This is a genomic window from Coprobacter fastidiosus (assembly GCF_030296935.1).
In the GTDB taxonomy this organism is placed as follows: Bacteria; Bacteroidota; Bacteroidia; order Bacteroidales; family Coprobacteraceae; genus Coprobacter; species Coprobacter fastidiosus.
Genome location: NZ_AP028032.1, coordinates 2,364,529 through 2,595,214, shown reverse-complemented (window position 1 = coordinate 2,595,214; position 230,686 = coordinate 2,364,529). Strand labels below are relative to the sequence as shown.

174 protein-coding genes, 7 tRNA genes, 6 rRNA genes and 1 pseudogene (2 of these 188 running past the window's edge) are annotated in these 230,686 nt (G+C 40.0%); 64 read left to right on the top strand and 124 right to left on the bottom strand.

Features of this window, described 5'->3' with window-relative positions:
* The 3 genes in view from QUE35_RS10300 to QUE35_RS10290 are tightly spaced (at most 42 nt apart) and all read left to right on the top strand, a layout consistent with a single transcriptional unit that may run on beyond the window.
* Nucleotides 1-1,060, top strand: the 3' portion of a protein-coding gene (locus QUE35_RS10300) for a SusD/RagB family nutrient-binding outer membrane lipoprotein (protein ID WP_022600284.1). Its footprint begins 365 nt before the window's first position; the window shows 1,060 of its 1,425 coding nt (coding positions 366-1,425); its start codon lies beyond the left edge, outside the window; its stop codon occupies nucleotides 1,058-1,060.
* A 19-nt stretch (nucleotides 1,061-1,079) separates the two neighbouring features.
* The gene (locus tag QUE35_RS10295) at nucleotides 1,080-1,610 is read left to right on the top strand and encodes a hypothetical protein (RefSeq protein ID WP_022600280.1); all 531 of its coding nucleotides are present in this window, start codon (nucleotides 1,080-1,082) and stop codon (nucleotides 1,608-1,610) included.
* A gap of 42 nt (nucleotides 1,611-1,652) precedes the next feature.
* Nucleotides 1,653-3,065: a calcineurin-like phosphoesterase C-terminal domain-containing protein gene (locus QUE35_RS10290; RefSeq protein ID WP_022600277.1), complete on the top strand. Its 1,413-nt coding sequence runs from the start codon at nucleotides 1,653-1,655 to the stop codon at nucleotides 3,063-3,065.
* A gap of 68 nt (nucleotides 3,066-3,133) precedes the next feature.
* Here QUE35_RS10290 and QUE35_RS10285 read toward each other — a convergent pair whose 3' ends face one another.
* From QUE35_RS10285 to QUE35_RS10160, 26 genes are all read right to left on the bottom strand, one after another.
* The gene (locus tag QUE35_RS10285) at nucleotides 3,134-5,095 is read right to left on the bottom strand and encodes a leucine-rich repeat domain-containing protein (protein WP_022600275.1); all 1,962 of its coding nucleotides are present in this window, start codon (nucleotides 5,093-5,095) and stop codon (nucleotides 3,134-3,136) included.
* Between the two features lie 325 nt (nucleotides 5,096-5,420).
* On the bottom strand, nucleotides 5,421-6,434 hold the full coding sequence (locus QUE35_RS10280; RefSeq protein ID WP_031258221.1) for a FecR family protein: 1,014 nt from the start codon (nucleotides 6,432-6,434) through the stop codon (nucleotides 5,421-5,423).
* A gap of 105 nt (nucleotides 6,435-6,539) precedes the next feature.
* The gene (locus QUE35_RS10275; RefSeq protein WP_022389900.1) at nucleotides 6,540-7,091 is read right to left on the bottom strand and encodes an RNA polymerase sigma-70 factor; all 552 of its coding nucleotides are present in this window, start codon (nucleotides 7,089-7,091) and stop codon (nucleotides 6,540-6,542) included.
* 358 nt (nucleotides 7,092-7,449) lie between these two features.
* The gene (locus QUE35_RS10270; RefSeq protein WP_022600269.1) at nucleotides 7,450-9,660 is read right to left on the bottom strand and encodes a GH92 family glycosyl hydrolase; all 2,211 of its coding nucleotides are present in this window, start codon (nucleotides 9,658-9,660) and stop codon (nucleotides 7,450-7,452) included.
* A gap of 78 nt (nucleotides 9,661-9,738) precedes the next feature.
* Nucleotides 9,739-10,710, bottom strand: a complete 972-nt coding sequence (locus QUE35_RS10265) for a glycoside hydrolase family 130 protein (protein ID WP_009319210.1) — start codon at nucleotides 10,708-10,710, stop codon at nucleotides 9,739-9,741.
* Between the two features lie 41 nt (nucleotides 10,711-10,751).
* Nucleotides 10,752-12,044: an MFS transporter gene (locus tag QUE35_RS10260; RefSeq protein ID WP_022600267.1), complete on the bottom strand. Its 1,293-nt coding sequence runs from the start codon at nucleotides 12,042-12,044 to the stop codon at nucleotides 10,752-10,754.
* Between the two features lie 53 nt (nucleotides 12,045-12,097).
* On the bottom strand, nucleotides 12,098-14,368 hold the full coding sequence (locus tag QUE35_RS10255) for a GH92 family glycosyl hydrolase (protein WP_022600265.1): 2,271 nt from the start codon (nucleotides 14,366-14,368) through the stop codon (nucleotides 12,098-12,100).
* Between the two features lie 18 nt (nucleotides 14,369-14,386).
* A complete protein-coding gene (locus QUE35_RS10250; RefSeq protein WP_022600263.1) occupies nucleotides 14,387-16,678 on the bottom strand; it encodes a GH92 family glycosyl hydrolase in 2,292 nt (763 codons plus the stop codon).
* 271 nt (nucleotides 16,679-16,949) lie between these two features.
* Complete coding sequence (nhaD, locus tag QUE35_RS10245; RefSeq protein ID WP_022389896.1) at nucleotides 16,950-18,374, bottom strand: sodium:proton antiporter NhaD; 1,425 nt, start codon at nucleotides 18,372-18,374, stop codon at nucleotides 16,950-16,952.
* 159 nt (nucleotides 18,375-18,533) lie between these two features.
* The gene (der, locus tag QUE35_RS10240; protein ID WP_009319216.1) at nucleotides 18,534-19,847 is read right to left on the bottom strand and encodes a ribosome biogenesis GTPase Der; all 1,314 of its coding nucleotides are present in this window, start codon (nucleotides 19,845-19,847) and stop codon (nucleotides 18,534-18,536) included.
* Nucleotides 19,848-19,906: 59 nt separating this feature from the next.
* Complete coding sequence (gene era, locus QUE35_RS10235; protein WP_009319217.1) at nucleotides 19,907-20,791, bottom strand: GTPase Era; 885 nt, start codon at nucleotides 20,789-20,791, stop codon at nucleotides 19,907-19,909.
* Nucleotides 20,792-21,107: 316 nt separating this feature from the next.
* Nucleotides 21,108-22,106, bottom strand: coding sequence for a beta-ketoacyl-ACP synthase III (locus QUE35_RS10230; RefSeq protein ID WP_009319218.1), 999 nt, complete (start codon nucleotides 22,104-22,106; stop codon nucleotides 21,108-21,110).
* 88 nt (nucleotides 22,107-22,194) lie between these two features.
* Complete coding sequence (gene rpmF / locus QUE35_RS10225; protein WP_009319219.1) at nucleotides 22,195-22,380, bottom strand: 50S ribosomal protein L32; 186 nt, start codon at nucleotides 22,378-22,380, stop codon at nucleotides 22,195-22,197.
* 13 nt (nucleotides 22,381-22,393) lie between these two features.
* Nucleotides 22,394-22,972: a YceD family protein gene (locus QUE35_RS10220; protein WP_009319220.1), complete on the bottom strand. Its 579-nt coding sequence runs from the start codon at nucleotides 22,970-22,972 to the stop codon at nucleotides 22,394-22,396.
* Between the two features lie 141 nt (nucleotides 22,973-23,113).
* A complete protein-coding gene (locus tag QUE35_RS10215; RefSeq protein ID WP_009319221.1) occupies nucleotides 23,114-24,265 on the bottom strand; it encodes a sensor histidine kinase in 1,152 nt (383 codons plus the stop codon).
* A 130-nt stretch (nucleotides 24,266-24,395) separates the two neighbouring features.
* A complete protein-coding gene (gene tsf, locus QUE35_RS10210; protein ID WP_009319222.1) occupies nucleotides 24,396-25,220 on the bottom strand; it encodes a translation elongation factor Ts in 825 nt (274 codons plus the stop codon).
* 104 nt (nucleotides 25,221-25,324) lie between these two features.
* Nucleotides 25,325-26,164 (bottom strand): 30S ribosomal protein S2, encoded by an 840-nt coding sequence (rpsB, locus tag QUE35_RS10205; protein ID WP_022389892.1) that lies wholly within the window; start codon nucleotides 26,162-26,164, stop codon nucleotides 25,325-25,327.
* Nucleotides 26,165-26,303: 139 nt separating this feature from the next.
* Nucleotides 26,304-26,690 carry a 30S ribosomal protein S9 gene (gene rpsI / locus QUE35_RS10200; protein WP_009319224.1) on the bottom strand — a complete coding sequence of 129 codons (387 nt, stop codon included), beginning with the start codon at nucleotides 26,688-26,690 and terminating at the stop codon, nucleotides 26,304-26,306.
* A 5-nt stretch (nucleotides 26,691-26,695) separates the two neighbouring features.
* Nucleotides 26,696-27,151, bottom strand: coding sequence for a 50S ribosomal protein L13 (rplM, locus tag QUE35_RS10195; protein WP_009319225.1), 456 nt, complete (start codon nucleotides 27,149-27,151; stop codon nucleotides 26,696-26,698).
* Between the two features lie 576 nt (nucleotides 27,152-27,727).
* A 5S ribosomal RNA gene (gene rrf, locus QUE35_RS10190) occupies nucleotides 27,728-27,838 on the bottom strand.
* Nucleotides 27,839-27,926: 88 nt separating this feature from the next.
* Nucleotides 27,927-30,802 (bottom strand): 23S ribosomal RNA (locus QUE35_RS10185).
* A gap of 123 nt (nucleotides 30,803-30,925) precedes the next feature.
* Nucleotides 30,926-30,999, bottom strand: a tRNA-Ala gene (locus QUE35_RS10180).
* Between the two features lie 16 nt (nucleotides 31,000-31,015).
* A tRNA-Ile gene (locus tag QUE35_RS10175) sits at nucleotides 31,016-31,089 on the bottom strand.
* A gap of 116 nt (nucleotides 31,090-31,205) precedes the next feature.
* Nucleotides 31,206-32,734: ribosomal RNA gene (locus QUE35_RS10170) — 16S ribosomal RNA — on the bottom strand.
* Together the 16S, 23S and 5S rRNA genes with 2 tRNA genes alongside form the textbook arrangement of a ribosomal RNA operon.
* A gap of 468 nt (nucleotides 32,735-33,202) precedes the next feature.
* Nucleotides 33,203-33,667: an alanyl-tRNA editing protein gene (locus QUE35_RS10165; RefSeq protein WP_031258594.1), complete on the bottom strand. Its 465-nt coding sequence runs from the start codon at nucleotides 33,665-33,667 to the stop codon at nucleotides 33,203-33,205.
* Nucleotides 33,668-33,894: 227 nt separating this feature from the next.
* On the bottom strand, nucleotides 33,895-34,353 hold the full coding sequence (locus tag QUE35_RS10160; RefSeq protein WP_009319636.1) for a hypothetical protein: 459 nt from the start codon (nucleotides 34,351-34,353) through the stop codon (nucleotides 33,895-33,897).
* A 230-nt stretch (nucleotides 34,354-34,583) separates the two neighbouring features.
* On the opposite strand from QUE35_RS10160, the gene QUE35_RS10155 reads away from it, so the two are divergent.
* The 4 genes from QUE35_RS10155 (at nucleotide 34,584) to gap (ending at nucleotide 39,352) form a co-directional block, all read left to right on the top strand.
* Entirely contained in the window at nucleotides 34,584-34,958 is a 375-nt protein-coding gene (locus tag QUE35_RS10155; protein ID WP_009319635.1) for a hypothetical protein, read from the top strand.
* Between the two features lie 140 nt (nucleotides 34,959-35,098).
* Nucleotides 35,099-36,751, top strand: a complete 1,653-nt coding sequence (locus QUE35_RS10150; protein WP_022601184.1) for a hypothetical protein — start codon at nucleotides 35,099-35,101, stop codon at nucleotides 36,749-36,751.
* A gap of 125 nt (nucleotides 36,752-36,876) precedes the next feature.
* Nucleotides 36,877-37,695, top strand: coding sequence for a 3-methyl-2-oxobutanoate hydroxymethyltransferase (gene panB, locus QUE35_RS10145; protein WP_009319633.1), 819 nt, complete (start codon nucleotides 36,877-36,879; stop codon nucleotides 37,693-37,695).
* Between the two features lie 652 nt (nucleotides 37,696-38,347).
* Nucleotides 38,348-39,352 (top strand): type I glyceraldehyde-3-phosphate dehydrogenase, encoded by a 1,005-nt coding sequence (gap, locus tag QUE35_RS10140; RefSeq protein WP_009319632.1) that lies wholly within the window; start codon nucleotides 38,348-38,350, stop codon nucleotides 39,350-39,352.
* A gap of 60 nt (nucleotides 39,353-39,412) precedes the next feature.
* On the opposite strand, the gene QUE35_RS10135 is transcribed toward gap, so the two are convergent.
* The gene (locus QUE35_RS10135; protein WP_022601183.1) at nucleotides 39,413-39,739 is read right to left on the bottom strand and encodes a hypothetical protein; all 327 of its coding nucleotides are present in this window, start codon (nucleotides 39,737-39,739) and stop codon (nucleotides 39,413-39,415) included.
* A gap of 233 nt (nucleotides 39,740-39,972) precedes the next feature.
* On the opposite strand from QUE35_RS10135, the gene QUE35_RS10130 reads away from it, so the two are divergent.
* The 3 genes from QUE35_RS10130 (at nucleotide 39,973) to QUE35_RS10120 (ending at nucleotide 42,997) form a co-directional block, all read left to right on the top strand.
* Entirely contained in the window at nucleotides 39,973-40,653 is a 681-nt protein-coding gene (locus tag QUE35_RS10130) for a LexA family transcriptional regulator (protein WP_009319630.1), read from the top strand.
* Between the two features lie 454 nt (nucleotides 40,654-41,107).
* Nucleotides 41,108-41,866, top strand: coding sequence for a tRNA (guanosine(46)-N7)-methyltransferase TrmB (trmB, locus tag QUE35_RS10125; RefSeq protein WP_022601181.1), 759 nt, complete (start codon nucleotides 41,108-41,110; stop codon nucleotides 41,864-41,866).
* Between the two features lie 12 nt (nucleotides 41,867-41,878).
* On the top strand, nucleotides 41,879-42,997 hold the full coding sequence (locus tag QUE35_RS10120) for an Mrp/NBP35 family ATP-binding protein (RefSeq protein WP_022601180.1): 1,119 nt from the start codon (nucleotides 41,879-41,881) through the stop codon (nucleotides 42,995-42,997).
* Between the two features lie 102 nt (nucleotides 42,998-43,099).
* On the opposite strand, the gene QUE35_RS10115 is transcribed toward QUE35_RS10120, so the two are convergent.
* The 17 genes from QUE35_RS10115 to QUE35_RS10030 all read right to left on the bottom strand — a co-directional run bounded on the left by QUE35_RS10115 (nucleotide 43,100) and on the right by QUE35_RS10030 (nucleotide 71,135).
* Nucleotides 43,100-43,693: an acyl carrier protein phosphodiesterase gene (locus QUE35_RS10115; RefSeq protein WP_009319625.1), complete on the bottom strand. Its 594-nt coding sequence runs from the start codon at nucleotides 43,691-43,693 to the stop codon at nucleotides 43,100-43,102.
* Nucleotides 43,693-44,883 (bottom strand): formate-dependent phosphoribosylglycinamide formyltransferase, encoded by a 1,191-nt coding sequence (gene purT, locus QUE35_RS10110; RefSeq protein WP_022601179.1) that lies wholly within the window; start codon nucleotides 44,881-44,883, stop codon nucleotides 43,693-43,695. Before purT ends, QUE35_RS10115 begins: the two co-directional genes overlap by 1 nt.
* A gap of 272 nt (nucleotides 44,884-45,155) precedes the next feature.
* Nucleotides 45,156-46,754, bottom strand: a complete 1,599-nt coding sequence (locus QUE35_RS10105; RefSeq protein WP_009319623.1) for a DUF5123 domain-containing protein — start codon at nucleotides 46,752-46,754, stop codon at nucleotides 45,156-45,158.
* Nucleotides 46,755-46,777: 23 nt separating this feature from the next.
* Entirely contained in the window at nucleotides 46,778-48,625 is a 1,848-nt protein-coding gene (locus QUE35_RS10100; protein WP_022390359.1) for a RagB/SusD family nutrient uptake outer membrane protein, read from the bottom strand.
* Between the two features lie 34 nt (nucleotides 48,626-48,659).
* Complete coding sequence (locus QUE35_RS10095; RefSeq protein WP_009319621.1) at nucleotides 48,660-51,902, bottom strand: SusC/RagA family TonB-linked outer membrane protein; 3,243 nt, start codon at nucleotides 51,900-51,902, stop codon at nucleotides 48,660-48,662.
* 390 nt (nucleotides 51,903-52,292) lie between these two features.
* Nucleotides 52,293-53,927, bottom strand: coding sequence for a glycoside hydrolase family 43 protein (locus tag QUE35_RS10090; protein ID WP_022601178.1), 1,635 nt, complete (start codon nucleotides 53,925-53,927; stop codon nucleotides 52,293-52,295).
* A 71-nt stretch (nucleotides 53,928-53,998) separates the two neighbouring features.
* Entirely contained in the window at nucleotides 53,999-54,976 is a 978-nt protein-coding gene (locus tag QUE35_RS10085) for a pectinesterase family protein (RefSeq protein WP_022601177.1), read from the bottom strand.
* 335 nt (nucleotides 54,977-55,311) lie between these two features.
* Complete coding sequence (locus tag QUE35_RS10080; RefSeq protein WP_009319618.1) at nucleotides 55,312-55,518, bottom strand: winged helix-turn-helix domain-containing protein; 207 nt, start codon at nucleotides 55,516-55,518, stop codon at nucleotides 55,312-55,314.
* A 362-nt stretch (nucleotides 55,519-55,880) separates the two neighbouring features.
* On the bottom strand, nucleotides 55,881-57,098 hold the full coding sequence (locus QUE35_RS10075) for a glycoside hydrolase family 88/105 protein (protein ID WP_022601176.1): 1,218 nt from the start codon (nucleotides 57,096-57,098) through the stop codon (nucleotides 55,881-55,883).
* A 48-nt stretch (nucleotides 57,099-57,146) separates the two neighbouring features.
* Entirely contained in the window at nucleotides 57,147-59,009 is a 1,863-nt protein-coding gene (locus QUE35_RS10070; RefSeq protein ID WP_122329748.1) for a GDSL-type esterase/lipase family protein, read from the bottom strand.
* Between the two features lie 33 nt (nucleotides 59,010-59,042).
* Nucleotides 59,043-61,691 carry a DUF4957 domain-containing protein gene (locus QUE35_RS13755; RefSeq protein ID WP_009319615.1) on the bottom strand — a complete coding sequence of 883 codons (2,649 nt, stop codon included), beginning with the start codon at nucleotides 61,689-61,691 and terminating at the stop codon, nucleotides 59,043-59,045.
* Nucleotides 61,692-61,894: 203 nt separating this feature from the next.
* Nucleotides 61,895-65,314, bottom strand: coding sequence for a pectinesterase family protein (locus QUE35_RS10055; protein ID WP_022601169.1), 3,420 nt, complete (start codon nucleotides 65,312-65,314; stop codon nucleotides 61,895-61,897).
* Nucleotides 65,315-65,335: 21 nt separating this feature from the next.
* Nucleotides 65,336-67,000, bottom strand: coding sequence for a pectinesterase family protein (locus QUE35_RS10050; protein ID WP_031258583.1), 1,665 nt, complete (start codon nucleotides 66,998-67,000; stop codon nucleotides 65,336-65,338).
* A gap of 93 nt (nucleotides 67,001-67,093) precedes the next feature.
* A complete protein-coding gene (locus tag QUE35_RS10045; protein ID WP_022601167.1) occupies nucleotides 67,094-68,695 on the bottom strand; it encodes a LysM peptidoglycan-binding domain-containing protein in 1,602 nt (533 codons plus the stop codon).
* 15 nt (nucleotides 68,696-68,710) lie between these two features.
* Entirely contained in the window at nucleotides 68,711-69,355 is a 645-nt protein-coding gene (locus QUE35_RS10040) for a DUF5683 domain-containing protein (protein WP_022390362.1), read from the bottom strand.
* Nucleotides 69,356-69,431: 76 nt separating this feature from the next.
* Entirely contained in the window at nucleotides 69,432-70,319 is an 888-nt protein-coding gene (locus QUE35_RS10035; protein WP_009319610.1) for a ParB/RepB/Spo0J family partition protein, read from the bottom strand.
* Nucleotides 70,320-70,370: 51 nt separating this feature from the next.
* A complete protein-coding gene (locus QUE35_RS10030; RefSeq protein WP_022390364.1) occupies nucleotides 70,371-71,135 on the bottom strand; it encodes a ParA family protein in 765 nt (254 codons plus the stop codon).
* A gap of 292 nt (nucleotides 71,136-71,427) precedes the next feature.
* Between QUE35_RS10030 and surE the strand changes: the two genes are divergently transcribed.
* From surE to QUE35_RS09960, 14 genes are all read left to right on the top strand, one after another.
* On the top strand, nucleotides 71,428-72,213 hold the full coding sequence (gene surE / locus QUE35_RS10025; protein ID WP_022601165.1) for a 5'/3'-nucleotidase SurE: 786 nt from the start codon (nucleotides 71,428-71,430) through the stop codon (nucleotides 72,211-72,213).
* Between the two features lie 9 nt (nucleotides 72,214-72,222).
* Nucleotides 72,223-73,005 (top strand): M48 family metallopeptidase, encoded by a 783-nt coding sequence (locus QUE35_RS10020; RefSeq protein ID WP_022390366.1) that lies wholly within the window; start codon nucleotides 72,223-72,225, stop codon nucleotides 73,003-73,005.
* A 39-nt stretch (nucleotides 73,006-73,044) separates the two neighbouring features.
* Nucleotides 73,045-73,464 carry a GNAT family N-acetyltransferase gene (locus QUE35_RS10015; protein ID WP_022601164.1) on the top strand — a complete coding sequence of 140 codons (420 nt, stop codon included), beginning with the start codon at nucleotides 73,045-73,047 and terminating at the stop codon, nucleotides 73,462-73,464.
* A gap of 510 nt (nucleotides 73,465-73,974) precedes the next feature.
* On the top strand, nucleotides 73,975-74,460 hold the full coding sequence (gene argR, locus QUE35_RS10010) for an arginine repressor (RefSeq protein WP_009319605.1): 486 nt from the start codon (nucleotides 73,975-73,977) through the stop codon (nucleotides 74,458-74,460).
* An 81-nt stretch (nucleotides 74,461-74,541) separates the two neighbouring features.
* A complete protein-coding gene (locus QUE35_RS10005) occupies nucleotides 74,542-75,102 on the top strand; it encodes a GNAT family N-acetyltransferase (RefSeq protein WP_009319604.1) in 561 nt (186 codons plus the stop codon).
* A gap of 26 nt (nucleotides 75,103-75,128) precedes the next feature.
* The gene (locus QUE35_RS10000) at nucleotides 75,129-76,331 is read left to right on the top strand and encodes an argininosuccinate synthase (RefSeq protein ID WP_022601163.1); all 1,203 of its coding nucleotides are present in this window, start codon (nucleotides 75,129-75,131) and stop codon (nucleotides 76,329-76,331) included.
* Nucleotides 76,332-76,394: 63 nt separating this feature from the next.
* A complete protein-coding gene (gene argC, locus QUE35_RS09995; protein WP_022601162.1) occupies nucleotides 76,395-77,363 on the top strand; it encodes an N-acetyl-gamma-glutamyl-phosphate reductase in 969 nt (322 codons plus the stop codon).
* An 18-nt stretch (nucleotides 77,364-77,381) separates the two neighbouring features.
* Nucleotides 77,382-78,506, top strand: coding sequence for an aspartate aminotransferase family protein (locus QUE35_RS09990; protein WP_022390370.1), 1,125 nt, complete (start codon nucleotides 77,382-77,384; stop codon nucleotides 78,504-78,506).
* A 202-nt stretch (nucleotides 78,507-78,708) separates the two neighbouring features.
* Nucleotides 78,709-81,735 (top strand): T9SS type A sorting domain-containing protein, encoded by a 3,027-nt coding sequence (locus QUE35_RS09985; protein WP_022601160.1) that lies wholly within the window; start codon nucleotides 78,709-78,711, stop codon nucleotides 81,733-81,735.
* 450 nt (nucleotides 81,736-82,185) lie between these two features.
* Nucleotides 82,186-84,078 carry a T9SS type A sorting domain-containing protein gene (locus QUE35_RS09980; RefSeq protein ID WP_022601159.1) on the top strand — a complete coding sequence of 631 codons (1,893 nt, stop codon included), beginning with the start codon at nucleotides 82,186-82,188 and terminating at the stop codon, nucleotides 84,076-84,078.
* A 110-nt stretch (nucleotides 84,079-84,188) separates the two neighbouring features.
* Nucleotides 84,189-87,509 carry a SusC/RagA family TonB-linked outer membrane protein gene (locus QUE35_RS09975; protein ID WP_022601158.1) on the top strand — a complete coding sequence of 1,107 codons (3,321 nt, stop codon included), beginning with the start codon at nucleotides 84,189-84,191 and terminating at the stop codon, nucleotides 87,507-87,509.
* Nucleotides 87,510-87,527: 18 nt separating this feature from the next.
* Complete coding sequence (locus QUE35_RS09970; RefSeq protein ID WP_022601157.1) at nucleotides 87,528-89,555, top strand: SusD/RagB family nutrient-binding outer membrane lipoprotein; 2,028 nt, start codon at nucleotides 87,528-87,530, stop codon at nucleotides 89,553-89,555.
* 30 nt (nucleotides 89,556-89,585) lie between these two features.
* Entirely contained in the window at nucleotides 89,586-90,920 is a 1,335-nt protein-coding gene (locus tag QUE35_RS09965; protein ID WP_022601156.1) for a glycoside hydrolase family 99-like domain-containing protein, read from the top strand.
* Between the two features lie 157 nt (nucleotides 90,921-91,077).
* Nucleotides 91,078-93,945, top strand: coding sequence for a DUF5010 domain-containing protein (locus tag QUE35_RS09960; protein WP_081705669.1), 2,868 nt, complete (start codon nucleotides 91,078-91,080; stop codon nucleotides 93,943-93,945).
* A 357-nt stretch (nucleotides 93,946-94,302) separates the two neighbouring features.
* Here QUE35_RS09960 and QUE35_RS09955 read toward each other — a convergent pair whose 3' ends face one another.
* The 6 genes from QUE35_RS09955 to QUE35_RS09930 all read right to left on the bottom strand — a co-directional run bounded on the left by QUE35_RS09955 (nucleotide 94,303) and on the right by QUE35_RS09930 (nucleotide 100,088).
* Nucleotides 94,303-94,503, bottom strand: coding sequence for a DUF6132 family protein (locus QUE35_RS09955; RefSeq protein ID WP_031258577.1), 201 nt, complete (start codon nucleotides 94,501-94,503; stop codon nucleotides 94,303-94,305).
* A gap of 578 nt (nucleotides 94,504-95,081) precedes the next feature.
* Nucleotides 95,082-95,192: ribosomal RNA gene (gene rrf / locus QUE35_RS09950) — 5S ribosomal RNA — on the bottom strand.
* Nucleotides 95,193-95,280: 88 nt separating this feature from the next.
* Nucleotides 95,281-98,156 (bottom strand): 23S ribosomal RNA (locus QUE35_RS09945).
* Between the two features lie 123 nt (nucleotides 98,157-98,279).
* A tRNA-Ala gene (locus QUE35_RS09940) sits at nucleotides 98,280-98,353 on the bottom strand.
* Nucleotides 98,354-98,369: 16 nt separating this feature from the next.
* Nucleotides 98,370-98,443: transfer RNA gene (locus QUE35_RS09935), tRNA-Ile, on the bottom strand.
* A 116-nt stretch (nucleotides 98,444-98,559) separates the two neighbouring features.
* Nucleotides 98,560-100,088 (bottom strand): 16S ribosomal RNA (locus QUE35_RS09930).
* Nucleotides 100,089-100,523: 435 nt separating this feature from the next.
* Here QUE35_RS09930 and QUE35_RS09925 point away from each other — a divergent pair.
* Nucleotides 100,524-101,417: an N-acetylmuramoyl-L-alanine amidase-like domain-containing protein gene (locus QUE35_RS09925; RefSeq protein ID WP_286260747.1), complete on the top strand. Its 894-nt coding sequence runs from the start codon at nucleotides 100,524-100,526 to the stop codon at nucleotides 101,415-101,417.
* A gap of 37 nt (nucleotides 101,418-101,454) precedes the next feature.
* Here the strand turns inward: QUE35_RS09925 and eno are convergent, their stop codons facing one another.
* From eno to rpsL, 34 genes are all read right to left on the bottom strand, one after another.
* Entirely contained in the window at nucleotides 101,455-102,738 is a 1,284-nt protein-coding gene (eno, locus tag QUE35_RS09920) for a phosphopyruvate hydratase (RefSeq protein ID WP_022390842.1), read from the bottom strand.
* Between the two features lie 551 nt (nucleotides 102,739-103,289).
* Nucleotides 103,290-103,796: a 50S ribosomal protein L17 gene (gene rplQ / locus QUE35_RS09915; protein ID WP_031258678.1), complete on the bottom strand. Its 507-nt coding sequence runs from the start codon at nucleotides 103,794-103,796 to the stop codon at nucleotides 103,290-103,292.
* Nucleotides 103,797-103,800: 4 nt separating this feature from the next.
* A complete protein-coding gene (locus tag QUE35_RS09910; protein WP_009318526.1) occupies nucleotides 103,801-104,793 on the bottom strand; it encodes a DNA-directed RNA polymerase subunit alpha in 993 nt (330 codons plus the stop codon).
* Between the two features lie 11 nt (nucleotides 104,794-104,804).
* The gene (gene rpsD / locus QUE35_RS09905; protein ID WP_009318525.1) at nucleotides 104,805-105,410 is read right to left on the bottom strand and encodes a 30S ribosomal protein S4; all 606 of its coding nucleotides are present in this window, start codon (nucleotides 105,408-105,410) and stop codon (nucleotides 104,805-104,807) included.
* Between the two features lie 119 nt (nucleotides 105,411-105,529).
* On the bottom strand, nucleotides 105,530-105,919 hold the full coding sequence (gene rpsK, locus QUE35_RS09900) for a 30S ribosomal protein S11 (RefSeq protein ID WP_009318524.1): 390 nt from the start codon (nucleotides 105,917-105,919) through the stop codon (nucleotides 105,530-105,532).
* Between the two features lie 9 nt (nucleotides 105,920-105,928).
* The gene (gene rpsM / locus QUE35_RS09895; protein WP_022601535.1) at nucleotides 105,929-106,309 is read right to left on the bottom strand and encodes a 30S ribosomal protein S13; all 381 of its coding nucleotides are present in this window, start codon (nucleotides 106,307-106,309) and stop codon (nucleotides 105,929-105,931) included.
* A 33-nt stretch (nucleotides 106,310-106,342) separates the two neighbouring features.
* Nucleotides 106,343-106,459, bottom strand: a complete 117-nt coding sequence (gene ykgO / locus QUE35_RS09890) for a type B 50S ribosomal protein L36 (RefSeq protein ID WP_009318522.1) — start codon at nucleotides 106,457-106,459, stop codon at nucleotides 106,343-106,345.
* Nucleotides 106,460-106,470: 11 nt separating this feature from the next.
* Nucleotides 106,471-106,689, bottom strand: coding sequence for a translation initiation factor IF-1 (gene infA / locus QUE35_RS09885; RefSeq protein WP_009318521.1), 219 nt, complete (start codon nucleotides 106,687-106,689; stop codon nucleotides 106,471-106,473).
* A 9-nt stretch (nucleotides 106,690-106,698) separates the two neighbouring features.
* Nucleotides 106,699-107,481: a type I methionyl aminopeptidase gene (gene map / locus QUE35_RS09880; protein ID WP_022601536.1), complete on the bottom strand. Its 783-nt coding sequence runs from the start codon at nucleotides 107,479-107,481 to the stop codon at nucleotides 106,699-106,701.
* A gap of 22 nt (nucleotides 107,482-107,503) precedes the next feature.
* Complete coding sequence (gene secY, locus QUE35_RS09875) at nucleotides 107,504-108,835, bottom strand: preprotein translocase subunit SecY (protein ID WP_009318519.1); 1,332 nt, start codon at nucleotides 108,833-108,835, stop codon at nucleotides 107,504-107,506.
* Between the two features lie 4 nt (nucleotides 108,836-108,839).
* On the bottom strand, nucleotides 108,840-109,286 hold the full coding sequence (gene rplO / locus QUE35_RS09870) for a 50S ribosomal protein L15 (protein ID WP_022601537.1): 447 nt from the start codon (nucleotides 109,284-109,286) through the stop codon (nucleotides 108,840-108,842).
* Nucleotides 109,287-109,313: 27 nt separating this feature from the next.
* Nucleotides 109,314-109,487: a 50S ribosomal protein L30 gene (rpmD, locus tag QUE35_RS09865; RefSeq protein WP_009318517.1), complete on the bottom strand. Its 174-nt coding sequence runs from the start codon at nucleotides 109,485-109,487 to the stop codon at nucleotides 109,314-109,316.
* A gap of 15 nt (nucleotides 109,488-109,502) precedes the next feature.
* Nucleotides 109,503-110,021 (bottom strand): 30S ribosomal protein S5, encoded by a 519-nt coding sequence (rpsE, locus tag QUE35_RS09860; RefSeq protein ID WP_031258680.1) that lies wholly within the window; start codon nucleotides 110,019-110,021, stop codon nucleotides 109,503-109,505.
* 5 nt (nucleotides 110,022-110,026) lie between these two features.
* Nucleotides 110,027-110,368 (bottom strand): 50S ribosomal protein L18, encoded by a 342-nt coding sequence (rplR, locus tag QUE35_RS09855; protein WP_009318515.1) that lies wholly within the window; start codon nucleotides 110,366-110,368, stop codon nucleotides 110,027-110,029.
* A 21-nt stretch (nucleotides 110,369-110,389) separates the two neighbouring features.
* The gene (gene rplF, locus QUE35_RS09850) at nucleotides 110,390-110,944 is read right to left on the bottom strand and encodes a 50S ribosomal protein L6 (RefSeq protein ID WP_009318514.1); all 555 of its coding nucleotides are present in this window, start codon (nucleotides 110,942-110,944) and stop codon (nucleotides 110,390-110,392) included.
* Between the two features lie 14 nt (nucleotides 110,945-110,958).
* Nucleotides 110,959-111,354, bottom strand: a complete 396-nt coding sequence (gene rpsH / locus QUE35_RS09845; RefSeq protein WP_009318513.1) for a 30S ribosomal protein S8 — start codon at nucleotides 111,352-111,354, stop codon at nucleotides 110,959-110,961.
* Between the two features lie 58 nt (nucleotides 111,355-111,412).
* Complete coding sequence (rpsN, locus tag QUE35_RS09840; RefSeq protein WP_009318512.1) at nucleotides 111,413-111,682, bottom strand: 30S ribosomal protein S14; 270 nt, start codon at nucleotides 111,680-111,682, stop codon at nucleotides 111,413-111,415.
* A 3-nt stretch (nucleotides 111,683-111,685) separates the two neighbouring features.
* Nucleotides 111,686-112,243 (bottom strand): 50S ribosomal protein L5, encoded by a 558-nt coding sequence (gene rplE, locus QUE35_RS09835; RefSeq protein ID WP_009318511.1) that lies wholly within the window; start codon nucleotides 112,241-112,243, stop codon nucleotides 111,686-111,688.
* Nucleotides 112,243-112,563, bottom strand: coding sequence for a 50S ribosomal protein L24 (rplX, locus tag QUE35_RS09830; protein ID WP_009318510.1), 321 nt, complete (start codon nucleotides 112,561-112,563; stop codon nucleotides 112,243-112,245). The genes rplE and rplX overlap by 1 nt, the downstream gene beginning before the upstream one ends.
* A gap of 20 nt (nucleotides 112,564-112,583) precedes the next feature.
* On the bottom strand, nucleotides 112,584-112,949 hold the full coding sequence (gene rplN, locus QUE35_RS09825; protein ID WP_009318509.1) for a 50S ribosomal protein L14: 366 nt from the start codon (nucleotides 112,947-112,949) through the stop codon (nucleotides 112,584-112,586).
* 2 nt (nucleotides 112,950-112,951) lie between these two features.
* Nucleotides 112,952-113,209: a 30S ribosomal protein S17 gene (gene rpsQ / locus QUE35_RS09820; RefSeq protein WP_009318508.1), complete on the bottom strand. Its 258-nt coding sequence runs from the start codon at nucleotides 113,207-113,209 to the stop codon at nucleotides 112,952-112,954.
* Nucleotides 113,210-113,222: 13 nt separating this feature from the next.
* A complete protein-coding gene (rpmC, locus tag QUE35_RS09815) occupies nucleotides 113,223-113,420 on the bottom strand; it encodes a 50S ribosomal protein L29 (protein ID WP_009318507.1) in 198 nt (65 codons plus the stop codon).
* 7 nt (nucleotides 113,421-113,427) lie between these two features.
* Nucleotides 113,428-113,859 (bottom strand): 50S ribosomal protein L16, encoded by a 432-nt coding sequence (gene rplP / locus QUE35_RS09810; RefSeq protein ID WP_009318506.1) that lies wholly within the window; start codon nucleotides 113,857-113,859, stop codon nucleotides 113,428-113,430.
* A 20-nt stretch (nucleotides 113,860-113,879) separates the two neighbouring features.
* Nucleotides 113,880-114,611 (bottom strand): 30S ribosomal protein S3, encoded by a 732-nt coding sequence (gene rpsC, locus QUE35_RS09805; RefSeq protein ID WP_009318505.1) that lies wholly within the window; start codon nucleotides 114,609-114,611, stop codon nucleotides 113,880-113,882.
* 5 nt (nucleotides 114,612-114,616) lie between these two features.
* A complete protein-coding gene (gene rplV, locus QUE35_RS09800; protein ID WP_009318504.1) occupies nucleotides 114,617-115,027 on the bottom strand; it encodes a 50S ribosomal protein L22 in 411 nt (136 codons plus the stop codon).
* Nucleotides 115,028-115,074: 47 nt separating this feature from the next.
* Nucleotides 115,075-115,344, bottom strand: coding sequence for a 30S ribosomal protein S19 (gene rpsS, locus QUE35_RS09795; RefSeq protein WP_009318503.1), 270 nt, complete (start codon nucleotides 115,342-115,344; stop codon nucleotides 115,075-115,077).
* A gap of 19 nt (nucleotides 115,345-115,363) precedes the next feature.
* A complete protein-coding gene (rplB, locus tag QUE35_RS09790; protein WP_009318502.1) occupies nucleotides 115,364-116,188 on the bottom strand; it encodes a 50S ribosomal protein L2 in 825 nt (274 codons plus the stop codon).
* Nucleotides 116,189-116,195: 7 nt separating this feature from the next.
* Nucleotides 116,196-116,486 (bottom strand): 50S ribosomal protein L23, encoded by a 291-nt coding sequence (rplW, locus tag QUE35_RS09785; protein ID WP_009318501.1) that lies wholly within the window; start codon nucleotides 116,484-116,486, stop codon nucleotides 116,196-116,198.
* Nucleotides 116,487-116,504: 18 nt separating this feature from the next.
* Entirely contained in the window at nucleotides 116,505-117,125 is a 621-nt protein-coding gene (rplD, locus tag QUE35_RS09780) for a 50S ribosomal protein L4 (protein WP_009318500.1), read from the bottom strand.
* Nucleotides 117,125-117,742 carry a 50S ribosomal protein L3 gene (rplC, locus tag QUE35_RS09775; protein WP_009318499.1) on the bottom strand — a complete coding sequence of 206 codons (618 nt, stop codon included), beginning with the start codon at nucleotides 117,740-117,742 and terminating at the stop codon, nucleotides 117,125-117,127. The genes rplD and rplC overlap by 1 nt, the downstream gene beginning before the upstream one ends.
* Nucleotides 117,743-117,760: 18 nt before the next feature.
* Nucleotides 117,761-118,066 carry a 30S ribosomal protein S10 gene (gene rpsJ / locus QUE35_RS09770; RefSeq protein WP_021929244.1) on the bottom strand — a complete coding sequence of 102 codons (306 nt, stop codon included), beginning with the start codon at nucleotides 118,064-118,066 and terminating at the stop codon, nucleotides 117,761-117,763.
* A gap of 85 nt (nucleotides 118,067-118,151) precedes the next feature.
* Nucleotides 118,152-120,275, bottom strand: coding sequence for an elongation factor G (fusA, locus tag QUE35_RS09765; protein WP_009318497.1), 2,124 nt, complete (start codon nucleotides 120,273-120,275; stop codon nucleotides 118,152-118,154).
* A gap of 25 nt (nucleotides 120,276-120,300) precedes the next feature.
* Entirely contained in the window at nucleotides 120,301-120,777 is a 477-nt protein-coding gene (rpsG, locus tag QUE35_RS09760) for a 30S ribosomal protein S7 (RefSeq protein ID WP_009318496.1), read from the bottom strand.
* A gap of 154 nt (nucleotides 120,778-120,931) precedes the next feature.
* Nucleotides 120,932-121,333 carry a 30S ribosomal protein S12 gene (gene rpsL / locus QUE35_RS09755; RefSeq protein ID WP_009318495.1) on the bottom strand — a complete coding sequence of 134 codons (402 nt, stop codon included), beginning with the start codon at nucleotides 121,331-121,333 and terminating at the stop codon, nucleotides 120,932-120,934.
* A 475-nt stretch (nucleotides 121,334-121,808) separates the two neighbouring features.
* On the opposite strand from rpsL, the gene QUE35_RS09750 reads away from it, so the two are divergent.
* The gene (locus QUE35_RS09750; RefSeq protein WP_022601542.1) at nucleotides 121,809-122,879 is read left to right on the top strand and encodes an HpaII family restriction endonuclease; all 1,071 of its coding nucleotides are present in this window, start codon (nucleotides 121,809-121,811) and stop codon (nucleotides 122,877-122,879) included.
* Nucleotides 122,880-122,886: 7 nt separating this feature from the next.
* A complete protein-coding gene (gene rnhB, locus QUE35_RS09745; RefSeq protein WP_009318493.1) occupies nucleotides 122,887-123,483 on the top strand; it encodes a ribonuclease HII in 597 nt (198 codons plus the stop codon).
* Nucleotides 123,484-123,519: 36 nt separating this feature from the next.
* Here the strand turns inward: rnhB and QUE35_RS09740 are convergent, their stop codons facing one another.
* The 6 genes from QUE35_RS09740 to QUE35_RS09715 all read right to left on the bottom strand — a co-directional run bounded on the left by QUE35_RS09740 (nucleotide 123,520) and on the right by QUE35_RS09715 (nucleotide 131,068).
* Complete coding sequence (locus QUE35_RS09740; RefSeq protein ID WP_022601544.1) at nucleotides 123,520-124,569, bottom strand: acyltransferase family protein; 1,050 nt, start codon at nucleotides 124,567-124,569, stop codon at nucleotides 123,520-123,522.
* An 85-nt stretch (nucleotides 124,570-124,654) separates the two neighbouring features.
* On the bottom strand, nucleotides 124,655-126,217 hold the full coding sequence (locus QUE35_RS09735) for a peptide MFS transporter (RefSeq protein ID WP_022601546.1): 1,563 nt from the start codon (nucleotides 126,215-126,217) through the stop codon (nucleotides 124,655-124,657).
* A gap of 36 nt (nucleotides 126,218-126,253) precedes the next feature.
* Nucleotides 126,254-126,682, bottom strand: a complete 429-nt coding sequence (locus QUE35_RS09730) for a SufE family protein (RefSeq protein WP_009318490.1) — start codon at nucleotides 126,680-126,682, stop codon at nucleotides 126,254-126,256.
* Nucleotides 126,683-126,697: 15 nt separating this feature from the next.
* On the bottom strand, nucleotides 126,698-127,711 hold the full coding sequence (locus QUE35_RS09725; RefSeq protein ID WP_081705699.1) for a M28 family peptidase: 1,014 nt from the start codon (nucleotides 127,709-127,711) through the stop codon (nucleotides 126,698-126,700).
* A 119-nt stretch (nucleotides 127,712-127,830) separates the two neighbouring features.
* A complete protein-coding gene (locus QUE35_RS09720; RefSeq protein WP_022601550.1) occupies nucleotides 127,831-129,597 on the bottom strand; it encodes a gamma-glutamyl-gamma-aminobutyrate hydrolase family protein in 1,767 nt (588 codons plus the stop codon).
* 463 nt (nucleotides 129,598-130,060) lie between these two features.
* The gene (locus QUE35_RS09715; protein WP_022390847.1) at nucleotides 130,061-131,068 is read right to left on the bottom strand and encodes an aspartate-semialdehyde dehydrogenase; all 1,008 of its coding nucleotides are present in this window, start codon (nucleotides 131,066-131,068) and stop codon (nucleotides 130,061-130,063) included.
* Between the two features lie 293 nt (nucleotides 131,069-131,361).
* Between QUE35_RS09715 and QUE35_RS09710 the strand changes: the two genes are divergently transcribed.
* The 5 genes from QUE35_RS09710 (at nucleotide 131,362) to gltA (ending at nucleotide 140,479) form a co-directional block, all read left to right on the top strand.
* The gene (locus tag QUE35_RS09710) at nucleotides 131,362-133,518 is read left to right on the top strand and encodes a cation:proton antiporter (RefSeq protein WP_022600222.1); all 2,157 of its coding nucleotides are present in this window, start codon (nucleotides 131,362-131,364) and stop codon (nucleotides 133,516-133,518) included.
* Nucleotides 133,519-133,525: 7 nt separating this feature from the next.
* Complete coding sequence (locus tag QUE35_RS09705; RefSeq protein WP_022600220.1) at nucleotides 133,526-136,921, top strand: T9SS type A sorting domain-containing protein; 3,396 nt, start codon at nucleotides 133,526-133,528, stop codon at nucleotides 136,919-136,921.
* Nucleotides 136,918-137,793: an outer membrane beta-barrel protein gene (locus QUE35_RS09700; RefSeq protein ID WP_022600218.1), complete on the top strand. Its 876-nt coding sequence runs from the start codon at nucleotides 136,918-136,920 to the stop codon at nucleotides 137,791-137,793. Before QUE35_RS09705 ends, QUE35_RS09700 begins: the two co-directional genes overlap by 4 nt.
* Before the next feature lie 408 nt (nucleotides 137,794-138,201).
* Nucleotides 138,202-138,993: a sulfide/dihydroorotate dehydrogenase-like FAD/NAD-binding protein gene (locus tag QUE35_RS09695; protein ID WP_022600216.1), complete on the top strand. Its 792-nt coding sequence runs from the start codon at nucleotides 138,202-138,204 to the stop codon at nucleotides 138,991-138,993.
* Between the two features lie 10 nt (nucleotides 138,994-139,003).
* Nucleotides 139,004-140,479, top strand: a complete 1,476-nt coding sequence (gene gltA / locus QUE35_RS09690) for an NADPH-dependent glutamate synthase (protein WP_022390852.1) — start codon at nucleotides 139,004-139,006, stop codon at nucleotides 140,477-140,479.
* Nucleotides 140,480-140,534: 55 nt separating this feature from the next.
* Here gltA and QUE35_RS09685 read toward each other — a convergent pair whose 3' ends face one another.
* Complete coding sequence (locus QUE35_RS09685; RefSeq protein WP_022600213.1) at nucleotides 140,535-140,750, bottom strand: hypothetical protein; 216 nt, start codon at nucleotides 140,748-140,750, stop codon at nucleotides 140,535-140,537.
* A gap of 267 nt (nucleotides 140,751-141,017) precedes the next feature.
* On the opposite strand from QUE35_RS09685, the gene QUE35_RS09680 reads away from it, so the two are divergent.
* From QUE35_RS09680 to QUE35_RS09640, 9 genes are all read left to right on the top strand, one after another.
* The gene (locus QUE35_RS09680; protein WP_009318480.1) at nucleotides 141,018-141,737 is read left to right on the top strand and encodes a tRNA threonylcarbamoyladenosine dehydratase; all 720 of its coding nucleotides are present in this window, start codon (nucleotides 141,018-141,020) and stop codon (nucleotides 141,735-141,737) included.
* Entirely contained in the window at nucleotides 141,734-142,414 is a 681-nt protein-coding gene (locus tag QUE35_RS09675; RefSeq protein ID WP_022600211.1) for an ABC transporter ATP-binding protein, read from the top strand. Before QUE35_RS09680 ends, QUE35_RS09675 begins: the two co-directional genes overlap by 4 nt.
* Nucleotides 142,411-143,076, top strand: coding sequence for a NigD1/NigD2 family lipoprotein (locus QUE35_RS09670; protein ID WP_022600208.1), 666 nt, complete (start codon nucleotides 142,411-142,413; stop codon nucleotides 143,074-143,076). The genes QUE35_RS09675 and QUE35_RS09670 overlap by 4 nt, the downstream gene beginning before the upstream one ends.
* Entirely contained in the window at nucleotides 143,070-143,375 is a 306-nt protein-coding gene (locus QUE35_RS09665) for a DUF3467 domain-containing protein (protein WP_031258205.1), read from the top strand. The genes QUE35_RS09670 and QUE35_RS09665 overlap by 7 nt, the downstream gene beginning before the upstream one ends.
* A gap of 84 nt (nucleotides 143,376-143,459) precedes the next feature.
* Nucleotides 143,460-143,933 (top strand): pyridoxamine 5'-phosphate oxidase family protein, encoded by a 474-nt coding sequence (locus QUE35_RS09660; protein WP_022600206.1) that lies wholly within the window; start codon nucleotides 143,460-143,462, stop codon nucleotides 143,931-143,933.
* An 80-nt stretch (nucleotides 143,934-144,013) separates the two neighbouring features.
* Entirely contained in the window at nucleotides 144,014-145,492 is a 1,479-nt protein-coding gene (cysS, locus tag QUE35_RS09655) for a cysteine--tRNA ligase (RefSeq protein WP_022600204.1), read from the top strand.
* An 83-nt stretch (nucleotides 145,493-145,575) separates the two neighbouring features.
* Nucleotides 145,576-145,956, top strand: a complete 381-nt coding sequence (locus QUE35_RS09650; RefSeq protein WP_009318474.1) for a PaaI family thioesterase — start codon at nucleotides 145,576-145,578, stop codon at nucleotides 145,954-145,956.
* A gap of 149 nt (nucleotides 145,957-146,105) precedes the next feature.
* Nucleotides 146,106-149,780, top strand: a complete 3,675-nt coding sequence (locus QUE35_RS09645; protein WP_022600201.1) for a purple acid phosphatase family protein — start codon at nucleotides 146,106-146,108, stop codon at nucleotides 149,778-149,780.
* A 296-nt stretch (nucleotides 149,781-150,076) separates the two neighbouring features.
* Nucleotides 150,077-151,504 (top strand): sialate O-acetylesterase, encoded by a 1,428-nt coding sequence (locus QUE35_RS09640; RefSeq protein ID WP_022600199.1) that lies wholly within the window; start codon nucleotides 150,077-150,079, stop codon nucleotides 151,502-151,504.
* A 62-nt stretch (nucleotides 151,505-151,566) separates the two neighbouring features.
* Here the strand turns inward: QUE35_RS09640 and QUE35_RS09635 are convergent, their stop codons facing one another.
* From QUE35_RS09635 to QUE35_RS09605, 7 genes are all read right to left on the bottom strand, one after another.
* The gene (locus QUE35_RS09635) at nucleotides 151,567-154,695 is read right to left on the bottom strand and encodes a LamG-like jellyroll fold domain-containing protein (protein WP_022600197.1); all 3,129 of its coding nucleotides are present in this window, start codon (nucleotides 154,693-154,695) and stop codon (nucleotides 151,567-151,569) included.
* Nucleotides 154,696-154,798: 103 nt separating this feature from the next.
* A complete protein-coding gene (locus QUE35_RS09630; RefSeq protein ID WP_009318468.1) occupies nucleotides 154,799-155,890 on the bottom strand; it encodes a LamG domain-containing protein in 1,092 nt (363 codons plus the stop codon).
* 46 nt (nucleotides 155,891-155,936) lie between these two features.
* A complete protein-coding gene (locus tag QUE35_RS09625) occupies nucleotides 155,937-157,358 on the bottom strand; it encodes a RagB/SusD family nutrient uptake outer membrane protein (protein ID WP_031258202.1) in 1,422 nt (473 codons plus the stop codon).
* Between the two features lie 12 nt (nucleotides 157,359-157,370).
* Entirely contained in the window at nucleotides 157,371-160,448 is a 3,078-nt protein-coding gene (locus QUE35_RS09620) for a SusC/RagA family TonB-linked outer membrane protein (protein ID WP_031258201.1), read from the bottom strand.
* Nucleotides 160,449-160,478: 30 nt separating this feature from the next.
* A complete protein-coding gene (locus QUE35_RS09615; RefSeq protein WP_229088580.1) occupies nucleotides 160,479-162,089 on the bottom strand; it encodes a hypothetical protein in 1,611 nt (536 codons plus the stop codon).
* Between the two features lie 106 nt (nucleotides 162,090-162,195).
* Nucleotides 162,196-163,458 carry an MFS transporter gene (locus QUE35_RS09610; protein WP_286260705.1) on the bottom strand — a complete coding sequence of 421 codons (1,263 nt, stop codon included), beginning with the start codon at nucleotides 163,456-163,458 and terminating at the stop codon, nucleotides 162,196-162,198.
* A 10-nt stretch (nucleotides 163,459-163,468) separates the two neighbouring features.
* Nucleotides 163,469-164,512: a glycoside hydrolase family 130 protein gene (locus QUE35_RS09605; protein WP_022600191.1), complete on the bottom strand. Its 1,044-nt coding sequence runs from the start codon at nucleotides 164,510-164,512 to the stop codon at nucleotides 163,469-163,471.
* Between the two features lie 481 nt (nucleotides 164,513-164,993).
* On the opposite strand from QUE35_RS09605, the gene QUE35_RS09600 reads away from it, so the two are divergent.
* The gene (locus tag QUE35_RS09600) at nucleotides 164,994-169,007 is read left to right on the top strand and encodes a hybrid sensor histidine kinase/response regulator transcription factor (RefSeq protein ID WP_022600189.1); all 4,014 of its coding nucleotides are present in this window, start codon (nucleotides 164,994-164,996) and stop codon (nucleotides 169,005-169,007) included.
* An 85-nt stretch (nucleotides 169,008-169,092) separates the two neighbouring features.
* Here the strand turns inward: QUE35_RS09600 and argS are convergent, their stop codons facing one another.
* Together argS and QUE35_RS09590 are read right to left on the bottom strand one after the other, a co-directional pair.
* Complete coding sequence (gene argS / locus QUE35_RS09595; protein ID WP_009318460.1) at nucleotides 169,093-170,886, bottom strand: arginine--tRNA ligase; 1,794 nt, start codon at nucleotides 170,884-170,886, stop codon at nucleotides 169,093-169,095.
* A 243-nt stretch (nucleotides 170,887-171,129) separates the two neighbouring features.
* On the bottom strand, nucleotides 171,130-171,402 hold the full coding sequence (locus tag QUE35_RS09590; protein WP_009318459.1) for an HU family DNA-binding protein: 273 nt from the start codon (nucleotides 171,400-171,402) through the stop codon (nucleotides 171,130-171,132).
* A gap of 209 nt (nucleotides 171,403-171,611) precedes the next feature.
* Here QUE35_RS09590 and QUE35_RS09585 point away from each other — a divergent pair, with 209 nt between their 5' ends.
* From QUE35_RS09585 to QUE35_RS09575, 3 genes are read left to right on the top strand one after another with little or no spacing between them, the layout of a single operon-like run.
* Nucleotides 171,612-172,313, top strand: a complete 702-nt coding sequence (locus QUE35_RS09585; protein ID WP_009318458.1) for a rhomboid family intramembrane serine protease — start codon at nucleotides 171,612-171,614, stop codon at nucleotides 172,311-172,313.
* Complete coding sequence (locus QUE35_RS09580) at nucleotides 172,297-173,169, top strand: rhomboid family protein (RefSeq protein ID WP_022600186.1); 873 nt, start codon at nucleotides 172,297-172,299, stop codon at nucleotides 173,167-173,169. The genes QUE35_RS09585 and QUE35_RS09580 overlap by 17 nt, the downstream gene beginning before the upstream one ends.
* A complete protein-coding gene (locus QUE35_RS09575) occupies nucleotides 173,153-174,295 on the top strand; it encodes an endonuclease/exonuclease/phosphatase family protein (RefSeq protein ID WP_022600184.1) in 1,143 nt (380 codons plus the stop codon). The genes QUE35_RS09580 and QUE35_RS09575 overlap by 17 nt, the downstream gene beginning before the upstream one ends.
* 151 nt (nucleotides 174,296-174,446) lie before the next feature.
* Here the strand turns inward: QUE35_RS09575 and QUE35_RS09570 are convergent, their stop codons facing one another.
* From QUE35_RS09570 to QUE35_RS09520, 11 genes are all read right to left on the bottom strand, one after another.
* Nucleotides 174,447-176,042, bottom strand: a complete 1,596-nt coding sequence (locus QUE35_RS09570) for a S41 family peptidase (protein ID WP_022600182.1) — start codon at nucleotides 176,040-176,042, stop codon at nucleotides 174,447-174,449.
* Between the two features lie 30 nt (nucleotides 176,043-176,072).
* Entirely contained in the window at nucleotides 176,073-176,549 is a 477-nt protein-coding gene (coaD, locus tag QUE35_RS09565) for a pantetheine-phosphate adenylyltransferase (protein WP_009318454.1), read from the bottom strand.
* Nucleotides 176,533-178,392: a DNA topoisomerase IV subunit B gene (locus QUE35_RS09560; protein WP_022600180.1), complete on the bottom strand. Its 1,860-nt coding sequence runs from the start codon at nucleotides 178,390-178,392 to the stop codon at nucleotides 176,533-176,535. Before QUE35_RS09560 ends, coaD begins: the two co-directional genes overlap by 17 nt.
* Before the next feature lie 117 nt (nucleotides 178,393-178,509).
* A complete protein-coding gene (locus tag QUE35_RS09555; RefSeq protein ID WP_022600178.1) occupies nucleotides 178,510-179,352 on the bottom strand; it encodes a histidinol-phosphatase in 843 nt (280 codons plus the stop codon).
* 33 nt (nucleotides 179,353-179,385) lie between these two features.
* Complete coding sequence (gene rnr / locus QUE35_RS09550) at nucleotides 179,386-181,539, bottom strand: ribonuclease R (protein ID WP_022600176.1); 2,154 nt, start codon at nucleotides 181,537-181,539, stop codon at nucleotides 179,386-179,388.
* A gap of 188 nt (nucleotides 181,540-181,727) precedes the next feature.
* Nucleotides 181,728-184,178 (bottom strand): TonB-dependent receptor, encoded by a 2,451-nt coding sequence (locus QUE35_RS09545; RefSeq protein ID WP_022600174.1) that lies wholly within the window; start codon nucleotides 184,176-184,178, stop codon nucleotides 181,728-181,730.
* 358 nt (nucleotides 184,179-184,536) lie between these two features.
* Complete coding sequence (gene gyrB / locus QUE35_RS09540; protein ID WP_009318449.1) at nucleotides 184,537-186,492, bottom strand: DNA topoisomerase (ATP-hydrolyzing) subunit B; 1,956 nt, start codon at nucleotides 186,490-186,492, stop codon at nucleotides 184,537-184,539.
* Nucleotides 186,493-186,745: 253 nt separating this feature from the next.
* Nucleotides 186,746-186,817: transfer RNA gene (locus QUE35_RS09535), tRNA-Glu, on the bottom strand.
* Between the two features lie 48 nt (nucleotides 186,818-186,865).
* Nucleotides 186,866-187,117, bottom strand: coding sequence for a 30S ribosomal protein S20 (rpsT, locus tag QUE35_RS09530; RefSeq protein WP_009318448.1), 252 nt, complete (start codon nucleotides 187,115-187,117; stop codon nucleotides 186,866-186,868).
* 37 nt (nucleotides 187,118-187,154) lie between these two features.
* A tRNA-Glu gene (locus tag QUE35_RS09525) sits at nucleotides 187,155-187,226 on the bottom strand.
* Nucleotides 187,227-187,377: 151 nt separating this feature from the next.
* Nucleotides 187,378-187,812, bottom strand: a complete 435-nt coding sequence (locus tag QUE35_RS09520; RefSeq protein WP_022390220.1) for a DUF2721 domain-containing protein — start codon at nucleotides 187,810-187,812, stop codon at nucleotides 187,378-187,380.
* An 81-nt stretch (nucleotides 187,813-187,893) separates the two neighbouring features.
* Between QUE35_RS09520 and recO the strand changes: the two genes are divergently transcribed.
* Both recO and QUE35_RS09510 read left to right on the top strand, forming a co-directional pair.
* Nucleotides 187,894-188,619 (top strand): DNA repair protein RecO, encoded by a 726-nt coding sequence (gene recO / locus QUE35_RS09515; protein WP_022600170.1) that lies wholly within the window; start codon nucleotides 187,894-187,896, stop codon nucleotides 188,617-188,619.
* A 55-nt stretch (nucleotides 188,620-188,674) separates the two neighbouring features.
* Nucleotides 188,675-188,746 (top strand) — tRNA-Arg (locus tag QUE35_RS09510).
* Nucleotides 188,747-188,872: 126 nt separating this feature from the next.
* On the opposite strand, the gene secDF is transcribed toward QUE35_RS09510, so the two are convergent.
* The gene (gene secDF / locus QUE35_RS09505; RefSeq protein ID WP_022600168.1) at nucleotides 188,873-191,866 is read right to left on the bottom strand and encodes a protein translocase subunit SecDF; all 2,994 of its coding nucleotides are present in this window, start codon (nucleotides 191,864-191,866) and stop codon (nucleotides 188,873-188,875) included.
* A 201-nt stretch (nucleotides 191,867-192,067) separates the two neighbouring features.
* Here secDF and QUE35_RS09500 point away from each other — a divergent pair, with 201 nt between their 5' ends.
* Complete coding sequence (locus QUE35_RS09500; protein WP_022600166.1) at nucleotides 192,068-194,017, top strand: Ig-like domain-containing protein; 1,950 nt, start codon at nucleotides 192,068-192,070, stop codon at nucleotides 194,015-194,017.
* Nucleotides 193,923-194,780 (top strand): DUF3108 domain-containing protein, encoded by an 858-nt coding sequence (locus tag QUE35_RS09495; RefSeq protein ID WP_081705587.1) that lies wholly within the window; start codon nucleotides 193,923-193,925, stop codon nucleotides 194,778-194,780. The genes QUE35_RS09500 and QUE35_RS09495 overlap by 95 nt, the downstream gene beginning before the upstream one ends.
* A gap of 910 nt (nucleotides 194,781-195,690) precedes the next feature.
* Here the strand turns inward: QUE35_RS09495 and QUE35_RS09490 are convergent.
* From QUE35_RS09490 to QUE35_RS09480, 3 genes are read right to left on the bottom strand one after another with little or no spacing between them, the layout of a single operon-like run.
* Complete coding sequence (locus tag QUE35_RS09490; RefSeq protein ID WP_009318442.1) at nucleotides 195,691-196,446, bottom strand: succinate dehydrogenase/fumarate reductase iron-sulfur subunit; 756 nt, start codon at nucleotides 196,444-196,446, stop codon at nucleotides 195,691-195,693.
* A gap of 22 nt (nucleotides 196,447-196,468) precedes the next feature.
* A complete protein-coding gene (locus QUE35_RS09485; protein WP_022600161.1) occupies nucleotides 196,469-198,412 on the bottom strand; it encodes a fumarate reductase/succinate dehydrogenase flavoprotein subunit in 1,944 nt (647 codons plus the stop codon).
* A gap of 56 nt (nucleotides 198,413-198,468) precedes the next feature.
* Nucleotides 198,469-199,131 (bottom strand): succinate dehydrogenase cytochrome b subunit, encoded by a 663-nt coding sequence (locus tag QUE35_RS09480; RefSeq protein ID WP_031258198.1) that lies wholly within the window; start codon nucleotides 199,129-199,131, stop codon nucleotides 198,469-198,471.
* A 1,785-nt stretch (nucleotides 199,132-200,916) separates the two neighbouring features.
* On the opposite strand from QUE35_RS09480, the pseudogene QUE35_RS09475 reads away from it, so the two are divergent.
* The 3 genes and pseudogenes from QUE35_RS09475 (at nucleotide 200,917) to QUE35_RS09465 (ending at nucleotide 204,016) form a co-directional block, all read left to right on the top strand.
* A pseudogene (locus tag QUE35_RS09475) lies at nucleotides 200,917-201,179 on the top strand (HU family DNA-binding protein).
* Nucleotides 201,180-201,306: 127 nt separating this feature from the next.
* A complete protein-coding gene (locus QUE35_RS09470) occupies nucleotides 201,307-203,118 on the top strand; it encodes a fimbrillin family protein (protein ID WP_169721114.1) in 1,812 nt (603 codons plus the stop codon).
* Between the two features lie 40 nt (nucleotides 203,119-203,158).
* A complete protein-coding gene (locus tag QUE35_RS09465; protein ID WP_022600155.1) occupies nucleotides 203,159-204,016 on the top strand; it encodes a fimbrillin family protein in 858 nt (285 codons plus the stop codon).
* Between the two features lie 2,086 nt (nucleotides 204,017-206,102).
* Here QUE35_RS09465 and pckA read toward each other — a convergent pair.
* Nucleotides 206,103-207,710 carry a phosphoenolpyruvate carboxykinase (ATP) gene (gene pckA, locus QUE35_RS09460; RefSeq protein ID WP_009318439.1) on the bottom strand — a complete coding sequence of 536 codons (1,608 nt, stop codon included), beginning with the start codon at nucleotides 207,708-207,710 and terminating at the stop codon, nucleotides 206,103-206,105.
* A 407-nt stretch (nucleotides 207,711-208,117) separates the two neighbouring features.
* Between pckA and upp the strand changes: the two genes are divergently transcribed.
* The 3 genes from upp (at nucleotide 208,118) to QUE35_RS09445 (ending at nucleotide 211,909) form a co-directional block, all read left to right on the top strand.
* Nucleotides 208,118-208,771 carry a uracil phosphoribosyltransferase gene (gene upp / locus QUE35_RS09455; protein ID WP_022600149.1) on the top strand — a complete coding sequence of 218 codons (654 nt, stop codon included), beginning with the start codon at nucleotides 208,118-208,120 and terminating at the stop codon, nucleotides 208,769-208,771.
* 43 nt (nucleotides 208,772-208,814) lie between these two features.
* The gene (locus QUE35_RS09450) at nucleotides 208,815-209,942 is read left to right on the top strand and encodes a hypothetical protein (protein ID WP_022600148.1); all 1,128 of its coding nucleotides are present in this window, start codon (nucleotides 208,815-208,817) and stop codon (nucleotides 209,940-209,942) included.
* Nucleotides 209,943-210,211: 269 nt separating this feature from the next.
* A complete protein-coding gene (locus QUE35_RS09445; RefSeq protein ID WP_022600147.1) occupies nucleotides 210,212-211,909 on the top strand; it encodes a SulP family inorganic anion transporter in 1,698 nt (565 codons plus the stop codon).
* Nucleotides 211,910-211,995: 86 nt separating this feature from the next.
* Here QUE35_RS09445 and rfbF read toward each other — a convergent pair whose 3' ends face one another.
* From rfbF to QUE35_RS09425, 4 genes are all read right to left on the bottom strand, one after another.
* A complete protein-coding gene (gene rfbF / locus QUE35_RS09440) occupies nucleotides 211,996-212,769 on the bottom strand; it encodes a glucose-1-phosphate cytidylyltransferase (RefSeq protein WP_022600146.1) in 774 nt (257 codons plus the stop codon).
* A gap of 23 nt (nucleotides 212,770-212,792) precedes the next feature.
* On the bottom strand, nucleotides 212,793-213,767 hold the full coding sequence (locus tag QUE35_RS09435) for a glycosyltransferase (RefSeq protein WP_022600145.1): 975 nt from the start codon (nucleotides 213,765-213,767) through the stop codon (nucleotides 212,793-212,795).
* 85 nt (nucleotides 213,768-213,852) lie between these two features.
* Entirely contained in the window at nucleotides 213,853-214,569 is a 717-nt protein-coding gene (locus tag QUE35_RS09430) for a DNA alkylation repair protein (RefSeq protein WP_022600144.1), read from the bottom strand.
* A gap of 7 nt (nucleotides 214,570-214,576) precedes the next feature.
* Complete coding sequence (locus QUE35_RS09425) at nucleotides 214,577-215,542, bottom strand: NAD(P)-dependent oxidoreductase (protein ID WP_022390210.1); 966 nt, start codon at nucleotides 215,540-215,542, stop codon at nucleotides 214,577-214,579.
* A 620-nt stretch (nucleotides 215,543-216,162) separates the two neighbouring features.
* Here QUE35_RS09425 and QUE35_RS09420 point away from each other — a divergent pair.
* The 8 genes from QUE35_RS09420 to deoC all read left to right on the top strand — a co-directional run bounded on the left by QUE35_RS09420 (nucleotide 216,163) and on the right by deoC (nucleotide 224,174).
* Nucleotides 216,163-217,395, top strand: coding sequence for a spore maturation protein (locus QUE35_RS09420; protein WP_009318431.1), 1,233 nt, complete (start codon nucleotides 216,163-216,165; stop codon nucleotides 217,393-217,395).
* 109 nt (nucleotides 217,396-217,504) lie between these two features.
* Nucleotides 217,505-217,930 carry an rRNA maturation RNase YbeY gene (gene ybeY / locus QUE35_RS09415; RefSeq protein WP_022600143.1) on the top strand — a complete coding sequence of 142 codons (426 nt, stop codon included), beginning with the start codon at nucleotides 217,505-217,507 and terminating at the stop codon, nucleotides 217,928-217,930.
* A gap of 25 nt (nucleotides 217,931-217,955) precedes the next feature.
* Complete coding sequence (gene mnmG, locus QUE35_RS09410; protein ID WP_022600141.1) at nucleotides 217,956-219,830, top strand: tRNA uridine-5-carboxymethylaminomethyl(34) synthesis enzyme MnmG; 1,875 nt, start codon at nucleotides 217,956-217,958, stop codon at nucleotides 219,828-219,830.
* A gap of 84 nt (nucleotides 219,831-219,914) precedes the next feature.
* The gene (locus QUE35_RS09405) at nucleotides 219,915-220,439 is read left to right on the top strand and encodes an adenine phosphoribosyltransferase (RefSeq protein WP_009318424.1); all 525 of its coding nucleotides are present in this window, start codon (nucleotides 219,915-219,917) and stop codon (nucleotides 220,437-220,439) included.
* Complete coding sequence (gene uvrC, locus QUE35_RS09400) at nucleotides 220,440-222,257, top strand: excinuclease ABC subunit UvrC (protein WP_022600140.1); 1,818 nt, start codon at nucleotides 220,440-220,442, stop codon at nucleotides 222,255-222,257. It begins immediately after the preceding gene.
* A gap of 251 nt (nucleotides 222,258-222,508) precedes the next feature.
* The gene (gene dtd / locus QUE35_RS09395) at nucleotides 222,509-222,961 is read left to right on the top strand and encodes a D-aminoacyl-tRNA deacylase (protein ID WP_022600138.1); all 453 of its coding nucleotides are present in this window, start codon (nucleotides 222,509-222,511) and stop codon (nucleotides 222,959-222,961) included.
* A 2-nt stretch (nucleotides 222,962-222,963) separates the two neighbouring features.
* The gene (locus tag QUE35_RS09390) at nucleotides 222,964-223,290 is read left to right on the top strand and encodes a nucleotide pyrophosphohydrolase (protein WP_022600137.1); all 327 of its coding nucleotides are present in this window, start codon (nucleotides 222,964-222,966) and stop codon (nucleotides 223,288-223,290) included.
* 2 nt (nucleotides 223,291-223,292) lie between these two features.
* On the top strand, nucleotides 223,293-224,174 hold the full coding sequence (deoC, locus tag QUE35_RS09385) for a deoxyribose-phosphate aldolase (RefSeq protein WP_009318418.1): 882 nt from the start codon (nucleotides 223,293-223,295) through the stop codon (nucleotides 224,172-224,174).
* 74 nt (nucleotides 224,175-224,248) lie between these two features.
* Here deoC and QUE35_RS09380 read toward each other — a convergent pair whose 3' ends face one another.
* Complete coding sequence (locus QUE35_RS09380; protein ID WP_009318417.1) at nucleotides 224,249-225,223, bottom strand: polyprenyl synthetase family protein; 975 nt, start codon at nucleotides 225,221-225,223, stop codon at nucleotides 224,249-224,251.
* A 127-nt stretch (nucleotides 225,224-225,350) separates the two neighbouring features.
* Here QUE35_RS09380 and polA point away from each other — a divergent pair, with 127 nt between their 5' ends.
* Nucleotides 225,351-228,131, top strand: a complete 2,781-nt coding sequence (gene polA, locus QUE35_RS09375; RefSeq protein WP_022600135.1) for a DNA polymerase I — start codon at nucleotides 225,351-225,353, stop codon at nucleotides 228,129-228,131.
* Nucleotides 228,132-228,280: 149 nt separating this feature from the next.
* Here polA and QUE35_RS09370 read toward each other — a convergent pair whose 3' ends face one another.
* The 3 genes in view from QUE35_RS09370 to QUE35_RS09360 are tightly spaced (at most 16 nt apart) and all read right to left on the bottom strand, a layout consistent with a single transcriptional unit that may run on beyond the window.
* Complete coding sequence (locus QUE35_RS09370; RefSeq protein WP_022600133.1) at nucleotides 228,281-230,011, bottom strand: ABC transporter ATP-binding protein; 1,731 nt, start codon at nucleotides 230,009-230,011, stop codon at nucleotides 228,281-228,283.
* Between the two features lie 15 nt (nucleotides 230,012-230,026).
* The gene (locus QUE35_RS09365) at nucleotides 230,027-230,647 is read right to left on the bottom strand and encodes a class I SAM-dependent methyltransferase (protein ID WP_022600130.1); all 621 of its coding nucleotides are present in this window, start codon (nucleotides 230,645-230,647) and stop codon (nucleotides 230,027-230,029) included.
* Nucleotides 230,648-230,663: 16 nt separating this feature from the next.
* On the bottom strand, nucleotides 230,664-230,686 hold the final stretch of the coding sequence (locus tag QUE35_RS09360) for an ABC transporter ATP-binding protein (protein WP_009318413.1). The gene runs 1,786 nt beyond the window's last position; only the last 23 of its 1,809 coding nucleotides appear in the window; the start codon falls outside the window, past its right edge; it ends in the stop codon at nucleotides 230,664-230,666.

Genomic DNA, 230,686 nt, shown 5'->3' with positions numbered 1-230,686 from the left:
GAAAGTGTTGCAATGCTATATGTTCGATATTCTGGTTTCGACTTTTGGCGATGTCCCGTATATCGAAGCCTGCCGTGGCGATGAACAGATTTATTATCCCGCTTTCGATAAACAAACGGATATATATAAACAGATTTTACAAGAATTGGAAGAAGCCAATTCATTATTCGACACATCCGACAATCTAAGATACAATACATCGGGAGATTTACTCTATATGACGACTGACGGGACAGGTATCTTGAAATGGAAAAAATTCGGAAATTCATTGCGGTTGCGGATTTTATTAAAACTGCTGAATGCTCCGGAATTCGATGCAGAAACCGAGATACAAAAAATAACAAACGATCCGAATTCCTACCCTGTTTTCGAATCGAACGATGATGCGGCATGGGTCAATATATCCGGAATATATCCTCAAGAAGGGCCTTTGGACAGACCTAATAATATAGCCAGTTATCGGGCATGTTCCGAATTTGTTATTAATACGTTAAAGACTTGGAACGATCCGAGACTTCCGGTATTCGCGACAAAACAAGGAGATGATTATATCGGATGGCCAGCAGGTTTTGCTGTACAGCCAAGCGGGAAAGCCTCAGCTCCTCCCAAAACGTTAGCGACCGCCCCTATGAAACTAATCTTGATGTCGTATGCAGAATTATCCTTTATCAAAGCTGAATTAGCCCAAAAAGGGATTATCAGTGAAGATCCCCGGATGGCTTATGAAAATGGAGTAAAAGCATCTATCGAGCAATGGGGAGGAGTAATGCAAGAAGATTATTTCGATAACCCGGAAACTGCGTATAATGGAACATTAGAAAGAATTATGACTCAAAAATACTTTGCCCTCTATTTCTGTGACTATCAACAGTGGTTTGAATACAATCGTACCGGGCTTCCCCATATTCCCAAAGGTGACGGAATTCCCGAAAATCAAGAAATAGCGCACCGTCTCAAATATCCGGCAATTTTACAACGGACCAATTTAAAAAATTATCAGAAAGCCAAAGAAAATATGGGTGGTGATAATTTTACGATAAAACTTATTTGGCAACAATAGAAACTTTATCCAATAGATTATGAAAACAATAATTATAATTTGTCTCTGGGGGCTAACCCTTCCTTGCTTTTGTCTCGATAAAACAGCAAATGAGATCATTTCAAAAAAAAATGTAGAAAATATAGATTCTGAGAAAAAAGAAACTTCCAAAAAGAAATACACTTTTCTGATATATGAGAGTGAAAATAAAAGCACATTCAATATTCCCCATTATCTGGGAGAACCTTGTGCTTCTAAATGGAGTGCTTTCCAGACAAACTATACTCGTGTATATGACCAAAACATCGGTTTTTCCAATACGACCGTAGAATTTGCCAAACCGGCAGTTTATCACGCTGTAACGAAAATAAACAAGTATGTAATAAAATCAGTAAAAAAGGGGAAAATGACAAAAGAAAAAGCCTCAAAACTATTATGTTATATACTGGATTGTGCCAACACGATCATATACGAGCCCGACACAAAAGCATTAGAAGAAGAACTGTCCTCTACAAAGGAAACGTCTCTCTTAATAAACATCTTTAAACAAATAGAACTTGTTAAAGCATAATAAAATATTGGTTATTTCATCGCAAAACAAATCAATCAGAAAATGAAAAAATTAAAATTAGTATTGCTTTGGCTCGGGATATTCGGTTTTTGGACTGTGAACCAAGCCTCCCAAGCCCAAACACCTATAAACGGGAAAGTCGTAGATACACAAAACCGTCCTATACCCGGTGTAGTAGTCAATAATGGCATAAATTTTACAGTTACCGACCAAAACGGAACGTATTCATTGCCTACCGATATAGAAAAATGCCACCATATCAGCATTTCAGTTCCGGCCGACTATTATATTCCGGTTAACGAACTGAACCTTATAGAATTTTATAAACCGATAAAAAAAGAAAAAAGTTCAGACTCGTATAATTTTACATTAAAGAAAAGAGAACGGATCGAAAAAAAGTTTACCTATCTCGTTTTTTCAGACCCTCAGCCTAAGAACGATTTTCACTTTGTCCGTTTCTTTACAGAAACTGTCCCCGATGTAAAAAAATTCTTAAATACCAAACAAGGAGATGTTTATGGGTTTGTTGAAGGAGACATCGTCAGTGATGCTCTACACCTATACCCATTATACACCAGTGCTGTCGCTTCATGGAATATCCCTATGATGCATGTTATAGGCAACCATGACTTCGATCAAAAATTTGCGGCATTCAGCCATACAGGAAACAAGAAGAAATATGCAGAGCATGAATACGAATCTTTTTTCGGACCGACAGACTATTCTCTGAATATAGGAGATATTCATATCATTTGCATGAAAGATATCGATTACTTGGGAAATAAAAAATACAATACTCGTTTCTTAAAAGAACAACTGGAATGGCTAAAAAAAGATTTGAGCTATGTAAAACCCGGAAGTACAGTATTTTTAAATGTGCATGTTCCTCTATTTAATATGCTCAAAGACAGTCAATCCAATGCAAAAAGCGTTTTATCTATACTCCAAAAGTTCAACGTACATATTTTCTCGGGACACACCCACTTTCATAAAAATGAGATCTTGGCAAATAATATTTATGAACACAATGTAGGAGCGGTATGCGGATTCCATTGGCAAGGGAATAGCAGTCGCTGCGGTACTCCGAACGGATATATGATCGTCGATGTAGATGGAGATAATATTCGCTGGCACTTTAAGCCGACAGGTCACGATTTGAGTTATCAATTCAAAATATATAAACCCGGAGAATTTTCCTCTCAAACGGAATATATCGTCGCAAACGTTTGGGATTGGGATAATACCTATAAAATAAATTGGTATGAAGACGGTATTTTGAAAGGATCAATGGAACAATTCTCGGATATCGATCAGGATTTCATCGATTCCGGCAGAGTAAAAGTTTATAGAACGGACCATCTATTCCGGGCAAAACCTTCCTCTACAGCAAAAGAAATTAAAATCGAAGTCATCAATCGATTCGGAGAAACATACACCAAAACAATAGAATTATAATAAATATAGAAAGAATCCGACCGGTATATAATATCGGCCGGATTCCGTTATTTACATTAACCAAATGCTTATTTTATCACGACTTTAGTAGTTACATCTCCGGCCTTTACAATATACAGACCTTGCTCCAATTCAATATACGATTTATTATCAGATAATCCTTCATATAGAAGATTTCCAGAAATTGAGTAAACATTTACCGGAATCGATACTGATGATTCTATAACAACTCCATTCTGAACAGCATATACTTTTATACTATCATTATTTATTTCATTTTCTTGGATACTCAAAGTAGCATCTTCTTGAATATCAAACCCTTTCCATTCATCAGCTTCTTTATAAGCATCTCTTGTACCCTCTGGAACCATAAGCTTACACGTTTCTGTATCTACTCTATAAAAAGCCTGATAATCGGCCTTAGGCGGTACAGAAGCATGAACCCGTATTTCTTTTAATCCAATACAATCCTGAAAAGCACTCCCGCGTACCCAAGTAACTCCCTTAGGTAATGTTATCGTAGTAAGGCTGGTACAACCACTAAACACTGAAGTCTGTATTGTCGTTACACTTTCAGGAATATTTATATCTCTTAAAGAACGACAATTTTCAAAAGCATGGGCTCCAATCGCATCTATAACCATAGAACCATCTGTAACAGTAACCAACGAAGACGGTAGTTCGACAGATTCTATTGCTGTCGCTTCAAAAGAAGAAACTCCTATAGTAGTAACCCCTTCCGGAATAATAATTTTCCCGGATAAATTATAGCATTCAGAAAATACAGCATTTCCAACAACTTTCAAACTTTGAGGAAACTCTATCGTTTTCAGCTTACACCCCTTGAAAAAATAAACCGAAAACTCATCATTTTTAGTGCGGAACTCACTGTACATATAAAAATACGGTTCACCACCCTCTACAATATTAGCTTGCGACAAATCCAAAATTTCCAAACTACCGGCACACTCTTTGTCATCATAAGTCCGACCTGCCATTTCACGAATGAAGCGAATATCCGTCCCGTTCAAATCTCCGATCACCGTCAAGTCTTTTATCACATTTTTTTCGTCCACAGAAATAAAAGTCGATAATGTTCCGGCTTCTGCAACTTCCACAATCTTAGGCTCTATTTCCTCAGCTTCTTCTATTTTATTGGTAAAATCCCCCCACTCCTTTGCAGAATTATAAGAAGCAAGAGATCCGGCCGGAATAAATAATTTACAAGTATTCTTATCTACATTTTGAAAAGGTTGCCAACTCCATCCAATATCAGGAGGCAAAGATGCGGCAACATGTATCTCTGCCAATTTTATGCATCCGGCAAAGACCAAAGAACCTACGGCCGTTACAGTTTCCGGTATCGTTACCGAAACAAGAGCATCACAACCGCTAAGGATTTCATCCGCAAGAGATGTCACTTTAGGAAAAGTAAATGTCTTAAGAGCCTTACATCCCTTAAACGACAAGCTACCCAGCTCCGTAATATTCTGAGGGAAAACAACTGATTCTAATTGAGAACACCCCTCAAAAGCACTCGATTTTATATTTGTTACTTTTTCCGATATCGAAGCTGAAACCAAGTTGGCACACCCTTTAAAAGCTCCTGTACCGATCACGGTAATATCATCCGGCATCACAATAGAAGAAAGACCGCAATCAATAAACATATTTTCTCCGATCTCATTATCCGATGTCTTGTATTCAAAGTATTGTTTATAGTAATAGTCGCCCCCTGAAACGATTGTCGCCCCCGACAAGTCCAACACCGACAATGTTCCTTCTGTTTCATTTCCCTCAACATCTCTACCCGCCATCTCACGGATAAAGCGAATGTCCGTCCCATTCAGATTTCCGGTAATAGTAAGGTCGGTGATCTGATTTTTCTGACTATCCTCTATAAGAGAGGATAGACTTCCTGCACTCTGCACTTCAACAAATACAGGCTCTGATGCCAGTCCTAAAGTAAAATTTAAAGCTAACAAGCAAATACTTATCAGCTTCATTCCCAAAGAAATTTGTGTTCTCATAAGTGTTTAATTTTTAATGCTTCTGCTCCCAATCGAAGCAAACCAAATTATAATTATAATAAAGAATATATAGGAACTCTTAGATTTAAGATAACTTAAATAAACCAAAAAAAATCAGAGCATATAAATTAACTTAAAAATAACTATATTCTTATATAAAAGCTAAAACAAATAAATACCGTTATTTTCTCCCCAACACCAATCAAGAGATAAACCAATTGCAACGGTATTATAATTATGACATCTGGCTAAGAATCTATTTTAAAATGAATCAAAATAATATTATGTATTAGTTTAATAAATGATTATCTGTAGATAAAAATATTCAACGATGACTCTCTCCAACCGGATAAATAAATATCCGCCTTTTCCCATCAAAAGAATATGAAACAGGATTTGTTTTCGAAATCAAACGCAGTATTTCTTCCAGAGGTTCTTCACGTACGGTAAACGTATAGGCATAATGGTCACTAACCTGCGGATCGACCTCTATCTCAACATTATACCATCTCGACAAATATTTACAAACCTGAGCAAGAGATTCCCTTTCGAATCTCACGGTTTCGGCCGCCCAAGATGCCGCATAAGCGACATCGTCTTTCTCGACACTCAAAGACGAAAGCCTTTTATTGTAAATACCCGTCTGATCAGGTTTCAAGAACGTTTTCTGGTTTTCATCGGTATATAACGCAACCGAACCTTCCAATAAACTGACCAATATGTTTTCTTTACCGGAAAAACATTCTATATTAAATCGTGTTCCATAAACCTGAACATTTAATTGATCGGCATTCACAATAAAAGGTTTATCGGCATTTTTCGTTACAGAGAAAAATGCCTCTCCATTTAGCGAAACCCGACGATCTTTCTCCCCGAAATCATTATTATAGGACAACGTAGTATTGTTATGTAACCATACCTCCGTCCCATCCGGAAGAATAACTTTTGATTTTCCACTTATAGTCGAATATGTCTGTGCTAAACAAGGTTTATCGACAATTTTGACTTTCCATAAAAAAAGTGTTGTCGAAAATGACAAAACAAGCAGGATCGATGCTGCAACGGCAAATATACGCCAATGAGAACGGAAAGAAAAACGTTTAGAACTTTCAGTATTTTGCTGCATCCGTTCCTTCATTTTTGTCCAATAATATTGCGTATCAGGATTATAATCCGAAACTTCTGCCACAATTTCTTGCCACATTTTTTGCAACGAACTGAATATCTCTCGGTTCTTACCCTCCTTTAACCAAATTGCAAATAGTTTTTCTTCTTCATCCGAAGTTTTCCTCTTCAGATGCTTAATAATTAAATACCAAGGAATTATATCTACTTTCATTCTTAAATTCTTATACCATTTACGCATTTAATATTCTCTGTATAAATGTCGTCTTATTAGAATGACACATCAGATAACTCAAACCCTTATCGAAACTTTAATTTTTTACCATATATAAGAATATGTTTCACCAAGGTATTTCCTTATCATCTTCAAAGCCTTGGTTATCTGTGCCTCGACTGTTTTTACCGAAATTTGCATTTCTTTGGCAATTTCCTGATTAGACAAATGTTCCTCTCGACTTTTCCGAAAAACTTCTCCACATTTCTCCGGCAAACTTAAAACCGCCTCCTCAATGATACGATTCAGTTCATTAACCTCAACACTCGTATCCTCTAAATAAGCATCATACCCACTTTCTTCTATGGAACAAGTATTTTTACGATCCCGAATATTATTCAGACATTTATTTCGTGCAGCTTGAAACAAATAAGCTTTAAATGTCAATTTGATCTCTAAAGTAGCTCGGTTTTCCCAAACATAAGTAAATATATCCAGAGCCATTTCTTCTACTTCTTGCTGATTCTTTACATATAGATACATAAAACGACACAATGGCGAGAAATAACGGTCAAATATATATTTGAAAGCTTTCTCATCATCCGCTTTTAATAGATTCAGCAATAAAATATCATTCAATTCATTCTCGGATACCATATTTTTGAATATTTCCACACTATAAGCATAATATATGCCTATTCCCGATCAAACTATGGAGATTTTATTATCGCGATTCAAGGATACTACAGCCCAAATAATCGTACGTCTATTTGTACAAAAGTAATTTATTTTTTCTTTCAATTATTTTTCTTCTTAAAAAAATACACATCAATCACTTAATTAATTATATCTCAATTTATCTTCTCGGTATAAATACAATCCAAATAGACGTACGATTATTCAGACTAAAACAAATATCGAAATAACAGAAAAATCCTGTTCTTGCCAGTAATCTCAACCAAACAAGAACAGGGAATTAATCAACATTTACCAATTGTAGAAATAAAAACAGTTTTTACTTTTTCAAAACAAATTTAATCGGCCCATTTTGCGTTAACTCGTCATGGGTAATGAAATAGCCTTTGATTTTTTTATCGTTCTGATCTACCCGATCTATAAAAATAGCATCAGAAGAAGGTCTTTCCGTTTCTATAATAATCTCTTTCTGTTTATAATATTTAGGATCGAGATGAATTGTTATCCGATCGAATAACGGAGAGGTAAGAGTATAACGAGGCAAGCCGGGACAATCGGGATAAAAACCCATCATACTGAAAACCGCCCAAGCAGACATTGTACCGGTATCGTCATTTCCCGGAATACCATCCGGTTGATTTTTAAAATACTTTTTCAGCAAACGGTTCACTTCTTTTTGTGTCCGCCATTCTTCTCCTTTAAATTGGCTGAACAAATACGGATAAGCAATGTCTGGTTCATTAGCCGGATCATACAATCCTTCATCAAAAACACTCTGAAGTTTATCGATAAAAGGCTTTTTGCCCCCCATAAGCTTTGTCAATCCGGGTATATCATGCGGAACATAAAATGTATAATTCCAAGCGCTACCTTCATGAAAACCGGGATTAGGTTCGAAGTTCTCTCCTTGACGCGGATTAAACGGAGAATAAAAACTTCCATCCGGAAGAATAGGGCGCAATGTACCGAATTCCTTACAATAATAATTTTTATACCCTAAAGAACGGTCATGGAACAACCGGGCATCATCTTTCTTTCCGAGAGACTCGGCAAGCTGAGAAAGGGCAAAATCAGCAATATAATACTCCAAAGCATGAGACACAGAATTATCATACTGTTCTCTTAACGGAACATACCCTTTCCCCAAATAGTCGTCATTATCCGGACGCATCAGATTATCTTTTCCCGGAGTAGTAGCAGACTTTATCATCGCCTCATAAGCCGTATCTATATCGAAATCCCTCAATCCCCGCAACCATGTATCTGTTATCACAGGAATAGAAGGATCACCTTCCATCGTCAGTGTCTCCCGTCCATAAAGCTCCCATTTCGGTAACCAGCCATGTTCTTTATACATGTCTATCATCGTATTGACCATTGCCATCTGTTTCTCCGGATATACAAGAGAAAGAAACTGATGGACATTCCGATAAGTATCCCATAACGAAAACACCGTATAACGATCGCCCTTTGCCGTTTTTATCTGGTCGCTCTCCATTACCGGATATTGCCCGTTGACATCTTGCAGAATATTAGGATGGATCAAAATATGGTATAATGCCGTATAAAAAACGACTTTATCATCATGAGTGCCGCCCTCTACCTCTATTTTCGAAAGTTCTTCGTTCCATTGCTTTCGGGCATCGGCTTTTACCTTCTCAAAGTTAAAACCCGACTGTTCTTTGTCCAAATTCTCCCGAGCATTAGCAATGCTTACGAATGATACTCCTATCTGAACCTCTATTTGTTCTCCGGATTGTGTATCAAATGTAAAAAATGCACCGACATCATCTCCCGACATCTCTTTTCCATAACGTGTGTATAATTTGTACTTTCCGTTATCCTTATCCCATTCGGCTTCTACTCCGGCCATCGGACGTTGTTTTTTCCAATAACCGATCTGTGCCGGACTTTTACTGACCCGCATAACAAAGTAAATAGGGAATACCGCTTGAGGATTATAACAAAACGTTCCCAATAACTTAGAACCTTCTATTTCCCGATCATTTACACGCCGGAGAGTCGCTCCGCTTTCATTGGTAAGTCCTTCTCCCAGATTCATTAAAATATGACTTTTCCCTGCCGGAAAAGTAAAACGGGCAATAGAGGTACGAGGAGTTGCCGAAACTTCTGTCTTAATGTTATATTTTGTCAAGATATTAGTATAATAACCCGGAGACGCAGCCTCATCACGATAAGCACTGCCATACTCTTTATAATCGACATTCAACTCTCCGCAGGTAGGCATCAACAAAAGACTTCCTAATTCGGGACACCCTACGCCACTAAGGTTCACATGCGAAAATCCCGTAAAAAATTTGTTGTAATATTCATAAGGTGTTGACCACCAACGGGCATCTTTATCATACTTATTCGTTTCCGATCCCATCACATTAAACGGAACGACCGACATCAACCCGTTCGGACAAACTGCTCCGGGATTGGTCGTCCCAAAATTCGTTGTTCCGATAAACGGATTAACGAAATCAATAGGCTCCTGAGCCCGTAACCACGACGCGCTCAGGAGCATCAACACTACACATACTACACAAAAACATTTTTTCATAGGGAAGGTATATCGTGATGTCTTATACATACTCTCTATTATTTAAAGATATGAATGCTTTTTTGTAAACTCGACAATTTCCGAAATGTAACCGAAAGCCATAGCGACAACCGTATCTGCAGCACCATAATATACGGCAACCCGTTCTCCGTCCTGCAAAGCTGCACATGGGAACACGACATTAGGAACGTCGCCCTGCAATTCATAAGAAACAGCCGGAGCAAGAAGATAATCCCGTGTACGATACAATACTTTTTCAGGGTTTTCCTTGTCAAGAATAACCGCTCCCATAGAATAGCGAAAACCGTTGCATGTCGTGATTACGCCGTGATAAAACATCAACCATCCCTCGTCAGTAAGGAAAGGAACTGATCCTGCACCGATTTTCGTACATTGCCATGCACTCTCGGGGAATGGAGTAACTTTCATGACGCAACGATGTTCTCCCCAATATTTCATATCCGGACTATAACTCATATATATATCCCCGAACGGTGTGTGTCCGTTATCGCTCGGACGGCTCAACATGGCATATTTACCATTAATCTTTTGAGGAAACAATACTCCATTACGGTTAAATGGCAAAAAGGCATTCTCACATTGAAAAAATTCTTTAAAGTCGAACGTATATGCAATTCCGATCGTAGGTCCGTGATAACCGTTACACCACGTAATCCAATAACGGTCTTCGATCCATGTAACGCGCGGATCATACTTATATTCCGATTCGATCATATTCGTATTTCCGGCTTTAAACCGAATAGGTTCATGATTAATATCCCAGTGAATGCCATCTTTGCTGAAACCGGCAAAAATATTCATTTGCACCGCTTTATTGTCGCAGCGGAATACTCCGGCAAAACCGTCCCCAAAGGGAACGACGGCACTATTGAAAATACTATTCGAGGAAGGAATCTGATAACGTCCTATAACCGGATTTTTAGAGTAACGCCACATAACATCGGTACAACCTTCGGGACGATCTTCCCACGGCATATTAAAAATTTTTTCCATCTCTATCTGAAATTTTTATTGTTAATTTATTTTTCCCAAATTCATGCATTTATTCGGTCTGTCGTCTCCTTCTTATCATTATTATAAGTAAACGGGACAAACCAAGTCACCAGAAAAGCCGGGATTGTAGCGACAAGTACCCAAATAAAAAAATTCCGGTATCCTAACCAATCACTTAAATATCCGCTCATCATTCCCGGAATCATTACACCGAGATTCATAATTCCGGAAGCAAAAGCATAATGTGCCATTTGATGTTTTCCGGGAGCAACCTGCTGCATCATAAATAAGGTCAGACCGACAAAACCGAAACCGTACCCAAAATATTCAAACACGATCGCAGAACCGATAACCCACACATTAGAAGGCTGATATATTGCCAACAACAGATACACGACAAACGGGATATTAAATACGCAACAAAGAGAAAACAATGTCTTTCTCAAGCCGAAAGCAGAAATATAATATCCCGCCAAAATAGATCCCAACACGAAAGCAGCAGCTCCGAAAGTTCCATAGATAATACCTATTTCCTGAACAGGAAGCCCCAATCCTCCCTGATCGATTCCGGCTTTAAGAAAAAGAGGAACAATTTTCATAACATAACCTTCGGCAAAACGATATAAAATAATGAAACAAATATACCAGACTATATACTTCTTCTGAAAAAAGGTACGGATCACTTCCCACAACATATGCATAGCATCTTTTACCGTTCGAACATCGCCTGACGCCGCACCCCCGGAAGGTAACATTCGGACATGATATAAAGACAAGACAACCATTATAGCCGCACAAATGCCCATAATCACCATCCAGGCATGTACTATGCCGATACTGTCCTTTAATGAACCGGCCAAATACACAAGACCTCCATTTGTCAAGATTTTCGCCAGATTATAAAATGCCCCTTGCCAACCTATATACTTAGCCTGCATCGTAGCATTCAGCTCGGTAAGATATACTCCGTCTCCGGCAATGTCATGCGTTGCACCGCTAAAAGCAATCACACCCATAAATGCTATTGCATAACAGAAAAAATCAGGTAGCGGCAATGACAGTGCGACCAAACCGAAAGCCACCCCCGTCACCATTTGGGTAGCAACGACAAAATATTTTTTTGTTTTAAACATCTCCAGAAAAGGACTCCACAAAGGTTTCAATGTCCAAGGGAGCATAATCAAAGACGTCCAGAAAGCAATTTGGGCATTAGACACACCCATATCCGAAAACATAAGTACAGACACCATCGACAAAGCGACAAATGGAAGTCCCATTGCAAAATAGACTGTCGGCACCCAACAGATCGGATTGATAGATTTGTTATCAGACATTATATTTCAAGTTTTAAAATTCGGAATTATGACAATGCCGAATCAATAATTTATTACGGTTTATATACCGAATAAGAATAAGGAAAATCTTCCGGTCGAACCCCTCGCTTCATATTCGGTTTAGCATTCATCTTCAAGGACAATTCTCCACCTGAAGAGATTTCGTCATGCGTTAAATAGTTCCGAGTAAACTTTTTACCGTTCAATTTTGCAGAATCGATATATAAATTCTTATCGTTATTATTACGAGCATCGATCACAAACGCTTTGTTATTCGGCAAATTCAACGTTACCTTTTGAAAAAGAGGAGCTCCTAAAACATATTCGGGTTGCCCCGGACATACCGGATAAAAGCCCATCGCACTGCAAACATACCATGCTGAAGTCTGGCCGTTATCTTCATCTCCGCAATAACCTTTCGGGCCTGAATTATATAATCGGTTCAATACTTCCCGTACATGGTATTGAGCTTTCCACGGCTGACCGATATAATTATATAAGTAAATGGCATGCTGTACCGGCTGGTTACCATGAGCATACTGCCCCATATCCAATGCAACCATTTCGGCTATCTCGTGAATTACAAAACCATACGTTCCCACATTATAATCTGCAGGAGCATTAAACATCGAATCCAGCTTCGCTCCCATCTGTTCATGACCGCCCATCAATTGAGCAAGCCCCTGAATATCATGCATAACACTCCACGTATAATGCCATGACGAACCTTCGGTAAAAGGACCTCCCCACTCTATAGCTCGAAAAGGCTCGATCCATTCCCCGTCTTTATTTTTCGCACGCATAAAACCGCATGAAGGATCAAACAAATTCTTATAATTCTGAGACTTTTTCTCATACGCTTCGGCTATCGATACATTTCCTATAGACGCGGCAAAACGGCTCAAACACCAGTCGCTATAGGCATATTCCAATGTCTTGGCAGTAGCTTCGACATAATCGGGATACGGTACATACCCGAGCTTGTCATACTCTTCAAATCCATTTCGTCCGACAGAAGCCTCCCGACCTTGTGCCTGAGTCTGGTGCACCATAGCCTCTAAAGCCTTTTTTGCATCGAAACTGCGTATTCCCTTCATCCACGCATCCGTGATAAGCGATAGAGAATTATTTCCGATCATACAGCCCCGATGTCCCGGACTCGCCCATTCCGGCAAAAATCCGCTTTCTTCATAACTGTTGACTAAAGCCTGCATAATACGCTCCGAAACTTCCGGATAGACTAACGTAAACAAAGGATGCACAGCACGGAATGTATCCCAGAAACCATTATCCGTGTACATATATCCGGCATGAATTTTTCCATCATAGGGACTATAATATACCGGTTTTCCAGACTTATCGAATTCATAAAATTCCCGGGGAAATAAAAGAACCCTATACAAGCAAGAATAAAAAGTTTTCATCTGTTCCTCATTACCCCCTTCGGCTACGATACGCCCCATCATACTGTTCCACAGTTTTGCAGATTCGATCTTTAAATCAGCGACCGTTTTATTTTTCACCTCCCTGTCAAAATTCAGCCACGCTTGTTCTTCTCCTATAAACGAAGAAGCCACTCGGACAGTCAGCTTTTCACCTTCAGGGACATCGAACTGAAGATAAGCACAAACCCGGTCATGCTCACCGACAAGCTTTCCCGGAAATAAGTCATCATTAATTTGTATCCCCTGATCCTTTATAGGATGGCTGAACTCCAACACGAAATAATTGGCAAAATTAGAAGGAACACCTCCACAATTATTTTTAGTATAACCCGTTACCCTACGATTTTGCTTGTCGATAGCCAAACGGCAACCTCCATGATAAGCATCTACAATAAAATATTGCTCTTTTCCCGGAGTAAACGCTATATCCAAAACAGCTCCGGTACGGGAAGCTGACAGTTCGGTCACAGTTCCGTTATCAAATTGGACTTTATAATAATCGGGACGGGCGATCTCGTTTTTATGAGAGAAGCGGGCTCCCCTATCTTTATAAGAAACTTTTAAGTCTCCTGAAATAGGCATTACCGAAAATGTTCCGTAATCATTTATCCATGGGCTGGGCTGGTGTGTCTGACGGAATCCTCTGATCTCCTCATCGGTATAAGCATATATCCAACCACTACGATTTTCTCCGGTTTGCGGAGTCCAAAAATTTACCCCCCAAGGCACTGCTACTGCCGGATAGGTATTTCCATGTGAGAATTCAAAAGTCGACTCGGTTCCCATCAACGGATTGACATAATCTACAAACTCCCGTGCTTGTAAAGAAACCGTTGTTAATAATATTAATAATCCGGCTATTCCTATTTTTCTCTTCATAGTATAATATTATCGCTTTTATCTATTACTGTTTATGCCCCATTTTGAAGGAGTACTCCCCATATCAAACTCTAAAATACCGCCTGCAACAATATCCTCATGAGTAAAGAACGGCTCTGTCAAAGGATTTCCGTTCAATCTTGCAGCCTGAATATATTTATTCTCGGAAGAATTATTATTAGTCCGTATCGTAAACGTTTTCCCATCCGAAAGATTTATCGTCGTCTCATCGAATAAAGGACGGCCTATCGAATAGACCGGTTTACCCGGACAAACTTGATAAAATCCCATACTATTCAAGATATACCACGCCGACATCTGTCCGCAATCTTCATTTCCGGAAATTCCGGCAGGAGCATTAAAATATTGACTATGCAACACACTATCTACCAATGCCTGAGTTTTCCACGGCTGGTCGATATAATTATACATGTGCAGAATATGATGACTCGGTTCATTTCCATGTGCATACTGACCTATCAGACCCGATATATCGGAAGAAACTGATTCTCCCTCTAATTTAGAACTAACGGTAAACAAAGAATCCAGCTTCTCGGAGAAAGCTTCTTTTCCTCCCATCAAAGCGACCAACCCCTCTATATCATGAGGGACAAACCATGTCCACTGCCATGCCGTACCTTCGCAATAATCATCATTCCGATGATTTGAAGAACGAGGATTAAACGGTGTACGCCATTTGCCTTTGGAGTCTACACCTCTCATAAATCGTGTGCTCTTATCGAAATACTTTTCATAAGCTTTACCTAAAAGACCATACCGAACATGGTTCAACGTATCATTCATCTCATTAGCAAATTGCGAAATACACCAATCGTTATAAGCATATTCCAAAGCCTTTGCCACCGATTCGTTTTCAAAATCACACGGGATATACCCTAAAGTATTCTTATAATATTTAGATTTAGGCATCAGATGCGGCAAAACAAGAGGCGGGCAATGAATCCCGGCCGTATCATATTGTGCAGTCCTTATACATGCCTGATAGGCTGTTTCGACATCGAAGTCGCGCTGACCTTTCATATAAGCATCTACAATTACAGGAACAGCATGGTATCCGATCATTGTTCCGGTATAATTAGAAGCTAAATCCCACATCGGAAAAATTCCGCCCTCTTCATGCTTACGAATTAACGAACGGATAAACTGGTTGTTCAACCCCGGATCTATTATCGTCATTAAAGGATGCAGTGCCCGAAAAGTATCCCATAAAGAAAATACGGTATAAACCGGACGATCGGCAGAGGTCTGGTGTATTCGTAAGTCCATACCCAAATAACGACCATCAACATCGGCAAACAGATTCGGAGCGACAGCCGTATGATATAACGCCGTATAGAATATCTTTTTTTGATCCTCGTCTTTGGTCGAAATATCTATTTTAGAAAGATATCTTTGCCAATCCGAAGAAGCCTCTTTCCTGACCATATCAAAATCCCAATCCGGCAACTCCACTTCGACATTTCTCCTAGCACCTGCCATGTCGACACCCGAAATACCGACCTTAACAAGCACCTTCTCTCCTTCAGATGTCGCAAAGTGCAACAATACCTTTGATTGAGGTATTTTATTATCAGTACCCGGTATCATTACCGAATCCGTCACCAGTTCATACGTAAAAGGCTTTGAAAATTCAGCATAAAAATTGATATACTGGTCAAAAGCCCAATAAACCGTTTTTTTACGTCCCCTTATTTCAGTATCGCTGATTACCTCGATCTGCATTTCTTCATTTTTCTGACGCTGCAAACTATAATCAAAATCCAATATAAATCCGGCCTTCTCACTTTCGGGGAAAGTATATCGATGAATTGCAGCACGTTTAGTAGCCGTAAGTTCGGCTTTCACTCCATAACGGTCGAGAAATACAGAATAATATCCCGGAACTGCCGTCTCATTCTCGTGAGAGAAACCCGAAGCATAAGCCTTGCGCTGACTGTCCAACGGCTCTTGTTCATATTGTTGTTCACCCACCGTCGGCATCAAAAGAACATCTCCATAATCGCCACATCCGGTACCACTCAAATGAGTGTGGGAAAAACCATTGATCGTACTGTCGGAATAATGATAACCTGAACAGGCATCCCATTGATAAATACGAGTATCGGGACTGGGTTGGATCATCCCGTGCGGAACAATAGCTCCCGGAAACGTATGCCCGTGATCTCCGGTTCCTATAAAAGGATTGACATATTGAGTATAACCCGAAATATCCTTATTCTGAATAGAGCAAGAAGTTATTCCTAATAAAAAAACGACAACCGGTATGACCGAATAAAAATAGTGTTTCATAAATATGGTATTATCTCTATCTTTTTATTATAAGACGCATCAAAATATCTTATCCCCTACTCGGGAACTGAAATTTCCTACAAAAACATCTATATTATTAAAACGCTTAAATGTCCGAAAACACTAATTCGAATTACAATTTATATATAGACAAATTAACACGAGAAAAACAGACACCCTGATGATAAGCATTTTTCAGAAAATTTTATCCCATAAAAAAAGTTCCCGGAAATTCTTCCGGGAACTAATCAAAACATTTGCTGTGACAATATCATAAACCGCCTTTAAACAAAATAACCTCAGCCATATATGTAAATGCCCCTGCCAAATAACCGCATAATGCCAAAAGAGAAATATGCCTCAAATACCACACAAAATTAATGCGTTCCAGCCCCATCACGACAACTCCAGCAGCCGAACCAATGATCAGCATACTGCCTCCTACTCCGACACAATAAGAAAGAAACTCCCAAAAAATACCGTCTTGCACAAAATATCCCATATATGCGGGATCAGATACAGAAGAGAGAATTGTCGGATCTACGATCGGGTACATTCCGATAGAAGCAGCAACTAACGGAACATTATCTACAATAGAAGACAATGCACCCAGCAATATATTAATCACATAAACATTATGGACATTTATATCAAGCCATTGAGCCGTACTTGTCAATATTCCGGTCGCTTGCAATACGGCAACAGCCATCAAAATACCCAGAAAAAAGAGAATTGTCGGTATATCTATTCGTTTCAGGACTTTCGGGACACGACATTGATGTGCTTCGTCTATCATTTTACGATTATACATTATCTCGGTAAAAATCCACAAAACACTTAAAGAAAACAAAATTCCGATAAAAGGAGGTAATGAAGTCACGGCTTTAAACAACGGAACAAAAATCAGCCCGAGAATACCTAATATCAATATTAACCGTTTCTCTCCGAAAGAGACAAAATCGCTATGAGTTTTGACCGTTGTATCGACCGGAGCTAATGTTCCTCCTAACATGCGAGAAGCAAATATTAAAGGTACGATCAAAGAAACCATACTGGGCAGCAAAACAAACTTGACCAATGCCGATGTCGTCACATTTCCTTTGACCCATAACATAATAGTCGTAATATCACCTATCGGAGACCACGCTCCGCCACTATTCGCCGCAATAACGATCATACTGGCATAAAGCCAGCGCTCCCGCTGATCACTGACCAACTTTCTCAACAACATAACCATAACAATCGCCGTAGTCAGATTATCAAGAACGGCTGACATAAAAAATGTTATGAATCCGAGAATCCATAGTAGTTTTCGCTTCTTACGGGTCGTAATACGGTTAGTAATGATAGAAAAACCGCCGTGAACATCGATCAGTTCGACAATTGTCATAGCCCCGATCAAGAAAAATAAAATCTCGGATATGTCCCCTAAATGCTCGATAACCTTAACATTGACAATAAAATTAAGACATTGCTGCGCTAAAGGCAAAGATTGAAGAGTCGTAGAAGAAGCCAGATAATGACTTAACTCTTCGGCATCCGCCACCGGAACTATAGACTCTGCTCCGAAAGCATACAAAACCCATAATAACATCCCTAATAAAAGAGCAACAGCAGCTTTATCTATTCGTAACGGATGTTCGAGAGCTATCGCCAAATAGCCGATAATAAAAATAGTAACAATCGCTAATAACATGGTATTTATATATATTAAGTAAAACAAATATGAACTTCAATTATTTAAGGTCTGACAAATGTAGAAAATTTTATTCCACCATCTGACAGAATAAGAAAAAAACACTACAAAAACGAGAGAAAAGCTTTCACTATCCTCTCGTTACCATTCTATTTATATCTATTTTTCCCGCATAAATATATTTATCGGTGTTCCTCTAAAATTCCATTTACTACGAATCTTATTTTCGAGAAATCTTTTATAAGGCTCTTTAACCCACTGCGGCAAATTACAGAAAAAAATAAAAGTAGGGACAACCGTATCTTTCAACTGTGTCACATATTTTATTTTTACATATTTCCCCTTATGCGCAGGAGGCGGATAATTCTCTATAACAGACAACATTTCTTCATTGAGTTTTGCTGTTGGAATCCGCATCATACGATTCTGATAAACTTCAGCCGCAGATTCCAAAACTTTAAATATTCTCTGCTTGGTAAGAGCCGAAGCATACACGATCGGGAAATCAACAAAAGGAGCAAAACGCTCACGAATAGCCGACTCAAACTCTTTTATCGCCTTATTGGATTTGTCTTCTACCAAATCCCACTTATTTACACAAACGACCAACCCCTTTTTATTTTTCTGAATAAGGGAAAAAATATTCAAATCCTGACTTTCTATCCCCCGTGTCGCATCAATCATCAAAATGCAAACATCGGCACTTTCTATAGCCCGAATAGAACGTATGACAGAATAATATTCTATATCTTCGGTCACTTTCCCTTTTTTCCGGATTCCGGCCGTATCTACCAGATAAAAATCAAACCCGAATTTATTATAACGAGTAAAAACCGAGTCTCGTGTAGTACCGGCTATATCCGTTACAATATAACGATCTTCTCCGATAAAAGCATTTATGATAGAAGACTTTCCGGCATTAGGGCGTCCCACAACGGCAAAACGCGGAATATCGTCCTCCACCGTTTCTTCCTCCTTTTTCGGGAAACGAGCAACAATATCATCAAGCAAATCACCAGTCCCAGAGCCGTTGATAGCCGACAATGTATACGGGTCTCCCAATCCGAAAGAATAAAATTCTGCAGCAGCATATTGCCATTCATTGCTATCTACTTTATTGGCAACCAGAATTACCGGTTTTTTCGTCTTCCGTAAAATAGACGCAACATGATCATCCAAATCCGTTCCTCCGTGCATGGCATCTACGACAAACAGAATAACATCGGCTTCCTCTATTGCAATAGCTACCTGCTTATTGATCTCTTCCTCAAAAATATCATCCGAATTTACAACCCAACCGCCGGTATCTATAATAGAAAATTCTTGCCCACACCATTCGACCTTACCGTACTGTCGGTCTCGTGTCGTTCCGGCAACTTCATTTACAATTGCTTTTCTCGACTTTGTCAGACGATTGAACAGAGTCGATTTCCCCACATTAGGACGTCCGACTATAGCCACTATATTTCCCATAATTCCTCCATTTTTTATTAGATTAACCGACTTCCCGTCGGGATGGTCCGAGATTCGTATCAATCGAGTTGATACCCGAAACTCTTCAATTTATTTTCTTTATTACGCCAGTCTTTCTCCACCTTTACGTACAATTCGAGATATACTTTCTTTTCAAAAAAAGCCTCAATATCTTTTCTTGCCAAAGTTCCGACCTTTTTCAATGCACTGCCTCCCTTTCCTATAACGATACCTTTTTGAGAATCTCTCTCGACATAAATTATCGCCATAATATGAATATGTCCTTCATCTTCCTTAAATTGCTCTACGGCAACCTCCACAGCATAAGGGATCTCTTTATCATAAATCTGCAATATTTTTTCTCGGATTATCTCCGTAACAAAAAAACGGGCAGGTTTGTCCGTCAAAGAATCTTTCTCAAAAAACGGAGGAGAAGGAGGCAAAAGTTCCTGAATCCGTTTCAGTAAATAATCAAGATTAAATTTATATTGGGCAGAAACCGGTATTATCTCAGCATTCGGCAACAAAGAGTGCCATTCTTCTACCAAACGCTCCAGATCTTTCTGATCTTTTAACAAATCGACCTTATTGATCAACAGCAAGACTGGCACAGACTGAGAAGCCACACGATCCAGAAAACCCTGATTCTTTGTCGGCATCTCCACTACATCTGTCACATACAGCAATATATCCGCATCTACCAAAGCCGATTGGGAAAAATTCAACATAGACTCCTGCAACTTGTAGTTCGGAGACAACACTCCAGGAGTGTCCGAATAAACAATTTGCATATCATCGGTATTCACAATACCCATAATACGATGGCGAGTTGTCTGGGCCTTAGAAGTAATGATAGAAATTCGCTCCCCTACCAAAGAATTCATCAATGTAGACTTCCCGACATTAGGATTTCCCACTATATTCACAAAACCGGCCTTATGCATAATTCTGATTTCTAAAGTTTCTTGAACAAATATAATAAAAACGATCAACAGAATCTCATCTATCCCTCGTTTTTCATCCTTAACAACCCTGGAATAAGAATGTTGGGTTAAATTGACTCAACATTCCTTAGAATCTGTTTAACATCTTACTTAAGGTAAAATAAAACGATTCTCAACAGGTTTTAAGAAGCCGTCTAAACAGGCCTCTAATAAACATTGCCTTAGGAGGGAAATGCCGAACATAAAAATACGCTAAGCTGCGCACAACAGAATGAGCGTTACTCGGCGTATCTTATTAATTGTAAAAATGAATATATTATTTCGTATCGTAAGCCCATTTCAGGTAAACTGCTCCCCAAGTAAATCCGGCTCCGAATGCTGTCAATACAAGGTTATCTCCTTTTTTAAGCTTACTTTCCCATTCAGAGAGACACAAAGGTATAGAAGCTGCACTTGTATTTCCATATTTCTCAATATTCATCATCACCTTTTCTCGGGCAATCCCCATCCGATCTGCAATAGCTTCGATAATCCGAGCATTTGCCTGATGCGGAACAAACCAGTCTATCGTATTAAGATCTAAATCGTTTTTGCGCATAATACTCTGAGAGACCTCTAACATATCCGATACCGCATGCTTATATACTGCACGTCCTTCTTGATACACATAATGTTCTTGATTATCGATCGACTCATGCGTAGCAGGATAAGCAGAACCGCCCGCTTTCATAATCAAATGCGGCAAACCGATTCCATCGGTATGCAATTCCGCATCAATAACACCTAAAGCTTCATCTGAAGGTTCGAGCATTACCGCCGCTGCAGCATCTCCGAACAAAGGACAAGTAGAGCGATCTGTATAATTCGTCATAGAAGACATCTTCTCTGCCGATAAAACGATCACCTTTTTATACAACCCGCTTTTAATATATGCCGCCCCAGCCTGTAATGCTACCAAAAAACCGGCACACGCAGCCTGTATATCATACGAAAAACAATGCTTTAAACCAGACTTTTCCGCAATAATCGATGCCGTAGAAGGGAAACGATAATCCGGATTAGAAGTGGCGCATATTACTAATTCTACGTCGTCGGGATGAACCGACGTCTTTTTCAATAATTCATTTACAGCCCGATATCCCAATTCTGAAGAACCGAGTCCCTCGCCTTTCAAGATACGACGCTCCTTAATCCCTACCCGGGTGGTAATCCACTCGTCATTGGTGTCTACCATAGAAGATAGCTCTTCATTTGTAAGGATATAGTCCGGAACATAAGAGGCTACACCTGTAATTATTGCATTTTTTATATCCATAGTCAGTAAATAGGCAAATTAAAAAAATGCCCTAAACCTTCCTATTTAGGGCCAGATCTTATAAGCTCGCCGATTGCCGTCTGGCAATTTAAACAGCAGCTTCTTTTTCGATAGCTAATTTACCGCGATAGTAACCGCATTCACCGCATACTGTATGATAAATATGCCATGCACCGCAGTTAGGACATACTGCCAATGTAGGAGCTACAGCCTTATCGTGAGTTCTTCTTTTAGCTGTTCTTGTCTTCGATTGTTTTCTTTTAGGATGTGCCATTTTCTTATTACTTTTAATTATTATCTATTAATTTCTTCAACTCGTCCCATCTCGGGTCTGTTTCTTCATTTGTCATATCGTCCGCATCAGATTCGTCATCAAAAATCCCGTTATCATCTTCATCTCCATCATCGGCAGAGCGAGCAGAATGTTTTTTCAATTTCATACTCATAGTCTTATTACACTTCCCTGCCGGATGCACATGCTTCAACGGAATAGTCAATGCTATAAACTCATACAAAAACCATGCAATATTGATTTCACCTTCGGCTTCGGGAACGATAACCACGTCATCATTCTCCTCACTATATTCACTTCCGAACTTCACATACAAATGTTCATTCGTAGCAACCTCAAAATCCATATTGTCAAGACATCGATCACAAGGAATTAAAATAATCCCGTTAATCGCAAATTTTAATTCGAATGTTCCCCCTGTCCTTTTTACCGACAGAGCCACATCTACTGATCCTCTCTGCACTTCCGGACCATCGATATTCTTAAAGAATTGATCATCCAAGTGGTACTCATAATTTTGAGTTCCTTCAGGCAGACTTTTTAACGGTATCTTATATAAATTGAACTTTCCCAATGATTACAGACGTTAAAACCCTGCAAAGGTATAAAAAATAATCTTTACCCGTCAAATTTTCGCCTGTTTTTATTGCATCTTTGCAAAAATCAACACAATAAACATATTTTAATCAGGAAAAATTTATATACCCGAGCACCGTCAAGAACGCTTCAGCTCTATCCTGAAAGTAGTTCCCTTTCCCGGCTCGGACTCCTTAACATATATACGCCCTTCATGATACTCTTCGATTATACGTTTTACCAAAGTCAATCCCAATCCCCAACCCCTCTTTTTAGTCGTATATCCGGGATTGAATACCGTTTTGAATCGTTTGCGAGGAATACCTTTTCCCGTATCTCTTACATCGATATAGCATTTATCTTTATCTGCTTGTAACGAAACATCAATACTTCCTTCTCCATCCATCGCATCAATTGCATTCTTACACAAATTTTCAATAACCCACTCCAATAGAGGCAGACAGTACATTCCTCCGATAGGCTCTTCCGGCAGATGCGTCATTAACTGTACTTTATTTGAAATCCGTCGGCGCATATAATCTGTAGCATTCACCAGTACCTCATTTATATACATAAACTTCATCTCCGGTTTCGATCCTATTTTCGAAAATCGCTCGGCAATAACAGACAAACGCTTTACGTCTTTACCCATATCATTTAACAAATCCTTATCTACACCGTTCAGCTCCAACAGATCAAGCCATGCCAATAAAGACGAAATAGGAGTACCTAATTGATGAGCGGTTTCCTTCGACAGTCCCACCCATACTTTATTTTGTTCCGCTTTCTTACTACTCATTAACGCTAAATAAGCAATTAATATAAAAAGCAGCATAACTGCCAATTGAATATAAGGGAAATAAGAAAGGCGCTTAAGTAAAATAGAATCATCATAATATAAATATTGACGTGTATGCTCATCGATATAAATTTCTATTTTATTAGATCCCGATTTAAACTCTTCGAGCTTTTTTCTCAAATAAATATCCGGAGATTTTTCAGGAATCTTCAAGTTTAATATCTGACGAATACTATCTTGTTCGTCGGCAACAATCACGGGGATAGAGGTATTGCTTTGAATAATCTTCAAAATCAAACCCATATCCATATCGGTATCATTACTCGCCACCTCTCGTGTCGCTTCTGCCCAGATCTCCATCTTATTACGCTCCTCCACAGAAAGATCTGCAACCAACTGATTCGATATATACAAAAAAATACCCACCAGTAACATAGAAACCAAAAGGAACACTATTTTTACTTTCTGACGGGCATCATAAATATTCTGCATCGTAATTTCAATTAAATATACATTGTTAAAACGCTATAAACCGAAAAATATTGTTGCAAACCAAATATACGAAAAAAGCGTGTTCCCAGAACAGAAACACGCTTCTCTATATCGATTAACACCTCAAAAATTATTCAGCATTCAATGTGATACGTTTAAATGCCGTAACAGTCAAATCCTTATTATGAGATTTAAGATACTGCTGAATAGATTCTTTCGGCTCTTTTACAAAAGCTTGTTCGAGCAATGTCGATTCTTGGAAGAATTTATTAATACGTCCTTGAGCAATCTTATCGAGCATTTCTTCTTTCTTGCCTTCTTGACGAGCTTTATCCTTTGCGATTTCCAATTCCTTTGCAACAACATCAGCAGGAACTTCATCACGGCTCACCGAAATAGGATTCATTGCCGCAACTTGCATAGCCACATCACGAGCTACTTGATATTCAACTTCAGGAAGATTGAACCCTACGATAGTAGCCAATTTATTTCCCGGGTGAATATAAAATATTGTAGAAGGAGCTTGTACAAACTCATAGAAACCGAGTTCCATTTTTTCTCCGGTAACACCACTACGGTCAACGATCAAGTCTGCAATAGAACGCCCATCTATAGTCAAAGCTTTCAGAGCTTCAAGATCTGCAGGTTTATTCTCCAATGCAGCATCCAAAATCGATTGAGTCAAAGCAACGAAATCTTTATTTTGAGCAACGAAGTCTGTCTCACATTTCAGAGCGACGATCGCAGCGAAATCTCCTTTTGTTGCAGCCAATACACAACCTTCCGAAGCTTCACGATCTTCACGTTTAGCGGCAATAGCCTGACCTCTTTTACGGATAATTTCCATTGCTCCGTCAAAATCTCCGTTAGCTTCATTTAATGCATTTTTGCAATCCATCATACCTGCTCCTGTCATTTTACGAAGCTTGGTAATATCTGCCATTGTAACTGCCATATATTTTTCTCCTTTTAATTGATTATTAAATTTAATACACAAAGAGTAAGTCTCGATACAAAACGAAACTCACTCTCTGTTATAGACTGAATGTTAAATATTTATTATTCTTCAACGTCTTTCATGAACTTTTCGGCAACGTTAGCATTCAATGCTTCGTCATCCTCCTTTTTAGTTCTTTCTTTTTTCACAGCGCGAGTTTTTCTCTCTTTTTTAGGAGCTTCGCCTTCTGCAGCTTCAACATCTACTTTTTCAGCTTTTCTTTCTTCAAGACCTTCAGCAATAGCACCACATACTGCACCGAGAATAACCTCGATAGATTTTGTAGCATCATCGTTTGCCGGAATAACAAAATCGACATTCGAAGGGTCAGAATTCGTATCTACCATAGCAAATACCGGAATACCCAAACGATTCGCTTCACGCACAGCAATATGCTCTTTCATTACATCGACAACAAAAAGAGCCGAAGGAAGACGGGTCAAATCAGCAATACTGCCCAACGTCTTTTCAAGTTTAGCACGCTGACGAGTCACTTGCAATTTTTCACGTTTCGACAAATTGTCGAAAGTCCCGTCTTTAGTCATTTTATCGATAGTAGTCATTTTCTTAACAGCCTTACGAATCGTAGGGAAGTTAGTCAACATACCACCAGGCCAACGTTCAATAACGTAAGGCATATTTACAGCAGCAGCTTTATCAGCGACTACTTGTTTAGCTTGTTTTTTAGTCGCTACAAAAAGCACCTTTTTACCTGATTTCGCAATCTGTTTCAGTGCAGCAGCAGCTTCATCGACTTTAGCAACTGTTTTATAAAGGTCAATGATATGGATACCATTGCGCTCCATAAAAATATAAGGAGCCATTGCCGGGTTCCATTTTCTTTTCAAGTGTCCGAAGTGAACACCGGCTTCTAATAATTGGTCAAAATTTGTAATAGACATTTTTTCTTTTTTTTAGTTCGTTTACATTCTACTAATTCAATTGCAGGGTAATCTTCCATTGAGTAAACCTCTGAGACAGAGTCCCGGCAATTTGGATACTAAACGCTGAATACTTGCCGCGAGAAAATAAGCAAAAATATTAACGTTTGCTGAACTGGAATCTCTTTCTCGCTTTCGGTTGTCCCGGTTTCTTACGTTCAACAGAACGAGGATCACGAGTCATAAATCCTTCGGCTTTCAATGCCGGTTTATCTTCAGGATTAATTTTTACCAATGCACGGGCAATTGCCAAACGCAACGCTTCTGCTTGTCCCTTGAAACCTCCGCCGTCCAAATTTACTTTAATATCATATTTTTCAGCTACACCCAGTTTGTTCAACGGTTGTTTTACAACATACTGAAGAATACTTGAAGGGAAATATACGGCAAGATCTCTTTTATTGATAGTGATAACACCTGTTCCTTCGCTTACGAATACACGTGCAACTGCAGCTTTTCGTCTTCCTATTGCATTAACTACTTCCATACTGCTTATTTAAGAGAATTTATATCAATTGTTTTAGGTTGTTGTGCTGCGTGCGGATGTTCCGATCCTGCATATACATATAGGTTTCTCAACAATTGAGCTCCCAATTTATTCTTAGGCAACATACCTTTTACTACTCTATTAAATAATTTCGCTTCGCCTTTCTTAATCAATTCAGCAGGCGAAGTTTTTTTCTGACCACCAGGATAGCCTGTAAAATTCAAATACACACGATCTGTCCATTTATTTCCGGTCAAAATAACTTTATCCGCATTGATAATAATTACATTGTCACCACAATCTACGTGCGGAGTATAGCTCGGTTTATATTTGCCTCTCAATAATTTGGCAACCTTAGCCGACAAACGTCCCAACACCTGATCGGTTGCATCTACTACAACCCATTCTTTTTGTACAGTTGCTTTGTTTGCAGAAATGGTCTTATAACTTAAAGTATCCACTGCTTAAAATTTTTATTTGTTAATTACTTAAAATGCACATAGCTAACCCCTCTTCGGACACTGAAGCGGAAGCTATCTACTAAAATTTTCTCAAACTTTGATAATAATCGGCTCGCAAAGGTACGGTTTTTATCTGAAAAACAAAACTTTTCACAGAAAAAAGAAAGGATATTATTCAACCCTAAAAAAATAAAGAAGTCCAAATATCAACATTCAGACTTCTTCTCTTTATAGTAAACTCTATCAATTAAAAAAAACTGCACCAGAAATAAGCATACTAAAAAACTTAAATGCAACTTATAAATAAGCTTTGAACAAATTTAATAAGATACTAAGAAAGCCCTATAGAGCATCTAAAATTACATATTAATAGATGAATATATAAAAAAGAATGCTGCAATATATACTCTTAAAAAAACATAATAACATGAACTTTCCCAAAAATCATCTTTTTCAAGAAGACAAGAATATCTACTCCTTGATCTCCGGACAAGGGAGAGGATGATACAAAGGGGAGAAAGAGGGGGGGATAAAAAAGGGGAGACGATTTTTTCTCGTCTCCCCCTTCCTATCTAAAATCGGCGGCTACCTACTCTCCCACTTTTACGCAGTACCATCGGCGTGGTCAGGCTTAACTTCTCTGTTCGGTATGGGTAGAGGTGGATCCCTGACGCTATAACCACCTGAATTTCCTTTGACATGTCGATTCGTCCGTAAATCTTTTCACTAAACTGCATCCCGTATAACGCCATCGTACATAATATACCGCTCTCGCAGCGGAAAGTCTCGGGTGATTAGTATTGCTCGACTTTGACGTTACCGCCTTTACATCTGCAACCTATCTACGTCGTCGTCTGCAACGACCCTTCAGGGAAATCTCATCTTGAAGTTGGCTTCGTACTTAGATGCTTTCAGCACTTATCCTTTCCAGACTTAGATACTCAGCTATGCCCCTGGCGGAACAACTGATAAACCAGCGGTCTGTCCAACACGGTCCTCTCGTACTAGTGTCAGGTCTCCTCAAATTTCCTGCGCCCACAACAGATAGGGACCGAACTGTCTCACGACGTTCTGAACCCAGCTCGCGTGCCACTTTAATGGGCGAACAGCCCAACCCTTGGGACCTTCTCCAGCCCCAGGATGTGACGAGCCGACATCGAGGTGCCAAACCGCTCCGTCGATATGAGCTCTTGGGAGCGATCAGCCTGTTATCCCCGGAGTACCTTTTATCCTTTGAGCGATGGCCCTTCCATGCGGAACCACCGGATCACTATGCTCTAGTTTCCTACCTGATCGACTTGTCGGTCTCTCAGTCAAGCACCCTTATGCCATTACACTCTCCGGCCGGTTACCAATCGGCCTGAGGGTACCTTTAGAAGCCTCCGTTACGCTTTTGGAGGCGACCACCCCAGTCAAACTACCCACCAAACAGTGTCCCCATATCCTACGGGTTAGAACTCAAATAACCAAAGGTCCGTATTTCAAGGGTGACTCCATGAATACTGGCGTATCCACTTCTTTGTCTCCGGACTATCCTACACATCAGTTACCCAAATTCAATGTTAAGTTGCAGTAAAGGTTCACGGGGTCTTTCCGTCCCGTTGCGGGTAATCGGCATCTTCACCGATACTACAATTTCACCGAGTTCACGGTTGAGACAGTGTCCAGATCATTACACCATTCGTGCAGGTCGGAACTTACCCGACAAGGAATTTCGCTACCTTAGGACCGTTATAGTTACGGCCGCCGTTTACTGGGGCTTCAATTCAACGCTTCTCTTGCGATGACATCTCCTCTTAACCTTCCAGCACCGGGCAGGTGTCAGGCTGTATACTTCATCTTTCAATTTCGCACAGCCCTGTGTTTTTGTTAAACAGTTGCCTGGACCTATTCTCTGCGCCCTCCCACCAGGGAGGGACCCTTTGTCCCGAAGTTACAGGGTCAATTTGCCTAGTTCCTTAACCGTGAGTCGCTCGAGCGCCTTAGTATTTTCTACTCAACCACGTGTGTCCGTTTCGGGTACGGGTATGATACGCATATGTTTAGGGGATTTTCTCGGGAGCCTGATTACCTCTACTATCTGGTTGCCCGGGGGCGCCCAGTACTATCCGGTTCGACTGCCACGGCGGATTTGCCTACCATGTCATTATCTACTCCGTTCAACCTGCTATTCCGTCAGCAGGCGAGAGTGTCACTTCTCCGTCTCCTCGTCACTCCGTATCATAGTAACGGAATATTAACCGTTTCTGCCATCGGCTGCGCCGTTCGGCTGCGCCTTAGGGCCCGACTTACCCTGATCCGATTAGCGTTGATCAGGAACCCTTGGTCTTTCGGCGAGAGGGGTTCTCGCCCTCTTTATCGTTACTTATACCTACATTTGCTTTTCCATTACCTCCAGCATTCCTCAAGGAAAACCTTCTGCGGCTCATGGAATGCTCCCCTACCAATTGTTGCCAATTCCACAGCTTCGGTAAACGGCTTATGCCCGATTATTATCCACGCAGAACTCCTCGACTAGTGAGCTGTTACGCACTCTTTAAATGAATGGCTGCTTCCAAGCCAACATCCTAGCTGTCTTTGCAATTCTACTTCGTTAATTCAACTTAGCCGTTATTTCGGGACCTTAGCCGGTGGTCTGGGTTATTTCCCTCTCGGACATGGACCTTAGCACCCATGCCCTCACTCCTCTGATTCATATTTAAGCATTCGGAGTTTATCAAGACTTGATAGGCGGTGAAGCCCTCGCATCTTATCAGTCGCTCTACCTCTTAAATATATTCAGAAGGCTGCACCTAAATGCATTTCGGGGAGTACGAGCTATCTCCAAGTTTGATTAGCCTTTCACCCCTACCCACAAGTCATCCGAAAACTTTTCAACGTTTACCGGTGCGGTCCTCCAGTTAGTGTTACCTAACCTTCAACCTGCTCATGGGTAGATCACTTGGTTTCGCGTCTACTCCTGCCAACTTATACCGCCCTATTAAGACTCGCTTTCGCTTCGGCTCCTCGACTGAATCGATTAACCTGGCTGGCAAAAGTAACTCGTAGGTTCATTATGCAAAAGGCACGCCGTCACCCCACGTAGGGGCTCCGACCGCTTGTAGGCGTATGGTTTCAGGGTCTTTTTCACTCCTCTGTTCGAGGTTCTTTTCACCTTTCCTTCACAGTACTGGTTCGCTATCGGTCTCTCGGGAGTATTTAGCCTTACGGGATGGTCCCCGCTGATTCATACAGGATTTCTCGTGTCCCGCACTACTCAGGATACTGCTGTCGCTGTCGCTGGTTTCGCCTACCGGGTTATCACCGTCTTTGACCGGCCTTTCCAGACCGTTCGGCTACCTGCTTCTTTGTCTTATGCAGTCCTTCTACCCCGACTCTGCCGAAACAGAGTCGGTTTGGGCTCTTCCGCTTTCGCTCGCCACTACTGACGGAATCATTGTTATTTTCTTTTCCTGTGGGTAATGAGATGTTTCAGTTCCCCACGTTTGCTTCCCGTTATTCGGGATGACAGGTTATCCTGCCGGGTTGCCCCATTCGGAAATCTGCGGGTCACAGGATATTTGCTCCTCGCCGCAGCTTTTCGCAGCTTATCACGTCCTTCTTCGCCTCCGAGAGCCTAGGCATCCGCCATACGCCCTTCTTTACTTTCTTCGCCGTGCTCGTGAAATCTTTTCTGACGATCTCACGTGCGGTATCGTATATACCGGCGTTATACTCGTTCGTTTTTTTTATTCGATTTACTTTCGTTTCAACATGTCAATGATCTCTTCTTCGTGGAGAATAACGGATTCGAACCGTTGACCCCCTGCTTGCAAAGCAGGTGCTCTAGCCAGCTGAGCTAATCCCCCCTAACCTTCTGTCAGGTAGTCCCAGGCAGATTTGAACTGCCGACCTCTACATTATCAGTGTAGCGCTCTAACCTACTGAGCTATAGGACTGGCAAATCGCCTGCCGGAACGGTGGCTGTCTCTTATTTATTGTATCTCTTTCAATAGACCTTCGTAGTACGAGAACATAATCTCCTCTTTTAGCCCTTTTTTGCAGGTCGCTCCAGAAAGGAGGTGTTCCAGCCGCACCTTCCGGTACGGCTACCTTGTTACGACTTAGCCCCAGTCACCAGTATTACCCTAGGACGCTCCTTGCGGTTGCATACTTCAGGTACTCCCGGCTCCCATGGCTTGACGGGCGGTGTGTACAAGGCCCGGGAACGTATTCACCGCGCCATGGCTGATGCGCGATTACTAGCGAATCCAGCTTCACGGAGTCGAGTTGCAGACTCCGATCCGAACTGAGACAGGTTTTTGGGATTGGCTACGTATTGCTACGTCGCGACTCTTTGTACCTGCCATTGTAACACGTGTGTCGCCCCGGACGTAAGGGCCGTGCTGATTTGACGTCATCCCCACCTTCCTCACAGCTTGCGCTGGCAGTCCCGGTAGAGTCCTCAGCTTGACCTGTTAGTAACTACCGGTAAGGGTTGCGCTCGTTATGGCACTTAAGCCGACACCTCACGGCACGAGCTGACGACAACCATGCAGCACCTCGACAGCGACCATTGCTGGCTAATCCTTTTCGGGATTATTCCCCTGTCGTTTGAGCCCGGGTAAGGTTCCTCGCGTATCATCGAATTAAACCACATGTTCCTCCGCTTGTGCGGGCCCCCGTCAATTCCTTTGAGTTTCACCGTTGCCGGCGTACTCCCCAGGTGGAATACTTAACGCTTTCGCTGTACCGCTTACATTATATCGCAAACAGTTAGTATTCATCGTTTACGGCGTGGACTACCAGGGTATCTAATCCTGTTCGATACCCACGCTTTCGTGCTTCAGCGTCAGTTATAGCCCAGTATGCTGCCTTCGCAATCGGGGTTCTGCGTGATATCTATGCATTTCACCGCTACACCACGCATTCCGCATACCTCTTTTATACTCTAGAAAAACAGTTTCATCGGCAATTCTCCAGTTGAGCTGAAGCATTTCACCGCTGACTTATTCTTCCGCCTACGCACCCTTTAAACCCAATAAATCCGGATAACGCTCGCATCTTCCGTATTACCGCGGCTGCTGGCACGGAATTAGCCGATGCTTATTCTCCCGGTACATGCACAGCGCTACACGTAGCGCCCGTTATTCCCAGGTAAAAGGAGTTTACAACCCGTAGGGCCGTCTTCCTCCACGCGACTTGGCTGGTTCAGGCTTCCGCCCATTGACCAATATTCCTCACTGCTGCCTCCCGTAGGAGTCTGGTCCGTGTCTCAGTACCAGTGTGGGGGACCTTCCTCTCAGAACCCCTATCCATCGTTGCCTTGGTGGGCCGTGACCCCGCCAACTAGCTAATGGAACGCATGTTCATCTGTAACCGAGTCTCTTTAACATAAAATTCATGCGAATAATATGTGCTATGAGGTATTAGTCCGGATTTCTCCGGGTTATCCCTCTGTTACAGGTAGATTACATACGCGTTACTCACCCGTGCGCCGGTCGCCATCGGTATCAGCAAGCTGATACCATGTTGCCCCTCGACTTGCATGTGTTAGGCCTGTCGCTAGCGTTCATCCTGAGCCAGGATCAAACTCTTCGTTGTATGATTTCTTTTTACTTCTTTTTCACAACCTGCTGGCTCGTGACGGAGACTTTTACTCGTCTCGTACTACTTTTTTTGTCTATTGTAATTTCTTCAAGGATCGCTTGCTTTTCTCATTCAGAAACGGACTGCAAATCTAAGGGTTTCATTCTTATTCTCCAAAAAAAATCCCTCTTTTTTCTATTACTGCCCCTCTCTCCCGAAAAGCGTGTGCAAAAGTAAGAACTTTAACTCTTACCTCCAAATTTTTTTTGGCCTTTTTTATATACCTACAATAAATATTTCTATAACTGCCTGCAAATAACTCTATTATATACAAAACTTTTTTTCGAATAAAAAGCTACGTGATAGGGATGTTGAGCTTTCTTTATGCTCACTCGGGCTCAGCGTTACCTCTTTTCCGCAAAATCTCATATACCCAACGGTTACATAAAAAAAATTCCTCCGATTACTTTTCTATAGACAGTTTTATTGCACCAATTTAAAACGAATACGCAAACGCCCGTCTGCATAATCATGACTGACAATCACAAACTGTCCTATTTCTGAAGTATTTTTTACATGCAAACCAACACAAAGACAATCATCATAATCTCCAATACGCACAATACGTACCGTTTCACTGACATGATCCGGCAAACGCTTCATATCAAATTTATCGCAAGCGTCTTCTTTAGAAATATAATCAAAAGTCACAGGTAAATTTTGCTTTATAATATCATTTACACATTGCTCTACTTTCTGTATCTGTTCTTTTGTAGGTGCTTCGGCTAAAAGATAATCACACTTTGATTTTTTCTTTTCAATATGTGCACTAACAGCTCTTCCGCATCCAAACAAATTCATCATAGTCCTATTCAAAATATGTTCCACCGTATGCATTGGCGGATATTCTTGTTTATTATGCTCATTCAATTGTAATTGTTGTTCCATAATAGCACTATTTGCCATATAATCTATAGATAAAGATAGCATATCGAATTTTATTTACAATCGGAGAAATCTTTATCTGTAAATAGCTATTCTTTTTTCAAATTTCCATTCCAAAAATAAAATCATCTACACAAATCCATCGTCACAATATAACCGGCGACTATTCCTACAACATAGCCTTTAGAGAGACAAATATAACGACAAAATTCGAGAAAACATCTGCACGGTCACACATCTCCTTTTAAACAAGGAATAATTTTTTGAACAAAATTTATATTTTTACGATCAACACAAATACAAAATGAGCAAAGTTCAATATCATAAGAAATCAACATCACAGGTATATGATAGTTTAATTGAATAGCAAACTCATTAGCGAGCAAACGATCTTTCCATTTCATAAAAATCGCCGCACACCCCGTAAACAAATCAACCTTTGCAAACTTACTCAACGCATTACACAAATCTTCTTTTTGACATAATTTATTTATAATCAACGTATAGCAAACTCCAGAACTAATAGTTCGCACAACAGCAACATTAAATTGTTCCAAGACCTGAAATACACGAGTAGAAAACTGATACAATGGCAAACTATAATCAGACTTAACTTTGAGGATAAAAACATCCGGCTCTACCGCCATTAATTTTGTGCTAACGCGACAATCTTCTTTTTCAAGTACCATATTTAAATTATTCCTTTATGAATATTTTCCATTTTAGCAAAATCTCTTTTCCATTTTGAAAAGGTCATTTTCAAAACAAGAAAAAACAAATCCTTCACATCAATCCAATAAACAATTAATAATTAAGATATTAATCGAATAATTACAAAATATGTCAAGATTCTGCACACTGTTTGTTCTTTAATTTTATAAATAAAAGTACATATACCATACCAAAAAAAAACAGAATTATGAATCGCAAAGAATTAATGCTTCAAAGTCAATCTGTTACTCAGATAGCGACAGATTTAATCAAAAACACAAATACCCCTTCTTTTACGGTAATATTCATGCAACAATTTACAAATAGCATCATAACTACAGGAGGACTTATCGATGCAATTTGTATGGATTATGCCAGCGTAAACACCCCTAAAAGACTCAATACAGCGATAGAAGAACTACACAAAGCTATCCATATTATACAAATGTTATCTCAGGCTTCTGCCATAAATGTAACTTTAGCCAAAGCTTTTTTCGAACAAAGTAGCGAATTACTAAAACTAATCTTAACCGGAATATACGAATTTCAAAATAAAAAGAGTCCCGTCCAACAAGAACTATAAAATTTATATATACAGCTTAAAACTCAAAAAAAGAGCAAGATATTTGCAACTTATGATACAAGAATAGTATATTTGCAATTACCAAAAAGTACAAAAATTAAGGAATCTTGATTTAATGCGTATTATAATAATTGAAGATTATGAAACAGCTCATCACTTTTCGACCATACAGTAAAATTTTTTCTTGTCTATTTATATCGACATGCTTACTAACATCATTTACGGTTCATGCTCAAAAAGCGAACAAAATATTCGAGTTGCTTCAAGAAAAAAAAATCTCCAAAGCAGTAGAAAAACGAAATAAAGTATATACGACAGACAGTAAAAGCGACCTGATTTTAGTAGATATTTGCGACTGCGTTTTGTTCAATACACCTGAATATAAAGGTTATGATCCATATCGAGCTTATGCTTTACTCAACACCACAATTACACATCAACAAGATAAAGATGTCAAAAAATTTTTGACCAAACACAAAACATCTTTTGCTATAATTAAAAAACAGATCGAAGAAAATATTCTCAACGATGCAAAGAAAAACAATACAGAAGCTGCCTTTGCACGGGCAATCGAAGCCTGCAACGAATGTTTTTATCTTCAAGAAGCCAAACAGCTACAAGAGGATATCGCATATAATAACGCAATAGAAAAAGCAGATATAGATAGCTATAAATATTTTCTAACTCATTATCCCGAATCTGAGAGAGTTCCCGAGATTACCCGTCTCGCCGATAAAATAATATTCTCAAAATTAGACAATACAATAGAGGCTTACAGTGCGTTTATACAACAATACCCACAATCGGAACTTGTCCCCGAAGCACAAAACCGGATTTACCAACTTGCATACAAATATGCAACAGAGCAAAACACTAAAGAAGCATACGTAAATCTTTTACAAAGATATCCGACTCATCCCCAAAAAGATGAAATCACCAAGATTATTGAAGATATCGACTATAACCATTTCATAAACGGAATGAGCTTATATGCTTACAACAAATTTATAGCAGATCACCCGAATTCTCCATATATAGAAAAGTTGAATGAAAAAATGGCCTTGATAAACAAGTCCCAATTTCATACAGAAGCTGAAGGATTGAAAGGCTATGTAAAAACGACTTTCGAAAAAGTAGAAACAAAAAACACAAACGGAAAAACCGCTACAAGCAATATAAGAAATACATACAACGAATTGGGGCAACTAACACTTCACGAACAAACTTCCGGGTCGAGCACACAAGGAAAACAGTACTATTACCACCCTGACAACACATTAAGCTCTGTTGTAACGGCAAAAGGAAATGAAAAATATATTTATAAAGGCTCATTATTACAAAAAATCACTTTCGTCAATACTAAAAAGCGGGAAACGACACAAAGTACTTTCAAATATGATGCAAATAACCGATTAATAGAGCGTACAGATTTCGTAACAGGAGTTAAAGGTGGCATAAAAACACAATATACCTATAACGCAAACGACAGCCTTGTTTCAACTAAAATTTTTAAAGCTAATCTGCCCAAGAATACTACAACGGCAACTTTTAGCAACAACAAAAAACAAAATGAAACAAATATCAATGGAAGGCTCAAAACAGTACATACCTACACATATAATGATAAGGGAGATTTATCCAAAGACAGTATAAATACAAATGGAAAATCAAGCGAAATAACGTATGAATATACCTACGACACACAAGGCAACTGGACAACCCGAACTCAATATAATGACGGGAAAGTAAAAGAGATGATACAACGTGATATAGAATATTATTCTTATAAATAAAAGTAATAAATTTTAGAAATATCCGGTATTCAAATTTTGAATACCGGATATTTCTTTATCATCAGATCTCATAATCCCGAAAATAAGATTTACCTTTGTCGCCAAATAATAATTAAAAGAGCAGCATGTCAACTTATACTGAAGATTTACGAAAAGTAACCACCCGTCGCTTAGCTGAAATGAAACAACGGGGAGAAAAAATATCTATGCTTACAGCATACGATTATTCTATGGCCAGCCTTATAGACCAAGCCGGCATGGATGTTATATTAGTAGGAGACTCCGCATCTAATGTTATGGCAGGAAATATAACCACCTTACCGATGACATTAGATCAGATGATATATCACGGAGTTTCTGTAGTAAAAGCAGTCAAGCGGGCACTCGTTGTCGTAGATATGCCTTTCGGATCTTATCAAGGTAATTCCAAAGAAGCAGTCGCATCTGCAATTCGGATCATGAAAGAAACCGGAGCTGATTGTGTAAAGATGGAAGGAGGAGAAGAAATAAGAGAATCTATCGAGAGAATATTAAGCGCAGGAATACCCGTTATGGGACATTTAGGATTAACTCCCCAATCCATTAACAAATTCGGCACTTACACCGTCCGAGCCAAAGAAGAGGCAGAAGCCCAAAAACTGATCAAAGATGCACATCTACTTGAAGAGATCGGATGCTTCTCTATCGTCCTCGAAAAAATTCCCGCAAAATTGGCTGAACGTGTCTCTACCGAGCTAAGTATTCCTACAATCGGTATCGGAGCAGGAAATGGCACAGACGGACAAGTCTTGGTAATGCACGATATGTTGGGAATCAACAAAGGCTTTTCGCCGAGATTTCTGCGCAGATATGCCGATCTACACACAGTAATAACCGAAGCCGTACAAGCATATATTAATGATGTGAAAACACGGGATTTCCCCAACGAAAAAGAACAATATTAAGAATTTGTCTAAAACCGATCGATATAGGACTTTTGAATCCTATATCGATCGGTTTTTTATCTTTACAGATCACAGAAAATCAGCCATTCTATCACTCTACAAAACTGAAAATTCTTGGAAATCGCTCCTATTACAATCCAAATAAAACCCCGAATATCTCTGACAAAAGAAAACGCGTTGAGGAATAATTACCACTCAACGCGCTTATTGTTTTATATAAAATAGTCTTCGCTTACATTTTTAAAAAGAAGGGTTGTCTCCCGACAACCAATTCTTTAATACCTTAAATCTAATACCATGAAAAAACTGATACAAATATACCCGAAGATTTCTTATTCTCCAAATTCATCAAAAGCAAAATGCTAATTTTTAACTATTATTACGCAAAACAAGACGATCAGTTAACACTTCAAGTCAAAAAGATCATTTTGTAATCCGGAGAAAGCAAAATAGAAGGATATAAGCTAAAAGCTTTAATCTGAAAATTTTAATAAAGAATTTTTTCTTTATTTTTAAGCAGAAAATGCGTTGTTTATAAATAAAATGCTTACCTTTGCAACGCAAATAAAAATGAAGTGCTTTGTTTTCTAAACAAGACACGTACAGAGAATAAATTTGTATTTTATAATAAACCCTTAAAAGTTTTATTACAATGATTAAAGTAGGTATTAACGGTTTTGGACGTATCGGACGTTTCGTTTTCCGTGCAGCTCAAAAAAGAAATGACATTGAAATTGTAGGTATCAACGACCTTTGCCCAGTAGATTATTTAGCATATATGCTAAAATATGATACAATGCACGGTCAATTCGACGGTACTATCGAAGCAGACGTTGAAAAAAGCCAATTAATCGTAAACGGAAAAGCTATCCGCGTAACAGCAGAAAGAAATCCCGAAGATTTAAAATGGGATGCTATCGGTGCAGAATACGTAGTTGAATCAACAGGACTTTTCTTGACTAAAGAAAAAGCTGAAGCTCATATCAAAGCCGGTGCTAAACGTGTGGTTATGTCTGCTCCTTCTAAAGACGATACTCCTATGTTCGTTTGTGGTGTTAACCACAACACTTATGCAGGACAACCGATCGTATCTAACGCATCTTGTACAACAAACTGTTTAGCTCCTATCGCTAAAGTTCTTAACGACAAATTCGGAATCCTTGACGGTTTGATGACTACTGTTCACTCAACTACTGCAACTCAAAAAACAGTTGACGGTCCTTCTATGAAAGACTGGAGAGGTGGTCGTGCAGCTTCTGGTAACATTATTCCTTCTTCTACAGGTGCAGCAAAAGCCGTAGGTAAAGTTATCCCTTCGTTGAATGGTAAATTGACCGGTATGTCTATGCGTGTCCCGACTTTGGATGTTTCTGTTGTAGACTTAACTGTAAATTTGGCAAAACCGGCTACTTACGAAGAAATTTGCGCAGCAATGAAAGCAGCTTCTGAAGGCGAATTGAAAGGTATACTCGGATATACTGAAGACGCAGTTGTTTCTTCTGACTTCTTAGGAGATCCTCGCACTTCTATTTTCGATAAGAATGCAGGTATTCAATTAACCCCGACTTTCGTAAAAATCGTTTCTTGGTATGACAACGAAATCGGTTACTCAAACAAAGTTCTGGATTTAATTGCACACATGGATACTGTAAAATAAGTATTTCACGATATACAATAAAAAAGGGCATCAAATTTGATGCCCTTTTTTATAACCAAATTATCCAGTAAGATATTCATTAATAAAACAAATTGCTTTTCGAGCAGCATCCCGGACTGATCCAATAATCTCAACCTCTCCGTCTTCATATCTCAAATCAGCATCAAAACGGAATTGAACAAGTTTCCTCTTCATTTTATCAAACTTTACTTCACACCATAAAGACAAATTCTTGCCCTTAAACTCTACATCATAATCAGATCGATACCGTACTCCACACACATCATCATAAGAAAAAAAAATAATAAAATGGCTCGCACATAACAATGCTAATTGTACGGCATCTATTCTCATAATTACAACACCTCCTTTTTCTATTGCGCCCATATCTTCTCATTATTTTACCCCAATTTCATACCCATTACCTCTAAATTACACAAAAGACCGAAAAGGATATAAGCACGTTATTAATTGTTAATTAACCATTTACAAACCATATAAAAGCAAGAATCATATAGTGATATATAATCCTTATCATTATCTTTGACACCACAAAATTATAGTTATAAAACCATACATTTATGCTATAATTATAAAATCATACCCTTAAAAAAATTATTATGCCTCAAGAAGAACTTATATCCCGCATTCGAGAATTAATCAAAGAAATGAATATTTCTCAAAACGAATTTGCCGACCGCATTAAAATAGACCGCTCCAATTTTTCAAAACATATAAATGGAAAACTTCCCATTAGCGATTCCCTATTAAATAAAATTGTTGTCAGTTTGGGTATATCCAAAGAGTGGCTCAATTCCGGTGAAGGAGAAAAATACTATATGGCTGCACACCGCCAAACAATATCTTTACCGACAAATGTCATACACACCAATGGGCAAAGAGGAGCTAAAGTATATGATATAGATGTTACTGCCGGCCCCATAGGAAGGAGTCTCATATTCTCGACAGAAAACCTCATCGGGTCGATAGACGTTCCGTTCATAAATAACGAAAATAGTATCGTCCGGGTAAGTGGAGACAGTATGCAACCGGTCATTTGCAACGGAGATATGGTAGCCATCAGAGAAGTCAAAAATCCTAACCTTATATTTTGGGGACAAATTTACGTAGTATTACTAGACGACTATCGCATGGTCAAATATATACGGAAACACACCGATCGAGATATGGTAATCCTCAGAAGTGCCAATCCCGAATACGATGACATAGAAATTCACAAATCAGAAATTCGGGATTTATTCATTGTCGAGAACATCATTCGTTTCGATAGCCGTATGTAATAAATTACAATTGTTAATAAAATATCGAGTTTTAACTAATTAAATTTAAAACAAAGCAGAAAATTAAGGATTAATTTGGTAGAAAAAACTTTTATAGCTTATATTTGTATCAGTTTTTCATGGTATTTAGATTTAAGGTTAATAACAAAGATTGGTTGCCGGGAGGCAACCATTTCTTTTTTAAGAAATCTGTCATGCCGATATGGACAGAGTAGCAAACATAGATAGCCAGACCTATCCCACAGCAGGCTGGCTACGGCAACATCTGAAAGAAAAAGGCGAACGAGGAGAAAAAAGTATCGATATCTGCTGAAATGAGGTTGTTGCATCAGCTTAACTCAGTAGATATCATATATTACGATTATTCATTCATACTTCAAGACTCAACGTTCTAATAATTTATCAAAAAATCCGTATCTTCGCTAAGTTTTTAATATTTATCAAGAACAGGTTTATGGGCAAAAACAAACTACAAAAATTTGATGATATGAATTCTTTCTCCCACGTATTCCAATTCCCTTTCTCCACATTACGAGAAAAAGGATTCGAAATGAAAGGAAAATGGAATTCCGATTTTTTCAAAAATAATAATCCTATCGTTCTCGAATTGGGATGCGGAAAAGGAGAATACGCCGTAGGATTAGCCCGAAAGTATCCTGAAAAAAATTTTATCGGAGTCGATATAAAAGGGGCACGTATGTGGACAGGAGCTAAAGACGCCTTGGAAAACGGTATCGCAAACGTTGCATTTCTCCGGACAAATATCGAGCTCATTACAGAATTTTTCGCAGAAAACGAAATTTCAGAGATCTGGATTACATTTCCCGATCCCCAAATGAAAAAAGTCCGGAAAAGACTCACTTCAACCCGTTTTATGGATCTATACCGGCAAATACTTAAACCCAACGGAATCATTCACCTGAAAAGCGACAGCAATTTCATGTACACTTATACTTGTGAAATGATCAAGGCAAATCATTATCCGGTCAATATACAGACCGATGACCTCTACAATTCAGGTATAACCGACGAGATACTCGAAATAAAAACCTTCTACGAACAACAATGGCTCGAAAGAGGTTTATCAATCAAATATATACAATTTATCTGCGAACCGAGACCCGTTCTCATCGAACCCCAAGTCGAAATAGAATTCGATAGTTACCGGAGTTTTAATCGCAGTAAACGAAGTGCAAATTCAAGCGGAATATAAATACAAATTATTATGGCATTATATCCTAAACTTATTACAGACGCACTAAGTAAAGTGCGCTATCCGGGAAACGGAAAAGACCTTGTATCTGCCGGTATGGTAGAAGACGATATCCGCATCGACGGAAATAAAGTGAGCTTTTCTCTTATTTTCGAAAAACCGAATGATCCATTCATAAAATCAGTTGTAAAAGCTGCAGAAACAGCAATCCTCACATATGTCGGGGAAGATGTCGATATAAAAGGAAACATCAACATCAAGTCCCGACAAGCCCAACGTCCCGAACCGGGGAAGCTATTGCCACAAGTCAAGAACGTCATTGCCGTATCATCAGGTAAAGGAGGTGTAGGGAAATCGACCGTAGCGGCTAACCTTGCCGTAGCTTTAGCACAACAAGGCTACAAAGTCGGATTATTGGATGCCGATATATTCGGCCCATCCGTTCCCAAAATGTTCGATGTAGAAGATGCACGCCCATACGTAGAACAAATAGGTGGTAGAGATTTGATTCTCCCGGTTGAAAAATACGGCATAAAAATACTATCTATCGGTTTTTTTGTAGATAAGGATAGCGCAATCGTATGGCGAGGCGGAATGGCAAGCAATGCTCTCAAACAATTAATTGCAGATGCCGACTGGGGAGAACTCGATTATTTTATTCTCGATTTACCCCCTGGTACAAGCGACATACATCTGACTATTGTACAAACCCTTGCCATTACCGGAGCAATCGTAGTAACAACACCACAAGAAGTTGCACTTGCCGATGCCCGTAAAGGAATCGATATGTTTACAAACGAGAAAGTTAATGTCCCAGTACTCGGACTTGTCGAAAACATGGCATGGTTTACTCCGGCAGAACTCCCGGAAAACAAATATTATCTTTTCGGGAAAGAAGGAGGAAAACGTTTGTCCGAAGAACTAAATATCGCACTACTGGGACAAATACCGATCGTACAAAGTATATGCGAGGGGGGAGACAGCGGCAAACCCGTAGCTCTCGATCCCGACTCGATTACCGGTATGGCTTTTGCCGATTTAGCTCGTTCTGTCGTAGAAGCTACCGATATTCGAAACAAGACACAAAAACCGACTCAAATCGTAGAGACCCATAAAACTGTAAAACCGTAAGAGACTGTTTTATATTATATAACAATAGATTTCACCCTTTCCTGATTTACAGACAGAAAGGGTGAAATTCATTTTTATACTTCTAAAAGCCTGTCTAAATCTTCACCGACTACACTCCTCCGGTCTCATACTCTCTGCATAATTCGTCACATCCGGAAAAAAAGAATAAAAACAATCTTGAAAATAATCATAGTTATCGACAAAATATCGTTGCAATTTATTTATATCGAAAGGCACACCCCGATACTCTACCATAATTCCGACAGACTCCATCAATCCTTCTACGGTACGATAACAGCACAATCGATTAGTAAATATAAAATGCCACATAAAACGACGGATACGAACAGGCAAATAAGAATAATTCAAAACTAAATCAAAATAAAATTTTCGGGAAAAAGAGGACAAGGAAACTGAGGAATAATTTTCAAAATCTCTTGCTAAATAATGATCGAAAAAAAGATCGGGAAGAATACCGCCATACCGTCCGAACTCCCGATTTAAAAGAGCGACCATCTCCCGTACAAGCGGATGATGGTCGGTATAATTATCTATCAAACGATGCAAACGAATTCCTGATCTCAACTTATACGGATAATGTTCCGGAATACCTCCTTTAACAGCATCTGCGATAAAGCCGCCTACTCTAATTTGCGGAGAACTGCCCGAAAGATAAATATGTGCCAGATAATTCATTATCTGGGAAGAACATTTATTTTTAGTTTCTTATAAGCCCGTTCCGCTTTAGCCAGCGCCTCCTCCACTGTATCGGCACTGGCAAGAATCACGCCCAACCGACGGTGTCCTTTCACTTCCGCTTTACCGAAAATACGCAATTGAACATCCGGTTCGGACAACACTTCTTCCAGATTATCAAATTCTACCTTATCCGTATCTCCTTCTACAACAATAGCTTTCGAAGCCGAAGGACGATAAAAACGTACTCCCGGAACAGGTAAGCCCAAAACAGCACGGGCATGCAAAGCAAACTCCGACAAATCTTGAGAAATCATTGTTACCATACCCGTATCATGAGGGCGCGGGGAAACTTCACTGAAAATCACATCATCCCCTTTCACAAACAATTCCACACCGAAAATTCCCCAGCCGCCTAATGCGTTCGTTATTTTCCCGGCAATCTCTTCTGCCCGTTTCAACGCTTCTGCACTCATAGCTTGCGGTTGCCAAGACTCCCGATAATCACCGTCGACCTGATGATGTCCGATCGGTTTAAGAAAGGCCGTCCCTCCTATATGCCGCACGGTCAATAACGTAATCTCGTAATCGAAATCCACAAATCCCTCGACAATTACACGACCAGCTCCCGCCCGGCCGCCTTCCTGTGCATACTGCCACGCTTTATCCATATCTGCCATCGAACGCACAAGGCTCTGTCCGTGTCCTGAAGAACTCATAATAGGCTTCACCATACACGGGACTCCGATTGTTTTAACCGCCTCATTAAACTCTTCCCGAGTCGAAGCAAATTTATATGTCGAAGTCTTTATACCTAAAGTCTCGGCTGCCAATCGGCGAATCCCCTCCCGATTCATCGTCAGATAAGCGGCATTCGCCGTAGGAGTAACATGAAACCCTTCTTTTTCAAGTTCCACCAAAGTAGAAGTAGCGATCGCTTCTACTTCCGGAATAATATAATCAGGCTTCTCCACCTCTATAATTTCCCGTAAACGTACCCCGTCCAACATCGAAAGGACATATGAACGATGAGCTACTTGCATAGCCGGAGCATTAGGATATTTATCCAGAGCTACGACTTCTACTCCGTACCGTTGCAATTCGATTGCAACTTCTTTACCTAACTCTCCTGAACCGCATAGAAGAGCTTTTTTACCGACTTCAGATAAGGTTGTTCCTATTTTTGTCATATTCGTCTGTTTTGTGTGTCCTCAAAGGTACATCAAAAAATTAATATAAAAATAAGTTTTGAAAATTAAGAGCTTGTCAAAGTTTTACTCGGGGATCGGTTTGAGAATTTCTTTCGTTTTTACGAGGAGGATAGCAGGTTATCCGACAAGTAAAAAATTCGAAAATAACCTGATAATATTTCCTTATCGGAAAATTTAGAATAGAATAAAAACGAAAAGAGGCATCCGTAATATCCGGACACCCCTTCTCTCATCCAAGTATTTAAAGCGTATTATGGTCTCCAAATAGGATCACCGGCACTATCCTTTCCAATAAAGGATGCATCCTTAATCAAGAAATTTCCGGAAGAAGGATCAGTAAACAAATCTGCCGCCGACTTTTCATAATCGATTACACCATCCATCGATGAAGGAGCAAAATCTGTTGTTTTATAACAATTCGTAAATGTCGGTTTGGTCGGAGCTTTAGTCACTTTAGGAGTTCCCGAATAAGCCGACCCGAAAATACAATTTACAAACTCGAATGTAGTCAAAGATTGAGTGGCATTAGCTAAATCTACTAAATATTTGCCATCCAAAACCGTCTTATTAAATGTACAATCCGAGAATGAAATAACATTATAAGCCGTAGGAGCATTCTTTGCCCGTAATAAATACTGAATGCCATCGAACGTCGAATTAGTTACGACAATCGATTTATATCCTCCTCCCGCACTGGCTTCACTTTGGAATACTCCATAATCTTTCAGATCTCTTATTGTCGTATTATTTACCGTAACTTCCGGAGCTAACGGCGACGTACTGCGTAAACTGAATATTCCACGCATATTTTCGATAATGCAATTATCGATCTCTATCTTATCGAGTTGAGTCTGATCTGCCTCACCTTTTATCACATAAGAAGCTTGCGTCCCAGAACCGATAATATGAACATTCTCAAGAGTCAGAGACGGCATTTGAGTAAAATTGAATTCTTTCATTTTAATTATCGGCAAATTGGTTCGGTTCGCTTCAGTAACAATACCTTTTATCGTTACAGATTTACCCACCGGAATGATAAAGCCGGTATCAGAGCCATCTTCCGTTACTACATTCAAAGTTGTCCCCGCAGCAATTTTGATCAAAATATTCCCTTGTGTAGTTGCCGCTATCAATGTATTGATATTCTCAGTAGTCGTGTTATCGATTTCTATAATATCGGTACCCGGAAGCACATCGGGCAAAGTTGTTACATCATCTTCATCGAAGAGTGTCGCCCCGTCATAAGCCTCCCAATGATAAGTCGTCAATGCGGTCAGATTTTCAAAAAGAAGAGTATTATCAGCTAACTCCGCAGCATCCTCAACCGACTTTACGATCGCACCCGCAGCATCTTTTAAAACAATCTTTGTCACATTATTGACCGATCCCTCCGGAACTATCCATGACAAACGTATCCATGTTGCATCTACCGTGGTAGAAAATTCCACGTTTACCAGTTTTTTTGTAGTAAAAGTTATCACCTGAGAATACTTAGATTCAGGTATTCCCTGAGTAGACATACACTTGATACGTGCCCAATAATCCGTATTCGGAGTAAGCCCCGTTGCCGTATAAGCATTTGTTGTTATTTCCTGATTCTCTCCGTATGTTTTATAAACTTCGGCAAAATCTTCCGTAAGACTCAGCTCTATAAGATAATAGCTGGCTGCCGGAATATTTTTCCATGTAAAATCGACAGTCGTCGAAGTTTCATTCGTCGTCTCAAAAGAGACCGGAGAAAACAACCGATTATAGCTTTCATCCACATCGAACTCCGAATCGAGACAAGAAACAAGCCCCGTTGCCAGTACGATGACCGAAGACAAAATTATATATTTTATATTCTTCATTTTCACGTAGTATTAATGGTTAATTAAAATCCGTAACTGTTAGACAGTTTGCCTTGAGATGAGCTGATAGTCGATTCGTGGATCGGGAACAGATGGCGACAATAATAAACTTTATCCAATCCGCCCAAAATAGCATCGATCTTATCACTGGCTTTAGCGATATCCGTATCCTTTTTCTTAAACCAATTCACGCTATCCCAATCTTTTCCTTCTACACCTTCAGGAACACCGTTTTCACCAAAATAATCGACAGACGATTTATCGATAGTAGATCCGTCGGAATTATACTTAAAGTAAACAAGTTCCGGCAGAGTTATCTCATATTCTCCTGCATACATTTGTTTTAAAGTCGTACGATACTCTGCAACTTTCTGACTCAATTCTCCCCAACGTATCAAATCGAATTTACGAATCGCCTCTCCTCCGAATTCAAACATACGTTCATCCTTGATCACCTGCATCAAATCAGAAGCATTATCGACATAAGCATCTACTTTCGTAGCCTGCAAAGCATCAGAGAAATTACGTCTCCGCACCTCTTTCACATAAGCACGGGCTTCACCAAGGTTTCCATCACCGCCATTCTCCGCAAGCCATACATTTGCTTCCGCAGCCATTAACAACACATCCGAATAGCGCATAATACACCAATTGATACCCGTCATCAATTTATTCGTGGCCTCTTTATTCTGTGTAATATAAGCTTTCAAATTACGCACATCCCACTTTGCAAACGTAAATTCATACAGATTACTAAACATCTCCTCTTTTTCCGTTCCCGATTTATTATAATTATACGGAGCGATAGTTACATCACGACGCATATCATCCCGATCAAAACTATACAAATAATAAGCATTGGTCACAACTTGCACCGAATTATTACGCCCATAAATCGCACTTTGATAAAAACGAACACCGGAAGTATATCCTACCTCACCACTAAGTCCGAGACCAAGACCGACTTCAAACAAATCTTCACTCTTCTCTCCATATTTCTGCTGAGTCTGGTTATCAAACACTTTCGCAAAAGTGTCTTCCAGACCATGAGGATTATTCGGATCTTTAATAATCGCATTGCAATTTTTCAATGCTCTCTCATAATAAGACTTCTGTACAGAAAAATCAGGAGTTTTCAAAGGGAAGCCCGGAAGATTACGCATAGAATATCCGGCACAAGCCAAACTCATACGAGCAGCCAACCCATAAGCAAAACCCTTTGACACACGTTCCACATTAGCAGAAGATTCCAACCAAGGCAAATACCCGGCAGCCTCCTCGGCATCAGCAATAATATGTTCATATATTTCATCTCTATCCGTTGCCGGCAGATAAATATTCGACCCATCACTATTGGTCGGCTCATCCTTAAAAGGAACGTCTCCGAAATTCCGAACCACTTCAAAATAAAGCAGTGCCCGCAAAGTCAAAGCCTCCCCGAGATATTCTCTCATTTGAGCTTGTTCATCAACTGTTCCGGATTTTAACAATTCACTGTTTCGGATACCGTCAATAGCGACACTCGCCATCTCTATCGTCTTATAAATTGCATCCCATTCTTTAGAAATAGCTGTATTATCAGAAGTCCCGTTATAATTTGCCAAACCGGAATTCTTCGTATCCGTAGGATTAGAAGTTCCATAAGTATCACAATCGCTTCCCGATCCGTAGGTAAACTGCAGCCGAGAGCCATAAATCTGATCTTGAGGTAATTGAGCATAAATACCCAAGATTGCCTGATCGGTATATGCAATTGAGTTGTATACGATATCCGGAGACAAATAAGAGGCAGAATCCGTGTCCAAATAATCTTCGCACGAAACCAAACCGAAGCAAAGTACCGACAATAATAAATATGCTGTTTTTTTCATTTTAAATCGATTTTTAGAGTTATACATCCTACGATCAGAAACTTACATTAACACCACCGATGAATGAACGACTCTTCGGATAAGCAGAATAATCTACACCCGGAGTCATGGCCGTACTGTTACGAGTACTTACTTCCGGATCAAATCCGCTATATCCGGTAATCACGCAAACATTATAAACTGTTCCGTAAATGCGAAGATTAGTCAATCCCAGTTTCTTAACCCAACGTTTGGGGAAAGTGTAACCCAATGTCAGATTATTAAACCGTAAAAACGATCCGTCTTCTACTGCCCACGAGTGTAAAACGGCAGTTGTCATATACGGACTCCATATCGTCGCATTTTTATTGATCTCTGCCAATCTTACAGGATCATTATATGCCAGATAACCGGTTGCCGGATCGATATAGGTAAATCGGTTCTTCATCTCTTCTACAAGATTATTGTATTTCCGTGATCCGGAATAACAAGAATTATCTATTTTATTCGCATTATACACATCATTACCAATAGAGAAATTAAAGAATGCCGACAAGTCAAATCCCTTATAACGAGCTGTCAGGTTAAACCCTCCGATCAAATCAGGATTGGCATTTCCGATCACAGTCTTAGCATCCGTACTGGTAGCTATATTTCCATCTTTATCTACCAATTTCAATGATCCAGGACCAAAATATTTAGCACCTATCAAAGAAGCAGCCGCTTCTGTTTTCGATCCGTCAGTATCACCTTTCAATCTATACGGATAAGTCCCCGTTCCTATATAATCGAAATCATCAAAAGTGTACATACCTCCGGTAATATACCCGTACATCTGCCCCACAGCTTCACCTTCACGGATAATATAATCATCAAAAGGAGCAGCACTATTTCCATTCCACTTAGAAGAATATGTTTTATAATTAGATTCTCCGTTCTTAAACTTTTCTACTCTATTCTTATTAAAGCCGATATTGAACGATGCACTCAAAGAAAAATCTTTCTTATTTACGATCAAGGCATCTACATTGAACTCGATCCCTTTATTCGAGGTACGTCCGAAATTCTGATATTGTGTTGTATAACCGCTACTCGAAGCGATAGGAGCTTCGATCAACAGATCATGTGTCGTATTCCAATAAAAATCGAGAGCTCCGGAAACACGAGAATTCCAAAACGAATAATCGACACCGATATTCCGGGTCAATGTCGTCTCCCACTTCAGATCCGGATTTGCCAACTGTTTCCCGGGAACTAAATAAGAAACGATCTCCCCGTTAATATAATAATCCTTCACACTCTCCGTACCATTATAAGTATTTTTCCAAAGGCCATCCGAGATGCGGTTATTTCCGGCAGTACCCACACTTACACGTATTTTCAAATCCGATATCCAGTCATAGTCAACCATAAAAGGCTCACCGGAAACTCTCCAAGCAAAAGCTGCAGAAGGAAAGAATCCCCAACGATTACCCTTTGCAAATTTGCTCGATCCGTCGGCACGGAAAGTTACCGTAGCCAAATAACGATCTAATGCAGAATAGTTAATCCGTCCGAAGAATGAAGACAGACGATTCGGCAAAGCAATCGTCGTTTCCGTAGGCTGAGCCTTTCCCGCCGACATCATAGCCAATATTTCACTGGTTGTCATCGATTGAGGAAAGAACTTTGAGTTAGCTACCAGTTCTTCCGAATCCTGAGCATAAACCTCTTGTCCCAACACGATATTCAAATTATGACCCTTCACAAAATTTCTCTGATCATAAGTCAATGTATTAGCGATACGATATGAAGATCCGTCTACCTTTGTAAAAGTCGCAGATGGTTTACCGGCTTCTCCTTTAGCAGTCGAGGTCGAAGGCCCCCAAACTTGCTCGGTATGTTCGCGCTTAAATTCATATCCCCATTCACTCCGAAAAGTCAACGGCTTGATAATTTTCCAATTAACTGCAGCCTGATAGTTATTTGAGAATCTTTTTCGTTTCTTGTATTCATCATTTGTAGACTCTACCGGATTATACAGCAAACTGGAAGATGTAACATCATCATCGTCATCATACTCCTGATCGACACCGAAAGAACTGATCCCCTTTACCGGCGCATACTTCAACGAATTACGCAAACGGGTAGTCGAACCGCTCCCCGAAGAAACTCCTGCGCCATCAACAATCTGATAGTTCAAACGGGTATTGAAATCGAAGCTTAAATGCTTATTGATTTCGGTTTTCAACTTAAAATTGATATTACTCTTCTGAAATCCAGAGCCTATCATTATACTATTCTCATCAATATGATTCAATCCTAAACTGAATTTGGTAGCTTTAGAACCTCCGCTAATATTCAAGTTATAATTTTGCTGAAATGCCGTACGGCCGAAAACCTCTTTCTGCCAATTCGTTCCCTGCTTAGATTTATAAATATCCAAATCTTGATAAGCTCCATAAAGACGATTAAAACCGGTCTCCGGAGTTGTCTTGGAACTGGGATCTAACTCATATTGCCACATTACATAATCATAAGGGCTCATCATATCCAAATATTTGGTGATCTTCTTAGCTCCCCAATAAGCATTAAAATCAACGGTGATTTTCCCTTCCGTACCCTCTTTTGTCGTAATAAGAATAACCCCATTAGCTCCACGTGCCCCATAAATAGCAGTAGACGCAGCATCCTTCAACACACGCATATCCTTTATATCCGAAGGAGAGATATCTCCGATACTATTTACCGGGAAACCATCCACAATATAAAGAGGAGAATTATCTTGAGTTATAGAACCTCCCCCACGTACACGTATCTGTATTTCCGCATCAGGAGAACCTTCCGTCGTCGTCACTTGTACCCCTGACAAACGTCCGGTCAAGGCTTCGGCTGCAGACGCTACAGGAATATCCTTTAACATCTTCTCATTAATAGAAGCCGTTGCACCGGTCAACTCACCTTTACGCACTGTACCATAACCGATTACAACCACCTCATCAAGATCTTTCGCCTCTTCGTGAAGCACGATTTTAAATGTCGATTGTTTTCCTACCGTAACTTCATGAGGCTTAAAACCCACATAAGTAAAACGCAGAACCGACTTATCCGAAGGAACTTTAATTTTAAATTTACCGTCGATATCGGTCATAGTACCCTGAGTAGTACCTTTCACTCCGACAGATACTCCGATTTGAGGCTCACCCTTCGCATCGGTAACCGTACCGGAAACTTGTCGTCCCTGAGCATACGCACCAAAGCTGAATAAGCACATCAACAGAAGAATACCCAAACTTCTCAATTTCAGATTTTCGTTCATTAGTACTTGGATTTAATGTTAATGATATATGATTTATTAAATTCATGAAACTATCAAAAAGATATGTTTTCCGGTATTACAAAAGGCATCCGATGAAACGATCGTTTTTTCAGGACAACCTTTTTCTCAAAATAACCACGCACTCGACTTTACAAGTCATACATATTCAATCTTTTATTTTTTATTTCTCCGGAGACTGTTCAAGTCCAATCAAACGATCGTTTTTCTGGACAACCTTCTCTATCGAAAAACTAAAAATGAACTCTTACAATTTCACACGGCTATCATATTACAAGCCCAAAAATACACCGAATACAAACGGCAACATGAGCATAAATTGTCACTTTTATAGGATTTTTTGATAATATCTTCAAATAAAACTTTTAAAAGCTATTTCGTTACTCTAAACCAATCTATATCCACCCAACCTCCATCATTGACGGCTTTAGGACGAGTAATAAACAATCCCACTTTAGCACCGATCCATTTACCGGGTTTCGCCGTAAAGTTTTCTCCCAAAGAAATAAACTTCTTGCCATCTACACTATAACTGAATGAACAGATAGCTTCTTTCTCGGAATCTTTCTTAACCTTTACTCTAAGAAACAACGTATTATCAGATAACTTTACCGACGCATTTTCCTCTTCCTTTCCTTTCTTATCAGCCTTACGGCACACATTCTGTACCAAGATCAATCCGTCCGCACGATTTTCAATTGCCAACACGGCATAATCTGCCCCCATTACAACCAAACCTGTCCGTTCTCCAGTATATTTAGAAGAAGGCGCAAATGAGACCTTCGTTGTCACCGTAAAATCTTCCGTTGGAAATTTTTGTAGTAACAAATTCGGGACATCCCATAAATTAACCTGATTTTCGGTATAATAAGAGTAAAGCCGTAACAAACTATTACCTCCGTCACAAAAATACCATATCGGTTTAGGATTTGCCTGCCATTGCCATTGCAAACCTAACTCTAAAGAGTCGAATTCATCGCTTTCTGCAGGCGTTTCAATAGAATAAGTTTTCCCGACATTCGGTTTCTTATAAGAATACACAGGACTCCCGCAACCATCCCCATCTTTATCGACTCCGATTACAGGCCATCCGTCAACCCACTTCATCGGCTGCAAATGAACTACGCGACCATACGCTTCTTTATCTTGAAAATGAAAAAACCAATCCTCTTTTCCATCCGGAGTATCTACCCATGCTCCCTGATGAGGTCCATTTATATTCGTATTTCCCTGAGCCATCACAATTTTCCACTCATACGGACCCCATATATTTTTAGACCGTAAAACTGTCTGCCAGCCTGTCGGTACACCTCCGGCAGGAGCAAAAATATAATACCAGCCGTCTCGCTTATAAAATTTAGGACCTTCTATCGTTGCATTGCCAATATGTCCGTCAAAAATAATTCTGGACTCCCCGATCGCCCGTGTCCCGTCCGGAGTCATACGGATCAATCCCAAAATACTTTTCAGACCGGCACGACTTCCGGCATAGCCATGTACTATATAAGCATTACCGTCTTCATCCCATAACGGACAAGTATCGATAATCCCTTTAGCAGCTTTTACCAATACGGGGTTATCCCATTTCCCGGCAGGATCTTTAGATTTTACCATATAAATTCCCGTGTCGGGATCACCATAATAAATATAAAACTCTCCCCGATGATATCTTATACTGGGTGCCCAAACCCCATTTCCATGTTGCATCTGAGAAAAGCGTTCTTCCGGAAGCAAGCGTTCAATAGCTGTTCCTATAATACGCCAATTCACCATATCTTTAGAGTGAAGAATCTGAAGGGCAGGTATACATGCAAAACTCGAAGATGTCATATAATAATCATCGCCTACCCGACAAACGTCCGGATCAGAATAATCAGCATCTAAAACAGGATTCTTATACTTTCCGTTTCCCAAATCGGAGACCCATACTTGCGAGACATAAGATTGTGCAGAAACTGTTCCCCAACAAAGTAATAGGCAAATTACAGCAGTCCATATATTCTTCATAGCACTTATTAAATTAGTTGCAGTGCAAAAATAAACACCATACAAAATCAAAAGGGGGAAATTTCGACAAATTACGAGGATTTTTTATACACACTTTCAACACACGTTTTTCTAAACCAATCCCCTCCCAAAACAGATTCGGGAATATATAAAGACACATCATCTTCATCCAATTGCGATGACCAAGAAACTCTGGATTCAGGGTCTGCACCTTCGCCGGCAGAAGCATACTCGGCATAACGGGCAGTTTTTTCATTTGCTGCATTTCGCCAATTATGCCATCCCTCCGGACGAATATGTTTTCCCATCCTGCATTCTAAAAATACCACCGAGGCATATGGTCTCCAAGGACGACCTAAATACACGTTAACAACTCCTTCTGCAGCAGTCAAATTACACTTATAAAAAACATAACCGTTCTTATGATTCTCCGGCGTAGATGCCGCAGTAATATAAGAATCGGATTTGCTGTGAAGAATACAATGATCAAACCAACATGTCGCCGGACCGAAGATATAATCGGTAGTTCCCTCTATATAACACCGATCGTAATATTGCCGGCTATTCTCATTCCCTGTAAACAATGTATCTTGATTTCCCAACAACCGACAATTACGAACAGCCACACAGTCTCCTTCTACATGCAATGCTACGGCCTGCCCGACTCGTCCCGCCCGATTCTCTACCGTAAGATTTTCCAACGTTACACGATTCCCCCGTATTTGTAAGGTATAAGTACGAAATGTCCCCATCCGGCGCAACGAAGAATAATCATCATAATAAATCAAAGTCTCCTCCGGACCGTCACCTTTTAATGTTATGTCGCATTTCCATGAAGGAATCTCTACCTTTTCATAATAAATGCCTTTTTTTATATGTATTACACGGGGTACAGGGGTAAAATCACGGACAGAATTAATAGCATCCTGTATAGTTATAAAGTCTCCGCTACCATCTTGAGCCACTACAATTACCGGATAAGCGGTATCGGCATAAATAGAAAAAACAAGGACAAAACTTAAAAAAAACGTGCAAGCAAATGTTTTCATGGAACATCCTCTATTTATTAATACAATCAGGCTGCAATATACAATTTCTCATTTTTATTATACATAAAAGGGGCTAATTTTTTCCTGTTCTTTAGAAGCTGTTTAAATTTTCCGATAAAAAATCATATATACAGACTTTGGAGAGATACTTTCGAATATGATTCTCTGAAAACAAAAATTCACACGTAACAGAAGCATAAAACAAATTGTTCTCAAAAAAAATACTCACAAAGAAAAAGAAACGGTCCAGGAAAACATTCCAAACCGTTTCTTTTACAAACACTACAGAATACTTAATAGCAAAAGGCTCTTTATTCAGAGCCTTTATATAGATATTAGTATTTGATCAAGTTCACCAAAAGGTCACCTTCAACTTCCTCGATAGTAACCTTATCTTCACGTGACAACCAACCCAAAGCAGCATATAACTGCTTATCTTTCAGTTTAGTCACCTTTTTAAGCCCTTTCAAAGTTAAACCTTCGCTTTCATTAAGGGCATTCCATACGAGTCCGGCATTCAAACCGATTTCTTCTCTGTCCATAACTTGTTGATTTTAGAATGAATAAATATTGTAAAATCGTTTTTAGTAACAGTTCTTTGCAAAAATACGACTTTATTTTTATAAATTGAATTTAAAGTCTGTTTAAATTTTATAGAAATATTTTTTAACAGCCTATCCTAATAGTAACAAGTCGATTTTCAAGCCATTAAGATTATTTTAATTTAATATGGGTTATTACCCTTCCACCTTAAACAGCCTCGAATTTTCTGAAAATCAATCTTATCCTTTCTTGAATAAACTCTAATCAGGACTTTTAATATACACCAAAGGCCGACTCCATTAACAACAACAGAACGGCCCTTTTGGTTTATTTAATCAACACAAATAAAAGCATTCCTCACTTACCTCTCCATTTCAAGACAGAGCATAATAAACGGTGCGACACCTTTAGGATCATTATCCCTAACGATTTCATTCACATAATAGTCAAACGAACCGTCTCGATAAGGTTTTCTTCCTCCTAACCCGGCGACACCGCAAATACGAGTCAAAGAGACGATACCTTTATCATCTACTACTATAAAATTATCCAAAATACCCTGATAAGCCTTTTGAGCGATCGACAAACTTTTTTCAGGCAAATATCCTTTACGCACACCTTTAGCAATCGCATAAGCATACATAGGCGTACAAGACATTTCCAAATAATTACCTTCCCTTTCCGGCATATCTACGACCTGATACCAAGCTCCCGTACGTTGATCCTGATATTTCGGCAATATTTTCACAAGATCATTTAGAATCAAAATCATTTTATCCCTGCCCGGTTGATTTTCCGGAATAAAATCCAAAGCATCTACAATAGCCATCATATACCAGCCTAATGCCCTACCCCAAACATGCGGAGCTTGCCCGGTTTTTAAGTCAGACCAAGGCAATGCCTTTATCTCGTCCCATGCATGACGATAAAGACCGGTTTTCTTATCATACGTATGTTTCGCAATGATCAAAAACTGACTTACAACATCTGCAAAATCTTCCGGTTCATTAAATGTTGCGGCATATTGAGCATAAAAAGGTGATCCCATATAAATTCCATCGAGCCACATTTGATACGGATATATTTTTTTATGCCAAAATCCTCCGTCCGAAGTACGAGGCTGGGAAGCCAACTGTGCCCGCAATGTATCCATTGCGATTTTATAACGCGGATCTTTTTCCCGTTCATATAGTCTGAACAAAATCTTTCCCGAATTTACATGATCCAGATTATAATTTGTCTTTTTATAGCCATATATCCGACCATTCTCGTTGATCATCGTATCGGCAAACTGTTTTACATATTTATAAAGATAATCTCCTCCATAGCGGTCATAAACATCCAAAAACGCCTGACATTCAAGTCCATGACAATAATTCCATTTCAATTTTGTAGAGAAATCGAGCATCCATCCCTCCGGATTACGAATAATCTCAGACTGACACATCCTTACCGACATCGGAAGTTCAGGATTCACTGCCCATTTTGTTTTCGATTTAGCGAAAATTCCAGAACAAGCCAATAACATCATCAACAAAAATACGGACTTTCTCGTCAGGTCTTTCAAGGTTTGTTTCATATAATTAGCGTTTTAAAATTACTTCGACTGATAAATAAAAATATTCCTCTACTTTTTCAAGACTTTCAACGTCTTTCTTCCCTGCTCTGTTAGCAAAGAAATAAAATAAGTTCCCTTATTCAGCATCGAACCGCCTATGCTCCAATTGTACATTCCGGCACTCTGAACACCCCGATCCCAAGAACGTACAAGCTGCCCGGAAGCAGAGATCAATGAAATTTTTGTCCGGGTTCTATTCTTTAATATATAAGTAAGCGTCAGACTATCCCGAAATGCAGTTTTATCGATCCTTATCTCCGGGGACAATTGCTCTGCCAAAATATTCGAAGGGCTCATATCCTTACTCAAGCCGGAAATCTTGACATCCTTCAAGCAAATCGTTTTCCCATTTGCCACAGAAGAATACCAAGGATATATACGTATATAAAGAATCTCTCCGGCAGATAACTCCAACATCGGATTGACCGAAATTTCGTTCAAGACCCCGTTCGACATATTTTTCTGCTCACTCAATGTCATTACAGCCGAAATATCGGAAGATTTGAAATAACGCGCCCGATAGCACATTCCATTTCCTCCCGAACCGGCAATAACGAAACTGATATTATCTACGGTAAACGTTTTTCCTTCCGGTATAGAAATTCCGAACTGAATATAACGATCTGCGACCTCATCCTCTTCTTTAGGCCATGATCCTCCCAAAATCAAGTTTCGTTGAGATTTTTCCGAAATACCACCCACACGGTTATAATCCGAAACGGACATATTGCTCCAGCTTTCGGGAAGAGCCTCTATTGGTCCGGATACAACGGATTGCTCGTCTCCATCCAGTTTCCAAACGACTTCCGACCGCACTCCGATCGATGCATCCAATCCCGTTCCGGAAAGGAGTATCTCTTTTTTCATCGCTCCGGTAGTCAAAGCCAAAGTTCCGGTTATATCTCCCGCTATACCAGGGACAAAACGTACATAAAAAGAAGTATAAGCCAACTCTCCGTTTTCATAAGGCAACCTCAAAAAAGAAGTATAATCCCCCTCCTTTATCAAAGAAACTTCATATCCTTCAGTAACAGTTATCGTCACCGAACCGTTAGCCGGATCAAGAGACGAACCGCTGACAGAAAAAAGATACTCCGATGAAGAACCGACATAAACCATTCCGAAATCACACTCCGATGACGGACTGACCATTAAAGACGGAGCAACAGAAAGACAATCCGACAAAATGTTCTGTCTTAACAATTCCTCAGCCGCTAATCGGGCAAAAACAATAGCGCCATTCATCTTAGTATGCGTTCTGTCTCCGGAGGCATATAATTCTGAAAGGGCTTTCGTCTCGCCATATTCTTCCACTAAAACTCTTGTCAACTCGGTATGATCGACGACAGGAGTTCCGGTTTCTGCAGCAACCTCGCGAACAGCAGCGGCATAATCTCCGTCCGCCGTTATATGCCGCCCGGTCTCCGAGATCTTATTTCCGGAAAAATTACATCTTACAACAGGGGTAAATAATACGGGTACTCCCCCGGCAGCCTTTGTCTCGGACACGAACATTTTCAAATTCGATTCAAACTCGGGAATAGTAGAACTGGTTCCTTCCACATTTGTCTTCTCATCATTATGTCCGAACTGTATCAAAACATAATCTCCCGGAGATATTTTTGCTTTCGAAGCATTCCATAATCCTTCCGAAATAAAAGATTTACTACTCCGACCGCTTCGAGCATCATCAATTACCGTAGCGGCATCCGACAAGACGAACATAGATAATGTTTGCCCCCAACCCACCTTTTCGGTAGTTGAAGGATCATATTCAGCCATCGTAGAATCCCCGATAGTAATTATCTTTACCTTCGCATGTACGGAAAACGTAAAAAACAAAAACAGTATTACCGATCCCAAAAACCTCATAATCAAAAACACAATAAACCTAAAACAATCTTTTTACCTTACACTCACACGAAATACATTTACTTGTTTGCCCGAAACCACACGCAAAACATAAAAACCCGAAGGCAATTCAAACGAAACACTTTCTCCGTCTCCCGTTTTTTTCAGAACAGCGCTCCCGTTTATTGCAAATACATCTACCGTAACATTACCCGATATACCCGCAAAATGAATCCGATTTCCCGAAACACAAACTCTCATATCGCTATTCTGTTCCAAATCCGAAATAAGACCTCCCGTCTCCGAAGATTTCAATGTCCATCGAGAATCACCCACTTCATCCCCGACAAAATAGTCAGTAGTCAAAATATAAGAATCATAGTCTTTCGAAATGACAGAAGCATTAATCCGCGTATTGATTTTCAAGTCACCGGTTACCTCATTCTCAATCAGGCAATTTTGGATATATGCCTCATCATTCAATACGACTTTTTTCGTTTCAAATCCTGAAATTATACAATTCTCCAATCTATAAACAGAACCGGTACAAGCCCCGGTAGCAATAATCTCATTAGACGCTCTTGCCGCATTTCCGGTCTGAGTCTCATCCGCATCCGTCCCGCAATCCAAAATCGTCACGTTGCTCATTTTGAAATTCAGAGGTACAGCCCCCCCATTTACAAAAACTCCCCCCGAACAATTAAAAAACGAGCTATTTGTCAATTCCGTTTCCGAAAGCTCAGCTTTAGCAAATCCCAAAACAGAATAATTGGGGCTTGCCTTACACATATCATGAAAGACCGAATTATCGACTTCCAACTTACCGATTACGGCAATATTCGTCTTGTCATCAGCCCGAACAGCACCACGCCCATATCCGTAAATTTCGCAATTTCTAAACGAAATTTCCGGAATCGTCTGAGCTTCCCCCGTGACGCTGATCAGATATTTGCTGTCAGTCGGTTCTTCATCGGTACGATCATAAAATAAAATAAGGCCATCTAAAGCAATACTTGCTCCATTTTTAATTTTAAAAGTCACCTTTTCCAACACCGGAGGTTCTATCAAGCCCGATTTAGCCTTTATCGTGATATTTTTATCTACCGTCAACTCCTTTCCTATAACCTCGCTTGTCACTTCCAGCACATCTCCGGCAGAAGCATTCTTCAACAATGTCTCCAAAGAAGTCGGGACAATAGGCGTATAATCTACAACTTTATTTTGATTCTCGGTAATCTCTGCAACAAGGCTGTTCATATACACTTCAAGATTCGTATAACCCTCAGAGTTAACAATCTTTCCGTCTGCCGCATTATTTTTATTCAATCCGTGAGCCTCTTCCCATACATCGGGAATCCCGTCACCGTCCGTATCTATCAATTCCGCTTCTGTTACTCCTCCGTCCGACAACTCCGGCCATGCACTTGTCGCCCCTTCCGGTTTAACATCATCTGGTAAATCTATTAATCCCGGTTTACTTTTCGCATCCGCAGAAACGCTTCCGGTATAAGTCGTTATCCCGTACTCCGTCTCCCTCACTATGCGGGCGTCCACTTCATCCCTTGCAAGAGAGCATCCCGCATACAATAAAACACGCCCCAATGCCTGAGTTGCCGTATGAGTAGTTACAACATCCGTTTCCAAAGGAGTATCTAATTTAATGGTGTCTTTTGTAACCTGAGTATATAATCCGTCACAAGAATTATTGTCGATCTGTTCATAAATACCTTTCGTCCAATTATCTTTCGTTACGTCCGAATAACCTTCGACAACATTTCCGTCGACATAATATTTCCCCCAAACATGTTTCATGGGAGCAAAATCAGGGTATTTAGAAACATAGCTTTCCGTACGAATGCCGATTCCGGCAATCCGATACCGCACCTTAGCAGAAGTTGCCGCACTTTTTGTTGCCGGTCCGGGCTTATAATAATTATTTACGATATTTATTTTCATTCCCTCACCACCATAACAACCATTACCCGACCAGTTATAAATTACATTATTCCTCAAATCCATATATTCTCGTGTCTGAGTTCCCGCTTTCGGACCTAAACGAGGAGCTCTGCTGTCATGATGCGCCAATAAGTTATGATGATAAGAGGCCTTAGCACCACCCCAGTTACCTCCATATCCATGCGTGCCTTTTTCATGTCCTGCCGTCCGCAGGCTTTCTGAGATAATGCACCATTGTAAAGTCAAGTTATCAGACCCGTACAACGAACAGCACTCATCTACAGACCAACTGATAGAACAGTGATCAACAATGATATTCTTTTTTCCCCATCCGCCTAAAGCATCTTCCTCTGTTCCACTCTCATTTCCCATACGGAAACGCACATAACGGATAATAACATTATTCGCCGACACGGATACCGGCCAACCTGCGATACAAATACCTTGTCCGGGAGCTGTTTGTCCGGCAATAGTAATATCGTCATTCGCTATCTTCAACGTACTTTTCAGAAAAATAGTCCCGGCAACATCAAAAACGATTGTTCTCGCTCCTTTCTGCACAACAGCATAACGTAAACTTCCCTTCAATCCGGTATCTTCAAGCGTAGTCACATGATAAACAGTTCCGCCTCGTCCTCCGGTCGTATAACGACCGTGCCCCTCTGCTCCGGGAAATGCCGGCGTTTGCGCCTGCACACAAACCAACGAAAGTATCGAGATTATAATACAGATAGATATGTTTTTCATTTGTAATAAACTTTAATGATACAAAGATATACATGACCAGCACTTAACAATGTGTAGGAATCAACAGAATAGGTGCATTTATTGTTATTCCTTGTTCCTGCTATTCCTCTTCTATAAAACTTTCTAAAAAATAAAAGTCCGGAAGTATAGATTCTTTCCGGACTTTCATCACAAATACGCACATTAATAATTAATAAATGCTATCACAACATTTTGAACACACTTGTCTTTTTTTCTGAAACGATACGAATAATACAAGGCTGAACAGTACTTATCCGGAAAGTACCGTCCGATACTTTTTCCCGTGCCAAGATTGTACCCGTTAAAGAATAAGCGCTTACTGTCGCCGATTCCGGAATATTTCTAACCACGATCTCATCACCGTTTCGATAAGCAATGTAATCCGGTAAATCAAGAGTTTCTATCCCGGATACATCAGCCTTAACAACTTCCGACAATTCGCTCAACATACCATATTCACTCACTCCCTGAACTGTATATTCATCACCGGACTGCATCAACTCATCCTCATATACCAACTCCGCCGCATCTGCCTTTACAAAACCTATCGTAGATCCATTCTTTTTTACGACATAACAGATGACATACTTCGAAGCTTCCCAACTTAACGTCTTACCTTCTATCTTCAAACCGGACGGTGCTTCGACACTCTCCGTCATAATCGCCGGATCCCAATCATCACTTCCACTCATTACATTTTCGATCGTATAAGCTGCAGCCTCTTCATCAGTCAGCGAATTTTTGGCGTAACCTTCAATCTTATTCTCCTTCATGGTTACTCCGTTCTCATCTTTTTTCGGTTGTCCGGTAGATTCATCTATAATTGTTTCTCCTTCATAGTAATAATAATAATCATTACGCAATGACACATCGACCGGATCTCCGTATGCATCTACGGTTTTATAGTCTGCCCATATTTCCGGAATACCTCCCATCGTAAAATACCAGCCTTTTGCATAAACAGGGACTTTGCATGTAGTATATAAAAATACCGTCTTAGGCGAATCGTGCCAAGGTCTGCCGAAATAAAGCCCTTCGACATCAGCATTTCCGTCGATAACGCAATGATCAAAGACATAGCCCCACTTTTCTTCCTTCTTATGATTCGGTGCAACGATATATCCTCCCGATTTACGGGTATTATACAATGTACATTTATTAAAGAATACATCCCCAGCTCCATAAATATAATCGACAGCACCTTCGATAAAACATTCGTTCAAGAAATGACGTCTCCCCGTTTTATTCGAAGTAAGGTAAGTATCTTGATAGCTTCTCAACTTACATCTATTCAAGATAGCCCGGTCACTATAAGTACACAGAGCAAGGGCTTGAGGTCCGTCCTGCGCAGTTATTCCGTATTCGTTTTCAAACGAAATGCCCGTCGCATAAAAATTATCTCCGGTGACATATACGGTAGCCCCGTCAGTTGGAGAATAGACAGGCTTGCCCAAATCATTATCCCCGCTGACTCGGTCGTCCGAAATAATAACACTCTCCGCATCCTCCCCGATCAGATGAATATACGGTTTTGCAATTTCAAGATGGCCTTGATATTTTCCCGCTTTAATATAAATCAACCACGGAGATGTACGGTCGGAAGGTGCGGCATCGATTGCTTCTTTTACAGACGTATAATCACCTGAACCGTCCTGTGCTACTACGACATCAAAAACTTTTGCGATCGGGTCGGGACGACTCATTGTCGTAAACGTTACTGAGAACGCTTCATTAGGTATCCCCGATACATTGGTTACAAAACCGGCCGGAATATCGACAGAATAAGGGGTATTGTACGCTAATTTCGTATAAGGCAAAGTAACAGACGTAGATCCATATTCAGGGACTAAAGAGATTCCGTTCAATACGACATCTCCCGTACCGGCTTTTATTTTTTTGTTAAAGTTCAGAATTAATGCTCCATTCGCAGAAGCTGAAGAAGAACCCTCAGCCGGAACTGACGAAGCCAATACGGGAGCTTCCGGATCATATTCATTCTTAGGATCGGCAAACACGAATACATTAGCCAAAGTCGTACCATCATTCCCCGAACCCAATATCGTGCTTGTTTCATCAGCAATCCAACGAATATAAACCATAGATTGATCCTCCGCTTCAACAGGAAGTTTTCCGATACAATCTTCCCACAACGACTGTCCGTAAACCGAAGAAAGATCTATCGTCACAAGGTCTTTAAAATTTTTATTATCTAACGAATACTGCATTTTTTGCTTAGAATATACTTGATAACTTCCAGACATCAGCGATGTAACCTCTATATTCGTATATCCTTTAGTCGAAAACTGAGCCTGAAAATAACGCCGGGAACTAAAATCTGTCGTCCAAAGCCGAGCATTTGCATGTGCCGGAGTGTATTCTGCAGCATGGTATAACCAATTTACCGATGCTCCGGTCGGTTCATAAGCCGAAAGCAACCCCTGATTCGTAGATTCAGAATAGAACGGTGCGGGAATCTCTTTTCTTTTTTCAGCACTGGCAGCATCATTAAAATCCCAGCCTACAATAAAGTCCTTTTGATCGAAATTCGCTGAAAGCTCTACATTCCCGGTTATCTGAACAGTACGAACTTTTTCTGTCTGACCATCGCTCCAGCCTCCGAATATCGTCACAGGGTTATCTACCACTGAAAGCGTCACGATAGTTCCTTCCGGATAAAAATTATCCTCTGCCTCAGGAGAAAAAGAGATTTTACCCCACCGAGAACCGTTGACAGAAACAGTCAGCTTATACAAAGTCAGTTTATTGAAATTAGCGGTTATTTTCCGATCGGTATTTAAAACAAGTTCCAACTCCGGATCGCTTCCCAGTACCGCACCGCCATCATCATCCGTCCAGTTTACGAATTCATATCCAAAAGCAGCCTCTGCAGAAATTTTTACCGTCGAATTTATATCATAAGTCTCCGATACCGGAAAAACAGATATATTCCCCGCACCTTCGATATTCGTTTTTGTACTCAACGTTACCTGTTCGGCCGTAGAAACATAATCGCCATAAATGTCGAGACTAAGCAGGAATGCATATTGAGAACCATTCAAATTATAAAAGCGGATAGATACATTCTTTTGTTTTTCTTCCGGAATGGAAATAGAGACCAAATGTCCCTGTGTATCTTTATATTTCTCGTTATTAGAATCATAATAGTATGTCCCGTCCAATGGCGTATCGAAAATCGTTTCCCACTCAGACTGACCTTCATACTTTATCTGCACACCCAATCCCCGATCATTTCCGGTAGCAGCTTCTACAAATTCGATCTTCGTAACCGACTCCAAAGCAGAAATTTCGATAGCAGAATTATCCTTCTTTTCTGCCCGAATATAACCGGGAGTCACATAAGAACTGGTAAATTTAGAATCTGTTCCTGTCGGAGAAACAACTACCTGAGACAAAGAAAAAGAAAAATCCTCGTTCGAAAAATGAGTCTTTGCAGGTACAACGACTGCATCATCGCTTGCAGAAGAAGATTCCCAATCTTGAAATGTCGTAGAATACAAAAGTTTCTCTTCTGCACGGATCGAACCGATCACCGACAAACATAAAAGAAATAAAAATCCGAATCGTTTCATCATCTGTTTCATGGTTATAATTTTATATTTATACTATTTAACTGTTCCTATTATCTGAGGATACCACTCATCGTTTCCTCCCAATACATTTCTTAAAGTTATCTGATCCGCCTCTTTATTCGTAAGCTGATGCGACCAGCTAACCCGACCTTCACAATTTCCACCCTCACCCCGACTTTTATACTCGCCATAAAAAGTTGTCTTTTCAGCATCGGGTTTCCTCCAATTATGCCACCCTTCAGGAGAAATATGGCTACCCATATCACATTCAATAAACAAAGTCCGGGCAAAAGGACGCCAAGGACGCCCCAAATAAACATTTTCGACAGAGTGATCTGCCGTCAACCGGCAATTATGGAAAACATACCCGTATGCCTTTCCTGCCGGAGTCGCCGCTGCAGTAAGATACCCTTCTGAACGTTTACTGTGAATTGTACAGTTCTCGAACCACGCAGTAGATTTTCCGAAAATAAAATCGACCGTTCCTTCGATATAGCAGCCTTCGTAATATTGCCGGCTATCTTTATCATAAGTATAAAGAGTATCCTGAAAGCCCAGAAAACGACAATTCCGGAATATAGAACGATCTCCGCTCACAAAAACGGCAACAGCCTGTCCGACAGGCCCTGAACTATTCTCGAAAGTCATATTCTCAGCTATAAAATCCGGAGCGTAAACATAAAATGAAGCAGAACCCGAAGTAGACATCTCCTCTCCGAATACATTCATTTTAGAAGCATAATCATCATAAGTCAAAATAGTCTTAGTTCGGGACTCTCCCATAAATGAAACATTTATTTTACTCTCCGGCAAAATAACCTTTTCTTTATAAACGCCTTCCCGTATATAGATCGTCGTACGCCCTTTTTTCCTGAAATCAGGTACTGCATCAATGGCCTCTTGTATAGTAAAAAAATCTCCGCTACCATCTTTAGCTACAACGTAATCATACATCACGATATGAGGAGCAAGAGCAGGAATAGTCTCTTTTATCGCCTCGGCGACCATACGGGCAATTAATCTCGCGCCTCGCACATTAAGATGAGTATTATCCTGTTTTCCTTTAGGCAATGCAGCATAAATTCCCGGCTCGACCCAGACAAAAAGAAAAGTAGATTTTTCTGGTCCGTACTTTTCCAATAAACCGGCAGACATTTTATTTAAATCGATTAATAAAACTTGTTTTTCCTTAGCAACAGTTCTTACTGCATCGGTATATTTCCCATGCGTATCTGCTAATGTACCGTTCGGATTAAACTTTCTACGGACAATAGGCGTAAAAAGTACCGGTATCGCCCCGACTTTTCGGGTCTCATCTATATATTTCCCTAAATTTATCTTATAGTCGGTTTCCGCATCTGAATGACGGGCAGTATCAGCTTTTTGATCATTATGCCCGAATTGGATAAACACATAATCCCCTTTACGAAGTTTTTTCCGTACAAGTTCCCAATGTCCTTCATTTCTGAAACTCCGCGTACTGCGTCCATTCAAAGCTCTGTTATCGACATGAATATCCGGAGTCAAAAATCCGGGGAACATCTGTCCCCAACCTCGTTCAGGATTTCCGCCCGAAAGAGATTTATCGGCCATTGTCGAGTCTCCGATCATATAAATGACAGGAATGCGCTCGACATCGAACGAACAAAAAATGCACGTAAATAATGTAAATAAGATATAGTAGGATGTGTTCTTCATTTATAGACATTTAAACATGTCACAAAAATAAGACACACAATCCTATTCAAAAGAGTATTTTTTGACACAAATTGTGGAAATTTTTCCACAGAATCAAACTTCCGGAATTTTAAGGATTTGACCGACCTTCAAGGAGGATGAATGCAAATTATTTATTTTTTTCAACAAATTAGTAGTAACACCCGGGAAACGTTGCGAAATAGTCCATAAACTCTCTCCCCGAGTGACCTTATGATAATGATAACGATCATAGGCAGGATTGCGCGGATTACGTGCCGTCGAAATATTCTTCTTACTCGAAACCGGAGAAATAACGGCAGTTTCGTTTTTTACTTCTTTCGTAGATTGTGCAATAAAAGTCGAATCTTTAGAGATGACAGTTATACTATCCGGTTTCTCGACTTTTTTAGAAGGAGTTTTCCGAGCGAGTTCGGCACGATAAACTTTCAGTCTTCGCCCGGCTACGATATTATTATTCTTTAAATGATTCCAATTACGAAGATTCCGGACAGAAACACCATAACGATTGGCGATAACAGAAAGAGACTCTCCTTTTCTTACACGATGATATACCCAACTGCCGCCTCCGGTCGAAGCATAATAACCTGCAGGTTCGACAGTTGTTCGCCGACCATATATCTCAGATTGATAATTGACGATAGAATCTTTCGCATCGATAAAAGCGTAAGCCTGCTGCGCAGGCAGACACAACGTTCTCAAACGGGTATCTCCCGGAATAATATCTTTTCGATATTGCGGATTAAGCCCTCGTAATAGGTCCATAGGAATCTCCAAAACATCAGCAATCTGCTTCAAATGAATACGATCGCTGATCTGTATCGTGTCGGTCGTCAAAGGCAGGTCGGTAAGAACCGGACAAATATTATGTTCTTGGTAATAATGCATCACATAATTAGCCGCAATAAACGCAGGTACATAGCCCCGAGTTTCTTTCGGCAGGTAATTATAAATTTCCCAATAGTCTTTTTTGCCACCCGAACGGCGGATCGCTTTATTTACATTTCCCGGACCACAATTATAGGAGGCTATGGCAAGAGGCCAGTCTTGATAAATATTGTACAATTCTTTTAAATATCGTACGGCTGTCTCTGACGAACGAACAGGATCTCGACGTTCGTCGATCAAACTATTTACTTCAAGACCTAAAGGCTTTGCCGTACCGATCATAAACTGCCATAACCCGGTAGCTCCTGCACGGGAAACAGCATCCGGACGCAAAGCCGATTCGATGATCGGCAGATATTTCAATTCAAGAGGCAATCCGGCTTTTTCAAGAGCTTGTTCGAAAATAGGAAAATAATAGGCACTCAGACCGATCATCGTTTCTACCAATTCACGACGCTTCTCGGTATAAAGAGTTATATAACTTTTTACAACCTGATTATACGGCATTTCTATAACAGTAGGTAAAGCCGCCAAACGCTGAATATAAACAGAATCCGGATAATCTATATTAACACTGCTTCTTATGCAATTTTCATCGATTATGGCATATTTCTTTAAAAACCAACTGGACAGAAGACTATCGACATCAGCTTCAAGGCTTTCCGGCAAAACGATTTCCTGATCTGAAATCGTATCTTTAGCTGTTTTGATTTTCTGAGATTCATCTATCGTTCCCCAAACAGGGAATAGCAAAACCGAAAAAAGAAATATAAGCACTATTTTCTGCATAATCAATTCATTATTTTAAAAAGTTATCGCACATTGCAACCCCAATGAGGTACTCGAAAATGGCGTAGGCTCCATTACAGCCGGAAGCAAATGCATCGAAACATCAGGTGTAATGTCAAAATGATATAATTGAGCATCGACATAAGCATCGATCATGGCCACGACATAAACCCCGATCATAGATATAATACATAAATCCCGATTACGACGGTAAAAATCCTTCTTCCGTTTCATCGCACTTTTCAGCCACTCGGTATTCGATTCGATCCATTCTTTATCATTCCTACGGTTATACGGAAGAAAATTTATATAACTATCGGTAGTCGGATCACTATCCATAACATCCCGATATGCCTGAGAATAATCGGTATAATATCGGCCATTCCATGAGACGGCATACGTTAATCCCATAAACCCGCCTATTACAATCGGCAATTTCCAATATCTCCGATTATAAATCTGTCCCAGACCCGGGACTAATGCCGATAACCAAACGGCTTTCATCGGATCGGGGTTGAACACGACACTATCTCTACGGTCGACCTCCAATCCGGTAGTATCGACAACATCGATAGACCCCTCTGTACCGATGACATAAAGAGAATCTTTTCCGGTAGAAACTTCCGTCTGTATTTGAGCCGATACCGGGACAACCGACACCGGAATTAAAAGACATATAATTAAAAAGATCCCCAGTATTTTATGTCTGTATATGTAATATATCCCTGTCAAAATACTATTTCAGTTTATCAAAGATAGCGATCAAACGTTCCAACTCCTCTTCATTTTTAAAAGGAATACTAATCCTTCCTTTTCCTTCATCATTACAAGTAAACTGAACTTTTGTATTAAAAAATGAAGAAAGATGTTTTTTCAGAATATCATATTCTTCGCGTGAAGTAGGACGAGAAGGGACTTTCGGCTTTTTCGCTTCTTCTATCGAATGTCCTTCGGAAAGACTTTTCACGATTTCTTCGACTTTACGCACAGAATAACCGTTCTCTTGTATCAATTCATACACTTTCAACTGAAGTGCAGGGTCATCAATCGACAGCAAAGCCCGCGCATGTCCCATATCCAGCAATTTGTTCTTCAGCCCCATTTGAATTTCAGCCGGCAGTTTCAACAAACGCAGATAATTAGCGATAGTCGTCCTTTTCTTACCTACCCGGTCGCTCAACCGTTCTTGAGTCAGATTATACTGTTCGATCAATTTCTGAAACGTCAATGCGATTTCGATAGAATTCAAATCTTCCCGTTGAATATTTTCTATCAACGCCATCTCCATCATCGTCTCATCCTCTGCTGTACGCACATAAGCCGGAATAGTTTTAAGGCCGGCCATGATAGAAGCCCTGTAACGACGCTCCCCGGCAATGATCTGATAAGTTCCGTCTGATATCTGACGTAAAGATATCGGCTGTATAATACCCAATTCTCGAATAGATGTAGCCAGTTCCGACAACGCTTCCTGATCAAATTCCCGTCTGGGTTGATCCGGATTCGGCTTTATTTTTGAAATTTCTATTTCATTTATCGACGAAGACCCTTCCGTTTTCACCTCATCCATCGTAATAAGTGCGTCGAGTCCACGCCCCAAAGCGTTTCTTTTAAATGTAGCCATAGTATGTCGCCCTTTTATACCTGCCGGGCAAGACAGGTTTATCTTATAAAATCAACTCTCTCTTTCGATCAACTCTTTTGCCAGTTGCATGTGGTTAATACTTCCGCGAGAATCCGGATCGTACAATATCGCCGGAATCCCATGACTGGGAGCTTCGCTCAACCGGATATTCCGCTGAATAACGGTAGTAAACACCATATCCCTGAAATGCTTTTTCAGTTCCTCATAAATTTGATTGGCAAGTCTCAGCCGAGCATCGTACATAGTCAGCAAAAAGCCCTCTATTTCCAAAGCCGGATTCAATTTGGATTTGATAATCTTAATTGTGTTCAATAATTTACTGATTCCTTCCAACGCAAAATATTCGGCCTGAACCGGAATAATAACCGAATCCGCAGCGGTTAAAGAATTGACGGTTATCAAACCCAACGACGGAGAGCAGTCTATCAAAACATAATCATATTCCCGCTTGACCTCATCCAGTAACCGTGACAACACTCGCTCTCGGTTTTCTACATTCAAGAGTTCCAATTCTGCACCGACAAGATCGATTCTCGAACACACGATGTCCAATCCTGAAACACAAGATCCGACAATCGCCTCACGCAAAGAATTTCCGCCGATCAGACATTCATAAATCGATACAGAAACCGTACGAGGATCTACCCCGAGTCCTGAAGAAGCATTTGCCTGTGGGTCGGCATCGATCACGAGAACTTTTTTGTCCAACGCGGCTAATGATGCGGCCAAATTGATCGAAGTAGTGGTTTTCCCCACTCCTCCCTTTTGATTGGCAATAGCAATAACTTTACCCATAACACAAAATTTTATCGGGAGCAAAGTAACCGTTTTTTATGTTCTGCTATTTATCAGCACACAAAAAAATGTCCCGATTGTTGATAAGTCGGCTTTATTGTTAATAACATCAATAAGATTCCGAATATACGTAAAGTGCTCACTCATCGTGACAAAGATAAATAAATTTGACGGATACTACTGTGCCTTTCAATTAATTTAGCACTCGAATAAACTACACGTTAAAAAAAGCGGTCTGAAAAATGTTTATTTTGTACATTTGCATACAAAGAACCTGACAATTAAAATATATATGAAAGTCCCAGCCACAGAAAAAAGACCGCTTATTTTAGTAACGAATGATGACGGAATAGAAGCAAAAGGCGTTCACGAACTGGTAAAAATGATAGAAGATTTGGGCGACATCGTAGTCGTAGCACCGGATAGTCCCCGTTCCGGCCAATCGAGCGCACTATCTGTCGGCATTCCTCTAAGGCTCAATTTGATCGAACATTACAGGAACATATCTTTTTACCGGACAAACGGCACACCGGTCGATTGTGTAAAACTTTCTATGAATCAACTGTTCGACCGCCGGCCTGACCTTTTATTATCCGGAATCAATCACGGTTCGAACTCTGGCGTCAGCATTGTTTACTCGGGAACGATGGGAGCTGCTCTGGAAGGCTGTATAATCGGAATCCCCTCTATCGGTTTCTCTCTTACCAGTCACGAACCGGATGCAGATTTTTCGCCCTGCCGGGAGATCGTAAGGGAAAGTTGTAAAAAAGTCTTGGAAAAAGGGCTTCCGCCTTCGGTCTGTTTAAACATCAATATTCCGGCAATTCCTCGTCCGAAAGGTGCACGCATCTGCCGCCAGGCTCAAGGCTACTGGACCGAAGAATACGACCACCGTATCGATCCGCACGGGAAAGATTACTATTGGCTGACCGGCCGTTTTATGAATTTAGAACCCGAGAATGAAGATACTGACGAATGGGCACTTGCTCACGGTTATATCTCGATAGTTCCATGCACTTGTGATCAAACAGCCTATTCCGCCATTCCGGAAATAAATGATCTTTTATCTTTAGAATAATTCCGACTCATGAAAAAAATCGCCATATCGTTTATCTTCTTTATAATGCTCGGATGCAGCAGCGTACCGCTGACCGGTCGAAGACAACTCAATCTTGTCTCTGATCAAGAGGTTCTTGCATTAAGTAATCAAAGTTTCTCGGATTACATGAAAACGGCAAAAGTGTCAACAGACTATATGAAGACACTACAAGTCGCACGTGTCGGACAACGCATTGCAAATGCCGTCATGAGTTTCTTGCGAAACAACGGTATGACTGCCGATGCAGCTTCTTATAATTGGCAATTTGTACTGGTTAACGATAATACACCGAATGCTTTTTGCATGCCCGGAGGGAAAGTGGTTGTAAATACCGGCATACTTCCGTACACTCTCGATGATGACGGATTGGCTGTCGTTCTCGGACATGAGATCGCTCATGCCGTCGCCAAACACAGCAGCGAACGAATCAGCCAGCAAATGCTCGTTCAATATGGCGGAGTAGCGTTAAACACCCTGATGCAAAACAAGTCGGATGCAGCGCAAGCTTTGGCAAATCAAATATATGGTGTCGGGACACAAGTAGGTGTCATGCTGCCCTATTCCCGTAAGCAAGAATCCGAGAGCGACCGTATGGGTCTCATTTTTATGGCAATGGCCGGCTATAATCCCGAGAAAGCGCCTGCATTCTGGGAAAGAATGGCAACTCAAGGATCTTCCACCCCCGAATTTTTAAGCACCCATCCGTCTGATGCCTCTCGAATAGCAAATTTAAAGAAATTAGTTCCCGAAGCTATGAAATACAAAAAATAAAAAATTCAGTTCGATAAAAGACTCATGCAAATAAGGAAAATGAAAGCAAAAGACATCGAAGATGTCATGCAACTATGGTTATACACCAACCTGAAAGCGCACGCTTTCATTCCTGAATACTATTGGTACGAGAATTTCAACGAAGTAAAATCGGCACTATCCGAGGCCGAAATATATGTTGCAGACCAAAATAAAAAGGTTATAGGATTCATCGGTCTTATCGATAACTATATTGCAGGAATTTTCGTTTCCGAACACATGCAATTGCACGGTATAGGGAAACAACTGCTAAGTATTGCAAAAAAGCGACACCCGGTCTTACAATTGCATGTTTATAAAAAGAATCTAAAAGCTATCGGATTTTATCAAAAACAAGACTTCAAAATTATAAAATCCGAAATCGACACGCATACCGGAGAAGAAGAACTTTTCATGGAATGGAAAAATAGGCCGTTTTGAGATCAAAAGTCCGGACGGATTTTATGACAAAAATATCAACAGCCAAACAAAAAAATTCTCTAAATCCCAAGTAGCTTTTCTATATCATTTTTCCAAAAACCATACACATTCGATTTTCATTTCAATTTAAGAATCGCACGACTTCCCCCGACAAGACCATTTGCATTTTTTCGCAAAAATATTCAATCGCACAATTCATACAACAGAATATTTTTTGTATAAAACGACAAAATGACGAATTTATTCAAAAAAAATTCAAGTTTTATGCAATAATAAAACATTTATTCTTACATTTGCATCTGAATATAGCATAATTATACAAAGAAATAAATTATTGCTTTCAATATAGAGACTATTTCAAATTTTATCAGATACTGTTCCGAGACTTATTTCGGTGCATTTTGTGTTTTCTAAAAACATAAAAACACGATAAGAAACGAAATACGAATCTTGAATACAGACAAAATAAAAGGAAAGGAACTTTAAGACTTTCAAAAAAGGAATAATCTTATGAAAAATAAAGTCGATAGGCTACAGGCTATTAAAGAAATTATTATTTCACACAAAATCAGTAGTCAGGAAGATTTACTAAAGCAACTCACGGAAAGAGGTTTCGACCTCACTCAAGCGACCCTTTCCAGAGATTTAAAACAACTGCAAATCGCTAAAGTCGCAGGCAAAGACGGAGGTTACCTTTACGTTATGCCCGAAACCGCAGGAATCGGCAGATTGGCCAATGCAAAAAATCAACAACACTATGCAGGCCCGGTATCCGGTTTTCTTTCTATCGAATTCTCCGGACAATTGGCGGTTATTAAAACACGTCCGGGTTATGCTAGCGGAATAGCTTGGGACATAGACACTCACTCTGCTGAAGAAATATTGGGAACAATTGCCGGAGACGATACGATATTGTTAATCTTACGCGAAGGAATTACCCGACCACAAGTATTAGAAACTCTAAAAACCATAATACCTTCTATCGACGGAGAATAAAAGAGATATTATATTAACATATTAAAATGACCCGATGCGCCTGTTTATTCTACTTAAAAACAGACCAAAGAACAAAAGAAAATGGAAGATACAATTGAAGTAATTGTAGCAAGCGAAAAGCACTTGTCGTATGTAGAAACAATTCTCGATACAATCGAGAAAGCAGCAAAAGTCAGAGGTACCGGAATCGCAAAACGGTCACCGGAATACGTAAAACAAAAAATGCTTGAAGGGAAAGCCATTATCGCCCTCGACGGAGATAAATTTGCGGGGTTTTGCTATATCGAAAGCTGGAGTAACAAACAGTTTGTAGCCAATTCAGGACTTATCGTCGTAGAGGCATATCGAGGACACGGACTGGCCAAACGGATCAAAAGAAAAGCATTCGAACTTTCCCGATCTCGTTTTCCGGATGCAAAAATTTTCGGACTTACAACCGGACTGGCAGTAATGAAAATCAACTCAGAATTAGGATATCGTCCGGTAACATTCTCCGAACTTACAGATGACGAAGCTTTTTGGAAAGGATGCCAAAGCTGTGTAAACTATGACATATTGCAACGGACAAACCGCAGAATGTGCCTGTGTACGGGAATGCTCTTCGACCCGCATGCCGAAGAACACCATTCTGAAAATAAATAATTACATTTAATATAAATACTCTCGATATGAAAAAAGAAAAAGTTGTTTTAGCATTCAGCGGAGGATTAGACACATCTTTCTGCGCAAAATATCTGACAGAAGACTGCGGCTACGAACTATATACGGCAATCGCAAATACCGGAGGGTTCAGTAAAGAAGAACTGAAATCGATAGAAGAACGCGCCTACAAATTGGGAGCGACCGAACATGCCTCTCTCGATATAACACAAGAATATTACGATAAAAGTATCAAATACATGATATTCGGAAATGTTCTCAGAAACGGAACATATCCTATCTCCGTCAGTTCGGAACGTATTTTTCAGGCAATCGCCATTATCAATTACGCCAAAAAGATCGGAGCAGATTATGTCGCTCACGGTAGTACCGGTGCAGGAAACGATCAAGTTCGCTTCGACCTTACGTTCCAAATATTAGCTCCTGAAATAAAAATACTTACTCCGACACGAGACATGACTCTCACCCGCGAATATGAAATAGATTATCTGAAAAAACACGGATATGAAGCCGACTTCAAAAAAATGGAATATTCCATCAACAAAGGATTATGGGGAACGAGTATCGGAGGAAAAGAGACGTTGAAAAGTAACCAGACTCTTCCCGAATCGGCATATCCCTGCCAAATGATTGCAAAAGGCGAAGAAACTTTAACAATAGATTTCAAAGAAGGAGAAATCGCTGCAGTCAACGGAGAAAAATATGATGACAAAGTCGCGGCAATACAAGCTATCGAAAAAATTACTGAAAAATACGCAATCGGGCGAGATATGCACATCGGCGATACGATCATAGGTATCAAAGGACGTGTAGGTTTCGAAGCTGCAGCTCCGATGGTAATCATCAACGCCCACAAAATGCTCGAGAAACATACTCTTACCAAATGGCAACAATACTGGAAAGATCAAATCGGGACATGGTACGGGATGTTTTTGCATGAAGCCCAATACCTCGATCCTGTAATGCGGGATATGGAAGCTTTTCTACAAAGCTCCCAACAAAATGTCACCGGTCGAGTTATCATCGACCTGAAGCCGTACCGCTATATCTTGGTAGGTGTCGAAAGTGACTTCGATCTTATGAAATCCGATTTCGGAGAATATGGAGAAGTGAACAAAGCATGGACAGCTGATGATGTAAAAGGATTCACTAAAATCTTGGGTAACCAAATGAAAATTTACCATTCGGTATTGAACAAAAACAAAAAGTAAATTTTTAATAAACCAAAAGCAGAAAAGGATTTATCTTTTTCTGCTTTATTCCAATAATATAATATGATAAAAGCAGGAATTATAGGCGGAGCAGGCTACACAGCCGGAGAATTAATTCGTTTATTAATAAATCATCCGGACGTTGAGGTCGAGTTTGTCAATAGCAGCAGTAATGCCGGGAATAAAATTACAGATGTTCATTCAGGACTTTTCGGCGAAACAGACCTGACTTTTACCGCCGAGTTTCCATTTGATAAGATCGATGTGTTATTTTTCTGTACAGCACATGGAGACACAAAAAAATTCATGGACACTCATTCCCTTCCCGAAAAATTAAAAATAATAGATCTTTCTATGGATTTCCGGATAGAATCTCCCGAACATGATTTTATTTACGGTCTTCCTGAACTAAACCGGAAACGAATAATCCGGTGCAATCGGGTTGCCAATCCGGGATGTTTCGCTACCGCCATACAACTGGCTCTGCTCCCGCTGGCAAAAAATTTGCTGCTTAACAATCCCGTACACATCCATGCGATAACCGGATCGACAGGTGCCGGACAAAAACCTTCGGCAACATCTCATTTTAGCTGGAGAAATGACAACGTCTCCATCTATAAACCTTTTACACATCAACATCTGGCAGAAATAAAACAAAGTCTGAAACAACTTCAAAACAGTTTTGATACCGACTTGAATTTTATTCCGGTACGAGGAAATTTCTCAAGGGGAATTTTCGCCACTCTTTACACGGACTGCCCGGTAGAACTCGATGAAATAAAACGAATTTACGAAGAATATTACGACGATCATTCTTTCGTGTTCATCAGCGACAAAAATACCGATCTGAAACAAGTCGTAAATACAAACAAATGTTTACTTTATTTAGAAAAATTCGGGAATAAATTGCTGATTACCTCTTTGATCGACAACCTTCTGAAAGGCGCATCCGGACAAGCGGTTCACAATATGAATTTACTTTTCGGTCTGGAAGAAACCGTCGGTCTGAAACTCAAACCTTCGGCATTTTAACATAATAAAAAATTCACTATGAAACTATTCGATGTTTATCCTCTTTTCGATATAGAAATAGTCAAGGGAAAAGGTTGTTATACATATGATTCGAAAGGAAACGAATACCTCGACTTGTATGGCGGACATGCTGTAATCTCGGTGGGGCACACCCATCCCTATTACACTCAAAAACTTACCGAACAGGCACAAAAACTTATATTCTATTCAAACTCGGTAATCAACAGTTTGCAAATAGAACTGGCAGATAAATTGGGAAAACAATCAGGATACGACGATTATTCGCTATTTCTGATTAACTCTGGAGCAGAAGCGAACGAAAATGCTCTCAAACTTGCCTCTTTCCACACAGGAAAAAAGAAAGTCATCGCTTTCAAAAAAGCTTTCCACGGACGTACGTCGGCAGCGGTAAAAGTAACGGACAACCCTAAAATCGTTGCACCTATCAACGATACATTCGAAGTCAGTTACCTGAACCTAAATGACATCGACTCCGTAAAAACAGAAATAGCCAAAGGCGATGTGTGTGCGGTTATTATCGAAGGAATACAAGGAATAGGAGGAATACAAGTTCCCAAAATCGATTTCATGCAACAACTCCGGGAAGTATGTACTCAAAACAGTGTAGTCCTTATTCTTGACGAAATACAATCGGGATACGGACGAAGTGGTAAATTTTTCGCACATCAATATGCCGGAATAAAAGCCGATCTCATAACTATGGCAAAAGGGATGGGAAACGGTTTCCCGATCGGCGGCGTACTGATAAGCCCCATGTTCACTCCGGCATACGGGATGTTGGGAACGACTTTCGGAGGAAATCATCTCGGTTGTGCCGCCGCAATAGCCGTACTCGATATTATGAAAAAAGAAAATTTAGTAGAAAATGCGGCCAATACAGGTAACTACCTGATCAATGAATTAAAAAAGATTCCTCAGATCAAAGAAGTACGAGGAGAAGGACTCATGATAGGCCTTGAATTTGATCAACCGGTAAAAGAGATCAGAAGCAAACTGTTATTTGAACAGAAAGTATTTACAGGGGTTTCAGGTACAAATGTAATACGACTGCTGCCCCCATTGGTACTCACAACCGATCAAGCCGATATATTTATAGAACGTTTAAAAAAAGTATTGAATTAAGAACTATACAAAAATGAAGAGAACCCTAAAAGTCTTTTATCTAACTTTTAGGGTTCTCTTCATTTTTAAGGTAGTCTTATTTATAAACTCCGATATTAAACACGATATATTCTCTTTTTAATCTGTATTTAATACATTATTCGAGTATTTCTTAAGAACAGGAGTCTACTTTTGCTTTACATTAATTCAATATCTTACCAAAATGAAAAACTTACGACTACCGATCTTACTCATTTTCGGGCTGCTATCAAACCTTGCATCAGCAAAAGAAATCTACGTCGCTTCCTTCGGAAAAGACTCGAATCCCGGTTCGCAAAACGAACCCTATGCAACATTGGGAAAAGCATTTACTGTTCTCGAAAACGACGATAAAATTTTCATACTGGACATACTAAGCATACAAAACGAAGCTTCGGGAACCGGAATGGGACAAATGGAAGATGATTGTCTCGGCATCAAATTTCCGTCTGACAAAAAAAATATCGTCATACAAGGTATCTCTCCCGAAACATCCGGTATCGACGGGACATCTCTTATTTTAGGGCAACGGGTACTGTTATTGCAAAACGTCGAAAATCTGACAATCAAAAACATCTCGATAACCAATGCCCTGAAAAATATAAATCCCATGGTAATAGGTGGTGGCGCAATCAGTGTTGAAGGCGGAAATGTCACCATCGAGAATTGCAATTTCGATGCCTGCGGATCATCCACTCTTCGTTACGGAGGAGCCATTCAGGTCGATAACGCCATCGTAACACTGAAAAATTGCAGTTTCGCTCGGGGCAACGCTTCTTACGGAGGGGCTATATACGTCGCATCCGGAAAGTTGATGACAGATAACTGTTCTTTCGCGCAAGGGAATGCTACCCTCGGTGGCGCTATCGCTACACAAGCCAATACCGCCAACACGGTTACTCCTGAAGAAAAACAAGTTTCCATTTTTTGTTCTAATTCGTACTTTTACAAAAACAACGGTTCGGCAGGCGGTGCGATAGCCGTAAGCAACTCTACAAATAATAATGCCGTCAAACTTCGAATCGAAAGTTGTACGTTTGCCGAAAATTCAGGACGAGGTGGAGCTATCTCCCTTGAAAATAAAAAAACAGCGATCAATGACTATCAGTTGATAAATTCCACGATCTATAAAAACAGTTCTCCAAACGACGCCGGAGCAATCATGTTGCTTGCCGGTCAAACAGGAGAAACATTCGATCTGATCAACTGTACCATCACTGAAAATACGACAACCGGGAACGCAGGACATGGGGCAGGAATCCGGTTCTATAACGACGATTCGTCAACCAGCCAGACCGTATTGAAAAGAATATTGAACTGTATTATCGAAAACAACTATGCGACAAACAACGGCAGCAGAAATCAGAATTCCGATCTGTCGTTCCGTCATACGCCCGAAGCCACCTACTTAATCATTAAAAACTCTTTCATAGGAAGCGACGGGAACAATAATATCAACGTAAAATATTACATGGAAGACAACCTCTTCAACTATTTTTCGGCAGTAGAATCCCTTGCCGAATTCGAAGGATCTACTTCCGATCAGATTCAGGCCGAAAAATGTATTCCGGTACTAAGTTCTTCTCTCGCTTCTAATTACGGAAATCCCCAATGGTTACAAGAAGTCGGCATAACCACCGATCAAAAAGGGAAAACAAGACCGTTTACCAATAACCGATGCACTATCGGTTCTGTCGAAGTAGTCTCTACTCTAAACCCGGGAACAAAGCCCGAAGGAACACCGATATACCCAAGTTATAATAATCTGGTAATGGCAGGTTATCAAGGATGGTTTTCTGTAAAAGGTGATGACTCCGGAAACAACGGATATGTTCACTGCGGCCGTGACGGAAAATTCGAACCGGGATATGCCGGAATAGAATTTTGGCCCGACATGACCGAATACACAAAAAAATATCCGGTCGATTTCGTTTACCCCGACAATAGCCAGGCCTATTTTTTCAGTTCTTCCGATGAAGAGACTGTCGATCTGCACTTCAAATGGATGCAACAATACGGAATCGATGGCGTTTTCATTCAGAGATTCATATCTTCCATAACAAGTCAAGCAATAGGAAAAGTTTTGAAACATGCCGTAAAAGCAGCAAAAAAATATAATCGAGCCTTTTCGATTATGTATGATTGCAGCGGACTATCTACTGAGGCAGATATCTATAAAGTATTAAATGACTGGAAAATCATCAATGCTAAATACCGTCTTTCCGATCCGTCTGTATGTCCTACCTATCTTCACCATAACGGAAAACCGATGATTGCATTATGGGGTATCGGTTTACAAGGCAAGGGCAGTACTCCCGCCCAGTTTAAAACAATGATGGACAATCTGCAAGATTTAGACGGGGCTAAACAGAAATTTTCCTACTTACTGGGATCATCTTATCAGTGGAGAACCGGAGGAGGCGACGCCTATCCCGACACGAAAGATCTGGTCGAAGTATTAAAAACAGCAGATATTATTTCTCCTTGGTCGGTCGGACGTTACAACTCTATAGCAGGATTCATGGACCGTGTGGAAAAATTCCTGAAAACCGATATTTTATGGTGTAGAATGAATAATGTAGGATATGCCCCGGTAGTTTTTCCGGGATTCTCATGGAGAAACTTAAAAAATCTGACCGCAGATAAATATGATGAAATACCTCGCCTGAAAGGCGATTTCTTATGGAGACAGATTGCCGAAGCAAAAAAAGCCGGAGCCAAGATGATCTATGTAGCCATGTTCGACGAACTGGATGAAGGGACCTGTATTTTCAAATGTGCAAACAGTAAAAATACACCGATATTCGCAACTTCATCAGACCCTCAAGGTAAATTCTTGGGAATCGACGATGATCTGCCCACCGATTACTATCTGTTCTTAGCCGGACAGGCCGGCGAATGGCTGAAAGGGAATGCAGAATACGGCGATACCAAACCTTCCTACAAACCGATGGGAATGGGACATACAAAAATAGAATCTCCGATAACGATAACTTATGCAAATAATATCCTCTCAATCAAAGCCGTTCGAACCGGAAAAATAATTGTACGAATCTATAATACACAAGGGAATTTAATAGGCACATTAAAAAATAAAGAACAAAATATACCTTTCAATAAAACAATTAATATATCCGCTTTTCCTAAAGGCATATATATTATACAAACTATCCTCGAAGGAAAAACATACACCACAAAAATTCAAAAATAAAAGATTTCACAAGCCATTTAATATAAAAATGAAGTACCCCCTAAAAGTAGATAAAAAACTTTTAGGGGGTACTTCATTAAAAACACTCGACCTATTCTGTATCACCATATAAATATAAATTCTCGGTTTAATATATCTTTTTATTACTGGAATCAATAATCGTTCCCCCAATATAGGTCTCTTTTTATAATAATATTGTTTATCACTAATTCACAGGTATTTATATTATTAACATAGTAGTCCTAAAATTATAATTCTCATATCAGGAATATTAAAATCAATTTAATAAGAATTTAATACAGTTTGTAACAATGTAGTTGAGCATTTTTAATATCACCAAATTTCTTTTGTAACAAGTTTTAAGAAGAGCCTGATCTAAATTACCAAAAAACTTAGCTTCTTCTTGAAAATACAGAATTCACAATATTCATTAACTCTAAATTTTTACTTATGAGAACTTCTACAAAATTGTGGGCAACAGCCTTACTTTTTTCGTTTTCAGCTTTTTCTTTGAGTGCAAAAGACCTTTATGTTGCGTCTGCTGAGAATGGCGGAGCTGCCGAGAATGATGGTTTAACTCCTGAAACTCCGGTAGCTTATTTAAGCCAATTGAATAGCGTAATTGAAGCAGGAGATGTAATTCATGTAAATGGGATGATCATGATGTCTCAAGACCCTAATCAAAAACCCGATAGAACAAGTGGCTATGTACATCAACAAGCCGGAGCAAAAGGACACCAAGGATTTGTAATTATGGGTGGCGCATGGCAAAATATCACGATGATCGGTGAAGGCCTGCAATCCGGTTTCGATTCGGAACACAAAGGTCGTCTGTTCCGCTTGAACGGAGGAGGTAATCTTACTTTTAAAAATCTTACTTTCCAAAATGGTCGGGATCTGATCAACGATGGGGGAAACGGTTTCTGGATCGGAGGTAACTTAGTTGCGACATTCGAAGATTGCAAATTTATGTTCAATACCGTAGCTCACGCAAACCCCGATTCACCTACAGATTATGCAGATTCCAATGGCCGAGGCGGAGCTATTCACAAAAATGAAATTGGGGATGTGAACCTATACAATTGTACGTTTACAGGAAACGAAAACCGGGAAGGTAATGCAATAAACTGGTGCGGAGGAAAACTTGTTGCCGTAGGTTGTTCTTTCATGGGAAATACGACCAAAATCAATGGTACGGGTGGTGCTATCAAGTTTTGGTGTTTAGTGGCCGGTAAACCGATTCAAGCAACTATCGAACATTGTCTGTTTATGGGAAACAGTTCTGGCAACGGTGGCGCTATTGCCATAAATGAAACTGCCGACAGAGATGATGCAGGTAACGATATTACTATCAAGGATTGTTCGTTTATCGCCAACTCTGCAACTATGTGTGGGGGGCTACTAATCAACAATATAGCTCCCAAAAATACTAGTAAAGTAAAAGTCTTAAATTCTACTTTTGCCTATAACCAGGCAATCAACGACGGTGCTGCAATTAATTTAAGAGCAGCATCTAAAAATAGCGAATTTACGATGGTAAATTGTACGGTAGTAGACAATATCACTCAAGGTAACGGTGGACATGGTGCCGGTCTTTTAATTACGAACGATGCCACTAATCCGAAGACAAATTGTACTAAACGCATTTATAATTGTCTTTTCCAAGGGAACTATGCTGTTGACGGTGGTAAAATGACAACTTCCGATTTGACCTTAAGAGATGCGATGGCTGAAGGAGAATTTGAAGCATACAATACTTATTTCGGCAGACTGACCAACAATCCTATTCTTGATGGAGCAGCTATAAATTGCACGGTAAATTATATGCCGGGAAGTACAAAAGACATGGATTGGGATATACATAACGCCTCCGGTTTGTCGGATGACGCCTCTATTTACGCTCCCAAAAGATATATAGTTCCTTTTATAGATGAAAATGCTCCCGGACTTACTTTTGGTAACGCTGAATATCTGACACAATTCGGTATCACAACAGACCAAATGGGTAATCCTCGTAAAATTACCGGAAATTCTTGTGCCGTAGGATCTCTCGAAATGACTGAAGCAGAAATGGATGCCTCTTCCGATCCATGGGATCCTACTCTTACCAGTATCGCAAACACAACCGAAGACAAAGATCAAATCGAAATCTATGTCCGTAATGGAGAGATCGTTGTCGGAACAGGAAATAACGATGCAAACATTCAGTTATATAATATGAACGGAAGTATATTAAAAGCAACAACCGGCAGCATGGAAATAACCGATATCAACAGCGGATTCTATATTGTAAAAGCTGTTTTAAATAATCAAATATCAGTAAAGAAAATCTGGATAAAATAATAAACACAATGATAAGATATAAAGTCGTTAGACCATTCTAACGGCTTTATATCTCTATGAACCTCGATTATACAATATCACACACTAATACAAATTTTAAATTTTTATTTATGGAAATACCTAAAAAAACTACATGGAGAAATGCGCTAACGTATTTCTTGCAATGGACATCTTGTTTCCGTATTGCTTGGATAGTGGGGCTATTCCTCTGCGTACAGCTACTCCACGCTCAGAATTCTGAAATAAAGATTTCCGGATCTGTTCTCGATGCTTCCGGAGAACCTGTTACGGGTGCAAACGTATCTGTTGTCGGGTCCTCTAAAGGAACGATGACCGATTACAAAGGAAACTTTACTCTAAGTGTTCCACCCAAATCGACCTTACGGGTAAGTTTTATAGGCTTTGAGCCTCAAACAATCAGAATCGGAGATAAAACCAATTTCCGGATTACGTTAAAAGAGAACTCTAAAGCATTGAACGAAGTCGTCGTAACGGCTCTCGGTATCACCCGTGATGCAAAATCCTTGTCGTATGCCCGACAAACAGTAAATACGGAATCGATGAGCGATGTGCGAGCTTCGAACATGCTGGATATGCTCTCCGGTAAAGTCGCAGGCCTTCAGGTAATCGGAAATGGCGGACCATTGGCATCTACACGTGTAGTTATCCGTGGTAACGGCTCTTTGTCCGGGAATAACCAACCGTTATACGTTATCGACGGTGTACCCATTATGAACGATATGGGAGAAAGCGGTGACCTCGATTACGGTAACCCGGCAAATAATATCAGTCCGGATGAAATCGAAAGTATAGAAGTTCTGAAAGGTGCAAATGCTTCCGCTTTATACGGATCGGACGGTGCGAATGGAGTTATTTTGATTACGACCAAGAAAGCAACCCGTAAAGCAGGATTAGGTGTCAGCTATAACTTCAATATGATGTTCAGTACCCTGATGCAATATCCTACTTATCAAAATATATACGGATCAGGACAAAATACAGGTTTTGAAAGAGGATTTAATTATTATACAGCATCAGGTAACGGTTACTCATACGATCCAAACCTTCCCTATGGAATTTTTAACCCCAATATGGCCGGACAAGACCAACGTTGTTGGGGACTCCCGATGTTGGGATTCGATGTAGTAGGACGTAATGGCGAAATTAAACAATACTCTCCCGCCAAAGAAACAATCGAAAATATGTACCAAGTAGGTAAAGCGATTACCAACAGTGTCTCTTTCGATAAAGTAATGGATAATGGAAGTTTCCGTTTCTCTTATACCAATATTCATGCCGATGATATCTTGAAAAATTTCAACAATTTAGATCGTCACAACTTCAACTTGAACTCTACTGCTAAATTCACGAATTTCTTAAGTATGGATTTAGGTGCTCGTTACGTATATGAACATGCCGACAATCGTGGATTTCGAGGAAGTTCTAACCGTAATCCACTTTGGGTGGTTGCCAACTTGCCGCGCGACGCAACAATGGACGAATTGATTCCTTGGAAAAATCCGGATGGAACAGCAAAAACACAACGGGGATTTAACAATCCGTTCTGGCTATTGAATGAACTTTCCAATGAAGACTATAAGCATTGGTTTATGGGAAATGTTACATTGAATGTAACTTTTACCAACTATTTGAAGCTGAGATTACGTGCCGCAACCGATATGCAAACAACTCGGGCATGGGCATTTACCAACTACAATTCCCCATGGGATACCGACGGAGAATACAATGTACGTAATCGAATTGCAATGAACAATAATTATGAAGGAATATTAATGTACAACCAACGTTTCGGGGATGTAAGTATCAATGCCAACTTAGGATTGTCTCATCAACAGATAAAATCAGAACAGACCGATTCTAAAGTCAATCAGTTATTGAAAGCCGATTTTACGAGTCTTGCCAACAATGCCGGGAACCCGACGACCAGCGAAGGAGAAAGCAACAAATGGAAAGAAGCAGTTTTTGGAATGCTTTCCGTAGGATATAAAGGTGCATACTTAGACCTTACAGCACGTAACGAATGGTCTTCGGCCCTACCGATCGACAATTGCTCCTATTTCTACTACTCTGCCGGTGCAGGTCTTGTATTTACCGATATGATCGAAATAGATAAAAATATTCTTTCATTCGCCAAATTACGCGGATCTTTTGCTCAAGTAGGAAATGATACCGGTTTTGACAATCTATATAATGGATACTCCTATGCCGGTTTGTTTAATGGAATTGCTTATTATAACGGAGAATCCACCCGAAAAAATCCGAATCTGAAACCTGAAAAAACACTATCTGGAGAAATCGGTGCAGATCTTCGATTCTTGGATAGCCGTCTGTCGATAGACTATACTTATTATAACAAACGGACAAAAGATCAGATCATACGTGGAGATATCTCTCCGGTATCCGGTTATACGCAAATGATGTACAACGCCGGTGAAGTTAAAAACTGGGGACATGAACTAACAGTTACCGCAATTCCGGTACAAACCAAATTAGTAACATGGACCACGACATTCAACTGGGCAAAAAATAACTCAAAAATCGTCTCTCTTATCGATGGAATGGATCGTTATGAGTTAGGAAGCGGCGTAAATGGAGTTAAACTATACGCCGTAGTAGGCGAACCCTACGGAACTTTGTACGGGAATGACTACAAACGGGACGAAAACGGTAAAATATGCGTACAACTTGATGGTCGTCCTAAATATGTATCAGACCAAGTATTGGCAAACGTCCAACCGGACTGGATCGGAGGATGGAGAAACTCAGTTCGAGTATGGGACTTCGACTTCAACTTGATGATCGATTTCAAAAAAGGAGGAAATTTCCTTTCCCGTACAGCTTGGCAAGGTGCTATCGACGGGCAAACCGTACAATCTCTTGAAGGACGCTCCGAATTTTTGATGGCAAAACGTATTCTCGGAGAAACCGACAATGAAATGCATGGTATCATGGACATTGGTAATACGGTAACTCCAGGTGCAGACTTAAAGAATAATGCTGTTCTCTATCCTGATGGAGACCGTCCCAAAGGTATATATATGGAAAATGCCGTATATGACGAGTCCGAAGGCGAATGGGCAGGAAAACCGAATATGTCTTGGGTAAATCCGACTGTACATTGGACACACAATAACACTTCAAGTATGAAACGCTACATCTATGATGCCAGCTATATCAAACTGAGAGAGATCAGCATCGGTTATACGATTCCCAAAAAATGGTTACAAAAAACTCCGCTGAAAAGCGTCAGAGTATCTGCTGTGGGTCGTAACGTTGCTATATTATTCCAGAACACTCCGAAAGGAATCGATCCGGAAGCAACCCGTACTACCGGAAATGCACAGGGATTTGAAGAAGGATATGCCCAACCTTCGGCAACTTATGGTTTCGATATTAAAGTATCATTCTAATATATATAATTATAGAATATGAAAAAGATAGCCTATATATGTCTTCTCGTTTTTATCGGAAGTCTGTTCGGATGCGTCGATAAATTTGAAGAAGTTAATACAAATAGTAACAAGATGTATGAAGCGGAACTGCCGAACATCTTTGCCGGTACCGTGTACCGGACAATGAATACGGTAGCCGAATTCAATTTTATGAATGGGAACTTGTTTGCTCGCTACTTAGTGTTAGGTTTTAGAACAACACCCTCTCAAGATGAAGGCAACGGATATTACAAGAAATTTTATGTCGATATCTTACGAGATTTAAATGATTGTGAATTAGAATATGAAGGAAAGGAAGGTTTTGAAAACCGTTCTGCAATTGCCAAAACATGGAAAGCATACATATATTATGTAATGGTATCTATGTATGGTGGCATACCGATGAGCGATGCTATGCTGGTCGGAAATTCCAACAAACGAGATTTCAAATACGATACGGAACTCGAAGTCTATACAAACATTTTAAAATTATTGGATGATGCTGTAAATTTATACGATCCGGAAACTCCCTACACAGCAGATGTGTTGATGCAAGATCCCGTTTTCGGAATAACGACAAATACTGCTACGGCATTAACAAATATCGCCAAATGGAGAAAATTTGCCAATACACTGCGTTTGAATGTAGCTATGCAGTCGCAAAATCTCAGCATGGATCTGGCAAGAGAACATGCTGCTAAAGCCATGGAACACGAAGACTGGCTGATTGCCTCGGTGGACGAAATCGTACAGCCGCAATGGGGAACCGACCGTGCCGCTGACCGTTCCTACTATTGGGATCGCCTGCTAAAACCATTGGAAACAGGGACATTAAGTGATTCAACATTCCCGGCATTGGCTGAATATTTGTCTTTGTATCTTTTCACTTTCAACGATCCCCGTATCGAAGCTTTTGTAGAAAAGTCGAATGCCCGCGGGACTGCGGCAGACAAACAATTCCAGGTTCGGGATACGATCACTCGTCCTCATGTTTGCGATGTATTAAATTGTACTGATTGGCTTAATCATACCATGGACGGGATGAACGATTTCCGTCGAGATTCTGTTATCGTAGGGCATTCGGTTCCTTATGTTCCGATGCGTGAGCAGGTTAGAATGCCATCTACTTGGGAAGCCGCTTACCGTCCCGGAAGTACAACCGAACGAACAACAGACCCATTAAATACACGAAGTGTATATAATCCCTCTTATGTCAAAGAAGAATTTATCAAGATCGACGCCAAATTCCGTATCTTAAATTGGGCAGATGCCTGCTTCTTGAAAGCCGAAGCTAAAGTATTGTTCGGATTAGGCAGCAAGAGCGCTCAAGAATATTACGAAGACGGTATTCGTGCCTCATTTGCCCAATATGATATTTCCGGAGTTGAAGAATATTTGGCTCAAGACGGTATTAAATGGGGTACGGATAAAGTCGGATTTAAGGATAGTCGAGGTTTATACCAAGCTAAAATTACAGGTTCAAACGGACAAGAAGGGCAGTTAGAACAAATCTATAAGCAACGTTATATTGCCGATTTCTTTAACGGTATAGAAGGTTGGAATCTTGAACGCCGTACCCGTTCCATGGGTTGGCCACCGTTTATTTCAGGTGGAGCATCTTCCAACGTAGATGGATTAAATACAGTCTACAACTTTTGGACAGAACGTATGATATATCCGTTATCAGAAACTTATCAAAACAAAACCGAATACTATAAAGCCGTGGATAATCTGCAAAAAACAAGTCCGTATGCCCGTCCTGACAGATGGGGTGATAATATTTGGACCAGTTTGGGATTTGCGAAAAAAGATCCGGCAATTGATACCGCCGACGAGTTGTATTTGGGAACAAAAGTAATCTTCTTCCGTGCCGAATACTTTGAGCACCTGTATGGAACAACCTATGAAGAATTAGTTGACTATGCTAAAAAAGTATCCGGAGAAACAAACGAAGATAAAGCTCTGGTCAAAGCGTTGGATTACGAACTTATATCAGTACTTAAAAGCGGTTATTTGATAGACTAATTTAGTATTTACAGTAAAATATAAAACTACATGAAAGTAAATAAATTATTAATATACAGCCTGCTATCAGCGGGTATCATTGTTACTTCCTGTAAAGACGACAACCCTTCGATCGATGATTATTGGTTGAACTATGAAATTGAGGAGGTAAAAGTAACACAAGATATTCCGGTAGGAGTATATCTCTACAATCCGCAAGCTCCACTGGAAACCAATATAGACCAGTGGACACGCATCACGCAAGAACAGGACCTTGCTGCCGGCAAACTCGGTCCAAATACAAAACCTTGGCATGATATTCCGGAAGAAACAGAACCGGGTAAATACCATTTGGCCGCAGATACAATCGGTGCACGAGCCATGCAGAAAATCATAGAATGGTGTAACTATGGCCGCATTGACTTTATGGTTCTCCCCGGAGTCAACGAAAATGCCAACGACATCTATCCGTTAAATATCGGACGGGATACTGCATTCATCGATATGGTATGCGGAAAGAACGATACATTGCCGAAAGTAGAGCTAAACGGTGTAAAATTTGCTTTAATGGTTAACATGAACAGTGTATGTTCCGATTTAAATCAAAATAACCTCGTAGAAACCGTTGCAAAGACGAGAAAAACATATCCAGTCTTAGATACGATTCCGGATATAAATAATCCAGGAATGGACATTGTCGTGACAACGCGTGTCGATACATTGATATCCCGAGCTGATCGTATTTGCAGTTATTTCAAACGGATTTCGGATTATTTCTCTGATCCGAACTATTACCATACAGGTGGACGTCCTGTCGTCGTAATAGCGGATGCTAACAAACTGTACAGCAGCGACTCTTATCACATGTACACGGCAATCCGAGATACGGTGCGCAAACACACCGGAAAAGAGATGTATCTTATTGCTCAACAAGGAGCATGGACTCCTCCTGCACGATTCCACTATTTTTATTTATCAGGTAAAGTTGATGCCGTAACTATGAAAAATATGTGTGCAGTAGGGGGTAATCAACAAGAACGGGTAATCATGTTTGACCAGTTCGTAAATGAAAACTATAAATATAACAAAGAATATTTCTGGTCGCACTATAACGTCGATTTCGTTCCTTCAGCTTCTCCCGGTTATTCTCAATACGTAGCAAGCGAGAATAACTCCAATTATCCATGGATGCCTAAAACTCAAGAACGATTCTGGACAATGTGTAACCTCGCAAAAATGAATCTTGGAACAAATCCAATGGTATTGATCGATTCATTTAATGATTGGACATACGATTCGGGAATAGAGCCGACTGACCCGTCGTATGGAAAAGGTTATGGACTTCTATATCTCGATATGGTAAAAGATCAATTTAAAGTAAAATAACAATCTACTTGAATAAAAAGAGGTGCTTTTATGTGCCTCTTTTTATTCCTCTTATGCAAATTCTGTTTTTCGGACTGAGCAAATAGAACAATCGAAAAATTTTCGCAAATAGTCTCGAAAGAGTAAAATTATACATAATACACATAAAAAAATAGATATGAAACACATCTTACGACACATCTTTATTGCCTTGTTGGGGATGTATTCTTTAACTTCCTATGCTGAAGTTAAGGAATCGACGAATAACTGGTATGTGGGCAATACACAGCCGGGAGATTGGATTCAGTACAAAAAAGTATGGTTATCGGCTGGTCACTACCGTTTCACCGGTCGCATAGTAGGAAATGGTGAAGGCCAGACCGTACATTTGGAAATTAACGGAGGTACGTTGAAAAACGGAGTAGAAGCACCGTACAATTACACCAACACATTTGATCTGGCACATTTAGGCCACAAACAGTTGGAAGAAGGTTATTATGATTTGAAATTAGTATTCGAAACCGGAAATGTCAATTGTGATATGGTTTTTATTCGCAAAGATGACAATACTTCTGACAATGTCCTTGATACGGATATTGATTTCGAAAACAACTGGAACGACGGAATGCACACTTTTGCTATCGGTGGCCATGCAGGAACTACCCGGGAATTGGCAAAAGGCGGTGACAGCGGCGATGATGCGACATGGACTTCAGCAGCTCCGGAAAAGGCTCAATACAGCCGCAATCAGGTTATCTCATGGAACAAACAGTCGATCTATAATTTCAATTTAGGCTATACACAAGAAGCTGCAGATATCTATATTTCGGAAATGGTTGAATCGAAAGTCGAAGTAATTTTCGCTCATGGGCGAGGAGAACCAGATGGAGGTGCCGAAGAATATGATATTGAAGACCGTGGATATGCTACCGGACCCGGAGGCTTACCTTGCGCAGGTTTAAAATACATGGTAGAAGCAATAAAAAGAAACCCGAACGCTCGAGATAATATCAAAATCGCCTATTTTATAGATAATGCTCCTTTCCCATTGGCAGTAGAAAAATATTTAGGAGAAAAATTCGATGTAGCAAACCCCGAACACCAAAAATTCGTATATGAATATGCCATAAAGAAATGGTATGAAACCGTACCTCGGGAAATGCTATTCTTTACCACTCCGGATGAACTCAGCGATAGAGATTCATTTCAAGAAGGTGCAGGTGTAAAATGTGTACCGATGCAATGGTGGAGTGCCGATGCCAATATGGAACAGTACCAATATAGTAGCAAACAATGGTCGGAATTTTTCTTATATATCAAGCAACGGATGAAAGAAGATTTCGACCTCGTTCCGGCATTTATCCTTGCCGATAACTTCTTAAACAAAGGTGATGCTAAAATGAAGTACATTGCTTGGGGATTACAAGGTTGGTTCGGATGGGCAGATATGGAAAACCGTTGCCAGATCGTAACGCACCGTGATGCCAGAAAATTCGCTTTTGCTTTCAACGGTGGTCGCCAACCGATGATGAACCTTGTGCATACCAACTGGAATCCGGAAACTAATGAAGGTACATGGGTAAAAAACGGAATGCTTTACAATAGCTGGAAACCGGAATTCGATACACACGTCAGTTCTCTTTTGGAAGATGGTGAAACTCCTCGTATTCGACACATCTTTGAAGAGGGTCATGAAGTAGGAGCAAAATGGATCGTATTGGAAGCCTGGAGCGACTGGCGGGAAGGTTCGGTATGGCACCGAAGCGACCATCCGGAACACCGGTTCCCGAACCAATATATGAACCTCGTACGCGAATTTGCGGATAGAGAATCAAAATCTATCATATTGGAAGCTGAAGGATGCGATGAATATCATAGTGCACAACCGGGAAACGCCGGAGGAAGTTACCGTCTCGCCTGGTATAAAGAATCGGAAAAAGATAAAGACTATTTTGATGCCAACTTAGAAGTAGACCTGAGCATATTCCGTCCGCTTCATCATTTATCGGAATTAAGCAAACAATATATAGAAGGCCTTGATAAACCGGCTAACAGTATTGCTGCCGGTCTGAGAGACGTATGGATGGTATGTGGAAGTGATATTTATTGTAATGAAATCGACGGACATCCGATAAAAAACTGGAAACCAGCAAGCCAATATATGGCTACAAAAAAAATATCTTTCGGAAGCAATACCGTTTGGGCACTTTCCGCTTCAGGAAAACCATATTGCGCAGCATTACCGGGTAACCAACCTTGTGAAGTATCGAACGGATGGTCTGATAAATCTGATCCTAATATCAAAATTGTCGATATAGCAGCAACGATGTCTATGGTATGGGGTATAGATGACCAAAATAACGTATATTACCGCAACCATTCGGGAAGCAAGCCTTGGACAAAAGTTCCGGGAGAACTCACCTCAATAACTGCCGATGTCAATTCGGTATGGGGTTTCAACCCGCAAGGAGAAATCGTTCGTATGTCTGCACAACGCAAAAGCGGGTGGGAAGTCATCAAGAATCCATACAAAATCATCAAATTAAGCGCCGGAAATGAAGAAGTCTGGGGTATAACCGAAGATAACAAAGTTTATCGTATGAGTGATTCGGGATTCGGAGAATGGCAATATGTTAATGAAGGATTTAAAGATGTCAGTGTTGGTGTAGATTATGCTTGGTTATTAGACGTTGACGGATACCCATGGAAATACGAAATGAGCGGATTCCAAGACATTACAGCATTCCAGATAAATCCGATTTATACAAGCGTTACACCGGTAGAAGTAAAAGCATCTGTAAATGTAGCTCCGAATCCGTTTAAAGATCGCATCAAAGTAACAGTAAATGCTTACAATGAAGAAGATATTACACTTATTGTTCACGACCTGAATGGAAAAGTATTATTAACCAAAAAAGAAAGTGTTCATTCCGGTACAAATGAAATTACTATTAACGAAGCCTCACAATGGACACAAGGCGTATATATTCTTACCGTAGAATATTCTGCCGGTCCTGAGAAAATAAAAATAATAAAATCAAGATAATTATTTTCTCTCATGTTTTCCATGTATCTCCTTGTCTGGTGCAATATTCCGGACAAGGAGATTTTTTATGGGATGTAACAGACAGGATATGATATGCTCTTTATGACACACCCTTGCCTCTCTCCAGAGGGGAATTTTTGTTGATGCTTCCAAAGATGCTATAGTCTGTAAATAAATATGTTATATCTCTCCCGGGAAAAGACTCAATTATCATATTCATAGGGATAGTCTCCCCTCTTAAGAAAGGATTAAGGGACTATAAAAATACAAAGACAATTTTAAACAGATTACTAAAAAAGATGAAATAAAAATATGTATTTAAATCCGAAAAAGAATGCAAAAGAGAAAATTTACTCGCTATTTATCTTTCTTCTCTATTCTGAATATACTAAACAACAATCCTCCCAAAATTGCACCATATAATGTGCTGATATAGGGAGAAGAAGAAATAGGACATGAACCTGATTCACATCCGACAAATTTCCAATATAACAATCCGGCAACACTACCTATCAAAATACCGACAGTTAGCAGAACTACACGCATACTCAATTTCATTTCATTACTTTTTATAAATTAATAAAGATAAGAATATTTTACAGATAATCGGCATAAAACAAATTCTAAAGAATAAGAGACAAAGATTATTCAAGTCACACAACTCAATATTTCCTTTCTAAAAGAAGTTTTATCTATTAAAAGATAAACTCTCTATTTCAAAAATAGAAATTCCCTTAAAACGAAGTAAAAAGAGCCAAAAAGGAAACAACATTAAACACTCCCAATATTAAAATTGAAACTGGAACTTAAAACCGGAACTACACTGTACGAACTTTCTATAAAAAACAAAATTAACAAGCATATTGTTCATCAACATTAATGCTAAAATAAAGAGTTTCCGTGCAAAGTTCAGAGGTGTAAAGGACAAGGATTTACTTCTGTTCAGGCTAACTAAAATTTATGCTTAAATTACGAATCCCTCTGATTTTTGCGTTGACCCGAATCATCTTTTTCAAGAAGACAAGAATATCTACTCCTTGATCTCCGGACAAGGGAGAGGATGATACAAAGGGGAGAAAGAGGGGGGGATAAAAAAAGGGGAGACGATCTTTTCTCGTCTCCCCCTTCCTATCTAAAATCGGCGGCTACCTACTCTCCCACTTTTACGCAGTACCATCGGCGTGGTCAGGCTTAACTTCTCTGTTCGGTATGGGTAGAGGTGGATCCCTGACGCTATAACCACCTGAATTTCCTTTGACATGTCGATTCGTCCGTAAATCTTTTCACTAAACTGCATCCCGTATAACGCCATCGTACATAATATACCGCTCTCGCAGCGGAAAGTCTCGGGTGATTAGTATTGCTCGACTTTGACGTTACCGCCTTTACATCTGCAACCTATCTACGTCGTCGTCTGCAACGACCCTTCAGGGAAATCTCATCTTGAAGTTGGCTTCGTACTTAGATGCTTTCAGCACTTATCCTTTCCAGACTTAGATACTCAGCTATGCCCCTGGCGGAACAACTGATAAACCAGCGGTCTGTCCAACACGGTCCTCTCGTACTAGTGTCAGGTCTCCTCAAATTTCCTGCGCCCACAACAGATAGGGACCGAACTGTCTCACGACGTTCTGAACCCAGCTCGCGTGCCACTTTAATGGGCGAACAGCCCAACCCTTGGGACCTTCTCCAGCCCCAGGATGTGACGAGCCGACATCGAGGTGCCAAACCGCTCCGTCGATATGAGCTCTTGGGAGCGATCAGCCTGTTATCCCCGGAGTACCTTTTATCCTTTGAGCGATGGCCCTTCCATGCGGAACCACCGGATCACTATGCTCTAGTTTCCTACCTGATCGACTTGTCGGTCTCTCAGTCAAGCACCCTTATGCCATTACACTCTCCGGCCGGTTACCAATCGGCCTGAGGGTACCTTTAGAAGCCTCCGTTACGCTTTTGGAGGCGACCACCCCAGTCAAACTACCCACCAAACAGTGTCCCCATATCCTACGGGTTAGAACTCAAATAACCAAAGGTCCGTATTTCAAGGGTGACTCCATGAATACTGGCGTATCCACTTCTTTGTCTCCGGACTATCCTACACATCAGTTACCCAAATTCAATGTTAAGTTGCAGTAAAGGTTCACGGGGTCTTTCCGTCCCGTTGCGGGTAATCGGCATCTTCACCGATACTACAATTTCACCGAGTTCACGGTTGAGACAGTGTCCAGATCATTACACCATTCGTGCAGGTCGGAACTTACCCGACAAGGAATTTCGCTACCTTAGGACCGTTATAGTTACGGCCGCCGTTTACTGGGGCTTCAATTCAACGCTTCTCTTGCGATGACATCTCCTCTTAACCTTCCAGCACCGGGCAGGTGTCAGGCTGTATACTTCATCTTTCAATTTCGCACAGCCCTGTGTTTTTGTTAAACAGTTGCCTGGACCTATTCTCTGCGCCCTCCCACCAGGGAGGGACCCTTTGTCCCGAAGTTACAGGGTCAATTTGCCTAGTTCCTTAACCGTGAGTCGCTCGAGCGCCTTAGTATTTTCTACTCAACCACGTGTGTCCGTTTCGGGTACGGGTATGATACGCATATGTTTAGGGGATTTTCTCGGGAGCCTGATTACCTCTACTATCTGGTTGCCCGGGGGCGCCCAGTACTATCCGGTTCGACTGCCACGGCGGATTTGCCTACCATGTCATTATCTACTCCGTTCAACCTGCTATTCCGTCAGCAGGCGAGAGTGTCACTTCTCCGTCTCCTCGTCACTCCGTATCATAGTAACGGAATATTAACCGTTTCTGCCATCGGCTGCGCCGTTCGGCTGCGCCTTAGGGCCCGACTTACCCTGATCCGATTAGCGTTGATCAGGAACCCTTGGTCTTTCGGCGAGAGGGGTTCTCGCCCTCTTTATCGTTACTTATACCTACATTTGCTTTTCCATTACCTCCAGCATTCCTCAAGGAAAACCTTCTGCGGCTCATGGAATGCTCCCCTACCAATTGTTGCCAATTCCACAGCTTCGGTAAACGGCTTATGCCCGATTATTATCCACGCAGAACTCCTCGACTAGTGAGCTGTTACGCACTCTTTAAATGAATGGCTGCTTCCAAGCCAACATCCTAGCTGTCTTTGCAATTCTACTTCGTTAATTCAACTTAGCCGTTATTTCGGGACCTTAGCCGGTGGTCTGGGTTATTTCCCTCTCGGACATGGACCTTAGCACCCATGCCCTCACTCCTCTGATTCATATTTAAGCATTCGGAGTTTATCAAGACTTGATAGGCGGTGAAGCCCTCGCATCTTATCAGTCGCTCTACCTCTTAAATATATTCAGAAGGCTGCACCTAAATGCATTTCGGGGAGTACGAGCTATCTCCAAGTTTGATTAGCCTTTCACCCCTACCCACAAGTCATCCGAAAACTTTTCAACGTTTACCGGTGCGGTCCTCCAGTTAGTGTTACCTAACCTTCAACCTGCTCATGGGTAGATCACTTGGTTTCGCGTCTACTCCTGCCAACTTATACCGCCCTATTAAGACTCGCTTTCGCTTCGGCTCCTCGACTGAATCGATTAACCTGGCTGGCAAAAGTAACTCGTAGGTTCATTATGCAAAAGGCACGCCGTCACCCCACGTAGGGGCTCCGACCGCTTGTAGGCGTATGGTTTCAGGGTCTTTTTCACTCCTCTGTTCGAGGTTCTTTTCACCTTTCCTTCACAGTACTGGTTCGCTATCGGTCTCTCGGGAGTATTTAGCCTTACGGGATGGTCCCCGCTGATTCATACAGGATTTCTCGTGTCCCGCACTACTCAGGATACTGCTGTCGCTGTCGCTGGTTTCGCCTACCGGGTTATCACCGTCTTTGACCGGCCTTTCCAGACCGTTCGGCTACCTGCTTCTTTGTCTTATGCAGTCCTTCTACCCCGACTCTGCCGAAACAGAGTCGGTTTGGGCTCTTCCGCTTTCGCTCGCCACTACTGACGGAATCATTGTTATTTTCTTTTCCTGTGGGTAATGAGATGTTTCAGTTCCCCACGTTTGCTTCCCGTTATTCGGGATGACAGGTTATCCTGCCGGGTTGCCCCATTCGGAAATCTGCGGGTCACAGGATATTTGCTCCTCGCCGCAGCTTTTCGCAGCTTATCACGTCCTTCTTCGCCTCCGAGAGCCTAGGCATCCGCCATACGCCCTTCTTTACTTTCTTCGCCGTGCTCGTGAAATCTTTTCTGACGATCTCACGTGCGGTATCGTATATACCGGCGTTATACTCGTTCGTTTTTTTTATTCGATTTACTTTCGTTTCAACATGTCAATGATCTCTTCTTCGTGGAGAATAACGGATTCGAACCGTTGACCCCCTGCTTGCAAAGCAGGTGCTCTAGCCAGCTGAGCTAATCCCCCCTAACCTTCTGTCAGGTAGTCCCAGGCAGATTTGAACTGCCGACCTCTACATTATCAGTGTAGCGCTCTAACCTACTGAGCTATAGGACTGGCAAATCGCCTGCCGGAACGGTGGCTGTCTCTTATTTATTGTATCTCTTTCAATAGACCTTCGTAGTACGAGAACATAATCTCCTCTTTTAGCCCTTTTTTGCAGGTCGCTCCAGAAAGGAGGTGTTCCAGCCGCACCTTCCGGTACGGCTACCTTGTTACGACTTAGCCCCAGTCACCAGTATTACCCTAGGACGCTCCTTGCGGTTGCATACTTCAGGTACTCCCGGCTCCCATGGCTTGACGGGCGGTGTGTACAAGGCCCGGGAACGTATTCACCGCGCCATGGCTGATGCGCGATTACTAGCGAATCCAGCTTCACGGAGTCGAGTTGCAGACTCCGATCCGAACTGAGACAGGTTTTTGGGATTGGCTACGTATTGCTACGTCGCGACTCTTTGTACCTGCCATTGTAACACGTGTGTCGCCCCGGACGTAAGGGCCGTGCTGATTTGACGTCATCCCCACCTTCCTCACAGCTTGCGCTGGCAGTCCCGGTAGAGTCCTCAGCTTGACCTGTTAGTAACTACCGGTAAGGGTTGCGCTCGTTATGGCACTTAAGCCGACACCTCACGGCACGAGCTGACGACAACCATGCAGCACCTCGACAGCGACCATTGCTGGCTAATCCTTTTCGGGATTATTCCCCTGTCGTTTGAGCCCGGGTAAGGTTCCTCGCGTATCATCGAATTAAACCACATGTTCCTCCGCTTGTGCGGGCCCCCGTCAATTCCTTTGAGTTTCACCGTTGCCGGCGTACTCCCCAGGTGGAATACTTAACGCTTTCGCTGTACCGCTTACATTATATCGCAAACAGTTAGTATTCATCGTTTACGGCGTGGACTACCAGGGTATCTAATCCTGTTCGATACCCACGCTTTCGTGCTTCAGCGTCAGTTATAGCCCAGTATGCTGCCTTCGCAATCGGGGTTCTGCGTGATATCTATGCATTTCACCGCTACACCACGCATTCCGCATACCTCTTTTATACTCTAGAAAAACAGTTTCATCGGCAATTCTCCAGTTGAGCTGAAGCATTTCACCGCTGACTTATTCTTCCGCCTACGCACCCTTTAAACCCAATAAATCCGGATAACGCTCGCATCTTCCGTATTACCGCGGCTGCTGGCACGGAATTAGCCGATGCTTATTCTCCCGGTACATGCACAGCGCTACACGTAGCGCCCGTTATTCCCAGGTAAAAGGAGTTTACAACCCGTAGGGCCGTCTTCCTCCACGCGACTTGGCTGGTTCAGGCTTCCGCCCATTGACCAATATTCCTCACTGCTGCCTCCCGTAGGAGTCTGGTCCGTGTCTCAGTACCAGTGTGGGGGACCTTCCTCTCAGAACCCCTATCCATCGTTGCCTTGGTGGGCCGTGACCCCGCCAACTAGCTAATGGAACGCATGTTCATCTGTAACCGAGTCTCTTTAACATAAAATTCATGCGAATAATATGTGCTATGAGGTATTAGTCCGGATTTCTCCGGGTTATCCCTCTGTTACAGGTAGATTACATACGCGTTACTCACCCGTGCGCCGGTCGCCATCGGTATCAGCAAGCTGATACCATGTTGCCCCTCGACTTGCATGTGTTAGGCCTGTCGCTAGCGTTCATCCTGAGCCAGGATCAAACTCTTCGTTGTATGATTTCTTTTTACTTCTTTTTCACAACCTGCTGGCTCGTGACGGAGACTTTTACTCGTCTCGTACTACTTTTTTTGTCTATTGTAATTTCTTCAAGGATCGCTTGCTTTTCTCATTCAGAAACGGACTGCAAATCTAAGGGTTTCATTCTTATTCTCCAAAAAAAATCCCTCTTTTTTCTATTACTGCCCCTCTCTCCCGAAAAGCGTGTGCAAAAGTAAGAACTTTAACTCTTACCTCCAAATTTTTTTTGGCCTTTTTTATATACCTACAATAAATATTTCTATAACTGCCTGCAAATAACTCTATTATATACAAAACTTTTTTTCGAATAAAAAGCTACATAAAACTGAGATCATCTTCACGTCCAATCAAGTGCAAATGAATAAATAATTCAAATGTTATATAACAAGAAAGAAGTATATTTGTAAAAAATGAAACGACACTCAATTATGAATAAATTCCTTTTATATATTTTTTTTACAGGATATTCCATTTTTTATCTGCAAGCCCAAGAAATAAACACCTTATACACTACAAAAGACAGTATTCTAACAGAAAGTCTTTTAAAACAATTCACAAATAAACAATCTTTATCTTCTGTTGAAAAGCAGGTTGTACAAATTGGGAATTTATTTATAGGAACACCTTACGTAAGCAAGACATTGGAAAAGAAGGGGAAAGAGCAACTTGTCGTAAATTTAAGAGAAATGGATTGTACGACATTTGTAGAAACTGTAACAGCATTGATTCTTTCTGTACAAAATAATACATACTCTTTCAGAGATTATTGTTCCAATCTTCAAAAAATCCGCTATCGAAATGGTATTATTAATGAATATCCCTCAAGACTACACTACTTTAGTGATTGGATACAAAACAATATACAAAAAGGTATTATTAAAGAAGTAACTCCCAAAGAAGGAAGTTTAATACAAAAACAGTCGATAAACTTCATGTCTTCTCATGCCGACAAATATACTCCATTAACAGAAAATGCATTTTTTTTGAAAGAAATCAAAAATACTGAAAAGCTATTAAGCAATATGACTGTACGATATATTCCTAAAGACAGTTTGAATTCACATAACATCAGCCAAATACATAATGGAGATATTATCGCTATTACAACATCGATAAAAGGATTAGATATTTCTCACGTAGGATTTGCTTATCGGGTGAATGGCAAACTCCACCTTTTGCATGCATCCCTAAACAAAAAACAAGTAATTATTGAAAGTATCCCTCTAAATAAGCAATTACAGCAACATAAATCACAATCCGGTATAAGAGTTCTACGCATCATAGAAAATACAAAAAGTCGATAAGAAAAAATCTTATCGACTTTTGTACTAATCATATCCTTTAAGCTTTTATTCGCTTATACCCATAAACAGCACAACTTCCCAATTCTTCTTCTATACGAAGTAATTGATTATATTTTGCCATACGATCGGAGCGACTTAACGAGCCGGTCTTGATCTGTCCGGCATTCATTGCAACAGCGATATCTGCAATTGTTGCATCTTCAGTCTCTCCCGAACGATGTGAAATTACCGCAGTGTAACCATTACGTTGAGCCATCTCTACCGCTCTTAATGTCTCGGTCAATGTCCCGATCTGATTCACTTTTACCAAAATAGAATTAGCACAACCTAAACGAATGCCTTTCTCTAGATATGCAACATTGGTCACGAAAAGGTCATCCCCCACCAATTGACAAACCCCTCCAATCACGTCCGTCAAAATACGCCATCCGTCCCAATCTTCCTCGGCCATTCCGTCTTCAATGGAATCGATCGGATATTTAGCAACCAAATCCTGCAAATAATCAGCCTGTTGTTGAGAAGTACGTTTCGCGCCATTAGCCCCCTCAAATTTGGTATAATCATAAATTCCATCATGATAAAACTCAGAAGAGGCACAATCCAATGCAATTGTAACGTCTTTACCAGGTTGATAGCCCGCTTTTGTTATTGCCTGCAAAATACTTTCTATAGCATCTTCCGTACCATTCAAGGCAGGAGCAAAACCTCCTTCATCTCCGACAGCCGTACTCAAACCTCTATCATGCAATACTTTCTTAAGAGAATGAAAAACTTCTGCCCCCATTCTCAAACCTTCTCTAAAGCTATTAGCTCCGACAGGACGGATCATAAACTCTTGAAAAGCGATTGGGGCATCAGAATGTGAACCACCATTAATAATATTCATCATAGGAACAGGTAACACATAACTGTTTACTCCACCTATATACCTGTACAAAGGCAAATCCAGATAGGCTGCCCCGGCTTTAGCTACTGCCAAAGATACTCCTAAAATCGCATTAGCTCCCAATTTCGATTTAGTTTCCGTACCATCCAGTTCTATCAGCTTCTGGTCAATGTCTATTTGATTTAATGCACTCATACCGACAAGAACAGGAGCGATTTTTTTATTGATATTTTCAACAGCCTTCAATACACCCTTCCCCATATATCTTTTATTGTCTGCATCACGAAGTTCTAATGCCTCATGGATACCGGTTGATGCACCAGAAGGAACTGCTGCACGTCCCATTACTCCTGACTCGAGCAACACATCTACTTCTACCGTAGGATTTCCACGAGAATCAAGGATCTCACGACCTGTAATTTTAATAATTTTCATACACTTAATGTTTTGAGGTTATATAATTATATTATGCAATTAAACAATTTTTTTTCATAATATGTTTTTGAAAAACATAAAAAAAAGGAATGCTTTAAGAAATTATACTATTACCTCCCCTATTATTGCAGATTATTTTACTCTAGAAGTTATACTCAAATTACTGCAAATAACAATTGCAGGAATGATAATATATTCTCAAAACATTCCATAAAGCTTGTCTAAATTTTGCACAGACTTCTTTCAAAACTATTTTCAAGACTACCTTTTTACTTTACCCAGATAAAGGCATACTGAAACAAAAAACAAACTGAAAAGAGAATCCCAAAAGCTGAAAGTATCATTTTCACGAAGAATTCAGACTCGCTCTTAACCCAACACAATAAATATCCCCAATACCTAAATCCGGGTTATTTTATCTTCAACTACAAAAATTCGAACCGAATATGCCATTATAAAGCACACTAAAAAATTATTCAAAAAAATAACTATAAAAAAAGCTCTGTACAGAAAATGCACAGAGCTTTACAATATAAAATATCGAATTTCTATTATTCAGCAGCTGGAGTTTCAGTTGCTGCAGTTTCTGCCGCAGGTGTTTCAGCTGATGTCTCAGCAGTCGCAGGAGCTACAGCCGCACTTTTCTTAGAACGACGAGTACGCGTAGTTTTCTTGGCTGCTTTTTCTTTTAACATATTTTCGTTGTAATCAACGAGTTCAATAAAACACATCTTGGCGTTATCACCAATACGGTTACCGGTCTTCAATATACGAGTATATCCACCTGGACGATCGGCAATCTTCGTTGAGATTTCTTTAAACAACTCAGTAACAGCTTCTTTATTTTGAAGATAGCTGAATACAACTCGTCTTGAAGCAGTTGTATCGTCTTTTGCTCTATTGATAAGGGGTTCGACGTACATTCTCAAAGCCTTTGCCTTAGCCAAAGTAGTGAAAATTCTTTTATGGCTAATCAAAGAACAGGCCATGTTAGACAATAACGCGTCTCTATGAGATTTCGTACGACCTAAATGATTAAATTTTTTATTATGTCTCATCGTTTTACTCTTTATCTAATTTATACTTCGAGATGTCCATTCCGAACGAAAGGTTCAGATTAGCCAACAATTCGTCCAATTCGGTAAGAGATTTCTTCCCGAAATTTCTGAATTTCAATAAATCGGTCTTATTGAATACCACTAATTCGCCTAAAGTTTCAACATCGGCGGATTTAAGGCAATTCAATGCACGAACCGACAAATCCATATCGACAAGTTTGGTCTTCAGTAACTGACGCATGTGCAGAACTTCTTCATCAAACTCTTCATTTCCATCAACATCGGTAGTCTCCAAAGTGATCTTCTCATCAGAGAATAACATGAAATGATAAATAAGGATTTTAGCGGCTTCTTTCAAAGCATCTTTCGGATGGATCGATCCATCGGTCGTAATTTCCAATACCAGTTTCTCGTAGTCCGTCTTCTGTTCTACGCGGAAGTTCTCTATCGTATATTTTACATTCCGGATCGGAGTAAAAATAGAATCGATAGGAATTACATTAACTTCATCATTCGGGTTACGATTTTCTTCAGCAGGAACATAACCACGCCCTTTGTTAATAGTAATGTCTATCTGGAAACTCGCGTTTGAATCCATGTGACAAATTACCAAATCAGGATTGAGAACTTCAAATCCAGTAAGGTATTTACCAATGTCTCCAGCTTTGAACACTTCCGAACCCGAAACAGTAATCGTTACTTTTTCATTCTCGATTTCTTCCACTATCTGTTTAAATCTCACCTTCTTCAGGTTAAGGATGATATTGGTTACATCCTCGATTACTCCAGGAACTGTTGAAAACTCATGTTCAACACCATCGATTCGTATCGATGTTATTGCAAAGCCTTCAAGTGAAGAAAGGAGAATACGGCGTAGGGCATTACCGACCGTAACACCATAACCGGGCTCCAACGGACGAAATTCAAACTTGCCGAAGAATGCGTCCGCCTCCAACATTAATACTTTATCGGGTTTTTGAAATGCTAATATTGCCATGGAATCAATTATTATTTAGAATACAATTCTACGATCAACTGTTCTTTGATGTTTTCAGGAATATCTGCTCTCTCTGGTAAATGTAAGAATTTACCGCTCTTTGAAGCTTCATCCCACTCTATCCAAGGATATTTACTGTGATTAAATCCTGATAATGCATCAGCAATTACTTCCAAAGATTTTGCTTTTTCACGAACACCAACGATTTGACCCGGTTTTACCGAGAAAGAAGGAATATTTACAACTTTACCATCGACAATAATGTGTTTGTGAGACACCAACTGACGAGCAGCAGCTCTCGTAGGAGCCATACCCAAACGGTACACTACATTGTCCAATCTTGCTTCGAGCAATTGCAACAATACTTCACCTTTAATACCTTTGGTACGAGAAGCCTTTTCAAATAAATTACGGAATTGTTTTTCCAATACTCCATAAGTATATTTAGCTTTTTGCTTCTCACGAAGCTGAATACCATATTCAGAAGTTTTTCTTCTCTTATTTGCGCCATGCTGTCCGGGAGGATAATTCTTTTTAGACAATACTTTGTCTGGTCCAAAAATAGCCTCACCAAATTTACGGGCAATTCTTGTTTTAGGTCCGGTATATCTTGCCATTTCTAAATCTTTTAAAATTTATAGTTTAACGAACCCGGATTGGTGCAGCCGCGATTGCAGAGAGGAGAAAAAGTGCAATCTATTCACCATTCGAGATTCAAATTCAATTAAAAAAGAGATTAAACTCTTCTTCTTTTAGGAGGACGACATCCATTATGCGGAAGCGGAGTAACATCAATAATTTCAGTTACTTCAATACCTGCTCCGTGAATAGTACGGATAGCAGATTCACGGCCGTTACCCGGCCCTTTCACATAAGCTTTTACTTTTCTCAATCCGAGGTCAAAAGCGACTTTTGCACAATCCTGAGCGGCCATTTGAGCGGCATAAGGAGTGTTTTTCTTTGATCCTCTGAATCCCATCTTACCGGCAGACGACCAAGATATAACTTGGCCTTCTCCATTGGCAAGCGATACAATAATGTTGTTGAACGAAGAATGAATATGTGCTTGACCGACTGCATCGACCTTTACATTTCTTTTCTTTGCTGCGACTGTCTTTTTTGCCATACTTACTTATTATTTAGTAGCTTTTTTCTTGTTAGCAACTGTTTTCTTTCTACCCTTACGTGTACGGGCATTATTTTTTGTACTTTGACCTCTCACAGGCAAGCCGTTACGATGACGAATACCACGATAGCATCCGATATCCATAAGACGCTTAATGTTCAATTGTACTTCAGAACGAAGATCTCCTTCAACTTTGTATTCCGCTCCGATAATTTCACGAACCTTAGCCGACTGTTCATCAGTCCAATCTTTAACTTTGATATCTTTATCAATACCGGCTTTTGACAAAATGGTATTTGACGCGCTACGGCCTATTCCATAAATATAGGTCAACGCGATTTCGCCTCTTTTATTTTGCGGCAAGTCTACTCCAACTATTCTTATAGCCATATAATAGAAAAATTATTTTGCAAAAATAATAAATTATCCTTGACGTTGTTTATACTTAGGATTTTTCTTGTTAATAATATACAAGCGGCCATTTCTTCTTACGATCTTGCAATCTGGCGTACGCTTTTTCAATGATGCTCTTACTTTCATATCTTTTTGTATTATTTATATCTAAAAGCAATTCTTCCTTTTGACAAATCATAGGGCGACATTTCTACTCTCACTTTATCCCCGGGAAGGATTTTTATATAATGCATTCTCATTTTCCCTGAGATGTGAGCCGTAATTTCATGTCCGTTTTCCAATTCTACTCTGAACATTGCATTTGACAATGCCTCTACAATTACTCCATCTTGTTCTATTGCTGCCTGTTTTGCCATATATTAACTTTAAATTGATTTTTCGCCTAAAACTTCTTCGACATATTTAAAAGACGACAGAATATCAGCTTTTCCCTCCCGAACAGCAACCGTATGCTCAAAATGAGCCGAAGGTTTTCTGTCCCGCGTACGAGTAGTCCACCCATCTCTTTCGATAACAATATTACGCGATCCAAGATTAATCATCGGTTCAATAGCAATGACCATACCACTTTTTAATAAAGGGCCACATCCTCGCCGTCCATAATTAGGGACTTCAGGATCTTCATGCAATCGCTTTCCGACACCATGTCCACAAAGCTCTCTGACAACCGAATAACCTTTTTTCTCGCAATATGTTTGTACAGCGTTGCTTATATCTCCGACACGTTTACCTTCGACAGCTTGCTCTATACCCAAATAAAGAGACTCTTTAGTCGTTTTTAATAAACGCCTCACATCATAAGCGACCTCCCCTACGCAGAAAGTATAAGCAGAATCTCCGTTAAAGCCGTTCTTTAGCGTTCCACAATCTATAGAAACGATATCTCCGTCTTTAAGTTCATAATTCGACGGAATTCCATGAACAATCTGTTCATTAACAGAAACACATAACGTATTCGGAAAACCACCATACCCCAAAAAGCCGGGAACAGCACCATGATCACGAATAAATTCTTCTGCAATCTTATCGAGTTTCAGCGTTGTAATCCCCGGAGCAATCCATTTGGCCAATTCGCCCAATGTCATTCCGACCAAGAGATTACTTTCACGCAACAACTCTATTTCTTCGTCTGTTTTAAGATAAATCATTTTAGTCTTAAACTCCTAATCTTTAATATGCGGCAATCGAGCCCGAACGACCTTTAATCTTACCCGATTTCAAAAGTCCATCATAATGACGCATCATCAAATGGCTTTCGATTTGTTGCAAAGTATCAAGAACGACACCAACAAGGATAAGCAAAGATGTACCCCCAAAGAATTGAGAGAATTCAGCACTGATTCCGATGATCTGAGCAAAAGCCGGCATAATAGCAACAATCGCTAAAAAAATAGAACCTGGCAATGTAATACGAGACATGATAGAGTCTAAGTATTCTGCTGTTCTTTTCCCCGGTTTTACTCCCGGAATAAATCCGTTATTACGTTTCATATCTTCTGCCATCTGATTCGGCTGCACCGTAATAGCAGTATAGAAATATGTAAATACTATAATTAAAAACGCAAACACGAAATTATACCAAAAACCTGTATTCGTCATGAAAGAACGCATGAATGCACTAGTTGCATTCGAAGTAGAGAAGCCTACCAAGGTTATAGGAATAAACATGATAGCCTGTGCAAAAATAATAGGCATAACACCGGCAGTATTCACTTTTAAAGGAATATACTGCCTTGCACCTCCATATTGTTTATTTCCAACCACACGTTTTGCATATTGTACAGGAACTTTACGAGTACCTTGTACTAACAGGATAGATGCCGAAATCACAAACAAAAGGAAAACGATCTCGGCCAAAAACATCACCAAACCTCCGGATGTAGTAGCTGTACGCATAATAAATTCTTGCGTAAGAGCTTGCGGAAGACGTGCTATAATTCCGACCAAGATGATGAATGAAATACCATTACCGATACCTTTGTCGGTAATACGTTCACCCAGCCACATTATAAACATACTGCCAGCGGCAAGAATGATTGTAGAAGAAACTATAAAGAAAAAGTCCGCAGGGAAAGCACCAGCCATTTGTACCCGAAGGTTGACCAAATAAGACGGACCCTGGATCAAAAGGATGGCAACTGTCAAATAACGGGTGTACTGATTCAGCTTACGACGACCACTCTCACCTTCTCTCTGAAGTTTCTGGAAATGGGGTAAAGCCATACCCAATAACTGTATTACAATAGATGCCGAGATATAAGGCATAATACCTAAGGCAAAGATAGAAGCATTAGAAAACGCCCCTCCGGAAAACATATCCAACAATGCCATAAGACCACCTCTTGTCTGGGCTTGCAACTGCGTTAAGAACTGCGGATCGATACCCGGCAATACCACATAAGTACCCGCACGGTATACCATAACCAATAAAATGGTAGTGAGAATCCGATTTCTCAGATCCTCAATCTTCCATATGTTTTTTATAGTTTCTATTGCTCTCATGAGATTAGAGTTTAACTACGGTTCCACCTACGGCAACAATAGCAGCTTCGGCCGATTTGGAAAAAGCGTGAGCTTCCACTTCCAATTTCGCAGAAATTGCTCCTTTACCAAGAATTTTAACCAATTGATTTTCTGAAACAAAACCGGCTTCAACCAACGCTTCAATTCCGATTTTCTCCAATTTCTTAGCTTCAGCCAAAGCTTGGAGAGTCTCAAGATTGATAGCTTTATATTCTACACGGTTAATGTTCTTAAAACCAAATTTGGGGACACGACGTTGCAATGGCATTTGTCCTCCTTCAAAACCGACTTTCTTTTTATATCCCGATCTTGATTTGGCACCTTTATGACCTCTTGTAGAAGTTCCACCCAAACCCGAACCCGGTCCACGACCAATTCTTTTTCTTGTTTTTGTAGAACCTTCTGCAGGTTTTAAATTACTCAAGTTCATATTGCTAATTTTTTATCAATCTATGAATTATTCTACTACAACCAAATGTTTCACTTTTGCTACCATTCCCAAGATTTGAGGAGTCGCAGTATGTTCAACAACATGATTGAGTTTTTTCAATCCCAGTGCATCAAGTGTTCTTTTCTGAACAGCAGGACATTTAATTCTACTTTTTACTTGTTTAATCTTGATAGTTTTCATTATCCAACCTCCAAATTAACCTTTAAACACTTTTTCTAATGATACACCTCTATTTTGAGCTACAGTACAAGCATCTCTTAATTCACCCAAAGCAACCATGGTAGCTTTTACCAAGTTATGAGGATTTGAAGAACCTTTTGACTTAGCAAGCACATCGGTAATACCAACACTCTCAAGTACAGCACGCATAGCACCACCGGCTTTCACTCCAGTACCGTGAGATGCAGGTTTCAAATATACTAATGCTCCACTAAATTTAGCCAATTGTTCATGAGGAATAGTACCTTTACGAACAGGGACTTGAATTAAGTTCTTCTTTGCAGCTTCCACACCTTTAGCAATAGCAGCAGTTACTTCACTGGCTTTTCCTAGTCCCCAACCAACGATACCGTCTTCATTACCTACTACAACAATAGCAGAGAAACTGAAAGTACGTCCACCTTTTGTAACTTTTGTCACACGGTTAATAGCTACTAATCTGTCTTTCAACTCTAAGTCGTTAGTTGACTTTACTCTATTATTTTTTCCTGTCATGTTCATTAAAATTTAAGTCCACTGTTACGTGCAGCATCTGCTAACTCTTTAACTCGTCCATGATACAGGTAACCGTTACGATCAAATACGACTGAAGTAACACCTGCTTCTTGTGCTTTCTTAGCGATCAGCTGACCAACTTGCGCAGCCAACTCTTTCTTGGCTCCGCCTTCAAGACCTTTTGAAGAAGCAGAGGCAATTGTCTTGCCAGCCAAGTCATCGATAAGTTGCACATATATTTGTTTATTACTTCTAAAAACAGTCATACGAGGACATTCTGCTGTACCTGAAATTTTACCACGTATGCGGGTTTTAATCTTTATTCTTCTTTCTATCTTCGTTGTCATGATAATACCAATTTACGTGAATTATTTAGCACCAGCCGATTTACCCGATTTTCTACGGATCACCTCACCAACGAATTTAATACCTTTACCTTTATAAGGTTCAGGCTTGCGGAAAGAACGGATCTTGGAACATACTTGTCCGATCAGTTGTTTATCGCAAGATTCGAGAATAATCAACGGGTTTTTATTTCTCTCAGACTTGGTCTCAATTTTGATCTCTTTCGGTAATTTCAAATAAATATTATGAGAGTAACCTAATGATAGGTCTAGAACCTGGCCATTATTGGCAGCACGGTAACCCACACCTACCAATTCCAACTCTTTTTTGTATCCTTCCGATACTCCTACTACCATATTGTGGATCAAAGCACGATACAATCCGTGTAAAGCTCGGTGTTCTTTATCATCGCTAGGTCTGCTGACAACGACTTGTCCGTCGGCTGTTGTTACAGTAATTCCACCAGTAATAACTTGCGACAATTCTCCTTTCGGGCCCTTAACATTAACTTGGTCTCCATTAACAGTAACTGTTACACCTGAAGGTATATTTATGGGCAATTTTCCTATTCTTGACATAATAAACCTCCTTTTTAATAGATATAACACATTACTTCACCACCAATCATCAACTCTCTGGCTTCTTTATCTGTCATTACACCTTTAGAGGTAGAAAGAATTGCTATACCCAAACCGTTCAATACGCGGGGCATATCTTTATAACCTGTGTACTGACGCAAACCGGGAGTAGAAACTCGAACAAGTTTCTTGATTGCGTTTACTTTATTTACCGGGTCATATTTCAAAGCTATCTTAATTGAACCTTGAGGACCATCTTCTACAAACTTATAATTAAGAATGTAACCTTTATCAAAAAGGATTTTCGTGATTTCTTTTTTCAAGTTTGAGGCAGGAACTTCAACAACTCTGTGCTGAGCCTTAATCGCATTTCTCAATCTTGTAAGATAATCTGCTATTGGATCTGTCATAAAAATGATTGTTTAAATTGATCCGGACATCCGGACAATATTTAACACTAAAAAATAATTACCAGCTTGCTTTTTTAACACCCGGAATTAAACCTGCTGATGCCATTTCACGGAACTGAATACGAGAAATTCCAAACTGACGCATATATCCTTTGGGACGTCCGGTCAATTTGCAACGATTATGTAAACGTACGCGAGAAGCATTTTTAGGCAGTAATTGAAGTGCTTCATAGTTGCCTTCAGCCTTAAGCTGAGCTTTCTTTGCAGCATATTTGGCAACCAGTTTAGCTCTCTTCACTTCACGGGCCTTCATTGATTCTTTTGCCATATCTTAGTTCTTTTTTGCGTTTTTAAAAGGTAAGCCGAATTCTTTCAATAAAGCATAACCTTCTTCATCTGTCTGAGCAGAAGTTACAAAGGTAATATTCATTCCCAGAATTTTGCTAATACTATCGATATTTATTTCAGGGAAAATAATTTGTTCCTGAATTCCGAGTGTATAATTACCTCTACCGTCGAGTTTTCCCTCAATACCTTTAAAGTCACGAATACGAGGCAAAGCCACACGAACGAGACGTTCCAAGAATTCATACATCTTCTCACGGCGCAAAGTCACCATCACCCCGATAGGCATTTTTTTACGCAATTTAAAATTCGAGATATCTTTGCGAGAAAGAGTAGCTATAGCCTTCTGTCCCGTAATTGCAGTCAATTCGGCAATTGCAGTTTCAATGATTTTCTTATCAGCAACAGCTTGTCCTAAACCTTGGTTAATCACGATTTTTTTCAAAACCGGAACCTGCATAACAGAACTGTAATTGAAATCCTTCATCAAAATGGGGACGATTCTTTCTTTATAATCGTTTTTAAGATTTGCAGTATTGCTCATTACTTAATCTCCTCTCCTGATTTTTTAGAATAACGCACTAAAACACCCGCTTCGTTTACCCGACGACCGATACGAGTCGCTTTATTGCTCTTCGGATCAAGTAAGTTCAAATTCGAAATATGAATGGGGGCTTCCATTTTTACTATACCTCCCTGAGGATTCTTGGCATTAGGCTTGGTATGCTTCGACACCATATTGATACCTTCTACGACAGCACGGTTTTCTTTCACAAGAACGCGCAATACCCGACCGGTTTTACCCTTGTCTTCACCGGCATTAACGTACACTGTATCGCCTTTTTTAATGTGTAATTTACTCATTAATTCTCTTTTTTATACTATTAAAGTACTTCAGGTGCTAATGAAACGATTTTCATATTGGTTGCACGCAATTCTCTCGCCACCGGTCCGAAAATACGGCTACCTCTGATCTCACCAGCCCCATTCAACAATACACACGCGTTATCGTCGAAACGAATATAAGAACCATCTTGACGACGGATCTCCTTTTTAGTACGCACGATAACTGCTTTAGATACGGCACCTTTCTTAATGTCGCTCGAGGGAACTACGCTTTTAACAGCAACAACGATAATATCACCTACCGATGCGTAACGTCTTCCTGTTCCTCCCAATACACGGATACAAAGTGCTTCTTTAGCGCCGCTGTTATCTGCGACTGTAAGTCTTGACTCTTGTTGTATCATAATTACTTAGCTCTTTCGATTATTTCAACTAATCTCCATCTTTTCATTTTGCTCAAAGGGCGAGTTTCCATCAACTTCACAGTATCACCAATGTTGCACTCGTTCTTTTCGTCATGAGCATGGTATTTTTTCGTTTTATTTACGAATTTACCATAAATAGGGTGTTTTTCTTTCCATTTAACGGCAACAGTAATGGTTTTATCCATTTTGTTACTGGTAACCACCCCGACTCTTTCTTTTCTTAAGTTTCTTGTTTCCATCAGGCTCAATTGGTTATTGTTTGTTAAGTTCTCTCTGGCGCAACTCACCTTTCATGCGCGCAATCATCCTGCGAGTAAGTTTTATTTGTGCAGGATTATCCAAAGGAGAAATACTGTGATTAATCTCCATCCGGTTCAAAGCCACAGCTTCCGCTTCGATTCTTTCGACCAATTCCTTGGTACTTAATTCTCTAATTTCTGCAATTTTCATAACTTAATTACGCATTTTGATTAGCATCGTAGTCACGACGAACAATAAACTTCGTAGTCACAGGAAGCTTTTGTGCTGCCAAACGCAACGCTTCTTTAGCAACATCAAAAGGTACTCCTTCAACTTCGATAAGGATTCTTCCCGGAGTTACAGGAGCCACGAAACCTTCGGGCGAACCTTTACCTTTACCCATACGCACCTCAGCCGGTTTTTTGGTAATAGGCTTATCCGGAAATATTCTGATCCAGATTTGACCTTGACGCTGCATATAACGGGTAACAGCAATACGTGCAGCTTCTATCTGACGTCCGGTTATCCATTTCGATTGCAAACATTTTATACCAAAAGAACCGAAGGCCAACTGATTACCTCGCTGAGCGTAACCTTTCATACGCCCTTTCTGTTGTCTTCTGAATTTTGTCTTCTTCGGTTGTAACATCTTCTGTTAATTCAATTCGTTTAACGATTACTTTTTTGTTTTTTGAAGCCTTTTTTAGCTCCCATGCCACCGCCATTATTACCGCGAGTCTCTTTCGAGCTGGTAAATGAAGGAGCAAGATCTTTCTTTCCGTAAATTTCTCCACGGCAAATCCAAACCTTAACACCGATCAACCCCACTTTAGTGAGAGCTTCTACCAGAGCATAATCGATATCGGCACGCAATGTATGCAAAGGAGTACGTCCTTCTTTATACATTTCGGAACGCGCCATTTCTGCTCCATTCAAACGGCCGGAAACTTGGACTTTGATACCTTCTGCACCCATACGCATGGTAGAGGCGATAGCCATTTTAACGGCACGGCGATAAGCGATCTTGCCTTCTATCTGGCGAGCGATGTTACTAGCAACGATCGTTGCGTCCAATTCAGGCCTCTTCACTTCATAGATATTGATCTGAACATCTTTATCGGTAATCTTTTTCAGCTCTTCTTTCAGTTTATCAACTTCCTGACCGCCTTTACCGATGATGATACCCGGACGTGCTGTGCACACGGTTATAGTGATCAATTTCAATGTACGTTCTATCACAATACGTGATACACTTGCTTTTGCAAGACGGGCATTCAAATATTTACGGATTTTGCTGTCTTCCAGCAACGTGTCTCCATAATTTTTGCCGCCATACCAGTTAGAATCCCATCCACGGATGATTCCTAAACGGTTACTTATCGGATTTACTTTCTGTCCCATCCTGCTTAAATTTGGTTATCGTTTTTACTCATTGTGTCAACAAACAAAGTTACGTGGTTCGAACGCTTACGAATTCTATATCCTCTACCTTGAGGAGCAGGACGAAGTCTTTTCAGCATTGCAGCAGAATCCACGTAGATTTCTGAAATGTAAAGCTCTCCGCTTTCAGCTTTGCGTTCATTCTTCTGCTCCCAGTTAGCAATAGCAGAACGCAATAATTTTTCCAGTCTTGCAGAAGCTTCTTTAGAAGAAAACTTCAGTACTCCTAAAGCCTTAAATACCTCCATGCCTCTCACCATATCTGCAACCAAACGCATTTTACGGGGCGAAGTAGGTACATTGTTCAATTTAGCAAAGTACTTTGTTTTCAGGGCTTCTTTTCTTTTATCGGCTGATATTTTTTTTCTTGCACCCATTTTTAATTCTGTTTTTTATTTGAAATTCTCAAATTCCCGACTGACCCTTATTTCTTTTTGTTACCGCCATGACCACGGAAATTACGAGTAGGTGCAAATTCACCTAACTTGTGTCCTACCATGTTTTCAGTAACATACACGGGAATAAATTTATTACCATTGTGAACTGCGAAAGTATGTCCTACAAAATCCGGAGAAATCATAGAAGCTCTCGACCAAGTCTTGATAACAGACTTTTTGCCGGATTCTTCCATAGCCGAAACTTTCTTTTCCAGTTTCACACTGATATATGGGCCTTTTTTCAACGAACGACTCATAGTTGCTTAATTAATCAGATTACTTTTTCCTTCTTTCAATAATATACTTTGAAGAGTGCTTCTTCGGAGCTCTCGTCTTCAGGCCCTTTGCATATAAGCCTTTACGTGATCTCGGATGTCCTCCTGATGAACGACCTTCACCACCACCCATCGGGTGATCGACAGGGTTCATAGAAACACCTCGGTTACGAGGACGACGACCCAACCAGCGAGAACGACCGGCTTTACCTGATCTTTCCAATGCATGGTCTGAGTTACCTACACTACCAATCGTAGCCTTACATGTAGAGAGGATCTTTCTCGTCTCTCCAGAAGGTAATTTGATAATTGCATACTTTCCTTCTCGCGAAGTCAACTGAGCGAAAACGCCGGCCGAACGAACCAATGCAGCTCCTTGACCCGGACGAAGTTCGATGTTGTGAATTACAGTACCGATAGGAATATTTTGCAAAGGCAAAGCATTTCCTACCTCGGGAGCTGCAGTATCACCTGACATAACCGTCGCGCCTACTTCAAGACCATTAGGTGCAATAATGTAGCGTTTTTCACCGTCAACATAATAAAGCAATGCGATACGAGACGAACGGTTCGGATCGTATTCAATACTTTTTACAGTTGCCGGTACACCGTCTTTATTTCTCTTGAAATCGATAATTCTGTACTTCCGTTTGTGTCCGCCACCGATATAACGCATCGTAAGATGACCTTCGTTGTTACGTCCACCCGATTTTCTGAAACCAACTACAAGAGACTTTTCTGGCGCACTAGCAGTGATTTTATCAAATGCACCAATAATTTTGTGTCTCTGCCCCGGTGTTGTGGGCTTTAATTTACGTACTGCCATTTTTTAATTAAATATTGCTATAAAAATCAATCGATTCACCTTCTTTCAATGTAACCAAGGCCTTTTTGTATGACGCAGTTCTACCTACGATCAAACCAGCTTTTGTGTAACGGCTTTTCTTCTTGCCTTTGTGGTTCATTGTATTTACATCCACAACTGTTACATTATACATTTCCTCAACAGCTTTTTTAATTTGCTGTTTATTGGCATCCGGACAAACTGCAAAGCCATAGCGATTCAACTTATCAGCCATAGCAGTCATCTTTTCTGTAACAATCGGTTTAATAATAATTGCCATTATTTCGCCTCCTTTACATTAAAAATTATTAATAGCAGCAACTGAACTTTCGGTCAAAACAAGACTTGCACAATCAAGTACTTTGTAAGTGTTTAGTTCAGAAACTGTTACAACTTTTGCCTTCACGACATTACGAGCTGACAAATATACGTTTTTATTTTGGTCTGCTAAAACTAAAAGCAACTTTTTATCAGCAAGTTGCAAGTTTTTAGCAACGCTAACAAATTCTTTTGTTTTAGGAGCTTCGAAAGAGAAGTCTTCTACCACGACAATAGCATTGTCTTGAGCTTTCAACGACAAAGCCGATTTACGAGCCAAAGCCTTCACTTTTTTATTCAATTTGAAACTATAATCTCTCGGTTTCGGACCGAAAACACGGGCACCACCTACCATTACCGGAGAATTGATATCTCCAGAACGAGCACCACCAGTACCTTTTTGTTTTTTCAATTTACGGGTACTTCCCGAGATTTCGCTTCTCTCTTTAGATTTATGAGTTCCCTGACGTTTATTAGCCATGAACTGCTTCACATCCAGGTATATGGCATGTTCGTTAACGTCAATGCCGAAGACAGCATCGTTCAACGTAACCTTTTTTCCTGTATCTTCACCTTTTATGTTATATACGCTCAGTTCCATTACTTTTCTATTATTACGATTGAACCTTTACATCCCGGTACAGAACCCTTGATCATCAAAAGATTATGTTCTGGTATTACCTTTAACACTTGCAGGTTTTGTACAGTTACTCTCTCATTACCTGTTTGACCAGCCATACGAGTTCCTTTGAACACACGGGCAGGATAAGAACATGCACCGATAGAACCCGGAGCACGCAAACGGTTATGCTGACCATGAGTTGTTTGGCCAACACCTCCAAAACCATGACGTTTTACAACACCTTGGTAACCTTTTCCTTTCGAAGTTCCGACTACATCGACAAAATCATCTTCTGCGAACAAATCGATAGAAATAACATCTCCCAATTTGTACTCTGTCTCAAAACCCTTGAACTCGGCCAAGTGTCTCTTGGGGGTTACTCCGGCCTTTTTGAAGTGTCCCATTTCTGGTTTATTGGTATGTTTTTCTTTCTTATCTTCAAAACCTACCTGAACAGCTTCATAACCGTCAACTTCAACAGTTTTAATCTGAGTAACTACACAAGGACCCACTTCGATAACAGTGCATGGAACATTTTTTCCATCAGCACTGAAAACGGATGTCATTCCGATTTTTTTTCCTAATAATCCTGGCATTTCTCTTTAATTAAAAAATTACACTTTAATTTCTACTTCTACACCGCTCGGCAATTCCAATTTCATCAATGCATCTACAGTCTTTGCAGTAGAACTGTAAATATCGATCAGTCTTTTGTAAGAAGACAATTCAAACTGCTCTCTCGACTTTTTATTGACAAAAGTCGAACGGTTTACAGTGAAAATACGTTTGTGTGTAGGCAAAGGTATAGGCCCGCTTACAACGGCCCCGCTTGCTTTCACAGTCTTTACGATCTTCTCAGCCGATTTATCGACCAAGTTATGATCATAAGATTTCAATTTAATTCTAATTTTTTGACTCATTCGTGTTTTATTGATTTGAAAAATTAAAAACATATTAAGCAGCAGGTTAAGAGTCATTCGCTAACCTGCTACTTTTTTTATTATCTTATAATAAATCTACGCGTCCTTGAGCTTCAGTCAATACTTGTTTTGCAATTGCTGTGCTGACCTCTGCATAATGAGAGAACGTCATAGTAGATGTTGCACGTCCTGAGGTAATCGTACGTAAAGAAGTCACATATCCGAACATTTCTGCCAAAGGAGCTTTCGCTTTCACGATACGAGCACCTGAACGGCTTGATTCCATTCCCTCTACCTGACCACGACGCTTGTTCAAGTCAGAGATCACATCACCCATGCTTTCTTCCGGAGTCACAACTTCGATCTTCATAATCGGCTCGAGCAACACGGGTTTTGCTTTTTCACACGCTTTTTTAAACGCTTGAATAGCACAAACCTCGAATGATAACTGGTCAGAATCGACAGGATGGAAAGATCCGTCGATTACAGTAACCTTCAACTGATCCAGCGGATATCCGGCCAATACACCATTTCTCATTGCCGTAGTAAAACCTTTCTGGATAGAAGGGATGAATTCTTTGGGGATATTACCACCTTTCACTTCATCGACAAACTGCAAACTTCCTTCAAAATCAGGATCTGCAGGTTCAACACGAACGATAATATCAGCAAATTTACCACGTCCACCCGTTTGCTTTTTATAAACTTCGCGAAGCTCAACCGGTTGAGTAATAGCTTCTTTATAGGATACCTGAGGACGACCTTGATTACACTCAACTTTGAATTCACGTTTCAGACGATCAATGATAATATCAAGATGAAGTTCACCCATACCACTAATAACCGTCTGGCCTGTTTCCTCATCAGACTTAACAGTAAAGGTTGGATCCTCTTCTGCCAATTTCTGCAAACCGAGACTAAGTTTATCCATATCCTTTTGAGTCTTAGGCTCAACAGCAATACCGATAACCGGATCAGGGAAATCCATAGATTCAAGAACAATCGGAGCATCTTCTGCACATAGAGTATCACCGGTACGGATATCTTTAAAACCAACGCCGGCGCCGATATCACCACAACCGATAACGTCCTTAGGATTTTGTTTATTAGAATGCATCTGGAACAAACGAGATACACGTTCTTTTTTACCCGAACGAGTATTCAACACATACGATCCGGCCGGGATTTCTCCAGAATAAACACGGAAGAAACAAAGACGTCCCACATACGGATCGACAGCTATTTTGAACGCCAAAGCAGCCATCGGTTCTTCTGAAGACGGTTTTCTTGAAATTTCTTTATCCGGATCATTAGGATCATGACCAATGATAGCCGGCGTATCTACAGGACTCGGCAAATAAGCACAAACGGCATTCAACAAAGTTTGAACTCCTTTATTCTTGAAAGAAGACCCACAAAGCATCGGAACGATTTGCATTGCCAAAGTACCTTTACGGATAGCAGCACGTATTTCGTCTTCCGTAATCGTAGTAGGATCATCAAAGAATTTTTCCATCAATGCATCATCACATTCCGCAGCCTTCTCAAGCATCTTTTCACGCCATTCTTCAGCCTCTTCTTTTAAACTTGCCGGAATTTCTTCAATGCTGAAATCCGCCCCCATCGTCTCATCATGCCAATAAATAGCCTTCATAGTGATCAGGTCGATCAATCCCTTGAATGTTTCTTCCGCTCCAATAGGAATAACAATCGGGCAAGGGTTTGCACCGAGCACATCTTTCAATTGACGCACTACTTCAAAGAAGTTTGCCCCTGAGCGGTCCATTTTATTCACATAACCGATACGCGGAACATTATATTTATCAGCCTGACGCCATACTGTTTCGGACTGAGGCTCAACACCACCTACAGCACAAAATGCAGCAACAGCTCCATCCAATATACGAAGCGAACGTTCTACCTCTGCAGTAAAATCCACGTGCCCCGGAGTATCGATCAGGTTTATCTTAAATTTATCTCCAGCATAATTCCACCATGTAGTAGTCGCAGCAGAGGTAATCGTAATACCTCGTTCCTGCTCCTGCTCCATCCAGTCCATTGTCGCTGCCCCGTCATGTACCTCACCGATTTTATGAGTCAATCCGGTATAGAAAAGAATACGTTCAGAAGTCGTAGTCTTTCCGGCATCGATATGTGCCATAATACCAATATTTCTGGTATATTTCAATAATTCATCAGCTTTTGCCATCGTTGTATTCCTTGTTTATTTTCAATTAAAATCTAAAGTGAGCAAATGCACGGTTAGCCTCGGCCATTTTGTGCATATCTTCTTTCCGTTTGAAAGCTCCGCCCTGTTCATTATAAGCGTCAACGATTTCTGCAGCCAACTTGTCTGCCATCGTCTTACCGCCTCTTTTACGGGCATACTGTATTAAATTTTTCATTGAAATAGATTCTTTACGATCGGGGCGGATTTCCGTAGGAACTTGAAATGTAGCACCACCCACACGGCGAGATTTCACCTCTACTTGAGGAGTAATATTTTCCAATGCTTTTTTCCAAATTTCAAGAGCCGATTTTTCGTCATCAGACAATTTCGTCTTTACATTTTCCAAAGCAGTATAGAAAATCGTATAGGCAACATTTTTCTTGCCATCATACATTAAATGGTTAACGAACTTCGTAACCTTAACATCACTGAAGACCGGATCAGGAAGAACGACCCGTTTCTTTGGTTTTGCTTTTCTCATTTTTACAAAAAATTGTTGTTCTTGTTTTTGGTTGCTTATCACATCTTCAACAAAGCCCGCCGGCTTTATTTACTCAACCTAATCAGCCTATCCAATAAACTCAAACTAGCGTTTTACACTAATTTTAAATTCTCTTCTTTGTCCTTCGACAAAATTACTTTTTACCTTTTGCTGCAGGAGCACCCGGTTTCGGTCTCTTAGCACCGTATTTTGAGCGGCGTTGCGTACGGCCACCAACACCTGCAGTATCCAAAGTACCGCGAACAATGTGATAACGCACACCCGGAAGGTCTTTCACACGACCACCCCGCACCAATACGATAGAGTGTTCTTGCAAATTGTGTCCTTCTCCCGGAATATAAGAGTTAACCTCTTTACCATTTGTCAAACGCACCCTTGCTACTTTACGCATTGCAGAGTTAGGCTTCTTGGGAGTCGTAGTATAAACCCTGACACAAACCCCACGTCTTTGAGGACATGAATCCAATGCAGGAGATTTACTTTTGTCTTCCAAAACAACCCGTCCTTTTCTTACTAATTGCTGAATTGTAGGCATTTCTTAGAACTTTTTTTTAATCTTTAAATTTATAAATCGCAATTTTTTATTTCTACGTAAAAGACGCCAAAATAGCCATTACACCCTGCCTATCAAATAGTTACATAAGTGCACCGGCCTATTTTACCATCAAAAACGATGCAAAGATAACCACTAAATCATTAGAAACCAAATAAAAAGAGAATAAAATTCTCGCAACTTCACACTCTTTCTAATGCACATCAAAAACTCAAAAATAAAAATAACGAGAAAAAAATCTGTACATTTAAAGAAAAGAGGACAATCCCACTACAGAATCGTCCTCCATCTTCCAACTTTAAATCAAACTAAATAACAACACAACAAATTACATAAAATCAACCAAACCTCATCGAATCAATTTTTCGATCGGCAAACCTTCATTTTTCTCCCACGAAGTATAAGATAAACAAAATATCTTGTATTTTTGTTCATGAACACTCCAAATTTTATCTTTATGCAGCTTATAGGAAACCAAACAGAATGGGCTAAAGCGTATGCCTTACTACATATAATCAATGAAGGAAATATTTATTTTTACAAAGATAATTTTCAAAACGAATACTCTTTCTATCCGGTTTCAAAACTTATAAGAAACGACGAATGCGGAAAAATAACATATCAACTGACACCGACTGAAGTCTTAGTCAGACGGGGTGAAGAGACTCAAAGAATGCCTCGTATAAAATGTAAAAATGCTGCTACAGAAATTCTTTCAACCTTACAAGAGACAAAAGAAAACGATTATTCTGTTCCAAGTTGTGATCCCATTCTCGAAACTCTCCATTATACATGGTTTCAAAGCACAGCAGATGACAAAAGCGATTTTTCTGTCATTTATTTCGATCCGGAAAAAGAGATCGCTCAACGCCAAGAAATTACTGTTTGTATAAAATCTAAATGGAACATATTGCCTGCCAACCGGGCAAACAATCTGAAATACGACATCCAGAATGTTAAATTCTCCAACCCTGAAAGCAATCGTATCAACAGAATTGACGGAGCTCAAGAAGTACAGCAACGGCTTACAGAGATTTATAGACTGGGAGGGAAGTTAAAATATACAACAACTGAAAATAAATTCTTTTTAGAAAATTTATGCATGATAGACCTGCATTTCCCTAAATTACTTGCAGAAATAACACGGTTATTTTACACAACCGGATTGTCCGCAATCCCTGAAATAATAACCGAAATAAAAAATACTAACCCTTATAAAATAAAAGAGGAGTTAATTTACAAAAACAATTTTTACGAATACAAAGTACAACAATTTTTATATGCTTTAGCCACAGGCTTACGATCGACAAAACGCTATCGAGGATACGGGCACACTCGGACATTTGCCATAATCGACACATGCGGAGAAATAGAACTACTCGACTCAACAAAACGAGCTGAATTTGACAAATATCTTTACCAAAACGCAAAACTATCTATGGGAGATAGCAAAACACATAAATTCGGATTTGTCGAAAAAGAAAATGGACAATGGTTTATCAAACTCAATATCGAAATAATAATATAAACAGATAATGCTACTACAATACAAAAATAAAAATGTTGTCGAAGCCGGATGCGATGAAGCCGGCCGCGGTTGTCTGGCCGGTGCCGTATATGCAGCAGCGGTCATTTTACCATCCGATTTCACATGTGAGACATTAAACGACTCAAAGAAACTGACCGAAAAACAACGATATGAACTCCGACCTTTAATAGAAAAAGAAGCTATCGCTTGGGCTGTAGGCTGCGTATCACCGGAAGAAATTGACAAAATAAATATTCTGAACGCATCTTTCCTTGCAATGCATCGTGCCATCGAACAATTATCAGTACGCCCCGAGTATCTTCTAATCGACGGCAACCGATTCAAACCGTACCAAAATATTCCGCATAGTTGTGAAATAAAAGGAGACGGACGTTTTCTATCAATCGCAGCAGCATCCGTGTTAGCAAAAACATATCGAGACGATTATATGAATGTCCTTCATGAGCAATATCCACAATATAACTGGGATAAAAACAAAGGTTATCCCACTAAGGCTCATCGAACCGCAATCCGAGAATTCGGAACTACACCTTATCACCGAATGACCTTCCAGCTTCTCGAGCGGCAACTCGAACTGTTCTGAATCTCTAGTGATAAATCCATTCTCAAAAGTAGAAAACTATTTAGAAGAAAACATTCTATTGGAAAGAATCGGTTTTTCCAGCAAAAGCCACGATAAAATAGACAGCAACAATGTTCCCGCAACACAAAAAGCAAAACAAAGAATATGACTTTTTTCATTAATACCCAACCAAACAGAGAGCTGGATAACCGGAAAATGAAACAAATAGATTCCGTATGCTACATTTCCGAATTTACGCATAAAAACAAACCATTTTATATAATACGCACACCCGATAAGCACCACAGCAAAAGCTAATGGCTCGACATATATTAATAAAGGCACATCATATCTAAAATAGCACACCAATACCGCGACCGGAAATAAAAACTTAATATATCTACGGAAATAATCAAAACACAGCAAAACCAATGTTCCGGAATAAAAATAAAGGAGTTGCCCGCCTACCTGTCTTTTCAAAATTCCGAATATTTCATTCCCCGTTTTCTCATTCAAATAATAAAATAATTCATTATATAGTGTAGAAAATATAAATATGACAATAAAAACAGGAAAAGACCGAAACCTTTTCATCAAATAATATACTATCGGCACTGTTATATATAACAGAATTTCCACCTTCATCGTCCATAGAGAACCGTTTACGGCTTCACCCTGAAAACAGCCGGGCAAAGCAGGCTCAATAAAATTAAGAAAAGAATAATTTGCCACAATATATTTCCATAACTGAGCCGAGAACAAATATTCTCCCACAGGAAGAGTAGAGACCAATACTCCCCCCATCCAGCACAAAGTCACAATAAAAACATAGGGAGGCAATATCCGACGAGTCCGTCTCTCTATATAATGACGGATATCGGGATTACGCATATAACTATAAAAAACGAGAAAACCGCTTAAAATAAAAAATCCATGTACCGCATCCACAGAACTCATCGGGAAATAATACGGAATTCCGGTAATCACCCTAAAATGACCGACTAGTACGGCAAAAGACAAAAAATACCGGATAATATCAAAACTGTTTTCCCCTTGTATTACCTCTCCCGCCGATTTCCCTATCCATAACTTTCCGGAAGTTCTCATACCGACCCAAATAAAAACGATTGAGTAATGAGTATCTCTTAAGAAATACCGCAATACTCAATCGTTAATCACATTATTACATCTGTTAATTAGCTACACGTTCCAACCACTTCACCATAGAAAGCATCACAATCATCGATGCGGCAGTCGCACCGACAAACACCAACCAACAAGCCCAAATCGGCACAGTAGTATATAAAATACCTCCGATGAACAACAAGGAGTTACCTACTGCTGTCGCAGCAAGCCAACATCCCTGCATCAATCCCTGCAAATGGGGAGGTGCTACTTTCGATACGAAAGATAATCCAAGCGGAGAAATGAACAACTCCGCCACGGTAAGAATAAAATACAAACCGATCATAATCCATGGAGTCACCCGAATTGCGTCAATTTCTGCAGTAGTCATTGAACTTAAAGCATCCTTTGCCGGCAAAGTCAAAGAGAATACCATCAAAAAGACATACGCTAATGCTGCTATACCCATACCGATAGCGATCTTCATCGGAGTAGAAGGTTCTTTCCCTTTTGCCTTCAACATCCCGAAAAACCACATGATCAATGGAGTAAGAGCTACAACAAAAAACGGATTTACACATTGAAATATTTCCGCTCCCTTAATCTGAGTAAACCCTAAATCAATATTTATTACACTCAGGTCCACATAATCCCGGGCAAAATACGTCAACGAATATCCATTCTGATGAAAAGACAACCAAAAGAATATAACCACACCGAACACGGCAAACAGAGCATAAATACGTTGTTTTATTTCTGTGGCACTCATTTTTATATCTTCTCTGCTCACCGCAGAAACTGTATTGGCATTGCTGTTCTCTTTTTTAGCCGGATCTGGGAAACGGTTCTTATTTACCACATAAATAACCAAAGAAATCAACATAGCCACGATTGCTGCCATAAAAGCATACTGAAATCCCCGGTTAAACACATCCAGATAACTGTTCACAAATACATTCATATCTGTTACCTGCGTGCCATCCAGGCAAACGTTATTAGCTAAAGTGCTCAGATTATCCATAGCCTGTGCAGGCATACTGCTTCCTTGCTCTAAATACTGATGACAAAGCTCGGGTAACGATGCATCATAATCAAAATGGTTTACTTTCAGCCACCAGTTTCTCACTCCGATTGCAATCCACGGAGCAAAAAATCCCCCGATATTGATAAACATATAGAAAATCTGGAATCCCGAATCACGTAAACTCGAATATTTCGGATTATCATACATCTGACCGACCAATGCTTGCAAATTTCCTTTAAACAGACCATTCCCGAAAGCAATTACCAATAATCCGAAACATGTAAGTGCCAGATAAAGCCCTAAACTCGGAACGGGAGTCGGGGTAGGAATAGCGATAATAAGGTAACCAACAGCCATCATAATCAAACCGGCAAGAATCGTTCCCTTAAAATTCTTTGTCTTATCGGCAATCACTCCTCCCACTAATGCAAGTATATAGATCGAAGCATAAAACGCAGAATAAATATATCCGGTCGTAGTCTCAGACAATCCGAACTTTGCAGAAATAAACAACGTCAGAATTGCCATCATAATATAAAAGCCAAAACGTTCTCCCATATTGGCAAGAGCCGCGGCAATTAATCCTTTAGGGTGCTTTTTAAACATAATGTAAGATTTATAGTTAAATAATTATTTAAGTAGTTATTTCTCATTCTTGACTTTAAAAGCTAACGCATAAAGATGCATCTGCTTCACCATCGACAACAGTCCGTTTGAACGGGTCGGAGACAAATGCTCCTTCAGACCGATTTTCTCGATAAAATACAATTCCGAATTCAATATTTCATCCGGTGTATGACCCGAAAGAACATTTATAAGCAACGAAACCAGACCTTTCACAATCACGGCATCGCTTTCCCCTTGGAAAAAGACCTTTCCATCTTTATAATCAGCCTGTAGCCACACGCGGCTCTGGCATCCTTCAATCAGATTATTCTCGGTTTTATATTTTTCATCCAAAGGTTTCAAAGAGTTGCCCAAGTCGATCAACAAAGCATATTTGTCCATCCAATCGTCAAAAGCCGAGAACTCTTCTACAATTTCATCCTGTAATTCATTTATAGTTTTCATATCCCGTTCATTAATTTACTCATTATATATAACTGCCAATACAGTCTGTCCGACAGCCTTTAAAGTCTCCTTATCGATATGATCCATCGTATCGTGTACCGTATGCCACTGCGGATTAAATCCCGAATCAGAAGATGCATCATACTGTATTATATCGATACTCGGAATGCCCATTTTATTAACATATACATGATCATCGATAATGTATCCCCCCTCATTATCGGAAAAATATTTCCCATAACCTAAAGACTGTGCTTTCTTCCAAACTTTATCAACAATCCCCGGAGCATACTGTAATGAAGCTTTTTCACGAGCAAAAACAGCATTTTCCCCGCCTACCATATCCAACAAAATTCCGAAACGTGCCCGATAACCGGGACGATGCGGGCGACGCACCCAATATTGAGTACCCAATGCCCAAGAATCCTGCACTTCAGAATGAGTCGAAAAATAGGGTTGACCGTAATCTTCTGCATCGAAAAAAATAATATCTACACCCACTTGAGGAGACTTCATTCCGATCTGCCGGGCAATTTCAAGCAAAGCTCCTACACCACTAGCTCCATCGTTAGCCCCCAAAACAGGCTTCCGATGGTTCGCCTCATCCGGATCATTATCGGCAAAAGGACGACTATCCCAATGTGCGAACAGCAATATTCGATCCGTTTTCTCAGGACTAAAAATTCCTATTATGTTCTTCGCATGCAATACAGTCCCGTCAAAAGCAACCACATCTGCATCCTGCACCTGTACCTCTGCACCATGACGGTTCAATTCCGAAGCCAGATAAGAAGCCGTAGCCAAATGTTCCGGAGTATTGGGTATTCGATACCCAAAATCTACTTGCTTTTGCATATATGAATACGCACTATCTGCATTAAAAACAGGGACATCGACAACAGGGACACTCTCTTGAACAGATGACGAAACAGTTTTATTTTTACAAGAAACCAATTGAAACAGTAATAGTCCCGCTACACAGAGAAGAGGGACGAACATTCGTTTTCGGTTAAACATATTTATAGACATCTTATTTCTTTTTAGAACAGACACCGTCTTTCATAAGCAAGAAAACCTTGTAAAGATACAGGATTTTTCTACGAATACAGTAAAACGATCCGTTTGTTTACACTTTTTAAGGGGTAAGATCAATAAACCCGTTGCACCTGATCCATCACACGCAAAAAGTTCCCTCCCCATATTTTTGCAAGATCGTTCTCCGAATATCCCTGCCGAATCAATTCTTTAGTAATATTTATCAACTCATTTGCGGCATCACATCCCGGAATTCCCCCTCCTCCGTCAAAATCAGAGCCAATGCCGACATAATCCACACCCACCAGTTTTACAACATGATTGATATGCTCTACGATACATTTTACATCAGTATTCTCCTTTGAAGTGAGAAAATTCAAATACAAACAAATCTGGACAACACCTCCGTGGCGGGCTAAAGCAACGATCTGCTCATCAGTCAAATTTCGCCGATGGTCACAAATAGCACGGCATGATGAATGCGATGCTATAATCGGAGCTGAACTCACTTCCAACGCATCATAAAAAGATTTTTCCGAAGCATGAGAAAGATCCACCATCATTCCTATCCGATTCATCTCTCGCACCACACTTTTCCCGAAATCACTCAATCCATTATGCTCAGGTTCACCGCTGGCAGAATCGCAAATGTCGTTATTCCCATTATGGCACAGAGTCATATATACGACTCCCATATCCCTGAAACGAGACAAATTAGAAATATCTTTTCCGATAGCATACCCATTTTCAATCCCTAAAAAAACAGCCTTCTTCCCGACTCGTTTCAATTCAATAAGATCTTTTCTTGAAAATGCCTGTCCGACCCTATCCTGATGTACGGAAATCTGGCGTTTCAATTCATTCAATATAGCATCAGCCTTTCGGGTAGCAGCTTCAAGAGCAACATCATCCCGTTCCTTCTGAGGCAAATAAGCCACCATACATTCCGCATCGATCTGCCCGTCCCTCATCTTAGGCAAATCGACCTTCAAGCGTGTATCCCTGATCCCTATATCTATCTTATCAGGGAAAAACATAGGAGTATCACAATGAGAATCTAATGAGACATGTCGAAGATGAAAATTTTTCGCTCGAGCATATATTTCCGCCTCTTTAACCAAATGAACAAACAAATTCAACATCTTCTTATTGCCGGCACACACCAAACCTTCAGGATGCCACTGCACACTAAAAATAGACGCTGTTTTAGACTCCATGCCTTCATTGACACCATCAGGCGCAACTGCGCTCTCGATAAATCCCGGAGCAACTTCCCACACCCCTTGATGATGAATAGAATTTACAGCTATACGTCCCTCACCGATCAATGAAGCCAACAAAGTATCCGGCTTTACGGTAACCGTATGCGACACGAATTCGCGGGGCTGTTTCTGGGAATGCTGAATGGCCTCTCCTAAATGTTGGCTCGGAATATCCTGATAATTTTTTCCTCCGAACACAGCATTAATCAACTGATGTCCTCTACAAATTCCAAAGATCGGAATTTGCCTTAAAGAAGCCATACGTAACACTGCAATCTCCCAACAATCCCGAGACAAATCCACATCTTGAAGTTTCGGATGAGGCTCTTCATTCAAAAACAAAGGAGAAATATCCCCTCCTCCTGTTAGCAGCAACCCGTCCAAACGAGCTACAATCCCCGACAACAAGGCAATATCATCACACAATGGAATAAGTACCGGGCTGCCGCCGGCCTTAATAACCGAATTTACATAAAGATTAGCGACACAAGAAGCCCCCTCTTTCGTATATGTAGTTATACCGATCAAAGGTTTTTTGGAATCCTCCGAACAACAAATCTCTTCATCTATTATTCTAAAAAGACTATCCAAATCGGTAGGATAATTTCCTTTTTCCATAAGTCAGGTTTTTAGAAACTGTTTTTAATTTATTTTGAGAAAATCTTTTGGCCTCTTTTTCTAAGAATATTCGGTTTCACAAGTCACAAACACCGAAGTCTTCTCAAACAATGAAACAAAAAGAAGGAAAAGAACCGAAAACAGACCGAAAGATAATATTTCTTTTCCAATAAATTAAAAGCCTGCCTCTATTTTCCGATGCAGAAAATATTATCAAGTCATTTTTACATTTTCTCTCGGGCTATTTTCTCGTTTTCGCTCGTCAGGTAACCCTCTATTATCCTCATAAAAACGACAAAACATACTCAAAAGAAACTATCCGAAATAAATCTTCAAAAAGAATGGCAATCCGACAAAGAACTCTTCTACGATATAAAAACCTTTTCTAAGCAATGCGAGGCGACTCATCATATGAGTCGCCTCGCATCAACTAATTGTTATGTTATGACTAATCTGTTTCTTATCAAAGAGCATTTTCCCGGATCAAATACTCGGCAATCTGTACAGCGTTCAGTGCAGCACCTTTCTTTATCTGATCACTCACAGTCCAAAATGTCAACCCGTTCGGATTAGCAAGATCCTCACGCACACGACCGACATACACAGGATCTTTTCCAGCAATATCGAGCGGCATAGGATATATCTTGTTTGCAAGATCATCCATTAAAACAACGCCCTCCGCTTTAGAAAATGCCTCACGTGCCTCAGCAACCGAAATAGGACGCTCGGTTTCTACCCAAATAGACTCTGAATGAGCACGCATAACCGGAACACGTACGCACATAGCACTCACTTTCACATCTGAATGCATAATTTTCCGCGTCTCGTTGTACATTTTCATCTCCTCCTTCGTATACAATGTATCGGTAAACACATCTACCTGAGGAATTACGTTATATGCCAACTGATAATAAAATTTCTCTACCGTCGGTTTATCTCCCTTCATCAACTCTTCATATTGATGAACCAACTCTGCCATTGCCGATGCTCCAGCACCGCTGGCAGCCTGATACGTAGCTACATGTACGGCCTTTATATGAGACAAATCCTCGATAGCTTTCAACGCTACAACCATCTGAATTGTCGTACAATTCGGATTAGCAATTACTCCTCGAGGACGAATTTTTGCATCCGGCCCATTCACCTCCGGAACTACCAAAGGCACATCGTCATCCATACGAAAAGCGCTCGAGTTATCGATCATCACAGCTCCATATTTCGTAATCGTCGATTCAAACTCTTTTGATGTTCCTGCACCGGCAGAAGTAAAAGCAATGTCCACGCCTTTAAAATCGTCATTATGCTTCAGCTCCTTCACTACAATTTTTTTATTCCGGAAAACATATTCAGATCCGGCACTACGAGAAGAGCCGAACAACAACAATTCATCTACCGGAAAATTTCTTTCATCCAATACACGGAGAAACTCCTGGCCTACCGCACCGCTTGCACCAACAATAGCTACTTTCATTTCTTTGTTTATTTATAACCTATTAAATACAGTTTCTTTTGTTCGGTATTTTTTTATATTTCAATAACAATAATACACGTTCATGCCGCAAAATTAAAACATTTTGTACGATTATCCATATAAAAAGAAGAAAATCTACAATAAATCGATCCTCATATTTACAATTTCTAATATCTTTTCATTTTTAATCCTCTTTTTTGTACTTTTGTAAAGGATTTAAGCCTGTCTGAATTTTTCTCGGACACTCTTTGAGAAATCACAAAGTATTTTCTCACAACAAACAAAAAGTTAGTATGAACATAGAAAATATAATACCAACCCTGCCATTTACAAATCCGGTACTGATATTCTTTATCGTATTAACTATCATTCTCTTTGCTCCATTACTTCTCAACCGATTCAGGATTCCTCACATCATCGGACTGATCATTGCCGGGATGATAATAGGTCCTCATGGATTCGGATTACTCGAACGAGACAGCAGTTTCCAGATATTCGGAAATGTAGGTCTTCTTTACCTGATGTTTTTAGCCGGCCTTGAAATGGATATTAACGATTTCAAGAAAAATAAAACGCAAGGCATCGTATTCGGACTATATACTTTTTTTATCCCGATGATATTAGGGACGACAATCAGCTATTATACCCTACACTTCAATCTGGAAACCTCTATCTTGCTGGCAAGCATGTACGCCTCTCACACCTTGGTAGCCTATCCGATCGTAAGTCGCTATGGCATATCACGGGCCACATCTGTCACAACGACCATTGCCGGCACTATCATTACCGTATTAGGAGCGCTTATCATCCTTGCCGTAATTGCAGGAATGCAGCAAGGCGAAATCAATGAGATATTCTGGATTCGTCTTTTAATATCAATAACGATTTATTGTACCATTATCATATATTCCTTTCCTCGCATTACCCGGTGGTTTTTCAAAAAATACGACGACAATGTATCCCAATATATTTTTGTATTAGCTTTAGTGTTCTCTGCATCATTCATGGCACAACTAGCCGGACTCGAAGCAATTATCGGAGCATTTTTTGCCGGTGTCGTACTCAATCGATTTATTCCGGCTGTTTCTCCTCTAATGAACCGGATAGAATTTGTAGGAAATGCACTTTTTATTCCCTATTTCCTCATCGGTGTCGGAATGTTGATCAATCTGCACGGCGTATTCAGTAGTACAGAGGCCATCATAGTAGCAATCAATATGTCAATCGTTGCTACGGCATCCAAATGGATAGCGGCATGGTTTACTCAAAAAACATTTAAACTTCCGAAAGTTGACCGAAATATGATTTTCGGACTCAGTAATGCACAAGCAGCAGCGACTTTAGCCGCCGTACTTATCGGATATGACCTCGGATTATTCAATTCTAACGTATTGAACGGAACAGTTATCATGATTCTCGTAACATGTACTATCAGTTCTTTCGTAACCGAAAAAGCCGCACGCGAACTTGTAACCAAGCAACAACAAGACGACTATCTTAAAGACAAAATAGATACGGGAGAAGAACGCATTCTGATTCCGATAGCAAATCCCGATACTATAGAAAACCTTGTAAATTTGGCAATACTATTAAAAAATCCGAAAAAGAAAACACCTTTATATGCAATAAACGTCACCGACGACAAATCGCAAGATAACGGATTCAATGCCAAAAACGCTTTGCAAAAAGCGGCCAAGATAGCTTCATCCGCAGATGTCGAAATGGAAACCATAGCTCGGTACGATATGAATATCGCAAGCGGTATCATTCACACAATGAAAGAAAAAAATATCTCGGAAATAGTTATCGGATTGCATCACAAAGCTAATATCGTAGATAGTTTTTTCGGAACAAAAACCGAGAGTTTACTAAAAGGAACAAACAAAATGGTTGCGATCACCAAATGCACCATTCCGGTCAATACGGTAACACGCATTGTCATAGCCGTCCCTGAAAAAGCAGAATTTGAAACCGGATTCGTCAAATGGGTTGACAGAGTGGCCAATATGGTAAAACAGGTCGGATGCCGGGCGATATTCTATGCTCACCCCAATACTATAATACAATTAAAAGCCATTCTCCGCAAAGGGAAATACAATATTCGGAATGAGTTCGAGATATTGGACAATTGGGAAGATATTCTTATGTTAACCGGAATCGTCTTGCAAGACGATTTGTTCATCATTGTAAGTGCAAGACATACTTCCGTATCCTATAATACCGAATTCGACAAACTGCCGTCATTTTTATCCAAATATTTTGCCGGAAACAATATCGTTGTTCTCTATCCCGAACAATTCGGAAAAGAAAGTCAACTCTCCTTTTTCAGCGATCCTCGATCGATGGATGTACAACGGGACTATACTCGTTTTATAGGATTAAGGCTTTTCCTTGAAAATCTGCTGAAGAAAAAGAAACGATGGGGTCATCGTAACCAAAAAAAAGGATAAATAACAAATGTCGCAAAACAAGAAATATTATACCCTGTCGACCCATAAAACATTATATTTTTTATGGGTCGCAACCATCCTATTTTCTGCAACCGTTTTTTCTTCATACGCACAAATAAGCGAGGGAGGTACCCCACCCAGTTTCATGTATCCTGCATCCCAAAAGACAAGAAGCCTTCAAAACAAAAAAAATGGAATCAAAAACATATATATCCCTTTTTCACTCGATGATCTAAAGGCAGATGATGAACGCATGAAAGAGGAATTCTTACCTCCTCGTGTGGCAGTATTGCTCCCGGCCTCTTTTTCTCCTGAAAATTCCGGAGTATGGAGTACTCTTCCGGGAGGAGAACGCATCTGGCAACTCCGGATCATGGCAAATAAGGCCAAGGCAATCTCTCTTTATTATAAAAAATTCAATCTCCCGATCGGAAGCAAGCTATTCATATATAACTCTGCGCATACTCATATATTGGGAGCTTATACACACAAAACTCACTCCGGAAAAGGGAAGTTTGCAACCGAATTCGTTGCAGGAGACGATATAATCCTCGAATATGTTGCCCCTGAAGGTGACGAATTCCCTCAAAATCCGGAAATCGAAATCGAAGAAATAGGATACGGATACAACTATTTAAGCATTAAAGACTCTTACAGTGAAAGTCTATCTGGCAGCTGTATGGTTGACATCAACTGTGAAGAAGGGGAACAATGGCAAGATCATAAGAACGGTGTCGTCAAAATGATTATACCGATAGGTACCAGCAGTTTCTTATGTACCGGGTCTATCCTTAACAATACAAAAGAAGACCTCAAACCTTATTTATTGACGGCATTCCACTGCCTGCTTTCATCTAAAGAACAAGCCTCTGCGTCCGATCTGTCTCAGGCCCAATTCTTTTTCCGATATGAAAATACAAGATGCGGGAGCAACATCTCCACATCTCCGGTATCGATGATCGGATGCACATACATTGCCGGAGTTCCTTTGGAGAATGGTGTTGACGGAGCGTTGCTATTGTTAAACGGGAAAATACCTGACAATCTGAACGCATACTATAACGGATGGGATCGTCGGAATATAGCTCCTCAATCGGGAGTCTGCATACATCACCCGCAAGGCGATGTAAAAAAAATATCGACTTATGACCAACCGGCAGTATCGGACACTTGGAAATCCGGATCGACGCAAGGGTTGCAGGACGGACACTGGAACGTTATATTCAAGAGTACTGCCAACGGACATGGTGTGACAGAAGGCGGATCATCCGGCGCTCCGTTATTCGATCAGAACAAACGCATAACAGGATTTCTGACCGGAGGAAATGCAAATTGTACCGACCGTAAAGAAGGACGGAATCTATTCGGGAAATTAGCTCTTTTCTGGGATCAATGCGGAACAGCCGATGATCAAAGAATCGACAAATATCTAGATCCTATCGGATCGGGAGTCGAGTACCTTGACGGACGTTACGCATTCCCTCCTAAAGCAGTACCCGAACAAGTCTCTGCCAAATGGTCATCTGAAGAAAAAAGGTCTATCGTAAATTGGGAAGCACCCAAAGGAGACGAGCAACCTGTCCGCTACAAGATATACCGAAACAGTACCGAAATAGGTACAACGACCTCGACAAGTTTCTCAGAAACAGCATTGCCTGTAGGCATACATCACTATGACGTCACTGCAATATATGCAGACAACAAAGCTTCCGACCCAGGAAATACGGCAACTATATATGTATATGACATACTTCCTCCAAAAAATATTTCAATAAAACGAACTGACGAAACCGAACTGCAAATAGAGTGGCAAATGCCGATATCCCGACAAAAAATATTTTGGGGAAATGCAACCGACTTTTACAGAATGCAATTAAGAGATAAAGACAATCAGCAAATACCATTCTATTTCGGACAACGCTGGACTACCGACGACTTACAAGAAATAGACGGGTACACACTGGAATCCGTCACATTCCTTTCAGTTGAAGGAGCAACTTACAGTCTTCATATCGATCAAGGGAACTTCTCCTACCAGCAAAAAATCGATCCGACAGATAAAGATCAAATAATAGAAGTAAAACTGCTCAAGCCGGTCACTATCAAAAAAGATGCAGCTTTGACCGTTTCTATATACGCAGAATCATATACGAATAGTCCGGCTGCGACAGACAACGCTGTTCCTATAACACAAAAGGGGAACATATACTCTACCGATGGGCAAAACTGGAAAACCCTGACTCAACACAGCGATAAAGACCACAACTTTTTCTTGCAAGTCGGAATCTCTTCCCTAAAGCAAAGCAATGTTGTCCCTCCTCAACAAGAAATAAAAAAACGGTCTGTCAAGAATAAAAACTCAGATGAAAATTCGCAAATACAATGGCAAACCGTACCCCGGTCTGCACTATTACAAAAAACAAATACGAAAACATGTTCTTCTATTCCTATCCGGTTTAACCGTCCCGACTTTCGTATATACAGAGATGGCACGAATATCACTCCGGAATTAACGACCGACACGATAATAACAGACAAAGAATTATCCCAAGGCAACAACTATACCTATACCATTGAAGCGATCTATCCCGATGGAGTCAGTGCCCTGAGTGATCTCGAAACTTTTTTTCTGAAAACAGAAAGTTTCGAAGCACGAATACGTTCGTTGAAAGTCAACGGTGAAGATGTAGAAATTTCTCAAGAAAATACTTTAAATATACCTCTCGATTGCGATATAAACTCGGCCCGGATCGAGATCGAAGCCCATCCCGGAGCTACGATAATAATGGGAGACCGAATATCCGGAACAGCAGAAATAAATGTCGAGGAAGGAGGCAAATTCAATCAGCCGGTAACCATAATTTCAGAAAGCAAAGAAAACACGCAAGAATTTTCTGTCAATTTGTTTAAATTACCAAACAACATACTTTTATTACGATGGAATGATGTCCTTTCCGTTATCAATAATCCGGAAAACAATAACGGATTACATTTTACCGACTTTGTCTGGTATCGGAATAATCACTATTTAAGTTCAGGAATACCCTATATCAAATTACCCGACGACCATCAAAGTTCTGACAAATACCACATTTTGGTAACTACGGACGAAGGCGTTTCTCTCTCAAGCTGTGAAAAACAAATACAAATCACAGGTGACGAAATACGTCTCTATCCAAATCCGATAAAAGCAGGAGAAAAAATCAAATTATATATCGATTCGCAAAAAGAAAATAATAAAGTCGAAATAACAATCACCGATCTTTCCGGAAAAACCAAAACCTTTTCGGCAATCGGCAACTCGGTAAAATTTACACTATCCGACACTCCCGGAAGCTATATCGTTAAAATAACAACACAGGAAGGCATATCCCGAGAAATAAAAGTAATATGTATCCCATGAGAAAAACATATCTTGCCATGATCTTCTGCTTTATTTTCATAACCTCGTCGGCACAACCGGGGCGTAATGAAATTTCGGTCGGAATATCAGGCGGAATATCGGCATTACATTATTCTGTATCTGAAGGGAAATTCAAACCTCAAGGAGGAGCATCTCTCAATCTCGGTTATTTATTAAAGATAACCGATCTCTGGGGAATCGGTACAGGTACCGAATTATCTCTATACCGATCAAAAGTCAACATTGACCGATACTCTGATAATTATACCGTACTTTCCAATTCAATACCGGACGGAAGTTCTGAACAAAATACATTCGATTTCAGATTTACCTATACCGATTTTCAAGAAGAGCAAAAAGCCCTCTATCTGAATATTCCCATATTTTTCCAGTTACAATCCGACAACCATTCGGGAATATACGCAAAAGCCGGTATAAAAATAGGGATACCGATAACAGCAACCCGCAATAATCGATATTCCGCATTAAAAACTTCGGCGTATTTCCCCTATGAAGATATAGAATACACAGACCTTACGAATCATGGATTCGGAAACTATTCGGCAGCCCGGAACAAATCGGACTTAAAGTTAAAATACTCGCTTTCTCCATTTGCAGAAATAGGATGGAAATGGCATCTCGGAGCACACCAGAACATATATGCAGGTATTTACGGAGAATATGGCGTCCGAAAAATCTATGACACTGCAAACGAAAAACCGTTCCTTCAATATTCCGAAGACGGTACAATAACCGGGAATCCAATCTGGGAAAGCTCTCGTCAAAACGGGAAAACTCCTAAAGCTCTACTCTCTTCTCCCGTACATCTCATGTCGATAGGAGTTACTGTCCGATGGGCAATTTCTTTATGATAACAAGATTAGAAACAACAAATTTTACAATAAAAAATACCATCAAGCCATCTTTACGGTTTTCTCCTGTTTTTTCCTGTTTTCACTCGTCAGATAGTCCGTTATTTTCCTCATAAAAACAGAAAAATATCCTTAAAAGGAACTTTCAAACTTTACTCAAATAAAATTTAAGCAGGTTCTAAAATCCGATTAAACTCTGTTCAGGATCTGTTTTAAGATTTTTTGAGCATGAGGATTATCCGACAAATAAAAAGATCAAAAAGAGATTCAAAAAGTCTGAATATATATTTCTTATCGGAAAATTTAGGTAGGCTCTTATTATTAGAAAAGAGAAATTTACCCTAAATTTGTACATGTAATTATCAACACATATTTCAATACGATCAAATTCATCATTAAATACGACCAATGAACAAAATCATCAGCAAAGAGCATTTTTCAGAAAAAGTAGTAAAACTTGTTGTTGAAGCTCCTCTTATAGCCAAAGCCCGAAAAGCCGGACATTTTGTAATCGTGAGAGTCGGAGAAAAAGGAGAACGCATCCCGTTAACCATTGCATCCGCCGATGTCGCCAAAGGTACTATCACATTAGTAGTACAAGCAGTAGGCCGCTCTTCCCAAAAACTATGTGCGTTGAAAGAAGGCGACTATATTACTGATGTAGTCGGACCTTTGGGACAAGCTACACACATTGAAAAAGTAGGAACAGTCATATGCTGTGGCGGAGGTGTCGGAGTCGCTCCCCTACTCCCCATTGTAGAAGCTTTTAAAAAAGCCGGGAACAAAGTCATTACGGTTTTAGCGGCAAGGACAAAAGAACTCATTATTTTGGAAGAACAGATGAGAGCCAATTCGGATGAAGTCGTAATCATGACCGATGACGGTTCTTATGGGAAAAAAGGATTGATAACAAACGGAGTAGAAGAGATTATCAATCGTGAAAAGGTCGATCTCTGTGTAACTATAGGACCGGCAATCATGATGAAGTTCGTTTCTCTATTGACAAAAAAATACGATATACCGACGGTAGCCTCTCTAAACACGATCATGGTCGATGGGACAGGTATGTGTGGAGCATGCCGGATAACAGTGGGAGGCAAAACAAAATTTGTCTGTGTTGACGGACCTGAATTTGACGCACACCAAGTAGATTTTGACGAAATGATGATGCGACTTTCTTCTTACAAAGGAATAGAATAATATTGAAACTATGAACAATAAAGAATATATGGCAGCTCAAAGAGCTGAAAGCTGGCGGGAAGAATTACGTCGGAACAAAAAAAACAAAGATCGTATCGATATTCCCCGGGTACACATGAACGAACTCGACCCGGCTTACCGAATCACCAACACCGAAGAAGTAAACCAAGGTCTTACGAAAGAACAAGCTCTTACAGAAGCTTGCAGATGCCTCGACTGTCCAGATCCTTTATGCATTACAGGCTGTCCGGTAGGAATCAACATCCCGAAATTCATCAAAAATATCGAACGAGGAGAATTTCTCGAAGCCGCAAAAACTCTGAAAGAAACCAGTGCATTACCTGCCGTATGCGGTCGGGTATGCCCACAAGAAAAACAATGTGAATCTAAATGTTTTTACACGCAAAAACTCCACAAAGAGGCTGTTGCAATAGGATATCTCGAACGATTTGCTGCAGATTATGAACGAGAAAGCGGGCAAATGTCCATTCCCGAGATAACTTCACGAAACGGTATTAAAATTGCAGTAGTCGGATCAGGACCTGCCGGACTTTCTTTTGCCGGAGATATGATAAAAAAAGGATATTCTGTGACCGTATTCGAAGCACTTCACGAAATCGGAGGAGTATTAAAATACGGAATTCCCGAATTCCGATTACCGAACAAAATCGTCGATGTCGAAATCGACAACCTTCGTAAAATGGGTGTGGAATTCATGGCCGACTGTATCATCGGAAAAACTCTGACTTATGAAGACCTGCATGAAATGGGATTTAAAGGCATATTCGTAGCCAGCGGTGCGGGATTGCCCCGTTTCATGAACATACCGGGAGAAAATCTCATAGGTGTGATGTCCAGCAATGAATACCTAACTCGTGTCAATCTCATGGATGCCGCCAGTTCCGATTCGGACACTCCGGTCATAAAAGGTAAACGAGTCGCTATTATAGGCGGAGGAAATACTGCGATGGATTCCGTCCGCACGGCACGTCGGTTAGGGGCAGATCGAGCAATGATCGTCTATCGACGTTCTGAAGAGGAGATGCCGGCTCGTATAGAAGAAATAAAACATGCCAAACAAGAAGGTGTCGAATTTTTGACCCTCCATAATCCCATAGAATATATCGGAGACCAAACCGGACATGTCAAACAAATGCGTCTTCAAAAAATGGAATTAGGAGAACCGGATGCATCCGGAAGAAGAAGTCCCGTTCCTATTCCCGGAGCAACCGACCTAATCGATATAGATGAAGTCGTTGTTAGCGTAGGGGTATCTCCTAACCCTCTTATCCCAAATTCTATAAAAGGATTGGAAGTCAGTAAATGGGGTACGATTGTCGTAAATCAGGAAACTATGCAATCCGACATTCCCGATCTTTTTGCAGGAGGAGATATCGTTCGGGGAGGAGCAACCGTAATTCTGGCAATGGGAGACGGGCGACGAGCAGCCGCAGCAATGGACGAATACATTAAATCCCAAGCATAAACACAACAGGCTGCCTTATTTAGAGCAGCCTGCTTTTTATTATACCAATACGGTTTTATTTTCTATTAGGACAATCTCTGTTTTTTTCGCAGCAAGGTTTCGGATTGTCGCATTTTTCCTTTGGACAATTTTTGTTTGGGCAATCTCCCTTTCTCTGCGGGCATTCGGTTTTTGACTTAGGACATTCTTTTTTATTTTGTGCAATCGCATTACCGCCGATCATCATCGATACGGCCATAAAAGCTAATACTAAACCTTTTTTCATCATCATATAATATTAAAATTTGACTGTACAAATATAGAAACCGAAAGCCGTTTTTCTCTTTAACAAAATATAAAAAGCGCTGTCACGCAACTCCTAAATAACTATAAAATACAAGCAATAACTAAAAAAACTATATCAATAACCATTTTAACTAAAAAAAACGTTTTTAACCGCTCCAGATTCCAACTCATTCTATCCGTTTAAATATTCCCTGTTCCCCTGTTTATACATCAGAAAAAAAATGTATCTTCGTAAGATTAAAATAGAGAACACATGGAAGAATGGCTATCTCGAACCGAACAGCTTTTAGGAAAAGACACACTATCCGCACTACAAAATTCCCACGTTCTTATCGTCGGTGTAGGAGGAGTCGGTGCGTATGCCGCCGAGATGATCTGTAGAGCCGGAGTTCAAGAGATTACCATCATTGACGGAGATAACGTAAACCCGACGAATATCAACCGCCAGTTAATTGCAATGCATAGCACGGTCGGCAAACCCAAAACCCAAATTCTCGCACAGCGACTATTGGATATCAATCCCCGACTCAACATACATATAAAGCAGTTATATATGGACGAAGTCCAAACCGAAATACTACTCGATGAAGCAAAATATGATTATGTAATCGACGCAATCGATACTATCAGCCCCAAAATCGCACTATTGACAGGTTGCCTGAAACGAAAAATAAAGGTCATATCTTCTATGGGTGCAGGCGGTCGCATCGATCCTACACGCATTGCATACGCAGATATTTCGGAAACATACCATTGCGCTTTAGCCAAAGCTGTAAGGAAAAGGTTAAAAGATGCAGGCATAAGCAAAGGTATCAAAGTCGTGTTCTCTTCGGAACAACCCGACCGCAATGCGATCATACGAACAGATGAAGAGCGAAACAAAAAATCGACAGTCGGGACAATTTCTTACCTGCCGGCAATCTTCGGATGTTATTTAGCTGCCTATGTCATACGCAAACTTTCACAAAAATGATCGATATTATAAATATACATAAAAGTTACGGATCTCTCGAAGTGTTGAAAGGGATCAATGCCCATATCGGCAAAGGTGAGATCGTTTCTATCGTAGGCCCGAGCGGAGCAGGTAAAACAACACTATTGCAAATCATAGGAACTCTGGATAAACCCGACTCGGGAGAAATACACATCGGAGAAGTGCAGACCGGGAAATTAAAAAAGAAAGAGTTGTCCGTTTTCCGAAATAATCACATCGGTTTTGTATTCCAGTTTCACCAATTACTCCCGGAATTTACAGCCATCGAAAATGTTATGATTCCGGCATTAATCCGAAAAGAAAAATCTTCGGTCGCCCGTAAACGTGCAAAAGAGATACTGGACTATTTAAACCTATCGGATAGGATGGAACACAAACCTGCTCAATTATCCGGAGGAGAAAAACAAAGAGTGGCTGTTGCCCGTGCATTAATAAACCAACCGGATGTTATTTTAGCAGACGAACCGTCAGGCAGTCTCGACACCCAAAATAAAGAAGAGTTACACAAACTCTTCTTTGACCTGAGAAACGAAATGGGACAAACATTTGTTATTGTTACGCACGACGAATCTTTAGCCCTAATCACAGATCGGGTAATACACATGAAAGACGGCCAGATAATTACTCCGGAAGAGAACATAAACGAAGTCTTATGAAACAATCATTTCAATTTATACTATTTTTAATAATTGTAATTCTCAGCGCCTGTAATGACGATGTCCGATACGATTATGGAAATTTTCGAATGGACTTTGTAACGGTTCTCTCTCCAGAAGAAGGAATACGGTTTCTTAGAGATGACGGGATCATCTTGCTCTCCGAAACAGCAAACGACGCAGATAACAAATATCTCGTTACCGGAAAAAGAATCCTATTGAGATATATACCCGGAGAACAAATTTCTCAAACAGAACTATCGGCAAAGATACAATCGATAACCTTCATTCCAGAAGGGAATATAACGTTCGTTTCACAAAAAGAACAAACCGAATCATTCGGTAATGACCCGCTATATATCATCTCGCTTTGGCCCGGAGGCGGATATTTAAACCTCCGCTATAAAATAGAACAAAATAATGACAAACACCAGTTCGCTTTACTTTATATTCAAGAAAACCAAGCCTCGCCGGATACGATTTTTCTTGAACTGCGACATAAAGCAGACAGCGATAATCCGGGCTATTTAAGCAAAGGTTATGCCGCCTTTTCTCTGCAAAAAATACAAGACAAGATTCCGGAAGCAAAAGCCATAAAAGTCAATGCAAACGTGAGTAATCTAAAACAACAATATTTTATATTTAATACACAAACATTATGAACGAAAAGAACCAATTACAAATAGAACTCAGTGCCGAAGTTGCAGAAGGTATATACTCTAATCTCGCCGTTATCTCCCACTCTTCTTCTGAATTTGTGGTCGATTTTATCCGCATCATGCCGGGAATTCCTAAAGCCCCTGTAAAATCACGAATTGTACTTACTCCCGAACACGCAAAGCGACTGATGTTCGCATTACAAGAGAATATTATAAAATATGAGAAGCAATTCGGCAATATCCGGATTACCGAACCGGAAAACAATATTCCTCCATTCATGACCCCCGGAGGTGAAGCTTAGAGCCCGTATAAATTTCTATCCGAGACAAATTAAACAGATTTTAGAAGATTTTTAATCATTTAAAATAAAAGTTTCCCTCGAATTATGAAAACATACACTATCAATGACTTCGAAAAAATAGAAGAAATTATCAAAAGTGCACAAACCTGCTTCATAGGAATAAATAACCCCGGAAGCGCTCCATATATTATTCCGATGAATTTCGGATATGAAAACGGGACATTCTATCTACACTCAGGACCTGAAGGAAAAAAAACAGAACTCATTCGTAATGATAACCGAATAAGCCTATCTCTCCACGGAAATACCAAATTAGTATTCCAACACCCTGAAGTAGCTTGCAGTTACAGTATGTCTGCTGAAAGTATCATATGCGAAGGAAAAGTCAAATTTATAACCGATTACGATGAGAAAATCCGCTGTCTAAACATTATAATGCGACATTATACCAATCGAGAATTCAAATATAATGCCCCGGCAGTGAATAATATCTGCATTTGGGAAATAAAACCGGAACAAATATTTTGTAAATCTTTCGGGAACTCAGCAAAAAGATAAATAATACAATGAAATCCGCACCCCGATTGTCCTAATTTCTATTAAATCATTACCTTTGTAATGTGTAATTAAATAAAAACATGGAACATAAACTCAATATTTACAACACGCTCAGCAGAAAAAAAGAACTATTTATTCCGCTCAATTCTCCGTACGTAGGTATGTATGTCTGCGGACCTACGGTTTACGGGGACGGACATCTCGGGCATGCTCGTCCGGCAATTACGTTCGATCTGCTTTTCCGTTATCTGAAACATCTCGGATATAAAGTCCGTTATGTACGCAACATTACAGACGTAGGACACCTCGAAAACGATGCGGACGAAGGAGAAGATAAAATTGCAAAAAAAGCGAGGCTCGAGCAATTAGAGCCAATGGAAGTAGTGCAATACTACCTCAACCGATACCACAAAGCAATGGAAGCCTTGAATGTTCTTCCTCCCAGCATAGAGCCCCATGCTTCAGGTCATATTATAGAACAAATCGAATATATAAAAAAAATATTGGATGCAGGATACGCATACATTAGCGACGGATCGGTTTACTTCGATGTCGAAAAGTATAATAAAGAGTATCACTACGGAAAACTCTCCGGACGCAATATCGATGAACTGCTCAATACGACACGGGCTCTTGACGGACAACAAGAAAAACGCAACAGCGTCGATTTCGCTCTTTGGAAAAAAGCCTCACCCGAACATATCATGCGGTGGCCTTCTCCATGGAGTGACGGTTTTCCCGGCTGGCATCTCGAATGTTCTGCAATGGGAACAAAATATTTAGGAGAGGAATTCGACATTCACGGAGGAGGCATGGATCTGCTCTTTCCACATCACGAATGCGAAATCGCTCAGTCTGTAGCGGCACAAGGAAAAGAGACCGTACATTATTGGATGCATAACAACATGATTACGATCAACGGACAGAAAATGGGGAAATCCTTAGGTAATTTCATTACATTAGACCAATTCTTTACCGGAGATCATAAACTGTTATCTCAACCATTCAGTCCTATGACGATACGGTTCTTTATCTTGCAAGCACATTACCGCAGTACGCTTGATTTCAGCAACGATGCCCTCATCGCCGCAGAAAAAGCATATCAACGGCTTAGTGAAGGCTGGGAAAATCTCAATAAGATCATTCCGGGAACAGACTCTACCGTAGATATTAAAAATCTTCGGGAAAAATGTTACGAAGCAATGAACGATGACTTGAGCTCCCCGATCGTCATCTCATATTTATTCGATGCTGTTCGCATTATCAACACAATCCTTTCCGGCAAAGCCTCTATAAATGAAACCGATTTAGAGGAACTAAAAGAGATATTTCAAACATTCATGTTCGATATATTAGGATTAAAAGTAGAAAATAGCACAACGGGCAATGCTTCTAACGAAGCTTACGAAAAAGCTGTCGATCTATTGCTTGATGTACGCCAAGAAGCAAAGAATCATAAAGATTGGCAAACAGCAGACTTTATCCGCAATAAACTCTCTGAAATCGGATTTGAAATCAAAGACACCAAAGACGGTGCTGAATGGAAATTAAATAAATAGTAATCATTACAAAAACATAGGGAGTTTTCTGCATAAATAATATGGCGGAAAGCTCCTTTTCTATATCTATAAAAGAAAATATTATGGATTATATCGAATTTTTTAAAAACGACCGTTTCGCAACAGAAGCAGGGATCACACTTTCTGAGGTTCGTCCCGGGTATGCAAAAGCCAAACTAAAAATAAACGAACACCATCTGAATGCAGGAAACGTCGTTCAGGGAGGAGCACTGTTTACTTTAGCGGATCTGACAATTGCCGCCGCCGCCAACGCTAACGGCCGTCTGGCTTTCTCTATACAGTCGGACATTCGATTTCTTGAAAGCGCCACGATCGGAGAAACCCTGATCGCAGAAGCCCAAGAAATTTTGTTGCATAAAACGATCTGTCACTATAAAGCGAATATCACTACCGAAAACGGCCGACTTATTGCTGTATGTGACGGAATATGTTATAGAAAATAATATTACAGAGGTGTTTCAAAAATATGAGAATAGTTCCATAAAATAAATTACGAGACATATTGAGCTGATACATTCCTGATTGCGAGGAGAATATTATATTACTTTGGTCATTCAAAATTACTTGAATCCAAAACCAAAACACAATAACAATGAAAAAATCTCTCCTCGCAGGAATATTCCTGCTCACTACACTGTTACCTGCGTCTGCGCAAAACTTATTACAAGACGGAGGATTCGAAAACACAAAAACCTACGATTATGCAAACAACAAATCGACCGGTGAACTGCCCCGAATTTCGGCCTTAGGCAAATTAGGCAGCAATACGGAAACCAATAATCCGGTAATGGAGGCGGAAACAGTCGTACCAGGTTCTTGGTATCGTAAATCGGCAAATAGCGGATACAATCACGGAAAAATAGTTACCGATGATTATGCAGAAGGTGAAAAAGCGCTGAATCTGAGTATCACCGCCGGCAGTACAACGACCAAACTGGACACATGGGACAACAATACCGCTATTCAATATGTCACAATAGATCGTACCAAACAATATGTTCTAAAATTTAAAGCAAAAAATTTAGTCGGGAATTATCCGGTCTTCGCGGGGATGTCTGTAGGCGGAGGTTATGAAGTATCCGGCAGTAACTGGGTAACATTATCCTCAAACTGGGAAGAATACACCGTTATAATAGACCCGACGCAACACCAAGCCTCCGATACACATTACAGCGACGGCGATTTTCAAAAATCAGGAGTCGTATTCGGAAACAGAACAGAGTATGACGAAAATAACAAATCTCTTGAATCTTCTATACTTATCGATGATGTTCGCCTGTATGAAAAAGGTACCGAACCGGAAGAGGGGAATGTAAAAGACTTTATTATTAACGGAAACTTCGAAACCGGAGAGCCCAACACGAGTATCGTTACAGGAACTGACAAATGGGGCGACTTTGTTGGGAAATGGGCTCTTGTCATTAAAGACAAATCTACAGGAACAGGAAGCATCACGACCGAAGAGGTTCATAATGGTAGCCAAGCACTAAAAGTAGAATTGACCAATATCTCTGCACGTTATCATTTCTTCCTCACTCAAGAGCTTCAAAATCTTACTCCGGGAGAATATACATTCGCCTTATGGATGAAAGCATCAAAAGCAGACATACCGTTCAGAGTAGATTTTTCTATTGACGATGACAATAAAGATGTCCTTACATCTGCACAAACGACTGCAACCGAATGGACTCGTTATGAAATAAAAGTCGATCTCTCGGATAAAACATCAGAAGATCTTTCTACCCTCCGTATACGCATCCGACCCAATTGTACCTCAAGTGGATCGGTAAAAAACGAAGCCGTTACTTACTATATCGATGACATCAGCTTCACATCGGCCTCCTCTGAAGAAGAAAAACCCGATGAAGGAGAGCAAAAAGAGTTCATCACCAATGGAGATTTCGAAATCGGAGATCCTAATTCAAGTATTGTTATGGGAACAGATCCGTGGGGATCTAATTTAGTGAACACTTGGGGGCTTGTCATTAAAGGCAGTTCTACTGGAACAGGAACTATTACAACCGAAGAAATTCATGGAGGAAGTCAAGCATTGAAAATCGATTTGACAAACATAGATGCGCGATACCGGTTCTTTCTTGCCCAAGAGGTCCAAAACCTTGCTTCAGCAGAATATACTTTTGTCATGTGGATGAAAGCGTCAAAAGCAGGAATCCCTTTCCGGGTAGATTTTTCTATAAACAACAATACAAAAGATATTCTCACATCATCACAAACAACCGCAACCGAATGGACTCGTTACGAAATAAAAGTCGATATGTCAGATATTAAAACAACCGACCTATCTACTTGCCGTATAAGCATTCGTCCCAATTGTGCATCAGGAGGATCGGTACAAAACGAAGCCGTCACTTATTATCTTGACGATATCAGTTTTAAAGGAATCGTTCCGGATGTGATTATATTTCAACCAGAGCCGTATTTGCAAAGCAAAACAACCGAAAGTATCTTGATCAACTGGCGAAGTGCCGACGGAGAAGAGGGAGTACCCACCGTAGAATACGGGACTACCGATCTGAATCTCACGGCAACAGGTACGACAAAATCCGTAGGAAGTTTGAAATGGTCCGGCGTTCGGCTGACCGGCTTATCTCCTGATACCGAATACCAATACCGTTGCCGGATCGGTAATAATATTTCTGAAGTTTACAAATTCCGTACACTTCCGGATAAAAACGTAAGCCGGAAAATCCGTTTCCTCTCATTCGGAGACTCTCATGAAGCCAGCTCTGTAACGCCGGTACGGGAGGCTGCATTGAAATTCTTAAAACAGGAATTCGGAGAAGATTTACAAAACCATTTCGATTTCATTACATGTACCGGAGATATTATCTATAATTACGGACAATATGAAAATGAATTTGTAGAATCGCTCTTTACTCCGAACAAAGAACTTACGAATGCTCTTCCCATGAATATCGCTGCAGGTAATCACGATTTTGAGAAAAACGACTCAGAACATTCGTATTTCTATGATTTCATGGATTTCACCGATTTGAGCGATGCCGAAGGAGATGCAAAAGGGAAATATTATGCTCAACAAATAGGAAACGCCCTATACATTTATCTGAATACCAACCGGCAGTATCTTTGTCCGACAGATAACAGCAATCAGACTTATCAAACGAACACCGAGGCACAATTGAAATGGCTAAAAGATAAGCTGACAACTGCAGAAAGCGATAACACGATAGATATGGTCTTCATTTTCGGACATCACGGACACAGATATGAAATGTGGTCAGCACCCGATAATACTGCAACCCGTGAAGAAATAGCCGAACGGCTGTTCCCGGTATTTGAAAACTCTACAAAAATAAAAATGTATATGTACGGGCATACTCATTCTGTAGAAAGAGGTATCCTTGAGCTCAAAAACGGAAAAAGTATAACCCTTTTCCTGAACGGTAACGGAGGTTCTTATCCTGACTATTTCGGGAAATACAGCACAAACATAGATTATCCCGAAATACACCGGAATTCGGAGTTCATCGGATTTGCTATTACCGAAGTAGATCCTGTCGAAAAATCATATCAAACGACATACTACGGAGTCTCTCAACGCCGACCGGTCAACGGGGCTTCATCAACAACGTATATTCGCAAATATGATCCGGCGGAAATAATCGATCAATGGAGTGCAAAATGCGATGCATCCGTACCGACAACGCCGACAATGATCAAGCAAGAATACAATGCTACAGATGGAATATTTTCTCTTGAAGCGTCACCTGCTACGGATATGATGTCCGCAGAATATCAAATAATCAACACGGCAAATCAGGAAATGGTAATCGACACGATTATCCACCGGGAAAATATATTCGGCGTTACCGGATACTTTGAAACCGACGGGAAAATAGATTTAGAAAAATCATACCTGCCAGTCGATTTAAACGAAGGAATCGATCTCAGCACTTTCACGGCAAAACTTCCCACAGGAAATTATAAAGCAAAAATCCGTTACCGTGACAATAATCTCAACTGGAGCGATTATTCTGATATCAATTCTTCAATCGACAGTCCGGCCGAAACCGATAATGATGTCGTCATAGCAGGAGGAACAGCAGAAGTCGTGATCGTATCCGATGGTGGAATTGCCGAAATTTACTCCCCTTACGGGGCATTATTAGCCAAAACGATACTGACAAACGGTGAAAATAGGATTAATGTTACTCCCGACTCACAAGTAATAGTGCGTGTCGTACGAAATAATAAATGTACAGTTAAGAATCTTCGGGTAAAATAAAACCCTTGGCTTCTTAAAAGATCTGCTGATCCAAAAAAGTTTCAAAACAAATTCTCGAAATGACTCCTGAAAAGTTCTTCATTTGACTATCAGGAGTCATTTCATTTTAAACGACTTTTTAGGCCTTACTCTCCAATAAAATAAAACTTCCGGTACTTTTTTCAAGAATAAAGTTATTAAAAACAGATATTACTATTTTTTTAGTTTGTTTTTAAGGAGATTTTAATGTATATATTAAGGATCTTCCATTTACTTTGCTCACGTTAACTTTTTTCTAAACATAACACATAACAGAAATGAAAAAAATAGCGGTTATCGCCTTTTTAGCTTTTATTTCGACCACACTCTTCGCTAAAGTAAAACTACCGGGTGTCTTAGCAGACAATATGGTGTTGCAACAACAGTCCCAAGTCAAGTTATGGGGAGAAGCGAAACCCGGAAGCATAGTAAACATAAAGCCGTCCTGGGCAAAAAGATCTTATTCCACAACGACAGGGAAAGACGGGAAATGGATACAGCAAATAACGACTCCGGTAGCCGGAGGCCCTTACGAAATCACATTTAATGACGGAGAAAAAACAACATTAAAAAATATTCTCATCGGAGAAGTATGGTTTTGTTCGGGACAATCCAATATGGAAATGCCGGTACAAGGGTTCGACCGACAACCGGTAAATAATATTCAGGATATTCTTATTAAAGCAAAAAAAGAAGTTCCGATCCGGTTCTGCAATATTCCCCGTATTACGGCAAAAACTCCGCAATCCGATTGTGAAACCCGATGGGAAGAACATACACCCGAAGGAGTTGCCAGAGCCAGTGCTACGGCTTATTTCTTTGCAAAATACTTAAATGAAGTTCTCGATGTCCCCATAGGACTGATAATCTCGAATTGGGGTGGATCGAAAGTAGAACCGTGGATGAGTATTGAAGCTCTCACCCCATTCAAGGACGAGGTCGATATTTCTCATCTGACTAATGACAAACCTGTAGGTCCTAAACAAGTGTTGCCCGGAGTATTGTATAACGCAATGATCTCTCCCGTTATCAACTATACGATAAAAGGAATGATCTGGTATCAAGGTGAAAGCAATAGAGGACAAGAAGAGCTATACGGACGTTTAATGCCGGCATTTGTAAAAGACTTACGTCAAAAATGGGGCTTAGGAGACTTCCCGTTCTATTATGTACAAATAGCCCCGTTCCAATATGACGGTGTCGATAAAACATCTTCTGCAAAATTACGAGAAGTTCAACTCCGGAATATGAATGAAATTCCGAATTCGGGAATGGCTGTAACTTTAGATATAGGAGAAAAAACCAAAATCCATCCGGCAGAAAAAGAAAAAGTAGGAAACAGACTGGCTTACTGGGCCTTAGCAAAGACCTATAATAAAAACAATTTCGGATATTCCGGTCCTATATATAAATCTATCGAAATAAAAGGGAATAAGATTTATGTCAATTTCAGTAATGCCCCCAAAGGGGTTGCTCCTCTCGAAACTGAACTGCCCGATTTCGAAATCGCCGGAGAGGATAAAATATTCTACCCGGCAAAAGCGGTTATCGAAGCCAAGAGCGGACGTTTAGGAGTCAGCAGCCCGCAAGTCCCTAATCCCGTTGCAGTCCGCTACGCTTATAAAAATTTCGTGGTAGGCTCTCTTTTCGATGTTTACGGACTTCCGGCATCCTCTTTCCGCAGTGATAACTGGGAAATAAAATAGCTAACACAAACACACACTACATAATCTGAAAGGAGCGTTCCTGTGAAGGAATGCTCCTTTTTTTACAAAATAATCTTGTATCTGTAGTTTTTTCCCGATTTATCTGTCAATCTCAATACATATATGCCTGAAGACAAATTTTCTGTCGAAATACTATAAGAATATTCACTCTCCTTTTGCCATTTGCATGGGAATGACATACCTTGTATATTGAATACCTCCAAATTTTTTAATATTCTTCCGCCAGTATCGATACGCAATACTCCTCTGCCTTTCAAAATCTGTATTTGCAAATCCGAAATAGTATTCTCAACCGATGATGGTAATAGTTCCCAAGTCTCAGGAAGTTCCCTTATCTCGGACAGAGATAATTCATCATTATAAATACGAATCTCATCCAATATTCCCGCAAAAGTATATTCTGTATCGGTACGATCTTTTCTACCATAAGTAATATCCTTATCCGTAGTTCCGATATTTCCGGAATGTTTCATAAACGAATAAAATTCCCCATTTACATACAACTCCATAGAATACCCCGTATATACAGCAGTAATATGATAAAATTTATTCAGATCCAAAGGAATCTTATAATCCAGATCTTTCGTCCCGTCAGAAGTATTTACCGTCCACCTCAAGGTCATATCGGGAGAAAGTGAAATTTTATAGCGTTCTTCCCAACTACCGTGAGAAACAAGAAATTGTTCCCTCCCGGGCGTATTTTCCGGAGAAACCCAAAAACCGATCGTCACTTTATCCTGTACCCCGAGGGCTTCATCATTTTCCGTATATAAATATGAAGACGAGGACAGAGAATATGCCGAAGATTCACGACCCAACGCATCCGTAACAAACGAGCCACCTTCAGGTATCGCATCATAAATTCCGAGACTTGCAGCGTTAGAACAGTCACCGTTTAGAGGATAGTAAATCAAAGGTGTCTTTACTGCCGATTTTTCTTCCTTAACCAAAACTTCCAATGATTTCATATCCTCCCCGAACCGATTTTTCGCAGTGCAACTTATCGTATATACTCCGGGGACAGAAGGTAATGTCCAACGACTGGAAAAATCTGAAAGGTTTTCTATATCACCGCCGTCACACTCCCAAGAAACCGTAAGTCCCGGCGTTTCCTCCGCCAATACCGAAGTAACATCTATCGTTTCTCCCGGAGACAAAGGCATAGACGAACTTGTTTCAATACTTGTCAATGAAGGTTTATCATACATACTCTCCAACACCTCGACAGTTACCTCTCCCGATATGGTTTGATTACGAGCACTTCCGACAGCCTTTATCGTATAAAGGCCGAGAGTCGAAGGTACATTCCAATTTAAATAAGATCCCGTCCATTCACTTTGAATAGGTTCGCCATTTACACTCCATTGATATACGACAGAAGCTCCCAACGGAATATTATCCGCATACACATTCAATTTAACGGTATTACCCGGTACAGTCACTTCCTGATCTGCCACTATTGCTTTTAGCCTTAAATTTCGAGAATAATCATAACCATAATAAAAATCTATAACTTGGTTACCTGCCAACAAACGATGTCCGGAAACTGTTTGTTCCGTACCGGAAGGTATAACAGTCAACAAGCAAACCCCATCCGATGGAACAGAAAAAGAAGCTGTCCCCGAAATTCGAGAAACCACATTCCGCTCGGATATGGCATCATACAAATCATATTCTCCTGACGGTAATTCCAACTCTACCGTCTTATCCTCAGAATAAGGATTATAATACAAATAAACCGGGAAAACCGCATTTCCGAAAAAATCGGTTTTATTAACATCGATCCGGAGGATACCTTCGACATTGGTTTTCTCGATCAATGCCGCCAAATATCCGACACTAGAACCGCTATACAAAGATATATTCGTAGCAGCCCAGCCACCTCCGGTAGCATCCCCCATTACATAAGGAGATTTATTATTCCAAACCTCTTTCATCGATTCATAAGGAATACAACTTTCGGTATCATAAACAGAAGACCATGCATAACTTTGCGGTTCTTGATGATCTTCCGGAAGTACATTATTATAAAATAGGCGACTTGCATTCGCGATATTCAACAACCACTTCCCGATTGCACGCGCATAACGTTTATCATATTTCGCAACAGGAGCTAAAGCTGCCGCCTGCTGAAAACCGTTCATAACAAAAGCATAATCATCTCCGTTATCATTCGCTTCACCGATAAGTCCCGAGACATCATATCCTCCCCATGTACCGACAATAGCGCCCCAACCGCGAGTACGCCCCCAATCGAAACACCAATTAATCAATCGGTCTATATTATAAGAACAATCCTGCTCTGCATTCATTCTCGCAGCAATCAACGTTCCATAAGGCAACTGCAACTCATAAGAAGGATTCTCTCCGAACGCACACAAAAATTCAAGTGCAAGCTGTGCTCCCTCAAAATATTTCTTATCTCCAGTCTGGGTATAGGCCTGATAAAGCAACCAGGCTATTGTCCCGGCGGATTCAGGCTCTTTTGCACCGCTTGTCAAAGGCTTTCCGGTAACTAAATTAAATGCCCGGTGATTCATATCCGGAACAGTCCAAGGTTGCAAGCTACCACCCAATTTATAAACAGCCTCTAACCAACGATCTGCAACTTCAGTAAATTGAGTTTCAAAATCAGCATCGGCATCCGGATAAAGAGAATAAAGCTGATAAAAATATACATTAGGCATGAGATCATACCACCAATCTTTTCCCGATGTCGCAGAATATCCGTTCAAATAAACATTCTGTTCATTTTTCTTGTTAAAAAAATCTTTAGCATAAGATACATAATTCTCTCCGTTATCAGAAGATTTGTCGACACCGACCAAAGATGCGCCTACAATAGCCGGCAATATGTTAATCGCCTCTGCCTGACTGCCATGACTATTTGATCCGACATAAGTATCCAAACGTATCTGCTTAGAGCCGGGATAATTATTCCCTTGCGATTTAATCTCAATCAGAGGTAAATAACTACCGGTTTTATTTTTGTCGAAAACAAATTTATCATAAGCCTTTGCAACCGATTTCCAATCCCTCATCTGATAAGGAGACGGTAGATTCGGCATCTTCTCGATTCTCGAAACGGGAATCTGATCGGCAAAACAAAATATGCCGATGTTCGGATAAAAGAACAAGCTAAAGAATAAGTAAAATACCTTTTTCATCATATTTCGTGTGTGTCAGATAAATATAAAAGGAGGAGACACAGAAGAAGACCTTATGTCCGTTTCCGATGTCCCCTCCGGGATTAGGCTAAATCAAAAATGATTCTTATTTTTTCTCGTCATTATACAATTTCGAAACCTGACCTTCGGTAAGAGCGATATTATAAATCTTCAACTCATCCAAAGAACCGGCAAAATAATCCCATCCTGAAGGTTCGATAGGTAATGTAACCCAATCCCATGTCGAAGCTTCGGCATAAGTCGTAGCGCAACCGATCAAGAACGGCAGTTTTTCTCCTGAGGCAGGAAGATAAGCAGATTTCTGAGATCCTGCCAAACCCGGTTTTCCGCTGGCATCCCAAGTTTTTGTCAACTCTCCGTTTACATAGAAAGATAAAGTATGAGCATTCAAATCCATAGAAACTACCAAATGAGTCCACGTATTTATCGGGAATGACTCTACATGTTCATTATCCGCATCGACACCTGCAACAGTCGTAGCAACAGTAAAGAAAGGTTTACCTTCATTCTGAAGATTCAATTTCCAGTTTTCCCAGTAATTCATAGAAAGGATATAATTTCCGGCTCTGCTTTCTTTCGGATTTATCCATACCGAGATAGAGAGCGTATTGCTGAGCAATGATGTTTCACTGAAATCGTCAACTTCAAGACATGCTCCATTATCAAAACTCAAAGCTTTTCCCTTAACCCCGTCAACAAATGAAGGAACTTGAGTATTCGTTCCGAAAATCTCACTCGGTCCGGTTTTCATCTTAGCAACCCATGCTTGCACACCGGTAGAAACAAGGCTTGTACCTTCTCCCTCATCAAAGCTCCATTCTGCTAATAAATTATCCAAAGGAATTGCGTCATACGCACTTTGTTCAAAAGTAGTTTTCGCTTCTTTCAACTGAACAAGCAGATTATTCAACGTCGTTTGCGTCAGATCTCCGGCTACAGCACTCTTAATTGCATTTACTTTCGATTGAAACGTAGTAATGGCAGCTTCAGGATAATCATCCGTAGTCGCGCTACTCAATAAAGATTCACATTCGCTCAGCAATGCATTGATCTCTGTCAAGTCCAGAGGAGTAGAGTCCTTATCTTCATCGTCATTTCCACAAGAAGGCAAAAAAAGCGTTGTCAAACAGGCTACCATCAAGATAGCGATCATTCTGAAATTTAAAAATTTTCTCATGTTCGTTTAAATTTTAATTGTGTTATTAATGGATATTATGATTATGTTACTTTATCCCAAGATTTGCATCTTTTTCAGATTGTGGAATCGGGAAATAAAAACGAGGTTCTTGCCATTTAAATGAAGAGCCCAAAGCCGCTTCCGCCACATCTTTTCCCCAACGCATCAAATCGAAAAAACGGTGAAATTCAAAACCTAACTCTTTACGACGTTCTTTCCGGATTACTTCACGCATCGCCGATTCCGTAACTGTACTTACCCTAGCCAGACCTGCCCTATCACGCACCTTGTCCACCTCTATTTTCGCAAGATCAGGATGGTGTGTTTCATTCAAAGCTTCGGCCTTCATAAGCAATATATCGGCATATCTCAAATAAATATAGGACAACCCTCCATCACCTTTTGTCCCTTTGCCGACCTCATCCAACGGCTGATTATGTTTTTTTACAAGATAACCTGTTGCAGGAGACCATGAAGAACTGAAAACATCACCATTAAACCAATCCTTTCCATCTCTTCCGATCGAAGCGTCCAAACGAAGATCATCTTCTCCGTTCACTTGCTTTTCGTCAAACGCATCTACATAACTCTGGGTCGGAGCATCGAAATAATAGCCCGATTCATTTTGCGGAGCTAACCACTGATTAAGAGAATTTCCCAATCCGGGATTCTGACCGCTCAAAAAACGAATAGCGAACAGAACCTCTTTGCTATCTTCACCTCCTAACTTGAACAAATTGGAATAAGGACGTTCCAGATCATAAATATCCAAATTTTCGATCAGTTGAATAGTGGTTAAAACATCACTATATTTTTGTTGATAAAGTTGGGCTTTAGCCAATAATCCGTACGCTGCGCCCCGAGTCACCCGTCCTGCATCCGAAGTCGAATAAGAGACCGGCAAAATTGATGCATCTCGAAGGTCTTTTTCGATCTGACTATAAATCGCAGATACGGAACTCAACCCCACATGAATAGACGCATCATCGATTTGAGGAAGCAACTTCAACGGCACTTCTCCATAAATATTCACCAAATGGAAATATACAAATGCTCTGAAAAATTTAGCCTCAGCAACATATCGATCTCGTAAAGTCGCATCCATATCGATATTCGGGACATAAGCAATTACATTATTGGCACGGGATATTACTTCGTACGATGACTGCCAAAATTCAGAAAGAACACCATTATCGGCATTTGCCGAAAAATCATCTATATAAGAAAGATCAGCCTGATCTCCATCGCTACCACCCTTTACCGCGTCATCAGATGCGACATCTCCGAATTTCCACAAATCTATGCAATAAGTAGCCGCATTATAAACACCATTTACAGCCAATTCGGCTTGTGTAGCATTCGAGAAAATATTATCAGAGTTAAAATCTCCTTTTAACTTCTCATCCAGAAAATCGTCACAGGCAGAAAAAGTACATACTGCCAATGCCGCTATAATTATATTTTTCATCTGTGTCATGTTTTAGAAGGTTAAATTCACTCCAAATGTATAAGTCCGGGCTGCAGGATAAGTACCCCAGTCGATACCGGCAGCCCGGTCGCCTTCGCTGGTAGAGTTTGCACTAACAGTCATTTCGGGATCGAATCCGCTGTACTTGGTAATAGTAAACAGATTAGTTGCCGACAGGTAAAGCCGCAGCCGGTCTATCCCCCAATGATTGGTTTTGAAAGTGTACCCTAATTGAATATTCTTCAAACGCATATAAGAACCGTCTTCCAGAAAACGGGTAGAAACTCTGGCATTATTCGATTTCGCACTCCATGAAGCACGAGGATATTCATTTGTAGAGCCCTCGCCGGTCCAATAATTATCATAATACCGTTTAGTAACATTAAAACCACGATAAAAACCTTCAGAATCCGTCAATATCTGATTATATATCTTTTGTCCGAAAGCCCCCTGAAAGAAAATATTCAAATCGAAACCTTTCCAATATCCGTTCAACGTAAGTCCCATTGTCATTTTAGGAATAGCACTACCCACATGCACCCGGTCATTCTCATCGATAGTACCGTTATTATCCTGATCGACAAATTTTACATCTCCGGGTTTTATATTAGCCCCTTGATAAGCTGAAGTCAGAATCTCTGCCTCATTTTGGAATATACCATCCATCTCATACATAAAAAACGACCCGATCGGATAACCGACTTCTGTCTTCGTAGCATAAATTCCATTATCTACACGACCGCCGACAATAGGAGCATTTAACGCAAGCACTTCGTTCTTAAGGAATCCGGCATTCAACGTTACATCAAAACCTCCGTCTTTATAATCTTTGCGATACATAAACTCAAGATCGACTCCACGGTTCAAGACTTTTCCGTTATTGATCCAATAGGGCTCTGCATCCCCGATCGAAGGAGGCAACGGAGCTTGCACCAACATATCTTTGGTGATTTTATTATAAAAATCCACCGAGAAAGCAAAAGACCCCTTCAACAATTCCAAATCAAGTCCCACATTGAACTGGTTACTGGTTTCCCATTTCAAATTCGGATTCCCGAGTTTTGTCTGAGCATAACCGCTGACAGACGTACCTCCGAAAGGATAATTATAATTAGACGAATAAATATCCGAATAAGCATAGTTACCGATATTTTGATTACCGATAGATCCGTACCCCGCACGAAGTTTCAACTTATTAATAACCGTTACATCCTGCATAAAAGCTTCTTGTTCGATATTCCATCCGGCAGAAGCAGAGTAAAAAGTACCCCAACGATTATCTCCCACAAACTTTGAAGAACCGTCTCTACGAATCGTTCCCGAAACATAGTAACGCGAACGATAATCATAACTTGCCTGTCCGAAGAAAGAGGCTAAAGTAGAAGAATATTCCGATTCTTTACTGACTTTTTCTCCCGTACCTCCCCCGATATAAAGGACATCCTTATTCCATACCGGAAAATCTTGATCTGAATTACTCATCGACTCGCCGGTACTTCTTATAGCCTCGAAACCGGCCATTACAGACAAATTATGAACTTCATTAAAAGTCTTATTCCAATTTAATAAAGTATTAAATGTCCATCCCAGATTCCGACTATGATCTACTGTAACACTGTTCGGATTATTGATGCGGTTATCATCTCCCCACGAAGCATTATAAACTTTATATTTATAATTTTTATAGTCAATACCGAAATTATTTGTCCAGCTCAAGTTAAAAGGAAGTTTGAACGTTGCATAAATTCTCGAGAACAGACCTTCTTCTGTTTTTTTACGGTCGGTATTTTCCGCTAAAGCAACCGGATTATACCCGTCTCCGAAAAATGTATCATAAATAGAATTACCAAAATAAGTGCTCGGCTTGTCGATATATTGACCCGCTCCGTCTTTTATCGGAATAGCAGGATTCCTGAACATGGCATAACGGACAACACTACCTCCTTCGCTATTTCCGTACCCGTCACCGGAACTTGATACAGAACGAGTATTCCCTAACGAACCGCTCATATTAAATCCTACCTTCAACCAATTCTTCACATCCGAATTAATATTCACCCGTAAAGTCGCCCGGTTATAACCGCTGTTTCTGATAATCCCTTCCTGATTAAAATAAGTCCCGGAGATCATATAATTAGTCTTGTCATTTCCCCCGCTGACGCTCAGTTCCTGAGAATATATCGGCGCTGTCTGGAAAATAGACGCAACATGATCCACATCCGCCAGCCCATTCAAATAATCTCCGGCAAGGCGTGTCCGTTTTATCGAAGATCCGGCATTGTCGGCATCTACCGCTTGATTATAAATGTCGATATATTCCGCTGTATTCGCCATCTCGATCAAGTTGGCATGTGTTTGAAATCCGAATTGTCCGTGATAAGTAATCTGAGCTTTTCCTTTTTTACCGGTTTTTGTTGTAATCAACACGACTCCGTTATTTGCACGAGAACCGTAAATCGCAGCAGAAGAAGCATCTTTCAATACCGAGATATTTTCAATATCTCCCGGAGAAATACTATTTAATGCATCCTCAACCGGAATACCGTCAACAATATACAACGGATCATTGCTCGAACTGATAGACCCGACACCACGTACTCGGACTGAAACCCCAGCTCCGGGTGCTCCCGTAGCATTCGAGACCTGTACTCCTGCAATACGTCCTTGCAAAGCCTGTGCTGTCGAAGAAACCGGAAGTGCATTAATCGATTTACTGTCTATTTTAGAAACAGCTCCTAATACATCCCGTCTTTTCATAGAAGTGTAACCGACTACGACAACTTCATCCATCAATTCGGTTTTTTCACCCAAAGCTACATTTAAAACTTTCTGCCCGTTAAGTTTTATTTTCTGAGTTTCATACCCCATATATGAAAATATCAAAGTTGCATTGTCCGATACCTTAATCGAATAATCTCCGTCAAGGCCAGTAGACGTTCCTGTTGTCGTACCGTCCACACGAACATTCACACCCATCAAAAATTCTCCCGTAGCCGCATCCTTTACCTTACCGGTAATCGTGCTTTGGGTCTGAGCATTTGCCAGACAAACAAAGGCAAATAAACTCATCAATAAGAAAATTCTTTTCATCTTGTGCTTTATGATTTATGTTAACGTATATTATTTATAACTAATGACATGATTATCTTTGGTAACAATGCGACCGTCAACCGACCGTAATTTCATCCCCGAAGGTAACTCTACAATTACACTGGCATTCAATGCCGGTAACTCGATCTCAAAAGATCCACTCTTCCCACGAGCTATGTACTTTTTGGTAACTATATCAAACAGGTCGACTTTTTCCTCACTATAATAACCGATAACTTTATTCTCAGCATGCGGATTGTAATAGAGATACACAGGATAAGGACGTTCTGAATAAAAATCGGTAGTATTACAATTTATGCGTAAAATTCCGGATTCCGAAGTTTCAGAAACCATTGCTCCCAAAATACCGACCGGAGAGGTACTATACAAGCTGAACATGCTTTCCGCCGGATTAGCGGGAGTCCAATTAGGCCCGTCTCCTAAAGCGACAGGTTCGATACCTTTCAAAGATTCTTTACCGTAACAATCTGTTTTCCTCAATCCTTCATAAGCAATATTATTATCAGTAAGACCCTTCATCTCCGGTAACCACTGATGTTCATCATCGATTTCTCCCGGATAAAAAAGTCGGCAGGCATTTACATTGTTCAACATCCATTTTCCGATAGCCGTAGCAAACTGAGGTTCATACTTGACCATCGGTACTAACGGCCACGTCAATTTTACACTATTCATAAAAAAGGCATATCCTCCTCCATCCAAAATACTGCCTTGAAGTCCCGAAACATCATAATCTCCCCAGCGACCGGCCATCACACCCCAACCATATCTTCCATTAGGATTCTGACATCCGTCAAATGTCCAGTCCAGTATCTTCTTTACATCATATTGCGTTCCCTCTTCTGCATTCAACCGAGAAGCAACAATAGCCGACATAGGTAAAAGAATTTCATAAAACCGACTCTCCTTCTGGGAGAGTAATGCTTCTAATGCAGACTTGGCATGCTGCAAATAGCGCGGATCTCCGAACTTTTTATAGGCGGCATACAGCACATAAGCATGACCTCCTGCGGCATCCTGCTGAAGCGGGATATTATTAACCATCCCTTTCATTTGGGAATAATCAAAATAAGAATAATCATAATTCCCATTTAGCACAGAATCGGCCTTACAAAACTGCTCCGCAATAACATGTTGGATCGAATCAGCTCCGGAGACTCCCGGAAAGACATCGCACACGGCATAATAAAGAACATTCGGAAAGACATCGTACCACCAATCTCGACCATATCCGCCTCCTAATAACGCAACTTCCGGGCAAGTATTGTTCATTACGATATTCCATCCGTTATCCGAATTAAAATAGTTCTGTACCATTTTAACATAATTATACCCATTCTGAGAAGTTTTGTCTATTCCGACCAATCCTCCACCGAGCAACGCAGCCAAAGAGTTTAAACTTTCATGAAACTCTCCGTTATTATTTTTCGGCCCTTGACGTGAATCATTCACTGCCGTATAAAGTCCGAATGTCGTCTGAGGAATATTCCGTTGAGCGCTGTCAAGCCAAATAACCGGATTTCCACAAATGCGTGTATCGAAATTAAATACATAAGCATCAAAATCAAGAGCTTTTTTTCTCCAGTCCAGAATCTTATATGGCTCTGGGAGATTAGGCATCTGATCGATACGACTAATCGAAACCTGTTTTACCGGATCTCCGAAATTTGTTTCCCGACATGCCGGAAATACAAATAAAATTCCAAAGAATAAGGCAGGAAAAAATTTATTTATTTTCATTTTCCAGCAAATTTGATTGTTTGATAATATGATTTCCTAAGGGTAGTGCCAATAATTGCAACAATGCGACGATAATAAGCGCATACTTAAGCGCAAAATCTTCTGATACTCCGAAAGCAAGAAACAAAAAGATTATCAGTCCTGAAGCCCTCCCGACAAACAAGCCGAACTCATGGCTCAATATATAGGCATATTCATTGCGTTGCTCTTTTTTTGAAACAACATCAATCACTCTCATCATAATCGGGAAATAGGCTAAATCATGCAACGGTTGAAAAACGACCTTACAAAGGACAAAGATAATAACACCGGTCGAAGAAAAAAGAATACCGTTAAAAAGCGTACCGATCAAAAAGATAAACAATCCCGTACCGAATACGATATTCCGGTGCTTAGGTTTTGTAACCCGGCCCAATACATAAACAAGTATAGCAGTAATACCGCCGCTAATACTCTGAATCAAACCTAAAGAGCCTTCCTCTCCAACAAGTTTTAACACTAAAATGGCCGGTGCTGTTACCAAAAATCCCTGAACAAGGCCTTTCAAAGCTGCCCAAGAGAGTAGTTTGTACCATAGCGGATGAAAACGGAAATAGAGGAACGTTTTCTGGGTCGGATTTTCAAAGTTCCCTCGAGATAAGACAAAACAAGCAATCACTGTAATACCCATAGCCAAAAAGGTCACAATCCGATAAGAAAGATTTATATCGATGTCGATTCCCAATAAATGACGGCCTGAAAGACCGGCTATAAGTGCCCCTACCCCTAACGGGACAATAATAGATGCGATTGTAAAAGCAAAAGACTCAAGTCCGAAAAAATAATTCCGATTATCATCCTTAGTCGAGTTAAGAGCTAACAGATAACGATTTGTCCAAAAAAATCCCGAAGCTGCCCCCATAACAAATCCTGCTACAGACAATTCTGTTATTCCCAAACTATGAATCGCCATCATCCCCACCATAGATATACCGCTAAGCAGTATGCCTATACAATACAAAATATTCACCTTAAAATGCTTAAGCAAAAATCCGTTTACGACCGATGTACATACGATACCCACATACATAGCCAATTGATAAAGAGCTACGTATGCCGGACTATTAGTATTCCTCATAATATAGGCGCCCACAAAGATTTCTACAATCGGCAGAACAAGAGCATAAAGCATGTTCGTGCCGAGAAGGACCTGCAGATCATGAGGTACGGATTTGAATACCTCGTATTCTTTTGTCAGTTTTCCGAACATAATATCCTTCTTATTTCAAAGTATTCAATATTTCTTTTACAGACAAAGTCGCAGCACAAATTACCTCATCACTCGCTCCATAGTAAAGATGAACCGTATCACCATCAACATAATGTCCGTTCGTAAAAACGACATTCCCGAAAAAACCGGTTTGTTCATAATCTGCAATAGGTTCCATAATAGGTTCTTCACTACGGGAAATGACTTTTGAAGGATCATTCAGATCGAGAAGCAATGCTCCCAGACAATAGCGATGGTCATGTGTTGCACCGTGATAGATCTCGAGCCAACCTCTTTCAGTACGGATAGGAGGAGCACCGGCTCCTACACGTGCAGAATCCCATTTCCCTTCACGTGTGGTAGCGACACATTTATGGTTTCCCCAATGTTTTCTGTCCGGAGATTCGGCCAGCCAAATATAATTCCCTCCTAATTCCGGACTACTCGGACGATGAAAAGCATAATACTTTCCATTAATTTCTTCCTCGAACAAAGCACAATCTTTATTATGCGGAGGGAAAATCATACCATGATGAATGTAATTATTAAAATCTTTTGTTTCGATCAACCCGACTCCGACAGCAACAGAAGAAACTTCGGTAAAAGTCAAGAAGAAGCCATCTTCCATGGTAGCAACACGACAGTCTTCGATTCCGAATGCTTCCAGGTCGCCACGTCCGAAAAGAGGCGGGAACGAAGGATCTTCATGAAAATGAACTCCGTCTTCACTACATACAAACCGAAGATAAGAGAGAGTCGTCAGATAATTCTTTCCCTGATAACCGATTACTCTCGGGTCAGAAGCATCAAGAGACGGATCATTCTTATCGAATGAGAGAATCTCTATTTTCCCGTCTTTATTATAAATCGGGAAACTGATTTTATTCTCGATTTGCTTAGGACGCTCTGCAACACGAAGCAACAACCATATCTTATTATTATATCGGAAAACCCCGGGATTCAACAAACATACTATTTCCATACCTTCAATTCCCGGCTTCAGATCGCTAGGTCGCATAATCGGATTCTGAGGATTTCTCTTTGCTATATCCATAATTTATTATATTTAGTGTGATGAAATTTTCATCGTTCGTGTTTTTCAGGCTTATCAAACGACCTGAACTCACAAGCAAATGTAAATGGGTGTATCTCGTTACCGGTATCTTATTATTTCAAAAAGGTATCTACATAGATTTTTTCTTAAATATGTCACGTTTGTATACTTTTTTGAAACAATAAGATACTCTCGTCTCCACTAAAAAGCTGAAATTGCATTTCAAATAAAACAGGTAAACCGATACGGCAATTCATCGATACAATCAGTCTCAGAAAACACAAAATACTGGATATATAAAATCTAAAATAAAGCCATGAAAACACAAAAAAGATTTTTTATCACGTCTATTCTCCGAGAATATTATTACTTTCATTTCGTTATTAAGATATAATCTTATAAGTTCTTTTACATAAGCATATTATACATAAATCAATATAAATGTTCTTATTCAACAACGTCAAAATAACATCACATTCCCATGCTTCGTAAAATACTCAATATCGCATATATCGTTTTCTTTACACAAATTCTATATGCAAACGAATCTCGAATACTTCGCCTAAGCAATAACGACGGCCTGTCCAATAGTTCCATAACAACGATCTTTCAAGATTCAAACGGACTCATCTGGGTAGGAACATGGGATGGACTAAATGTATATAACGGCGCTGAATTCGAAAATTATCGTTCTAACCGTCAAGATTCTTCAAGTATAACAAACCCTGTAATACGCCAAATTTTTGAAGAAAATAAAAACATTCTTTGGATAACGACAGATTACGGAATAAACAGATTTAACATCGCCACAAAAAAATTCCAACCTTATTATTTGGGATATAAAGATAAAGAGACATTTAGAGAACACTCTTTTCTCGCAACTCGCAATTCAGAAGGATTGATATTAGCCGCTTCTTACAAGTCCGGTATATATAAATTCAACACGAAATCAGAAGACTTCGAACCGTTCCCAATCCCCGAGATCGACAAAAACAATATAATACAACTTTTTTTCGATTCTTCAGACAATCTATGGATTGTAAATGACAAAAATGAAATCTTCCGTCTGAAAATCAAATCCGATAAAATTACCGAGAAACAAAAAATAACTCCTCCTGCAGACTTTTTGCATCTTTGCTACGACAAAAAAGAAAAAATATGGTTTCAATACGAAAATTACACATTAGGATACTACTCGATACAAACCGAAAAATTCTCTGATTGGGGATCAAAACCTTATGGAGAATTGAACGAAGTCCTCGAAAACGAGGGCAATATACTGTTTGCTACAAATACCGGATTAATTCAATATAACAAACACACCAAGACAGAATCGATCCTATTAAGTGGTATTCCGGTTTTATCAGTCTATTCCGGTACACAAGATATATTATGGGTAGGTACTGATTCACAAGGCATTTACCGTATTCTTCCCCCACAAAACTATTTCAACACTTTTACAAGCAATAATATTCCCGAACTCGGAAATTACGCAGTCAGGGCAATATACAAAGATGCAGAAAACAAACTTTGGATAGGAACGAAAGGCGGAGGTGTCATCTCCATTACGTATTTAGGGGCTACTTTACAACAAGCCCGTAAATTTACAACAGACGACGGTCTCATAAACAACTCGGTATTCTCCTTAGCGCAAGGTCCGAATCAAGATTTCTGGATAGGAACGGACAATAAAGGTTTAAATTACTATTCTTTTCAAGAGAAAAAAATAAAAAGTCTGAAGTCAAACAGAATATTCAATATACGGCAAATTTGCTCCGTTTACGCATTACTGCAAGCCGATGATTCAACTTTATGGGTAGGGACAAGCGGTAACGGACTGTTCAAAATGACGATTTTCCGCACCCCAAAAGGAGAATACGAGATAAAAAATTACAAACACTATAAATATAACTCTCAAAGCAACAACAGCATCAATAATAACGTCATATACTCACTCGCAATAGAGGGAGATTCTATCCTCTGGATTGCAACGCGGGGAGGCGGGATAAATCGCATGAACATAAAAAGGGAATATTTTACTGCGTATAAAAACGATAAATCAGATATAAACACAATAAGCAGCAATGACGTAATATGCTTATATATAGACAATAAAAAAAGAATTTGGGCGGGAACGACTGCCGGTTTAAACCTGTTAACGGAAGAAAACGGAAAAGTTCGGATTAAACGATATACAGAAAAAGAAGGACTGGCAAATAGTAACATACACGGAATTTTAGAAGACCGCACCCATCATATATGGATCAGTACGAATAAAGGCATTTCCAGAATGAATCCCGAACAAGAACAATTCGTACACTATTTTTATAACGAAGGGTTACAGGATAACGAATTCTCCGACGGAGCATACCTTTCATTTTCGGAAGGACAAGAACTCTATTTCGGAGGAGTAAACGGGTTCAGTGTATTTCACCCCGACCAAATCGGAATGAGCAATTATAATCCGCCACTATATTTAAATTCATTTAAAATAGACAATATCGATCAACCACTTAATTTAAAGAATGATCATCCTATCAGTTATAAACAAAATTCACTGAGTTTTCATTTTTCTATCTTAGACTATATAACGAACAGCAAATGCGAGATGGCTTATAAAGTAACCCGAGATGGAGAGAAACCGGCAAATTGGATCTATATTGGCAATAACCGGAACATCATCCTGTCAAATCTATCTCCCGGAAACTACAAATTGAACGTTGCTTATACAAATAGCGATAATCAGTGGAACAGGGACAGCTTCTCATTTCCGTTCAAAATTACACCGCCATGGTACAAATCCGGATATGCATATACAGTTTATCTGATTCTTATCCTATTATTGGCATATTTCATTTTCCGATTTCAGAAATATCGATTGAAAATGCAACACAATCTTGAATTGGAGAAACTGGAAACACAAAAAAAAGAAGAAATTCATCAGGCAAAACTTCGTTTCTTCACCAATATCGCTCATGAATTTTCGAACTCTATAACCCTAATTTACGGTCCTTGCGAAAAAATGATGAGTACTCCCGATCTAAGTGAAAAGAACCGGAACTACCTAAGCGTAATCAAAAAGAATGCAGAACGAATGCGAAATCAGATACAACAACTAATGGAATTCCGTAAAGCAGAAACCGGACATTTAACTCTGCATTTCGAACCGATAGATATTCCTGAACTGATTAAATATACTTTGGACAATTTCCTTGATATCGCCGACCAGAAAAGGATAAACATCCAATTAGACATTCGTCCCGATATTCCGGCATGGATCGTTGACAGAGATGCTTTAGAGAAAGTTATTTTCAATCTTATGTCCAATGCATTTAAATATACTCCAAAAAACGGAAAAATAGAAATCAAACTGTTCGTTAACGCCAAGAATGAGCTCTGTTTTTCTTGCACCAACAGCGGTACAGGAATAGATGCCCAACATATTCCTCTGATATTTAATAGGTTCAAAGTTCTCGATAATTTCGAGAATCAATTATCTAAGGGAATATACACCCGTAATGGCATAGGCTTAGCCATGTGTCAAGATTTGGTCAAGCTTCTGAACGGAAATATCGTCGTAGATAGCAAAATAAATGAATACACGACTTTCACCGTAACAATTTCGCCCGACAATAAAGTTGACAAAAAAACTCAGGAAAAAAGTCATCAACAACAATATTCGATTTCTTCCGATGTATCTGAAAAGAAAACAAAAAACATCCTCGTTATCGATGACCAAGAAGAAATAAGGCAATTTATTATCGAAACTCTAAATTCATATTCCGTAATAGAAGCCGAAAACGGACAAGATGCTTTAGACAAGATAAACAAGTTTCTGCCCGATCTCATTATTTGCGACGTTTTAATGCCGGTTATGGACGGACTCACATTTTTACAAAAAATAAAAAACGACATTACGACCAAACACATCCCGGTCATACTATTATCATCCAAAATGTCGGTCGAAAGTCAGATTCAGGGACTTGAATACGGAGCAGACATGTATTTAGGAAAGCCTTTTCATCCTGCTCATCTGCAAGCTGCAGTAGAACGTATGCTCGGAAATAAAGAAATAGTAAAACACTATATGGAATCTCCTCTTGCATACGCCGAACAATTCAACGGGAAATTAATAGACAAACAAGATAAAGAATTCATGAACAAGGCCTTCGAATATCTATCACAAAATTTAGATAATGAGACCTATAATCAAGACTCTTTATCTCAAGATCTGGCAATAAGCAGAGTGCAACTATACCGCAAGATAAAAAAACTGACAGATAAGACTCCTGCTGACTTTATACGTAGCTTTCGCTTGCAGGAAGCTGAGAAACGGCTGAGAACTACATCCAAAACCGTACAAGAAATCATGGCCGATTGCGGATTCAAAAATAAAGCTCATTTTTATCGGGAATTTGCAAAACTATATCACGCAACCCCAAAGGAATATAGAATGACAGTCTCGAATACAGGTGAGCAAGACCCTCAAAAATAAACCGAACCGGTTCGTACCAATATGAAATGCCCCCTAAAAGCTTTTTGTCAAACTTTTAGGGGGGCACTTCTATTTCTTCATTTCTCTACATACGATCAGGAACATCTATTCCTAACAAACTCATGCCGGTTTTTATAACTTTAGCTACATTTCTGGAAAGAATAAGCCGGAAATCTCGAATCTCGGTATTCTCTTCCCGTAAGATTGAGAAATCATGATAGAATTGGTTATACTCTTTCACGAGATCATAAATATAATTAGCTATAATAGCCGGGCTGAACTGACTGCCAGCCTCTGAAACGACAGCCGGAAATTCCGATAAATTCTGAATTAAGGATATTTCTTTATCAGAAAGGACGACTTTCTCATTTGCAGTCTCCGGCAAAACGATACCCGACTCGGCAGCCTTACGCAGTACCGAACATATACGAGCATGTGTATATTGAATAAACGGCCCTGTATTTCCGTTAAAGTCGATAGACTCTTTCGGATTAAACGTCATATTTTTACGGGGATCGACTTTCAAAATAAAATATTTAAGAGCTCCAAGACCCACCATATTCGAAATAGCATCTGCTTCCTCCGGCGTACAGTCATCCAATTTACCCAATTCTGAAGAAGTCTCACGTGCTGTATTCACCATCTCTTCAATCAGATCATCGGCATCGACGACCGTACCTTCACGCGACTTCATCTTACCTTCAGGCAATTCGACCATTCCATAAGAAAAATGGACAAGATCTTTACCCCAGCTAAAACCGAGCTTATCCAATAGAATAGAAAGTACCTGAAAATGATAATTCTGCTCATTCCCCACAACATATACCATTTTATCGATGGGATAATCCTGAAAACGGAGCTTGGCCGTACCTATATCCTGAGTCATATAAACAGAAGTTCCGTCGGCACGTAAAAGCAATTTATGATCAAGTCCTTCAGCCGTCAGATCAGCCCATACTGAACCATCCTCTTTCCGATACATAATTCCTTTCTCCAAACCTTCAAGAACTTTTTCCTTTCCCTCCAGATAAGTTTGCGATTCATAATAGATTTTATCAAAATCCACGCCCATCTTCCGATAAGTCTCATCAAATCCGGCATATACCCAATCATTCATCATACGCCATACCGAACGCACCTGCTCATCTCCGGCTTCCCACTTACGAAGCATTTCCCGAGCTTCTGCCATAAGCGGGGAAGAAGCCTCAGCCTCTTCTTTCGTCATTCCTTTTTCCTGTAATTCGGCAACTTCCTGCTTATAATGCTTATCAAAAAGCACATAAAAATCTCCGATCAAATGATCTCCTTTTTTACCGGAAGATTCGGGAGTGACACCGTTTCCCCACTTTTCCCAGGCAAGCATCGATTTACAAATATGAATCCCCCGATCATTTACGATATTGGTCTTCACGACTTTATTTCCGTTTGCCTTCAAGATTTCAGAAATGCTGTAACCCAATAAATTATTACGTACATGCCCCAAATGTAACGGTTTATTTGTATTAGGAGAAGAATATTCTATCATTACCAATTGAGCGTCCCGCTCCGGCTCTTTTATTCCATACCGGGCATCAGAAGCTATTTCATTCAATTGTTCTATCCAGCATGTAGAATCAATCACCAAGTTCAAGAACCCTTTAATCACATTAAATGATGCGACAGCCGGTTCGTTTTTAATCAGATATTCACCGATTTCCGTAGCAGTCGCTTCAGGATTTTTATGAGAAGCCTTTAAAAACGGAAAAACGACAAGAGTCAAATGCCCTTCAAATTCTTTCTTCGTTTTTTGTAATTGTATCGCCGACATTTCCGGCTCGATCCCGTACAAAGCCTTCAGCGCAGAAATGACAGCTTCGGCAATCTTATTCTCAATCTTCATATTTATATCCGTTTTTTTCTATCGAATTCTTTAACGGGTACAAAGATAATACTTTAAATAGGATGCTTAATGATTTTACCACACAAAAACATTCGAAGCAATATCCTTTGAACAAGGAATCAGACAAAATTTAAACCGTATTCTATGCTTTTATTGCGATGAACAGGCATACGATAAAACACAAAAAAGGGACAATCCTTATTTTCGGATAGTCCCTTCTTTTTTTAAGTTCGAAGTAAAATATTATTTTACTTTATCTGCCAATTCAGCACCGGCTTTAAACTTAACCACTTTCTTGGCAGGAATAGTAATTTGCTGTTTTGTAGCAGGATTGATACCTGTTCTTTCACCTTTTTCATTGATTGAGAACGTTCCGAATCCAATAAGAGCGATCTTTTCGCCTTTAGCCAATTCGTTAGATACTGTAGAAATAAATGCTTCCAATGCTTTCTTCGCATCGGTCTTAGCCAAGCCTGCCTCTTCAGCAATAGCGTTAATTAATTCTGATTTGTTCATAAAGCTGTATTTTAATAGGTTTACTATACGACAAAAGCCGTTTGATAGTCACGCAAATATATTATTTAAAAACAAAATAACAAAGAATAGAAATAAAAAAAGTAAAATAATCCGATTAAAAATATAATCAGGAGCTTTTAGGACACAAAAAACAGGAAATAATCTCTATTTTTGCAGCTTACAAGTAAAATCGATTATAAAAAAATTCTATGTTTCAAGGACGACAAAATTTTTTCAGCGCACTTCCTCCGGTAACTAAGAACCTTATTATCATAAACTTTTTGGTTTGGTTGGCAACAATCGTTTTGCCTAAATTCGGGATTAACTTGGTCGAATATTTAGGGCTACATTATCTCACAGCAAAAGATTTTAATGCCGTGCAATTAGTTACTTACATGTTTATGCACGATCCGGGATCGATAGGACATGTATTTTTCAACATGTTCTCGGTATTCATGTTCGGACGTACTCTTGAAATGGTATGGGGTAGCAAACGTTTCCTCACCTACTACATGATTACAGGATTCGGAGCGGGTCTCGTACAGGAACTTACATGGTACATCAGCCTGCACAATGAAATTGCACAGGCCGTTTCTGCTTATGGCTGGGAACAAACCCGGATGATACTAAACGGAATAATCACTATCGGAGCTTCGGGTGCGGTATTCGGAATTCTTCTGGCATTCGGAATGTTATTTCCCAATCTCCCTCTATATATCATGTTCATTCCTATTCCGATAAAGGCAAAATATTTTGTCATCTTTTACGGTGCAGTGGAACTATTCTTCGGTATCAGCAATTTCAGCGGAGACAATATTGCCCACTTCGCCCACCTTGGAGGAATGTTATTCGGATATATCGTTATAAAATATTGGCGTAAAAAAGGTATTGGAAATGGGCAATATTTTTAAAGATCTGGCAATAAAGTATCATACCGGATCACTTCTTATAAAATTAATATTCATAAATATAGCAGTATTTTTGATCGTACGCCTTACAGGGGTTGTTTTAACGTTGTCCGGTACAGATATAAATCCGCTGCTATCCTATTTACAGCTTCCGTCAAACCTATCAATATTGGCATGGCGTCCGTGGACTCTTTTATCTTACATGTTTCTGCAATACGACCTGCTGCACATCCTGTTCAATATGCTTTGGCTATATTGGTTCGGACAGCTATTCCTGCACTTCTTCAGTGAGAAACAAATGGGAGGACTTTACATATTGGGAGGACTCTCCGGAGCAGGGCTATATCTGCTGGCATATAATCTGATTCCATGGTTCTCTTCTACTTATGGAGTCTTATTGGGTTCTTCGGCTGCAGTTCTGGCCATTGTCATTGCAACAGCCGTTTATGCTCCCGACTTCAAAATATCATTGTTTTTTTTCGGAGCAGTTTCATTGAAATACATCGCATTAATTACCGTATTATTAGATGCGATCAGCATTACATCCCAAAATGCAGGAGGACACATCGCTCACCTCGGAGGAGCTATGCTCGGATTTATTTTCGCATATCGATGGAAACAAGGAAAAGACATAACAAGATTCATTAATACATTAATCGACAAAATCGTTGTCCTGTTTAAGCCCCGTCCGAAAATTAAAATAAAATACAGACGTCCCGAAAGCGATATGGAATACCGTACTCGTAAGCAAAAAGAGACAGAGGATATCGATGCTATCCTCGATAAAATAAAACGTTCGGGATACAGTGCTCTGACAACCGAAGAAAAGAAAAAACTATTCGATGCAAGCAAAAAATAAAACGTTCAGAATGGGCTGGTTACGTGCTACTTATTTGACTGTAGGATCTTTTATCAATTTTTTGTTTGCCATAGCATTAGTCGCTTCGGCCTATGCATATATTATTCCTCCGGATAAAATAATTTTCGCCTCTTATTTAGGATTGGCGTTTCCCGTATTATTGGCAGCAAACATTACATTTATTTTATTCTGGACTATCCAAAGACATCATTCCGCCTTAATCTCCATCATCGCTTTAATCGCCTGCTGGAACGGTCTATGGAATTATACCCCTATACATATCGAATCGGACGAAGCTGTTACAGAGGGGGAAAAACTGACATTATTGACATACAACGTACATAACTTCGACAACTATACGCCACATACAGATGATTCTCCCAATTCGATTATCTCTTATATACAGAACACAAAAGCCGACATTATTTGCATGCAAGAATTCTCATTCGGTAATTCCAAAAATCAGATTTCTTTAGACCAAATTAATTCTGCCCTCTCGGAATACCCATATAAACATTTTACACCCGGAAATAAGACGCCTTATTCACAATCCGGAATTGCCTGTTACTCGAAATATCCTTTCCAAGAAATAACAGACATAAAATATGACAGTTCCTACAACGGATCATGCATTTATAAAATAAAAATTAACGGACGCATCTTGACTTTGATAAATAATCACCTGGAGTCTAACAAATTCACTTCGAATGACCGGGAGCTTTACGCATATATGATGAAACATATAGATGATACAGAACTGTTTCCGGAATTTAAAGATCGCTTGATGACAAAAATGGGGGCAGCTTTTCGCAAACGGGCACTACAAGCCGACAGTATAGCACGAATCATCCATAAAACCGACTCAAACATCATTGTATGCGGTGACTTCAATGATACCCCGCAATCTTATGCGTATCGAAAAATCAGAGGGAAACTAAAAGATTCGTACGTTTCTACCGGATTAGGGCCGGGAATTACCTATCATGCCAACGGCTTCTGGTTCAGAATAGATCATATTCTTTACGGAAAAGGACTACAATCCCTTTCTACACATATCGATAAAGTGAAATATTCTGACCATTATCCTGTAAAAGCTATTTTAAAATGGAACGAAACTGACAAATGAGAAGCAAGTTACTCTAATCCATCTCTATTTATCGATCTCAAAACAACATTCATATACACGAAGAGCCCTCCCGACAACAAATGCAACAATCGGTTTTCGACTCAAAAAAGACGTATTGACCGTATTGTAAACAAGCTTTTTGATATTTCGGTTATTTGCCTTTCAGAAGTTGTTCATACGCCTCTTGCATCCCAATAAGTTCAAGGGCTTTTTGATATGAATCATTATACTGGTTCATAATTTTAAAATAAGCAGACATATCGAACAAATCACGAGCGATAAGAGCTTTTAACTGCGCTTTAATCAAAGGTAGAGATTTCTGGAACTCCTCTTCATTATATTTTATCTTTTCTTTCTCAGCAAGCGACTTAAGATCCTGCAACATCTTTTCATCTACTTCGAATGTCGCAATAAACTTATCCACATTCTTATAATTCGCATTCAGCTCTTTTCTATTACGATCGATATAAGAAGTAACTTCTTGGTTTATTAGACCTTTAGCCGCAATATCCCTGTGATAATCCGTATAACGGGCAGTATCGATAGGGATAAAATAATCCGGCATAATCCCTCCACCCCCATACACGACTCTCTTATTTTTCAATGTATAAAATTTTAAGGAATCCGGGAAATGAATGCTGTCCGCATTTGATAATTCGCCATGATTATAACGGTTAATCAGATCTTCATTATATGCTTTTGCCTCGCCTTTTGTATAAGGTTTCTGAATACTTCGTCCCGACGGAGTATAATAACGGGCTGTCGTAAGACGTATCATAGAACCGTCCGGTAATGGTACGGGACGTTGCACAAGCCCTTTTCCGAATGTCCTGCGACCTACGATTACACCTCTGTCCCAATCTTGGATCGCTCCTGAAACAATCTCAGAAGCAGAAGCAGAACCTTCATCTACAAGCACGACTAATTTCCCGTCAGGAAATAAATGCTTAGAAGATGTTTTCTCCTCCGTACGAGGAGAACGCCTCCCCTCTGTATAAACAATCAAGGCATTATCATCTGCCAACAATAGATCTGCAATTTTTACAGCCGTATTCAAATATCCCCCTCCGTTCCCCTGCAAATCGAGAATCAGATTCTTCATGCCCGCACGACGCAATTTTAACATCGCCTCTACAAACTCCTGTACACTGGTAGCCGAAAAACGGCTTAAACGAATATATCCCGTATGCTTATCGACCATATAAGAAGCATCGATACTATAAACGGGAATTTTATCCCTTGTTATCCTGAACGGAATAGGATCTGGCACATCTTTACGAAGTACTGTAACATCAACTTTCGTTCCCCGCTTACCTCGTAAACGAGTCATAATATCCTTAGTGCTCATTTTTACACCTGCAACAACGGTGTCATTAATCTCGACAATCCTGTCTCCTGCCAAAATACCGACTTTTTCAGAAGGTCCTCCCGCCACAGTCTGTATGACATATAACGTATCGTTTGTCATGGTAAACTGGATGCCGACACCATCGAAATTACCATCTAAAGATGCACTCATATCCTTTACTTCCTGCGGATCGAGATAAGTAGAATGCGGATCAAGTTGTTCCAGCATAGCTCGTATGGCATCTTCTGTCAATTTATCCTCATTAACATCATCTACGTATAGAGTAGAAATCACATAGGCAGCTAAACTAAGCTTTTTAGAAGCATCCGTTTGCCTTTGAGCCTTTGCGCAAACCGAAAAAATCAGAAATAACGCAATGGCATATATAAATCTTTTCATCCTTAAAAATTTCTTATATTTATTTTTATTTTATCTGCTAAGAACGAGCCCATCCGGCAAGAACTCATCTACCGAACGCCCGTATCTTAATAATTCCCGAACAATTGTAGAACTGATATGAGTATGTTCTGGTTCTGTAAATAAAACCAAAGTTTCCACTCCCGATATTTTCCGATTCACATCTGCAATCGTTTTTTCATACTCAAAGTCATTCACCGAGCGAATTCCCCTCAAAATAAAACCAGCATGACACTGACGAGCAAGATCCACAGTCAAGCAATTATAGGAAAGGACTTTCACTCTGGGATTTGACCGAAACAAATCTTCAAGCATACGAACACGTTCATCAACACTGAAGTATTGACTTTTAGCTTCATTGACACCTATGGCGATCACTATTTCATCAAGCATGTTCAATGCCCGTTCGACTAACGACATGTGTCCGATTGTAAACGGGTCAAAAGTTCCCGGAAATATAGCGATCCGCTTATTAAGAGAGGTCTTCATCTGTAACAAGATTTTGAATTATAAAGTTCTGGCGTTCCATCGTATTTTTCCCCATATAAAACTCCAGTAAATCTTTCACGAGGTCTTCTTTTTTCAAAGAAACCTGATCAAGACGCATATCCGGTCCTATAAAATGACGGAACTCATCCGGAGAAATTTCTCCTAATCCTTTAAATCGGGTTATTTCGGCACTGCTTCCAAGTTTCGATATTGCGTTGATTCGTTCCTCTTCCGTATAACAATAATAAGTCTCTTTCTTATTTCTCACCCGAAAAAGAGGCGTTTGTAAAATATAAACATGACCTTTTTTAATCAAATCCGGGAAAAACTGCAAAAAGAATGTTATCAGCAATAACCGTATATGCATGCCGTCGACATCGGCATCTGTTGCTATTATAATTTTATTATATCGAAGACCGTCCATGCCGTCCTCTACATTCAATGCCGCCTGCAATAAATTGAATTCTTCATTTTCATATACGACTTTACGCGTCAAACCATACGAATTCAACGGCTTCCCACGTAAACTGAATACAGCCTGAGTCTCGACATTCCGGCTTTTAGTTATAGATCCCGTAGCCGAATCTCCCTCTGTAATAAAGATGCTCGACTGATCGACATTGTCTCCTTTCGTATCATTATAATGTACCCGACAATCCCGAAGTTTCTTGTTGTGAAGATTCGATTTTTTGGCACGTTCTCTTGCCAACTTAGTAACTCCGGCTATTGCTTTTCTTTCTTTTTCCGACTCCAATATCTTCTTTAACAAAGCATCTGCCGTTTCTGCATTCTTATGTAAATAATTATCAAGTTCTTTTTTCAAGAAATCACCGATAAACTTACTTACCGAAGGACCTTCAGGGCCTATATCCCGCGAGCCCAGTTTCGTCTTAGTCTGAGATTCAAAAACAGGTTCTTCCACTTTAATACTTACCGCCGCTACGATCCCGTTACGAATATCGGAATAATCGAAATTCTTATTATAAAATTCTTTTATCGTACGGGAAGCCGCTTCACGAAAAGCAGTCAAATGCGTTCCGCCTTGTGTCGTATGCTGACCGTTAACAAAAGAATAATATTCCTCCCCGTACTGATTGATATGCGTAATCACGACTTCTATATCATCACCTTTCAGGTGAATGATCGGATAAAGAGGTTCTGCCGTCATTTTTTCATTCAACAAATCGACAAGACCGTTTTTTGAATGGAAGCGACGTCCGTTAAACAAAATTGTCAGACCGGAATTAAGATAAACATAATTCTTCAACAATGACTCGATAAAATCATCTTTGTACTTATATCCCTTGAATATCGTTTCATCAGGGACAAAACGCACTAATGTTCCATTCTCTTCAGAAGTCGGTTCTTCCGGAAAATCGGTTACGACATTACCCTGATTATACAACAAAGACTTACATCTTCCGTCCCGGTAAGAACAAATATAAAATTCTGTGGACAATGCATTTACAGCCTTTATACCTACCCCGTTTAACCCTACGGATTTTTTAAAAGCTTTAGAATCATACTTAGCACCGGTATTCATTTTAGAAGAAACATCCTTTACTTTATCTAAAGGTATCCCGCGGCCATGATCCCGTACAGTCACAGAAACTTCGTCTATATCGATGACGATCTGCTTACCGTACCCCATCATGTATTCATCTATTGCGTTATCAAGCACCTCTTTAAGAAGCACATAAATACCATCGTCGGCGTGAGTTCCATCCCCCAACTTCCCGATATACATACCGGGACGACGACGAATATGCTCCTTCCAATCAAGTGTCCGTATTGTATCCGAACCATATTCCAGTCCGGCGGTGGATATTATATTCTCTTCCATATTACAACTGCTGTTTCTCCAATTAAATTTCGTATTATACAAAGATAATGCGAAATAATGAATTATCCGAAATATCCGAAGCACAAATCGATCCGGTGATTTTCAGAAATTTATATTCTATAAAGAGCCGATCTCAACATTGATCCATTGCCCTCCTGAGAGCTGACGCACATGTGTAAAACCTTCAGAAAGCATCTCTTTTAAAGCATCAAACCGTCCGTCATTAACTAAGGACGGATGATGTGTGTCTGCATTGACAACCACCGGTATATGTAATTTATGAATTAGCCCGAAATGTTCCCGATTCGGGAAAAACAGTCGTTTACTACGCCAAGCTTTCGTATTTATTTCTATCATACACTCTTTTTGAGCGATAAATTCAAAATACTCGTGTATAAGACTTTTATACCAATGTTCCCGGGTAATACCGGGTAAAAAAGACGATGCATTCATAGATACCTTATCAGCATGCCCTACAAAATCGAAACCTCCGGTATCGATCATCTGCATCATAGTATCAAAATATTTTTCTACCAATTTGCGGATATTTCCGTCGAAATAACGAAATACGGTTTCTTTAAACTGCTCTGGAGCCGTATCGATATCGACATACCCTTCTTCGGTCTTCAAAAAATGAACAGAACCTATTCGGTAATCCAGCGGCAATTCTTGAAAAAAAGGAGACGACGGATTATATTCTGCCCCCAAATAGTCAATCTCAAGACCGCAATAAATCTCAATACGACCCTCATATTTCTTTTTTATGAAATGTACCTCATCCAGATAAGCAGGAAGATCACCCCGATTCATATTCCAACAAGTATCAAAAGGAATCGGTGAATGAGAAGATACACCATAAGAAGAAAAACCTTGCCGGATAGCTTCTTTTACAAAATCCTCAATCGAAGCCGATCCATCGCAATACAAACTATGAGTATGATAATTAGTGAGATTATCCATAACAAAATACTTAACCACGAATATCGAAAAAACCTATTTCGTTTTAATTAAAGCAAAATCAACCTGTTTTTTCTCCATATCTACTCGGGCAATCTGTATACGGATAGGATCGCCTAAACGATAAACCCTGTGAGACGAACGCCCGGTAACACAATAATTCTTCTCATCGAATTCATAATAATCATCATCCAGATCACGTATAGGAACAAGCCCTTCACATTTATTTTCATTGATTTCGACATAAAGTCCCCATTCCGTTACTCCAGAAATAACCCCATCATATTCTTGCCCTAAACGTTCGCTAAGGAATTCTGCCTGCTTATACTTTATAGACACCCGTTCGGCATTAGCTGCAACCAACTCCATTTCTGAAGAATGTTTACAAGCAGACTCCAAATTCTTTGCATTCACACTTCTCCCGCCAGCCATATATTTCTCTAATAAACGGTGAACCATCATATCGGGATAACGTCGTATCGGAGATGTAAAATGCGTATAATAATCAAAAGCCAAGCCATAATGCCCGATATTTTTCGTTGAATATGTAGCCTTCGCCATTGTTCGAATAGCCACCGTCTCTATTAGGTTCTCCTCCGGCTTATTTTGAATATTATCCAATAATGAATTTATCGAACGGGAAATCTGTCCTTTTGTTCCTTCGGTACGAAGCGTATAACCGAACCTACGAATAAATGTCGCCATTGTATTCATCTTCTCCGGATCAGGTAAATCATGAACACGATAAACGAAAGCTTTCGCAGTACGGTTTCCGTCTACTTTACCGACAGATTCGGCTACCGTACGATTTGCCAGCAGCATAAACTCTTCCACAAGCTTATTGGCCTCTTTCGAAACTTTAAAATATACACTCAATGGTCGTCCGTTCTCATCTATCTCAAATTTTACTTCATGACGGTCAAAATTGATTGACCCTTCGGAAAAACGTCTTTCTCTTAGTTTTTGCGCCAGATCATTTAATTTAAGAATCTCAGAACTATAATCACCTCTTCCGCTTTCGATGATTTCCTGAGTCTCTTCATAAGTAAAACGGCGATCTGAGCGAATAACCGTACGAGTAATATGCGAATGCTGAACTTCCGATTTTTCATTTAATTCAAAAATTGCCGAGAAGCACAATTTGTCCTCATCCGGTCGTAATGAACATATCTGGTTACATAAACGCTCCGGCAACATCGGAATAGTACGGTCTACCAAATAAACCGATGTCGCCCTTTTATAAGCCTCTTTATCTATTACACTCCCCGGAGTTACGTAGTGCGTCACATCGGCGATATGCACACCGACTTCCCAATTTCCATTATCTAACTGACGAATAGAAAGAGCATCGTCAAAATCCTTAGCATCACGCGGGTCTATCGTAAAAGTCGTTATGCCTCTGAAATCCTCCCGGTCTTTTAAATCCTCTTCGGTAAGGATATCGCTAATCTTATCTGCCGCTTTCTCAACATTTTTCGGATATGTATAAGGCAATCCGAATTCTGCCAATATCGCATGCATCTCGGTATCATTATTCCCGGCTTTCCCCAAAACGGCGATCACCTCGCCATAAGGATTTTTAGCGCTTTCCGGCCATTCGGTAATTGAGACAAGGGCCTTTTCTCCGGTCTTACCGCCTTTCAATTTATCTAACGGAATAAATATATCATTCCCTAAAGAACGGTTTTCTGTCAAAAGAAATGCATATTGGGATTTCACATCTAACGTCCCGACAAAAGTTTGAGGAACACGTTCTGTAATTTCTACAATTTCAGCTTCCGTATCGCCACCCTTTCTGCGTTTGCGACAAACAATGTAATTCACCTTATCTCCAGACATCGCCCTCAAAGATTTTTCATCCGATACCAATATAGGATCACCGCCGTCATTCGGAATAACATGATTCTTTCCGTTACTTCTACGCTCAAAAACCCCTTCCCGAATTTTTTGGCTTACATCATACTTATACCGTCCCGGATCTACCTCTGTCAAATAGAGCTCTGCCGCCAATTCTGCAAGGATTTGGGAGATCATTATTTTCTGAGGATCATTTTTAGCATTAACCGCTCGGGATACTTGTTTATAATTATACGGATGACCGGGATTCTCATTAAAAAAATCACAGATCAACTGTCTCATTTTTTCTTTTTTTATCCGGGGGACATCCTTTATTTTTTTTCTTTTCGACATATTCAAACAATTCTAAATACCAACAATAAATACAGAACGATTAACTTCACAGTTAACCAACTACAAAGTAAATAATATTTTTAAGAATACAGAGCATTTGCCCCATCTTAAACTTACCTCAAAAATAAAATAAATGGATGAAAGCTATTCAAACAAAAATCCCAATAAACCGAACAAAAGACTATTCCTTAAAAATCCATCATTTCACCCTCATAATCCATGCCGTTATTATCCGGACGTTTACCCGGCTTAGGTTTATTGTTTCCATTCTTTCCGAACATGTATGTCAATGTCAGATTCACGCTACGTCCGCCCCAACGGGAATGGCTCTCTTGATAGAAATTATCTCCCCACGAAATATTCTTCCGCCCCCGCGAATCCAATAAATCCCTACCGGATAATGCAATAGAGAATTTTCGAGAAAAAAAGCTCTTGCGAATACCGGCATCCAAAGAATAATTCGGACGACGCTCACCTTGTGCAATAAGCTGTTTCGCGTTATAATTTCCCGTAACCTGCGCCGAGAAATTCTTGGGAAGTATCAAATTGGCCATAATACGGGCATTCCACGTAAAATTATTCTCACCATCATAATGCATAGTAGAAGCAACTCCCGAATTATCGACATAAGTATAATCAAAGTCGTTAAGCTGTTGATAATACATATTTACCGTAGTAGTTAAATTCAGATACTTAAATAACCGGTTCTTAGCCACCAATTCCAATCCCGCATTCTGCATCTTGGTCACATTCTCATAAGTAGAATACATAACCGGTTCCTCAAAATAACGCACTTGTTGTATTACATCATTCGTTTTACGATAATAAAGTGAAGCCGATAAAGTATGCGCATCCCAGTTTTTTATATAATTCAATTCTATGGCATGAGCAAATTCCGGATTCAAATTAGGATTCCCATAAGAAATACTGGTAGAGTCGGTAACATTTCTGAATGCGTTTATTTGTCTTCCCCTCGGTCTGTTGACCCGGCTGGTATAATTGACCTGAAGTTCATTTCCTTTTGGTAAACTATAAGACAAAAACAGACTCGGATACAAATGCCAATATTCCCGGGTTCGGTCCGGGGTCTGCGCATTCCACGGCCGGCTCTCGGTTTTATAGCGCATATATTCGCCTCTCAACCCCGCCTGAAAACTGAAATTATCGATTTTACCCGAAAATGTACCATAAAGAGCTTGTATATTTTCTTTATAGGTAAAATCATTATTTAAGGCTTCCTGCGGTTTTAGATTTTCCATATCTGGACCTTCTAATGTATAAACATCGTCTCCTCTGGAATTGATATTCCCCTTATAACCGGCCTCAATCTTAAAACGATCCGATATTTGGTTACTATAATCAGCCTGAAATTCCCACCGTTGGTGCGAATTATTTTCATCCTGTTTTTGGGCAGATTTTAGCCACACGTCTTTTACTAAACTGTTTTGTGTAAAATCGTTTGTCTCATTCCAATTCATCTGGAAATAATTAGCATATAATCTCAAATCATGATTCTTACCGAACAAATGTGTATAATCCAATGTCACTCCCCAATCGTTATGAGTTCCGTCTTCATCCGACCACCGCTCCCGGGTCAATGCACCCAAACCGTCTCTCGACGTAAGGGTCGTACGACTGTCTCCACCACCGAACATGCCCATAAAGGACAACCCTATATCATCCTTTCGAGTAACATGATATGTTGCTCCTCCTCGCAGAAAAACCCCGATACGATCCATATCTCCTTTATTTTTCTGGTTAAGAATCGTCGTATCGTTTCCTTGCCATGATTCTCGATAAGTATCGCTGCTGTTGTTAAATTGCATATACCGGATACCGATATTGGCATATGCATCGACCTTTGAAGAATTATAATTTATATTTCCCGATCCATTTACTCCTCCAAAAGTATTTGCACCGACCGATACACTCCCGTAATAACCGGCTTTTCGGTCCTTTTTCAAGACCAGATTTATAATCCCTGCAGACCCTTCCGGACTATATTTAGAAGACGGATTAGTAATAACTTCTATACTTTCTATACTTCCGGCTGGCATCTGTTCCAATATTTGAGCCCGGTTGTCGGCCGTTAATCCCGAAGGTTTGCCATTGATCCAAACTTCTACATTCGAATTATTCCGAAGAGAAATATTTCCTTCGTTATCGACATCGACAGAAGGTATATTCTGCAACGCTTCAGAAGCAGAACCTCCTGCAGCAGAGATATTCTGATCTACGTCAAAAACCTTTTTATCTACCTCAAAGCGCATCTGAGATTTCTGTCCGATCACTTCCACTGCTTTTAAGGATTTAGCATCAGTCGATAATTGTAAAGTTTTCAAATCTACAATCGGAGTTTTCGAAGTCACAAATACAGGAAATTCCAAAGTTTTATACCCGACAAAACTAATCCGGAGAGTATAAGATCCATTCTTGACATTCGGTATCGAAAATGCACCCTTTTCATCGGTTGTCACCGTTTTCATAGGTGTCTTAGAAGACTTATTAAATAACGATACGGTAGCAAAATCAATAATCTGCTTCGTTTCATTATCGATAAGACGGCCTTTTATCGTAGCGGCTGAAAGAGTTGCAATCGTCACCCAGACGAAAACAACTGATAATAAATATTTTTTCATTGAGGATGTTTCTATTTTTTTATTTACGCTTTATAAGACTATCTCTTACAAAAATAGTTTAATCGAGACGTTCCTTGTTTTCTATATTCTTAACAAATTATATCATCTCTATTCTTAGTTCCTGTTTAAATTTCCTAATAAAATACTATCAGGTCATTTTTACGTTTTCTTTCGGTCTCTTTTCTCGTTCTCACTCGTCAGATAGCCCGCCATCTTCCTCGTAAAACAACAAAAACATCTTCGAAAGAAACTTTCAAAACTGACTCGAAAAAATTTAAACGGGCTCTTACAAAAAAACAGTCTGCATAAGATCAGAACTCATGCAGACCGCCAATATGTTATTTACTACTTGCAATAATTAAGCATCGATATTCGCATAAGTGGCATGCGCTTCGATAAATTCACGACGAGGACCGACTTCCTCTCCCATCAACATTGAAAATACCCGATCTGCTTCTGCCGCATTATCGATTGTTACTTGACGTAATGTACGATGTGCCGGATCCATAGTCGTCTCCCATAGTTGATGAGAATTCATCTCTCCCAAACCTTTATAGCGTTGCGTATAAATTTGGTTAACATCCCCATTCGCATATTTCAGGGCAAACTGCGTACGTTGTTGCTCTGTCCAGCAATATTCTTCTATTTTGCCCTTTCTACATAAATACAGCGGCGGAGTCGCAATATAGAGATAACCGTTCTCTATCAAAGGACGCATATGACGGAAAAAGAAAGTCATGATCAATGTCGCAATATGGCTACCGTCCACATCGGCATCGGTCATAATAATGATCTTATGATAACGCAATTTTGAAATATTAGCTTCCTTCGTATCGTCTTCCGTACCGATAGTAACTCCTAAAGCTGTATATATATTACGGATTTCCTGACTTTCGAGCACTTTATGATGCATCGCTTTTTCAACATTCAATATCTTACCGCGCAAAGGCAATATTGCCTGAAAGGCACGATCCCGCCCCTGTTTTGCCGTTCCTCCTGCAGAATCTCCTTCGACAAGGAATATCTCACAAACTTCAGGATTACGCTGAGAACAATCTGCCAATTTACCGGGAAGACCTCCACCCGAAAGAGGAGATTTACGTTGCACCATTTCCCGGGCATGACGTGCGGCATGACGTGCAGTCGCCGCCAATATGACCTTCTCTACTATTGCTTTAGCCTGTTTCGGATTCTCTTCCAAGAAATTCCGGAGAGCTTCGCTGACAGCGACATCGACAGCTCCGATAACCTCGTTATTCCCTAATTTTGTCTTGGTTTGTCCTTCAAATTGAGGTTCCATGACTTTCACGGAAATAACTGCCGTAAGACCTTCTCGGAAGTCATCGCTACTGATCTCCACTTTTACCTTCTCGAGCATTTTAGAATCTTCAGCATATTTTTTCAGCGTACGGGTCAGCCCCCTACGAAAGCCGGCAACGTGTGTCCCGCCTTCGATTGTATTGATATTATTTACGTATGAGAACAAGTTCTCATTATAAGACGTATTGTAAGTCATTGCAACCTCTACCGGAACACCTTGGCGCTCAGTAGAAATATGAATAATATCTTCAAAAAGATGCTCCTTCGTGCTATCGATATAACGGACAAATTCTTTCAGCCCCTCCACCGAGAAAAATTCTTCTTTACGGAAATCTCCGTTTTCAAGTACTTCACGTTTATCGGTAAGAGACAAATAAATCCCGGCATTAAGGTATCCCAAATCACGCAGACGAGAAGCCAAAATATCAAATTTATAAACTACATCCGTAAATATATCCGCATCCGGCCTGAAAGTTATTATCGTTCCGGTCTCTTCGGTAGTCCCGATAACCTCTACATCATGCAAAGGTTTTCCGCACGAAAACTCTTGCATATATATTTTTCCGTTACGCTTTACCTCCGCACGCAAATAAGTCGACAGAGCATTTACACACGATACGCCGACCCCATGTAAACCTCCGGAAACCTTATAAGAGCCTTTATCGAACTTACCTCCTGCGTGCAATACGGTCAACACGACTTCCAATGCAGATTTATGTTCTTTTTCATGCATATCTACCGGAATACCACGACCGTTATCTATCACGGTAATAGAATTATCTTCATTGATAATAACATCGATATGATTGGCATATCCGGCAAGCGCTTCGTCAATAGAGTTATCTACTACCTCATACACCAAATGATGCAACCCTTTTATCCCAATATCTCCAATATACATAGCAGGGCGTTTCCTTACGGCTTCAAGACCTTCCAGCACTTGAATACTATCCGCAGAATACGCAGCGCTATCAACATTTAATTCTTCTGACATATTGATTTTTATATGTTTATTGATACTCGTTTTTGTTTTTCGACATCTTTTTCAGACAAAATTCGAAAGCAAACAAAGTTACTAAAAATACCTGACAGAAGAAAATTTGCTATTGGTTTTTTATATAAAGACAAATATCTATCAAAGAGAAGCTGAGAAACGATCCTATAATCATAATCTCCTTAGAGCAGATTGTAGTCACTGCCATACAACAAAAAAAACCGAATACAATATGTATTCGGTAAACTTTCGGTAGCCCATAGGGGAATCGAACCCCTCTTTCAAGAATGAAAATCTTGCGTCCTAGCCGATAGACGAATGGGCCATCTTATAATGACGAGGCAAATATCCTCAGTCTATTCAAACCTTTAAATTACAGCTTATTTATATGCAAAGCCAATTTAGATTTCAAATTGCTGGCCTTATTCTTGTGAATAACATTCTTTTTAGCCAACTTATCAAGCATAGAGCTAACTTTAACATACAATGCAGCAGCATCTTCTTTTACGGTAATAGCACGCAATTTACGAACTGCATTTCTAGCAGTTTTCGCATAATATCTATTACGTAATCTTTTCGTCTCTGCTTGTCTGATTCTCTTAATTGATGATTTATGATTTGCCATTCAATTAATCTCCTTAACTTTTATTCGTTTATATTAGTAGCCCATAGGGGAATCGAACCCCTCTTTCAAGAATGAAAATCTTGCGTCCTAGCCGATAGACGAATGGGCCATTATCTAAAAACCTTTCGCTTAAACAAATAAGGTTTTCTCAAATGCGAGTGCAAATATAGAGCTGTTTTTTGAATTGACAAAATATTTGACAAAAAATATCGCTCAAAATGTCACTTTTAGCCTTTTTAAGTAACCGTTTCGACACCTTTTTATGAATATAGAGGATCATCAGAAGATGTTTTCTTAGCTTTTTGACGTTCCATCTCACTTAAATGCAGATCAAGAGCACGGACCGAAATAACAATCTCTCCGATAGAAATTCCCAATGAACAGATCAAACATAACAATGATATAGCGAAAACTCCCACAGCAGAAGTCTGAAATCCGATATAAATCAGAAACATACACAAAACACTTAATAAAAGGCTTACAATTCCCAAAATCTGCATTGTACGGATTAAAGACAAACGTTTACGTAAATTATCTATTTGAGCAGCCGTAATCCGTGTAGGATGCAAATCATAATCTCCTTTTAAAGTACGAACAACCTGAGCATATGAAAGAAAACGGTTTGTATAAGCCAGCATAATCAACGAAACTGCTGAAAACAACAATGAAGGAGTAGTCAAAGTAAGTTCTTCCATAATATTTTTACAATCATTATCAATGTTTTTATGCAAGAATACGCTATTTTTGTGTAAATACAAAATTCCGGAACTGAAAATATGCTGGAAAAAACATTAGGTATCGTATTACACACAGTTGCATACAACGATAAAAATCACATCGCACATCTCTATACAGAGAAATACGGAAGAATGTCGTATGCCATTCCCCAAACACAAGGACGAAAAAGCAAGTCGCAAAGACCGCTATTCACACCTTTCTCAATATTAGACATAGAGTCTGACTATAAACCCGGACGCGATATACAAAAGATCAAAGAAGTAAGACCTGCAGAGATTCTACAACAAATTCATTATGATCCGGTTAAAAACTCTATCGCATTATTTTTATCCGAATTTTTATCCCGTACAATTCGAGAACCTGAAGCAAATCCCGTTTTTTTTGAATTTCTACATCAATCAATCAAATTTCTTGATATCATTGAAGACGGGAAAGCGAATTTTCATCTTTGTTTTTTAATTAGAATATCCGGATTTTTAGGATTTTATCCGAATATTGAAAATTATCGTCCCGGAGATTACTTTGACCTTTTAAACGGAATCTCCACTTCTGTACATCCGGGACATGCCTATGTCCTCTCCCCCGATGAAACATTCGGTTTTACGACACTCATGAGAATGAATTACTACAATCTGCACCTATTCCGTTTTTCCAGACAAGAAAGAATACAAATACTCGAACATATTATCGAATATTTCAAATTACATCATGCCGGATTCACACAGCTCAAATCTCTTGACGTACTCAAAACATTATTCGACTAATTACACTACACATTTGGCAAAAAGCAGAAATAATTATACTTTTGTAGCCGCTAATGCCTTTGTAGTTCAATGGATAGAACAAAAGTTTCCTAAACTTTAGATCCGGGTTCGATTCCCGGCGGAGGTACAAAATCGGATACGGCTTTCATCTTCAGAAAGTTATATCCGATTTTTTTTTAGAAAATATCATAAAAACAGACAGGGATTCTGAAAATTCAGAATCCCTGTCTGTTTTTATCTAAACTCAAAATCCTTATTTCGCAGCCTCTGCAAGTTGAGCTTTTTTCTGTTTTCTTCCCATAATCTCGTATGCCACTGGAACAGCAACAAACAGAGTCGAGAAAGTACCGACTATAACTCCCAGCAACATAGCGAATGTAAAGCTCCGAATCGTATCACCACCCAAAATAAATATACAAAGTAATACGATTGCTGTACTTAACGATGTACTGATAGTACGAGCTAAAGTACTATTCAAAGCCTCATTAATCACAAGATATCTATCCCGTTTCGGATAAAGACCGATCACCTCTCTCACACGGTCAAATACTACCACTTTATCATTTACCGAATATCCGATCACTGTCAAGATAGCAGCAATAAATGACTGGTCTATCTCCATAGAGAACGGCAATAAACCGTAGAATAACGAATAGAATGAGATAATAATTACGGTATCGAATGCCAAAGAAACCAACGTTCCGGCACTGAAAGAAATATCTCGGAATCGAAGCAATATGTAAAGTGCAATAGCGATCAATGAAAGTATCACAGCCCATATAGCACCGATCGTTATATCTTCTGCAATACTCGGGCCTACTTTCTGAATACTCATTATATTATCCGATTTAAACTGATCCAGAGTCTTACCTCCCAACATGCTCTTCAATCCGTCATATAACTTCATTTCTATTTCTTTATCGATTGCATCGTCATTCTCTGCGATACGATAGTTGGTAGAAACACGAACTTGATTTTCGCCACCGATAGTAATTACCGACAAAGAACTGCCTTCAAAATACGGTTTCAACAAATTAGCAATTTCTTGAGTATTTACAGGTTCTTGGAAACGTACCACATAGTTACGGCCTCCGGAGAAATCAATACCCTTGCTAAGACCTTTTATACCAAAAGAGATAACTCCGATAACAACCAATACGGCACATACGATATAACCGGTTTTCCGAACTCCGAGGAAATTAATTTTCGGATGTGTCAACCAATTCTTTGTAAGAGATGTCGTAAATGTAAGGTGTTTAAACCAATTTCTTTCCAATCCGCGTTCATAGATCAAACGAGTCAAGAACACAGCGGTAAAGAATGACATGGCAATACCGATCATCAAAGTCGTGGCAAAACCTTTAATAGGTCCTGTTCCGAAGAAGAACAGAATCAAACCAGTAATCAAAGAGGTCAAGTTTGAGTCGAAAATTGCGGAAAACGCATTCTTATAACCGTCGGTAATCGCATTTTTAAGGTTCTTACCCAAACGAAGTTCCTCTTTTGCCCGCTCATAAATCAGCACATTGGCATCTACCGCAATACCCAAAGACAACACCAAACCGGCGATACCCGAAAGCGTAAGCACGGCTTGGAAAGAAGCAAGAATACCCATAGTAAAGAACATATTGAGTACCAAACCGAGATTAGCAACCAATCCGGGAGTCACGCCATACATGCTGATCATATAGACCATCAGCAGAACCAAGGCGAAAATGAACGATATAATACCGCTCTGAATTGCCTCTTGACCCAATGACGGACCGATAATGTCTTCTTGCACGATCTTTACACTTGCCGCCATTTTTCCGGATTTCAACACATTCGCAAGGTCTTTTGCCTCTTCCGGAGTAAAGTTCCCCGAAATTTGAGAATTTCCTCCTGAAATTTCAGTATTCACTACCGGGAATGAATATACTTGATCATCCAAAACAATCGCTACACAACGCCCGATATTTTCGCGGGTCAACTGTTCCCATATCTTAGAACCTTCTGCATTCATAGACATACTTACTACTGCAGAATTTGTCATCCGGTCAAAATCTTCGCGAGCATCGGTAATCACATCACCTTCCAGAGGAGGACGACCTCCGTTTGTCGCTTTCAACGCAACTAACTGAAAGTATTGTTCTTTCTCGTCAATAGGCTTCACTGTCCACTTAAATACGATATTAGCAGGCAAAAGTTCACGAACCTGACGCATTGCCAAATATTTATTTACGGCAGCCGTGTCATTTATGTGGGCAATACCTACAGCCGGACCATTTCCGATAGCCCCTTCTTGAGAGACGTTGGGATTAAGACGAGCAAACAACGGGTTTTGCTTTTTCCACGCATTGATATTTTGTTGCTCATCGCTCTTGTTCATATCTTTTATCTTCTGAGTCAGACTATCCTTCAATGAAGTCGTTGCCGTTACGGCAGTAGAATCCTGCGACTCGACAACAGTAGAATCCGTCTTAGAAGAAGTATCTTCCGACTGATTTTCCAAACGGGCAAGCAACTCATTCGCACTTGCCAATTTATTGAAAAACTCATTCAGATTATAAGTTTCCCAAAATTCGAGGTTAGCGCTTCCTTGAAGAAGTTTACGAACACGTTCCGGTTCTTTCACACCCGGAAGCTCTACCAAAATACGGCCGTCCTTTTCAAGACGCTGAATATTAGGAGCAACAACCCCGAAACGGTCAATACGTGTACGAAGCACATTGAACGAGTTATCTATCGCACTGTTCAACTCTTCCCGTAAAACAGCTACAACTTCATCATTCGTCGCATTGGGCGTAATCTTATCTTTCAATTGATAAGTACTGAAAATAGCAGCCAATCGGATATTAGGATCTAGCTTTTTGTATTCATTTACAAAAGCAGATAAGAAATCTTTATTATCTGCCTGGTTGGCAGTAGCGTTTGCCAGCGCTTTGTTAAAATTAACATCCGTGTTGTTATTTGACAATGACCTCAACACATCAGCCACAGAGATTTGCAACGTTACGTTCATACCTCCTTTTAGGTCTAACCCCAGACCGATCTCCATCTCACGGCACTGCTTAAAAGTATAATACCCTAAATATACCTTTTCAGTCGCAATAGAATCGATATACTGCTTATACTTCATTGCATCTCCGTTAGCATACTCTTCGGCCTTTTTCGTATAATGCCGTGTTACAAATGAAAAAGATATGTAAAAGAGACATACCAACGTGAGTAATACCGCAAAAACTCTTATAAAACCTTTGTTTTGCATGTGATAATTACTTTATGATTTTTAGATTAATTGATTTTTCCTGTTTTTAATAAGGTGCAAATATATGTTTTTTTTCTATTCCGATAACAAAATGTTTGATTAATTTGCGCTCGACACCGTTAATATCTGTCATATCGAAGAAAAAACAATCGAAGAATCATTCTTTTTTGTATCTTTACCCCTTTAAAACAAGCGATACAGATGATGCCGGACAGAACGAAATGGCTACTATATGCAAGAAATTTTATATTGACCGCTTTTGCTGCGGCATTTATACTCTCATGTGCCAACATTGCACGACCTACCGGAGGTCCGATAGACACAACCCCTCCCGTTTTTGTCAAAAGCAATCCGAAACCCAATCAACTCAATTTCAATAAAAACAAAATAGAAATCGAATTTGACGAAATAATACAAGTGGACAAACCGACCGAAAAAGTCATTGTCTCTCCAGCGCAAAAAAACATGCCGCAAATACAGACATCAGGGCGCAAAGTTATTGTAGAGTTACAAGATTCACTGATACCGAACACCACCTATACAATCGATTTCTCAGATGCTATATCGGACAATAATGAAAGAAATCCGCTATATAACTTCAGTTTTTCTTTTGCAACAGGGAACTCGATAGACACGCTGCAAATAGGAGGTATATTATTGAATGCCGAGAATTTAGAACCGGTAACAGGAATGCTTGTCGGCTTACATTCAAACTTGAACGATTCCGCATTTACCAAAACCCCGATGCAAAGGATTGCCAAATCCGATGCATACGGACGATTCTCCATAAAAAACATCGGAGCGGGGACATATCGCATATACGGACTGAACGACGCAAACCGGGATTACAAATTCGATAATCCATCCGAAGATATTGCGTTCATGGATAGTACCGTAACACCAACGGTAGAGATGGTAATGCATGCAGATACGATATGGGCAGACAGTATGACAATCGACACGATAAAAATGGTAACTCTCCCCCACTTCTATCCTAATAATATTATTCTAAAAGTCTTTAACGAACAATTCAAATCACGCTATTTAGAGAAGTTCGAACGAACAAACAGGAACAGATTTTCTCTCATTTTTTCAGCACCCGACGACTCGCTTCCGGTATTGACTCCTCTGAATTTTCAACAAGAAGATTGGGCTATTGTCGAGAAAAACCAAACAAATGACACACTTCTATACTGGATTAAAGATTCGCTCATTTATAACATGGACACTTTACTATTCACGGCAGATTATAAAAGGACCGATTCTTTACGACAACTCACCCCGTTTAAAGACACCTTAAACTTAGTATTTCGAGAAAGAAAAAAACCTGTTCGAAAAAGCAAAAAAGATAAAAAAGATGAAGATCAAGCACCGGAAATCGAGTTTATGAAAATATCCCCGCAATTTTCCTCCATCGTAAACATATATGATAAGCTTAACTTTGCATTCGACCAACCGGTCGACTCCATAAAAGAAGAAAGTCTCAAATTAGAGATAAAAGTCGATACGGTCTGGACTCCCGTAAACGACTATACATTTTTCCAAGATAGTTTGATGCACAGAATATTTTCACTAAAAACCAAATGGAAACCAGGAGGCGAATACAGGGTATCACTTGACTCTCTTGCATCTGTCAGTATCTACGGAAATCCGAGTAACAGACTTTCCCAATCATTCAAAGTAAAAACGGTCGAAGAATATTCCAACTTTTATATAGAAACTTTGGGAATAAAAGATTCGGCATTCGTCGAACTGTTAAACTCAAGCGACCAGCCGGTACGCAAATCACCGGTCAAAGACGGAGGTGCAGAATTTATATATGTAGATCCGGGAACATATTATATCCGTTTAGTAAAGGACCGAAACGGGAACGGGAAATTCGACACCGGCAACTTCGCAGAAAAACGGCAGCCCGAAGAAGTTTTCTACTATCCTACATCTATCGATTTAAAAGCCAATTGGGATGTAGAACAGACATGGGATGTCTACGCTCTACCGCTGGATAAACAAAAACCGCTGGATATAACCAAAAATAAACCCAAAGACGAAAAAAAGGATGATTCTCAAAACGATAATAAAGAAGAAGGACCTGTATATTCCAACCGACCCTCAGGAGCAATCACTCCTCGAAGTCAAGGCTCTTACCGTTAGCCTGTTAATAATACTTCTTGCATTTTGTATTCCGAAAGGGTCGGCTCAATGCCCTGTCAAATGGGACTTCAAAAAAGAATCTCTTCCGTATGATGTCATATATCAATGGGGATTTATCTGGAAACGTGCAGCAGTAGCCAGTCTGGATATAAATGTTACCCGCTCCCAAGACGGAACGGAATACTATAAATCATTACTAACTGCTCGCACTTTGGCTTTTGCCGACCGTATTTTCAGAGTCCGAGACACACTTGTTTCCATCATGTATAAAGACGGGCTTATACCACACTATTACGCTAAAATTTCAGATGAAGACCGAACTTACCGCAAAGACGTGACACGATACAGTTATTCTAACGGTATCTGTACCGGAAACATCACTCTATACAGACCCAAACGAAACGCAATAGAAGATTATCTCATTACATCAAGCAATTGCTCTTATGACATGCTCAGTGTATTTTATTACCTGCGCACAATAGATTTTTCAACAAAAAATATAGGAGACCGCATAAACGTAGATATTTTCACCGGGAATCATATAGAACATCTTTCTGCTGAATATTTAGGTAGGACAGTACTGGACTTACGGAAAACACCTTTCGGAGCATACAAGATCAAATTACATTTTTTCGATGATAAAGAAGAAAAAGTAAGTGATAATATTACAGCATGGATCAGCGATGACTCACGAAGAATTCCTCTTCAAGTAGAGGGAAAACTCGCAATCGGCTCTCTAAAAGCGATATATAGAGGTAAATAAAAAAGCCTTTACCGTCAGGAAAGGCTTTCTTACACATAAATTAGTACGACCTAAGAACAATGTTTGCTGTAATTCAAATTCTTCGATACAAAAATAATATCGGAATAATGCATCCACAATACCCACATTCGGTGAAAAAACAAGAACTCATTACCCATAAATAGGTATTCAAACATTGTTCTAAACCGATCTTAAAAATCAACGGCAGTAACTATAACTACCCGATTCCACTTATCCTGTTCATAAGGCAGGGCATCTATCCCCAAATATTCGGATATACAGAAAGAAAATATCAGATACGAGATAGAGCAAGAAACGATTCTCGGATTCTTAAAGATGGACAAGCAACAGGTATCCCGTTTTATTGAAATCATGAGAAATAAAAGGGTTGACTATATCTCAAACCGAAAAGGCCCTTGAATTGCTTGGAAAAGAAATCTGAGAAAAGATCGAGTCCGGTGTAAAAATGATGATACAGAATAAAGAACAAAATATCGAGTATTTAAAACAACACGCCAAGACATTGATACCTTCGGAACTCTCGGTGTGCGAGCTGATACTCGATAACAAAAATATTTCGGCTATCAGTGCAATAACGGGCAAATCGGTATCTAACATAACCAGTACTCATTGCCATATACGAAACAAACTGAACCTCAAAAAAGAGAACCTCCGGGAAGCGCTACCGAGAATCACGAAACAAAAGAAATAACTCGATACAGAAACGCTATTAGCCGCATACGGTAATCTATTCATAAAATAAAGAGTTCAAATTCAGCTCAAATATTTCGAGAATTGCTTTTTGTTTTGATAAAGATATAAAACGTGCAAAAACAGAAAAAGCTGATAATAAAAACGGGATTTAGCAAACTAAATCCCGTTCCATAAAATAATCAATCCAATGATGTTATCAATCTTTTAACTTAGCCGAGATAAATTCCCGATTCAAACGTGCAATGTTCGAAATAGAGATATTTTTAGGACATTCGGCTTCACAAGCTCCGGTATTGGTACAATTTCCAAAACCGAGCTCATCCATCTTAGCAACCATTGCTTTTGCCCGGCGAGTAGCTTCAACCCGTCCTTGCGGCAGTAACGCCAACTGGCTTACTTTAGCCGAAACGAACAACATGGCCGACCCGTTCTTACATGCGGCTGCACAAGCTCCGCAACCGATACATGCGGCTGCATCCATTGCCAAATCGGCATCTTCTTTAGGTATGGCTATCGCATTGGCATCGGGAACACCACCGGTATTTACCGAGACGAATCCTCCTGCCTGAATGATTTTATCATAAGCCGAACGATCTACCATCAGGTCACGGATAATAGGGAAACCTGCCGAACGCCAAGGCTCGATGGTGATCGTATCGCCATCATTAAAACGGCGCATATATAACTGACAAGTAGTAGCACCGGTCGCAGCTCCGTGAGGATGACCGTTGATATACAACGAACACATACCGCAAATACCTTCACGGCAGTCATGATCGAAAACGACAGGGTCTTTACCTTCTTTTATCAACTGTTCGTTCAGAATATCCAGCATTTCCAAGAAAGAAGCACCCTGAAAAATATTATTCAGTTGGTAAGTTTCAAAACGGCCTTTTTCTTTCGGACCTTTCTGACGCCAAACCTTAAGGGTTACATTTATATTTTTGTCCATGATAATTCTTTGTTACTGATTATTACTTTTTATAGTTACGGGTTTGAGGAACGACAAATTCATAATTCAACATTTCTTTCAGCATTACAGGGTCTTTATCCTCTCCCTGATATTCCCAACAAGAAACATAAGAGAATTTATCATCATGACGCAATGCCTCACCCTCTTCAGTCTGGTGTTCTACACGAAAGTGACCACCACAAGATTCTGCACGATCCAAAGCATCATGAGCCATTAATGTACCGATTTCGATAAAATCGGCAAGTCTCAATGCTTTTTCCAGTTCGATGTTCTGATCATTGCCCGAACCCGGAATAAATACATTACTCCAGAATTCTTTCTTCAGATCTTTCAACATCTCGATTGCTTCTTTCAAACCTTTTTCATCACGAGCCATACCGATATGTTCCCACATTATATGACCTAAACGCTTATGTAAAGAATCTACCGATTCTTTTCCTTTTATGCTCATCAATTTGGTAATACGAGCTTCGATATTCTTTTCTGCTTCTTTAAATTCGGGCAGATCGGTACTGAAACGAGGCACTTGAATCTGGTCGGCAAGATAATTTTGGATTGTATAAGGCAATACAAAATAACCGTCAGCAAGACCTTGCATCAAAGCAGAAGCTCCCAAACGGTTAGCCCCATGATCCGAGAAGTTTGCCTCTCCGATTGCAAATAGGCCAGGAATAGAAGTTTGCAACTCATAATCTACCCATAAACCACCCATCGAATAATGCAATGCCGGATAAATCATCATCGGAGTTTCATACGGGTTCTCATCCGTAATTTCTTCATACATATCGAATAAGTTACCGTACTTCTGTTTTACCACTTCTTTACCTAAGCGCTTGATAGCATCGGAAAAATCAAGGAACACTGCCAATCCGGTATTGTTTACACCGAAACCGGCATCACAACGTTCCTTGGCGGCACGTGAAGCGACGTCACGCGGAACTAAGTTTCCGAATGCCGGATAACGACGTTCCAAGTAATAATCGCGATCTTCTTCCGGAATATCTTTTCCTTGTTTCTTCCCGGCCTGCAAAGCTTTTGCATCTTCTATCTTCTTCGGTACCCAAATACGCCCGTCATTACGTAAAGACTCGGACATCAAAGTCAGTTTTGACTGGAAATCTCCATGCACCGGAATACAGGTCGGATGGATCTGTACCATACAAGGATTGGCAAAATAAGCTCCTTTTTTATAGCATTGCCATGCAGCAGAACCGTTAGAAGCCATTGCATTGGTCGACAAGAAGAATGTATTTACATATCCTCCTGTTGCAACGACAACAGCATGTGCAGCATAACGTTCGATTTTACCGGTTACCAAATTACGGGTAATGATACCCCGTGCACGACCATCTACCAACACGACGTCCAACATCTCATGACGGGTAAACATTTTTACTTTGCCCTTACCGATCTGACGGCTCAATGCGGAATATGCGCCCAATAACAGTTGTTGACCGGTCTGACCACGAGCATAGAATGTACGGGATACCTGAGCACCACCGAAAGAACGGTTATCCAACAAACCGCCATATTCACGGGCAAAAGGTACACCCTGAGCTACACACTGATCGATAATATTGTTAGAAACCTCCGCCAAACGATATACATTCGCTTCACGGGCACGATAGTCTCCACCCTTGATCGTATCATAGAAAAGACGATACACGCTATCGCCGTCATTCTGATAGTTTTTCGCAGCATTAATACCGCCTTGTGCAGCAATTGAATGCGCACGACGGGGAGAATCCTGAATGCAGAAATTCAATACGTTAAATCCCATTTCAGCTAATGAGGCGGCAGCCGAAGCTCCGGCAAGACCGGTACCTACGACAATAACATCCAGACGACGCTTATTTGCGGGATTCACCAGTTTTTGGTGAGCTTTATAATTACTCCACTTTTCGGCCAACGGACCTTCAGGGATTTTAGAATCTATTTGAGACATATTTGTTTGTTTTCGTTTGAATTAATATAAAATCTTTATCAAAAGGTCTCTTCCGATTATGCGATAAAACCGAAATAAATCGCAATAAAAGCAAAACCTGCACAAATGATCGTTGCATAAACATTCGAAATCGCTTTCCAACGAGTCAACCACACGTTATTATTCCATCCGATCGTCTGAATAGCGCTCCAGAAACCGTGAGTGAGATGAAACCAGATAGCAACGAACCACACCAAATACAAAATAACGAACAACGGATTGCTGAATGTGTCCAGAATCAATTGGTAGCCATCGTGAGGATCAACGCCCAAATCTAAACCTGCAATTTCATTAAACTGCATTTTATACCAAAACTGAGCAAGATGCAGAATAAAGAAAACAACAACGATAATACCCAACACCAGCATGTTTTGAGATGCCCATTCTACCTGTTTAGGTTTGGCAACCACAGCATAACGGTCATTCCCCCGGGCTTTACGATTCTGAATCGTAAGCCAGAATGCATAGATGATGTGCACGACAAAACCCAAAGCCAAGATAAGAGTTCCGACCAATGCGTACCAATTAGCTCCCAAGAACTCACAAACCATGTTGTAGGCTTCCCCGGAGAACACCGCAACAAAGTTCATTGCTAAGTGGAAGGTTAAAAACAAAATGAGGAAAAGCCCGGACAGACTCATGACCAGCTTTCTCCCGATTGAAGAATTGAATAACCACATAGGATTCTAAGTTTTAAGTTATTTATTTATGTTATGTAGATTTATCGCATTTTTACAAATTGCAAAATTAGGTGAATATTGCGTACAAAACAAGTGATTAAAGAATTTTTTCCTTAAATAAAGAAGGCTACCTTAAAAAACTTCCGTACCGGAATAAATATCAATAACAGGCCTCTGTTTAAGCAGATTACAAATTCTAAAGATAACAAGAGAATAGATCGAAAGAGAATTACTGTTTCACTTTTAACTAATTAACTACCAGATAAAACTTTACTGAATCTTTAAAGCTACTTATTAGAATCAAAACGCAATTAAAACCTTTTACAGAAGCATACAAAAAAATTTAATAAAGAACTGATTAAAAAGATTTTTCTTCCGATTACTTAACAAGAAAAGAAACCTCTGATTCCTATTTCGATGTTTTTCTTTGCTAATAATACTCAAACAAAATCTGGACAAATATAACTTTATTTCATATTTATATCATGACTTTACAGAATATTATAAAAGCCAAAACAAAAGCAGTTATATTTTTATGTGATTCTCTTGCCATAGAAGTATATAAGTTTTTAAGGAAACTTTTCACTGAATGCTTGTATTTTATTTATAAAGTAACTTTTCTATTCCCTAAAGTCTGCAGCATACATAGAAGGTAAGTCCAGTAACTCAAATTCTCATTTTTAATTATATAGATTCAAGATAAAAATACAATCTCCTTTCTCCTCCCTTTCAGACGGAGGAAGGAGACTAACAACTCAAAAAGGTCATTCAACAACACAAAAAATAAAGGGAAAGCCACCGCCTCCCCGAATAGATTAATTAATTTTATGTTGCCATGCATTCCCGTGAGCAAAGATACACAATCTATCTGGGATTATAAGAAGGCAAAAGCCATTGCTCGGCAAATAAAAATTCACCCCACAACCGTAGGTAGGGAAATAAAACTTAATTCAACCAGTCCAGGGCATTACAAGCTGGCGAATTGCACAAGATGTCTGTAAGGAGCGCATGCCGGGGAACAGGGGAGTTGACAGGAATATCTTGAAAGATGCCCTGCATCTCTTAAAGACTGAAGACTGACCTCCCTGGCAAATTTCCGAGTTACCTCTCCACGAAATCAGAACATATATCCCATGAGACGATACATAAAAGATAAGGAGCAACGAAAGCGGAGACCCCCGCAGCCATTACCACCATAAACTAAAGCATCATATCAAGGCGGCCAGAAAAACCAAGGTACGTAAGACAAGCATACAGGACAGAACGGCAGAAGCCGAAGACAGACGTTTCGGAAACTGGGAAATGGATTTATCATAAGCAAGGGACAGAAGAGTGCCATACTGACTTTGTACGAGCACTCAAAAACTACTTTCTTATGGTGTGGCTGCCACATGGAAAGAGCCCGGAAAAGGTGGCTGATATGGCTATAAGATTACTTCTCCCTTACTAGAAAAACATGTTGACCATTAGGATAAGAGACGCGAGTTTGCCTGTCACAAGAAAATTGAAAAGGCTCTCGATACTACTGTTTATTTTGCAGACTCGTATGCCTCATTGAGAGCGAAAACAGGCTTATACGACAATTATATACCACAAGAAACAGACTTTAAAAATTATCGGAAAAGTTTATTAAAGAGGTGCAATACAAAATTAACCGCAGACCAAGGGAAAAACTTAACTTCTCAACACCAAAAAAGGAGTCCTTCAAATTTATTTCGTAATATTGCACTTGCTGATTGACTTTGCCAAACGGATGTTATTGTCCAGATCGCACAAGAGACCGGAATGGAAAAGTCGATAGCGACAACTGTAGTAGAGGCATTCATGGAGAATGTCAGGAAGTCACGAGCGTCAGGAATGAAGTGTTCTTGCGAGAATTCAGGAGTTATGTGGTACACTTACATAACGGGAATTTCATCATCAAATAAAAGGGTGAAAAGAAAGCCCATAATACTTCAAAGAACACGACCATCGTGATTCCGGCTCACCCTATTCCTGCCTTCAGACCGACAAAGACATTCTTGGATATACTAAAAGAGGGAAAGTGATGAAGACATAAAATAGTTTTCAAAAATACATCAAAAAATTACATGAATGTTATACAGTTAGCTAGGAAATAAAAAGACATCAAAGAGCTTATTTGTACATAGTATAATTATGATACGGAAATATATAATGAAAAAATCACTGCAAATCATGCTTCTCGCCTTGTTATTGCTGGGTGCTGCATGTCGGCACGAGGAGCTGGACACCGGTTTTGACAATGACGGCTATGTGGAATTTCTGTTCACGAAGGACGGGAATGTGTCCACCCGCGCAGATATCGCCGAGGACGGCAGCGGGACGTTCGCCAACGGCGACCGAATAGGGCTTTACATTGAACAAAATACCGGAACGTACCGGCACATCGTCCTGACACGGGAAAACGACACATGGACACCGCGTCTCAAGAAAAGCGAACTGGGCGACGGACTGGTGACGCTTAACGCCTATTATCCGGCACGCGACGACATACAGAACGAAATAACGGACGGCATGCACATGCACCCGGTATCGAACGACCAGCAAGCGGAAGGCTACGAGGCTTCGGACCTGCTGTGGTCGAACAAAACCGTCAGTACGGGATCGATCCCCGGAAACCGTATCGAAATGCCGTTCGGACATGCGCTGCACCGGCTCGTGATGAATATCGAAAGTAAAGAGGGGAAACTTCCCGAAGATTTGGCTGTCAGTGTCCGCGGCCTGACTCAGGGCTGCGCCTATTTGTTTACAGGCCAGGTAACACCTGCGGAAGGCTCGGAAACAGAATGGATCACAGCCCGGAAACTCGGCGAAGGCCGTTACTGCGCCGTGTTCTATCCTCAAAAGCTGAAACAAGGCGAAAAGTGGGTGAAAATCTCCATCGACGGCAAGGAATCCGTTTACAAATCCCCTGCGACAGTCGGCGGAAGTTCGTCGCTCGAGGCAGGCCGCCAGACAACGCTCCGCCTGACCCTGAAACAAAACGGAGCGGTAGAACCCGAACCGGAGCCCGACCCTTCGGAGTGGGCCGACAGCAAGCATTGGGTTTACGGCATCAAGTCTCCGGTATGCAATCCGGACGAAGTCGTAACCTGCTTTCCCGATCTGGAGTCATTCCCGACGGGCAAATGGTTCAAGGCCGGGGAGTATTCGCCGGAGTATCTGAACTGGAGTCCGGAGTGCGGATGGTACGACTGCGACAAGCGGAACATGTTCGGCAGTTATCCCGACTTTATCGAAGACGGGAACCTATGCTGGGCGGCCGCGGCCTCGAACCTGCTCCACTGGTGGATGCACCACAACCGGGCCTATATCGAGGCGTACGACCGGAAGTACGGGACAGACCTTTATCCGGACTTTCCCTCCCGTCCGTCGATGGAATTCGTCGGCACGAAAGAGAGCGGGATATTCGACCTGTTCCGCGAGAACTTCGCAAACCTGGGTAACTGGGACTATGCGGCGGTGAACTGGTTTCTCAACGGTACGGTGGGCAGACTTTATCCGAACGACTCTGATATCGAAACCAAGTTCCAAGGCTATTTCAAGGAGGTTTTTGCGGGAATTTCGGTGGCAACGTTGAACCAGATGCTCACGAAAGAGGATTTCAACCGCACCGTCAAGGATGCGTTGAGCCGTAGGCAGGCGTTGGGATTCGTCCGGCTGGCCATGCCCGACAGAGATTACCATGACATGGTTATCTGGGGCGCGGAGTTCGACGAGGCGGGCGACGTTTCGGCAATCTATTATGTGGACAACAACGACTACTATAACTTCGAAGGAACCGGAAGTGACAATGACTATCAGCATCACCGGATGATACGCACCCCTATCTGGTACAATGACGATATGTGGCCCGTGCACATGGGAACCGGCAAGTCCACTTTCATCATCACGCTGACGACGGTGGATTTGGGACGGGACATCTGGCAGAAGGCATTCCCCGAAGTGCGGGCGGAAGACGAGTGAATATGTAAAAACGGATATGAACTATAAAATATAAAAGATAATGAAAAGGACGATTTGGATGTTGCTGACGGCACTTGCGCTAACAGCATGCGACAAGGAGGACAATGAGGGCGCGATGCCTGCGGACGGAAGGATCGAGATAGTAACGGGAGTCGAAGCCCTGACACGCGCACCCCAGCTCGATGATACGGGAGCCGGGAATTTCCGGACGGGAGACACCTTTACGCTCACGGTGTCATCGAATGGCAAAAGCGTGCAGAAAGACTATACCGTAGGCTCTACGACACTCTACTGGCAGGGCCTCGGCATTGAAGGCGACAAGGTGACCTTTGCGGGGTGCTATCCGAATCATGGGGGAGCGGATGCCTCGACTTTCGAGTTCGATGTCAGGAGCGCCCTGGACGCCGACCTGCTGCTGGCTCCGGCTGTCGAAGTGCCGAAAGGTGCGAAGAGCGTTGCGATGCCTTTCCGGCATGCCATGCACAAGCTCGTCGTGAAATACGTCGCCGACGACACTTATGCGACCAGGGTGTTGAGCGGAATCTCGACAACGCTCCATGCCCATACGGTCTGCATGGTGGATTTATCAAAGGGTAATGTTGCGGAGAGCTCGGCGAAAACGCCTGCGGATTATACGGCTAAAAACGGAGAGAACGTTTCGTGGCTTGTCGTGCCCCAAAACAGGGACGGCGTGAAGCTGACGGTGACGCTCGACGGGCAGAGCCGTGAGTTCACGCTGCCTGAAACGACGGTTGAAGGGCAACCTCTTACAACGCTCGACGGCGGCAAAATGCTTTCCGTGACGTTGCGAGTCTCCAAGAATGGCATTACACTCGAAAGAACTACCATCGGCAAATGGGAAGATCAAGGTTCCATTGACGGTGAAATCGAAATCTGACATTCCCGTCCCGATATCATATTCGAAAGAGTTGTGCATTATACAAATAATAATTCATTTATTTATAGGTGCACATCTTTAAAGCCACTGTATATTTTGGCGATACACTAAAATATACTTCAGAATAACGTTGACATTCAATTCCTGATTATATCCTTTTTCTCATAAACCTGTTGATACTCCAGATCCCATAATATTTTAGTCTTTACCTTCTTGAAAAGAGGGTGTCCAAAAAGTCAAAACTGAATTGGTAAAAGTTATAGATTGTAACAAAATAAATAAAGAATACCACTTTCACCTATAAAAATTAGGTGTAAAGTGACATTCTTTTTATAATCGAAGTCTATTAGTTCTAAATTGAAAATTTAAATTTGAACTTTCCAACTTTTTGGACACCCCCTTGACATTATTCATTATCACTCCCTTATGCTTTCCTTTCTCTCTCAACTGACGAGCATACTCTTCCACCACAGGGTTGCCTATGGCAGGCGAGTGCATGAGTTTTGTCATTTCCTGTTCTATCTCTTTTTCTTCACGAAAAGCCTCAGTTTTTTAGCATTTCAATCTTGACATAAGGTGAGTACTCAAATACATTACTCGCTATCTGATTGCTCAATGCAACCCTATCTTTTACAATGCGGTCACAGATATGATACAGACTCCTCAGTTCCTTGATGTCATGCAATTCCGGCTCAAACAGCACAGCTCTCTCAGGTTCATAGAAACACTGACATGATCTGCTATCATTTCCGCATCTGCCTTATCATCCTTGACACAACTCAGACCTGAACCGTACTTTATCTTCAACGCACTTTCAAGCCAAATTTTCAACACTTTTGAGTAAAGACTTTCCGCAAGTCCGAGACTGCACATCCCTGTATGCTCCCCACAGAAAAGGGCTTCGGAACAATCAAAGGCACGTCCTAACTTCCGAGTGCTTCTTTGTCTATTTTAAAAGATTCTGATACCCTGATTTCATGTTGGGAAATTTTTGGCACAGCTCCTTTTAAGATATAAAAAATAATAAAACACAAATATAAGAAAATAAAAACAGAGGGAGTTCGCTTTCGTAAATAACTTAGTATGAATCCCAATAATAACAAAACTGTTTATAATATATAATAGCCGAAAAGAAACAAGACAAGATGAAATTATTCTGTTAGAAAAAATAATACCCAGCCAATATTGGCCATATCTCAATTATGTTATCAGAAACAATCTTAAAAACTCAACAATTTGATATCATCTCCCAAACAAAAAAAGCGTTCCATGTCAATTACGCACACACTTTCTCTATATGCACAATTACAGATAGTCTTCAATATTCTGAGTTATTTGTAAAGCCATCCTTATCACCGTTCTTTATACCAACTTCTTTAATTCCAAATGTGCAGAATTTTTTGTAAATGTAAAAAGAAAACGCTTGGACTACTCATACTTTTTACGTTAGTCGTAATGCCGACAATCTATCCCGTACTTTTCATTAAAGAACACAATAAGCGAATCACCCATTTAAACAACAAAACTTGATTTTGACTTTTTGTTTGTTTTATTTTATCCTATCGAAGCGATGAGATAATTCAATAAGCGACCTGTTACGTCCTTCATTTTCCCAAATATCAAGATAATGCAAAGATATTTTTTATGTAAATATCAAACAATAGCCTGTTATTGACCATAATATCAAGTATACCCATCTTGAAACACAGAGATTCCGCATCCCAGTTTTTAACAAATCGGTTATATTTATAACGTTTAGAACGCAAACATAGCCGAAAAATGCCAGCCCCTCTTCGACCGTCTACTAGTCATCGTAGTTCATCTCACCCCGAATATTAATTGGTTAAATTGTTACTTTTAGTAGACATTTATTGCTCTAAATTAACTTATACAACCACTTTCATAAAGCACAAAAAGTCCCATAAATTAAGTTTATATCGTACGTAAACCGCACTAATATGCCAAATTAACTTTATAAATCAACATATTAAAATTTAATTAAGAATCTCTCGCTCACAAAAAAGGAGATGCTTTCTTTGGCATCTCCTTTTTTGAATATGATAAATAATTATTTATCGAAACGATATTAAAGTTTCGGTCCGGCAGCAACCAATGCTTTTCCGGCAGCATTTCCCTCGAACTTAGCAAAGTTCTTGATGAAACGACCAGCCAAATCTTTTGCTTTTTCATCCCACTGAGCAGGATTTGCATAAGTGTCACGCGGATCAAGAATTTTAGGATCAACGCCCGGTAATTCTGTCGGAACAACGAAATCGAAATAAGGAATAACTTTAGTCGGAGCTTTATCGATAGAACCATCAAGAATAGCATCGATAATACCACGTGTATCCTTAATAGAAATACGCTTGCCTGTTCCGTTCCAACCTGTGTTAACCAAATAAGCCTTAGCACCGGTTTTTTCCATCTTCTTCACCAATTCTTCTCCGTATTTTGTCGGGTGCAATGACAAGAAAGCAGCACCGAAACAAGCAGAGAATGTAGGAGTAGGTTCGGTAATGCCACGTTCCGTTCCTGCTAACTTAGCTGTAAATCCAGACAAGAAGTAATATTTAGTTTGTTCTGCATTCAATATAGATACCGGAGGCAATACACCGAAAGCATCAGCAGACAAGAAAATTACTTGTTTTGCATGAGGACCTTTCGAAACCGGTTTTACGATATTTTCGATGTGATAAATCGGATAAGAAACACGAGTATTTTCAGTTACGCTCTTATCTGCAAAATCGATCTTACCGTCGGCCGCGACAGTAACATTCTCAAGCAAAGCGTCACGTTTGATGGCGTTATAAATATCCGGTTCGCTTTCTTTATCAAGATTGATAACTTTTGCATAGCATCCGCCTTCATAGTTGAATACGCCTTCATCGTCCCAACCGTGTTCATCGTCTCCGATCAACAAACGTTTCGGATCTGTCGATAAAGTTGTCTTTCCTGTACCGGACAATCCGAAGAAAATAGCCGAGCTTTTACCAGCCTTGTCGGTATTGGCAGAACAGTGCATCGAAGCGATGCCACGCAACGGATTTAGATAGTTCATGATAGAGAACATACCTTTTTTCATTTCACCGCCATACCAAGTATTAATGATAACTTGTTCTTTAGTAGTCAAGTTAAATACGACTGCAGTCTCAGAGTTCAGACCTAATTCTTTATAATTTTCTACCTTAGCCTTAGATGCATTGTAAACGACAAAATCAGGTTCTCCGAAATTCTTCAACTCTTCTGCTGTCGGACGAATAAACATATTGGTCACAAAGTGAGCCTGCCAAGCAACCTCAACGATGAAACGAACTTTCAGACGAGTAGCTTCGTTAGCACCGCAGAAAGCATCCACAACAAACAATTTTTTGTTTGACAATTCTTTTACAGCGATATTTTTCAGTTCTTTCCAAGCTGCTTCGCTAACCGGTTTATTGTCATTTTTGTATTCTTCAGAAGTCCACCATACTGTATTTTCGCTGGTAGCATCTTTCACAAAAAATTTATCTTTAGGAGAACGGCCGGTATAAACACCTGTCATTACGTTCACAGCACCCAGTTCAGTTACCTGACCTTTTTCAAAACCTACCAAACCCGGTTTGGTTTCTTCTGCGAACAATACGTCGTATGACGGATTGTGCAGGATTTCAGTAGTACCAGTAATACCGTACTTGCTTAAATCTAAATTTGCCATTTTCTTTTGGTTGAATTAAATGATTGACTGAATATAATTAATTATCTCTCTTCTAAATCCGATGCAAAAGTAATATAATTTCGGTACATGGTTACTCTAATTAAAGAAATTTTTCGCTAATTGACTCATTTTTTTATTCCGGATCGGAAAGTTAATCTTTTTAATTCCTATGTCTGAATTTTACTCGGCCCAGATTTGAGAGTTTCTTTCGAGGACAATTTCCTGTCTCTACTAGGATGATAGCATACTATCCGACAAATAAAAACGAGGAAACAGATCAGAAGTACCCCCATAGATAACCTGATATAATTTAATTTAAACAGTCCCTTATATCGTTTTTCAGAAGTTAATACACTGATTTCTCGCAATAAATATCTATTTTTGCATTCCATTTTAAAAGTTACGAAATGAAGATCGTTAATTTTGCAGAAAAAAATTCGGAACTAAATCGTTTTGTTGCAGAAATACGGGATATACATATCCAGCAAGATCGTCTCCGATTCAGAAAAAATCTGGAAAGAATAGGAGAAGTTATGTCTTATGAAATCAGCAAAGACTTTCGTTATAGCGAAAAACTGGTTACGACTCCATTGGGAACAGCCCGTGTAAACACTGCCGATGACAAAATAGTAATCGGAACGATACTACGTGCCGGAATACCTTATCATCAAGGATTTCTGAACTATTTCGACCGGGCCGAAAATGCATTTGTCTCGGCGTACCGGAAATATAAAGACAAACTGAATTTCGAGATTTTCATAGAATACATTGCCTCTCCGCGTATCGATGGGAAAATTCTGATTCTGACAGACCCCATGTTGGCCACCGGAGGTTCTATGGAACTCTCATACAGAGCTCTGCTCACAAAAGGTGAACCGGAACATATTCACATAGCATCGGTAATAGCCAGTCAAAAAGCGATCGAATATATCACCACCCATTTTCCCGAAGAGAAGACAACGGTTTGGGTCGGAGCTATCGATCCGGATCTTAATGAACACTCTTATATCGTACCCGGATTGGGAGATGCCGGAGATCTAGCTTACGGTGAAAAAGAATAATCATATCAACTTCGTCTAATAAAAGTGCTAAACTCAAAAATCTATGGAGATAACCATTCGTGAAATCTCAGGCAAAAAAGCGCTGAAGAAATATGTACAATTCAATATAGACCTTTATAAAGAAAATCCGTACGCCGTTCCTCCTCTTATTTTTGACGAAGTAGGAACATTAAGCCCGGACAAAAACCCGGCATTCGAATTTTGCGAATCGGTCTATTATATGGCCTATGATGAAGAAAAACCGGTCGGACGTATCGCCGGTATTATCAATCATAAGGTAAATGAAAAATGCGGAAAAAAAAGCGCCCGCTTCGGATTCGTAGATTTCATAGACAACACAGAAGTCAGCAGTGCACTATTCAATGCAGTCGAAAAATGGGCTCGTGAAAAGGGAATGGAAGAGATCGTAGGGCCATTAGGATTTACAGATATGGACCCTGAGGGTATGCTAATCGAAGGATATGACCAGCCCGGAACAATGGTCGCGATTTATAACTATCCTTATTATGTAGATCATATTACCCGGCTCGGATATGAAAAAGATAACGATTGGGTAGAATTCAAAATATATGTACCCGAAGAGATTCCGGAAAAATACAAACGCATATCCGATATCGTTCAGGCAAAATACAAACTGAAAGTATTAAAATATAACAGTATAAAAAAAATAGTCAAGGATTATGGACGCAAGATATTCGAACTTATAAATCAGGCATACGCCGACTTATATGGATATTCGGCATTATCTGAAAAACAAATCGATTATTATGTCAAAATGTACGTCCCTATGGTAAGACTCGAAAACGTGTCCCTAATTGTCAACGAACAAGAAGAACTCGTTGGCGTCGGAATTGCTATCCCATCCATGACAAAGGCTCTACAAAAAGCTAAAGGAAAACTCTTCCCTTTCGGATTTATTCATATTTTAAAAGCTCTTCGTGGTAAAAACGATGTCGTAGATCTTCTTCTTGTTGCCCTTCGCCCCGATTACCAAAATACAGGAGCGAATGCATTACTATTCTCTGATTTGGTTCCCGTATTTATAAAAAACGGATATAAATATGCCGAAAGTAATCCTGAATTGGAAGAAAACGGGAAAGTTCAGTCTCAATGGCAATATTTTGAAAACGTGCAACACAAACGCCGTCGTGCTTATAAAAAGCGATTATAAACCGACTAAGAGGCTATCTGAATTTTAAACAATCTACAATAATTTAAAAATCAACGGGAAAGCCAATAAGACTTCCCGTTTTTATTATATTATTTCCCTTCATAAACTATCGGGCAAGAGCCTTTATGGTACAGCAAAAAAGAGAATATTTTAGGGAATGGATTATTTTAGAAGTATTCTCTTTCATTTTTTGACGAAAATTAACTACCTTTGCCCCCTCTTAAAAATAAAAGCTAATCGGTGAAAATTAAAACAGATTAAATAAAGATATGGATAGCAAATTAGATTTCCATCCACGCTTGTTCAGTGCGTTAAAAAATTATTCTAAAGAAAAATTTATGGCCGATCTCATGGCCGGAATTATAGTCGGAATCGTAGCTCTTCCATTAGCTATAGCTTTCGGTATAGCTTCCGGAGTAAGTCCGCAGCAAGGGCTTATCACAGCCATTATCGGAGGTTTTATCGTCTCTTTTCTTGGAGGAAGTTCGGTACAAATCGGAGGACCGACAGGAGCATTTATCGTAATCGTTTACGGAATTATTCAATCTTTCGGAATAGAAGGATTGGCAATAGCCACAGCCATGGCGGGAATCATATTATTGCTGATGGGAATATTCAAACTCGGAACGATTATCAGATTTATCCCCTATCCTATCGTAATCGGCTTTACGAGCGGTATCGCTTTAACGATCTTCACGACACAGATCAAAGATCTGTTCGGTCTTACGATGGAATCAGTACCGGCAGATTTCATATCTAAATGGATCGCCTACTTCCAAAGTTTCGGAACAACGAACATCTGGTCTCTTGGAATAGGACTTATAAGCATATTGCTGATTATCATAACCCCGAAATTATCTAAAAAAATTCCCGGGTCATTGGTTGCCATCATCATTATGACAATCATTGCTTATGTATTGAAACACCATTTCGGAATTACCGGAATCGAAACGATCGGAGACCGTTTTACGATCGACTCCTCTTTACCGCAGCCAGCCGGTTTACATATCAATATGGAAACGATCAATCAACTGTTACCGGCAGCTTTTACAATAGCGATGCTCGGAGCTATTGAATCATTGCTGTCGGCAACCGTGGCGGACGGAGTTACCGGAGATAGACATAATTCGAATACGGAATTAATCGCACAAGGTGCGGCAAATATCGTTTCTCCGATCTTCGGAGGAATCCCTGTAACCGGAGCAATAGCCCGTACAATGACAAACATCAATAACGGAGGTATTACTCCTATTGCCGGAATCATTCATGCTATAGTACTGCTGCTTATATTATTATTTCTCGCTCCCCTTACCACTCATATACCGATGGCTTGCTTAGCCGGGGTATTGATTATTGTCTCATATAACATGAGTGAATGGAGGACCGTAAAATCAATGATGAAAAATCAAAAAGCGGATATTGCCGTATTGTGGGTAACTTTGATATTGACCGTTATTTTCAATCTGACAATAGCGATCGAGATCGGGTTATTGCTTGCTGTACTCTCATTCCTTCGCCGAGTAACGGAAAACACCCATATTTCTGTATTACGCAATGAGCTGGATCAAAGTGCGAATAAGACGGAAACGCTGTCGGAAGAGCAACTCTCTCTCGAAAAAGGGGTCGAAGTATATGAAATCGACGGGCCGTTTTTCTTCGGTATTGCCAATAAATTCGACGAACAGATGCGTATCTTGGGAGATAAACCGTTGGTTCGTATCATTCGTATGAGGAAAGTTCCGTTCATCGACTCTACCGGAATACACAACCTCGAAATATTTATCAACTCTTCTCGTAAAGAAAACATTCATGTCATCTTGTCGGGCGTAAACCCCACCGTACATGCATCGCTGGAACGAATGGGTGTCGAGGCCTTATTAGGAGACGAATATATATTCGATAACATACATAAAGCTGTTGCTAAAGCCAATATAATGGCTTCAGAGCTAAAAGCTCAACCTAAATAACCAAAAAAAATTCCATAGAAAACAAGAAAACAGCCCTTTGCTTTTAAAAAGCAAAGGGCTGTTTTCTTATCTATCACAAAACTCGTCTATTCCCAAATTTTCCATTTTGCAAGTCCGTTATTCCACATCTCATTAAGGTCCTTCTTATCTTTCAGCGTATCCATAGGTTTCCAGAATCCTTCATAACGATAAGCACTCATCTGTCCCTCTCTGGCCAAACGTTCCATCGGTTCTCGTTCCCATACGGTCATATCGCCTTCGATATAATCGAATACCTGAGGTTGACAAACAAAAAATCCGGCACTGATCCACAAACCGTCACCTTTCGGCTTCTCGGCAAAAGAGGCAACACCATTATTCGGGCCCAAAGTCACAGCTCCGAAACGTCCCGTAGGCTGAACCGTAGTAACAGTGCACAAACGGCCGTTTTCCTTATGGAATTTCAATAAATCGGCAATGTTTATATCCGACACACCGTCACCATAAGTCAGCATAAAAGGTTCATCACCGATATACGGCTTGATACGCTTGATACGTCCGCCGGTCATCGTCTCATTACCGGTATCTATCAAAGTTACCTTCCACGGTTCGCTCGTCGTATTTAAAGTTTGTACCGTATTATTGCCCAAATCGATCGTTATATTCGCTCTGTGCATAAAATAATTTACAAAGAACTCTTTAATAACATATCCCTTATACCCGAGACAAATGACAAACTCATCGATTCCATAATGCGAATAACATTTCATAATATGCCAAAGAATCGGCATACCTCCGATTTCTACCATAGGCTTCGGCTTTACATCCGTCTCCTCACTGATACGTGTACCGAGCCCACCTGCTAATATTACAGCCTTCATGTATATTTAATTTTTTAAAATAGTCAAAATAAAGGAGATCCCGTATTTCTATAATATCGGTGATACCTCCGATAATATTTATTGAGTCTATTCGGATATCTCGAATAAAAGAAAAAACGCAACTCATTTCCCGGAGCAAAATACCGGATATAGTCATAACACTCTTTATATATTTCAGGAGTAAGCGAACCAACTACACGCTGACGCTTCAGATGATGAGCAGAATATAAATGGTTCTTTTTCCCCAATACTCTTATACAACGCAATTTGGCTTTTTTAGAATAAGAACTATCCGGCAAAGCTAAAACCGTCTTAGTCCAAAGAACTCCATAAATATGAAATACACCTCTCGGATTACGGGAATTATCGCGTGAAAGAGATGATTCGCTCAGCAAATCCAAACCGCTCCAAAATACCGAGATACGGTCTAATCGGGAAAGCGTCTCGAATACGATATTGAAACTAAAAAAATAAGGATTTCGACATTTCTCAAAATCCGCAATATCAATAATCTTACGAGAAAAAATAACAGCTCCGGAATAAATCAGACACCATCCGAGATCATGTAAAAAAGCATTCGCATCGTTATAAACACGGGAAGGTATCCCGAACGAACGCTTATTACAAGCGATAACATATAAATCGGGAGTCTGATTACTCAAGGTATTTATAACAGAACATAAATAACTACCATTCAACCGATTAATATCCCGAATAACCCAACAATAAGGAGTACGGGGTAATTTCAACGCCATTTCGAAAAGAGCATCATTATCCAACTGTCTATCCAAACGAATATAAGACAAATTCTCATAACGATCAGAATAACCGGCTACAACCCCTTGCGTATTATCTGAAGAACAATTATCGATAATAAGAAGGCGAATATGATACGAACTTATTTTGGGAATCATATCCTCCAACATATCACAAAGAATAACCACTTGATTGCAAGTAGGCACACATATCGTCAGCAAATCGCATCCATCAAGACTCATCCCCGAATACAAAGTTTAGATTACGATACAAAAGTAATGATTTCATTCTAAATACAGTTCAAACCCGATGATATAAACATCGATATCAAGACCTTTGTCTGTCCTTTTTCATATAGAAAGCCCGTTCTTCGGGAGAAAATTTCTCAATTGCATACCGGAGCATAGTTCTCGGCATTATTTGATAACGAGATTCCAAGAAATGTAGAAGAACCGCCTTATCTCGTTTTCCGACTTCCCTCAACATCCATCCTACAGCCTTTTGAATCAGGTCATGCGGATGTTGCAACAACTTATCGGCCAAATATAAGGTATCCTCAAATTGTTTTTCACGGATATATTTCCATGTCGCCACTATCGAAATTCGTTGTTCCCACAAATAGCCGCTCTCAGCCAACCGATATAAAGGAGTACGATCTTTATCTCTCAAATATTCTCCGACGATTTGATAAGCAGACAAATCGACCAAATCCCAGTTGTTTATTTTATCGGTATTCGACAAGTACAAATCGAAAATCCGCTTCCGACGCAGTTCGTCACTTTTAGGAAATTGAGCGACCCAAATCAGAAGAGCCAGTAAACGACATTCATGAACGGCATCCGACAACAACGGAAGGACATCCTCCGGTGCAACATACACATATTGTTTTGCAACAGACCTCGTTTTCGGGACTGGAATCCCGACAAACTTATCCCCTTCGCCATATGCACCTTTTGCTGTCTTAAAAAAACCTTGCAACACAGAAGCTTTCTCAGGATCGGCAAATACAAGTAAACTCTCCCGGATCTCTTTTGCTATCGACATATACCGTTTAATCTATGTGATTTACTTTAGCGACCGGCCCTCCTTCAAAAAAATGAATAATATTCCTTGAAACGAAAGCGGCCATTTCATTACGCACCTCAAACGTCTGAGTCCCGGTATGCGGATTCAAAACGACATTATCCATCGATAACAGCTCCTCTGAAGGATAATCCCCGAATTCAAAAACATCCAATCCGGCTCCCCATATTACTTTTTCACGTAGCGCTTTAACTAAAGCTTTTTCATCGACCAAAGGACCTCTTGCCGTATTAATTAGAATCGAAGTCGGTTTCATCAGGGAAAGCTCTCTTTCTCCTATCAAATGATAAGTCTCCGTCGTATATGGCGCATTTACCGAAACGACATCGGAAACTCGTAATAACTCATCCAAAGACAAATAAACAGCTTTATACTTATCCTCTATCGTTTCTGCGACCCGATGACGATTACAATAAACGATCTTCATTCCGGCCGCAACCGCCCGTCGGGCTAACGCTTGTCCGATACGTCCCATACCGATAATACCGATCGTACCGCCATACAAAGAATGTCCCAGGTTCTCCAATAATCCGACCTTTACCTCTCCTACTCGAAGACGCCTGTCCAACTCCGAAATACGTCGACTGACAGCCAACAGCAATCCCATAGCCTGATCTGCGGTAGGCTCTGTTACCGGATCGGGAGTATTCGTGACCTGAATACCTTTCTGCGTTGCATAAGGAATATCGATATTGTCATATCCCACTGCATAATTGGAAATTATTTTCAACTTCACACCGGCATCCATCAACTGTTTATCTACCGGAAAATTAAACATCGATTGCAATGCGTCATACTCCGGAATCATTCGTAAAACCTCTTCATAAGTAAAAGATTCTGCTCCGTCCGGAGGAAAAGTGACGTCATACTTCTCGACTAACTCTGCATAACCGCTCCGAAACATATTATATGTTACCAAGACTTTTTTCTTCATATATGATTTTAATTTTTAGATTATCTCTACACAGACAATAATACTACCCGTCAAACCCAAACTTAACACGGTCTAATTCTTACATTGTCTATCTCAGATATAGCAAACCCGACAATGCATTTTTATTTCACTTCGAACAAGATTAAACATAGGTCTTATCCTGAAATGAGAATTTTCAAAAGTATAAAAAAATGCTATACAAAAGCCTCCGCCTTCTATTTTTTATATTCTTGCGAGTCTGTTTAAATTTTGCTCGGTCTGATTCGAAAATCAAAACCGGGAAACAAACCAAAAGAAACCGCAAAGATGTTCTGATAATATTTTCTTATCGGAAAATTTAGACAAGCCCTTGAGAAAGTTGCATTTCATAACATTTGTAAAATACAACTTTATTCCTCATTTTCCTTAAAATAAATCGGACAGAAATACGGGAAATCCGTAATTAAGCAATTCTGGAGAAGATAAATTTTCAATAAATACCTATTTAACAGCACATTATAGCAGAAATGCAACAACCATTTTTTTTCTCAAATAAATCTGCTATCAATTTATTTAACTTCAAATATACCGTATTCGCACAAAATATATAAATTTGTTCACATCACGTAAAAATTATCCCCATGGTCTTAAATTATATTTGGATATCTTTTTTCCTGATTGCTTTTGGAGTTGCAGTAATTCAATCTGTATTTTTCGGGAATCTGACAATTTGGAACGATATCATGAATTCTTCATTCACTTCAGCCAAAACGGCTTTCGAAATATCATTAGGACTTACCGGGGTTCTATCTTTATGGCTGGGGTTAATGAAAATAGGAGAACGAGGAGGTATCATTGCCTTATTCTCCCGACTTATCAGCCCTCTTTTTTGCAGACTTTTTCCTGACCTTCCCAAGAACCACCCGGCATTCGGATCTATCTTCATGAATGTTTCTGCAAATATGCTGGGGCTCGATAATGCGGCAACACCCCTCGGTCTGAAAGCAATGAAAGAAATGCAAGAGATAAATCCCGATAAAGAGACAGCAAGCAATCCGATGATCATGTTTCTTGTATTAAATACTACCGGACTGACTTTAGTCCCTTTAGGAGTAATGGTATACAGGGCACAAATGGGAGCAGCCAATCCTTCAGACATATTTCTGCCTATATTGATAGCGACATATTGCTCCACATTAGCCGGACTTATCGCGGTATGCCTTAAACAAAAAATAAATTTATTTGATCGGGTAATCATGGGTTCTATTTTGGGACTTACCGCCATAATCGGTTCTATACTTTACTTTTTTGCCGGACTTCCTCAAGAAAAAGTATCTCTATATTCCCAATTCGGAGCAAATTGTCTATTATTTTGTATAATCATCAGCTTCATAATTGCAGGAATACGAAAAAAAATAAACATATACGACGCATTTATAGAAGGCGCAAAAGAGGGATTCAAAACTGCAGTTACAATCATACCCTATTTAGTAGCGATGTTAGTCGCCATAGCTATTTTTAGAGCTTCCGGAGCTATGGACTTCATAATATCCGGAATAACAGCAGGGATCAATGCTTGCGGTATCGATTCCGATTTTGTAGGAGCGCTCCCCACTGCACTCATGAAACCGTTAAGCGGTAGTGGTGCTCGGGGAATGATGGTTGATGCGATGAACACATACGGAGCAGACTCTTTTGTCGCCCGTGTAGCTTCAACGATACAAGGATCGACAGACACGACATTTTATATTCTGGCGGTATACTTCGGAAGCGTAGGTATCCGCAATACCCGCTATTCTGCCGGGTATGGACTTTTTGCCGATCTCGTAGGAATCATTGCAGCTATCGTTGTTGCATATATCTTTTTTAAATAGTTGCTTCTCAAGATACCGAATAAACGTTTTTTCGTATTATCAGGCATCTATGTACAGGATAAAGCCCTATCTTTGTAATTTCGTTTATAATCTCAAAGATAATAGGAACATGGCTATTACATTCTTTGCCGAAGGGGTAAAGCTTCCGGCAATAAAAAAAAGAGAAACCGGAGACTGGATAAAAAATGTAGCCGGAATATACGGCAAAAAATGCGGTGATATTTCATACATTTTTTGTTCGGACGAGAAAATATTAGAAATAAATAGAGAATATCTCGATCACGACTATTACACAGACATCATTACATTCGATTACACCGAAAAAAATCGTATCAGCGGGGATATATTTATCAGCATCGATACGGTGAAGAGCAATGCCGATGAGTTCGAAGTATCATACGAAGAAGAATTGCATAGAATCATAATACACGGGATATTACATTTATGTGGAATCAACGACAAAGGGCCGGGAGAAAGAGAGATAATGACTCAAAAAGAAAACGAAGCTCTTGCTCTTTTGTCTGACAAAAAATGACCTGTTTATAAACAAATACAGCAAAATGACTTTCAAGTACGACGTAATTGTTGTTGGAGCCGGACACGCCGGATGCGAGGCCGCTTGTGCAGCCGCAAATTTAGGTTCAAAAACCCTGCTCATTACAATGGATATGAATAAAATCGCACAAATGAGTTGCAACCCGGCTATCGGTGGTATTGCAAAGGGACAGATTGTGCGGGAAATAGACGCACTGGGAGGTAACACCGGAATCGTAACCGACAAGACGGCGATACAGTTCAGGATGCTCAACCGCTCTAAAGGACCTGCCATGTGGAGTCCTCGAGCACAAAGCGACCGGGAAAAGTTCATCCACACATGGAGAGAAATAATCGAAAATACAGACAATCTGTATCTGTGGCAAGATTCGGTAAAAGAGTTGGTCATAAAAAATAATACGGTAACCGGAGTTCTTACAAACATGGATGTCCAGTTTTCAGCAAAATCCGTAGTTATCACTTCCGGAACTTTCATGAACGGACTAATACATATCGGAAAGACTCAACTGCGAGGAGGTAGAATTTCTGAACCTGCATCGTACGGAATCACCGAACAATTATCTGAATTAGGAATCACTGTCGGGCGAATGAAAACAGGGACTCCAGTACGAATAGACGGGAGAAGCGTCCATTTCGAATTAATGGCAGAACAACTGGGAGAAAACGACTTCCATAAATTTTCATATTTAGATTTTGAGCCGCGCAAATTAAAACAACAAAGCTGCTGGGCGACATATACGAACGAAGAAGTGCATCGGATACTCCGTCAAGGGCTACCCGATTCTCCCCTATTTAACGGACAAATCAAAAGTATCGGACCACGCTATTGTCCCAGTATCGAGACAAAAATCGTCACATTCCCCGATAAAACAGAACATCAATTATTTTTAGAACCGGAAGGTGAAACCACCCGAGAATTTTATTTGAACGGATTTTCATCTTCTTTACCACTGGAAATTCAACTGAATGCTCTGCAAAAAATACCGGCATTTAAAGACATTCAAATCTATCGTCCGGGATATGCGATCGAATACGATTATTTTGATCCGACGCAACTTTTGCATAATCTCGAAACAAAAAAAATCAAGAATCTTTTCTTTGCCGGACAGGTAAACGGAACAACCGGATATGAAGAAGCTGCAGGACAAGGTATAATTGCAGGAATAAATGCCCATATCAACTGCCACGGGGGAAATCCGTTCATTTTAGCTCGGAACGAAGCATATATCGGAGTATTAATTGATGATTTGGTAACAAAGGGCGTAGATGAACCTTACCGAATGTTTACATCCAGAGCCGAATATCGCATTTTACTTCGTCAAGACGATGCAGATATGCGTCTTACCGAAAAATCTTATAATTTAGGATTAGCTTCTACCCAAAGGCACAGTCTTCTCATCGAGAAAAAAGAGCATATCAATCATCTTATAGAATTCGCAAAAAACTATTCCGTAAAGCCTCAATACATAAATAGCGGCTTAGAGCAACTCGGAACATCCCCGTTAAAACAAGGAATAAAACTGATCGACTTAATTTTACGGCCTCAATTATCCATTTCTAAAATTGCAGAACTAATCCCTGCCCTACATAAAGAAATCGATAAAATCAAGAATCGTAAAGATGAAATCATAGAAGCTACGGAAATTCGAATAAAATATGAAGGATATATCGATCGTGAAAAAATGATTGCCGATAAAATATCTCGTCTTGAGAATATTCGAATAAAAGGAAAATTCGACTATAATTCGATAAAACAACTTTCGACTGAAGCAAGACAAAAGCTCGACAAAATCGATCCGGAAACAATCGCTCAGGCTGCTCGAATCCCGGGAATTTCGCCAAGCGACATCAATATTTTATTGGTATTATCCGGAAGATAACTTTTAGTTCCACGTGAAACAATAGAAAGAAACTCTTTAAATAAACAATACAAACATCAATAAAACAATAAGATAGAACAAGCCATGAGCATCGAAAACATTAAAGAAAAGATCAGGGATGTAAAAGACTTTCCACAAAAAGGAATCATCTTCAGAGATCTCACAACAGTATTTAAAGACAAAGACTGTCTACATGCCCTTAGTGAAGAACTGACAAAACTATATAAAGAAAAAGGGATAACAAAAGTTGTAGGGATAGAATCCAGAGGGTTCATAATGGGCCCGATTATCGCCAACAATTTAGGGGCAGGATTTGTTACATTAAGAAAACCGGGGAAACTTCCTGCCGAAACATGGAGTGAAAGCTATGAAAAAGAATATGGTACCGACACAATCGAAATACATAAAGATGCGCTCAATTCAGAAGACATAATTGTATTGCATGACGACCTGCTGGCAACCGGTGGGACAATGCTGGCTGCATACAAATTAGTAAAACGGTTTAATCCTAAAAAAGTCTATGTAAATTTTATCGTAGAACTGGAATTTTTAAAAGGAAGGGATGTTTTCCCTCCTGAAGTAGAAATCGAAGCTCTCATTAAATACTAAATGGCAGAAACAACAAGCGAACATATTAAAAGCATCATTGCCCTCCTACCCGAAACTCCTGGCGTGTACCAATATTTCGATAAAGAGGGCAAAATTATTTATGTCGGGAAAGCAAAAAATTTAAAACGCAGAGTATCTTCCTACTTCAATAAAGTTCATGACTCGGTAAAGACGAATGTCTTAGTACGGAATATTCGCGATCTAAAATATATCGTAGTAAAAACCGAAGAAGACGCCCTACATCTTGAAAACAGCCTGATCAAGGAATACAAACCCCGATATAATGTTTTATTGAAAGATGATAAAACATACCCATGGATCACCGTTCGCAATGAGCATTTCCCCAGAGTATTCTTAACCCGAAAAGTTATAAAAGACGGCTCTAAATATTATGGACCGTATGCAAATGTGCATTTAGCAAAAACCGTTCTTGAGCTTATTCGGACACTCTATCCGATACGCACGTGCCCACATAACCTTACTCCGGAAAACATTCGTCGGGGAAAATTCAAGATTTGTCTCCAATATCACATCAAAAATTGCAAAGGCGCATGTGAAGGCCTTGAAGAGGAAAAGACCTATTTAGAATATATTTCTCAAGTAAAACAGATTCTTAACGGCAATATACAGCAATTAAGCGAACACTTGTTACAAGAAATGGGTAAACTATCGGAAAACCTGAAATTCGAAGAAGCTCAAGTCTTAAAAGAGAAATATCTCTTATTAGAAAAATACCGGGCAAAATCAGTCATTGTAAGCACGACAATACATAACATCGACATATTTTCTTACGATGAAGAGGATGATGCCGCATTCGTGAATTACATGCATATCCGCAACGGTTCGATCGTACAAAGTTTCACAATCGAATACAAGAAAAGGCTTGATGAAGCAAAAGAAGATATTCTTGCATTGGGAATCGCAGAATTACGTACTCGCTTTAAGAGTCTGTCTCGTGAAATAGTCGTTCCGTTTCTACCTGATCTTGAATTTGAAAATGTAGAATTTATCGTTCCTCAACGCGGAGACAAGAAAAAATTACTCGAAATATCGGAGCAAAATGTAAAACAATACAAAATCGACAAGCTAAAACAGACAGAAAAGCTTAATCCCGAGCACCGCAGCATGAAGCTGCTTAAAGAAATACAAAAAGAACTCTGCATGAGTAAACCTCCTGTACATATCGAATGCTTCGATAATTCGAATATTCAGGGTAGTGACGCTGTTGCTGCATGCGTCGTATTCAAAATGGGTAAACCGGCAAAAAAAGAATACCGTAAATACAACATAAAAACTGTCGTAGGCCCGGATGATTATGCCTCGATGAAAGAGGTCGTCAGACGCCGTTACCAGCGCCTAATCCGAGAAGAAGCACCTCTTCCCGATCTCATCATTGCAGATGGAGGAAAAGGTCAAATGGAGATAATCAGAGAAGTAATAGAAGATGAACTGCACCTTGAAATTCCTATCGCCGGATTAGTAAAAAATGACCGACACAGAACCTCCGAACTTCTATTCGGGTTTCCCCCCAAAGTAATTGGAATAAAAGTTCAAAGCCAACTTTTCAGACTATTGGAACAGATACAAAATGAAGTACACCGGTTTGCTATTACATTTCATAAAGACAAACGAAGTAAACGCCAAATCGCATCTGCGTTCGATAATATAAAAGGCATAGGAGATAAAACAAAGACCGCCCTCCTGAAAGAATTTAAAAGCATGAAACGAGTTAAAGAAGCGAGTTTCGAGGAGATAGCAAGCATAATCGGTAAAGCCAAAGCCAAAATAATAATACAAAATCTCAACTCTCAACATTAATGAATAAAATAAACATAAGAAATTTTGAACAGTTTTTTTTAGAATTAATCAAGTCTGATTCGGGAATTTTTTCGAGAGAGTTTTTTTGTTTTTACAAGAGAGATAGCAGTCTAAACTGACAAATGAAAACAGAAAAAGCAGACCGAAAGAAAAAGCAAAGATACCCTGATTGCATTTTTTATCGGAAAATTTAGACTGGCTCTTAAAACTTTATTCGTAACTTTGTATTAATAGAGCAATAAGAAGTCGATATGAGAATCTTAATACAACGGGTAAAACAGGCTTCCGTAACTATTAGCGGAAAAATAAAATCAAAAATAGATACAGGACTGCTGATTTTGGTCGGAATTGAAGAAGCCGACACAAAAGAAGATGCAGAATGGTTGGCAAAAAAAGCGACATCCTTACGTATTTTCGATGATGAAAACGGCATTATGAACCGATCAGTAAAGGATATTGGCGGATCAGTACTCATTGTAAGCCAATTTACTTTGCACGCATCAACCAAAAAAGGAAATCGTCCCTCATATATCAAAGCGGCAAAACACGAGCATGCAATACCTATGTACGAAGCCTTATGTCACTACACAGAACAAGAAATCGGAAAATCCGTAGCGACAGGAGAATTTGGGGCTGATATGCAAGTAGAATTGGTCAACGACGGACCTGTAACAATCTGGATAGACTCTAAAAATAAAGAATAACCATGACCATAGAAGAAGCTCAAATAACTGTAGATCAATGGATAAAAGAGTTCGGAGTAAAATATTTCAGTGAACTCACCAATATGGCGATTCTTACAGAAGAGGTAGGAGAAGTCGCCCGTATTATTTCCCGTAGATATGGAGATCAATCATTCAAAGAAAGCGATAAAGAACGTGATCTCGGAGACGAAATGGCCGATGTTTTATGGGTACTTCTATGCCTTGCCAATCAAACAGGAATAAACCTCACGGAAGCATTCGAGAAAAATCTCCTGAAAAAAACAAATCGGGACAAAGAGAGACACATCAATAATCCTAAACTATACTAATTATGGACAAGTACAACGAAGCTCTTCAAAACTACAACACCAATCTGAACGATGATGTAGTGAAACAAGAAGTAGAACAGATCCTTCGGGAAAATCTATCGAAATACAGCAATACGGATGTTTATAAATTCCTTTTCGGCTGTATAGATCTGACTTCCCTCAACACGACCGACACAGCACAACATATCACGAATTTTACAAAACGGGTAAACGATTTCGAAAATGAACATCCCGAAATGAATAACGTTGCCGCGATATGTGTATATCCCAATATGGCAGGAACAGTCCGCATGAATCTGGAAGTATCCGATGTAAATATCGCTGCCGTTTCGGCAGGATTCCCCTCTTCTCAGACCTTTACCGAAGTAAAAGTTGCAGAAACGGCATTAGCTGTTGCCGATGGAGCTGATGAAATAGATATTGTGATTAATGTCGGGAACTTTTTAGCGGAAGAATACGAAGAAATGTGCGATGAAATCGAAGAAATCAAACACTCTTGCAGGGATGCTCACCTGAAAGTAATTCTTGAAACCGGAGCGCTGAAAACAGCCTCAAACATAAAAAAAGCTTCTATATTGGCGATCTATTCAGGAGCAGACTTCATTAAAACTTCAACAGGAAAAATGGAACCGGCGGCAACCCTCGAAGCTGCTTATGTCATGTGCCAGGCAATCAAAGAATATTACGATAAAACCGGAACAATGATCGGATTCAAACCGGCCGGAGGAATATCTACCACAGAAGATGCCGTAAAATATTATTGCATTGTCGCCGAAGTTCTCGGAGAAAAATGGTTGGATAAAAAATATTTCCGTTTAGGTGCCAGTCGTTTAGCAAACAATTTGTTAAGCTCCATAGCCGGAAGCCCGGTCAAATTTTTCTAAATACAAAAAAGAGAGGGATACTTTTCCGAATGGAAGTATCCCCTTTTTATTTCTCTCAAATATCCTATTTTCAGTTACTTTGTTCTATCGATCGTATAATCTAAAATAGCTTTTAGAGAAGTCACAACGGGATTTTCACCAAAAGAAGCCAAAGCCGCATAGCCTTCTGTTCGTAAACGCTCCATAACCTTCTTAGCATACTCTATCCCTCCATGAGATTTTGCAAATTCGGTCAACTTATCGATATCCTTAGCGGATAATTCTTTTTGCCTCAAAATTGCCATTACCTCATCCCTTTCAACATCCGTAGCATTCCGAACCGCAAAAATCAAAGGTAGAGTAACTTTGCCCTCCCTCAAATCATTTCCGGTAGGTTTACCAATAGTATCATCCGAAAAATAGTCGAACGTATCGTCCTTTATCTGAAAACAAAGCCCCAGTTTCTCTCCGAAAACCATTAATTGTTCGATAGCTTCAGAAGATGCACCATTCGATAAAGCCCCCATTTTCATACAGGAGATAAACAAGGACGCCGTTTTCTGACGGATTACATTAAAATAGGCTTCTTCATTCAAAACATGATCTTGAGCTATCGAAAGTTGGTCGATCTCTCCTTTCGCCAATTCCTGACCTAAAAATCCCAGCGTATTAATAACCTCCAGAATCCCGGTAGAAATAGAACGCTTCAACGCACAAGAGACAAAATAATCACCTACCAGCACTGCTATACGATTATCCCAAACTCCATTAATCGTGGGCTTTCCTCGACGTTGCTTCGATTCATCGACAACATCATCGTGTATAAGACTGGCATTATGCAAAAGTTCTATAGCAGCAGCAGCATCGATAGTAACAGCATTGATTTTCCCAAATAAACGGGCACTCAACAACACCAACATAGGACGTATTTGCTTGCCTTTCGTTCCGAGAAAATAATCAACAACGGTATTCATCATCGGACTGCTTGTATTCAACGTCTCTGCCAAAGTCCGGTTCAGAATCTCCAATTCATCAAGAATAGGCTGCTGTATAATAGATAGTTTATCCATATTATTTTAATGATGTGCAAAAATAGCAATAAAACAAAAGAATATCCATATTTATTGTAAATTTACCGGGAAATAAGGGAAATTTTTTCCCGATATAAAAACAAAGTACATTAAAAACAGCCTGCAAATGCAAGAAAAAAAGCTATTTTTACTGGATGCCTACGCACTCATCTACCGCTCATATTACGCATTCATCAAAAATCCGAGAATCAACTCTAAAGGAGTAAATACCTCCGCTATATTCGGATTTGTAAATACGTTGGAAGACGTACTGAAAAAAGAAAATCCTTCCCATATTGCAGTAGGATTCGATCCCAGTGGTCCGACTTTCAGGCACGAAGCATATGAGCTTTATAAAGCACAGAGAGAAGAAACTCCGGAGGTAATAAGACAATCCGTACCTATTATAAAAGAAATTATCAAAGCCTACAATATACCTATCATAGAAGTTCCCGGTTTCGAAGCCGATGATGTCATAGGCACACTGGCCAAGCTGGCTGAAAAAGAAGGGTTCGATACGTATATGATGACCCCGGATAAAGACTACGGGCAATTGGTCAGTCCTCACATTTTTATCTACAAACCCAAATTCGGAGGAGGAGATTTCGAAGTACGCGGAGTTGAAGAAATAAAACAAAAATTCTCCATCGAACGTCCTGAACAGGTTATCGATATACTCGGGCTTATGGGCGATGCGTCAGACAATATCCCGGGATGTCCCGGCGTAGGAGAAAAAACAGCGATAAAACTGGTCAATGAATTCGGCTCTATCGAAAATTTACTTTGCTGTACCGATCAGTTGAAGGGTGCGTTACGCAAAAAAGTAGAAGAAAACAAGCAACAAATAGAATTTTCCAAATTTCTGGCAACGATAAAAACAGACGTCCCCATAATTTTCAATGAAAAAGAATTATTACGAGAAGCGATAAACGAAATCCGATTACGGGAAATTTTCGAGGAACTTGAATTTAGGAATTTAGCAGATCGAGTATTAGGTACAACAGTTAACAAAACAACTGTTTCAAAAACACCTATTCAAGCTTCTCTCTTTGACGTATTTCCGGACGAGAATACAGAAGAAGAAAAATATTCGATTCTCAGTGAGTTAAAAACCATAGAACATGACTATCAAATAATTGATAATGAGAACAAAATATCTGATTTAATAACCGAATTAGAAAATGCGGAATATTTTGCTTTTGACACAGAAACTACCGGAATCGATCCGATATCGGCCGAATTGGTAGGAATGTCATTTGCATTACAAGAAAATAAAGCATTTTATGTTCCTATCCCGACAGAACGGGATAAAGCGAATCAACTTGTAAATAAATTTAAAAATGCATTAGAAAATACAAACTCATTAAAAATAGGTCAAAATATAAAATACGACTATATCGTATTGAGAAATTATGGAATCACTGTAAAAGGGAAATTCTTCGACACAATGGTAGCCCATTATTTATTGCAGCCCGAACAACGCCATAACATGGACTACTTGGCTGAAATTTATCTCAAATACAAAACCGTACACATTGAAGAACTTATCGGTCCTAAAGGAAAAAATCAGCTATCAATGCGCCAAGTGCCGATCGAAAAGATCAGTGAGTATGCCGCCGAAGACGCAGATATAACACTAAAACTAAAAAATGTCTTCGAAAAGGAATTAAAAAAAGAAGGTCTCGAACCCCTCTTCTACTCCATCGAAATGCCGTTAATACGAGTATTGGCAGAGATGGAAATCACCGGAGTCAGAGTCGATACCGAAGCTTTGCGCCAATCTTCGATTCTACTTACCGAAAAAGTTCTGCAACTCGAACAGGAAATTTATCAATTGGCAGGAACAGAATTCAATGTCAGTTCGGCACGACAAGTAGGAGAAGTTTTGTTCGAACGTCTTAAAATCGATGAAAAAGCCAAAAAAACAAAAACCGGACAATATTCTACGACCGAAGAAATTCTGGAAAAACTCCGTTCCAAACATCCTATTGTAGGAAAAATATTAGAACAACGGGGAGTAAAAAAACTTCTGTCCACGTACGTCAATGCTCTGCCCGAACTTATCAATCCCAAAACAGGAAAGATACATACTTCATTTAACCAGACGGTAACTGCCACAGGACGATTAAGTTCAAGTAATCCTAATCTTCAGAATATACCCATCAGAGACAGTGAAGGACGAGAGATACGCAGGGCTTTTATTCCCGATGACCGATGCCTGTTTTTCTCGGCTGACTACTCCCAGATCGAGTTGCGCATCATGGCCGATCTCAGCGAAGATCCCAATATGATAGAAGCTTTTACCTCAGGCAAAGACATTCATGCTGCTACAGCTGCCAAAATATACAAAATACCGATCGAAGAAGTAACGCCCAATATGCGTAGAAAAGCGAAGACCGCCAACTTCGGTATTATCTACGGAATTTCCGTATTCGGACTTTCAGACAGGCTCAATATACCTCGATCTGAAGCCAAAGAACTGATAAACGGATATTTCGAGACATACCCCCATATAAAAGAATATATGGATAAAAGCATACAGATAGCCCGAGAAAAAGGGTATGTAGAAACGATAAGCGGACGCAAACGGATGTTACCCGACATTAATTCCAAAAACAGCATCGTACGCGGATATGCCGAACGAAATGCAATAAATGCACCTATACAAGGAAGCGCTGCAGACATTATAAAGATTGCCATGGTCCGCATTTTCGACCGATTCGAAAAGAATGGGCTAAAGGCCCGGATGATTCTTCAAGTACATGACGAACTCAATTTCAGTGTTCCTGAGAACGAAATAGAAATTGTTGAGCATATCGTAAAAGAAGAAATGGAAAATGCATACCAACTAAAAGTCCCTTTAATAGCTGATTCCGGTATCGGAAAAAACTGGCTCGAAGCACATTAACGATAACACAAGCTGTCTCATCCCTATATTTTGAGACAGCTTGCTAATTTTTCCTACATATCATAAATCATTAAAGCAGGAAAAACAAAAAGAGAAATACAACATATATATCTTATATTTTCTCTCAAAAGAAAAATAATTATAGAATTCTACAATTTCCAACCAGAAGTTTTCATTTGAATATTCCATAAACGGGCATATAACCGATCATTTTTCAGAAGTTCCTCATGAGTACCTTGCTCCACAATCCGACCATCGTCTAAAACAACAATCTTATCGGCATTTCGAATTGTTTTAAGACGATGAGCTATGACAATAACCGTACGTCCGGTTATCAACTTCGTAATAGCCCGTTGTACTTCCACCTCATTTTCAGGATCAAGAGAAGCTGTCGCCTCATCAAGAAGAACAATCTGAGCATCTTTCAGCATCGCCCGGGCGATACTTAGCCGCTGCTTCTCCCCTCCGGAAAGGGTACATCCTCCCTCTCCGACCATCGTATCATAACCTTTAGGCAACCGCATAATAAAATCATGACACTGAGCAGCCCGAGCAGCTTCGATAACTTCCTCATCCGTGGCATCGTCTTTACCGAAACGGATATTATTACGAATCGAATCCTGAAAAAGATATACATCCTGAAATACCATAGAAACATGGCGCATCAATGATTCAGGATCAAGAGAAGAAAGATCCGACCCATTCATTAAAACCCGTCCCGATGTAGGATCATAGAACCGTGCACACAATTTCATTAGCGTACTTTTTCCACTCCCCGATGGTCCGACAAGAGCCGTAAGAGCTCCTTTTTTCAATATAAGATCGATACCGTGCAATACCTCTTTATCCTGATATGCAAAAGAAACATTCCGGAATTCAATATCTCCTCCTTCAGGAGCAATATCTTTACCTTTCATTTCCGGTTCTCGCATCAAGTCAAGTATACGGCCTCCTGCGATAGAGAAATAGCGAAATTCTGCAAAATTAGTCAATGCAGACGTAAGAGGATCAAACACCCTAGAACCGACAACAAGAAAAAGAACAAATGTCGCTAATGACAAATCTCCTCCTATAAGTAAATAAGCACCACCAAGAATCATCAATGTCAACCCAGAACGTATCAACGTAACCGATAACAATACAAAAGGCCCGAGTAACGCCTCTTGCCGAATACAAGCTCGACGTAAATCGGCAAAAGCATCACGTAAACGAGTAAAACGTTCTCCCAACAAATTATATGCTTTCATTACTCTAATACCTTGCAAATACTCTTCCAATCGATTTCCAGCATTGATTTTCGCCTCTATTTGCCGTCCGCTCAAACGTCGTTGAACCCCAGTACTTACCCAAAGTACCAATATAGCAAAAGGCAACGCGATAAACATAGCCAAAGACATCTGCCAATCTATCCATAACAATGACAAAAAAGCCAACACAGGCATTACTAAAGCACCCATTAATTGAGGTAAATGATGTGAAATCCCCGTCTCTGCCATAGTAAAGTCGGTAATCATCATAGAAGAAATATCTCCCGGATCACGACGAGAAAGAAACCCTAACGATAATTTGCGCAAATGCTCAGCCAAGGCAATACGCCCATCGGCACTCATGGTATAAGCTCCGCGAAAATTGGCACGATATGAAGCCCTCTCAGCAACTATCATTATGAAAACATAAGCAACAAGAATAAAGAACAATGTCCACAAACGAGAAATATCAAGAGAAGTTCCGCTTCCGTCAAAGGCATGAAATATAATATTTATAGCTTCAATAGACAGACAAAAAGGAATAATGTTTACTAAATTGGCAAGGATCGTATAACCAACAGGTTTCTTTAAACGTTCCGGTTGCCCGACAGTTATATTTTGTATCGCATTCATAATTCTTTTATAAAGTTATTTTTGAGCAATAATACACAAATCTTCTTTCCGACGTTTATATACAGAAATATCCGTAAAACCCGATCGGGAAAGTAAAGAACGAAGTTCTCTTACCGGATGTATTGTCATCCCGTCTATCCGACTCGTCCATATTGTATTAGACGGATCACTCATTTCACAGCAAATCAAGAAAATTCCACCTTTCTTTAGTACACGAGCTATTTCAGTAAATGACTGCAAAAGGTCATTCCAGAAATAAATCGTTTCAAATGCTGTAACTACATTGAACATTTCATTCTCGTACGGAAGCTTTTCTACACTTCCCTGCTCTATAAAGCATCGTTTTCCGAGCAAATCCCGGTTCTTTTTCCGAGCAAATTTCACACTTTCTTCACTAATGTCAATACCATAAACACTCCCTTCAGGACAACGTATCGACATCTCTGCAAGATTAGCTCCACCTCCACAACCGACATCCAATAAAGACCATTCGGGAGACCATTTTAAATAAGACATACCCCATTTGGCCAGCGGTGCATGTCCTTTATTCATCCCTCGTAAAATAATCCGTCCCCAAAAGCCTTCCGGTTTTCTTGTATTTTGGAGAATCTTATTAATAAAACTCTGTTTAAACATAAATACTACCCCCTAATTATTTATTTCCGACATTGAGTT

Coding starts and splice junctions, on each gene's coding strand:
- QUE35_RS10150 (WP_022601184.1), top strand. CDS start 35,099: ATGAAACAGCTCATCACTTTTCGACCATACAGTAAAATTTTTTCTTGT.
- gltA (WP_022390852.1), top strand. CDS start 139,004: ATGAACAATAAAGAATATATGGCAGCTCAAAGAGCTGAAAGCTGGCGG.
- QUE35_RS09425 (WP_022390210.1), bottom strand. CDS start 215,542: ATGAAGAAAAAAGTCTTGGTAACATATAATATGTTTCGGAGCGGTTAT.
- QUE35_RS09380 (WP_009318417.1), bottom strand. CDS start 225,223: ATGGATAAACTATCTATTATACAGCAGCCTATTCTTGATGAATTGGAG.
- rplR (WP_009318515.1), bottom strand. CDS start 110,368: ATGACAACGAAGATAGAAAGAAGAATAAAGATTAAAACCCGCATACGT.
- rpsB (WP_022389892.1), bottom strand. CDS start 26,164: ATGTCTATTACAAATTTTGACCAATTATTAGAAGCCGGTGTTCACTTC.
- rpsG (WP_009318496.1), bottom strand. CDS start 120,777: ATGAGAAAAGCAAAACCAAAGAAACGGGTCGTTCTTCCTGATCCGGTC.
- map (WP_022601536.1), bottom strand. CDS start 107,481: ATGATTTATCTTAAAACAGACGAAGAAATAGAGTTGTTGCGTGAAAGT.
- secY (WP_009318519.1), bottom strand. CDS start 108,835: ATGAGAGCAATAGAAACTATAAAAAACATATGGAAGATTGAGGATCTG.
- QUE35_RS10015 (WP_022601164.1), top strand. CDS start 73,045: ATGAAAGCAAAAGACATCGAAGATGTCATGCAACTATGGTTATACACC.
- rpsQ (WP_009318508.1), bottom strand. CDS start 113,209: ATGGAAACAAGAAACTTAAGAAAAGAAAGAGTCGGGGTGGTTACCAGT.
- QUE35_RS09625 (WP_031258202.1), bottom strand. CDS start 157,358: ATGAAAAATATAATTATAGCGGCATTGGCAGTATGTACTTTTTCTGCC.
- QUE35_RS09730 (WP_009318490.1), bottom strand. CDS start 126,682: ATGAAAACTATAAATGAATTACAGGATGAAATTGTAGAAGAGTTCTCG.
- QUE35_RS09500 (WP_022600166.1), top strand. CDS start 192,068: ATGATGCCGGACAGAACGAAATGGCTACTATATGCAAGAAATTTTATA.
- rplW (WP_009318501.1), bottom strand. CDS start 116,486: ATGGCAATTATTATTAAACCGATTGTTACAGAAAAGATGACTGCTATG.
- QUE35_RS09955 (WP_031258577.1), bottom strand. CDS start 94,503: ATGAAATTGAGTATGCGTGTAGTTCTGCTAACTGTCGGTATTTTGATA.
- rplX (WP_009318510.1), bottom strand. CDS start 112,563: ATGAGTAAATTACACATTAAAAAAGGCGATACAGTGTACGTTAATGCC.
- QUE35_RS09975 (WP_022601158.1), top strand. CDS start 84,189: ATGGAAATACCTAAAAAAACTACATGGAGAAATGCGCTAACGTATTTC.
- trmB (WP_022601181.1), top strand. CDS start 41,108: ATGGGCAAAAACAAACTACAAAAATTTGATGATATGAATTCTTTCTCC.
- rpmD (WP_009318517.1), bottom strand. CDS start 109,487: ATGAAAACTATCAAGATTAAACAAGTAAAAAGTAGAATTAAATGTCCT.
- QUE35_RS09740 (WP_022601544.1), bottom strand. CDS start 124,569: ATGAGAACTTCCGGAAAGTTATGGATAGGGAAATCGGCGGGAGAGGTA.
- QUE35_RS10090 (WP_022601178.1), bottom strand. CDS start 53,927: ATGAAGAATATATGGACTGCTGTAATTTGCCTATTACTTTGTTGGGGA.
- deoC (WP_009318418.1), top strand. CDS start 223,293: ATGGACAAGTACAACGAAGCTCTTCAAAACTACAACACCAATCTGAAC.
- QUE35_RS10255 (WP_022600265.1), bottom strand. CDS start 14,368: ATGAAGAGAAAAATAGGAATAGCCGGATTATTAATATTATTAACAACG.
- uvrC (WP_022600140.1), top strand. CDS start 220,440: ATGGCAGAAACAACAAGCGAACATATTAAAAGCATCATTGCCCTCCTA.
- QUE35_RS09490 (WP_009318442.1), bottom strand. CDS start 196,446: ATGGACAAAAATATAAATGTAACCCTTAAGGTTTGGCGTCAGAAAGGT.
- QUE35_RS09925 (WP_286260747.1), top strand. CDS start 100,524: ATGAAACGACACTCAATTATGAATAAATTCCTTTTATATATTTTTTTT.
- rpsK (WP_009318524.1), bottom strand. CDS start 105,919: ATGGCAAAAAAGACAGTCGCAGCAAAGAAAAGAAATGTAAAGGTCGAT.
- rpsD (WP_009318525.1), bottom strand. CDS start 105,410: ATGGCAAGATATACCGGACCTAAAACAAGAATTGCCCGTAAATTTGGT.
- QUE35_RS10080 (WP_009319618.1), bottom strand. CDS start 55,518: ATGGACAGAGAAGAAATCGGTTTGAATGCCGGACTCGTATGGAATGCC.
- der (WP_009319216.1), bottom strand. CDS start 19,847: ATGGGAAATATAGTGGCTATAGTCGGACGTCCTAATGTGGGGAAATCG.
- polA (WP_022600135.1), top strand. CDS start 225,351: ATGCAAGAAAAAAAGCTATTTTTACTGGATGCCTACGCACTCATCTAC.
- QUE35_RS09670 (WP_022600208.1), top strand. CDS start 142,411: ATGAAACAATCATTTCAATTTATACTATTTTTAATAATTGTAATTCTC.
- QUE35_RS09970 (WP_022601157.1), top strand. CDS start 87,528: ATGAAAAAGATAGCCTATATATGTCTTCTCGTTTTTATCGGAAGTCTG.
- QUE35_RS09495 (WP_081705587.1), top strand. CDS start 193,923: ATGATTCTCAAAACGATAATAAAGAAGAAGGACCTGTATATTCCAACC.
- argR (WP_009319605.1), top strand. CDS start 73,975: ATGAAAAATAAAGTCGATAGGCTACAGGCTATTAAAGAAATTATTATT.
- QUE35_RS10105 (WP_009319623.1), bottom strand. CDS start 46,754: ATGAAGAATATAAAATATATAATTTTGTCTTCGGTCATCGTACTGGCA.
- QUE35_RS10135 (WP_022601183.1), bottom strand. CDS start 39,739: ATGGGCGCAATAGAAAAAGGAGGTGTTGTAATTATGAGAATAGATGCC.
- rpmF (WP_009319219.1), bottom strand. CDS start 22,380: ATGGCACATCCTAAAAGAAAACAATCGAAGACAAGAACAGCTAAAAGA.
- upp (WP_022600149.1), top strand. CDS start 208,118: ATGAAGATCGTTAATTTTGCAGAAAAAAATTCGGAACTAAATCGTTTT.
- QUE35_RS10130 (WP_009319630.1), top strand. CDS start 39,973: ATGCCTCAAGAAGAACTTATATCCCGCATTCGAGAATTAATCAAAGAA.
- QUE35_RS09990 (WP_022390370.1), top strand. CDS start 77,382: ATGAAACTATTCGATGTTTATCCTCTTTTCGATATAGAAATAGTCAAG.
- argS (WP_009318460.1), bottom strand. CDS start 170,886: ATGAAGATTGAGAATAAGATTGCCGAAGCTGTCATTTCTGCGCTGAAG.
- QUE35_RS09545 (WP_022600174.1), bottom strand. CDS start 184,178: ATGAAAAAATATTTATTATCAGTTGTTTTCGTCTGGGTGACGATTGCA.
- QUE35_RS10290 (WP_022600277.1), top strand. CDS start 1,653: ATGAAAAAATTAAAATTAGTATTGCTTTGGCTCGGGATATTCGGTTTT.
- rplV (WP_009318504.1), bottom strand. CDS start 115,027: ATGGGTGCAAGAAAAAAAATATCAGCCGATAAAAGAAAAGAAGCCCTG.
- QUE35_RS09685 (WP_022600213.1), bottom strand. CDS start 140,750: ATGATGATGAAAAAAGGTTTAGTATTAGCTTTTATGGCCGTATCGATG.
- QUE35_RS10270 (WP_022600269.1), bottom strand. CDS start 9,660: ATGCTCCTGAGCGCGTCGTGGTTACGGGCTCAGGAGCCTATTGATTTC.
- QUE35_RS09420 (WP_009318431.1), top strand. CDS start 216,163: ATGGTCTTAAATTATATTTGGATATCTTTTTTCCTGATTGCTTTTGGA.
- rplE (WP_009318511.1), bottom strand. CDS start 112,243: ATGAGCAATACTGCAAATCTTAAAAACGATTATAAAGAAAGAATCGTC.
- QUE35_RS10020 (WP_022390366.1), top strand. CDS start 72,223: ATGAAAAAAATCGCCATATCGTTTATCTTCTTTATAATGCTCGGATGC.
- rplF (WP_009318514.1), bottom strand. CDS start 110,944: ATGTCAAGAATAGGAAAATTGCCCATAAATATACCTTCAGGTGTAACA.
- QUE35_RS09695 (WP_022600216.1), top strand. CDS start 138,202: ATGAACAAAATCATCAGCAAAGAGCATTTTTCAGAAAAAGTAGTAAAA.
- QUE35_RS09615 (WP_229088580.1), bottom strand. CDS start 162,089: ATGCCTAATCTCCCAGAGCCATATAAGATTCTGGACTGGAGAAAAAAA.
- QUE35_RS09985 (WP_022601160.1), top strand. CDS start 78,709: ATGAAAAACTTACGACTACCGATCTTACTCATTTTCGGGCTGCTATCA.
- QUE35_RS09640 (WP_022600199.1), top strand. CDS start 150,077: ATGAAAAAAATAGCGGTTATCGCCTTTTTAGCTTTTATTTCGACCACA.
- QUE35_RS10115 (WP_009319625.1), bottom strand. CDS start 43,693: ATGAATTATCTGGCACATATTTATCTTTCGGGCAGTTCTCCGCAAATT.
- QUE35_RS10050 (WP_031258583.1), bottom strand. CDS start 67,000: ATGAAGAACACATCCTACTATATCTTATTTACATTATTTACGTGCATT.
- QUE35_RS10155 (WP_009319635.1), top strand. CDS start 34,584: ATGAATCGCAAAGAATTAATGCTTCAAAGTCAATCTGTTACTCAGATA.
- QUE35_RS09715 (WP_022390847.1), bottom strand. CDS start 131,068: ATGAAAGTAGCTATTGTTGGTGCAAGCGGTGCGGTAGGCCAGGAGTTT.
- rplQ (WP_031258678.1), bottom strand. CDS start 103,796: ATGAGACATAATAAAAAATTTAATCATTTAGGTCGTACGAAATCTCAT.
- QUE35_RS10215 (WP_009319221.1), bottom strand. CDS start 24,265: ATGCAGAATATTTATGATGCCCGTCAGAAAGTAAAAATAGTGTTCCTT.
- rplN (WP_009318509.1), bottom strand. CDS start 112,949: ATGATACAACAAGAGTCAAGACTTACAGTCGCAGATAACAGCGGCGCT.
- QUE35_RS10160 (WP_009319636.1), bottom strand. CDS start 34,353: ATGGTACTTGAAAAAGAAGATTGTCGCGTTAGCACAAAATTAATGGCG.
- rnhB (WP_009318493.1), top strand. CDS start 122,887: ATGCTACTACAATACAAAAATAAAAATGTTGTCGAAGCCGGATGCGAT.
- tsf (WP_009319222.1), bottom strand. CDS start 25,220: ATGGCAGTTACAATGGCAGATATTACCAAGCTTCGTAAAATGACAGGA.
- panB (WP_009319633.1), top strand. CDS start 36,877: ATGTCAACTTATACTGAAGATTTACGAAAAGTAACCACCCGTCGCTTA.
- nhaD (WP_022389896.1), bottom strand. CDS start 18,374: ATGTTATTAGCGATTGTTACTATTTTTATTATCGGCTATTTGGCGATA.
- QUE35_RS09720 (WP_022601550.1), bottom strand. CDS start 129,597: ATGGAAAAAGGAAATTATCCTACCGATTTGGATAGTCTTTTTAGAATA.
- secDF (WP_022600168.1), bottom strand. CDS start 191,866: ATGCAAAACAAAGGTTTTATAAGAGTTTTTGCGGTATTACTCACGTTG.
- QUE35_RS09405 (WP_009318424.1), top strand. CDS start 219,915: ATGAGCATCGAAAACATTAAAGAAAAGATCAGGGATGTAAAAGACTTT.
- QUE35_RS09680 (WP_009318480.1), top strand. CDS start 141,018: ATGGAAGAATGGCTATCTCGAACCGAACAGCTTTTAGGAAAAGACACA.
- QUE35_RS09430 (WP_022600144.1), bottom strand. CDS start 214,569: ATGTCGATAGCAAAAGAGATCCGGGAGAGTTTACTTGTATTTGCCGAT.
- rpsT (WP_009318448.1), bottom strand. CDS start 187,117: ATGGCAAATCATAAATCATCAATTAAGAGAATCAGACAAGCAGAGACG.
- QUE35_RS09750 (WP_022601542.1), top strand. CDS start 121,809: ATGCAGCTTATAGGAAACCAAACAGAATGGGCTAAAGCGTATGCCTTA.
- rpsN (WP_009318512.1), bottom strand. CDS start 111,682: ATGGCAAAAGAATCAATGAAGGCCCGTGAAGTGAAGAGAGCTAAACTG.
- eno (WP_022390842.1), bottom strand. CDS start 102,738: ATGAAAATTATTAAAATTACAGGTCGTGAGATCCTTGATTCTCGTGGA.
- QUE35_RS09450 (WP_022600148.1), top strand. CDS start 208,815: ATGGAGATAACCATTCGTGAAATCTCAGGCAAAAAAGCGCTGAAGAAA.
- infA (WP_009318521.1), bottom strand. CDS start 106,689: ATGGCAAAACAGGCAGCAATAGAACAAGATGGAGTAATTGTAGAGGCA.
- rplO (WP_022601537.1), bottom strand. CDS start 109,286: ATGAACTTGAGTAATTTAAAACCTGCAGAAGGTTCTACAAAAACAAGA.
- QUE35_RS09585 (WP_009318458.1), top strand. CDS start 171,612: ATGTTTCAAGGACGACAAAATTTTTTCAGCGCACTTCCTCCGGTAACT.
- QUE35_RS09365 (WP_022600130.1), bottom strand. CDS start 230,647: ATGTTTAAACAGAGTTTTATTAATAAGATTCTCCAAAATACAAGAAAA.
- QUE35_RS10000 (WP_022601163.1), top strand. CDS start 75,129: ATGAAAAAAGAAAAAGTTGTTTTAGCATTCAGCGGAGGATTAGACACA.
- QUE35_RS09610 (WP_286260705.1), bottom strand. CDS start 163,458: ATGTTCGGAAAACTGACAAAAGAATACGAGGTATTCAAATCCGTACCT.
- rpsE (WP_031258680.1), bottom strand. CDS start 110,021: ATGACAGGAAAAAATAATAGAGTAAAGTCAACTAACGACTTAGAGTTG.
- ykgO (WP_009318522.1), bottom strand. CDS start 106,459: ATGAAAGTAAGAGCATCATTGAAAAAGCGTACGCCAGATTGCAAGATC.
- QUE35_RS09910 (WP_009318526.1), bottom strand. CDS start 104,793: ATGGCAATATTAGCATTTCAAAAACCCGATAAAGTATTAATGTTGGAG.
- QUE35_RS09630 (WP_009318468.1), bottom strand. CDS start 155,890: ATGAGAAAATTTTTAAATTTCAGAATGATCGCTATCTTGATGGTAGCC.
- QUE35_RS10280 (WP_031258221.1), bottom strand. CDS start 6,434: ATGAAAGTAGATATAATTCCTTGGTATTTAATTATTAAGCATCTGAAG.
- QUE35_RS10285 (WP_022600275.1), bottom strand. CDS start 5,095: ATGAGAACACAAATTTCTTTGGGAATGAAGCTGATAAGTATTTGCTTG.
- rpsM (WP_022601535.1), bottom strand. CDS start 106,309: ATGGCTATAAGAATAGTTGGAGTAGACTTGCCGCAAAATAAAAGAGGC.
- QUE35_RS09580 (WP_022600186.1), top strand. CDS start 172,297: ATGGGCAATATTTTTAAAGATCTGGCAATAAAGTATCATACCGGATCA.
- QUE35_RS09390 (WP_022600137.1), top strand. CDS start 222,964: ATGACCATAGAAGAAGCTCAAATAACTGTAGATCAATGGATAAAAGAG.
- rnr (WP_022600176.1), bottom strand. CDS start 181,539: ATGTCGAAAAGAAAAAAAATAAAGGATGTCCCCCGGATAAAAAAAGAA.
- QUE35_RS09590 (WP_009318459.1), bottom strand. CDS start 171,402: ATGAACAAATCAGAATTAATTAACGCTATTGCTGAAGAGGCAGGCTTG.
- rplP (WP_009318506.1), bottom strand. CDS start 113,859: ATGTTACAACCGAAGAAGACAAAATTCAGAAGACAACAGAAAGGGCGT.
- QUE35_RS09480 (WP_031258198.1), bottom strand. CDS start 199,131: ATGTGGTTATTCAATTCTTCAATCGGGAGAAAGCTGGTCATGAGTCTG.
- QUE35_RS09520 (WP_022390220.1), bottom strand. CDS start 187,812: ATGGAAGAACTTACTTTGACTACTCCTTCATTGTTGTTTTCAGCAGTT.
- QUE35_RS09620 (WP_031258201.1), bottom strand. CDS start 160,448: ATGAAAAGAATTTTCTTATTGATGAGTTTATTTGCCTTTGTTTGTCTG.
- QUE35_RS10230 (WP_009319218.1), bottom strand. CDS start 22,106: ATGGATATAAAAAATGCAATAATTACAGGTGTAGCCTCTTATGTTCCG.
- QUE35_RS09965 (WP_022601156.1), top strand. CDS start 89,586: ATGAAAGTAAATAAATTATTAATATACAGCCTGCTATCAGCGGGTATC.
- rpsS (WP_009318503.1), bottom strand. CDS start 115,344: ATGAGTCGTTCGTTGAAAAAAGGCCCATATATCAGTGTGAAACTGGAA.
- gap (WP_009319632.1), top strand. CDS start 38,348: ATGATTAAAGTAGGTATTAACGGTTTTGGACGTATCGGACGTTTCGTT.
- QUE35_RS13755 (WP_009319615.1), bottom strand. CDS start 61,691: ATGAAAAACATATCTATCTGTATTATAATCTCGATACTTTCGTTGGTT.
- QUE35_RS09445 (WP_022600147.1), top strand. CDS start 210,212: ATGGATAGCAAATTAGATTTCCATCCACGCTTGTTCAGTGCGTTAAAA.
- QUE35_RS09605 (WP_022600191.1), bottom strand. CDS start 164,512: ATGGATATAGCAAAGAGAAATCCTCAGAATCCGATTATGCGACCTAGC.
- QUE35_RS09485 (WP_022600161.1), bottom strand. CDS start 198,412: ATGTCTCAAATAGATTCTAAAATCCCTGAAGGTCCGTTGGCCGAAAAG.
- rfbF (WP_022600146.1), bottom strand. CDS start 212,769: ATGAAGGCTGTAATATTAGCAGGTGGGCTCGGTACACGTATCAGTGAG.
- QUE35_RS10070 (WP_122329748.1), bottom strand. CDS start 59,009: ATGAGGTTTTTGGGATCGGTAATACTGTTTTTGTTTTTTACGTTTTCC.
- QUE35_RS09570 (WP_022600182.1), bottom strand. CDS start 176,042: ATGAAAAGATTTATATATGCCATTGCGTTATTTCTGATTTTTTCGGTT.
- QUE35_RS10100 (WP_022390359.1), bottom strand. CDS start 48,625: ATGAAAAAAACAGCATATTTATTATTGTCGGTACTTTGCTTCGGTTTG.
- dtd (WP_022600138.1), top strand. CDS start 222,509: ATGAGAATCTTAATACAACGGGTAAAACAGGCTTCCGTAACTATTAGC.
- QUE35_RS09465 (WP_022600155.1), top strand. CDS start 203,159: ATGAAAAGGACGATTTGGATGTTGCTGACGGCACTTGCGCTAACAGCA.
- argC (WP_022601162.1), top strand. CDS start 76,395: ATGATAAAAGCAGGAATTATAGGCGGAGCAGGCTACACAGCCGGAGAA.
- QUE35_RS09370 (WP_022600133.1), bottom strand. CDS start 230,011: ATGAATGCGATACAAAATATAACTGTCGGGCAACCGGAACGTTTAAAG.
- recO (WP_022600170.1), top strand. CDS start 187,894: ATGCTGGAAAAAACATTAGGTATCGTATTACACACAGTTGCATACAAC.
- QUE35_RS09645 (WP_022600201.1), top strand. CDS start 146,106: ATGAAAAAATCTCTCCTCGCAGGAATATTCCTGCTCACTACACTGTTA.
- QUE35_RS09980 (WP_022601159.1), top strand. CDS start 82,186: ATGAGAACTTCTACAAAATTGTGGGCAACAGCCTTACTTTTTTCGTTT.
- QUE35_RS09470 (WP_169721114.1), top strand. CDS start 201,307: ATGAAAAAATCACTGCAAATCATGCTTCTCGCCTTGTTATTGCTGGGT.
- surE (WP_022601165.1), top strand. CDS start 71,428: ATGAAAGTCCCAGCCACAGAAAAAAGACCGCTTATTTTAGTAACGAAT.
- QUE35_RS10260 (WP_022600267.1), bottom strand. CDS start 12,044: ATGTCTGATAACAAATCTATCAATCCGATCTGTTGGGTGCCGACAGTC.
- mnmG (WP_022600141.1), top strand. CDS start 217,956: ATGACTTTCAAGTACGACGTAATTGTTGTTGGAGCCGGACACGCCGGA.
- QUE35_RS09555 (WP_022600178.1), bottom strand. CDS start 179,352: ATGGATAATCTCACTAATTATCATACTCATAGTTTGTATTGCGATGGA.
- QUE35_RS09635 (WP_022600197.1), bottom strand. CDS start 154,695: ATGATGAAAAAGGTATTTTACTTATTCTTTAGCTTGTTCTTTTATCCG.
- rpsJ (WP_021929244.1), bottom strand. CDS start 118,066: ATGAGTCAAAAAATTAGAATTAAATTGAAATCTTATGATCATAACTTG.
- QUE35_RS10295 (WP_022600280.1), top strand. CDS start 1,080: ATGAAAACAATAATTATAATTTGTCTCTGGGGGCTAACCCTTCCTTGC.
- QUE35_RS09600 (WP_022600189.1), top strand. CDS start 164,994: ATGCTTCGTAAAATACTCAATATCGCATATATCGTTTTCTTTACACAA.
- QUE35_RS10005 (WP_009319604.1), top strand. CDS start 74,542: ATGGAAGATACAATTGAAGTAATTGTAGCAAGCGAAAAGCACTTGTCG.
- QUE35_RS10165 (WP_031258594.1), bottom strand. CDS start 33,667: ATGGAACAACAATTACAATTGAATGAGCATAATAAACAAGAATATCCG.
- rpsI (WP_009319224.1), bottom strand. CDS start 26,690: ATGGAAGTAGTTAATGCAATAGGAAGACGAAAAGCTGCAGTTGCACGT.
- rpsC (WP_009318505.1), bottom strand. CDS start 114,611: ATGGGACAGAAAGTAAATCCGATAAGTAACCGTTTAGGAATCATCCGT.
- coaD (WP_009318454.1), bottom strand. CDS start 176,549: ATGAAGACCTCTCTTAATAAGCGGATCGCTATATTTCCGGGAACTTTT.
- QUE35_RS09960 (WP_081705669.1), top strand. CDS start 91,078: ATGAAACACATCTTACGACACATCTTTATTGCCTTGTTGGGGATGTAT.
- QUE35_RS09705 (WP_022600220.1), top strand. CDS start 133,526: ATGTCGCAAAACAAGAAATATTATACCCTGTCGACCCATAAAACATTA.
- QUE35_RS10030 (WP_022390364.1), bottom strand. CDS start 71,135: ATGGGTAAAGTTATTGCTATTGCCAATCAAAAGGGAGGAGTGGGGAAA.
- QUE35_RS09675 (WP_022600211.1), top strand. CDS start 141,734: ATGATCGATATTATAAATATACATAAAAGTTACGGATCTCTCGAAGTG.
- QUE35_RS09725 (WP_081705699.1), bottom strand. CDS start 127,711: ATGTCTATAAATATGTTTAACCGAAAACGAATGTTCGTCCCTCTTCTC.
- fusA (WP_009318497.1), bottom strand. CDS start 120,275: ATGGCAAAAGCTGATGAATTATTGAAATATACCAGAAATATTGGTATT.
- QUE35_RS09660 (WP_022600206.1), top strand. CDS start 143,460: ATGAAAACATACACTATCAATGACTTCGAAAAAATAGAAGAAATTATC.
- pckA (WP_009318439.1), bottom strand. CDS start 207,710: ATGGCAAATTTAGATTTAAGCAAGTACGGTATTACTGGTACTACTGAA.
- QUE35_RS09435 (WP_022600145.1), bottom strand. CDS start 213,767: ATGAGTCTTGATGGATGCGATTTGCTGACGATATGTGTGCCTACTTGC.
- QUE35_RS10075 (WP_022601176.1), bottom strand. CDS start 57,098: ATGAAACAAACCTTGAAAGACCTGACGAGAAAGTCCGTATTTTTGTTG.
- rpsL (WP_009318495.1), bottom strand. CDS start 121,333: ATGCCTACAATTCAGCAATTAGTAAGAAAAGGACGGGTTGTTTTGGAA.
- QUE35_RS09560 (WP_022600180.1), bottom strand. CDS start 178,392: ATGGAAGAGAATATAATATCCACCGCCGGACTGGAATATGGTTCGGAT.
- rpsH (WP_009318513.1), bottom strand. CDS start 111,354: ATGACAGATCCAATAGCAGATTATCTTACAAGATTGAGAAATGCGATT.
- QUE35_RS10045 (WP_022601167.1), bottom strand. CDS start 68,695: ATGCAGAAAATAGTGCTTATATTTCTTTTTTCGGTTTTGCTATTCCCT.
- QUE35_RS10095 (WP_009319621.1), bottom strand. CDS start 51,902: ATGAACGAAAATCTGAAATTGAGAAGTTTGGGTATTCTTCTGTTGATG.
- rplB (WP_009318502.1), bottom strand. CDS start 116,188: ATGGCAGTACGTAAATTAAAGCCCACAACACCGGGGCAGAGACACAAA.
- QUE35_RS10085 (WP_022601177.1), bottom strand. CDS start 54,976: ATGAAAACATTTGCTTGCACGTTTTTTTTAAGTTTTGTCCTTGTTTTT.
- rpmC (WP_009318507.1), bottom strand. CDS start 113,420: ATGAAAATTGCAGAAATTAGAGAATTAAGTACCAAGGAATTGGTCGAA.
- QUE35_RS10035 (WP_009319610.1), bottom strand. CDS start 70,319: ATGGCTACATTTAAAAGAAACGCTTTGGGGCGTGGACTCGACGCACTT.
- purT (WP_022601179.1), bottom strand. CDS start 44,883: ATGACAAAAATAGGAACAACCTTATCTGAAGTCGGTAAAAAAGCTCTT.
- cysS (WP_022600204.1), top strand. CDS start 144,014: ATGGAACATAAACTCAATATTTACAACACGCTCAGCAGAAAAAAAGAA.
- QUE35_RS10055 (WP_022601169.1), bottom strand. CDS start 65,314: ATGAAACAGATGATGAAACGATTCGGATTTTTATTTCTTTTATGTTTG.
- QUE35_RS09575 (WP_022600184.1), top strand. CDS start 173,153: ATGCAAGCAAAAAATAAAACGTTCAGAATGGGCTGGTTACGTGCTACT.
- gyrB (WP_009318449.1), bottom strand. CDS start 186,492: ATGTCAGAAGAATTAAATGTTGATAGCGCTGCGTATTCTGCGGATAGT.
- QUE35_RS09710 (WP_022600222.1), top strand. CDS start 131,362: ATGAACATAGAAAATATAATACCAACCCTGCCATTTACAAATCCGGTA.
- era (WP_009319217.1), bottom strand. CDS start 20,791: ATGCATAAGGCCGGTTTTGTGAATATAGTGGGAAATCCTAATGTCGGG.
- QUE35_RS10275 (WP_022389900.1), bottom strand. CDS start 7,091: ATGGTATCCGAGAATGAATTGAATGATATTTTATTGCTGAATCTATTA.
- rplC (WP_009318499.1), bottom strand. CDS start 117,742: ATGCCAGGATTATTAGGAAAAAAAATCGGAATGACATCCGTTTTCAGT.
- QUE35_RS09650 (WP_009318474.1), top strand. CDS start 145,576: ATGGATTATATCGAATTTTTTAAAAACGACCGTTTCGCAACAGAAGCA.
- QUE35_RS10265 (WP_009319210.1), bottom strand. CDS start 10,710: ATGGAAAAAATTTTTAATATGCCGTGGGAAGATCGTCCCGAAGGTTGT.
- QUE35_RS10120 (WP_022601180.1), top strand. CDS start 41,879: ATGGCATTATATCCTAAACTTATTACAGACGCACTAAGTAAAGTGCGC.
- QUE35_RS09700 (WP_022600218.1), top strand. CDS start 136,918: ATGAGAAAAACATATCTTGCCATGATCTTCTGCTTTATTTTCATAACC.
- QUE35_RS10250 (WP_022600263.1), bottom strand. CDS start 16,678: ATGAAACACTATTTTTATTCGGTCATACCGGTTGTCGTTTTTTTATTA.
- ybeY (WP_022600143.1), top strand. CDS start 217,505: ATGGCTATTACATTCTTTGCCGAAGGGGTAAAGCTTCCGGCAATAAAA.
- QUE35_RS09735 (WP_022601546.1), bottom strand. CDS start 126,217: ATGTTTAAAAAGCACCCTAAAGGATTAATTGCCGCGGCTCTTGCCAAT.
- rplD (WP_009318500.1), bottom strand. CDS start 117,125: ATGGAACTGAGCGTATATAACATAAAAGGTGAAGATACAGGAAAAAAG.